We start from the raw sequence: 200,233 nt of genomic DNA on the forward strand, positions 1-200,233 counted from the left end.
ACGAAGATTATGACAATGCTAATTATTATGGAAGAAATCGATAAAGGAAATTTAAAGCTAGATGATAAAGTAATGACAAGTGAATATGCTGCATCAATGGGTGGTTCACAAATCTTTTTAGAACCTGGCGAAGAAATGACAGTTAATGAAATGTTAAAAGGGATTGCGATTGCTTCAGGGAACGATGCTTCAGTTGCCATGGCAGAAAAAATTGCAGGTACTGAAGAGGCATTTGTAAATTTAATGAATAATAAAGCAAAGTCTCTTGGTTTAAAAGATACACATTTTAAAAATCCAACAGGATTACCTGCTGCAGATCATTATTCATCTGCGTATGATATGGCAATCATGGGTAGAGAGCTATTGAAGCATCCGCTTATTACAAAGTATACAGGTACGTATGAGGATTATTTACGTCAAAATACAGAAAAACAATTTTGGTTAGTCAATACAAATAAATTAGTTCGCTTTTATCCCGGAGCTGATGGTTTAAAAACTGGTTTTACTGCAGAAGCAAGATATTGCTTAACAGCAACTGCAAAGAAAAATAACATGAGAGTTGTTAGTGTGATTATGGGTGCACCTACTTCGAAGGAAAGAAATGCACAAATGTCTAAACTTCTTGATTACGCATTTAATCAATATCAAGTAAAACAACTTATTAAACAAGGCGACAATGTTGATAAATTGTCAATCAGTAAAGGGAAAACAAAAAATGTAAATGTAGTAACAAAATCACCAGTATCAGTCGTGCTGAAAAAAGGTGAAGCTTTAAATAAAGTGACAAAAAACATTAAGTTGAAAAAAGACTTACAAGCGCCAATTAAAAAAGGTCAAGTTGTAGGGGAATTAGAACTGAAACAAGGTAATCGAGTTTTATCAACTACTGATTTAGTTGCAAAGAACAATATTCCTAAAGCTAAATGGTATGACTTATTTAAACGTACAATCGGTGGATTTAATTAATCTCATTCAATTTAAGAACGTAGACTTTTGACGTATTTACACTAGTTTTGTCATCATGAAGGAATTTCAAGTTAAGACAACGAAACTTTCATTTAACCGTCATAATAAGGAGGTTATTGAAGTGAGTCTTAATATCGAGCTAGAAGTAAAAAATGCGATCCTTTGTGTAAGACTTGCAGGTGAGCTTGATCATCACACTGCCGAAGATTTACGTTTACAGGTGAATGAAGTATTAGAAACACAGCCAATACAACATATTTTATTAAATCTTGAACACTTATCTTTTATGGATAGTTCTGGATTAGGTGTCATTTTAGGAAGATATAAGGTCATTCGAAACAAAGGTGGAGAAATGGTCGTATGTTCTATTTCACCATCAATCAAACGATTATTTGATATGTCTGGTTTGTTTAAAATTGTACATTTGGCAGAAGACGAGTCTAATGGACTGACTGTTTTGGGGGTGGCGTAATGCGTAATGAAATGAACCTTCAATTTTCGGCATTGAGTCAAAATGAATCATTTGCTAGGGTAACTGTGGCAGCATTTATTACCCAGTTAGATCCAACATTAGATGAATTGACAGAGATTAAAACTGTCGTTTCTGAAGCTGTAACAAATTCGATCATACATGGATATGAAAACAATCCAGAAGGTATTGTATATATTTCAGTTGTCCTAGAAGATCAGTCTGTTACATTAACAATTAGAGATGAAGGTATTGGTATTGCTGACCTAGATGAAGCGATGCAACCTTTATTTACATCTAAACCAGATTTAGAAAGATCGGGAATGGGCTTTACAATTATGGAAAACTTTATGGATCACTGTGAAGTTGTTTCTACTGAAAACGTTGGTACGACAATTACTGTAAAAAAGTATTTATCAAATAGCAATGCTCTATGTAATTAAGGAGAATCGCCTATGGACGTAGAAGTCAAGCAAGATCAACCCCGTACGCAGTTAAAGGATAGCGAATTAAAAGAGTTAATTAAGCGTAGTCAGGCTGGAGATCAAATGGCTAGAGACAGCATCGTCGGGCACAACATGAGACTTGTTTGGTCAGTTGTTCAGCGCTTTATTAACCGTGGTTATGAACCAGATGATTTATTTCAAATTGGTTGTATTGGATTATTAAAATCAGTTGATAAATTTGATTTATCATATGATGTTCGATTTTCAACCTATGCTGTTCCTATGATTATCGGTGAAATCCAACGATTTATCCGCGATGATGGTACAGTAAAAGTAAGTAGGTCATTAAAAGAAACAAATAATAAAATTCGTAAAGCAAAAGAAGAATTGAGTAAGTCACTTGGTAGAATGCCGACAATTAATGAGATCGCTACATATATGGAAATTACACCTGAGGATGTAGTACTTGCCCAAGAAGCTAGTCGAGCACCTTCATCGATTCACGAAACGGTGTATGAAAATGATGGGGATCCTATCACATTGTTAGATCAAATTGCTGATAACCATGAAACAAATTGGTTTGAGAAATTTGCATTAAAGGAAGCAATTAAACAACTTGATGATCGAGAAAGATTAATTGTTTACTTAAGATACTATAAAGACCAAACTCAATCTGAAGTTGCCGAACGGTTAGGTATATCGCAAGTACAAGTTTCGAGACTCGAGAAAAAAATTCTCCAACAAATGAAAGATAAAATTAAATAAAATGATTCGTTAGAAGAGGAAGAAATGTAGCAAGTTGCTACTTTTCTTCCTCTTTTTATGTACGCAAATTTGAAGTAGTTTTAGTTGTTATGACTATTTTTGGGAAGTTTTCACATACTAGTTGTAATCGAATACTTATTGCTTTGAAACCGAGGGGAAAGTATGAAAAAGGTACTATACATTAAATTACTAAACCGAGTAGTAGTTCAAGTAGGTAAGAGTGTACGACTAGGTGATATAGCGAGACTACAAGGTATAAACATTCAGTTAGATGAAATTAAAAATATTATCGTACACGAAGCGAAAAAGGAGGATGGTACACATACTGTAATCGATATTTTGGAACTTTTACCACTCATTCAAGCAGTTGATTCCGAAGTTTCATTTGAATTAATTGGCGTAACGATGTGTATTTTAGAGCTAGAGAATGCAGTGGAAAAGGAAAATGTCATTTTATTTTTATTTGTTTGGATATTACTATTTGCGGGCTCATCACTTGCGATCATTTATTTTCACGAGGACGTTAGTATGCAACAAGTACAACAAAGAATTTACTATTTAATAACGGGAGAATATCATCATAAGCCTTTACTTTTACAAGTGCCTTATTCATTAGGGTTAGGTATAGGCATGGTTTTATTTTTTAATCAATGGTTTAAAACACGTTTAAATGAAGAGCCGAGTCCTTTGGAAGTGGAAATGTTTCAATATCAAAGATCAATGGATGAGTATGTATTAGTAAATGAAAATAAAAAACCAACGAAAAGTGTGAATGACGATGATCCATGATCTATTTGTAGCCTTTATTGGTTTTTCAGGTGGTATAGCAGTTGGAACTGGTTTTGTTGCTTTTTTATCCGTTATTGGGATTATTCCAAGATTAACCCAAATAACGAAAACAATTAAAAAAATACGAGCATATGAATTTGCAGTCGTAGTTGGCGCATTATTTGGTTGTTGGATCAGTCTAAGGGATACGGTATTTTTCATGCCAAAATATGCTTCTGTCCCGATTGGACTTTTAGCAGGTATGTTCATCGGTATGCTTGCAGCAGCATTAACAGAAGTACTAAATGTGTTTCCGATACTAGCAAAACGTATAGGCATTCAAAGAAAAATAGTCTACCTATTGATGGCAATTGCTCTAGGAAAAGTATTTGGATCATTATTTCATTGGATCTATTTTATTGAGTAAAGGATGAAGGTAATGAGTGGAAAATTAAAATCAAATTATCAAGAAGGTATTAAACAATATCAACCTAAAAAACATGTTTTACGTAATTGTATTCGAGCATTTATTGTCGGAGGATTCATTTGTTTTTTAGGTGAAGCTATATCAGAAATTTATATAAATTATTTTGGGTTCACTGATAAAAATGCAGGTGATCCTACTGTTGCAACTCTCGTTTTAATTTCAAGCTTATTAACTGGATTAGGACTATATGATAAAATTGGACAATTTGCCGGAGCGGGTTCAGCGGTACCGGTTACAGGATTTGCTAATTCTATGACGAGTGCAGCGATGGAACATCGAAGTGAAGGACTTGTGTTAGGTGTAGCTACAAATATGTTTAAATTAGCAGGATGTGTCATTGTATACGGAGTTGTATCGGCCTATATTGTCGGTATGATCCGATATGCATTTAAAGTACTTTTTTAGGAGGTGAAATTTGTGGGACTTATTGGAAAACAAACATGGGATTTTACGAATGGCGTGTATGTTCAGTCCTCAGGTACTGCAGTTGGACCAAGAGAAAATTTAGGGCTATTAAAAGGAACATATGATTATGCATATGAAGATTTACATTGTAATGAAGATAATTGGGAATTAGCTGAGCGTGCTTTATTGAGAAACGCTATTTCCACAACTTTAAAGAAAGCAAATAAAAATGTAGAAGATATAGATGTATTTTTAGCAGGTGATTTACTAAATCAAAATGTCACTGCAAATTTTATCGCAAGGGAATTACAATTACCATTCTTATGTATGTTTGGTGCATGTTCGACGTCAATGGAAACAGCCGCACTTGGTGCTCAATTAATTGATAGTGGTTATGCAAAATTAGCATTAGCAGGGACTAGCAGTCATAATGCTACTGCAGAAAGACAATACCGATATCCAACTGAGTATGGAGGGCAAAAACCTGACTCAGCTACTTTTACGGTAACTGGAGCTGGAAGTATTTTATTATCAAGTAAAAAAAGTCGGATTAAAGTAAAGTGTGCAACAATTGGTACCGTACAAGATTTAGGATTAAAAAATCCTTTCGATATGGGTTCTGCAATGGCTCCTGCGGCTGCATATACAATTGTGCAGCACTTTAAAGATACAAATACAACACCAGATGATTACGATTTGATTGTAACTGGAGATTTATCAGCAGTAGGTGCACCGATTTGTGAACAACTAGTAAAAGAAGAGGGCTACGATATGTCAGGTAAATATAATGACTGTGGACTCCTCATCTATGACAGAGATAATCAAGAGGTTTTTGCTGGTGGTAGTGGTTGTGCATGTTCAGCAGTGGTTACATATAGTCACTTATTCCAGGAAATGAAAAAAGGAACTTATAAGAAGATATTAGTTGCTGCAACCGGTGCACTATTAAGCCCTACAATGATTCAACAGAAAGAGTCGATCCCAACCATTTCACATGCTGTTGTCTTTGAAAGCTGTTAGGAGGTGTAAAGATGGAATTTGTTTATGCATTTATTGTGGGTGGACTCATTTGTGTAGTTGGTCAATTACTTTTTGAGTATACAAAATTAACTCCAGGTCATGTCATGTGTTTATTTGTAGTAATCGGTTCAATATTAGATGGATTTGGAATTTATGATAAACTAATCGAATTTGCGGGAGCCGGTGCAACAGTTCCGATTACAAGTTTCGGGCATTCTTTATTACATGGGGCAATGGCAGAAGCGAATCAACACGGCTTTGTCGGCATTGGTATGGGAATCTTTTCACTCACATCTTCAGGGATTTCAGCTGCAATTCTATTTTCATTCATTATTGCCTTACTATTTAAACCCAAAGGCTAACATATGAAGACTAAAAAAGTCATCATTATAACTGATGGAGATGTTTATGCTCATAGGAGTATTGAACATCTAGCAAAACAATTTGGTGGGTGTACAATTTCCCAGTCGCAAGGTAATCCGACAAAGTTCTCAGGTAAAAAAATGGTAGAAATTATCATGCAAGCCCAAAAGGAACCAATATTTGTCTTATTTGATGATAGTGGTTTTATGGGAGAAGGGCCTGGAGAAAAAGCTTTAAAGTATGTTGCAAATGACAAACATATAGAAGTAATTGCTGCCTTAGCCGTTGCATCAAATACGCATCATCAAGAATGGACAAGGGTAGATGTCAGTATTGATAATGAAGGGAATTTAACTGAATATGGTGTAGATAAATTCGGTGTACCAGATATTGAACTAGGTAGAATTAATGGGGACACTGTTTATAATTTAGATCAGTTAAATATTCCATTAATAATTGGTATTGGAGACATAGGGAAAATGGGAGGCCGTGATGACATAGAAAAAGGCTCTCCGATTACAAGGAAAGCAATTGAATACATCTTAGAAAGGAGTGAATTCCTTGACAATAAAAACGGAATCAACTGATTTATCACAAAAGTTAGTAACGAATGCAAATATTATCAAAGATCGATTAGGATTTGGCAAAAGTTTCGACTTAGGTCAACGGATTATTTATGTAAATAAAGTTGAAGTACAATTGTATTATGTAAATGGATTAACAGATACTGGTTTTATTCAAATGATCTTAGATGATTTAATTGGATTAAAGATAGAAGATAAAAATAAACCAGTGTTTAAAGAAGTGGAAGAAACAATTGTACATCAATCAGTAACTGCTATATTAACAATTGAAGAAGTAATTAAAAATATATTATCCGGTTTAATTGTAGTATTAGTTGATGGTGAAGCGAAAGCTTTAGCAGTAGATGTAAGAAGTTATCCAGGTCGTGGACCAACTGAACCTGATACAGAAAGAGTGGTACGTGGTTCAAGAGATGGGTTTACAGAAAACATTATTAATAATACAGGATTAATACGCAGACGAATTCGCGACGAAAATTTACGAAATGAAATTTTACAAGTAGGCGAAAGTTCAAAAACAGATGTATGTGTTACATATATTAAGGGTTTAGCTAATGAAAAATTAGTAAAAGAAATTATCGACCGTATAAAAAAAATTAATGTCGACGGGATGTCGATGGCCGATAAAAAGCTTGAGGAATTTATCTTAAAACAAGGTTATAATCCTTTTCCATTAGTAAGGTATTCGGAAAGACCAGACGTAGTTGCAAATCACATTATTGAAGGTCATGTCATCATCATTGTAGATACATCGCCGAGTGTCATCATAACGCCAGCTACATATTACCATCATATGCAACATGCTGAAGAATTTCGTCAAACTCCATCAGTAGGTACATTCCTCAGATGGATCCGCTATATTGGAATTTTTATGAGTGTATTTTTATTACCGTTTTGGCTATTACTATGTAATGTACCAGAAATTTTACCAGAAAAACTAAGCTATATCGGTCCAAAAGAAACAAGTAATATCCCGATCTATTTACAATTAATTATTGCAGACATGGGGATTGAGTTTTTAAGGATGGCCAGTATACATACACCTAATGCTGTTTCGACATCAATGGGTATTATTGCAGCTGTATTAATCGGACAAGTTGCAATCGATGTTGGACTATTCCAACCAGAAGTAGTACTATATACAGCAGTGTCCATGATTGGTTCATATGCTACACCAAGCTATGAATTAGCACTAGCCAATAAACTAGCTAAATTTGTAATTTTGATATTAACTGCAATATTAGGTATAAAAGGCTTTATGATTGGGTCAACATTATTTATATTATTTTTAGCTAGCTTAAGTACTTTAAATACACCTTATTTATGGCCATTTATCCCATTTGATGGTCGAGCATTTCTGCACTTTATTATTCGAACGAAGGCAAGTGAAAGCGAAAAGAAAAAAGGTGGAAAAACAATTGGAGATGCAACATTATAAATTAAAAACCTCGATCATCATGTAAGATGATCGAGGTTTTTAATTTTACTTCTTTACCTTACTTAAAAAATGAAAGGATGGCATCGAATAAAGCAGAAAAGAAATCTTTTAACTTTTGAATAAAAGATTGTCCTTGTTCTGAATTTAAGAAGTCAGAAATTTGTTCTTTTGCTTTTGTTAATTGATTGCCTACTTGATCCCAATTAATATTTAAATCTTTCATTTTTTCAAATAAAGCCATTAAGCTAGCCATTTGATCTGATGTTAAATTAATACCTAATTCACCAGCTAAACGATTAACTAAGTCTTTTAATTCATCAGTTGTCATATTTGGATTTTTAGCAATTTCTTCTTTAACTTGTGCAACAAGTTGGACAGCTTTTTCATTTCCAACTGTATCTGCTAATTTAGCAGTTTTTACCATTTCTTCGTTTGCTACTTTTTTAACTTCCTCTGGAATTGCTTCGCCAGAGCTAAGCTCATATGCTTTCATAATTCCAGTTAAAGCGGCAGTACCAGAAACTTCAAACGGTGCTGTAATCACGATATTTGCGTCCTTCAAACCAGCTGTAATTAATGCATTTGTATACATTGCATTACTAACCCATGAGATGTTGTTTGTTTGAACAATAATCCCTGTATTTTTTTCACCAATTGTAATCATCGCTGATGACAGTGCACGAGTTCCAATTTGTGCTTTAGGCACTGTTCCATCTAAATATTTATGTTCCTCTTGATTTGAAACTGTAACAGTTCTAGCATCAGCAGGTGCGCCCATTTCTGATAATAATGCTTTTTTCTGAGTTTCAGTTAAGTTTTGTCCAAGAGTTACGATTGTTTCACCAGGAACAGAATCTGCTAATACTGATAATGGCATAGCAATTAATCCCATTGATAAGGTGAATGCTAAAATTTTTTGTTTCAACAAAGAAACACTCCCTTTTTAAGTTAATACTAATTAAAAATCTTATAACCCTATTATAGTAGTTTTCGAAAACTTGTCATTACTTTTTGTTTTTTGTATGATTATAAAAGCGTTACTAGTTTATTTAAGTAATGGTAATAATAGGACAATATAGTCTTAGAAGTTTGTAATACATAAGGAGGAATTTTTTATGAAAAAGGCAAGTATTACATTTGAGAACGGTGAGCAAATTTTAATCGACTTGTTTGCTGAGCATGCTCCAGCAACAGTTGAAAATTTTGAAAGCTTAGCAAAAAAAGGATTTTACGATGGATTAACATTCCACCGCGTTATCCCAGGATTTGTATCTCAAGGTGGAGATCCTAATGGCAATGGTACAGGTGGTCCTGGTTACACAATTAAATGTGAAACTGCAGGAAATCCACATAAACATAAAGCAGGTGCTTTATCAATGGCGCATGCTGGTCGTGATACTGGTGGAAGTCAATTCTTCATCGTACATGAGCCACAACCACATTTAGATGGTGTACATACTGTATTTGGTCAAGTAACTGAAGGAATGGATACAGTTTTAAGAATGCGTAACGGCGACGTTATGAAAGAAGTAAAAGTTTGGGACGAACAATAATTTTTAAAAAAACTCTTTTCTGTTTAACAGAAAAGAGTTTTTTTTTATCCAAACATTACCAATAACGAGGCTGTTGATAATATGGCTGATAAGCGACTTGGGAATAGGTTTGATGATTTTGAGTTGGTGACATTTGGCTACCATTTTCTTGATGACATGTAATTGGCGGGCCAATAAAAGTAGAAGGCTGAAGTGGTGAAAGTGTTTGCTTCCATTGATTTTCATCAAGACAGTAAGTATGGGCTACAAGGTTTGCCGGAGTGAACTTTAATAAATCTGAGAATAAAATAACATCAGGTGTTGGTGCATTGAAAATAGCCAGTAAATGTGTTTGATCAGTTGTGGCAATTTCATAATGCCACCATCCTTGTGGAACATTTGCAACCTGTCCTGGTGTAATCGGGTAATGATGAAGCTGTCTTGTATATGGGTTGAAAATTGAGACAACAGCTGAACCTGAAATACAGTATACTAACTCAGATGAATTCTGATGATAGTGTGGCTCAACTACGTTATTTGTACTTAAATAAATATCCAATAACGAAAGCTGATCTAGTGTATTTAATTGATTTATACTCAAGCTATTAATGTAATTTTGATTATCTTTTTTAAAAGAAGTATTTGTATTTAAATCGAAACTAAATTGGGTTGAGGGTGAAGTATAATCCAAATCCAATCTCATTTTCACCATTCCTTTAACAATTCATTTATTTAAAGTTCAATGTATTCAAGAATTGGGCAAATGGTTCCATATTACAAAAGGGGTTGAGGGTAGGCGCATCCACTTTTAGGTCTGTCTAGTTCCAGCAACTTGACCCTCGAGTCATAAGCCAAAGCTCATGAAAGTTAAAAAGCAACTTTCAGTGTTCTTTGTCTTATGCTTGTCGGGTCAGAGCGAGTTGCTTCCACTTTTCGGTCTGTCTAGTTCCAGCGCCTAGCCCCTCGAGTCATAAGCCAAAGCCCATGAAAGTTAAAGAGCAACTTTCAGTGTTCTTTGTCTTATGCTTGTCGGGTCAGAGCGAGTTGCTTCCACTTTTCGGACTGTCTAGTTCCAGCAACTTGACCCTCGAGTCATAAGCCAAAGCTCATGAAAGTTAAAAAGCAACTTTCAGTGTTCTTTGTCTTATGCTTGTCGGGTCAGAGCGAGTTGCTTCCACTTTTCGGTCTTGACAGAAAAATGTGTAAATTATATATTTGAAATATTGATATAGTTGGAACGTATTTTTAGATTTTTCGTAATATAGTAAGGTAATAAAGCATATATTTGAATGTTTTATTAGAAGATTAAGAGTTTTATTAATTTTTAAGAGGGGTAAACATGTTAATTAGGTATAAGAAAACATATGAAAAAATTGCAATGGGCCTGCTATCGTTTATGCCGAATGAAAAGAATGTGAAAAGCTTAGTTAATACAATAAAAGACTATGAAACAAATGAAGATAATCATTTATTCCTTTGGAAATTAGACGATATTGTTGGAATTATTGGAATTCAACTTTTACCAGATAAAGTTCTTATGATTAAACATCTAAGTGTAAACCCTTCATTCCGAAATCAAGGTATTGCAACCTCTTTATATGATGCTATCCGAAATCAGTATGTGGATTATACGATTATTACGACTGAAGAAATAGCTTCATTTATTGATCATTGTAAAATTAGTTTGAAAGTTTTATAGAAAAAGTGTTCGACTTCATTGTCGAACACTTTTTTGTTATTGATTTTTTCTTATTTGAAGTTGTTTATTTCGTTCAGAGATTACGTCTGATCTGTCCCTTGTACTATGTTTATGGATCAAATCTTCAGTGAATGATGAATAGTTATTTTTTTGTTTTATGAGTTGTTGATATAATTTTTGATCCTTAATTGGCAAATGAAAGTGTTTGTATTGTTTGTGGTCGTTTATATTAGCTTGTAAATTATTTACGATTTCTTGAAAAGCTTTATGATCAAGTCCAGCCATTTTAGTAAGTGTAGGGTCATTTGCATATGCATGGACATGGCGCATTAATTTTTTTGCACCGGTATAATTTCCACGACGATAATGGTATAGCACAACAGCTAGTCGGATGAGACCGAGCCAAACTTTTTTATATTCATTATTAAGCTCTAGTTTCCATTGTTCTTCAAGTACTTCGTGGCATTCAAAGAAATCATGGTCATAGTGGAAATGACACAAATATTTTATGTAGCGTTCGTTTTGATTATAATGTACCAAAATTCTTCACCTCTTTGATAATAAATGTAACAGAAAGCCAAATAATAAAAAAGAAGAAAGCCTAGAACAATGTCTAGGCTTTCACATTTTGTTTATTCACAAGTTAAACTAACAGATGAAAGCACATCCAACGATGATTAATAAGATAAATAATACTACGATTAAAGCAAAGCCATTACCATGTCCGTATCCTGGAGATACATTGCCGCCTTTACTCATGATTAACCCTCCTTACTGCAAATAATTCTTCTTGCATTCATATATTATGAATTTATATAAAATTGGTATAGGCGGATATCTAAAGATTTCTTAAACAAAGTTATTTCAAATCCAAAAAATCCTTTTCACTATACAGTTTTGTTCAATTATCCTTTATACTGATAAGAGATATAATTTTTATCATAAGGCTTTGTTACTGTTTATTATTCAAAAGCAAATGAATTGAAAATAAATAAACGATAAAATAAGAAGTTGATAGAAAGGCGCAAGTCCTTTGTTAGAGAACTGGACAGGTTGATTGTTATGGCGAAAATCACGAAGAGGATTACCGAAAGACAATGAACATCAAGCTCTCGTAAGTAGAAATCAACAATCATGTTTAACGGAGCAATCATATTAGTAAGTTGGTGAAAAGTTTGTGAAGCAATATGAAGTTAAAATTGATGCATTTGAAGGTCCTTTGGATTTATTACTGCATTTAATTCAACGATTTGAAATTGATATATACGATATACCTGTATCTGAAATTACCGATCAATACGTTTTATATATTCATACAATGAAAGAATTAGAGTTAGATATTGCAAGTGAGTATTTAGTAATGGCAGCTGAGTTGTTAGCAATGAAGAGTAAAAGCATCCTACCGAATCATGAAGAACAAGCTGATTGGGATGCTGTTTTTGAAGAAGATCCTAGAGAAGAATTAATGAATCGATTATTAGTTTATAAACAATTTAAAGAAGCGGCAAATGTATTTCAGGAAAAAGAATCTGAGCGGGCAATGATTTTTACCCGTAATCCTACTGACTTATCTGAATATGGGCCAGGACCTGAGGATATTACAATGCCAACCGATGTAACGATTTATGATATGTTAGGCGCGTTACAAAAACTGTTTAAACGAAAAAAGCTTCAAGAACCATTGCAAACAAAAATAGTCCGAGAAGAAATTTCCATTGAACGAAGAATGGGTGAAATTGTTGACTATTTAAAACAACTAAAGAAACGTACTAATTTTATTAGTTTATTCCCATATAATGACAAGGAAAGTATCGTTGTTACATTTTTAGCAATTTTAGAGTTAATGAAAACAAAAGAAATTATTGTAGAGCAAGAACAAAATTTTTCGGAAATTTTTCTAACTTCACGAGAAATATTCGAAAAAAAGCAAGATGAGGTGTACTCGTAATGGAAAATGAACAAAAATTAATAGGTGTTCTTGAGGGCCTATTATTCGTTGCTGGAGATGAAGGGATTTCAATTCTGGAATTATCGGATACGTTAGAATGTACTCAAACTGAAGTGTTAGATTTAATCGAGAGCTTAAAGAAAGAATATGATAAATCATCCAGAGGATTACAAGTAAGAATTTTAGCAAATCGATATAAATTAACATCAAAAAGAGAACATGGAGAATTCTTTAAAAAGCTAATTGAAAGCCCATCAAATTCATCTTTATCTCAAGCAGCACTTGAAACATTGGCAATCGTTGCGTATCAACAGCCAATAACTCGTACAGAAATTGAAGATATACGTGGCGTGAAAACTGAAAAACCAATTCAAACGCTTGTCTCGAAATATTTAATTAAAGAAGTAGGTCGTGCTGAAGGTACTGGGCGAGCAATTTTATATGGTACAACATCTGAGTTCTTAGATTATTTTGGTTTGAAAAATATTAAAGAACTACCACCACTTCCAGAGGATCTAAAAATGGAAGAAATTGAGGAAGAAGCTGATTTATTTTTTAGTAAGTTTGAAAAGGAAGATTAGTTAAAAAATTCTGCAATTATCTAACCATACTATGTTACACTAATACTATGGAAATCTTTGGAGGGTGAAAGAATTGTATATTTATAATTGTCATGGATATGAATTAGTAAAAGCTCAGTCAAACACTTCAGAAGACTTTTTTAATCGTTCAGAAGTTGAATATGAATATAATGGTCAAAAACTTGTAACTTCAGTATTATATGTAAGATTTTTTGAAGAACAGCTTCCAGAATTGAGTGAAGTGAAAACAACTGTACTTTATGATAATGGAGAAGAGTCAATTTATTTCCGCGATTTAGTAGCTCTTGCTTTTATTATTAATAATCCATCTTATCGTGGTCGTAAACGAATTTATATAAATGAAATAAATGAGTTCGTTAACGAGCTAAAAGGTGTAGATTTTGATCAATTAGTTGGATATGCAAGAGGAATTAAACAAAGTACAAGTAAAAGAGTTGAAGTAACGATCTAATTTATGGAGGGAATACAATGTCGAATAAGATGGTAGAGCATCAATTAAAAATAGTTGGTCATCAATTAGGTATTGTGGGATTAGAGTGTAATATGTTTTTAAATAAACATTCTTTACCGTCATTTCAACAGGAAAATTCAACTATCAATCAATCGTATATGGAAAGTATTCTTACTTCTTTGCGTAGAATTTCGGTTTATTGTGAGGATGCAAGGGAAGTTTGTGAGAAGATTTTAAGTGGAGGGTTTCATAAGGCAACTGCAGAAGAAACATTACATAAAATTTATCACAGATGTATTGCGGAGTTTTTCTCTCCAAAAAATGATGCGTGGTATGAAAATAGTCGTGCTGCATACACTGGCAATCAGGCGATAACTTTTTATAAAGAAGTACCTCATTCAATTCAAGCATTGTTTGCAAAATTAGAAAAGGTTTTTCAACAAATGAGAGAAGAACTTGAGTATTATGAAACTGATTATTCGACTAAGAAGATGCAACAATATAAACAGTAATGATTCATTCATAAATTGTAAATTATATTTAAAAGGTAAAGACTAGAAAATGTTTCTAGTCTTTTAGTTTGTAGACAAAATATAAAAACCAAGAGATTCAGACTGTCTGAAAGACTAGAAAATGTAAATGTTTCTCGTCTTTTTCTTATTATTTACGTTACAATATGTTATAAATTGTTTTGAATGAGAAGAGGAAGAAAAATGAAATCTATATTTTCAATAGGACAAAGAACGATCAAAACCGCAATTGGAAGCGGAATATCACTGATCATCGCAGAAGCATTGCATTTGCAAAATTATAGTACAGCGGCTGTGGTCACTTTATTAAGTATCCAAAATACAAAGCGAAAATCATTTTTTGTAGCGATTCAAAGATTTATTGCTTCTGTTATTGCAATGTTTTTTGGATGGATGTTGTTTGAATACTTAAGCTACCATCCTCTAACAGTTGTTATTTATTTCTTACTAACGATCCCTTTACTAGTAGCGTTAAAGTTACAAGAAGGCATCATTCCGAGTTCGGTGATTGTCTTGCAGATTTATGTTAGTACTGATAGGTCTATTGGCTTTTTGTATAATCAAGTATTAATCCTTGCAATTGGAATTGGGATCGCGTTGATTATGAATACATATATGCCGAGTATTGAAAAGAAAATGGTCGAGACACAAAAGAAAATCGAACAAAATTTTAAAATGCTCCTGTTAGGGATTTCATTAAAAATGAAAGGCAAAGATGAGGATTTAGAAGAATACATAAATGAAACAAATATTTTATTACAAAATGCGAAAGCATTAGCATTTAGACAAGTTGAAAATAGTTTTATTAAAACAAACGTTTACTACTTAACATATTTTGAAATGAGAGAAAGACAATTTGAAATCATCACCAATCAAATCATACCGATCTTAAAACAAATTGATATAAACTTTGAGCATGCTAAGATCATTGCTGAATTTTTTGAGGATACTGGTGTTTATTTGAAGGAAAAATCAACTGGTATTGAATTGTTAGGAGAATTTAACCATATGATGCAAGAATTCAAAAGAATGCCTTTACCAAAAACAAGAGATGAATTTGAAACGCGAGCAAATTTAATGAAGGTTGTGTATGAACTAGAAAAAGTCATTACTCTAAAACTTGAGTTTTATGCTGAACATCGTACGGTTCTAGAGACAGAATAAAATAGCTATTCTAATAATTAGTCCTTATTTCTTACCGGTAATACCGTTATCATAACCATCATACAATTGAAAGTAGAAGAGAATGCATTTTCTCTGTGGAGGTGGAATATGGTAAATCAATCTGAACTGATCACTTACTTTCAAGAAGTTGAGGATTGGTGTGGAAACGTCTTGCAATTACTTGCAGAAAGATTTGATCAACTACAGGAAAAGGAACTATTAGAATATAAAGTAAAATTATTACTAAATCGTATGGGTACAACGAGTTATTATGTGGATCAAAATTCATTTTTAGATGAAATTTCTATGGATGTAGACGATATCCAAGAAAGATTAATATCTTTATTAAATGAAGAAGAATATGATGATAGTTATGCATATCGAGTTATGGAAGTGGAAGAAAAAATTGAAATTGGTAAACACGAATTACCGCCACTACCTTATCCATATAATGCATTAGAACCCTATATTTCAAAAGAAATTATGATTCTTCATCATGATAAACATCATAAAAGCTACGTAGATGGTTTAAATAAGGCAGAAATTGAACTTGAAAAAGCGAGAAAGAATAATCAATACGATTTATTAAAGCATTGGGAGCGGGAGCTAGCATTTCATGGTTCGGGGCACTATTTACACACTATTTTTTGGAATAATTTAAGTAAATCAGGCGGAGGGAAACCTCAAGCAGAACTGTTAAAACAAATAGAAGATGATTTTGGAAGTTATGAGAAATTTAAAGAGCACTTTACTCAGGCAGCCAAAAAAGTTGAAGGTGTAGGTTGGGCTATTTTAGTATGGGTCCCAAGAGCGAATCGACTCGAAATTTTGCAAACAGAAAAACACCAATTCTTTACACAATGGGATACGATTCCATTGCTTGTTTTAGACGTTTGGGAGCACGCATATTATCTTCAATATAAGTTTGACAAAGATTCATATGTTAATAATTTTTGGAACATTGTTAACTGGGATGATGTGAATTACCGATATGAATATGCAAGCCAATTAAAATGGAAGCCATTTTATTAATGATAGTGTCTGATTAAGTAAATATTTGATATTGAAAAATAGCCTCATTCTTCAAAAAATGTTTTATAGAAATGTTTTTAAAAGAAAACCAACCGATTCATTAAGAAGTTGATTGGAGCGGTAGGTGCTCGACTCCTGTGGGAGATACGGGACAGCTGAGACCCCGCAAGACGCGAATAAAGGTAGGTATGCTAATACCACGATTTCCTGTCGTAACGCATGAATGACCCACATCGTGTGGGCCAGGTGCACCCCACGCGGAAAGCGAGCTAACTGGAGTGGAAATCAACAATCTTCTTTTAACATAACCAATAAAAAGATAATGCCGAATACTTTTCCCTTCAAAGGAAAAGTATTCGGCATTTTTTCTTAAAAAAAAGTCATTTTTTTATCTTTCAATTCGTAAACTTGTACTAATTAGGACTAACTGTGGAGTGATGCGAAAATGAAAAAATGGCTAATATTAGGAATCATTAGCTTATTTCTGATTGGAATAATAATTCCAACGAATAATGTAAAAGCATTTGGAGGAGTTAGTGCTAGAAATGCGGTGCTAATGGATCAAAAAACAGGAAGAATTTTATATGGAAAAGCAATGCATGACCCCGAACGAATTGCGAGTATTACAAAAATTATGACGGCAATCTTAGCTGTTGAGTCAGGAAAACTTAAAAATACAGTTACGATTAGTTCGAGAGCAGTTCAAACTGAAGGTTCTTCTATTTATTTAAAACCAGGTCAAAAAATTAAACTGGAAGATTTAGTGTATGGTTTAATGCTTAGGTCCGGTAATGATGCTGCTAATGCTATTGCTGAAACAGTGGGTGGTAGTATTGAAGGTTTTGTTTATATGATGAACGAAAAAGCGAAAGAAATTGGGATGACCAATACTTTTTTTAGTAATCCATCCGGTTTAGATGAAAATGGGAAGGAACATTATTCTTCAGCTTATGATATGGCACTTCTTACAAGATACGCAATGGAAAATCCAATGTATGCAAAAATAGCTGGAACAAAATTACATAGAGCAAAAAATACAGCAGAGTCTTGGGATTATGTTTGGAAAAATAAAAATAAATTACTGACATTTATGTACAAGTATAGTACAGGTGGAAAAACAGGCTTCACTAAAAAAGCTAGAAGAACACTCGTATCGACTGCATCGAAAAACGGAATGGATTTAATTGTTGTCACTTTAAATGATGGTCAAGATTGGCAAGACCATATGGCACTATTTGAATACGGATTTGATCATTACCCTTTAACAAAAGTAATGAGTAAGGGCGGAATTAGAGAAGTTAAGGACAAGATTTATAAAGGTCATGTTTATTTGAAAAATGATTTCTTTTATCCACTAGACGAAAAAGAGAAAGAACAAGTTACTGTGACGATTGAATTGGAAAAAACGACTGATAAACGATTTGAGAATGATGAAATTGTTGGTAAAGCAATCATTGAATTAGAAGGTGAACAATTAGGAACTAGGAATATTTTTTATAGTAAAAGTAAAGTTAAAGTTTTTACTAAAGAGGTTTTTGAGCAAAGTAAAGAAATGTTATTAAACTTAATGGGAGAGCACTCAAATGGTTAATATCATTTGGGTTGCTCTTACGATTATTGGTTTTGTATTTGCGATGATAAATGGGACAATCGAGGAAGTTAATAAAGCGGTGTTTGATGGAGGGAAACAAGCGATTACCATTTGTATTGGTTTAGTCAGTGTGCTTGTATTTTGGTTAGGATTAATGAGAATTGCAGAAGAATCAGGTTTATTAAAAATTTTATCAAAGCTATTTCAGCCATTTCTTACGTTTTTATTTCCGAGAATTCCAAAAGACCACCCTGCGCTTGGTTATATTATGTCAAATATGGTTGCCAATTTATTTGGTCTAGGTAACGCTGCTACTCCATTAGGTATTAAAGCAATGGAGCAATTAAAGGTATTAAATAAAAATAGCCAAGAAGTAAGTGATGATATGATCACGTTTCTTACGCTTAATACTTGTGCAATAACATTAATCCCAACTACAGTAATCGGAATTAGAATGTCTTATCATTCAGCTAATCCGACTGAAATTGTCGGGGTTACGATTCTTGCCCAAGTCGTTTCATTTATTGGTGGATTATTGATAAATAGCTTTTTTGCAAGAAGACGTAATCGAAAGGGGAGAAGATAAATGGGGGTTATGAATACAATCTCGCTATATATCATTCCCTTTATCATCGCAGTCATCTTAATTCATGGAACATGGAAAAAGGTTCCTACCTACGAATCATTTGTAGAAGGCGGAAAAGAAGGGGTTACAATTGCAGTTCAATTAATTCCGTTTTTAGTTGGTATGTTAGTTTCAATATCAATATTTAGAGCTTCTGGTGCCTTAGAATTTTGTGTTGAACTTCTCCGTCCTTTACTAGCCTCTCTTGGTATACCAGCAGAAGTATTTCCTCTGGCGATTATTCGCCCAATATCTGGATCGGCAGGTTTAAGTATTACAGCCGATCTAATTAAAACGTATGGACCAGATTCTTTTATCGGACGACTTGCGTCAACTATGCAAGGTAGTACTGATACAACTTTATATGTTTTAACGGTATATTTTGGTGCTGTAGGGATTCGAAAAATGGGCGATGCCTTAAAGGTTGGTTTACTTGCGGACGCACTTAGCATTATCTTTTCTATTGTATTTGTAACGATATTCTTTACTTAATGTAAAGTACTTTTATTCCTAATTGAAAGGTATAAAAGTACTTTTTTATTGCGTGATAAAAATAAATATCTTATAATACCAATAAGAATAGTTGGTATTAAGACAACGTTCAATTTTACCCATGTTGCATATAATGGATTGGAAGAAACTAACCTTTTTTTGTGGCATAAAGGAGCTTGAAATTATGAAAGTTGTAAAGTCAGTACACGAACTGATTGGATCAACACCATTACTTGAAATTACATCTTTTCCTTTACCAAAGGGCACTAGATTATTTGCAAAACTAGAATATTGTAATCCTGGTGGAAGTGTAAAAGACAGACTTGGGATGGAATTACTAGAAAGTGCATTTAAAGAGGGAAAGCTAAAAAAAGAAGGCACAGTTATTGAACCAACCGCAGGTAATACTGGTATTGGTTTGGCACTAGCAGCATTAAAGTATGAAGTGAATGTTATTTTCGTTGTACCAGAGAAGTTCAGCTTGGAAAAACAAACTTTAATGAGAGCGCTTGGTGCAAAAATTGTAAACACTCCAACGTCAGAAGGTATGACTGGTGCAATTAAAAAAGCAAATGAGTTATCAAAAGAAATACCAAATTCATTTGTACCTTCTCAATTTAGTAACGAAGCAAATCCTAGAACTTATTATAAAACGTTAGCGCCGGAACTTGTTGAACAATTGGAAGGCAAAATAGATGTATTCGTCGCTGGAGCTGGTAGTGGTGGAACATTTACTGGAACAGCCCAGTATTTAAAAGAAAATTGTAAGAATGTAAAAACTGTAATCGTTGAGCCGGAAGGTTCTATATTAAATGGAGGCGAGCCCGGTTTACACGATACAGAAGGTATTGGAATGGAATTCATTCCAGGTTTTGTAGATACCAATTTATTTGATGAAATCTATACAGTACTTGATAAAGATGCATTTCATTTAGTAAAAGAAATTGCAAGAAAAGAAGGATTACTAGTAGGAAGCTCTTCTGGGGCAGCACTTTATGCAAGTTTAAAAGAAGCTGAAAAAGCTGAACCAGGAAGTACAATTGTAACAATTTTTCCAGATAGCAGTGAAAGATACCTAAGTAAAAACATATATAGCGGAGGATATTAATATGAAGAAAAAGACAGCGTTAATTCATGGAGGAATAAGTAGAGATGAAGCTACGGGTGCAGTTAGTGTTCCAATTTATCAAACGAGTACGTATAAGCAAGATGCTGTTGGCAAGCATAGAGGCTTTGAATATTCCAGAACAGGCAATCCAACACGTCATGCGCTTGAAGAATTAATGAAAGATATTGAGCACGGTGTAGCTGGTTTTGCATTTGCTTCAGGTATGGCGGCAATTCATACAGTATTTAGTTTGTTTAAGACGGGAGATCATATTGTCGTTGGTGATGATGTATATGGTGGTACGTATCGCTTATTAACAAAAGTATTATCAAACTTAGGCATTACAGCAACATTTGTGGATACAAGTAACTTAGCACTAGTTGAAGAAGTTATTTCTCCAAACACGAAAGCAATCTTTATTGAATCACCAAGTAATCCATTGTTGAAAATTACAGATATTAAAGGTGTATCAAAAATTGCAAAAGAATATAATCTATTAACGGTTGTAGATAACACATTTGCAACACCATACTGGCAACAGCCATTAACACTTGGAGCTGATATTGTCGTTCATAGTGGAACGAAATATTTAGGTGGCCATAGTGATGTTGTAGCAGGTATTGTTGTGACAAATAACGTAGAGCTTGCTGAAGAAATTGGATTTTATCAAAATTCAATCGGCGGCGTGCTTGGTCCAAATGACAGCTGGTTATTACAACGTGGAATTAAAACATTAGGAATTAGAATGGAAGAGCATGAAAGAAACACTCATGAAATTGCAAAATTATTAAATGCACATCCAAATGTAAATAAAGTATTCTATCCAGGTTTAGATACGCATCCAAATCACGAGTTAGCTAAACAACAAAGTAGTGGTTTTGGTGGAATGCTATCATTTGAACTACAAGAAGGTTTAGATCCTGAAGTATTTGTAGGGAAATTAAAATGGTTTACACTAGCGGAAAGCTTAGGAGCAGTTGAAAGTCTTGTAGGGATTCCTTCAAAAATGACTCACGCTTCTATTCCGAGAGAAAAACGATTAGCATCAGGTATCTCAGATGAATTAATTCGTTTATCTATTGGACTTGAAGATTTAGAGGATTTAAAAGAAGACTTAGAACAGGCGTTAATATTTGAAACATCAAGGGTGAGATAAATGGGCAGAGAATTTTTAGATGTATTCACAGGTTGGGCTGAAAGTTATGATTCATTCGTTCAAGGTCAGGATGCAGAGTATAAAGAAGTATTCCGACGTTATGATGAAATTTTAGATGAAATTGTAAAACGAAGTGGGGAAAATGTACTTGAATTTGGAATTGGTACTGGTAATTTAACAAAGCTTTTAATCGATTCTAACAAACAAGTATTTCCGATTGAACCATCACCAGAAATGAGACTAATTGCCTCTAAAAAATTAGGTGAAAATATTGTCATTCATGATGGAGATTTAATTGATTTTCCAAAACCAACTCAACAAATTGATACAATTGTAAGTTCTTATGTTTTTCATCATTTAACAGATGATGAAAAATATGAGGCTATTAAACTATATCATTCATTGTTACCAGTAAACGGAAAAATTATTTTTGCAGATACGATGTTCCAAACAGAGGAAGCATTTCAAAATGAAATTACAAAGGCAGATCAAGCCAATTTCATCGATTTAAGAGATGACTTGAAAAGAGAATATTATCCATTAATACCAGTTATTCGTTCTCATTTCGAAAAAAATGGATTTTCAGTCAGTTTCCAACAATTTAATGATTTTGTTTGGATTGTAGAAGCAAAAAAACTATAGAGAGATTTTTTAGGAGGAAATAAATATGCCATCAGTAGAAAGTTTTGAATTAGATCATACAAAAGTAGTTGCACCGTATATTAGACATTGTGGAACACACCAAGTTGGTACAGATGGAGTTGTAACAAAATATGATATCCGTTTTTGCCAACCAAACAAACAAGCGTTACAGCCTGCAACAATTCATACATTAGAGCATTTATTAGCTTTAAATGTAAGAGAAGCAGTGCCAGCAGGTGAACCATTCAAAATCATCGATTTATCACCAATGGGTTGCCAAACAGGCTTCTATTTAATAATTGCGGGAGAACCGTCAATTTCAGACGTAATTGCATTATTACGTAAAACAGCTGAATTAGGAATTCAAGTTGAAGAAGTGCCAGCTGCAAATGAACTACAATGTGGTCAAGCGAAACTTCATGATCTTGAAGGTGCTAAAAAGTGGTTGAAATATTGGAGCGAACAAACAGACGAAAAACTAGCAAGTGTCTTTGCTTAATGTAAATATGTAAATAAAAAAAACATAAAACGTCATCAATAATTTACCTCACTTACTAAATGTTAGACATAACTAACATTTAGAAAGTGAGGTAATAGATGGCGTTTTTTTATTTAAGAAAAACTTCTTAATTGATGACAAGCAGTAATTTTTCTTTAGGTACTGTAAACTTGATTTCACCAATATTTTCTTCAATATCTTCAATTGTAGGTATTTCATCAAAACTTTGGATAGAAATTGCATCATCTAAACATAATAGGATATAGGGATAATTTGTTTCTGTAGAATCATAGATTAGCTTGTATGCTTTCGAAGGTTTATGAGAAGTAAAAAATACATCGCCTAGTTTAAACGACCCAACTGAATTATATTTTATTGATGGATTAAAAGAATAATTCATATTGTATTCTCCTTTTTAAGTTAATAGATATAGTATTGACACCTTATTGTTTGAATAAACTTTTGATTAATAATTTGCTTGAATTGTAATGGCGAGTTTATTTTTTTGGGTAACCATAGTAATTTCTCCAATCCAATCTTCTATATCACCTAAGGTAGGCATAATATCGTAATTTTGAACTAATCTAGCATCTGACAATGAAACAAGTACATAAGGATATTCCTCTTCATTCTCCTCATATACAAGCATATAAACCGTTTCATGCTTCTTTGTGATTAGAACACTTCCAGGGGAAATGACCTTTGTACGATCAAATGCTGAAGGGTGTTTTAATGTTAAATTCATTTTGAATACCTCATTTCTGCAAATCTAGTAAATTATATGTGACCTTTCCTAAAATATTCGTAAAGTGATAGAGTTGAAAACTGACATTCGGATTCTTTTCTGAAATAAGACATTTTGGTGGGTCAAAACGATACATAGTTTGTTGCTTGCCTAATATTATAAAAAATTGTTGATCTATCAAAGCCCTAATACCTTTGATTTGGAGAGCATATTTCTTCATTTAAAGTTTATAAATGAATCCCTTTTGAGCTCGGACAAGCTTTTTACACTTTTCAACTTGTATTCAGTCGTATAAATCTGTATGATGGTTGAAGAGGTGAATTGAGCGAATGGAAAGATTGCAAAAGGTTATTGCTAGAGCCGGGATTGCTTCTCGACGTAAAGCAGAAGAATTAATTAAAGAAGGAAAAGTTAAAGTAAATGGTCAAATTGTTACTGAACTTGGTGTAAAGGTTACTAGTAACGATAAAGTTGAAGTGGATGAAGTTCCAATCGATAAAGAAGAACCAGTATACTTTATTTTATATAAACCATCTGGCGTCATTTCTAGTGTGTCTGATGATAAAGGTAGAAAAGTCGTAACGGATTTCTTTCCAATGATTCCACAACGAATTTTTCCAATAGGCAGATTGGATTACGATACATCAGGAATTATTCTTTTAACGAATGATGGTGAATTCTCGAATTTACTACAGCATCCTAAGTATGAAATTGATAAAGAATATATTGCGAAAGTAAAAGGGATTCCAACTAAAGAGCAGTTGCGTAAATTAGAACGTGGAATTGTACTAGAAGATGGAAAAACAGCCCCAGCTCAGGTAAAAATGATTTCACTTGATAAGAAGAAAAACACTGCAATCATTAGATTGGTCATTCATGAAGGTAGAAACCGTCAAGTAAAAAGAATGCTTGAGGCGATCGGAACTCCTGTTATGAAGTTAAAACGTGAGCGTTATGCGTTCTTAGATTTATCTGGATTAACTGCTGGTGATGCAAGAGAGTTATCACCACATGAGGTAAAACAATTAAGAGCGATGGCTTCAGCAAAGCCACGTTGACAAAAAGACTCGGCCATTGCCGAGTTTTTTCTTGCGTGAAAACAATTATGTAGAATAGATGTTAGAATATTTAGTCTTTTGTTTCGTACCTTCATATTTCTATTCAAGAATAGGAAATAATGATATTCTTACATATGGGAGGAACTGCTTATATGAAAAAAAATAGAACGTTAATTCGTACACTAATCCTTTTAATTATGGTTGCTGCAATCGGTTATACTTTTTACATAAATTTCTTTAAGGAAGATGAAGTGGTAAGCAAAGGGAGTACTGCACCTAACTTTGCATTAACTGAACTGAATTCTGAAGATAAATTTACACTTTCTGAGCAGAAAGGAAAAGGTGTCATCGTTAATTTTTGGGGTACTTGGTGTGAGCCTTGTAAACGTGAAATGCCTTTTATGAATGAGTTATATCAAAAGTATAAAGATCAAGGCATTGAATTATTTGCGTTAAATGCAGATGAGTCAGAGTTTTCCGTGAAAAAATTTGTAAGCGATTATAAACTTACATTCCCGATTGCGATTGATAAAGATCAAGAGATTTTAAACATTTATGGTGTGAATCCATTACCGACTACATTTTTTGTAAGTCCTGATGGAAAAGTAAAAAGAATTGTAACTGGTCAAATGACATCAACTTCTTTTGAAAATTATATTAAAGAAATATTACCAAAATGATGCTGTAAAATGAGTTAGGGGAAAAGATATGGAGACTTTTAAATGTGAATGTGGGCATTTGAATCATGTTGGAACAGTAATCTGTGAATCCTGTGGGAAGCCGCAGGACGAAACTGCCACTGACCTACTTGATATGAAATATGAGGGTACAGCACGACGCTCGATCGTAAACAATCAAACTTTTATTGATAAAGTATGGACGTTTTTTTCTTCAGTAAAAGTTGCTGTAGTCATTATTGTCATTACATTGATAGCTGCTGCACTTGGAACAATTTTTCCTCAAAGAGATTTACTTCCACCAACTGCAGATCCAACAACTTATTACCAAGATGAATATGGTACATTCGGTAAAATCTATGACTTTATTGGACTAGATAATACCTTCAACTCTTGGTGGTTCATGTTACTAGTAGCTTCAATTGGAATATCACTAGTAATTTGTAGTTTAGATCGTATTGTTCCACTTTATAAAGCTTTGAATAAACAAACGGTGACTAGACATCCAGGCTTTTTAAAGAGACAAAGAATGTTTGGAACAACGAAAGTGGAAAACATCACTGAGGAAATTGAAAAAGCAAAGAAAAGCCTAATAAAGAAACGTTATAAAATTCGTGAAGAAAACGGTAATATACTTGCTGAAAAAGGTAGATTCTCTCGTTGGGGTCCTTATGTTAACCATATTGGATTAATCATTTTTTTAATTGGCGTAATGTTAAGATATGTGCCAGGGATGTATTTAGATAAAGCGCTATGGGTTCAAGAAGGCGAATTAAAGCCAATCGTTGGTACGAATCAAAATTATTATATTAAGCTAAATGACTTCCATATGGAAACTTATAATAAGAAAACTGAAGGAAAAGTTTACGAAGAAGCAATTGAACGTTTTGGTAATGATAAAATTCCAAAAAATTATCAAGCTGACGTAACATTATATAAACGTCAAGGGAATTTAATTCCTGGTGAAGAGCCGAAACTAACAAAAGTAAAAGATTTTAATATACGAGTAAATGAACCTTTAAAATTCCAAAATTTTGCTTTATATCAAGTAGACTATAAAATTGGAGAGTTTAGTGCATTTTTATTTACACTTGAAGATAAAAAAACTGGTAAGAAATTAGGTCCATTAAAAGTAGACTTACAAAATCCAAAAGAAGTTTATGATTTAAAGAATGGATACAAAGTAGAGCTTAGAAACTATTTTCCTGACTTTTATTTCAATTCAGATGGTGTTCCTGATACAAAAACAAGAAAACCAAATAATCCGGCATTTGTATTTAAAATGACGACACCAGAGACGCCAAAAGGTGAAGTTGCATTCGTTGCAATTAAACAAAACATAGAGCCAGATGGTGTAAATAAATATAAAATGACGTTTGCTGGTATTGAAACGAAAGATTCGACTGGATTAACAGTTCGTAAAGATTTAACACTTTGGTTACTAGGCATTGGAGGAACAATCTTTATGATTGGTGTAATCCAAGGTATGTACTGGTATCATCGAAGAGTTTGGATCCAAAATCAAGATGGGGAAATTTGGATTGCAGCATTTACAAATAAAAACTATTATGGTTTAAAACAAGAGTTGAAAAAAGTGTTGGGTGACACTAAGATTGAATTGCCAATCGATCAACAATCTGAAAAAAGTGTTTAATAGGGGGAAAATATGTACGAGCTAAGTAGTAATTTCTTATTTATTTCGTTTATATGTTACATCGTAGCTACTTTCTTTTTTGGTGGCTCGTTGAAAGTAAACGATCATGGACCTAATAGATGGGCTACGATAGGAATATCAATCACTATTTTAGGGTTTTTATCACAAATCACTTATTTTATTACAAGATGGATTGCAGCGGGTCATGCACCTGTAAGTAATCTATTTGAGTTTATTACATTCTTTGGAATGATGTTAATTTTAGCATTCATTCTGATCCATTTTATTTACCGATTAAATATTATTGGATTATTTGCATTACCAATTGCAATTATTATTATTGCTTATGCAACTGTGTTCCCACATGAGATTAAACCATTGGTTCCTTCATTAAAAAGTTACTGGTTACATATTCACGTAACAACTGCTGCTTTAGGTGAAGCGATTTTAGCGATTAGTTTTATAACTGGTTTAATTTATTTGATAAAAAATATTAATCAGTCAAAGTCTACGAAGAAAACTTTCTGGCTTGAAGCTGTTTTATATTTCTTAGTAACTGTTGTAGCGTTCATTCTAATTTCAACTGCATTTAATGCATCAGGTTACGAAGCGAAATACAATTGGGTTAATAAAGACGGTGTAAAAGAGGAAATGATCTACAATTTACCATCGATTGTTGGCCCACATAAAGGTGAATTAACAACAGAAGGTAAATTTGAAGCATTAGCCGAAATGCCGGCTTTAATCAATGCGAAAAAACTAAATACAGTTATTTGGTCAATTTTTGCAGGGATTGCGCTTTATCTAGTGATTCGATTAATCATTAGAAAGCGAATTGGCGCATTTTTACAACCTTTTGTTCAAAAGGTTGATAGTGATTTATTAGATGAAATCGGATATCGTGCGGTAGCGATTGGGTTCCCTGTCTTTACTTTAGGTGGTTTAATCTTTGCGATGATTTGGGCTCAAATTGCTTGGACAAGATTTTGGAGCTGGGATCCTAAAGAGGACTGGGCATTAATTACATGGTTATTCTACGCAGTATTCTTGCACCTACGTTTTAAACGTAACTGGCAAGGGGAAAAATCAGCTTGGTTGGCTGTACTTGGTTTTGCAATCATCATGTTCAACCTAATTGCTGTTAACTTAATCATAGCTGGACTACATTCATACGCTTAAAAGATAAGCGGATGACATTCGAATTAGTACGACAGAAATTGGATGTATTATAATTAAAGACAGAATAAAGTATGCTAGTTTACTTTATTCTGTCTTTTTTGCTTTAATTATGGACTTGATGGAAATAATAAGTTCATAGAATTATGTAAAAATGTTCACAAATTGGACTAGAATATACAATTTTTATTATGTAAAATTATGTAAAGGGGGTTTAATTAAAATGGACCAAAACATAAAAATATTAATTGTAGATGATGAAGATCGAATTAGACGTTTACTAAAAATGTATTTAGAGCGTGATGGATACTTGATTGATGAAGCAGACAATGGTGAGGATGCGTTAGAATTAGCGTTAAAAAATGATTACTCACTTATACTGTTAGATTTAATGATGCCTAAAATAGATGGAATTGAAGTTTGTAGAGAGTTAAGAAAAGTTAAAACGACACCGGTTATTATGCTTACTGCAAAAGGTGAAGAAACAAATCGTGTTCAAGGATTTGAAGTAGGTACAGATGATTATATTATTAAACCATTTAGCCCGCGTGAAGTAGTACTTAGGGTAAAAGCTTTATTAAGACGTTCATCAAATATGCCAGTCTTCACCTCGGACAATTCTTCTGCAAAGGATGTAGTTGTTTTCACCCATTTAACGATTGATAATGATGCACATAAAGTAATCGTTGAAGGTGAAGAAGTTAGCTTAACACCAAAAGAATATGAACTGTTATTATTTTTAGCAAAATCACCAGATAAAGTGTTTGACCGAGAGACATTGTTAAAATCGGTATGGCAATATGATTTCTTTGGAGACCTACGTACTGTTGATACACACGTAAAACGATTACGTGAAAAACTTAGTAAATGCTCTGAAGATGCGGCTAAAATGATCGTAACTGTTTGGGGTGTAGGTTATAAATTTGAGGTAGGTCAGGAGTAATGATTTTAAGAAGTTTAGTTGGTAAGCTCTGGCTTACAATTATATTACTAGTTTCGCTTGTATTATCTTTTTTAACATTTGTGCTCATAGGATTCTTTGAAAAATTTTATATTGACCTTCAAGTACAAAATATGAAAGATGATGCAACGAAAATAGCTGGGTTAATCGAGAAAGGCCAATCAATTTCAGATGTTGAGTACTTATCCAATAATATTGTAAATCGTTATTCGAGAGTGATCATTTCTATTGAAGATGAAGAACCTTGGTACTCAAATAATAAATACGGCATTCAAGAATTACCCTTTGAAGAAATTCAAAAAGATCATGTTTTAAATAGAACGATTGAATACAAAGAAGATGTTAGTAAAAGACTTGTATACGGTAAGAATAGTGAAAGAGAAAAGTTAGTAGTTGGTATAGCAATAAAGGATCAAAATCATTATGGTGCTGTCTATATGTATCAATCATTGCAGCCCGTTAAAGGGATGATTCATCAAACAACAAATTTTGTATTACTTGCTGCTTCAATTGGGATTGTTTTAACGACTTTCTTCTCGTTTTTCCTTTCATCAAAAATTACTGCGCCACTTAGAAAAATGAAAGAAGTGGTCGGTGATATGACATCAGGAAATTTTGATGCAAAAGTTCCGATTCACTCAAATGATGAGATTGGTGAACTTGCTTATTCTTTTAATAAAATGAGTAAAAAGTTAAACTTTAATATGAATGCGTTAAAACAAGAAAAAGAGAAAGTATCAAATATCATTACGAGTATGGTAGACGGAGTTATATCGATCAACAATGAAGGTAGTATTGTCACGACTAATCCACCGGCTGAACGATTTTTAAAAATGTTAAATGATGATGAATTTGAGAAAGATTCAGAACTAGTTTTGACAAAAGACTTATTAGATTTATATAAACTAGTAGTGGAAAGCGAAAAGAAGCAATTTATTGAATTGAATTTAGACCAAGGTAATTGGCAAATTGTGATGTCACCATTATACAATCAAACAAATATCCGCGGTGTTGTTGCAGTTATTCGAGATGTAACAGAACAAAGACGATTAGAAAAAATGAGAAAAGATTTTATTGCAAATGTATCTCACGAGTTAAGGACACCAATCTCATTATTACAAGGCTACAGTGAAGCAATCGTTGATGGCGTTGCAGAGTCTAAAGAAGAGATGCAGGAGCTGTCACAAATTATATACGATGAATCATTAAGGATGAGTAGATTAGTAAATGATTTATTAGACCTTGCGCGTATGGAAAATGGTTTTACCGAATTAAATCGTGAACCAGTACCAGTCATTCCATTTGTAGATCGTATTATTCGAAAATTTAAAGCGCTAGCAAGAGAGAAGAACGTGTCACTTTTTGGTGAATTAGATGATATTATACAAGTTACTATTTTAATCGATGAAGATCGAATGGAACAAGTTTTTACAAATTTAATAGTAAATGCCATTACACATTCCAATGAAAATGGCAGAATCATCGTTTCTGTTTCGCAAAATAGTGAAGAGACTATTTTTGAATTCATTGATTCAGGTGCAGGTATTTCTACCGAAGATTTACCATTTGTGTTTGAAAGGTTCTATAAAGCCGATAAAGCACGTACTAGAGGTAAGAGTGGAACAGGCCTTGGTTTATCAATTGTTAAGAATATCGTGAACGCTCATGGCGGTTCTATTCAAGTATTCAGCGAAATAGGGCAAGGTACGACATTTAAAGTGAAAATACCACATTTTATACGAATAAATGAAAAAGTTGTAGAGTAATCTTGTTTCATATAAAACAATTAAATAAAATAATTGAATTCTCACTTATTATACTTTACGATTAATATAATGAAATATTGATGAATTTAGTGCGATAATCGCATAATAGGGAATCTGGTAAAGTCCAGAACTGTCCCCGCAACTGTAATGTGGACGAAACGAACAAACCACTGTTCCATCGGAATGGGAAGGTCGGAGTAGGTTGAAGCAAAGTCAGTAGACCTGCTAAATTCATCCGTTTTCAATTCTTCGGGGAGTGAGAATTTGAAGCAGCAGTTGCAAGTTTTACTTGTATAATTATGTTGTTTCGACCCCCGTTCAATTATATGAATGGGGTTTTTTATGCTTTCCAACATACTAGGGGGAGAAATATGAAGAAAATCGTATCAAGTTTGTTTGTCGTATTATTATGCTTAGGTTTATTTGGGTGCAACAGTGAAACAGCACAAAAAGAAACAAATGTACCAAAAACTGAAGTTGCACAATTTCCTTTAACAGTAAAAGATTCAACTGATAAAGAAATTGAGATTAAAGAAGAGCCTAAAAAAATTATTTCATTAATACCAAGTAATACAGAAATCTTGTTCTCAATTGGAAAAGGAAAAAACGTGATTGGTGTAACTGACTTTGATAACTATCCTGAGGAAGTGAAAGGGATCGACAAGGTTGGTGGAAATAATGCTGATATGACTTATAACATTGAGAAAATTATTTCACTTCAACCAGATTTAGTATTAGCTCATGAATCAAGCCTAGGTATATCCGCAGATGGTTTGGAACAATTAAAACAAGCTGGGATTACAGTGTTTGTTGTGAAAAATGCTGAATCAATAAATGACGTATATGATACAATTAAAGAAATTGGACAGATCACTGGAAAACTTGATGAATCAAAAAAAGTTGTAAGTGATATGAAAGAAAAATTAGAGAAAATCAGCGATAAAACTGCTAATATTGGCACGAATCCATTAGTTTGGTTAGAAATTTCAGGACCACCTGAAATATACACTGCAGGCAATGGAACGTTTCTTAATGAAATGATTTCAATTATTCACGCGAAAAACGTTGCAGAAAAAGAAAAAGGCTGGGTAATGTATAGTGAAGAGTCTGCAATAAAGGCTAATCCAGATGTTATATTAACTACATACGGTGATTATGTTCCTGATTTAGAGAAAGTTGTTTTAGAAAGAAAAAATTGGACATCTGTAAATGCAATTAAAAATAAACGAGTTTTTGATATTAATGCTGATACAACATCAAGACCTGGTCCAAGACTTGTTGAAGGAGTAGAAGAAATTGCAAAGGCGGTTTATCCAGAGGTTTTTAAATAAGAATATATTTTTACTACCATCATTTGTATTATTGTTATTATTTATTTTAGGGGTTTCGATAGGATCAACATCGATCCCCTTTTATTCTATTATTCAAAGCTTTTCAGATGCGTTTTTTAAAACTAATTTCGTCCCTGATGATATTCAAACGATTGTCATGAATATTAGAGTACCTCGAGTATTATTAGCGGGTTTAGTGGGGGCGTGTCTCGCATTAGCAGGAGTTGCCTTTCAAGGTATATTAAAGAATCCCTTAGCTGATCCTTTTACACTAGGTGTTTCCTCAGGGGCATCTGTAGGGGCAGTTTTTGTCTTGTTTTTTCAGATTAGCTTACCAATCGTAACTTATTTTACATTACCTGTAGTCAGTATTCTGTTTGGTTTTTTTACACTATTACTATTGATTGTTTTTGTAAGAAAATTAGATCGATCATTGAATGTTGAAACACTTATTTTAGGCGGTATCATCATTAGCTCATTTTGTTCGGCCTTATTATCATTGTTTATTACATTTTCTGATAATGAATTACGCTCTGTAATCGGCTGGTTAATGGGGAATATCGGAGGAAGAGGTATACAGTATTCAATCACACTATTACCATTTTTAATTTTATCCTTTCTCATTTTATTTAGCCAAAATAGACAGCTAGATGCAATGACATTTGGTAGTACAAATGCAAAACATATAGGGATTGATGTTAAAAAAGTTACTTATTTAATTTTATTTACAGGTAGTATTTTATCAGGTGCAGCTGTAGCAGTATCAGGTACAATTGGATTTGTGGGATTAGTCGTTCCACATTATACAAGAGCAATCGTAGGACCGTTACATAGAAAGCTACTACCATTATCAATGATAAACGGAGCAATCTTTTTAATAGGCTCTGACATTATTTCTAGAGTCATATTAGCCCCAAGAGAATTACCAATAGGTGTTATTACATCTTTAATTGGCGCACCTATCTTTGCAATTATTTTACTTCAACTCAAAAAGAAATAGAGGGAAACTATGATCAATTGTAATCAAATCTCATATTCATATAATGGGATTCAAAAAGATATAAAGAATCTTTCTTATTCCATCAATGAAGGTGAATGGTTAGGTGTTATTGGACCAAACGGAAGTGGAAAGTCTACATTTTTACATATTCTGTGCGGGCTCTTGAAACCGTTAACAGGGGATGTGATGATTGACGGAGAATATATAACAAAGATGTCTAATAAAGAAATTGCAAAAAAAATCGCCGTCTTATCACAACAAAATTCTTATACTTTTTCATATGAAGTAAACGAAACTGTTAAACTTGGGCGAATCGCACATTCAGCCTCGCTATTTCCAACTTGGACTGATCAAGATGATATCGCAGTAAGTAATGCGTTATTAATGACTAGTACAAACAATATGAAAAAAAAATTTATTAGTGAAATTAGCGGTGGTGAGCGACAAAGAGTATTTTTAGCACAAGCTTTTGCGCAAGAAACGCCATATATATTTTTAGACGAACCAAGCAATCATTTGGACCTAATGCACACTATTAAAATATTAGATTTATTAAAAGAATTACAAGTAAATGAAGAAAAAACAGTGGTAACGGTTTTTCACGATTTAAATTTGGCGAGTTTATATTGTGATAGAATATTAGCGCTAAAAGATGGTTCAACATTTTGTGAAGGCAAAACGGAAGATGTTTTAACTGAAGAAATACTTGAAGATCTTTACGGGACTTCTTTTCAAATTATGAATAATCCTAATACGAATAAAAAAGTGATTGTTTATAAAAGTAATTATGCTTAAATATTTATTCTTTTATAAATTAAAAATAATTTTTATTTTAATAGATTTAAAAAGTTTATGAAGTAGATTCAATTTCTATGAAAGAACAGAATTTAAGTCAAGGAGGAAGTTTTCATGAAGATTTATACTAAAACTGGTGATAAAGGTCAAACAAGTTTAGTAGGAAAACGAGTAGATAAAGATCATTTAAGAGTGGAATCTTATGGCACGATTGATGAGGTAAATACAATCGTTGGATATGCTATGACATATTTAGACTCAGAAGATACTAAAGACTTGTATGAAAGCTTACAAAAAATACAACACGAATTATTCGATTGTGGTGGAGATTTAGCGGTTGTAAAAGAAGGTATTCCATTTAAAACAACAGAAAAAATGGTTGAAGATCTTGAAAAACTGATAGATGAATATATGGATGCAACGCCACCCCTTGAAAAATTTATTTTACCAGGTGGTTCAAAAGCGGCTGCAATTATTCATCAAGCTAGAGCAGTTACAAGACGTGCTGAACGAAACGTCGTATCATTGATGAAACAAGAAACAATACATGTGCCAGTTTTTCTATATTTGAATCGCCTATCAGATTATTTCTTTGCATTAGCTAGAGTAATTAACACGCGATTGAACATTAAAGATATAGAATATGAAAGAGGCGCAATCGTATTTAGGACAGATAAAAAATAAAGTTAGAATAAATAGTTGTTAATTAGAAAGTTTTAGAAAGTTTCTCTAATTAATAACTATTTTTTTGTACTAAAATTTATTTTCTGACATAGAATGGTTGAGTATGAAATAAATTTGAAGGATTACATATGAAAAGACTTCTGAATGAAGTGATTCTATTTATATGTTCCAAAATATTAATAAGTTGCAGTTAATAATGGACTAGGTTAATGATCGGTCAATGACTATTAATATCAATGCAACTTGCCAAAGAACAGTTGAATGTAAAAAGTGTAAAAAGCACATGTAAAGAGCACATTCAATTGTTCTTGTTCTTATGCTAGTCGGGGCTGACCAGGCGCTTCCACATTTCGTGTGTCTAGTTCCAACGCCTAGCCCCTCGAGTCATAAGCCCAAGAACATTTGCATGTAAAGAGCACATTCAATTGTTCTTGTTCTTATGCTAGTCGGGGCTGACCAGGCGCTTCCACATTTCGTGTTTAGGAGGATTTATTTTATGTTTGATTTGATTAGAAGATGTTTGTTAGTTGTTGTTTTTGTGTTAACGATTGGTCTTTTGTTTATTGGTGGAAATAAGGAAAAATTTGAAGAGTTTGTGGCGGGTAAAAGTATAAAAGAGATTAAAACAGCATTAAATAATTAGTTTAATATAATAATTTATTGGATATTTTTACTAAAAACTTCTTAAATTTTAGTCGTCAATATTATGAAATATGAAAGAAATTACTTATTTTTGTAATTTTTTTCATATTTTTTTTATGACTTTTAACCTAATTGTCACAAAAATTTTATAAAAATTAGTAGAAAAATATGAAAAAAACGACTATTTTTATAATATTTTGAATTTTGTTAAAAATATGTTAGATTTTTGTCAGTTTCATATTAGTATTTTTGTGTTATAAATTTGTTAGAAATATTTATATTTTCTGATATTTCTTTCTATTCTGCTTGAGGGGGTATGTAAACTACTAATATACAAATTATTTTAGTTCTAATATGATCGGTATCGTTAAGAGAATGGGGAGGTATTTAGAATGAAGGATTTACGCAAACTGGTTGTTTCAGGCGTGGTAGCTTCTACACTTTTATTAGGTAGTGTGTCTACATATGCAGCATCGTTTGATGATGTTTCAGGTTTAGATAGTGAAATGTCAATTACGAAATTAGTTTCTTTAGGTTATTTAGTTAACAAAGGTTCTGATTTTAATCCAGAAAAAGGTTTTACAAGAGGAGAGTTTGCTGATTTAGCAGCTAAATTAGTATATCTTGGTAAAGCTCCTTCTAAATCAGTAAAAGTTAAAGATACAAAAAATGTAAATGCTGCAAAGTTAGTAAGTAAAGGTTACTTTAAATTAACGAAAAAAGGTGAATTCTTACCTAAGAAGGGCTTAACTTACGCTGAATTATCAAAAGTACTTGCAAGTGGTCTTGGATTTAAAACTAGCTGGTCAAACCGTCCTGTTGATTTCTTATTCTTCTTAGAACGTAAAGGGGTACTATCTATTGATACAAATCTTAACGCTGTTGTAACGAAAGAAGCTGCTGCAGTTGCAGTAGACAAGTTCTTACAAGCTAAAGATGTTTATAGAGATTTAGATGGTGTAGTTGTAGGTTCAAGTCCAACATCGATTACTGTAAAAAGTGATAGTGGAGTAAAAACTTACAAACTTTCATCTAATGCTTCATTATTCATTGATGATCAAGCTACTGATACAGATGCATTAGGACTTGGAACAGCAGTGGAAGTGATTTTTGATAAAGCAGGTAAAGTTGCTTTCGTAAGTGGTGCTGGACTTGATTCTTTTGAAGGTACTCTTGGTTATTCAAACGGTAAAATTACTGTTGGGACAACAGTATTAGAAGTTGATCTTAACTTTGTTGTAAGTAACTTACCAAGTAGTCCAGATAAAGATTTCACTTTCCGTGAATTTACTGGCTATTCAGCTGCTGGTGTAAGTTATGTAGGTTCAGTTTATACAAACTATACGAATGACCAAGTAACTGCATTAAATGCATCGATTGGAAAACTTACAGATAAAGGGTTAACAGTTTCTGCTACTGGTGACTATGTATTTGATTTCTCTGAAAACGCACTTGAAAATATTACATTAACTGCAGATGAAGCAGTTGAAGTAAATGTGACGAAGGATGGAAAAACAGCAGCTTCAACAACTTCAGATCTAGTTAAACTAATTGCAGACGGTTATAAATTAACTGCTTCTGTAGAAGTTTCTGCAGAAGGTAAGATTACTGTTGCAAATGTAAAAGCAGAAAAACCTGCAGCAAATTAACTAATTTAATCGAATAAGAGGAGGAAAATAGGTATGAAAAACGTTAAAAGTAAATTCGTATCAACAGCTCTTGCAGCATCAGTAGTATTAGCTGGTTTACCGGGATTACATTCAGACGCAGCATCTGTACGTAAAGGTTTCGATTCTAAAAAAGTTGGTGGGAAAGTTGTTATTTCAACTTTCGCTGATGCAGTAAGTTTAACGCCACTTAATTCGTCTGACTCTGCTTCAATTGATATCACAAGTATGGTATATGATGGATTACTTACATTAAATAAAAGTGGTGCAGTAGCTCCAGCACTAGCAACTAGCTGGAAAAAAAGCGGCTTAACATATACTTTCACAATTCGTAAAGGTGTAAAGTGGCATGATGGCAAGCCTTTCACTGCAAAAGATGTAAAGTTCTCATATGATATGTTCATGAATCCAAAAGCAGAGAACCATTACGCTTCATTATTTGATGCAGTTAAGTCTACAAAACTAATCAATGATTATTCGTTCCAAATTACTTTAAAAGAAAAGGATGTTTTATTCCTAGAAAATACAGTGGCATCAGCACCAATTATGCCTAAACATCAATTCCCTAAAGGTGTAGACGATTATAACAAAAATAATAAAATCCATCGTAATCCAATCGGTACAGGCCCATTCAAATTTAAAGAGTGGAAATCAAATGAGCGTATCGTAGTAACTGCTAATAAAAACTATTTTGAAGGTCGTCCATATTTAAATGAAGTTATTACAAAAGTATTACCTGATGCGAACGTAGAAGCACTTAACTTAATCAAAGGTGATGTAGACTACGTAGAGTCTCTTACACCAAAATTATTAGCACAAGTTAAAAAGGATAAAGATACAACAACTAAGTCTTATGACCAAGGACGTTTTGACTTTATCGGATTTAACGAAGCGGTTAAACCATGGAATAACGAAAAATTCCGTGAAGCATTAGCTTATGGTTTAGATCGTAAGTCAATTGTCTCAAAAATTCAATTAGGACGCGCTTACCAAGGTAGTGGTCCAATGCATCCAAAAATTCCACAAAATAATGACAGTGTAAAAGCACTTCCTTATGATGTGAAAAAAGCTGCTGCATTGTTAAAAGAAATTGGTTATGAAAAACGTGGAAACACATTATACGATAAAGATGGTAAAGCAGTAAAAATCGAGTTTGCTTATAACAATGGTAATAAAACTCGTGAAGCAGTAGCTTTATTAGCTCAACAAAACTGGGCTAAATTAGGAATTAAAGTAACACCACGTGCTTACGAATGGTCTATTTTCTTAGATAAGTATGCTGCTGGAGAATTAGATTGCTTCGCATTAGGATGGAGTGGTTATGATGCAAACGTTGACCATTATCAATTCTTCCATTCTTCAGGTATTCCAACAAAAGCAAATCCTGGCTTATCAAACCGTAACCGTGTTGACGATAAGACAATTGATAGATTATTAGAGCAATATAAACAAGAAGAAAACCGTGAAAAACGTATTAAAATTTACCAAGAATTACACAAATACATGTCTGATCATGAAATCTTAATCTGGACTTACCATCCAAAATTAACGATGGGTTATGATGAAGACTTAGGTGGAATTGAGCCATCAATTTCTAACGATAAGTTCAGCTTAATCGATTGGTACTGGAAAGACGCTAAAAAACGTAAGTAATAGAAATTAAAGTTCAAATTGAGATGGCCGTTTGCGTCTACTTGTCGCTTGCGGCTATCTTTCTAGTAAACTACTTTGTTATTTTAGGGGGGTAAACATGTTTCAATATATTGTAAAAAGAACGCTTCAATCAGTACCTTTGTTGTTTATCATTACAGTAATTTCTTTTGCCCTTATGACATTAGCTCCAGGAGATCCTACAGCAATGTATGAAAATCCAGAGGCTTCAGATGCGGGGTCAAATGTTCAGAAAGAATTGATTGAAGAGAAGTTAGGTCTAGATCAACCTATTTATGTTCAATATTATAAATGGTTAAAATTATTTGTCACTGATGGTGACCTTGGCTATTCTTTTGAAGATGGTCAACCTGTAACAAAGAAAATAGTAGATAAAATTCCTGCAACATTAACCTTAATGAGTACAGCAATTGTACTTTCAATTTTAATTGCTATTCCGATTGGTGTTTATTCGGCAGTAAAACAATATTCGAAGCTTGATTATTTCTTTACGTCTTATGCTTTCTTGGGAATCGCCATACCGCAATTTTTCATAGCAATTCTAGTTATTTTATTTTTCTCTATTAAACTAGGATGGTTCCCGGTATCTGGTATGAGAGAAGTGTATGAACATTTTGATTTGAAAGACCGTTTACATCACTTAGCACTACCAGCGATCACACTAGCTTTTGGTCTTATCGCAACAAAATCGAGATTTATGCGTTCTAGTATGCTAGAAGTTATAAAACAAGATTATGTTCGAACTGCAAGAGCGAAGGGATTATCTGAGAGAAAAGTAATTTTTAAACATGCTCTACGTAATGCATTAATTCCAATTATTACGATTATCGCATTACAGTTACCGAACTTGTTTGGAGGAGCACTGTTTATAGAACAATTATTTGCATGGCCTGGTATGGGTAGATTATCGATTAATGCCATCTTTATTCGTGATTATCAAGTAATCATGGGTACTACTTTAATTGCAGCTGTATTAGTCGTAATAGCTAATTTAATTGCAGACATTCTATATGCAATCATTGATCCAAGAATTACTTTTGGTAAGAAATAGAGAGGAGTAGCAGACGATGAGTATACCAAATCCAGCGATAGATCCAACGTTGAATAATCAGAATATTGAAAAAGAAATGAAAATTGAAAGTAGAGCAGCTGTTATCTGGAAACGATACAGGAAAAATAGACTGGCAGTAATCGGTTTAATTATTTTTGTATTAATCGTGTTAATGGCAATATTTGCTCCATTATTGTCTCCACATAAACCTGAAGTATTTGATATTTTAGATTCAAGTTTAAAACCTAGTAAAAAATATCCTTTTGGAACAGATGCAATGGGTGGGGATGTTATGACTCGTTCATTTTATGGAGCTAGAATCTCATTATCGGTTGCGATTTTAGCGATGATTTGTACTGTTTCAATAGGTGTTATTTATGGGGCGATAGCTGGATTTTTTGGTGGATTCGTAGATAATACAATGATGCGTATTATTGATGCGATCCAGTCGATTCCAACTTTCTTCTTATTATTAATTGTTGCTTCATTAGTAGTTCCATCATTATGGTCGACTGTATTTGTTTTAAGTATAGTCGGTTGGACTAGTATGGCAAGGATTGTTCGTGGAGAAATTTTATCGTTAAAAAGGCGAGATTATATTGAAGCAGCCAGAGCAACTGGTGAAAAAAGTTCTAGTATTATCTTTTATCATATACTTCCAAATGCAGTTGCACCGATTATTGTTATTGCAACTTTAGATATTGCTGCAAATATTTTAGCTGAAGCATCGCTTAGCTTTTTAGGGTTAGGGATTCAACAACCAAAACCTAGTTGGGGCAATATGTTAACTTCGGCGCAAGATCTAACATCAATCGTTGATCAAACTTGGACGATTATTCCACCAGCATTCTTTATCATTGTAACTGTTTTATGTGTGAATTTTATTGGTGATGGATTACGTGACGCTCTTGATCCACGCATGAAGCAATAGGAGGATTACGAGATGACTACTACTTTTAAAACCGAAACAATCGTATCTGTAGAGAATTTAAAAACTTATTTTTATACTGAAGATGGTGTTGTACCAGCAATTGATGGAGTAAGCTTTGAAATTAGGAAGGGCGAAACACTAGCAATCGTTGGAGAATCTGGAAGTGGAAAAAGTGTTACATCATTATCAATTATGGGATTAATACCAAGTCCTCCAGGTAGAATTGAAGCTGGTGACATTCATTTTCATAATGAAAGTCTTTTAGATAAAACTGAAAAAGAAATGCGACAAATTCGAGGGAATCAAATTTCGATGATTTTCCAAGAGCCAATGACTTCTCTTAATCCAGTTTATAAGATTGGCGATCAAATAATGGAATCAATCATTCTTCATCAAAAACTAACAAAAAATGAAGCAAAAAAAGAAGTGATTCGTTTATTGAATTTAGTTGGGATTCCCGAACCGGAAAGAAGACTTAATCAATATCCACATGAATTAAGTGGTGGGATGAGACAACGTGTAATGATTGCCATTGCACTTGCATGTAATCCGGAAGTATTAATTGCTGATGAACCAACTACTGCATTAGATGTAACAATTCAAAATCAAATATTAGCACTGATGAAAAAATTAAAAAAAGAAACAAATATGTCGATTATGTTAATAACGCATGATTTAGGTGTAGTTGCTGAAATGGCAGACCGAGTTGTTGTTATGTATTCAGGACAAGTAGTCGAACAAGGTGATATTTTTACAATATTTGAAAATCCAAAACATCCATATACAGAAGGTCTACTACGTTCAATGCCAAGTGTAGAAAAACGAACTGGGAAACTATATGCAATCGATGGAGTTGTTCCGAATCCATTGAATCTACCTAAAGGATGTCGATTTGCACCTCGTTGTGAATACGCAACGGCTTTATGTCATGAGGAAATGCCTGAAATTCAATCAATTAGCGATGATGAAGTTGTACGTTGCTGGAAATACACTGATCGTTGGGAGGCGTAAAAATGGTGAATAGTTTTTTAGAAAAAACTGAAAAAATCGAAGTAACTAACTTGAAAACTGATCAAGATATTCTTTTAAAAGTAAATGACATCAAAATGCACTTCCCAATTAAAGGTGGATTGTTTGGTAAAGTACAGGCTCATGTAAAAGCGGTTGATGGCGTTTCATTTGATATTTATAAGGGTGAAACATTCGGCCTTGTAGGTGAAAGTGGATGTGGAAAATCAACTACTGGAAGAATCTTATTAAGATTATTAGAAGCTACTAGTGGTTCAGTTGAATTTGATGGGATTGATTTATTTTCTCTAAATTCTCAGGAACTGAGAGAGAAACGCCGAGATATGCAATTAATTTTCCAAGATCCATTTTCGTCATTAAACCCAAGATTAAGTGTTGGTGAAACAATTGCGCGAGTATTAAAAATCCATGGAATGAATGATGCAGCAGCTCGTGAAAAAAGAGTAAAAGAGTTATTAGAGTTAGTAGGTCTGAGTTCATTCCACATGAGAAGATATCCTCATGAATTTAGTGGTGGGCAAAGACAACGAATAGGGATTGCAAGGGCACTAGCATTAAATCCAAAATTAATTGTTTTAGATGAGCCGGTTTCAGCACTAGATGTTTCAATCCAATCACAGGTTGTAAACTTATTAGAAGAGCTACAAGAGGAATTTGGACTAACATATTTATTCGTGTCACACGGACTTAATATTGTTCGTCATATTAGTAATCGAGTTGGCGTTATGTATTTAGGGAAATTGGTAGAGTTAGCAGATTCTGATACACTTTTTGAAAATCCAAAACACCCATATACGAAAGCGCTAATATCAGCAAATCCTATTCCAAATCCAAGATTGCGTGATAAAGAAAAGATTATTCTTGAGGGAGACGTACCTAGTCCAATTAATCCACCTAGTGGCTGCCGTTTCCATACAAGATGTCCTTACGTACAACCAAAATGTAAAGAAGTAGAACCAATCTTTACAAAATCAGGAGAAGGTCAGTACGTAGCTTGTCATTATCCGTTGAATTAAGTTAAAATTAAATTAAAAATTGCGCAAGAATGTTCGTGTAAGATGAGCATTCGAATTTGACGGAGGAGTTCGAAGTGGAAAAAAGAATGTTAGTTGTTCATGAGAACCATGAATTAAGCATCGAAATTATGAATTACTTCCAAGAGATGTTTACTATTCAATCTTATCCAAATGGATTACAGGGTTTAGTAAAGGCGATTGATTGGAAACCTAATATTATCATTCTTAGTGCTTCATTACAAAATGTAGATAGTGTTGAACTTTGTAGACAACTACGAGAAAGTTTGAACACGATATTAATTATTTGTTCATCGGATCTAACTGATCATCAAAAGATAAATTATTATTCCTCTGGCGCAGATGATATTGTTGATTTTCCGTTGAATTTAGACATACTAAAATGCAAATTACAAGTTCACTTAAAGCATCATATTGTGAATGAATTTAAAGAAGCTGATACAATTCGTTTCGGTAACTTGGTCATGAATAAACTTACATACAAAATTCATTATGAGGAACGCGAGCTTAGTTTTACGCGTAAAGAATTTTCAATATTATGGCTTCTTGTTAGTAGACAGGATATTGTTGTAACCCGTTCTGAATTAGTAAAAATAGTTTGGAGTTACGAACATGTTGACGATGATCGAATGGTTGATACTCATTTAAATCGTTTAAGAAAAAAATTAAAGCAATATGAAATGAATTTAAGTATAAAAACTGTATGGGGAATTGGTTATAAACTCCAACTCGAGAACTTTAAACCGCATTTACAATTTTCAAATTAATGTTCTGTTTATAGGAACTTTTCATAGAATCATTCACTTAGCTATTATTAGAGAAAGTGTTATGATATGAAAAGTTCTATTTTTTATGTTGGCTCTGTTAATATTAATTGTTGATTTTAGCTAAATAATGTAAGTGTATGAAAAGAGAATAGCCTGTTAGAGAGTCATTGGAATGGAAATCAACATTCTTTTTTTACATAGCCTTTTTGTTAAGAGAGCAAATACTAAAATAGGAGGTGAGAGTTTTGGCAAATGTATGGGATCCAACAAATGTAATTCAAAGTGATGCTGTCAAACAAATACTAATTGAACAATTTCCGAACTTACCAATCAAAAGTATAAAACAGATTGGCGAAGGCTTTGATAATACAGTCTTTATTCTTAACGACGAAATCCTTTTAAGGTTTCCAAGAAGAGAGATTGCAGTAACCATATTAGAGGTTGAAAAAAAGCTGCTACCTTTCATAAAAGATTATATTAGTTTTCAAACGACCATCCCGTACATATTCGGGCAACCTTCTGAAAAATATCCTTGGCCATTTTTAGGATATAATGTCATAAAAGGCAAACCACCGATTCGATTAAACAGGCAAGAACGAATCAATATGATCGAGCCATTAGCAAAAATCCTTAAACAAATACATTCAATTCCACTTTCTACATTTTCTCATTTAAAGTTACCTCATGATAAGTTAAGAAGGTTAGATATTAAATATAGAAAACCTCAATTTTTAAAATATGCAGAAGAAGTAATCAAACAAAAATTACTTCCAAATGAAATGATGATCAAACAATATATAGAAAACTTACAAGAAATTATTCCAAAAACTCCTATGGTTTTAGTGCATGGTGATTTGCATTTCAGAAATATGATTGTGAATGATGACAATGTTTTAGAAGGTATAATTGATTGGGGAGATGCTCATATTGGTCAATGTGAACTAGATTTATCAATTGTATTTAGTATCATTCCAAGTGATAAAAGAGACAGTTTTTATGAGATTTATGGAAATATATCAAATGAGTCAAAGTTGTTAGCGCAATTTAAATCAATCTATACAACAGTCATCTTATTATTGTTTGCAAACGAAAATCATGATGAGGAATTAGTGCTATTTTGTCAGGAGAACTTAATTAATGCATTAACTTAGATATGAAAAAGGGAAAAACTTTTTTTATTTACAAACTGTATTTATTTTAGTAACATTAAGTTGTAATTTAATATTCGATCTATCTTCGGGGCGGGGTGAAATTCCCCACCGGCGGTGATTAAGCTTAGCTTATAAGCCCGCGAGCCTGTAATTTGGGCAGGATCTAGTGCGATTCTAGAGCCGACAGTATAGTCTGGATGGGAGAAGATGGAGGTTCGCAAGTTCAAAAAATTTACCTTTTTGAACGCTTATTTGGCGCGCTGAAATTTCTCCCCTATAATTTATGTATAGGGGATTTTGTATTTCTAAGTGATTTTTGCCGACATTTAGATTTTATTGATTCTTATTTTATAAACAATTAAATAAATGCGCAAAATCACTCTTGTCTAAGTAAGCGAACCTTTCATTTTTCTTGGTATGATCGGGAAAAAGGAGAGAGGTAATTATGCAACAACGTAACAACAAAGTTTTAAAAATGGTAGTGGTGGCAATGCTGAGCAGTATTTCATATTTATTGATGTTGTTAGATTTTCCACTTCCAACATTTCCAGTATGGCTACAAATTGATTTTAGTGAGGTACCCGCATTAATTGGTGCAATTATTTTTGGACCAGTTGCAGGGGTTTTAGTAGAATTAATCAAAAACATCCTTCATTATATTATTGTCGGAAGCATGACTGGAGTACCGATTGGGGAGTTTGCAAACTTCTGTGCGGGGGTATTATATATTTTACCTGCGTCATATTTCTTTAGAAAATATCGTTCAATTAAAGGCTTAACTTTAGGGTTAGTCGTTGGAACAGTTGTGATGACAGGGATCTTAAGTGTTTTAAATTATTTTGTTTTATTACCTGCATATGCTTATTTTATGAATTTTAGTTTGCCGAATGAGGTAATTGTTACTGCGATTATGCCGTTTAATGCATTAAAAGGGTTACTAATTATGATTCTTACATTAGTATTATTCCCTAAATTAATCGTGTGGTTAAATCAAAGAGTCAATGCTCATAACGTATAAATAGATGAATGTGCCTACAATTTGTGGGCACATTTTTATTTTTTAAGAATCTGAAAATAATAACCCAATATTATATGGAATCTCACATAAAAAAGAGTGTGAAATTCCACTTCAGGATGCTCGCTTTCCATGGGGCTGGCGCTGAGCCTCCTCGGCGCATTCGCGCCTGTGGGGTCTCAGCTGTCCAGCATTTCCCATAGGAGTCGAGCACCTTCCGTTCCATTCAACTAGTTAAAATGAAAATAGAATCAGATCTTAGGGCATGCATTCAACTTCTTAAAATAAAAACAGAATCTTTTTTTAGTCATAAATTCAACTTCTTAAAAAAATACAATCTTTTCTAAAAGAAGACACACATCAACTTAATAAAATAAAACCACAATAAATTTAAAATTCATTTGTAATAGTTAAGTTAAAAGAAGAGAGTTGAATTCAACTCCTGGATGTTCACTTATGATTGGGTCGAGAAGTAAGCTTTCTTTTTCGTATTTCCGCAGTTGGGTTTTGGTGACTAGCAACTCTTACAAGACCGATACAAGGGTCGATTAATAATATCTACTCTATCCATAACATTTAAATATTAAGTATTTTTAAGAGAAAATAAAAAAACGACGATTTACATCGTCGTTGTTTTTACTATTCGAATTTTAAAGCATCGCCATCGAATGATTCGTCTGCTACTTTGATTGAGTCTGTTGGACATCCTTCAAATGCGTCCATCATGTCATCTAATAACACGTCTGGAATTTCAACAATACCTTGGTTATCATCTAAAGTAACGTATGCAATCCCCTCATCATCATAGTCATAGATATCTGGTGCAGCAGCGCCACAAGCGCCACAAGCGATACAAGTGTCTTTATCAACGATTGTATATTTTGCCATTGTGTTGACCTCCCAAATTATTCCCTGTTTTAATTACAGATACTATTTTTGTAATGTACCTGTAAATATTTTAAAACGGTTTCCGAAACTTTTCAATATAATTGTAACAGGTTTTGCAAAAATAGAGAAATGAAGATTAAAAAGGTAAAATAATTAAGTATTTTTATCATATTAAAATGGTTCGGATATTGATACATATGATAAGCTATAAGAAATTAAAACTATCATTACAAATAGTATTGAATATTTTATACTTAAATTTTGTTACGCATAAAAATATTCAAATATATTATACAATTTTTGTTCGAGAGGATTAGGATGAATAAATTAACGATACTAGAAGAAGTCGTATTATTTTTAGTCAATCGATATAATGGTGAGCGAACAATACAGGGGATTACTTACTTATTAAAGGGAAAGCAAAGTGCCCAGATTATTCAGGATAGTCATTTTTATCAAGTGACAAATTTTTTTGGCCTTTACCAATTCCTTACTCAACAAGATATGCAGGATTTAGTAAAAGGTTTAAAGGAAAAAGGATATCTTGAAAAAATTGAAGGTAATAATATTTATCGAATAAGTCATAAAGGTTCAAATTATTTACAAAATGTAAAATGTGAATTTCTTAATTTTCAATATATAAATGGGTTAAGATTTGCCAGTGTTCAAAAAATCTTTTGGAAAAGACTTTCACTTTTTTTTCAAACCATTGCAAACATCAATCAAAATATTAAATATTTTAGAGCTGTACAGCAAGAAAATGATGTGCAAGATTGGGTGAAGAATGAATTATTAAGTGCTAAAGGAAGTAAAAAAGATTTAGTGATACATTTTCATTCTGAATTAGAACATATATTGCAGCAATTACAGTTTGATGAAGCCTCAATCATTGTGAAACGGTTATCTGGAGCAAATACTTATGGAATGACATTAGAACAAATAGCGTCTAAAGAAAATAAAAGTGAAGAGTTAATATATATTCAATCTATTAATGCAATGCATCATTTGCTTACTATTTTGACTGAACAAATAGCAAAATATCCATTTCTAAGTCGATTTTTAAAAGGGAGTATTAGCTCCAATATTACAAATACTTCGATTGAAACAAAACGTTTACTTGAAGCTGGTAAATCAATTAAAGAAATTGCAGCGATTCGTCATTTGAAAATAAGTACAATCGAAGACCATATTGTTGAATGTGTGTTAAGTGATGAGTTGATATCAATTGATCAATTTATTAGTAAGGAAGAGTATAGCAAAATTAAAGGCAAAATAGAGGAGTTACAGACTAGGAAATTAAAAGATATAAAGGAATCACTTTTAAATGAAGTCACGTATTTCCAAATTCGTATTACTCTTGCAAGAATGGGTGATCTAAAATGGAATTAAAGCAATTGCTAAAAGAGAAGTTTGGATATGAATCATTTCGAAAAAATCAACATGATATAATCAATGACTTGATTCATCAAAAAGATGTTCTTGCTATGTTACCTACAGGTGGTGGGAAATCTTTATTGTATCAGTTTTCTGGATTACTACTACCAGGCTTAGTTGTCATTGTCTCTCCACTTTTATCTTTAATGGAAGACCAAGTTGAACAATTAAGGGCTTTTGGTGAAAAAAGAGTTATTGCATTAAATAGTTTTCGAAGTTTCGAACAGAAAAAGCATCTTTTACAAAATTTACAATCCTATAAATACATTTTTGTATCACCTGAAATGCTACAAAATCAATTTTTAATTCAAAAGTTATCTCAAGTGAAAGTTTCGTTATTTGTTGTTGACGAAGCACATTGTATATCTCAATGGGGACATGATTTTAGACCAGAGTATAAAGCTCTTGGTGAAATTAAAGAGCGATTACTGAATCCAACCGTATTAGCGTTGACCGCAACTGCAACAGAAAATGTAAGAAATGAGATCATTTCAACATTGAAGCTTGATTTTGTACAAACATATATTGAGTCGGTTAATCGTGAAAATATTGCAATTCATATAGAACATATAGAGTCAGAAGAAGAAAAAATTGAACAATTAATATATTATGTAAAACATTTAAACGGCCCCGGTATCATATATTGTGGTACGAGATCGATGTGTGAGAACATTTCACGTATTGTGAATGAGTCAATGAATTGTCGCGTGGCTTATTATCATGGTGGAATGGATCAAGAACAAAGAATATTAATCCAACAGCAATTTATTCAAAACCAGATAGATTTAATCGTTTGTACAAGCGCATTTGGTATGGGGATAAATAAGCCGAATGTAAGATTTGTCATTCATTTAGGATATCCTTCAAATATTGAAAATTATCTTCAGGAAATTGGCAGAGCTGGTAGAGATGGTGAACCTAGTGTTGCGATTTTATTTGTAAGTGAAAATGATCATGACCTACCTTTACGCTTAATTGAAGACGAATTACTTTCAATGTTTCAGCTAGAATCGTTTTTCTCATATGTAAAAAAGTTAAATGAGTCAATTATTCTTTTAACAGACCACTTGATCGCGAATTGGAAAGCAACTTTTCAATTTAGTGATATTCAATGGCAGACCTTATTTAATGAATTGAATAAATCGAATATAATTGAAGATAATCAATTGTTTACTGATAGAGTGAACATGCACTTTTTAAAAGAATTAGAAAGAATGATCAATGAAAGAAGAAATGTGAAATATGTAAAGCTAAAATCTATGAAGGATTTTCTAGCTTCAACGACTTGTTATCGTGAAAACTATCTTTCAGTATTTAACGAGTCCTTAACGAGTAGACCTATTAATTGTTGTAATCATTGTGGATTTTCATTTGAACAGTATTTTTCAAATGTAAGTAATAAAAGTAAAGATGATGTTTATACATATTCTTGGGAGGAAGATCTAAGAAAAAAATTAGGTCTGTGAGGAACAACTGATATGGAAAATGAATTAAGTCGCCAAAATATATCTATTAAAAATCTAAAAAAGAGTGTGTATGGTACGCAATTAATCATTTTATTAATCGCAATCATCTGTATTGGATTTTTTATTGGATTTGATGATTTTGTAGAAGAACAATCAACTTTTTTAAGCCTTAAAACATTCATCTTTGGGATTGGTGGTGGAATTGTATTAGTTTTATTTAATGTATTATTAAACTATACAGTACCTGAAAGATTTTTAGATGATGGTGGATTTAATAAAAAGTTTTTTACGTCATTATCTGTGTTTGAAATGACCATTCTATGTTTTTTAATTGCTTTATCTGAAGAAGTATTTTTTAGAGGATTTGTCCAAACAAAATTTGGAATCATTTTGGCGTCCATTATTTTTGCATTAGTTCATTTTCGATACGTAAAAAAACCTGTATTATTTGTGATTGTTTTATTAGAAAGCTTTTTTATTGGCTATTTATATTTAATCACTGAAAATATTTTAGCTGTTTTTATTACACATTTTATCCTTGATTATGTATTAGGTTTATATATGAAATTTAGTCTAGAAAGTGAAGAAGAGAAATGAGTAGAAAAGATCGAGAAGAAACACAGATTGGTGGTTTGAAAAGAAAAAACAAATCGAAAAAAGGTATTGATGAGACACCGACAGTAGATATGTTAAATTTGCCACCAAGAAGTAAATCAATTCAAAAAAAAGAAGATGAGAGAAGACCTTGGTGGAAAATTAAATATCCTCTAATCACTGCACTTGTGTTTCTGTTTATCTTATTACCAATTGGAGTAGTAGCTCTAGTTCAATATAAATATGATGGGATTTTTTCAAATAAAAGTAGTTTATTTATTCCTTCAAATAAATTTGAAAAAGTAAAAATTACTTCGACACCAGAGAATAATCAACTTGAAGAAGAACAAACAACAAAAAATGAAAGCCAAAAGCCCCCAGAAACAAATGAGGATAAAAATCAGCAACTTCTAGTTCCTGATGAATCAGTAGGTGTAAAAGAAATTAAGCATGTCGTCCAAGAGGGAGAAACACTGTTTACAATTTCTATGAAATATTATAAGAACCGTAATGGTGAAGAAATTATTCAAGATGAAAATAACTTAAAAGATATAGAAGTTACACCTGGACAAGTATTAAAAATTCCATTAAATGTAGATTTAAATAAATAAAACAAAAGTAAAATTATATAAACGATAAATAGGAAAAAGCTTACGTCCTTGAATGAGAAGTGGACGTAAGCTTTTCTATCGTTTCATATATTTTTCAATTTAGTGGAGTTTTTGTATAATAGTAGAAAAGTATTTGAAGTTGCCGACCATAGAAAAATTAAACAGAAACTTTTTAGGTTCAATATTTGACCTTATAATGAAAATTTGTTTAAGTCCGAAATATCCGAGGACTTGTTAGAGTCTTTTTGAGCAATTTGGCAAAGTTGTTTTTATGTTACAGGGGGGAAATCACATAGTATTCGTATTTGTTAGTTTTATTTGTTTTGTTGCAATCATTTTTTTACTAATAATAAAATCGAGAAAAAATGAAATCAGAATTGAAAATAGAGAGATACAACTGAACCATAATGATTTGACTTTAGAAAAAATTCAATTGATTTGGATTACAAATATAGGGGATTATCGTATAAAAAGAGCGGATCTTGAAAGAATGTGTACGAATAATACGATTATTATGCTAAGTGGGTATTCAAAAAAGAGGTCAAAAAGATATCTTGAAGAAGATATTCAATTCCTCTCTACTTTAGCTCCTACATATTATTTATGGAGTTCTGAAGATTATAAAGGGAATTATAGAGACTTAAATGCACTATTATTAGATTGCAAAGTGACGATCTTAGAAAATACTAATGCTTTGTTTGAAACTGAGAATGGAACAAAGTTTTCTATAATAGGTTTGGACGATGTTGGTACGAATCGAGATCATATCGATTATGCCATTGAAAATATAAATAGTGAAAATATTAATATATTGACCAGTTTTACAGAAGTAAAAAATAGCTTAGAAAAACAATATGAAAGTATTCAAGTTTATCTGTTTGAAAGAAGTCAAGATCATGTAAATCGTAATCAGAAAACGATATATTTGGAGCTGAACAATGAAAAAGGACTTTTGAAGCAAAAAACTATTACATTTATTAACTTTAAAGTATTGTTGTAATAGTACTTTGGCTTCATGTAGCTGTACTGGAGGAAATCAAAATTGGCCCAAATAGGAAAATATAATATTAAAGCAATCTCAAACTTAGTAGGTATTTTGCCAGGAACATTGAGAGCTTGGGAAAGACGATACAATATTATTAGTCCAGTCAGAAATGAAGCGGGACATCGATTGTATACCGAGGAGCACGTTTATATTTTAAAATGGCTTGTTCAGAAGGTGAATGAAGGATTTACAATCGGACAAGCAATTAATTTATACGAAACTAAAGAACATAAATCAAGTGATGATAAGAGTTTTACTGAAAATCTTCAGTCTGATCACTTAGTAAATCAAATTGTATTAGCGTTATCGTCCTTTGAAGAAGGAGAAGCGCACAATTATATAAATGAAGCATTTAGTTTATATTCTGTAGATAAGGTTTTGTTTAAAATCATTTCTAAAGTATTTATTATTATTGGCGATAAATGGAGAAATGGTGAAATTACTAGTGCGCATGAACACTTTGCAACATCGTTTTTACGTACAAGATTAGGAATGATTTATCAGAATCTCCCAAATAATAAACATTTGCCGAAACTGATCGCTGTATGTGGACCGGATGAAAAACATGAACTTGGCTTACTAATTTTTACAATTTACTTAAGAAGAATTGGGTTTCAAGTAATCTACTTAGGGGCTTCAATTGATTCAGCAGATTTAGATCAAGTGATTGAAGAAGTGGATCCGGCAGGTTTTATTATTTCTTGTACATTAAAAGAGAATTTAAAGAAAACAATTGATTTTGCAATCACAATTAAAAAAATTAAGCCAAATGTCATTATTGGTATCGGCGGATATGCCGTATCAACATGTGAGAGTCCAATTTTGGATTCTATTCAAGAATTCTATGTAGGTAACGCACAATCAAACTGGGACGTGTGGTTAAAGCAGAATTTTAATTATAAATGATTTTCTACTTTAGAATCACCAAAATTATATAAAAACATAAACTGTACTATGGTTAATGCAGCAAGGAGGCTAGTTCATGAGGTTGGAACGGTTGAACTACAATAAAATTAAAGTTTTTCTTACATCTGATGATTTATCAGAACGCGGATTAACAAAAGAAGATTTATGGTACAATGCACCAAAAGTTCAACAGCTTTTTCAAGATATGATGCATGAAGCTAGCGTAGAATTAGGTTTTGAAGTGGATGGAAAAGTATCTGTTGAAGTATTTTCACTACAAGCACAAGGAATGGTTGTCATTGTGACGAAATCAGATGAAATTTTAGAAGAGGAAGAAGAATTTCAAGATGATTTTATCTCAATGGAAGTAATCCTTGATGAAAGTGAACATATATTGTACGAGTTTTCTACTTTAGATGATCTAATCCTACTTTCTGAAAAATTAGTTTCTTGTGATGTTTCTGGTGGAAGACTTTTTTCCTTCGAAAATACATTTTATATAAAATTTGAAGAACATGAATTAGGTCGTCTTGATCGAGAAACATTTTACGCAATTTTAGCTGAATACGGTAATCCTTCTACGAGAACGATTTATCGCATTATTGAATATGGAAAAGAACTAATTTCAGAAAATGCTATCGAACAACTGCATTTTTATTTCGTGGAAAAAAAGACCTCTCATTAAAAATTTTTTTGAGAGGTTTTTTGTTTTGTAAATTATTTTTAAATATATTGTATTAATTGTTAAACTATTCTTTTCAAACGTTAAAAAGAGGAGTATAATGACGGTAGAAAACGCTTACATTAGAGTATTATTATATTTTGTTTTCTATGTGTTTATAACTTTCAAAAAGGGATGGAAAGTTGTATACTAATTTCAGAATGAACGAATAATTTTTCATAGTTCAAATTTCTAGGGGGTTTACAATGGTTGCCGAGAAATCTACAGAGAAAAATAGCAACACTGAAGAACATTTAGATGTACTAGCGCCGACTCAGGTCGTTATTAAAGAAGCGTTAGAGAAACTTGGATATTCAAATGAAATGTACGAATTACTAAAAGAACCAGTTCGAATGATGACTGTGAAAATACCTGTCCGTATGGATGATGGACAAGTGAAAATTTTCACTGGTTACAGAGCTCAACATAATGATGCAGTTGGACCTACAAAAGGTGGAATTCGTTTCCATCCAAATGTAACTGAAAATGAAGTAAAGGCTCTTTCAATTTGGATGAGCTTAAAATGTGGTATTGTTGATTTACCTTATGGTGGAGGTAAAGGTGGAATTATTTGTGATCCACGTGATATGTCTTTCCGTGAATTAGAAAGACTTAGTCGTGGATATGTTCGTGCGATTAGTCAAATCGTTGGACCAACTAAAGATATCCCAGCTCCAGACGTATTTACAAATTCTCAAATCATGGCTTGGATGATGGATGAATATTCAAGAATTGATGAATTTAACTCACCAGGTTTCATTACTGGTAAACCATTAGTACTTGGTGGTTCTCACGGCCGTGAAACTGCAACTGCTAAAGGTGTAACGATTGTAATCCGTGAAGCAGCAAAACGCAGAGGAATCAACTTAGAAGGCGCAAGAGTTGTCATCCAAGGTTTTGGTAATGCAGGAAGCTTCTTAGCTAAATTTATGCATGATGCAGGTGCAAAAGTTATCGGTATTTCAGATGCATATGGTGCACTTCATGATCCAAACGGATTAGATATTGAATACTTATTAGATCGTAGAGATAGCTTCGGTACTATTACAAAATTATTTAATAATACAATTTCAAATAAAGAGTTATTAGAATTAGATTGTGATATTTTAGTTCCAGCGGCAATTGAAAACCAAATCACAAAAGAGAATGCTCACAATATTAAAGCTAGTATTGTAGTTGAAGCAGCTAATGGCCCCACAACTCTTGAAGCAACTAAAATATTAACAGAACGTGATATTTTATTAGTTCCAGACGTTTTAGCTAGTGCTGGTGGCGTAACAGTTTCTTACTTTGAATGGGTTCAAAATAACCAAGGTTATTACTGGACTGAAGAAGAAGTAGAAGAAAGACTTGAAAAAGTAATGGTACGCTCATTCAATAATATTTACGAAACAAGTGTAAACCGTAAAGTAAATATGCGATTAGCGGCTTACATGGTTGGTGCTCGTAAAATGGCTGAAGCAAGTAGATTCAGAGGTTGGGTATAATCTAAATTCAAAACAAGATGGATTTCCATCTTGTTTTTTTATTTTATCAATTATTAGACAAAACGGATAATATCGGTAAAATAGAGTTTAGATAAACCAAGACCGAGTTTAATGGAGTTGTTTAAAATGGAAAAAGTTGAAGTGCTAATTATAGGTGGAGGCCCTTGTGGGATTGCGACATATTTGTCTTTGAAGAATCAAGGAATCTCAGCACTAATTATTGAAAAAGGAAATATAGTTCATACACTCAGTCGGTTCCCTACTCATCAAACATTCTTTAGTACGAGTGAAAAATTAGAAGTAGGAAATATCCCCTTTATTATTGAAGGTAGAAAACCGAAAAAACACCAAGCTCTAGCCTATTATAGAGATGTCGTAAAAAGAAATAAGGTGTCAATTCATTCTTTCGAGGAAGTATTAAAGGTTACAAAAAATAAGGATTTTCTGGTTGAGTCAATTACAAAAAGTGGAGAACAAAAACAGTATAGGGCTAATGCAGTTGTCGTGGCCACAGGGTATTATGATCAACCAAATTATTTATCAATTCCTGGTGAAGAGCTTGAAAAAGTTTCACATTACTTTTTCGAAGGACATAAGCATTTTAATCAAAAAGTAGTTATTGTTGGTGGGAAAAACTCAAGTGTAGACGCTGCGTTAGAACTTGAAAAATGTGGTGCTGAAGTAACTGTATTGTATCGAGGTAATTCATATTCTCCGAGTATTAAGCCTTGGGTATTACCAGAATTTGAGGCCCTTGTTCGATCAGAAGCGATTGATATGAAGTTTCAAGCGAATATTATAGAAATAAAAGAAAAATCAGTGATATATGAGCAACTAGGTGATATATATGAAATTGACAATGATTTTGTTTACGCAATGACTGGTTACCATCCAGATCACTCTTTAATAAAAAGTATGGGAGTAGGTGTAGATGATTCGACAGGTCGTCCAACATTTAATCCAGAAACTATGGAAACAAATATTAAAGGAATCTATATCGCTGGCGTAATAGCTGCTGGGAATAATGCGAATGAAATTTTCATTGAAAACGGTCGTTTCCACGGTGATTTAATTGCGAAGAATATCATTTCTACTAGATAATCAATTAATTAAACAAACGTAGTTTAGGCTACGTTTTTTTGTTGATTCCTAATTATTGATGAGAATTGTTGATTCCTATTTACTTCAATAATTTTTAGATGTTATAATTCCTGTGAAACGGGGTGTGAAAAATGAAAAAAGTCGTTCTAATTACAACAGGTGGTACGATTGCAAGTAAACCGAATGCACAGTCTGGTAAATTAGATTCTGGTGCATTATCTGGACAAGAAATAGCTGAAATGCTTAAATTACCGAATGATATCAATATCATTGTTGATTCATTTTTCCAAGTTCCAAGTATGCATATAAGTTTTAATCATTGGATTTTGCTTCAACAGAAGATTGAAGAGTATTTTAATGATGAATCAGTTGATGGTATTGTCGTTACACATGGAACTGATACACTCGAAGAAACAGCTTATTTTTTAGATTTAACTGTAGATGATGAAAGACCTGTCGTAATTACAGGATCTCAAAGATCTCCTGGTGAATTGGGAACAGACGCATTTATAAACTTAAGGCATGCAATCTATACAGCATCTGATGAGTCGTCAAAAAATATCGGCACTGTTGTCGTATTTAATGAGCGAATATTTACAGCGAAATATGTTAAAAAAGAACATGCTTCAAATATTCAAGGATTCAACGTATTTGGTTTTGGTTATCTAGGGATTATTGATAATGATAAAGTTCATATCTATCAAAAGCCAGTAATACAGGACAAATACAAAATAACAAAAGAATTACCTCAAGTTGATATTATTAAATGTTACATAGAAGCTAAAGGATATCTTGTAAAAGCATCAGTTGATCATGGTGCAAAAGGTATTATTTTAGAAGGAGTAGGTAGAGGACAAGTTTCACCTCATATGACTGAAGAAATTGAAGCAGCAGTCAAAAAAGGGGTAAAAGTTATTATTACTACAAGCTCTGAAGAAGGCGAAGTATACCCTACATATGATTATTTTGGTAGTGCATACGATTTAGTTAATAAAGGTGTAATTCTAGGAAAAGATTATGATAGTAAGAAAGCAAGAATTAAACTGACAGTCATGCTTGCTTCAGATGTAAATAACATTCATGAAGGATTCCATAAATAACTAGACACTGCCTAATAAAGGACATGTACTGATCATATCTGCTTCACTTCGCAGTGAGAAAACAATAAAATAACACGAGTAATGGCAACTAATTAGAATGAATAATTAGTTGTCATTATTTTTTGTTTTAAATAGTTTTTTTGGAGTCCACAGAGGATAAAGAATGTGTTTGGAATGGAAGGCTGCTCGACTCCTGTGGGAATAGTAGGAAGATTGAGACCCCACAGGAGACCCACAGGATGTTGGTCATGCATGCGTTACGACAGGACGTCGTGGTTTTAGTATGCCTACCTTTTTCCGAGGTGGCTCAAGCTTAGCCCTAAGGAAAGCGATCAACCTAAAGGGAAAAATCCACGCAATCAGTTATAAAATAAAAAATTGTACGATATTGATATGTAAGATAAATAAAAAGAGGCGGCCTCAAGTCAACTGACTTATGAGACAGCCTCTTTTTAAGTTCTTGATTGTTATTTTAAGTGTGCGATTTAAATTTATTTAATAAGTTTCTTCCTCTAAAGAGACCCCGTTATTGTTTAATTTTAGTTCAATAAAATGTTTATAACGACTTTTAAATGCATTTTCAGTGAAAAAGAACTATTGCAAGGAAATTAATGTGTGGATTTAGTACTATTTAAGCGAATTAAAAGATTTCGTAATTGTGAAAAAACTACATATACTTACTCAATTTCATGCTTTATACTAGTAATATATACCATTGAAGAATGACGACTTTCGTCACAAAAATCAATTATGTGAACATTGTTTGGGAGGGTCTAATGCTAAATGTAGGGGATGTACTAATATTAGAAGACATTGATGCAAAAGAAGTGAAACGTTATAAATCAAAAATCGTAGAAATAAGAAATGAAGAATTATATATAGACTACCCTTTTGATGAAGCAACAGGTAAAACATCTTTCTTATTAAATGATCAAAAATTAAAAGCATATATAGTGACAAAAGAGCAAAATGTATTTACTTTCTATACTTCAATCATTGGAAGAAAGAAAATTGAGATTCCGGTTATTATCATGTCATTTCCAGGTAATGATTCTTTAGAAAAAGCTCAGAGAAGACGTTATGTTCGTGTACCAAGTATAGTTGACGTAGCTGTTCATCCTTTATTTGACGATTTTAAACCGTTTACAACAACAAGCCTAGACATTAGTGCTGGTGGTATAGCAATCCTTGCACCCCAGGAAAATGATTTTATTATAGGTAAGACAATCGTTTTGTGGTTGGTTTTACCATTCGAAGGTGAGACTCATCGATATGTCAAAACAAAGGCACATATCATTCGAGTAAACAGTCAAGTCGTAGAGGGAAAACAAAGGGTTTCACTTGAGTTTGATGGATTAACACCTATTCAAAGACAGGATTTAATACAGTTTTCATTTGATCAACAATTAAAGCATAGAAGAAAAGGTATGAAAAATTAATATTTGTTGAAATTGTGTATAAAATTTACTATATACAATCATAATGGTAATTAAAAAGGTATGATTTACAATGAAAAGAGTAGAAAGAATCCTTTTAAAGTTGATTATCATTCAATTATTATGTTTGGTACTCAGTCAATATCTATTGTCCTTTCCTAGACTTTCTGTTTATTTAACGAAAATTGAATTATATGAAGGTGTTACACAAAAGGCAAAAGATGTTACAAGAGAAGTATATAGTGAAATTGGTAAATAAGATGAATTCAATCGCTTCATATGGTAAGATAAAAAAAGCAGGGTTGCCTGTTTTTTTTATTTGAAAACATATTTTTAGGACATGCTAAGACAAAGTTGCTATTTTAATTAGCAATTTTTTTATGTAGGAGGACATATGAGTAAAAAAATAAGTATCGCTATAGACGGACCAGCAGCTGCCGGTAAAAGTACAGTTGCAAAAATAGTAGCAAAACAATTGGGTTATATTTACATAGACACAGGCGCAATGTATCGAGCACTAACTTTAAAAGCAATTCAAAACGATGTTGATGTAAATAATGAAAAAGAATTATCTTTATTACTATCTAAAATGACAATTAAGCTTGTACCAGAAAATGGTGTGCAAAAAGTTTATATTGATCAAACTGATGTTTCTGAAGCGATTCGTACACCAGAGGTTACTAGAAATGTATCTTTTGTTGCTAAGCATAGTTTAGTACGTGAAAAAATGGTCGACTTACAACGAGAATATGGAGTTGATGGTGGCGTTGTGATGGATGGACGTGATATCGGGACACATGTTTTAGTTAATGCAGAAGTGAAAATATTTATGATTGCTTCTGTAGATGAAAGAGCACAAAGAAGACATATTGAAAATCTAAAAAATGGTTTTGAAAGCAATTTAGACGTTTTAAAAGAGGAAATCGCAACTAGAGACAAAATTGATTCGGAACGAGAAGTATCTCCGCTTAAAAAAGCTGACGATGCAGTTTCATTGGATTCAACATCAAAAAGCATAAATGACGTTGTCGAAGAAATATTGTCGATTGTAAAAGAAAAAACAAATAATATTTAGATGAATTATTCATCACATTCCTTGACTTTTCTACCTATTTATTAGAAGGTAAAAGAGGACAATACATAAAAGGTCTAACCGTTTTCAAAAATAAGGAGGAATATGATATGGTTGAAAAAGTAATGCCAGAGGTTGGGGAAATTATCTCATGCGTGGTTGAACAAATTGAAGATAAGCAAGCAATTGTAGGTTTTGGTGGTAAAACGGATGGTATTCTTCCTATAAAAGAAATTTCTAATGTACATATTGAAAATGTAAATGAAGTATTAACAGTTGGACAAGAAATTGAATTAAAAGTAATTAAAGTTGAAGAAGATACTGTTGTGTTTTCAAAACGTGCTGTTGATTCAGAAAAAGCATGGGATGTTTTAACTGAAAAATTAGCAAGTAAAGAAGTATTTGAAGTTATCATTACAGAGCAAGTAAATGGCGGACTAATTGCAGATGTGGGTGTACGTGGTTTTATCCCAGCTTCACTAGTTTCAAAAAAATTCGTTGAAGATTTAGCTGCATTTAAAGGGCAATCTCTAGAAGTAGTGGTTGAAGAAGTAGATCGCGAAAAAAATCGTGTCATTTTATCACACAAAGCAGTTGAACAATTAAATGAAGTTGAAAACAGACGTAAAGCATATTCTTCAATTCAAGTTGGTCAAGTGATTGAAGGTAAAGTAGAAAGATTAACGAACTTTGGTGCATTTGTAAATATTGGTGGAGTAGATGGTTTAGTTCATGTATCTCAAATGTCACACAACCGAATTTCAAAGCCTGAAGAAGCAGTAGCTGTTGGTGATACAGTGAAAGTTAAAGTACTTTCAATTGACACTGAAACAAACCGCATTGCGTTATCTATGAAAGCGATCCAACCAGGCCCATGGGATCAATTAAATAGTAAAATTACTACGGGCGCAGTTGTTGAAGGAACAGTAAGAAGATTAACAAACTTTGGTGCATTCGTTGAAGTTCAAGAAGGTATTGAAGGATTAGTACACGTTTCTCAAATTGCTGACAAGCATATTAAGAATCCAAATGAAGTACTAGCAGTTGGTCAAGAAGTAAAAGTAAAAGTGTTAGAAATTAACCAAAGTGAAAAGAGACTTTCATTAAGTATTAAAGAAGCTGGCGAAGCCGAGCTTCAAGAAGAAATCTCAAAATATATTCAACCAAGTGAAAATAGTGGATTCCAACTAAGTGAACTACTTGGTGACAAATTAAATAAATTTAAAAAATAATCAAGAAAAAATCCTTTAGCATTTATTGCTAAAGGATTTTTTTTGTAGGGCTACTTTGCTCTAAGCTTCATTTTAAGGTAAAAGCCATTTTTTGATTCTCCGACTTATGCTTATTGGAGCTAACCAGTCGCCTCCGCATTTCTAACTGTCTAGTTCCAGGCGTTTGCCCCTCGAGTCATAAGCCAAACCCCACTAAAGGTAAAAAGCACCTTTATTGGTTTTTGTCTTATGCTTGTCGGGGCAGAACGAACGCCTTCCACATTTCTAGTGTCTAGTTCCGGCTCCTAGCTCCTCGAGGTCATAAGTCAAACCCCATTAAAGGTAAAAAGCACCTTTATTAGTGTTTGTCTTATGCTTGTCGGAGCTAACCAGTCGCCTCCACATTTCTAACTGTCTAGTTCCAGGCGTTTGCCCCTCGAGTCATAAGCCAAACCCCACTAAAGGTAAAAAGCACCTTTATTGGTTTTTGTCTTATGCTTGTCGGGGCAGAACGAACGCCTTCCACATTTCTCAGTTATGCTGATTTATTTCTCTTGCTTCTTCTGGTGTGTCGAGTCTTGTTGCACCCTTGTTGTGGATGCTTTGATCTCGGTCAGATTCAACTCTTCTTGATTGTCTTAGTTTTTTTTCTTGTCGATCTTTTCCCAAAGGTTTCACCTCCAAACGTTTCATTTATAGGTTCGTTTTTATTGAAACTTCTTATTCACTTTATTGAAAGATTGATTATTTTCATGTAGAAATGTCGAATACTAAGTGTATGTGGGAGGTCTTTGGTGTGCAAGGTTTGTATTTTCTATTTTCAATTTGGACAATTATTTTATTTTATTCAAGAACGCAAGATCGTTTGAATGAGAAATTTTTAAAGTTAGGTGTTTTGTTTTGTTTGATTTGTTGTTCTACGTTTACTTTCGAGTTGTTTAATTTTCAAATGAATGTAGCATTTCTTTTGTCAATATTTATGATTAGTTACGATGTAAGTAAGTTAAAGTTTAGTGAACAATTCATACATTTTTTTAAAGGACTCATTATCGGGATGTCTTATAGTAGCATGAGTATACTCGCGATTTATGATCCAGCGAGTTATTTTATAAATGAATTTTTTTCAATTTCTTTAATGACAACTGTATTGGCAATATTTTTAAGTAATCATTACATCGAAAGAATCAGACTGCTTATAATAGGACTAATACAAGGTGAAGTCTTCAATTTTTTTACGTATCGATCAATAAAAGTACAATATATAATAGGTGATTTATCATGGCTTGATTCATTATTTTTAACCATTGTACTCATCACTTCTTTAAGATTATTGTCTTTAAATTTTTCAAAAAAGAATTTGAAAAGTGGAAAATTAGTAAAAAATTGATGAAAATTGGTCTTTTTTCACATTTTTTGTTAAAATAGATAAGTTATTTAAATAAATTATATAGAAGATGAAAACTAAAAACATTTATTAAGAATTAAATGGTTCATAGTTATGCTAGGAAGGATGAATTAAATGTCTAAACCGACAGTTGCAATAGTTGGTCGTCCCAATGTTGGGAAATCAACTATCTTTAATAGAATCGTGGGAGAAAGAATCTCGATTGTAGAAGATATACCAGGAGTTACTCGAGATCGTATTTATAGCTCTGCAGAATGGTTGAATCAAGAATTCAGCTTAATTGATACTGGTGGAATTGATATTGGTGATGAGCCATTTTTAGAGCAAATTCGTCAACAAGCTGAAATTGCGATGGATGAAGCAGATGTTATTGTTTTTCTAACAAACGGTCGTGAAGGCGTTACTGCGGCTGATGAAGAAGTAGCGAAAATTTTATACAAAACTAAAAAACCAGTAGTGTTAGCTGTCAATAAAGTAGATAATCCTGAAATGCGCAGCGACATTTATGACTTCTATGCGTTAGGATTTGGAGAAGTTTATCCTATTTCAGGTTCTCACGGATTAGGTCTTGGGGATTTACTTGATGAAGTAATCGGTCATTTTCCAGATAAAGATCAAGAAAACTATGATGAAGAAACAATTAAATTTAGTTTAATTGGACGTCCAAATGTTGGTAAATCATCTTTAGTAAATGCTTTATTAGGTCAAGAGCGCGTTATTGTAAGTAATGTTGCAGGTACGACTCGTGATGCAGTTGATACGCCGTACACAAAAGATGGACAAGATTATGTCATTATAGATACAGCAGGTATGAGGAAAAAAGGTAAAGTATATGAAAGTACAGAAAAGTATAGTGTACTTAGAGCTTTACGTGCGATCGAGCGATCTGATGTTGTTTTAGTTGTTTTAGATGGTGAAGAAGGAATTATTGAGCAAGACAAGAAAATTGCTGGTTATGCGCATGAAGCAGGTAGATCAGTTGTAATCGTCGTTAATAAATGGGATGCTGTTGAAAAAGATGAAAAGACAATGAAAGAGTTTGAAGAAAATATTCGCGCTCATTTCCAATTTTTAGATTATGCTCCAATAGTATTCTTATCAGCTAAAACACGTAAGAGAACTCAAACATTATTACCAATGATTAATAAAGCTTGTGAAAGTCATAGCTTACGTGTACCGACAAATGTACTAAATGATGTCATTATGGATGCGATTGCGATGAATCCAACACCAACTCATAATGGTCAAAGACTTCGTGTGTATTATGCAACACAGGTTGCAATTAAGCCACCAACATTTGTTGTATTCGTAAATGACCCTGAATTACTTCACTTTAGTTACGAACGTTTCCTTGAAAATCGAATTCGTGATGCATTTGATTTTGAAGGTTCTCCAATTAAGATTATTGGTCGTGCACGTGCATAAGTTGAACAAAAAATAATAATATTTTTGAATCTGATTTTTGAAAGTGAGTGTTTGTATGACAAAAAAAATAGCGGTTCTAGGCGCGGGTAGTTGGGGAACTGCCTTAGCTATGGTCTTAGCAGATAATGGACATTCTGTTACTTTGTGGGGAAATAAATCTGAATTAATTAATGACATAAATGAATTCCATACGAATAAACGATATTTACCAGAAATTGAATTACCACACTCATTAAAAGCGACTGTTGAATTAAATGAAGCAGTCGAGGATGCTAAATATATATTACTAGTTGTACCAACAAAAGCGATTAGAGAAGTATGTCAAAAATTAAATCCTATTTTGAAAAATAAAGTTACAATCATTCATGCTAGTAAAGGGATTGAACCCGATTCATCTAAACGTATTTCAGAAATGATTTCTGAAGAGATTGATGAAAAGAATTTAGGGTCAGTTGTCGTATTATCAGGTCCAAGTCATGCCGAAGAAGTTGCATTGAGACACCCAACTACTGTTACTTCTGCTTCAGCCAATATGGAAGACGCTAGAGCGGTACAAGAGTTATTTTCAAATGGATACTTCCGTGTTTACACAAATGAAGATGTAATTGGTGTAGAAATTGGTGGAGCATTAAAGAATATTATTGCGTTGGCAGCAGGAATTACGGATGGGCTTGGATATGGTGATAATGCAAAAGCAGCATTGATGACAAGAGGTTTAGCCGAAATCATACGTCTAGGTAAAGAGATGGGGGCTAATCCTCAAACTTTTGCTGGCTTAACTGGTATGGGAGATCTAATTGTAACTTGTACAAGTGTACATAGCCGAAATTGGCGTGCTGGTAATTTATTAGGCAAAGGCCAATCATTAGATGAAGTGTTAGAGAATATGGGCATGGTAGTAGAAGGTGTGCGAACGACAAAAGCAGCCTATCAGCTTGCTAAACAAGCAAAAGTTGAAATGCCGATCGTAAATGAATTATATGCAGTATTATTTGAAGGAAAAAACCCTAAGCTTGGGGTAGATGCATTAATGAATCGTGATAAGAGACATGAGGGCGAGAGTACTTCAAATTTTATTAGTGATTTGACGAAATAAGTATTGAAAGCATTAAAAACAACGTTTTTAATGCTTTTTATCTTATAGCCTCTTTTAGGCGTTTCACCATTTCTATTTTTTTGCATAGCATATGGTGTATAGCGAAGAAGGAGGTTTGAATAGTGTCAAATAATCAAAATGGTTTCTTTGATAAAATTGAAAAAAAGGCAAATGTAAGTAAAACAGATATTTTTAAAGTTGCTGATTCAGTTAAAGATGCTAATTTCAAAGATGAGGCTACTGTTCGTAAACTTGTACGTCAAATTGCGGCAATGACTGGTCGCCAAGTAACGAAAGATAAAGAAGATAAAATTGTTCAAGCGATTGTAACAAATAATATGCCTCTTGATTTTCAATCTTTAACGAATATGTTTAAACAAAAATAATTGGGCTCATTCTCTGCGATGTATTGAGTGCATATTCTATATCTTATGCATAATATAGAATGACTTTTACCGGATGTATTCTGGTTGGGTGTTAGTCAAAGTGAAGCAAGTGCCCCAATTTGCTTCAAGGAAAGAAGAAGTGAAGAAACTTTTTCTTTCTTTTTTTAAGAATGAAAGGACAAGCTAGTTGAATTTTTTATAATTTTTTTCAGGAATCAAGAAAAATCAATTTTAGAATTTGATTTAAATCAAGAAACTATTTTGTTACTATAGTAATGTGAGAAATTACATAGGGGGACTAAGATGAATACTGAAATAAGCGCATTCGTAGGAATGGGATTAATGATCGTATCAATTTTATTAATTTACTTAAGTAGAAATTGGATTAAAATTAAATTTTTTAAAGTGGTTACAGCATTTTTAGCGTATATGTCATTAATCATTTCTGGTTTATTAATAACATATGTTGTTTTGAGCTGGCCTAGCTAATTACTAATAAGGGGATTAACATGAAGAAGCTACTTTTTATCGTATGTATGTGCTTTGTGGTTAGTACGTTAAGTGGATGTTTATATCCAGACGATCAACTGGCACAAAATCAAATTCCATATGAAGATCAATTGCAGTCAGTCCAAACTGCTGTTAATAAATTTAAAGAAAATAATAATGGTTTATTACCAATTAAAAATAAAGATATGAATACGCCAATATATTTAAAATACCCAGTCGATTTTACAAAATTAATTCCAAGCTATATAAGTGATGCCCCCGGCAATGCTTATGAAAATGGTGGGGTTTATCAATATGTTTTAATAGATGCGGAAACGAATCCTACTATTAAACTAATTGACCTGCGTATTGCGGAAAAAATTAGAGATGTTTCTTTGCGAGTACAAGTTTATAAAGATAAAAATACTTACCCTCCAATAAAAGAAACATTAAGTAAAGGTGTATTCCTACTAAACTACAAAAAGATGGGCTTTAAAGAAGAACCATTTGTAACAAGTCCATATAGTCAAAAAAACTTACCAATCGTAATGGGCAATGATGGAGAATTTTACGTGGATTACTCAATCGATTTATTTGAAAAATTAAATGATGCTAAGAAAATGAAAACCGGTGAAGATATCCGTCAAATCTTAGTAAAAGACTCACCAATCTTACCAGCTTATTCATTACCGTATACGATTAAAGATGGACAACCGGTATTTTTAGAACAAAATTAAATAAATAAAATCATAATCCTTTGATAAAAGAATACATTTTATCGAAGGATTTTTTTATTTCTTCCTAAAAAAATTGATAAGAAAAATTAAAAAATCTTGTCATAACTCTCTAGGACAACATCATAGAATGATATTGTCATAGGCATACTACTTCAAGTCAATTATTCCCATGTATTGATAAATCGGGAGGGGAACACATGGAAAAGATAGATATTTTTAAAGACATTGCCGAGCGCACTGGAGGAGATATTTACTTAGGTGTAGTAGGTGCTGTTCGTACTGGTAAATCGACATTTATTAAAAGATTTATGGAAGCAGTTGTTATTCCAAATATTCAAAATGAAGCGGATCGTGCTAGAGCACATGATGAACTTCCTCAAAGTGCTGCTGGTAAAACAATCATGACAACTGAACCAAAATTCGTACCAAATCAAGGTGTAAAAATTCATGTAGCAGATGGTTTAGATGTAAATATTCGTTTAGTAGACTGCGTAGGTTATAGTGTACCAGGTGCTAAAGGCTATGAAGATGAAAATGGTCCAAGAATGATTAGTACACCATGGTATGAAGAACCAATTCCGTTTAATGAAGCAGCAGAAATTGGCACTAGAAAAGTAATTCAAGAACACTCTACAATTGGAGTGGTTGTAACGACTGACGGTACGATTGGTGAGATTGCAAGATATGATTATATTGAAGCTGAAGAACGAGTTGTAGAAGAGTTAAAAGAAGTTGGTAAGCCGTTCATTATGGTCATTAATTCTTCACAACCTTATCATCCAAACACGGAAAGTTTAAGACAAGAGCTTTCACAAAAATACGACATTCCTGTTATTGCGCTAAGTGTAGAAGCAATGCGCGAAGGCGATGTAATGAACGTGTTAAGAGAAGCATTATATGAATTCCCAGTACTAGAGGTTAATGTGAATTTACCAAGCTGGGTACTTGTATTAAAAGAAAACCATTGGTTACGTCAAAGTTACCAAGAAGCAATTCAGGAAACGGTTAAAGATATTAAACGTCTAAGAGATGTTGATTATGTAGTCGGTCAATTTACTGATTATGAATTTATCCAATATGCACAACTTGCTGGAATTGATATGGGGCAAGGTGTAGCAGAAATTGATTTATCAGCTCCAGATGAATTATATGATCAAGTGTTAAAAGAAGTTGTTGGGGTTGAAATCCGTGGTAAGGATCATTTATTAGAGCTAATGCAGGATTTTGCTCATGCGAAGCAAGAGTATGATCAAGTAGCAGATGCGTTAAAAATGGTTAAACAAACGGGCTACGGAATTGCAGCACCTTCGCTATTAGATATGAGCTTAGATGAGCCTGAAATCATTCGACATGGTTCGAGATTCGGCGTAAAATTAAAAGCTGTTGCACCATCTATCCATATGATTAAAGTAGATGTTGAATCAACTTTTGAGCCGATTATCGGTACTGAAAAGCAAAGTGAAGAGCTTGTTAAATATTTAATGCAAGACTTTGAAGATAATCCACTTTCAATTTGGAACTCAGATATCTTCGGTCGTTCGTTAAGCTCAATCGTGCGTGAAGGTATTCAAGCAAAATTATCGTTGATGCCAGAAAATGCAAGATATAAATTGAAAGAAACATTGGAAAGAATTATTAACGAAGGTAGTGGCGGTTTAATTGCGATTATCCTGTGATCATTAATGAATCAGATGGTGAGACATCCATCTGATTTTTTTTGTATGGAAAAACCTATAAAAATCAAGTGTTTTAACTCATTTTTAACATTTTTTTTGTAAAGATCACAAAGTTCTATCTACTTTTCAGAAAAGTTACTATTTTTTTCGAGGAATTCCAACATTTTCTTCTAAAACATATTGAAATATGCGATAGAATCGTATAATATAAGGCATGACAATGAAATTATTGGTATTTGTTGTATAAAATATTGAATTTTGGTCACTAATGAAAATAAGACTTAAATTATAACTTTTTTGGGAGGAGGTGAAAGACATGAACAAAACAGACTTAATCAATGCAGTTGCTGAAGCTGGTGAATTAACAAAAAAACAAGCTACTTTAGCAGTTGATGCTGTATTCGAATCAATTCTTGGTGCGTTACAAAACGGGGATAAAGTACAATTAATCGGCTTTGGTAACTTTGAAGTACGTGAGCGTGCGGCTCGTAAAGGACGTAATCCACAAACAGGCGAAGAAATCGAAATCGCTGCAAGTAAAGTTCCAGCTTTCAAACCTGGTAAAGCGCTTAAGGATGCTGTAAAATAATTACATAATTTAAGCGAAATAGAAGGATGCTTATATTGCATCCTTCTTTTTTTGCTTATAAAAAAAGAAATATGTTAAAATAAACAAATCTGATAGAAATGAATATTAGAATTTTTTTTATGCATGGGGGATCAGTTAATGAAAGAAGTAAACTTAGAACAAATTGAACAAGCAGTTCGCCAAATTCTTGAGGCTATTGGTGACGATCCAAATCGTGAAGGTATTTTTGAAACACCTAAGCGAGTAGCGAAAATGTATGCAGAAGTTTTTTCAGGTATGCATCAAGATGAGAAGGAACATTTACATAAAGTATTCGGTGAAGATCATGAGGAATTGGTATTAGTAAAAGACATCCCATTCCATTCTATGTGTGAACATCACTTATTACCATTTTACGGGGTAGCTCATGTTGCTTATATCCCTAGAAATGGTAGAGTAACTGGATTAAGTAAATTAGCTCGTACAGTTGAAACAATCGCAAAACGTCCACAATTACAAGAGCGTATTACTTCATCAGTTGTTGACGCAATTATGGAGGTATTAGAGCCTCATGGTGCAATGGTAGTTGTTGAAGCGGAGCATATGTGTATGTCAATGCGTGGCGTTAGAAAGCCTGGTTCAAAAACTGTTACGACTGCTGTACGTGGTTCTTTAAAGGAAGATGTTCAAGGTAGAAACGAAATTCTTTCTATGATTCATTCAAAAAACTAACATCAATTAAAAAAAGCAGGTCTTCCTGCTTTTTTTAAAAGCATTCATTAACATTAGAAGTGAATCAGTTTATACCATACAATACTCTTATGGTATAATAGTACAAGTTAGTAATTAATGGATTGGATGGAAATAATGAGTAACGTTGAACAGTTAAAAAACGAAGTAAAAACACAAATATTAAATGCAATAAAGCATCCGTATTTGAATAAACACCTCTTACCACCTACAATCGATGAAGTGAAAGTGACGATTCTCATAGAATTAATGAATCAGCATCATTTTGCAAAAGAAAAGATTATTCATTACTGCAAAGCATTGATGATCCATCAAATCGCACTTGATACTCACGAATTGGTGTCTACATACGAAGGTACACCTCAAGATAGAGAAAAGAAACAATTGACTGTTCTAGAAGGGGATTTCTACAGCGGACTATACTACGAGGCTTTATCTAGTACTGGTGAGATTCGTTTAATAAAAGAGCTTTCATATGCGGTTAAAGAAATGAATGAGCAAAAAATTAATTTAGTACATCATAAATTTACTTCATTAGAAGAATTACTAAGATGTATTACAGTGATTGAATCAACGATACTTGTTCATTTTGCAAAATATATTGGTTCAACAGAATCAATCAAAAAAATCGAAAATAATTGTTTGATCACAAGATTAGATCAGGAGAGTCAACATATAAAAGATGGTGGGGATTCTGATTTTATTAAGCATTTAGGATCTTTACAAGGTGTTCAAACAAATAAAAATCAATTACTTGATGTAATATCAAAAATAATCTTACAATTACAAAATTAATAACAGTCAAGAAGTTGTAATTAGTTTAGTGGGGGTTTACATGACTCAATCAAAAGAAGAACGCGTCCATGATGTGTTTGAAAAAATATATAACAAGTATGATAAAATGAATGGAATTATTAGTTTTCAACGCCATATTGCTTGGAGAAAGCAGACGATGCGAGTTATGAATGTCCAAAAAGGCATGAAAGCGCTTGACGTATGCTGTGGAACAGGTGAATGGACTATTGCATTAGCAGATGCAGTTGGAAAAGATGGAAAAGTTTTTGGTCTAGATTTTAGTAAAAATATGCTTTCAATTGGTGAAGAAAAGGTTCAAAAACAACAATTGACTCAAGTATCTTTAATTCATGGTAATGCAATGGAATTACCTTTTGAGGATAATTTATTTGATGTCGTGACGATTGGATTCGGTTTACGTAATGTCCCTGATTATTACCAAGTTTTAAAAGAAATGACAAGAGTTGTCAAACCTGGTGGAATTGTAGTCTGTCTTGAAACTTCTCAGCCAACTACTTTTGGAATTAAGCATGTTTACAAAGCTTATTTTAAATTTATAATGCCGATATTTGGGAAACTCTTTGCAAAAAGTTTTAAAGAATATTCTTGGTTACAAGAAAGTGCAAGTACGTTCCCAGGAATGAAAGAGCTTGCAAAACTATTCGAAAAAGCTGGTTTAGAAAATATTGAAATTAAACCATTTACATTTGGTGTTGCAGCAATGCATTTAGGTAAAAAACCGAAAAATTAACATTGTAAGTTATAAATTGGAATGAATAGTAAGGTGAACGGAATGAAGGTTAAATGGAAGTATTCTTATTTAAAAAAAGATATAAACGAGATTGAATATACACTTCATCAAACTGTCAATTCGTCTCAGCCTATATTGAAAGATGCTTCTTTACAGCTACTTCAATCAGGTGGGAAACGAATTAGGCCATTATTTGTATTACTTAGTGCTAAATTTGGACAATATAACCTTCAATCTATTAAACATGTAGCGGCAACTTTAGAAATCATTCATATGGCATCATTAGTCCATGATGATGTAATAGATGAAGCTAGTCTAAGAAGAGGTAAACCTACAATCAACTCTACATATGATAATCGAGTTGCAATGTACGCCGGAGATTTTCTATTTGCCAAAGCGCTAGAGTGCATGTCTGAAATTGAGATACCAGAAGCACATCAAAAATTGTCAAATACAATTCTAGAAATTTGCTTAGGAGAAATAGAGCAAATCAAGGATAAATATAATTATGAACAAAATTTAAAGTGCTATTTGAGAAGAATTAAACGAAAAACGGCATTATTAATTTCTGCAAGCTGTGAAATTGGAGCAATTGCATCGGGTGCATCTTCATCAATTCAAAAATCACTAAGAGATTACGGATATTATTTAGGAATGTCATATCAAATAATGGATGATATTTTAGATTTCACGGCATCAGAAAAAGAATTGGGTAAACCTGCTGGTAGTGATTTAATTCAAGGAAATATTACATTACCTGTACTTTTTGCTATGCAAGATCAATCGCTAAAGGAAAAAATTACTTCAATCTATGAAGGAATCAATCCAGAAACGGTCAAACCACTGATCAATCAAATACGTAAAAGTAGCTTTATTAAAGAAGCGAGAAGAATCAGTGAAGAATATCTAAATAAATCATTAAAATGCATTGAAACATTGCCAGATCATGAAGCAAAAGAAATGTTAATCTTAATTGCTAAAAATATCGGTAATAGAAAGAATTAGAGGCAGCCATAAAATGCTACTGCATTTTGTAACTGCCTCTTTTGGCTTTTTATAGTGTTTTACACAAGTTTTATAGTATGATACTAATGAATAATAGGAGCCCCTTTAAAAAAGTTTTGATGCCTACTCCCTACTCAACTGTAAGCGATTCCAATTTTTCTAAAATAATAAGATTTTTAACTATTGATAATTTTGGAAATAGATGATACTATTCTACTGTATTGTTTATACATAATTGAACTAGAGGGGTCGAGCATGATGGAAAGAACTTATTTAATGGTAAAACCTGATGGAGTACAACGTAATTTAATCGGAGAAATCGTATCTCGTTTCGAGAAAAAAGGTTTCCAATTAGTAGGCGCAAAATTAATGCAAGTATCAAAAGAACAAGCAGAAACTCACTATGTTGAGCATAAAGAACGTCCATTCTTTGGAGAATTAGTAGATTTCATCACTTCAAGCCCTGTATTTGCTATGGTTTGGGAAGGTGAAAATGTAATCGCTACCGCACGTCAAATGATGGGTGCAACAAATCCTAAAGATTCAGCACCAGGAACTATTCGTGGCGAATATGCTGCAACAGTAGGAAAAAACATTATTCACGGTTCTGATTCACCAGCTAGCGCTGAGCGTGAAATTGGAATTTTCTTTAAAGAAGAAGAGTTAATTGAATATTCAAAGTTAATTAAAGAGTGGGTATACTAATCCTAAAATTTATATGATAAGATAAAGCCAGCAGATATTTGCTGGCTTTTTTTAAATAGTCACTGATAATATTAATTGTTGATTTTAGCTAAATACATTAAGAGTATGAAAAGAGAATAGCAGGTTCGAGAGAAATTGGAATGGAAGGCGCGAAGACTTCTATGGAAGATGCAGGAAACTTGAGACTCCGGAGGGCAAGCAAGGTAGGCATGCTAAAAGCACGATGTCCTGTCGTAAAGTATGCATGATCCACATCGTGTGACCCGGAGGCTCAGGGTCGTCACGCCCCATGGAAAGCGAAGTACCTAGAATGGAATTCAAACATTCTTTTTTAACAGAATCTTTAAATAAATAGTAGGGGAATATTATGGACGATTATATTGATTTTATTAATTTAGTAAAAAAGAAATCAGGGATTGACTTATACTTGTATAAAGAATCGCAAATGAAAAGAAGATTAAAATCTTTATATGAGAAAAAGGGATTTCGATCATTTGTCGATTTCTTTAAAGGCATGGAGAAAGATAAAGAACTATATTATGAATTCTTAGATCGTATGACGATTAATGTTTCTGAATTCTTCCGAAATCCCAATCGATGGGACGTTTTCGAAAAAAACATTCTACCACCTTTATTGAAAAATAATAGCAAATTAAAAATATGGAGTGCTGCATGCTCTACTGGTGAAGAACCATATACACTCGCAATGATTTTATTAAAATATTTAAAGCCAAGTCAATTTCAAATTATTGCAACTGACCTCGATGAGAATGTTTTATCAAAGGCTAAAATTGGCGTGTATAATGAAAAAGCTATTAAAGATGTACCCAAAGATTTATTAGCGAAATATTTCAAACACGAAGGAACAATCTATCAAGTAAGTGACGAATTAAAAAAACAAATTCAATTCAAAAAACATAATTTACTATTAGATGCTTATGAAAAAAATGTTGATGTCATCGTTTGCAGAAATGTTCTAATATACTTTACTGAAGAAGCTAAAGTTGATATCTATACAAATTTCTCAAATTCATTGAATCAAAATGGAATATTATTTGTAGGGAGTACAGAACAAATTTTTCATGCAGAAAAGTATTCTTTTACATCAAATGAAACATTTTTTTATAAAAAATCGTGATAAGAACCATTTTATGGTTCTTTTTTTATATTAATTTAAGATTAGGTTGTGATATAGTAGTAACTAATAATTTTAAATCTTACATAAATAGAAGGTGAAGGAATGCGTTATTTAACAGCAGGTGAATCGCATGGTCCCCAATTAACTACGATAATTGAAGGCGTTCCAGCGGGTTTACCAATATTATCAGAAGAAATTAATGTTGAACTTCGTAGACGTCAAGGTGGCTATGGTAGAGGTCGAAGAATGCAGATTGAAAAAGATACTGCACAAATTACAAGTGGTGTTCGACATGGCTATACATTAGGTTCGCCAATCGCATTAGTTGTCGAAAATAAGGACTTCACTCACTGGACTAATATTATGGGTGCTGAGCCTCTAGAAAATTTAGAGTATGAAGGTAAAAGAAGTATTACTAAACCTAGACCAGGTCATGCAGATTTAAATGGTGCGATAAAATATGGATTTAGGGATGTTCGTAATGTATTAGAACGTTCATCTGCTCGTGAAACGACAGTTCGTGTAGCAGCAGGTGCAGTTGCAAAGAAACTATTATCAGAAGTGGGCATTACAATTGCTAGCCACGTAATTGAAATTGGTGGAGTCAAAGCAAAAGAAATGGAATATCAAAATGTAGCAGATTTACATAAGCAAGCTGAGGATTCTGAAGTAAGATGTATCGATCAAGATGCGACTGAACAGATGAAACAATTAATAGATGAAGCGAAACAAAATGGAGATTCATTAGGTGGTATTGTAGAAGTTGTTGTAGAAGGTATGCCACCAGGAGTTGGAAGCTACGTTCATTATGATCGTAAACTAGACTCTAAAATAGCCGGAGCAATTGTTAGTATTAATGCTTTTAAAGGTGTAGAATTTGGAATCGGCTTTAAAGCTGGATCAGTCCCTGGAAGTGAAGTGCATGACGAAATTGCTTTTTCTGAAGAGAAAGGGTATTACCGTCATTCAAATAACGCAGGTGGTTTCGAAGGTGGTATGACGACAGGAATGCCGATTGTCGTACGCGCTGTTATGAAGCCGATCCCAACATTGTACAAGCCATTAAAAACAGTAGATATCGAGACGAAAGAAATTTATGAAGCAAGTATCGAACGTTCTGATAGCTGTGCAGTACCTGCAGCTTCAGTCGTGGCTGAGCACATTGTTGCTTGGGAGGTTGCAAAAGCAATTGTTGAGCAATTTGAGTCTGATCAATTAGACCGTTTAAAAGGAAATATTGAAGAGTACCGTGAGTATGCGAGGAAGTTTTAATGGAAGTCATCGCTGTCAATACAAGCTCTAAACAATACAATGTTTGTATTGGATTTGATATATTAAATGGTTTACAGTCTATGATTGAAGGTTTTTCACCGAAAGTTTCGAAAATATTGATCATTACTGATGATCATGTTGCTCCTTATTATTTAGAAGAAGTTAAAAAGCAGTTATCAAATTTCGATGAATATATTATTCCAAGTGGTGAACAAAGTAAAAGTTTCACTTACTATGAAAAGTGTTTAGCAAAATGTTTTGAAAGTAAATTGGATCGTAATAGTTTAATCATTGCTTTAGGCGGAGGCGTCGTTGGAGACCTAGCAGGCTTTGTTGCAGCAACATATATGCGAGGCATACGATTCGTTCAAATGCCTACAACTCTACTAGCTCATGATAGCGCGATCGGTGGTAAGGTAGCGATCAATCTACCAGCAGCTAAAAATATTGTTGGAGCGTTTTATCAGCCTGAGCTTGTACTCTATGAACTTAACTTTTTACAGTCTTTACCGATCAATGAATGGCGTTCTGGTTTTGCTGAAATCATTAAAGAAGCACTGATTTCATCTAAAGACAATATTTCTTGGTTGATGAATCAGATCCATCATCTTGAAAACCTTGATCAACATGTAATTGAAAAATGCGTTTTAATGGGAATTCAGGTGAAAAATCAAATTGTTTCAAAGGATGAAAGAGAAAGTGGCATTCGTGCTTATTTAAATTTAGGTCATACACTGGGACATGCAATAGAAGCGTATTTAGGATATTCAAAAACAACTCACGGTGAAGCAATTGCATTTGGAACGCTTTTTGCGGTATATATGAGTGAACAGTTATTTGAAGTAGACTTATCGTTTCAGGAACTTGTGCAATGGTTTAAACAACTTAATTATCCTTTTTACATGGATTTAGAAACAGAATCGATCATTCAATTAATGAAACAAGATAAGAAAAACATTGATTTAAAAATAAATTATGTACTATTAAAAGATTTCGGAAAACCAATTTTATGTGAATTAGATGAACATGTCATTAAAGAACAATTGAATCGTTTTCTTACGATGTTAACTAAATAATCTTAATAGGAAATGATGTTTTGATACGACAATCAATCAAAATATCATTTTCTTTTTCTAAAGAACTTTTCATAAGCGAAAGTAAGTAAATATATTTTCGCAAATTTATTGAATAATTTAGGGTAATTAGTCGAACAGATTTTTCTTAAAAAAAAAGGTTTGAAACCATAAAAATGGAATGTAAATAACATATAGAAAGGTTTTAAAAGGTGTCTAAAATGAACAATTCACATTCAAATCATAAAGTCAGTTTAGTTGGTGAAGTTACAATTCCTGGAGATAAGTCAATCTCTCATAGAGCAATCATGTTTGGTTCATTAGCAACTGGGGTGACTAAAGTTACGAACTTTTTATTAGGGGAAGATTGTTTAAGTACAATCGATTGCTTCCGAAAACTAGGCGTACATATTGACGTTCAAAAGGATGAAGTACTTGTCTATGGTAATGGTATTGAAGGACTGAAAGAATCAGAATCGGTATTAGATGTTGGAAACTCAGGTACAACAGCAAGACTTTTAATGGGAATCATTAGTGGATTGCCGTTTCATTCGGTTATCATTGGTGACGAGTCAATTGGAAAGAGACCGATGAAACGAGTGACAAAACCTTTAAAAATGATGGGCTCACAAATTGATGGACGTGATGATGCTACATATACACCGATTTCAATTAGAGGTGGCCAGTTAAAAGGAATTTCATATGAATCACCTGTTTCAAGTGCACAAGTAAAATCTTCAATCTTATTAGCAGGTTTATTTGCAGACGGTACAACAATCGTCTCTGAACCTGAAAAATCTCGTGATCATACTGAAAGAATGTTAAAGGCTTTTGGGTGTGAATTAGATGTTAGTGGAAATACCGTTTCTATTACAGGTGGTCAACAATTAAAAGCTACGAATGTGACTGTACCAGGTGATATATCTTCAGCGGCATTCTTCCTAGTAGCTGGTTCAATTATACCTAATAGTGAAATCCTATTAAAAAATGTTGGGGTTAATCCAACACGTATTGGAATTTTGACAGTTCTAGATAGAATGGGTGCGGATATTACATTAGAAAATGAAAAAGTTGTAAATGGTGAACCTATTGCAGATCTACGAGTGAAATCAGCAAAATTAAAAGGTACAATAATCGGTGGTGAAGAGATACCGACTTGTATTGATGAATTACCAATCTTGGCTTTAGCTGCCTCTCAAGCTGAAGGTGAAACGATTATTAAAGATGCTGAAGAGTTAAGAGTGAAAGAAACAGATCGTATTCAAACAGTCGTTACAGAACTAACAAAACTTGGAGTAAGCATTGAAGCGACAAAAGATGGTATGATTATACAAGGAAGTAATAAAGCTTTAAATGGCGCAAATGTAGCCTCTCACGGCGATCATAGAATGGGAATGATGTTATCAGTTGCATCTCTACTTGCAGATGGTGAAACTTTTATTGAAAATACAGAGTGTATAGCAGTATCTTTCCCAAATTTTAAAGAGCAATTACAAGAATTATTAAAGTAAGAAGTTCGGATTAAGAGGTGTTTTAATGAGTAATATTTATGAAGCTGTTCAGCTTATTGAAAATGGTCAAACTGAAAAAGGATTAGAGGTTTTAAAAAATAGTGTAAAAAATGCAAATGATGAAGAAAAATACGAAGCTGCAATTCTTTTTCAATCATTAGGATTACTTGATGAAGCAAAAAATATTATTGAAGATCTAGTGTATTTATATGATGACGATGAAGAATTAAAAATTATTTATGCAGAACTACTATTGGATCTTGATTTAGAAGATGAAGCCCTGGAAATCTTATTGACTATAAAAGAAAATAATGAAACAAAGGTTCAAGCTTTACTTTTAATGGCAGATTTATATCAAGTTCAAGGGCTTGATGAAGTTGCCGAACAAAAATTATTTGAAGCAAAAAGAATATTACCGAATGAACCAGTTGTAGATTTTGCATTAGGAGAATATTACTTTAGTAAGTATGATTATAAAAAGGCTATTCCATTCTACGAGAAGCTAATGAATCAAGATATTGAAGTAAATGGCGTAAGTAAAGAATTACGATTAGCTGAAAGCTTAAGTGCAGAAGGTGAATGGGAAGAAGCAATTCCTTTTTATGAAAAAGGGATCGAACAATCAAAAGACTTTCATACATTATTAGGTTATGGTATTACATTGTTTCAAGCAGAGCGTTATGCAGCATGTATCCCTATTTTCGAGGAAGCTATTTTCTTTGACCCAGAGTACTTAGTAGCTCATTTATGGTTAAGTAAAGCTTTTGACGTAGAAGGACAATATCAAGAGGGCTACGATATTTTACAAAAAGCTTTATTGGTGGATGAAACAAATGTAGAGTGCCTTATGTCAGCTGCCAAGTTAGCTCGTAAATTAAAAGATTTAGATTCAAGTAAAAAACACTTACAAGAAGCGCTAATTTATGATCCATCATTAATTGAGGCAGTTCAATTATTAGTGGGGATTTTATTTGAAGAAGAAGATTTCGATGAAATTATTGGTAGCGTTGAATTGGCAATAGAGCATGGAGCTTCTGATCCTCATTTTAATTGGGACTTAGGAAAAGCATATTACGGAATTGAAAAATATGATTTGGCATTAAATCAATATCGCTTAGCATATAATGACTTTAACCAAGAAATTTCCTTCCTAAAGGAATTCGGAGATTTATTATTTGAAGAAGGCTTAATTCAGGAAGCGAAAGAGGTATATTTAAAACTTCAAGATGATGAATACCTGCAGGAAGAAGTAAGAGAACGTCTTGACAGAATAAATGAAATTATGTAATATTCTTTATTCGCCAAAAAGGGGACAAATATGATGGACAGAGGAGGGATTTATAAAATGGCAACCCCTGTATCTGTGAACGAGAAGAAGGATTTTGTGAAATGGTTTTTAAGTAATTTTCAACTTAAGCAAAGAGAATGTGTTTGGATCTTAAATTATTTAATGAGCCATGATTACTTAATGAAAAAAGTTCATTTTGTAGAACAGTCTAAGTATTGTCCAAGAGGATTAGTGATGTCGACAAACTGTGTGAAAGAAGTGCCATTCCATTTTTATAAACAAAATGTAATGACGACAGATGCAGAAAAGTCATTTCATGATATTCGCCTGAATAGGGATGAAGATATTTATATCCAATTGAATTTTAAATCTTCTTTTCAATATCCAATGTTTGTTTCAGTTTTAGAAGAGAATCCTCATTTACCAAAAAACTTAAGCAGCAATGAAAAAGATCGGGTAATCGCTGAAAAGCTCCTTTCTGATTCATTAATAAATTTCCAAAGAGATCGTTTAATGAGACTGATTGATGAAGCCTTAGATCAACAAGATGCAAAAAGGTTTCAGGAATTAACAAATCAATTAAAAACGTTAATTACTTAAAGAATTGATTAACTGAAAGTCCTCATTTTTTGAGGGCTTTTTTTCTTTCTTAAAATAGTATTATATGGTTAAATGGAAAATAGATATTTGTTCACAAAAATTTCACAATTATGTTTAAGGTATTTTCAAATAGGAAGAAGGAAGCAAAATGAAATGGACGACAAGTGATTTAGAACAGGTTTTAGCACATCAACAATACATAGATACAATCATTGTGCCACTATGTCCTGTATCTTTACATAAGGATCAGATCAGTCTTGCAGAGCAACGTGAGGATCTAATTATTCTTACATCAGAAATTGAACGTACATATAAAGGTAGGGTTGTAATTGCTCCAGAATTTACTTATTTATTAGGGGAAAACAACAAATTAGACCGTTTAAATGAGTGGCATCAAGAGTTTATCCAAAGTGGAATGAAACATGTTTTTTATTTGACATGTGATTATGATTGGAAACAATTAAATGCTGAGTTTAACGAAACTTTAATTTGGTTACCAGCACTAAACATTAATAATTTAGATGAGACTACGCAAAGAGTAATTGTTGATAAACAATTAACGCATTTAAATGCATTATTTTCTAAAATATGGGGATAAAAATAAAAACAACATTATTAATATGATTATTATTAGGATATTATTGACCTTCTAAATTTGTTATTATATTATGAAAGTGTCCTAGTTTTATTATTATAGCTGTTGTCCGTACAGGAGTACTTGTGATAGAGGGGGGAATTTTCATGAGTGAAAAGGTTTCAAGACGCCAGTTCTTAAACTACACGTTAACTGGTGTAGGCGGTTTCATGGCTGCAGGAATGCTAATGCCATTAGCACGCTTTGCAATTGACCCAGTTTTACAAAAAGAAGAAGCTGGATCATTAGTGCAGGTAGGATTACTGAAAGATTTAACAAATGAACCAAAACGATTTGACTTTAAAGTTAAGCAAGTTGATGGTTGGGTAAAATCTGATGCTCCTCATTCTGCATGGGTTTACAAGGACGAAAATGGAGACATTGTCGCATTATCACCTGTTTGTAAGCACTTAGGCTGTACAGTAGGTTGGAATGACAACAAAGAACATCCAGAGCAATTTTTCTGTCCATGTCATGGTGGTCGTTACGAAAAAAGCGGTCAAAATATCAAAGGAACACCACCACTTGCACCACTAGATCAATATCAAGTAAAAGTGGAAAAAGATGCTTTTTATCTTGGTAAAGCGTTACCACAAGGAGGAAAATAATCGTGTTAAACAAAATTTACGACTGGGTAGATGAGCGATTAGAAATTACACCTCTGTGGAGAGATATCGCTGATCATGAAGTACCTGAACACGTTAATCCAGCACATCATTTTTCAGCATTCGTATATTGCTTTGGTGGATTAACATTTTTCGTTACAGTAATTCAAATTTTATCTGGAATGTTCTTAACAATGTATTATGTTCCGGATATTAAAAATGCATGGGAATCTGTTTATTACTTACAAAACAACGTTGCATACGGACAAATCGTTCGTGGTATGCATCACTGGGGTGCAAGTTTAGTAATTGTTATGATGTTTTTACATACTTTACGTGTATTCTTCCAAGGCGCATATAAAAAGCCTCGTGAGCTTAACTGGATTGTAGGGGTTTTAATTTTCTTCGTAATGCTTGGATTAGGCTTTACTGGATATTTATTACCTTGGGATATGAAAGCATTATTTGCGACAAAAGTAGGTCTGCAAATTGCTGAACAAACACCATTTATTGGTAAGCAAGTAAAAACGTTAATTGCAGGTCATCCAGAAATCATTGGTGCACAAACACTTACTCGTTTCTTCGCAATTCATGTATTCTTCTTACCTGGTGCTTTACTTGCTCTTATGGGTGCGCATTTCTTAATCATTCGTAAGCAAGGTATTTCAGGTCCACTATAAGATTTAGTGCATGGGCTTTAGTTACAGACTAAAGTGTGTCGAATAAAGGAGGGAGAACATGCATCGCGGTAAAGGAATGAAATTTGTAGGTGACTCACGTGTACCTGCAATGGCAGGTCGTAAAGCAAATATTCCAAAAGATTATTCTGAGTATCCTGGTAAAACTGAAGCATTCTGGCCAAACTTCTTATTAAAAGAATGGATGGTAGGAGCAGTTTTCTTAGCTGGATTCTTAACATTAACAATTGCACATCCATCTCCACTTGAGAGGGTTGCAGATCCAACTGATACTGGTTATACACCATTACCAGACTGGTATTTCTTATTCTTATATCAATTCTTAAAATATAGCTTTGCTTCAGGTGACTATAACGTATTAGGTGCTTTCGTAATTCCTGGTCTAGCGTTTGGTGGCTTATTATTAGCGCCATTTTTAGACCGTAGTACAGAAAGAAGACCTTCTAAACGTCCTTTAGCTACTGGCTTTATGTTACTTGGTTTTGCAGGGGTTATTTATTTAACATGGGAAGCAACTGCTCACCATGATTGGAAAAAACAAAAAGAGCAAGGTAAAATCCGTGCCTTTGTTGAACTAAATAAAGAAGATCCTGCATATAAGTTATTACAAACAAATACATGTGTATCATGTCATGGTGATAACCTTGAAGGTGGAGCGGCAGCGCCTAGTCTTCAAAACAGTGGTTTAAAACCTGAAGAAATTGCAGAAATTGCAAAAAACGGTCAAAAAGCAATGCCAGCTGGTGTATTTAAAGGTACTGATGAAGAACTGAAAATCCTAGCTGAATTTGTTTCAAAAGCTGGTCAAGCAGCTGAATAATAAAGAAGAGTCGAATTTTCGACTCTTTTTTTAATACATATTTTATACTGAAATAGTAACATGTCTGATAGGTCTTTTGTCATTGGAATTGTGAACTTTGTGTTATAAAATAAGTATAGTCATAAAGTACAAATGAAAGTGAAGTGTGAATGTGAACATTCTTTACAGTTTAATGAGGCTACGTTCGAGTTTAATTGCCTTATTCATAGTAAATGTACTTGGAACAATCTATGGCTATTACTGGTACAAATCTCAATTAATTGAGACACCGAGCTGGCTCCGAATTGTTGTTCCAGATAGCCCAACTGCATCACTCTTTTTTTGTTTTGTTTTATTATTATGGATATTTAGAAAACAAAATGGATTAATAGAAGCATTAGCATATGTAAGTTTAGTTAAATATGGTATTTGGGCAGTTGCCATGAATGGAGCTGTTTTATATATTGATGGTGGACTTGATAAGATTGCTTATATGTTAATCTTCTCGCATGGCTGCATGGCACTTCAAGCGATTCTCTATGCCCCTATGTTTAAAGTGAAGAGATGGCATTTAGCGCTTGCTAGTATATGGATTTTACAAGATTTAATTTTTGATTATGTATTTGGAACAATGCCTACATATCATATGCTTGGATTTTACATAGATTGGATTGCTTTATTTACTTTTTGGTTATCAATATTTGTGATTTTAATTGCTTATTTCCAGTTAATTTTTAAAAATAGAGCTTCCATCTGATCAGTTCTATTCTTGTCCGTTCTCTCATAATTATTAGTAGTTATGAGGGAGGGATTTGATGAAAAAATTAATAGTGGGAATCAGCATTTTTTTTATTTTCTTTTCATTTCACCATCAAAAAGGTTTAGCTAAAATAGATTCGGAAACAACTCTAATAGAAAAATCACTATCTTTAGTTCAAGAAGGTGATTATGTTCATAGTGCAAATCTCATTGAACAATTTGAAGTAAAGTATATGGAAAATGCTAAAAAGAATAAGGATTTTACACCAAAAGATTTAGAAACAATTTCAGTTACATTCCAAAATGCTTTGCAAACATTAGAAAATGATGCCAGTGATTCACAAGAAAAAATTGCAAAAGTACTTGGATTAAGACTATTAATTGACGCTAGGGAAACGTCTGTTCAGCCGATGTGGAAAGAAATGAAAAATGCAGTTATGACACCTTTACATAATATGGACTCAGCGTTTGAAAGAGGCAATACAGAAGCATATGATATTCAACTAAATCAGTTTTTACACCAATTTGAGATTATATATCCAAGTTTATTAAGTGATCTCTCGTATGATGAAGTAAAGAAAATCAATTCTCTCGTTTCATTTTTAGATGACTATCGTGTAAACAAAGAAGCTTTACCTGCATTTAGTCAAAAATTAGATCAAACTCAAACAGAGTTATTAATGATTTTTGAACAAGGAAACTCAATATTTCCACCAGCAACATTTTGGACATTATTTACAACAGGTGGTATTATTGTCGGTACTCTTTGTTATGTGGGATGGAGAAAATATATAGGAGAGCGCAATAAAAACAAAAAGCAAAGAGAGCATAATGATTGACAAATTTCTCGTTTAATCATTACAATATCCTAAAATATCTTTCTTTGGAGGAATAGTAATGGGCTTTTTAATTTACTTTCTAATTGTATTAATCATACCGATTTATGCACAATTTAAAGTTAAATCTACATTTAATAAATATGCAAAAGTAAGCTCTACATCAGGCATGTCAGGTGCAGAAGTAGCAAGAAAAATATTAAATGATAATGGATTGTTTAATGTTGCAGTAGAAGAAACTCGTGGATATTTATCAGATCACTATGATCCACGTGCCAAAGTAGTTCGTTTATCATCAGCGAATTATCATGGGCATACTGTTGCAGGTACTGCAGTTGCAGCGCACGAAGTAGGTCATGCAATCCAAGATGCAAAAGATTATGGCTTCTTAAGATTTCGACATTCTTTAGTACCTGTCGCAAATTTCAGCTCAAACTTTTCGTGGATCTTTATCTTAATTGGGATCTTTTCGCAGGCATCAGGAATGTTATTAGTAGGTATTCTCCTTTTAGCACTTGGTGTTTTATTCCAAGTTGTAACTTTACCAGTTGAATTTAACGCATCTAGCCGAGCATTAACTCAACTGACAACAAGTGGGATTATTAATTCGAACGAAAATGTGTATGCAAAACGTGTATTGAATGCAGCAGCATTAACATATGTAGCAGCAGCAGCTGTAGCAGTGCTGGAGTTATTACGTTTAGTATTAATCTATACAGGAATGCAAAACGACGAAGATTAATGCAAAAAGAGGTTCTTAGGCATATGCTAAGAACCTCTTTTTTTTATGGTTGAATCGGAACTTTATTTTCATCAAGTGTAAAGCCTTCTCCCAATACATCGTGAACTTCTGTAACAGCAACGAATGCATGAGGGTCAATATCTTGAATAATATTTTTTAAATGCACTAATTCATTCTTTGGAACGACACAGAATAAAACATCTTTACTTTCACCAGTAAAAGTACCAGTACCTTTTAAGTAAGTTGCTCCTCGTTCCATCTCCTTCATAATACGGGCAGCAATCTGATCATTTTTATCTGAAATAATATTTGCTCCACGTGCAGCATAAGCTCCTTCTTGCATGAAGTCGATAATTCTTGCTCCAACGAATACAGCAACTAATGTGTACATGGCTTCATAAGCTTTTAAATATGTTAATAATGATAATGTGATAACAACGAAGTCGAAAACAAACATTGTTTTACCCATATTGATGCCTTTGTATTTATAGACTAGACGAGCAATTATATCAACACCACCTGTTGTACCACCGAAACGAAAAATGATTCCAAGACCAACTCCAATAAATACACCAGCAAATAATGAAGCTAACATTAAATCTCCGTGTACATCAATTGTAAATGGGAATTTCTCAAATAATTTTAAGAAAAATGAAACTGCAACTGTTCCAATAATTGTATAGAGCATTGTAACTGTTCCAAGTAATCTCCATCCAATAAAAAACAATGGAATATTTAACGCTAAATTTGAAATCCATACAGGAATATGAAGTTCTGCTAAAAGAATTAAGTTAATCCCTGTAAATCCTCCTTCAGCTAGGTTGTTTGGAATATTAATATTCAAAATACCAAATGAAAAAATTGCAGAGCCTAAAAGAATAAAAAAGATGTTACGTAACTTCAAATTAAAAATCATAAACTTCCTCCATACTATTAAAATCACCCTAAACTCTTATTTTTATCTTATATTGTATTTTTTTCAAGTAAAATAATATATAATTTGTCAAAATGTGGTCATTTCGATAAGATTTAGTTGAGGAGTTGATATTAGTATGCACGAAAAAACGATGAAAGAAATGCAAAATGAAGTAGATACATATATTGGACAATTTAAAGAGGGTTATTTTAGTCCTTTAGCAATGATGGCTCGTTTAACTGAAGAAATGGGTGAATTAGCTAGAGAAATTAATCATACATATGGTGAAAAACCAAAAAAGAGTACAGAAAAAGAAAAACTAATTGAAGAAGAGCTGGGCGATGTATTATTCGTAATGATTTGTTTGGCAAATAGTTTAAATATCGATTTACAAGAAGCCCATGATATGGTTATGGATAAATTTAATACTAGGGATAAAGATCGTTGGACAAGGAAGGATTGAATCGTATGGAGAAAGTAATTCGCGTTGTTTTGGCAGGACCAAGAGGAAAGATGGGAACTGAAGCACTTCAGTTAATCGAAAGAACTGAGCATTTTGAGCTAGTTTCAGCAGTAGATTATAAGTATGGCGGTGGGACTGTTCAACAGTTTTATCCGGGGTATCAAGGCGAAGCAGCTGTTTATGAAACGCTAGAAGAATGTATTGAAAATGAAAAATTTGATGTTTTAGTTGACTTAACAACGCCTGAAATTGGCAAAAAACATGCGTTTTTATCATTGAAAAACGGCATCCGACCTGTTATTGGTACGACAGGTTTTACGAATGATGAATTAGCTGAATTAAAAGAACTAGCTTCCCAAAATGGTTTAGGCTGTATTATTGCGCCGAATTTTGCAATTGGAGCGATTTTAATGATGAAGTTTTCTGCAATGGCTGCTAAATATTTTAAAGACATCGAAATCATTGAGCTTCATCATGATCAAAAATTAGATGCACCTTCTGGTACAGCACTTAAAACTGTACAAATGATCGAGGAAGCACGAGAATATAAACGACAAGGTCATCCAAGTGAAGTTGAAACTGAAAAAGGAGCAAGAGGAGCAGAAATGAATGGCATGAGAGTACATAGTGTAAGATTGCCTGGATTAGTTGCTCACCAACAAGTTTTATTTGGAGGAGACGGGCAATTATTAACAGTCCGTCATGATTCTATGAATAGAGCATCCTTCATGTCAGGTGTAAAGGTTTCAATTGAAGAGGTTATGAAGCTTTCTGAACTTATATATGGCTTAGAAAATATTATGGATTGATATGGAATCTACTTTCATCAAGATGCAATGAGAACTAATGCTCTTGAACCTGGTTTACGTATGACTATGTAATGTATACCAAATACCTATTGCGACAAACAATTACAGCAAAGACAATTAGAAAATTTTTAAGTTAGTTAGGAAGTGAGTGAATAAATTGGATTATTTTGATGTGTTAGCATTTGGTGCTCATCCTGATGATGTTGAAATAGGGATGGCTGGGACAATTGCGAAACTAACAAAGTTAGGATATAAAGTAGCAATCTGTGATTTAACTGAAGCAGAACTTTCCTCAAACGGTGATACAACAACAAGAAGAAAAGAAGCTGAAAAAGCAGATGAAGTACTAGGGGTTAAAAAACGGTTCAATTTGTCATTACCTGACAGAGGACTTTATTTACATGAAGGTGCCATTAAGGAAGTCGTTCAATTAATTCGAATGACAAAACCAAGTATTGTATTTTCTCCATATGAAATTGATCGTCATCCAGATCATGGTAATTGTACAAAAATAATTGAAGAAGCAGTTTTTTCTGCAGGCATTCGAAAATACAGTTCATCTTCAAATTATGAAGCCCATAAAGTCAAAAATGTTTTCCAATACATGATTAATGGCTTCCACAAACCGGATTTTATTGTTGATATTTCAGAAACAATTAATGATAAACAATTGGCTTTAGAAGCATATGAAAGCCAATTTACACCTGGTGAATCTGGTGTAGTAACGCCATTAACAAATGACTATGTAAATAGTGTGATAGCTAGAGAAAAGATGATTGGAAAAGAAGTAGGTATTTCATATGGTGAAGGGTTTATGAGTAAAAAACCTCTTTTGCTAAATGCTGATTGGCTTCTTTAAGAACGAATACAGAGAAGATTATTAGGAGAGATAAAATGAAGTTAAAAATTGGGATCACATGTTATCCTACTGTTGGTGGTTCTGGGGTTATCGCTACTGAACTAGGTAAATTATTAGCGGAGCAAGGACATGAGATTCATTTTATTTCATCAAGTATGCCTTTTCGATTAAATAAAGTAAATCCAAATATTTACTATCATGCTGTAGAAGTAAATCAGTACTCGGTATTTCAGTACCCTCCGTATGATTTAGCTTTAGCTAGTAAAATGGCTGAAGTTGCGAATCGTGAAAAATTAGATATTCTACATGTTCATTATGCAATTCCTCATGCAGTTTGTGCTTTTCTAGCAAAACAAATGATTCACCATGAGGTGAAAATTGTTACAACTTTACACGGAACGGATATTACGGTACTAGGTTACGATCCATCTTTAACAGAATTAATTAAATTTGGAATTGAAAAATCTGATGCAGTTACTGCTGTTTCGAACGATTTAATTCTTCAAACAAATGATCTTGTTAGTCCGGATAAGGATATTCAAACAGTTTACAATTTCATCGATGAAAGAGTTTACTATAAACGGAATTGTCGGGCATTAAAGGCTGAGTACGGAATAGAAGAACATGAAAAAGTCATTATTCATATATCTAATTTTAGACAAGTAAAGCGAACAAAAGATGTTGTAAATGTTTTTAATTTAGTTCGAAAAGAAATCCCAGCGAAACTTCTATTAGTTGGTGATGGGCCAGAACTTTCAGTGCTTTGTAAATTAGTAAATGAACTTGGAATAGAAAAAGATGTATTATTTTTAGGGAAACAAGAAAATGTTGAAGAATTATTATCGATGAGTGATGTGAAACTGTTATTATCATCAAAAGAAAGCTTTGGTCTTGTACTTTTAGAAGCAATGGCATGTGGCGTACCATGTATCGGTACAAGAGTGGGTGGAATTCCTGAAGTGATTGAACATGGTGAGAATGGTTATCTTTGTGATTTGGGTGATATTGAACAAATTACGTATCACACACTAAATTTATTAAAAGATGAGGAATTGCACCAGAAAATTTCTAAACGCGCAATTGAACTAGTAAAGGAACGATTCCATTCATCTCAGATTCTTTCACAATATTTATCAATCTATAAGGATTTATTAGGGCTGAATTGACCATGAATATATTTAAAAATGCAAAGCCAATCTTAACAAAACTAATCGAAAATGGATTTGAAGCATATTTTGTCGGAGGTTGTGTAAGAGATAAATTACTAAACAAGGAAATTGGTGATATCGATATTGCAACTTCCGCATTACCAGAAGAGGTAATGAGTATTTTCTCAAAAACTGTGCCTACTGGTCTACAGCATGGCACAGTTTTAGTCATTGAACAGAATGAATCATACGAAATTACAACATTTCGCACAGAATCAACATATGAAGACTATAGAAGACCTTCGGAAGTTATTTATGTAAAATCAATCCTCGAAGATTTAAAACGAAGAGATTTTACGATGAATGCAATTGCAATGGATGTAGATGAAAATTATATTGATCCTTTTAAAGGAGAAGAAGCCATCAATCAGAAATTAATACAAGCTGTAGGTAATGCAGACGAAAGATTTCATGAGGATGCGCTACGGATGATGAGGGGAATTCGTTTTGTCAGCCAGCTAGACTTTACAATGCATAATGATACGTTTCTTGCAATACAAGCCAATTGTTCATTAATCGAAAAAATTGCGACCGAACGAATCAGTGTAGAATTTGAAAAAATGCTAATTGGAAAATCACCAAAAAAAGCCATTCAATTATGTATTGATACGAACTTAATTGAACATCTTCCGAACTTTCAAGATGGCAAACGAATTTTTTCAAAAATACAAACGTTGCCAATCAAAAATTTGAAGACAATCGAAGAATTCTGGGCATTGATTTTACTGATTGGAAAGTTTGATCAACCAGAGTCTATTCTCCGTAATTGGAAAATGTCGAATGAACGAATGAAACAGATTATGAAGTTATATTTATTGTTGAAAAATGAAGAGTTAGAGTGGAGTCATTCGAATTTATACAATACTGGATTAGAATATGCAATTAAGTATGAGCGATTACAAAGTGTTTTAGGGAATATTGCTAATAGAAGAACTGAACAATCATTAACAGAGCAATTCAAGCAATTACCAATTCATTCAAAAGCTGAATTATGTTTTACAGGTAATGATTTATTAAAATGGACAAATGAAAAAGCTGGACCATGGTTAAAAGAAGTGATTAGTGAAATAGAAAAGCTAATTGTAGAACAAAAATTAACCAATAACCAACCTGCGATAAAGGAGTGGTTTCAAACGTGGCATCAAAAGTAAAAGAACAAATTATACAACTATTCACGGAAAATCATGACAGGTATTTATCAGGACAATATTTAAGTGATAAATTAGGAATTTCACGTACCGCAATTTGGAAATACATGAAAGAGCTACAAGAAGAAGGCATTGAAGTAGAAGCTGTTCGTAAAGTTGGATACAAAATAATTGGTAAATCTGACCGAATGACTTCTACAGATATCCAACTCGGGTTAGAAACTAAAAAATTTGGTCGACAAATAGTCTATCAAGAAGAAGTTAATTCTACTCAAATTATTGCCAGTGAATTGGTAATGAATGATGCTCCAGAAGGTACAATCGTGGTTGCTGAGAGACAATTAAAAGGTCGTGGCAGACTACAAAGAAATTGGGTCACATCAGATGGTAAAGCAATTGCAATGAGTTTGATTTTAAGACCTTCAATCTCACCTAGAGTTGCCCCACAACTTACTTTGCTGACAGCGGTTGCGATTGCATCGGCGATTGAAAAAGTAACGGGAATTCATCCAAATATAAAATGGCCAAATGATTTATTAATAAATAAGAAAAAGGTTTGCGGGATCTTAACAGAGATGCAAGGTGATGCAGACTGTATTAAAAGCGTCGTAATTGGGATTGGGATTAATGTAAATCAAGTTGAGAGCGACTATCCGTTAGAGCTTTCAGATATTGCAACTTCATTAAGAATTGAAAAAGGACAACCATTTTTGCGTGCTAAATTAATTCAAGTCATTCTAGCTGAATTTGAAAAGTATTATGAAATTTTCCTAGAAAAAGGTTTTAAACCGATAAAAATTCTATGGGAAAGCTATGCGATCTCATTAGGTAAGCAAATAAAAGCGACGACATTAACTGAAGAAGTCATCGGTCAAGCAATTGGTATCACTGATGAAGGTCAGCTTTTAATTGAAGATCCAGCTGGTATAGTCCATACGATATATTCGGCAGATATATCATTTAATAAATAATTCTAGTCGTTTTCTCGATAAATTGTTATAATATGGATTGAAATGGGTGGTATCCTAATAGGAACTACACCAAGCATTACCTTTTATGATAAAAATGTGTCTGCCTTGATCCATTATTGGACTGGGACAGAGGAATGAGATGGTTTACAATTTTCCTTTGTTCTTTCCTGAGCAAAGGTTTTTTATTGTAGCCCCCATTTCCTCTTCATTCAAAAGGAGGAAACGAGATGAAAACAACGAAGGATTTTGTATCAATGAAGGAAAACAAGGATTCAATCGTAATGATTACAGCTTACGATTATCCATCAGCTTTATTAGCTGAAAAAAGTGAAGTGGATATGATTTTAGTAGGAGATTCACTTGGCAATGTGGTATTAGGATATGATTCAACAATTAAAGTAACAGTTGATGACATGATCCATCATTCTAAAGCTGTAAAACGGGGAGCAAAAAATACTTTCATTGTGACTGATATGCCGTTTATGTCTTATCATGTTTCAAAAGAGGAAGCATTAAGAAGTGCATGCAGAATCATGCAAGAAGGAAATGCGAATGCTGTAAAGCTTGAAGGTGCGGATGAACATGTATTAGAAGTGATTAAAGCATTAACAGCTGCTGGTGTTCCTGTCGTTGCTCACCTAGGTTTAACGCCACAGTCAGTAGGAGTTTTAGGTGGTTATAAAGTTCAAGCACGAGATTCCGAAAGTGCAATGAAATTGTTTAATGATGCAAAAAAATGTGAAGAAGCAGGCGCATTTGCAATTGTGTTAGAATGTATTCCAAAACAAATTGCAAAAGATATAACACATGATTTATCAATTCCAACCATTGGGATCGGTGCTGGAGTTGAATGTGATGGTCAAGTGCTTGTTTATCATGACTTAATAACATATGGTGTTGGTAAGGTAGCAAAGTTTGTTAAACAATATGCAAATGTTTCGACGACAATCGAAAATGCAATTGCATCATATGTTCAAGAAGTAAAAGCTAAACAGTTTCCAGATGATAAACATTCTTTCACTATGAAAGAAGAACAGTTAAAGGCATTATACGGGGGAAGTTCGCAATGAAGGTTTTTCATAAAATAAAAGATTTACGAGATGAACTGAAATCTCATCGAATTAATCAAACAATCGGATTTGTTCCAACAATGGGTTATCTTCATGAAGGCCATGTAACTTTGTTAAAAGAAGCTAGAAGAAAAAATGACATTGTTGTATTAAGTATATTTGTGAATCCTACTCAATTTGGTCCAAATGAAGATTTCGATCAATATCCAAGAGACTTTGAAAGAGATGAAAAAATCGCAAGTAATGCTGGGGTAGATTACCTATTTTATCCAACAGTTGATGAAATGTATCCAAATGAATTAAAATCTACAATGAAGGTAACGAAACGTGTTGATGTACTTTGTGGCGAAAAGAGACCAGGTCACTTTGACGGAGTAGCATTAGTCGTTACTAAGTTGTTTAATATTGTTGGTCCAGACGATGTTTATTTTGGATTAAAGGATGCTCAACAAGTTGCAGTAATTGAAGGTTTGATTGAAGATTATAATATTCCAGTAACTTTAAATGCAATTCCAACTGTAAGAGAAGAAGATGGATTAGCAAAAAGTTCTAGAAATATTTATTTAAGTGAAAAAGAACGTTTAGAAGCTCCATCCTTATATAAAAGCTTACAAAAGGCTATAGAGGATATTAAAAATGGAGAACATAATGTTGAGCTACTAATTGAACAAATTGCTCAAACAATAAAAACAGAAACGTCTGGCACGATTGATTATATAAATATTTATTCATATCCTAATTTAGAAAAAATAGATACAATCAATGGAAAAATCATCATAGCAATTGCTGTGAAATTTTCAAATGCTCGATTAATTGATAATATAATCGTTGATATTTGATCGTATGTAGGGGGAAAAATAGATGATTCGTACAATGATGAGAGCAAAACTTCATAGAGCGACTGTTACAGAAGCAAATTTAAATTATGTTGGTAGTATTACAATTGATGAAAATTTAATGGATGCAGTGGATGTTCGTGAAAATGAAAAAGTACAAATTGTAAATAACAATAATGGTGCTCGACTTGAAACTTACGTAATCCCAGGAAAACGTGGAAGTGGAGTCATTTGTTTAAACGGTGCTGCAGCTAGACTTGTTCAAGAGGGCGACAAAGTAATCATTATTGCTTACGGTCAAGTTGAAGAAGAAAAGCTTGAACAGCATGTACCAAATATTGCAATTTTAAATGATAACAATGAAATTGTCGAAATGATTGGTAAAGAAATAGCAGGGACAATTAAGTAATGGAAATCCCCTCTTTTTAGGGGATTTTTTTGTATTGTTTAATTTGTTTTATGCAAAATAATCACAATAGAGAAAATGGAGGTGGCAAAAAATGAATAAGTTTGTTGTAGTTGACCTAGAAACGACAGGTAACAACAGTAGAGGTCAAGATCGAATTATTCAAATTGCAGCCTTTGTACTTGAGAACGGAGAAGTAATAGAGCAGTTTTCTAGTTTTATCAATCCGCTTATTGAAATTCCAACCTTTATCAGTGAGTTAACAGGAATACATAAAGATATGGTGTCTCATGCACCACAATTTGAACAAATTGCAGAGGAATTATATCCAATTTTTGAGGATGCATACTTTGTAGCTCATAATGTTCATTTTGATTTAACATTTTTACAAAAAGAATTCGAACGGGTTGGACTCCCAAAAATCCATCCTCTATCAATTGATACAGTTGAATTGACGAGAATTTTATATCCGACATTATCAAGCTATAAGCTGTCAGATTTAGCAAAAGTATTTCAAATTGAACATGAAAATCCACATCAAGCTGATAGCGATGCTGAAGTAACGGCAGAATTATTAACAATCTTACTTAATAAGCTTGAAAATTTACCATATGCTTCATTAAAAATACTTGAAAACTTAAGTAAAAGCTTTAAAAGTGATATTACATACTATATTTCAGATTTAATACAAAAAAAATCAGTGTCTACAATAAAAGAAGAAAATATTGAAGAATTTAGAAGAGTCGCGATTAAAAAAAGTAATTTCAGCTTACCTCAAGAAGAAGAGGACTTTGTTGAGTTTAAAGAATACTTGGAGCGCGACTTAAACCAGCGAATGGAAGTTGAAATGCCTACTTTTCATAAAAGAGAAGAGCAGATTTCCTATATGCAAGATGTTTTTGAAGCCTTTCAATCCAAAAAGATTCTTTTATCTGAGGCAAGCACAGGTGTGGGTAAAACCTTTGGTTATTTAATCCCGTCAGCTTTTTTCTCAAAACAATTTGGTAAGCAGGTCATCATTAGTACGAGTACAATTTCATTGCAAAAACAAATTACCAAAAAACATTTGCCAACAGTTGAAACATTATTGCCTTTTCAATTAAAAGTGGCTTCGATCCAAAGCAAAAAAAATTATCTTTGTTTGCAAAAATTTGAATATGTGATCGATGAATTTGATGATAATTACGATAGTATTTTATCGAAAGCAATGATTTGTGTTTGGCTAACTGAAACAGAAAGTGGAGAACTAGACGAGCTTTCCTTGCCATCTGGTGGAATTCATTTATGGGAACGAGTATGCTGCAATGATGAAAGTGAAAATAAGAGGTCAAATCCTTGGTTTCATAAATGTTTTTATCAAAGAGCAAAAAATCAATTGATGCTTGCTGATTTAATTATTACAAATCATGCTTATTTATTATCAACTTTAAAAAATAAAGAGCATTTATTAAACTCGGTTAAAACCATTGTAATTGATGAGGCGCATTCGCTAGAAGAAACATCATCGAAAACTTTTGGGACCACATTTTCATGCTTAAAATATTATCAATATTTAAGCAGATTAAGTACGACAGATGGAAACGAACTTGTTCATCGATTATATAAACTTGATGAGTTGAACGAAAATAGAGTGAAATGGTGGAAAAAAATAGATCATTTCATAAAAGAAATAAAATATGAATCAGATGAACTATTCAGGTTACTGAGAGATTTTATCTTATCTAAGCAAAATGAATTTGATAAAGAAAATATAAGACAATCAATTACGTTAAATGGTAATAATACATCTAGTCAAAACTGGAAAGTCATTATTGAGTGTGCCAATCGATTAGTCCATACGAATAATTCTTTATTTAAAGAATGTGAGCAATACTTTAAATTGACTAGTGCTTTAAAAGCTAATTCATTTCAAAAAGCAATGATCAATGAATTTAAAATGATTATTGATCAATTATATTTGATGAAAAATGGATTACAAGAAATCCTATTCGATCAAAACGAGCAGTTTATTAGATGGATGGATACGGAATCAAAAGGTTCATTCCATACGACAATTTTATATAGTGAAAAAGTAATCAATGCAGACTTAATTAACAAGTTTTTAATTACAGAACGGGATTCAATTATTTTTACATCTGCAACAATGAGTTTAAAAAATTCTTTTAATTATATGAAGTCAACTCTAGGATTACCTGAAGAGAATGTGATAGAAAAAATCTATCCAGTTCCATTAGATTTTCAACAAGGTATGAAGGTATATATACCTACTGATTTAAAAGGGATTAAAGATATATCTTTAGAAGACTATGCTTTCCAAACCGCAAATGCAATCAGTAAAATAGCAAATAAAATAAAAGGTAGAACATTAGTTTTATTTACAGCTTTTGACTTGTTAAAACAAACCTATGATCATTTGGTGGATTCAACAATTTCAATTCAAGCTACTGTTTTAGCACAAGGCTTCTCTCAAGGAGGGAAGCAAAGGTTAATTAAACAATTTCTACAATCAAAACAAACAATTTTATTAGGTACAAACACATTTTGGGAAGGAATTGACCTACCCAATGAAGAATTAGATTGTTTAATCATTGTACGCTTGCCTTTTACGAATCCTGAAAAACCTATGTTTATTGCGAAATCAAATTTAATAAAGAAAGCTGGTGAAAATTCGTTTTCGAATTTAGCTCTACCACTCGCTGTATTTAAATTTAGACAAGGCTATGGACGTTTAATTCGTAATGAAAAAGATCAAGGGTCGTTATTTGTATTGGATAATCGTATTATCAATGCAAATTATGGAGAAGAATTTTTGAAGCTTATTCCTGGAAATAAAATCAAAATAAATACAATTGATGAACTATTAAACGATTTTTAGACATTTTTAAACAATTAGCATGAGAATATAGGGGAATCAGTTATTTCGTGTGGTATAATGACAATATTGTGATGTATATCCATATACATTTTTAGGAGGAGCAACATGAATACAAAGATTGAAGTGTTATCAACAACAAAGATTGAATATACAAAGGAACTTTATAAAATTGTTGATAGTTTAAATCGAACATTAAAAGAACAGGATTTAATGTTTGGTCTTGCACTTGATAAAGAAAATCCAGCAAACGCAGTGTTTACAATTTATCGAACTTAAATGAGGTATATATGAAAAAATGGTTTATCATCCTTGGATTAGGCATTGTATTTCTAGCTTTATTTTTTATATCAACTTACCAGTCTTCTTTATCACCTTTAAATGATGATAAAAAGAAAGCAGAAGAGCTTGCAGTTAAACAAGGCTATATAAAAACTGTTGCTAGTACTGATTACTATCATGGTAAAGAACAAGCTATTGTTTTAACGGGTAAAGATGATGCAAATAATGAAATAATTGCTTGGGTACAGGATGGAAATATTATCGCTAGGAAAAAAAGTGAAGGTTTAACAAAGCAAGAAATTATAGAAAAAGTAACAAATGAAAGAGAGCCAAAAGAAATACATAAAGTTAAGTTAGGAATAGAGAACAAAATTCCATTATGGGAAGTAGTATATATAGATAAACAAGGGCGTTTTAATTTTTATTATGCTGCTTTTGAAAATGGTGAGCTTTTAAAACGTTATAGTATCTAGGGGGAAGAAATGATGAAACTAGCAAAAAGAGTAAGCGCGTTAACACCATCGACAACACTAGCTATTACAGCAAAAGCAAAGGAAATGAAAGATAGAGGGATCGATGTAATTGGTTTAGGGGCAGGAGAACCTGACTTTAATACACCAACTGCAATTATTGAAGAAGCATACGCAGCAATGATGAGCGGCCAAACAAAGTATACGCCATCAAATGGTCTTCCTACACTTCGAAAAGCAATTTGTGATAAATTACAAAAGGATCAAGGAATAAGCTATTCGCCAGCTGAAGTTGTTGTAACGAATGGTGCAAAACATGCACTGTATACATTGTTTCAAGCAATTTTAGACCCAGGCAATGAAGTAATTATCCCAACTCCTTATTGGGTAAGTTATCCTGAACAAGTCATTCTTGCTGAAGGTGTACCTGTATTTATTGAAGGTTATGAGCATCAACAATTTAAAGTAACGCCTGAACAAATCGAGGCAGCAATTACTGAAAATACGAAAGCAATTATCATAAACTCACCAAGTAATCCTACTGGTATGATTTATACTGAACAAGAATTAAGAGAAATTGGTGAAGTTTGTTTAAAACATGATATTTTAATCGTTTCTGATGAGATATATGAAAAATTAGTCTACGATGGTGCAAAACATGTATCAATAGCACAATTAAGCACTGAATTAAAAGAGCAAACAATTATTATTAATGGTGTATCAAAATCTCACTCAATGACGGGATGGAGAATTGGATATGCAGTTGGTAATAAAGAAATTATTAACGCGATGACAAATCTTGCTAGTCATTCAACATCAAATCCAACAACAATGGCACAAATTGCTACAATTAAAGCCTATGAAATGGGAGATGCTCCTGTTGAAGAAATGAGAGTAGCATTCGAGGATCGTTTAAATAAAACATATGAGAGACTTGTAACGATTCCAGGTTTCACATGCGTAAAACCAAATGGTGCATTTTATTTATTCCCAAATGTTACAGAAGCCGCTAAAATGGCAGGATTCAACAATGTTGATGAATTTGTGACAGAATTACTTGAAAAAGCAAGTGTAGCTGTTATCCCTGGATCTGGTTTTGGCTCACCTGAAAATATTCGCTTATCTTATGCAACATCACAAGAACAACTGGATAAAGCGCTAGAACGTATTGAGCAATTTATGAAAGCGAGTATCCCTAGCTAATTTTTGGTCTGTATTTTACAAGCGCACGTTTTTTCGTTGCTTCTTATAAGGTGAGATACTGAAGAAAATTCAACTCCTCATCTGAGTTAAGACTTGATAAAAGCTAAGCAAATGCTTAGCTTTTATCATTTTAAGTGGAATCAAGAGTTAATTATTTCATTTTTTTATATCCACCCGAGAATCTTTCTGTCATATTTTATCAGATAACGTTGATATAGAGAGATTTGAAGGGTATAATGAATATGTTTATAGGAATATTTACATTATTTATACATATGTTTTGGAGGGTTATTTTTGAAAACGACAATATCACAAGTACATAAATATGTTGATCAAACAGTTACAATCGGAGCTTGGTTAGCAAATAAACGCTCAAGCGGAAAAATCGCATTTTTACAACTACGAGACGGTTCAGGTTTCATTCAAGGGGTTGTAGTGAAAGAAGAAGTTGGAGAAGAAATTTTCCAAAAGGCAAAAGCATTAACACAAGAAACTTCACTTTATGTTACTGGAACAGTACGTAAAGATGAGCGTTCACCATTAGGATTTGAATTAAATGTAACGGATGTAGAAGTAATCCATGAATCAGTAGATTTTCCAATTACACCAAAAGAGCATGGTACAGAATTTTTAATGGATAACCGTCATTTATGGTTACGTTCTCGTAGACAGCATGCTGTAATGAAAATTCGTAATGAAATTATTCGTGCTACTTATGAGTTCTTCAATGAAAATGGATTTGTTAAGGTTGATCCACCAATCTTAACTGGAAGTGCTCCAGAAGGTACAACAGAATTGTTCCATACGAAATACTTCGATGAAGATGCATATCTTTCTCAAAGTGGTCAGCTTTATATGGAAGCAGCTGCAATGGCACTTGGAAAAGTATTTTCATTTGGACCTACTTTCCGTGCAGAAAAATCTAAAACACGTCGCCATTTAATTGAGTTTTGGATGATTGAACCAGAAATGGCATTTATGGATCACGAAGATAACTTAGTCGTTCAAGAAAATTATGTTTCGCATTTAGCGCAATCTGTTCTAAAAAATTGTCAATTAGAGTTAAAGACATTAGGTCGCGACGTTGCGAAATTAGAAAATATTAAAGCACCATTCCCAAGAATTTCTTATGATGATGCAATTAAGTTCTTAAACGAAAAAGGATTTGACGATATTACATGGGGTGATGATTTCGGTGCGCCACATGAAACTGCAATTGCAGAAAGCTTTGATAAGCCGGTATTCATTACACATTATCCAGCGAAAATTAAATCATTCTATATGAAACCAGATCCAACAAATCCAGAAGTAGTACTTTGTGCGGATTTAATTGCTCCTGAAGGATATGGAGAAATTATTGGTGGTTCAGAACGTATTGATGATTATGAATTATTAGCTAAACGTTGTGAAGAGCATGGTCTAACTTCAGACGCTTACAAATGGTACATGGAACTTCGTCAATATGGATCAGTTCCTCACTCAGGATTTGGTCTAGGCTTAGAACGTACTGTAGCATGGTTATCAGGTGTGGAACACGTTCGTGAAGCTATTCCATTCCCACGTCTATTAAACCGTTTATACCCATAATAAATCGATTTTTAGATGGTTTTTTAAAGAGTTATTAGATAAACTAATGAAGAGGTATGGTTCTCATACCTCTTTTTCTTTTTCACTGAATTGGAGATTCATTACAGTTTATTTCTATTATGTAAACATGCTATACTATGCTAGAGGTGTTCGAAGTGAATAATAATAGCATTATAAATTGGATTGAATTTGGAAACTTAAGTATTCCAAATATTCTACTTAGTAAATACGCTTCATTAAACATGAATGAAGAAGAGTTAGTCATGATTCTACAAATTTTTTCTTTTCAACAAAAAGGTCATACTTTTCCAACACCTTCTCAATTAGCAGAGATTATGTCATTAAACGATCAAAAATGTATGGAAGTCATACGTCAGTTATTAAAAAAGGGTTTAATAGAAATCGTTGAACAAAAAGATGAAAGAAATTTACGTTCAGAAGCATATTCTTTATCACCTTTATGGATAAAATTGATTGAATCAACAGAAGAAAAACAGCCGAGTGTAGAACTAACAAATCCTATTCCGTCAATTATTGAGCAAAATGAAGAATCTACTTATGCAGTATTTGAAAAAGAATTTGGTAGACTATTATCTCCATTTGAAATTGAAACATTAACTATGTGGATGGATCAAGATGAGCATGACGAAAAATTAATTAAAGCTGCTTTAAAAGAAGCAGTAATCAGTGGTAAGTTAAACTTTCGCTATATTGATCGAATTCTTTTTGAATGGAAAAAGAATGGAATTAAACAAGTTGAACAAGCCATTAGTTACAGTAAGCATTTTAGAAAAAAAGATCCACAATCTCAAAACAAAGAGCAAGCTGAAACAAAATACACAGGAGCTATTCCTTTTTATAATTGGCTAGAAAAGTAAAGCGAGGACATGCTCCTCGCTTTTGTTAGTAAGGAGTGTAGGAATGTTAAACAAACAACAAATTTCCGAGGTTTTAAATACAATGGGTGATATGTTCCCGGATGCACATTGTGAACTAAATCATAAAAATCCATTTGAACTAGTTATTGCGGTTGCTTTATCAGCCCAGTGTACAGATGTATTAGTAAATAAAGTAACAAAAACACTTTTTGAGAAATATAAAACACCTCAAGATTATTTAGATGTCACATTAGAAGAACTGCAAAATGACATTAGATCAATTGGACTTTTTCGTAATAAAGCAAAAAATATACAAAAGCTTAGTGACATGATTCTTACTGAATTTAATGGTGAAGTACCAAGAACAAGGGACGAGTTAGTCAAATTACCGGGGGTAGGTAGAAAGACAGCTAATGTAGTTATGTCTGTAGCGTTTAATATCCCAGCAATAGCAGTAGATACTCATGTTGAGCGTGTTTCTAAACGCTTGGGAATTTGTCGATGGAAGGACTCTGTACTAGAAGTTGAACAGACATTAATGAACAAAGTACCAAAAGAAGAGTGGGGAGTCACACATCATCGATTAATTTTCTTTGGTCGTTATCATTGCAAGGCGCAAAGACCCGGGTGTGAAACTTGTCCTCTTCTTGATATTTGTAGAGAAGGTAAAAAACGAATGAAAGCGAAGAAAGCAGTATGAGTAGAATTCATGAAAATTTTCTAAATCCACCATTTTATATGGACAGTAATGATGAGATAGAGCAAGATTCGATCATGATAAAAAATAAACCTTTTTCCTACGAAAGTTCTCATCTTTTAGAAGAAAGCTCCATAAGCTCCCAAGAAGTGCGTGATAAAATCATTCAAGAAATGTTTTTGCAATGGAAAGAGGAATCTGAGCTACTGACAGGCTATTTTAGGTTACGAAATCGCAAATCAGCATTAGAACCGATGACAAGAGGTTTAGCCAATTTTATCTCGATTACTACTTGGTTAAACGGTAAAATCTTAACGAATATAAATGATTTGTTAAATGAATTAGACTTATTAACAATTAAACCGATTAACTTGAACGAAAGAATAAGTTTCGTTATTAAGCAACCAGATCACTACCACTCATTTATTCAATTATCTGGACTATATACTGAATTAGAAAAATTGTATTATAAACAAAAAATAACCTCCTCAAAATGAGGAGGTTTTTCAGACTATTAGCCAAACGCTCGCTTTCTTCGTTGCTTCGCCTGCTTACGGTGCTCAATACCGTCAAAGATAACTCCGCTCCTCATACGGCTTGCGCCTCGAAAGACAAGCGTTTTCAAACAGTCTGAATCTCTTAACTTTTGTACTTTGTTAACATAAAAAAAACTCCTCAAAATGAGGAGGTTTTTTTATGCTGTAATCTTGTTATAACGATAATTTGAAGTATTATATGATGTTGGATTTGTGATAATGCCATTATTATCAGTTGGTTTAGTAGGATCAGGTATCACTGGATTACCATCTTCATCAGTTTCACCGTCGCCACCATCTCCATTGCCGTTACCATTCCCGTTGTCATTACCGTTTCCGTTACCATTTCCATTGCCGTTACCATTCCCGTTGTCATTACCGTTTCCATTGCCATTATTACCTTCATCAGGCGGAGTGACAGGTTCCTCAGTAGTTGATAAATCAACAGTTACTGTAACTGGATTACTCTTACCTACATCACTTGTTGCGACAATCGAAATTTTTACAATATCTCCAGGAACAATTCCGTTAATACTTGTTGCAGTTCCTTGTATTTTTTGTGTTTGTGCCTTTTTGCCATTTACATCATAACTTACTTCAAACGAAGTCGATGGAAGTAACTCAGGAGCGTATTGCCAGTTTAAAGAAATATTACTTGTAACTGGATCATAATTCGCTGCTACATTTTTTACAGGATCTAGTTTAATATCTTGTGGAATATCATCCATTTTTTCGCCTTTAATATATAATTCATCACGATTTTCAACTACTGAACTTGGTTTTTCGAATTTAGAATTCATATCTCCAGTAGCAGCTAGCATATCTCTTGCGATGTATTTTGCAATGTTTGTAGATGATTTACCTAAATAATGATCTTTTTTATTTTTCTCATATCCTGTCCAAACAGAAACAGTTACGTCAGGTGAAAAACCAACAAACCAACTATCACGAGTTGCATTATCGGGGAAGCCATACTTTTGTTTAACTTCAGTTGGATAATTTGTTGTTCCTGTTTTACCCGCCATATCTAAGCCAGGTACGTTTGCTCTACCACCTGTACCAAGAGGGGATTTAACAACATCACGTAGCATATCTGTAATCATATATGCAGTATAATCACTCATTGCTTGCTTTGGTTCAGGTGTTAATACTTTTTCTGTTTTATCTTGATAAATGATCTTTGTAACTGCATGAGGTTTAATATAAACCCCGCCATTACCAAAGGCTGCATAAGCACCAGCCATTTCCATTGGAGACACGCCTGTAAATCCTCCGATAGAGTATGATTCATAAATATCTTTTGGTAAGTCTAGCCCTAATCCAACTCCAAATTCACGAGATCGGTCTAATCCTACTTCTTGCATAGTTTTTAATGCAGGAATGTTTCTTGAGTCTGCTAATGCATATCTAATTGAAATTTTTCCTTTATATCGTTTATCCCAGTTACTAATTGGAACACCTTCAGAGTATTGATAAGGTTCATCAACTATTTGATGGAAAGTGGACCATTTTAAATATTGGATAGCAGGGCCATAATCTAAGATTGGTTTGATTGAAGAACCCGGCTGTCTTTTGATATCTTTAGCGAAGTTGATTCCGCCAGTTGTTGTATTTCTTCCTGCTCCAACTGCTCGAATTTCACCAGTTTTCGTATCTGTTAAAACGAAACCAGTTTGGAATTCATCACTTGGATAAAACTCTTTACCGCGATTGATAATTTCATCAGCTTTTTGTTGTGCTTTTGGATCAATCGTTGTTTCAATTGTTAACCCATCAGTATAAACATTTGCATCGCCATTTTTTTCAACTTCATCAATTACTACATCTAAGAATGCTTGATATTTAGTACGTTCTGGCTGCGACACCTTAACTATACTTTTCATTGAAACTGCTTTTGCTTTCGTATATTCCTCTTCTGAAATATACTTATATTTTTTCATTTGGCTTAGTACGATATTTCTTCTGTTTTCAGATGCAGCAGGATGCTTAGCAGGGTTAAAGTTATTTGGACTTTGAACCATTCCAGCCAGTATTGCTGCTTCGGGTAATGTAATTTTAGACAAGTCTTTACTAAAATAAGTTTCACTTGCTTTTGCAATACCATAAACACCACGACCATTTAAACCGTTTGAGAAATAAACTTTATTTAAATACATTTCTAAAATTTGTTGTTTAGAATACTTTTGTTCTAATTGAAATGCTAAATACCATTCTTGTACTTTACGTTTAATTGTCTTTTCAGGTGATAAAAATGAATTTTTTACAACTTGTTGCGTAATAGTACTACCACCTTGAGAACCAAATCCGCCAGTAATATTAGCTAAAACTGCACCGAACACACGGCGAATATCTACACCTTTATGCTTAAAGAATCGAACATCTTCAGTAGCGATAAAAGCATCTTGAACCACAGTTGGAATCTCATTATATGAAATTTTAGTCCTTTGTTCAGTACCCAATTCAGCAAATACATTTCCATCTTTATCTAATACTGTTGAGGATAGTGGGTCTTTTAATTTTGATTCATCTAAATCTGGTGCGCCACTGACTAAATAATAAAAACCACCGACACCAGCAAGTATACAAATGACTGCAACTGTCAATATTGATAAAGTGATTTTTTTCCATAAACCTTCACGTTTCTTTGTCGTACCTTTAGTAGGCTTCTCCATACGTTTACGTTCTTCTCGTGAACGATATTCTTTTGCCATCTTAATTTCTCCTGCCTTTCAAAAATGAACCTTAATCTTGATGTCTATAAATCATGTTAAGTTTAATAAAGTTCATCAATACAATTTAAGTAAGGAACAATAATGGGGTAACTAGTTTTAAGCAATGTTCCAAACTGTCTGCATTCTTCTATAGATATTGACTTTCTTCCGCCTTGTTGCTGCCTTTGCCAAAAGGTAAGAATATCGGAAGCTTTCATAAAATAAATTTCATTATATAATGAAAATTTTATAATGACAAACGATATTCCACCATGAATCATCACATTTTCCATATGTTGAATCTGATGTAAGTGGAAATTTTGTAAAGGGAAACTAGTCTTGTTGTTAGTTTCTTTTGCTTCAAAGTCAATATACTTTCCTTTATAAATGCCATTGTAATCAGTAGTTGATGCTTGCTTAAAATAGGCCTCTCGAATAACTGCTGCACTTCTTTTTGGATAATCTACTTTTACTATTTGTACTGGTGTTGGTTTTTTATGTATGTTTGCAATATTATTTGCTAAATAATACGTATTAGTAGCATTTAAATCTTCCTCAAGAGACATTCCTCGATTACTATAAGTATTTCCTGATTTTGAAATGAATTCATTGTTTTTTAGAATATTATTTTTTCGATTAGGATATTTTATTGTCATTTAAACCAACTCCGCCTTAAAATACATACAAATGTATTATAGCACTAAAACAGACGTTCGTGTATAAATAACCATGAATGCAGAGGTGATCAAATGATCCTGCAACACGATAGCTGGAAGGAATATATAAAACAAAGAAGAAAAGAACATAATGTAAATCGAAATGAAAATGAATTAATTGAATTGATTAAGCACGAAACAATTCGAAATAACAGTGATAATATCTCAAGGACGATTGCATATCAAAATTATTATTTCAGAATGAATTCTATTCAATGGTCATTTTTAGCAAGTATGGTATCTCGTAATGCAGGCTATAACATGACGGATCTGGAAAATCAAAATTTTATTAATGGACTCAGTCTAAAACAAAGAAAGCAATTATATTTAACATACGAAAGGGCTAATTGGATCATTTTTTCTGATGCTTTTCCTCAGTTATTATTATTTGAGTTCTCTGTAAAACAAAATAAACCATTATTTTATTTACTCAAGCATTTTTCCGTCTCAAGTTTTATGGAAATTGAGTGGGAGAAATATTGGACAAATCGCGATCATGTTCGATTAGTTTATTCACTCATTATTAATGAACAAAATATGATTGAAAAACCCGTTATCCAAGATGAGTATTTCAAGCATGAAGTGTTTGATACCTTGTCGTATAAACTACAAGAACAATTGAAATTAAGTAGCGTGATTTTTCCCAATTTATTAGGAGAAGTATATGGTATGTCCATTTTTCAGTTTCAAGAAATTGATAAAAGGATCCAAATAGGAAAACAATTATATTCAATATTATTTCATGAAGATCTGCACCAACTTTTTTGCGAATTTGCAAAACAAATAACTCATTCAGGAAGTAGAAATGACTATGAAGAAATAGTGGGATTTGCAAAATCAAATAATCCGAAATTAAGGGACGTATATCCTATAATCCCTCATAAAAGAACAAAATCATTTGACTGGTATAATTCTACTGTATTCCAACAGGGATGGTATAAGAAAGAGCATTATTCTGATCAATTTAAATTTAAAGAAACGTTTTTAATGAAACAAGATCTGATGATGTCACTATTAAAAATGAAATCATTGTTCAAATAAAAGAAGTTAGCATATACATGCTAACTTCTTTTTGTTTACATCTTTACGACCGAGGTCATAAGTCCAAGTCAAATGTTGACTAATGATAACCTTATCCGATTTGGTATTATGATTGTCGGAATACAATTAATCTGCACAGCTTATGTTGCAGGGAAATTTGGTCCTTCAATTTTCGGATTACCTGTTCCTTGAGATTTACTTTTTTCTTGTTTCTTCTTTTTAACATTTTTATTTTTTGCCATATGTAACACCTCCCATTTATAACTTTCCCAAAAGAGTTATTAGATACAATTCTTTTTGTCGAATATGAAGAGGAAAATAGAAAAATTCACTTTGTTTAGCGAAAAAGTACTAGTTTTGTCAACGTAGAAGGAGGTGAAGTTTTACTCGTTGAATACTTGTAATATAGGAAATTTGGTGTACAAAAGATGAAGAGGAGTTGAACTGTATGGAGGTAATTCAAAAAGAAGAATTTTTTCGAGCAATTGATGAATTTTTAAATGAGGTTGAATTTATTGAACACTCTTTAGCTTCTAGAATGAGTCAAAAATGTGAAGAAGAAAAAAATTCACTTTTAAATAAGGTTCAGTCTACTACGGTACATCTTCACCATTTTGAAAAGAAAGTTAATCAAGCAAGCCAAGGTGGAGGATGGATTTCTACACCTTTATTAGGAAGAAAGTTAGCGTTTATTTAACAAATAATCTTATAAATAAAATAAAGAGATACCCATCTACGATCATCGTGAACGGGTATCTCTTTATTTATATTTAATTTTAATGGCCAATCAATTTGGCTTATTTGCACCAGACAATTCAAGTTCTTTAATTAATGCTCTATAATGTTGAAACGTAACTTCACCATTCAGGTAATTTTGTTGTAAGAAATCCATTAATTGATTAAGATCAGTTGGTTCAAAACTTTTTAAAGAAATAAACTTGTTCTTCAATTCTAGCAATGTCATTATTACCCCTCCAACATTAAATTTAATAAAAAACTTGTTTTTATTACATAAAATGTACCATAAATACTCAAGATTTAAATTTTTTTAAAAATTTAAACTTCCGACAGTAAATGACAAAAAAAGTAGCGATCAGATTTTTTAGATTGTAACAATTTAGGCAATTACATCATACAAATACTAAAAGAATAAATATAATGGGTGTGAGAAAAATGAGACATCAAATGTTTCCTCCAAATCACGTTGATAACAGTTTTGAATGGTTTCGAAATCAACATCAATTAAATGACCATTATTATCATAATGGGACATTTAATCCATATGATTTAAACCAACAGCAAAACGAAATGATTCAACGGTATTATGGGAATATGATTCAACCATATTCTCAAAACCAATTACAAACAACAGAAGTTCAACAAACTATGCAAATGATGGAAACGGCTCCTACAAGCGAGACTCAAACATTTCAGGCTATGAACCAGATGGAAGACATACAACAACATGCTTATCAAGAACAAGGTACAATGTTTGCATCACCGCCTGAATATGCTCAAGCACAGCCTCATTTGATGCAAAATCCTGCGGGACTATATCCTAGTCAGCCTTATGCTACGCCATTAGAGAGCGGTTTTCCAGGGTATGGGCAACAGCCACAAGCGACGAATTATTCTAATTTTCAGTTGTATTCAAACCCTTATGGTGACCAAAATTTTCAAACACAATTTTCTAATTTCACTCAACAACAACCACAACAGCAACAATATGGGCAAATGATGCAAGGTGGACCGTTTTCAACACCTTCTATGTTTGCACCTAGTACTCCTTATCCAACACAACCAAAACAATTAAACCAACAAAATAGTAACGGTCAATCGTTTCAATTTTCTTCTATTTTAAATCAATTTAAGAATTCCTCTGGATCGTATGATGTACCCAAAATGATGAGTACAGCAGGACAAATGATGAATACCGTGAATCAAGTAGGAGGACTGTTCAAGCAAATTGGATTTTTCTTCAAATAAAAAAGCCAGGATATCTCCTGGCTTTAATCATTTCTAAAAAGAGAATGTACTAGCTTATAACGATCAGCACGATACACAGTCAATTCATGTTCAAGTACTTTTCCACTTCTCAAGTAAGTTGTACGATCAATAGATAACACAGGAGAATTTGGTGGAATTTCAAGCAGTTTTGCTTCTTCTTCACTTGCTAATCTTGCTTGAATTGATTGATCTGCATATTGAATTGGATCGGGAATATTTGAATTCACATATTCATAAAAAGATTTTTCAAGTACAGTTTGATTTAAGTTAGGGGCTAATTCGCATGACACATAAATGCTTTCAATAGACATCGGCTTTAAATCAGCTAAACGGACTCTTTTAATTTTATAAATGGGATCATTTTCGGTTATTTTTAATATATTTGCTAATGATGAATCTGTTTTTATAATTTCAAATTCAATTAATTTGCTACTTGGTTTTAATCCTCTTTCAATCATTTCTTCTGTGTAACTATTTAATCTACTAATTCGTTTTTCTACTTTTTGACGACTAACAAATGTACCTTTGCCTTTTTGACGATATACGAAACCTTCTTGAACAAGATTATTTAAAGCTTGTCTTACAGTCATTCTAGATATCTGGAATTTTTCAGAAAACTCTCTTTCAGAAGGAATTAATTCATCGGCTGGATATTCTCCGGATGTAATTTTTGATTTTATATATTCTAATAGTTGATGGTAAATTGGAACTGGTGAATTTTTGTTAATCATGGTTTACTCCTCGTATAGCTGTGTATTTACAATTAATTGGTAAATAAAACGATTTCATACTTATTTTATAGGAATAAGGTGTAATCGGCAACGGTAGATTTTTATTATAAATGTCAAAATATTTAAACTTTTATTTACGTTAAATTAATAGTTGTGAATTTTGTTCAAACCTTTTAAAATTAAAATTGTTGACATTTTAGATACTTTAATATATTGGAGAGAAAAAGATTGAAAAACAAAATTCTTTTTTTATTTTTTATTACTTTAACATTAACGTTTATTATCTTTACTAGTTTTAAACAAGCATTATATGTAATTCTTTCATAGAAATCAAAAATTTTTCGTTCATTTCAAGATAACGTAATAGAAAGTGAACTTTTTAACAAATTAAGGAATACTACTTACTTATAAGGCATTATTTCCGACACAAATTAATTTATATACATCTAAGATTAAATCGGATATTATTTTCCTCGAGAGAACAGTAATGATCGTACAAGCTATAAAAATGGTTTCCACAAATTCGGTTCTAATGATCATCTTAACAATTATTTTGTTACTCCAATAATTTATCCTGCATTTACAGTAGATGTCGTAAGTAGAAATGTAATTAGATTGAGTTAAGAAGATTATTTTATAAAAGTGCATATTTGAAAAGAATACAAATAACGAGGGAAGAGCATTTTGTTCTTCCTGATTTCTTGTGAGGTCATATGAGAGTACTACTAGTTTCAGGATATAAATCTTTTGAATTAGGCATTTCATCAAATAAACATGACGCAGTAAAATACATAAAAAAAGCAATAAAAAATAAAATTTTTTCTTACATAGACGATGGTTTGGAATGGATTATCATTTCTGGTCAAATGGGAATTGAATTATGGGCAGCGGAGGTTGTTTTTGAGCTACAACTTGAATATCCTCACTTACAATTAGCAGTCTTCACACCGTATGAAGACCAGGATAAAAACTGGAATGAAGCAAACAAACTTTATTATGAGGAAATATTAGCTCAGGCAGATCATGTTGATTCAATTTCAAGAAAGCCATATGAATCACCAGCTCAGTTAAAAGCTAAAAATGAATTTTTAATTAGCAAAAGTGAAGGTTGTATCCTTTTATATGACACAGAAAAAGAAGGTTCTCCTAAATATTTGTATGATTTAGCGATTAGGAAAAAAGAATTATATCAATATTCGATTGATCTAGTAACTTTTGATGATTTACAAGTGATTGCAGAGGAATTTATTGAGAATGATGCGAATGATTATAGGGAATTATAGAATAGATAATTGACAATTTATTAAGTCTCTGAAAAAATAGAAGGTAAATATTTCTAAATGTTTTGGGGTGACACACATGGAATCAACAAAAATAAAACTAAGTATAAAAGATATCCTAAACAAAGAGTTCAAAGTTTCAATGCGTGGATATAATCAAGAAGAGGTTGACCAATACTTAGATACAATTATTAAAGATTATGAATCGTTTCAAAATCAAATAGTAGCCCTACAACAAGAAAATGCAAAGTATAAAAAATTATTAGAAGATCAAAAAAATACGACTCCAACTCCTTCGCCATTTAACAATACGAATACGGATGTATTAAAAAGATTATCTAATTTAGAGAAGCATGTTTTTGGTAGTAAACTATTCGAATAATTTTTACTAATCTTATTATGAAAGAAAGCATTGCAAACTAAAGTAGAATTTACTATACTAGATAATGTTCGTTTCATTATGTTCGGGTAATCGCTGCAACGCTAGACGTTGTTGAGGAAAGTCCATGCTCGCACAGACCTGAGATGGCTGTAGTGTTCGTGCCTATCGAAGTCATAAGATAGGGTAGCTGTAAAGCTAACGGCAGGGAACGGACCTAAGTCCTTTATGGATATGGTTCTACTACCTTTAAAGTGCCACAGTGACGTAGTCCTCGAAGAAATGAGAGGAGTGGAACGCGGTAAACCCCACGAGCGAGAAACCCAAATTATGGTAGGGGAATCCTTTCGAAGGAATTGAACTTAGAAAGGGACAGAGTATTTCTGTAGATAGATGATTACCACCTTTACGTACGAGGCGAGAGCCGTTTGTAGTACTAAGGAACAGAACATGGCTTACAGAACATATGAAATGATGAAACTGTTTAAAACTCTCTAATCCTTGGAGAGTTTTTTGTAATTTTGACGCGTTTTGTTCATAATGAAGATATGGAAAATAAAAATAGAAAAGTTCATTCTTTTTGAGTGAGATAGGTGAAAAAATTGACTAAATATACACTGATTGCAACAGCTGCTATGGGAATTGAGGCATTAGTTGCAAGAGAAGTTAAAAGCTTAGGGTTTGAAGATGTACAGGTGGAAAATGGCCGCGTTTTATTTAAGGCTGATGAAGATGGTATCGTTAAAGCTAATCTATGGTTAAGAACAGCGGATCGTGTGAAGCTTCGAGTTGGTGAATTTAAAGCAACTTCTTTTGATGAATTATTCGAGAAAACAAAAGCATTACCATGGCATATGTTTATTCCTAGAAATGGACAATTCCCTGTTACTGGTAAATCCCAAAAATCGAAATTATTTTCAGTTTCGGATTGTCAAGCGATTGTAAAAAAAGCAATAGTAGATAAATTAAAAACGATTCAAAATGTACAAGGAATGCTAATAGAGGATGGACCATTATTCCGAGTAGAGGTTTCCATCTTAAAAGATATTGTAACTTTAACAATTGATACAACAGGCCGTGAAGGATTACATAAAAGAGGATACCGCGTTGAACAAGGTGAAGCACCATTAAAAGAAACACTTGCGGCTTCATTAATTTTATTAACGAACTGGAATGCTGATTTACCATTTGTTGATCCATTTTGTGGTTCAGGAACTATTCCAATTGAGGCTGCTTTAATTGGTCAAAATATTGCTCCAGGTTCTTTTAGAAGCTTTGCTTCAGAAGAATGGCACTGGATTGGTAAAAAACGTTGGAACGAAGCAAGACAAGAAGCAGATGATTTGGCAAATTATGATCAAAAATTAGAAATAATTGGTTCAGACATCGACCATAGAATGATTAATGTATCTAAAGCAAATGCTGATGAAATAGGACTAGCAGACTCAATCTCATTTAAGCAAATGCAAGTAAAGGATTTTACGACTAGATTAGACTATGGTTATGTTGTCACAAATCCACCATATGGCGAACGTTTAAATGATCGTCCATATGTTGAAAAATTATATGCTGATATGGGTCAGGTTTACACGAAATTAGACACATGGTCGGTTTATGTTTTAACTAGTCATGAAGGCTTTGAACAATTTTACGGTAAACCAGCAACTAAAAAACGTAAATTGTTTAACGGTTTTATTAAAACGGATTATTACCAATACTTTGGGAAACGTCCACCTAGAAATGTTGAATAATGAAATGGAAAAAAGTACTAATTAAAATACTAATTAGTACTTTTTTAACAAACAAAAATGTATGTGATTTTATAAATTGATTGATGGCACGATTCTAAAACCATGATTTTTTTCAAGAAGATGTGCTACATGCCAATTTGTTTCCGCAGTACTTTTATAGCTGGTTACCATGTCATGGAATTCATCACTAGTAAAGTGATTCTCATGTTGTAGTAAATAAAGATCCCTTACTACACTTAAATCATCATTTGTATCAAAATTCGATTGAATCAATGAATACAAATACAATCAATCATCTCCTATACAATATTAGTTGTTTGGACATATTTAATAGTTTTCCCATAATCACCTAGTTCATTTCTAATTTTTATGTAGGTTATGAGAGTTTATATAAACAGTTTTAAGATAATTTTGTTAAAATGACATTAAGTGAAATGAAATATGGTTAAAGGGATGAGATATATGAAGAAACCACGCATTGGTATGGTCGGCTTAGGAAATATTGCTCAAAAAGCTTATTTGCCGATACTAGCGAAAGAAACAAACTGGAGTTTTGAAGGTGCTTTTTCACCAAGTGAGGATAAGCGCAAATCGATTTGTTCACAATATCGTATTCAAGATTTTAGTAGTCTACAAACACTTGCTGATCAATGTGATGCAGTATTTGTTCATAGCTCAACTAGCACACATTTTGAGATCGTTTCTTTCCTATTAACTTTAGGGAAAGAAGTTTATGTTGATAAGCCATTAGCTGCTACTATTGAAGAATCTGAAAAATTAGTGGAGTTAGCGATCAAACATGATCGAAAATTAATGGTAGGATTTAATAGAAGGTTCGCACCTATGTATGTAGCTGCAAAAGAGCAAGCAAAGAATATTGCTTCAATTCGTTTTGAAAAGCATAGAATGGATAGCATCGGTCCAAATTCATATGAATTCACGATGTTAGATGATTATCTTCATTTAGTAGATACTGCTAGGTGGTTAACAAATGGAGATTTGAATGTTATTGATTCCACAATAAATGTAAATAATGAAAACAATCTTATTTACGCTGGTCATTTATTTAAATCTGAATTAAATGTTCCGATTTTTACTGAGATGCATCGTAAAGCTGGTACAAATTTAGAAAAATTAGAACTAGTAGCAGAAGGGGCTATTATTCGTGTAAAGAACATGAATACAATGGAGACTGAATCAAATAACCAACTCTCGATTTCAACAGCTCTTTCATGGGATACTACTTTAAAGCAGAGAGGCTTTGAAGATTGTATTAATCATTTTATAGACTGTGTTCAAAATGACCAAAAACCTGAAATTGATGGAGAAGAAGGTCTAAAGTCTCAAATCCTGTTAAATCAATTATTAGAAACTTGAATATAAATTGAAAACAAAAAATTACCTCTTCCTTTATATTTAGCGCGTATTATTGTACTTTTAGTAAATATTTTGTATGATAGCCATTAGAGACTATTTTTTAACATCAATGTAACAACAAATAAATTAGTGAATGTAAAGTTCTCATAGAGAACTTTTTTCTTTTTAATTAACATTTTGGGGGTAGCAATGAGTACAACATCAAAATTGCCTTTTGAGGTAGGGAAGCAAGATTCATTTATAGACAAGCTTGGGGAATGGATTGGAGATGTTTTTTACGATCTATTACCAGATGCTGGTTATGAATTAAGAGATGAACAAATTTTTATGGCGTATCAAGTCGAACGTGCTTTTAAAGAAAAGAAGGTTATTTTTGCTGAAGCAGGTGTTGGAACTGGTAAAACATTTGTTTATTTACTGTACTGCTTATGCTATGCAAGATATACTGGGAAGCCTGCAATTATCGCATGTGCAGATGAATCTTTAATTGAACAGCTTGTTAAAAAAAATGGTGATATTGAAAAATTATCTAATGCTTTAAATTTAGCAATTGATGTTCGATTAGCAAAATCAACAACGAATTATTTATGTCTGAAAAAGCTAGATATTCAGCGAACAGAAGATGAGACATCAGATCAAGTATTGGCAGTGTACGATAACTTACCAAGTTTTGTTAACGATTATGGTACATTACAAACATTTACGCCATATGGAGATCGAACTGAATATAAAGAGTTAACTGATGAAGAGTGGGACACAATTTCTTATGACTATTTCCAAGATTGTTCAACATGCGATCAAAGGCATCGTTGTGGACAAACTCTTTCAAGAGAACACTATCGTAAAGCAACTGATTTAATTGTATGTTCTCAAGAGTTTTATATGGAACATATTTGGACTGTCGATTCAAGAAAACGTGAAGGTCAGTTACCACTACTACCAAATCCTAGTTGTGTCGTATTTGACGAAGGACACTTACTAGAGTTTGCCAGCCAAAAATCATTAACATACAGATTACAACAAGAAACCTTAAATACGTTTCTTTCATTCTTAATGCAATCTGGTACGAGAGAGAGCTTCCAAGAATTATTGGAAGATACTTTGGAAACATATGATCAATTCTTTTACGAATTAGATAATAACAGTGTAGAAGTTGAAGGATCTAAACGTTATCAACTGAACATGAACAATCAGTTATTGTCATTAGCAAAACGACTAAAAGCTCAAATCAGCAAAATTGGAGATGAATTAGTTTTTGAAAGTGAAATGTATACAATTGATGAATATCAATTAAATATTGTTGATGAACATTTAGATGATGTTGAGCGTTGTTTGAATTTATTTATTAATGAATCATCTGCAATTCAATGGATTGAATATAACAAAAATGAGTTAACGCTTGTTATTATGCCGAAAGCTGTTAATGAGTTATTACAAGAGAAAGTATTCAAACAAAAAATGCCAATTCTATTCTCGTCAGCGACACTTTCACAAAATAGTTCATTTGAATATATCGCAAATAGTTTAGGTATTAAAGATTTTTTATCTTTTTCCGTTAATTCTCCATTTGATTATGAAGAACAAATGAAAATTGAAATAAATAGAATTGACCAAAATGAAACAGATCAGAAAAACCGCATCATTATTGAAGCTTTAAAAAATAATAACGGTAGCTCTTTAGTCTTGTTTAATTCTTCGAAAGAAATGAAACAATTCAAGTCATTAATCGAACAAGAAAATTTACAATTCCCTCTTTATTTTGAAGGGGAGGAAGAAATTAGCTCGATCGTTCAAAAGTTCCAAGAAAATCAGACAGCTTCACTATGTGCTGTTCATCTGTGGGAAGGACTTGATATTCAAGGGGAATCATTAAGCCAGGTAATTATCCATTCATTACCATTCCCTCCAAATGATCCAGTGTTCCAATCAAAACGTCAAAATACAGCTAACCCATATACAGAAATCGATGAACCATATATGCTACTTAGATTACGACAAGGGATCGGTCGACTAATTCGTAGTCATGAAGATCGTGGTAAAATCATTCTATTTTTAGAAAATGATTTACAAAAAGAGACTTATGATAAAGTATTAAAAAGTTTACCAATAGAGCCAACAATAAAAAGCTAGCGAATGCTAGCTTTTTTGTATTAATAACAAATCCCAACCCTATACTGAATAAATTTTTCTTCAAAAAACTCCTTCACCGCGAAGTTAGCCGTATCACCCGTTGAAATACTTTTTCCATCTGCTGGTAAGAAGTTTTCACTAACTCGATAGTTTTTGGTAATAGGACCATCGGGTAAATACGTTGGACAAACAATTGTCCAATTCAGTCTACTTCCATTTAATAAATGAAATACTTTTTCATGATCGCTAGCTGCGGTTTTTGACTTTCGTTTTGATTCAGAACTTATATATCGTAGAGTATTTGGTTCAACTCTAGATTGTAAAATTCCTGCTGTACCGATTGTAACAATACGCTGAATATGAAATTCTTCAAGAAGCGGAACAAGTATTTGCATTGATTTTGATAGAGTTTCATTTTCGTTTGTATTTAACGCTGAAATAACGCCATCAATTCCTTCAATAGATTTTCTTATATCCTCTGATTGTAATACATCACCTTGAAATATCTTAAGTAATGGATGTTGAATTGTAAGTTTTTGTTGATCTCTTACCAATACTGTTACTTCATAATTCTCTTCTAATAATAAATTAAGGATTTGTTTTCCTACTCTTCCAGTTGCACCTAATAATAAAATTCTCATACGAACACCTCACCTAAAACACATTGTACTATAAATGTTTTACAAATGTCCTAGATAAAAATTGGAAGAATTTAGTCATAAATATGATAGAATGATAGTGAAAATATCAAGTTCATTGAAAAGAGGGAGAAAAATGGAATTACATTTAGTACAAGAAGAGTTTACTGATTATTTAAAGAAAATTGAAAATTATAATGAAGCCATTAATGTAATGTATTGGGATTTACGTACAGGCGCACCAAAAAATGGGGCAGAGCAGCGCTCAAATGTAATTAGTCAACTTTCTTCAGAAGTATTTGAGATGACGACTTCAGAAAAAATGGAACAATATTTGACACGTCTTGAAAGTGAAATTGGTACAGGACAGTTAAGTGAAATTGTAGAGAAATCAGTTAAAGAATGTAGAAAAGAATATGATTTAAACTGTAAAATTCCAAAAAATGAATATGCAGAATATGTTAAATTATGTGCTTTAAGTGAATCAGCATGGGAAGAAGCGAAGGATTCGGGAGATTTCTTAACATTTCAGCCATATTTAGAGAAAATAGTTGAAATGAAGAAGAAATTTATAGAGTACTGGGGTTATACAGACAAAAAGTATGATACATTACTTAACTTCTATGAGCCTGGAATGACGACGAAAAAGCTTGATGAAGTGTTTAGTAAAGTACGAGAAAGTCTAGTGCCACTAGTTTCAAAAATTTCTAATTCTGGTGTTTCACTTCAAAGAGATGAATTATTTCAACCAATTTCTAAAGATATTCAAAAAGAAGTTAGTGAAAACGTATTACGTAAATTAGGATATAATTTTCAATCAGGACGACTGGACGAAACAGTGCACCCGTTTCAAATTACATTAAACCCAGGTGATGTACGAGTTACAACAAAATACATTGAAGATAATTTTATGAGTGCTTTATTTGGTACGATTCATGAATGTGGCCACGCACTTTATGAACAAAATCTATCAGCTAATTTAATTGGAACACCATTATGTTCTGGGGCATCAATGGGAATCCATGAATCACAATCACTATTTTTTGAAAATATGATTGGAAGAAGTTTAGAATTTTGGGAAACGCAATATGAAGAATTAAAAGCGCAAACAGGTGAGTTCTTTAAAGATTTGACTGTTGAAGAGTTCTATCAAGCAATCAATCATAGTGAACCTTCTTATATTAGAATTGAAGCAGATGAATGTACATACCCACTTCATATAATGGTTCGATACGAAATTGAAAAAGAACTTTTTGATGGTGATTTACAAGTTAAAGATTTACCAAAGGTTTGGAATGAAAAAATGGAGAAATACTTAGGGATCGTTCCTTCTAATAATCGTGAAGGAGTACTTCAAGATGTGCATTGGTCTGGTGGAGACTTCGGGTATTTCCCATCATATGCGCTAGGAGCAATGTATGCAGCCCAATTTAAACATAAAATGAAACAAGACTTACCAAATTATGAACAACTTCTAAAAAGTGGTGAACTGCACCAAATCGTAAATTGGCTTACTTTACATATTCATCAATATGGAAAATTAAAAAAACCATCAGAATTACTAATCGATATTACAGGTGAAGATTTAAACGTAAAATACTTTATTGATTACCTGGAAGAGAAATATTCTAAGCTTTATAAATTAGTATAATCGTAATTAGATTTTGAATGAAAAAGAGTCGATCCTAGATCGGCTCTTTTTTACGAAGACAATAATAACGTATTATTAGTAGATTACTTAACCAAAAAGGGAATAATTTTGGATTGAAATCCATTATATGTAGTAATTAAGTAATTCAATTTTTGGAGGATGAATCTATTATGGCTGAATTAATTTACCATGTTGCTGTATCAATAGATAATTTTATATCAGACAAAGGTATGCTTGAAGGAGATATACAAAATTCTCTCTTTTTATTTGAAGGAGAACATGTTCCTGATTTTTTAGCAGATATTCAACAATATGATGCTGTGTTGATGGGGACAAAAACATATGAGTTTGGATTTCAATTTGGAGCGAAACCAGGAGAACCTGGCTATAAAGGATTAAAGCATTATATATTCTCAAATTCATTACAGTTTGAATCGAATGAAGAGGTAGAATTAGTAAAAGGAAACGCGATTTCTTTTATTGAAAATCTAAAACAGCAAAAAAGTGGTAAATTGTGGCTATGTGGTGGAGGAGAATTGGCAGGTTCGTTGCTGAAACATAAACTGATTGATCAGTTGGTACTGAAAATTAATCCAATAATCGTCGGAGAGGGTACTTCATTATTTGGTAATGAAAAGTCCTCTCTTACATTAGATTTAAAAGAAATGAAACTTTATCCAAACGGAGTGATGAAGTGTACTTACAATATGCATTATGTTTAGGGAAATCTATTATTTTGTTTGAACTCAAATCTACTAATGGTCGTTTCGAATAAGTTACAAGGGGCTGTGAGTCAGTCCCTTTTTTATATTATTTTTCATTTAGTTATAAATGGTAATCATACTGATACAAAAGTGATAAATGGGTTTTACAAATGATAGGACAATATTCATTAACACTAAAAAGCCTCTATGATAAAAGAGTCATTTGTTATGAAAAGGCTAATAAGTTCGCGAATTTAAAAGGTAAAAAATGGATGAGAATAGAATATAAAAATAAACCTCAAAGAATATGATCCTTATGTAAAAACCCAAAAAGGAGTGGATAAGCATGTCCAAGTTTAGGTTAATTCCTTACAAATTGGAAGAAGTTAAAGGGCGTACTAAAGAAATACCTGTTGGTGTCCGTTTAATCGAAGCTGAGTCTATCTGGGAAAAAGGGTTTCAAGGAGAAGATGTGGTTGTTGCAGTGATTGATACTGGCTGTCAAACAGACCACTCAGATTTACAGGACCGTATTATTGGTGGATATAACTTTACAGAAGACTATGGCGGAGATCCGAACGTGTTTTTAGACAATAATGGTCATGGGACACATGTATGCGGTACAATTGGTGCCACTCAAAATGGACAAGGTGTAGTTGGCGTTGCACCAAAAGTAAAGCTACTCGTTTTGAAAGTACTAAATGGTCGAGGGGAAGGTAGCGTAGAAGCTGTAACCCAGGCGATTGAATATGCAACATCTTGGAAAGGCTGTAACGGAGAATCTGTTCGAGTAATTTCAATGTCATTGGGCAGTCCGGAAGATGACCTTGGTTTACATGAAGCAATTCAAAAAGCGGTAGAGCAAAATATTGTGGTCGTATGCGCAGCCGGTAATGAAGGTGATGGCAGCGGAGAAACTAGTGAATATAGCTATCCGGGTGCATACCAAGAAGTGGTAGAAGTAGGATCTGTCAATCTTCAAAAGCGTTTATCCTATTTTAGTAATACAAATGACGAGGTCGATTTAGTAGCACCAGGGGAAAAAATTCTTTCCACGTATCCAAGAAATCAATATGCTTCTCTCTCCGGGACATCTATGGCAACACCGCATGTATCTGGAGCAATTGCTTTATTGATTCATCAATATGAAGCTGAAAATAATGAGCGAATTACTGAATCAGAAATTTATGATTTATTAATTTCTCATACAATTTCCCTAGGATACTCTAAATTAGAAGAAGGAAATGGATTATTACAGCTAGGTATTAATGTTCCTGCTAAAAATTAAATGAAAATTTAATAGATAAATATAAGTCCCGATAGCTATTGCGATTGGGGCTTTTTTAAGTTTCTATTAGAATTGTTCTATATAATATGTCAATTTAATTTAGAAAAAATTAAAGGTTTTCTTTTAATAATATGGAATATATTTCCTAAAGAGGGTTTTTAAGCTCAATCTAAGATTTAATAGGGGGAAAACAATGAAAATAGGCTTTTTAATTATAGACATGCAAAAAAATTTACTAAATGATCAAAAAGAAGTGATGAATGTTGATGGTGCTTGTGAGTATATTAATTATGTTGCAGAGAAGATTCGTGAAAAAAATAATGTAGTTATACATATTCAAGACGTTGAGGGCGCAAGTGATATTCATGATGATTCCATATCAATTATTCCAGAAATTAAAGTAGAGCAAGAAGATATTTTTATTCAGAAAGTACATTCTAATGCATTTTGGGAAACTGAATTGGAACAGGTGTTACGTGACCAAGGAATTAACTTAGTGATTATTGCAGGATTTGCTGCAGAACATTGTGTACTTTTCACTTATAATGGAGCAATGGAAAGAGGTTTTAAACCAGTCATTTTACAAAATGGTATTTTAAGTACAAAAAGTGATGTGATTACACAAACATATCGTGATCGTAATATTATTTCATATTCAGCGATTCCGTTTATTGGCTAATCATGAGTTGAAAAGTAACAGTAATAAAAAAAGACCATTAAGGTCTTTTTTTTATTTCCGGAAAGCTGAGTGAACTCGGGAGACGTATAATGGCAAGAAGAGGCTAATCATACACCTTAGGAAATCTTACATACAGGATTTGAATGAAACAAACATCAAAAAAAGAGCCTTTTGCAAGGTGAGTTATTCAAGGTCATTGTGATAAACAATAACTGTATACTAATCACTGCATGTGTACCTACTGCTACTCTTAGCTGTTAACGTAATGTTTCTCTTAAATCTTTGGATGCCGTTTTTCTTAAATCAGTGGCTATAACTTAATCTGTCAATCCGCCCATGCTAGCTATAGTTTGTAAGATATTAGTCATGATTGTTCACCAGTATACGTTAGGAATTCTTTTAAACGCTGTATATGCTCATGACCATTTTTCGTATCATCTAATAGAATTGTTTGTAAATCCAAATCTTGAGCAAGTCCACTCATTGTTGCTGATTTAGTAAGGCATAGACTTTTGAAAGTAATTAATTCATGTAATTCATAAAGCCCTAAAGTTCTTTTCATTTTTGTCCTCCTAATATAAACATCCACACTATCTTCTGTTTTTACGATTCTTCTTATTCATCCATTCCCTAATTGCTCTTCAATATTTTTGAATCCAAAATAGAAGGATAACAAACCACACGAATGGTGACATTACATATAATGGAGTTTTGATGAAGGTGACGTAATGGAACAGGAAGGTTTGCCATTCTACGAGACAATGGAAGCTCATGAAATCATTAATTTAAAAACTATTGGTTTACTAAAATCTAAATTAATGATGGAGTTTTTTTCGGTTATTCAGAAACAACTGGTTATGCAGGCAGTCAGGCTGAATATATGAGAGTACCTTATGGAAACTTTACACAGTTCAAGCTTCCGGAAAAGTGTGAAGTAGAGGATAGAAAGAAAATTGGTTTTATTTCCAGATGCTGATTAACAGCTTACTGGAGAGTTGATAACGCAGGTGTAAAACCAGTTGATAAAGTAATCGTTTTAGGGTGTGGAACTGTAGGGTTACTTACGCAAAAGTTGTATCAAAGTAATCTTAAAGCCATAGTGTACTCGCTGAATGGTTTTTGAAGCAATAAAAAATCTTCAGTATAAACACAAAAATTACATAAAAAAGAACCATTTCCAAAAGGAAGTGGTTCTAGTTTGAAGACATTCTTTTGATTTTATAATGAAACTTTTGCTAAATATTCTTCAAGTTGTTTGAATGTGCCACCGAAGCCTTGTTTCATTGACTCATGCCCAGCTTCGTATGATTTAATTTCTTCTTCAGTTGCATTTATTGGGTTCCCTCTTAATGTAAGAGTCGTTTTACCATCATGTTCTTCAAGCGTTAAAATATTATGAACTTCTAATGGCCATGGCCATGTTTCAGGAAAGGGTGAACTAGTGATGTTACCATCTTTATCTGAGAATGAATTTACAAATTCAATTTTTTCTGGTTCAACAATTTCACCATAAACAAAAAGTCCCCACATTTCAAATCCTTCAGGTGAACTCATACTATAGTGGAATTTTCCGCCTGGTCTGAAATCTAATGATTCAACTTTAAGCTCTAAGCCGGTTGGACCCCACCAGTTTTTTAAATGTTCTTTTTCAGACCAAACTTTAAAAACTAATTCACGAGGAGCATCCAATACACGTGTAATCACAAGTTGACTTTTTTCTACTTTAAATTGGTTTTCATTCATTATAAATTCCTCCAAATATTTTTTTAAAATGATATAAGTAATTAATTATGTTTATAATTTAGAAATAAGGCTTGCAAGGCGATCTAAAGTCTGTTTGCCACCTTCAATTGCACCAAATTGAATGACATTATTGCGCTCTTTTGGTGAAGCAAATAATGAACACATAGTAAGTAAGGTTTTGCCTTCGTTTTCCACAAATGATACTGTTACTTCAAATGACCCAGGATCATTTTCCTCGCCTGAACCGTGTTTATAAACAAGTTTTTCCGGTTTTACAACCTCTATATATTGAATTTGATTTGGATAATCAACTCCATCAGGACCATGCATGATAAAAGTCCAAGTTCCTCCTGGTCTTACATCCATTTCATGTGTTGTGATTGTAAATCCATTAGGTCCCCACCATTTCCCAATATGATTAGGATCAGTAAAAGCGCTAAATACTAGATCTCTTGGGGCATCAAACTCGCGATTAATTGTTATTTGTCTGTCTTCTAAATTTAATTGTCCATCTGTTAAATGACTCATCTTTTTCCTCCTTTATTAGTTAAAACTAAACATCCTTTCTAATAATTTGATATTAAAAGCGCTCGTATCATAGTTGCTGCAATTAAAGTATGTTATTTACCTTGTAACTTTTTTAAATAATCATCCAATCGATCCAACTTTTCTTCCCAAACGTGACGAAAGGATTCAATCCACGAATCCATCTCTTTAAGCGGTTGAGGTCTTAGTTTATAAATTCTTCGATTGGCAATTGGTTGAACTTCTACAAGACCAGCTTCACTAAGAACGCGGAGATGTTTAGAAACTTGAGGTTGCTTAAGATCCAACTTTTCAGCTATTTCTCCAACTGAAAGCGGTCCGTCACGTAATAGTTCAACAATCTGTAATCTGTTTGGTTCTGCAAGTGCGATCAAAGTCGAATTCATATTTGAAATATACCTCATGGAGAATATTCCTGTCAAGGAATATTCTGAAACGTTTAGATTTGTAAAATATGTAGGTGGAATGATTCGAAGCTGCTGAAGGATTTCTTAGAAGAAAATGGATTACTAATCCTAGTATGTTCTATATATAAATTGAGTATCCAGATCACAATTTAAAGTAAACCTCATCATTTTTGTCGATATTTTTTCCAATTGAGTAATCGTTTTTTATGTTACTATTTATTTGACTGAATTATTTGAAAATGTAAAGGTGGGTGTTTTTATGAGTTTGAAAGAGTATGAAGCTTCGTTTTTGGCTTATGTTAAGAAAATATTAAACATGCAAGAAGCAATTAGTGTTCTTTATTGGGATCTTAGAACCGGTGCACCTAAAAACGCAGTTCGTCAACGTTCAAATGTTATTAGTCAACTATCCTCAGATGTTTTTAAAATGAGCACATCAAAGGAAATGGAACATTATTTAATTACACTAGAAGAAGCGATCCAGGCTGGAAAGTGTACTTTAGAAGTCGAGAAAACAGTGGAGTTCTTGAGAAGAGAATTTGATCATAATACAAAAATACCTGTTGAAGAATATGAAGCATATGTAAAATGCCAGGCAGAATCTGAGAGTGTATGGGCAGAAGCCAAAACAGAAAATAATTTTTCAAAATTCGAACCATATTTAACAGAAATAATTGAGTATAAACGAAAGTTTGTAGAGTATTTAGGATATGGTGATTCAAAGTATGATACATATTTGAAACAATATGAACCAGGTATGTCAGTAGCAAAACTAGACGAAGTTTTTGCTGCTGTACGTGAAAAGTTAGTTCCAATTGTAAAAGCAATTTCTAATAGTGGCAAGAATTTTGAAAGAGAAGAAATGAAAGCAAATGTATCAAAACAAAAGCAAAGAGAAATTTGTGAAGATTTTTTAACTACACTTGGTTACGATTTTAATTCAGGTCGTTTAGATGAAACATCACATCCATTTGCAACAAATATAAACCTTGGTGATGTTCGGGTAACGACTAAATATCATGAAGATTATTTTGCGAAAGCGCTATTTAGTACAATTCATGAATGTGGTCATGCACTTTATGAGCAAAATATTTCAAAAAGTTTAGAAGGATTACCGATTGCCCAAGGTGCTTCGCTAGGAATTCACGAATCTCAATCACTTTTATATGAAAAAATGATTGGACAAAGCTTTGAATTTTGGAAGGGTAATTATTCTAAACTTACGAAGCAATTAAATGGTGTGTTAGATGATGTAAGTCTAGAGGATTTCTACAAAGCGATTAATCACAGTAAACCATCATATATTCGGATTGAAGCCGATGAATTAACATATCCACTTCATATTATGTTACGTTATGAAATTGAAAAGGACTTATTAGATGGGCTAATCCAAGTGAAGGATTTACCAGCAATTTGGAATAAAAAAATGGAAGAATATCTTGGAATCATCCCGCCTACAAATCGTGAAGGTGTTTTACAAGACGTTCATTGGTCAATGGGACTCTTTGGATATTTTCCAACTTATGCCCTAGGTGCAATGTATGCAGCACAAATAAAAGCAACAATGGAAAAAGATTTAACAAATGTAAATGAATTAATCGAATCTAATGATTTTCATTCTATACTGAATTGGTTAAAAATAAATATTCATCAATACGGAGCAACAAAAACTCCTCAAGAACTATTAAAAGATGTAACTGGTGAAGAATTAAACGTACAATTCTATATAGAATACCTGGAGAATAAATACGCCAAATTATATGAATTATCTTTTTCCGAGCAGAATATGGGATCAGAAGCATGACTTTCTTAAAATGTTTTGCATGAATTTGTAGCCGGAGAGTTATTTAGTTAGTAAATAACGCTTATCATCCTGCCAATAATAAATTGGAAATAATTGACCACTGAATGAAAAGATCAAATCAGTTATACTTAATTTGCACAACATAGAAATAAAAACTCCTTTGAAACGTTTAGACAATTCATTGGTATTCGTTCATTAAAATGGATGAATCCTTGAATTGTTTTTTTTATGTATAAAATTCCTTTAATTTACAAAAGGTAAGAAGTAGAAAGGATGGTAAATTATGCCTTTAATCTTATCTGTTGGAACAGCTGTTCCTGAACATAAAATAAACCAAGAAAACATTGTCCCATTTGTTAGAGAATTATTTTTAAGTAAATACCCATCAATCGACAGACTTTTATCTGTATTTCAAAATGGAGAAATTCAGTCGAGATATCTTTCTAAAGAATTGTCATGGTACGGCGTGACTCACAGTTTTGAAGAAAAGAACCAAATGTATGTTGAGACAGCAATTCAACTTTCTTTAGATGCATTAAAAGATTGTTTGGATAATAATGAGTTTTTATCTACAGAGATTTCGATTGATGAAATTGATGGGATCATTTTTGTTTCGTCTACTGGAATATCTACACCTACAATAGATGCACATATTGCGAATATCTTACCATTCAAATCAACAATTAAGAGAATACCAATTTGGGGATTAGGGTGTGCTGGTGGAGCAAGTGGAATTGCTCGAGCTTTTGACTATTGTAAAGCACATCCTGAGTCTAATATTTTACTAATTGCAGTAGAACTTTGTAGTTTAACATTTCAAAAAGACGATTTATCCAAAAGCAATATTATCGGAACTTCTCTTTTTGCGGATGGTGCAGCAGCGGTTTTGGTAATTGGTGATGAAAGCAAATTGAAGGAACGAACTATTCACGTTGCACTTCCAAATATTGAGCAAACACATTCAACTCTGATGTCAAATTCATTAGATGTTATGGGATGGGATGTACGGAATGAAGGACTTTTTGTTATTTTTTCAAGAGATATTCCATCGATTATAAAAAATTGGTTAGAGCCTGTCGTAACAAATTTTTTAAGTGTAAATAATATATTATTGAATGACGTATCACATTTTATTGCACATCCTGGTGGGAAAAAAGTATTGGATGCCTATGTTGATTCACTAGAAATTGATGAAACAAAGACAAGGATCTCGCTGGATATATTAAAAAAATATGGAAATATGTCTTCTTGTACTGTTCTGTTTGTTTTAAAAGAATATATGAAATTAGGAAAGAAAAACGAACATGGTTTATTATGCGCATTAGGTCCTGGATTTAGCTCTGAACTCTCACTTTTGAAATGGATTGAATGCTAATGTTAAAGATATTATTTGTGTTTATCATTTTTCAAAGATTAGCAGAAGTGTTCATTGCGAAAAAAAATGAAAAGAAATTAAAAAAGCGCGGTGCAATTGAATTTGGAAAAGAGCATTATAAATATTTTATTATATTACATAGCACATTTTTCATCTCAATAATAATAGAGAATACTTTTCTACAAGTTATTGAATTCGGATTTTTACCATCTATATTCATTATTTTCATTATTCTTCAGTTAGCAAGAGTATGGGTAATATCTACTTTGGGAGAACGTTGGAATACAAAGATTATTGTATTACCATCAGAAAAGTTAGTGAAAAAGGGCCTATATAAATATATTAAGCATCCAAATTATTTGATTGTCACAATGGAATTGATCATCATACCATTACTTTTTCATGCTTATATTACAGCGGTTATTTTTTCAATCTGTAATTTCATGCTTTTAAAAGTAAGGATAAAGGAAGAAAATAAAGCGCTATTATATTCAATTGAATAAACCATTGACATCAATCATATATTTGTTATTATTAATATAGAATGAAAATCATTATCAACTTCGAAAGGTGTTGGACGTCAATGGTTATTGGATTTGTGTCTGCAACTATTCTTTTATACTTTGGCTTAACTAAATATGTGCTAAAACAAGTTCAAAACTAGGTGATGTTACCTAGTTTTTTTATTTTTAATGAAATAGCCTATACATTCTTCTTCCCAATTAATATATATACGGATAAAATAATTTTAGGGTTTATTTGAGTTTGATATGAAATGGGGAAATCACGTTGCAAAATACTAAGGTTAACAGAGGGGATTTAATAAATAAGGTTTCTTCAGGAATCGAATTATTAACGAATCAAGAAAATTCGAAGGAATTATTCCAATTAAAAAAGTTAGCTTACAAAATACAAAATAAAGAAAGTTATTATGTTTTTTGTGGACATTTTTCAGCCGGTAAGTCTTCATTGTTAAATGATTTACTACAAGTTGAAAAGCTTCCTACAAGCCCAATTCCAACAAGTGCAAATGTCGTAAAATTGAAAAACGGTCAGAATGATTTATTAATTACGTTAAAAAATGGTGACATGTATCAAATTGAAGATGAAATTGAAGTTGAAGATTTAAAGAAACTTGCTAAAGATAGCTCTTCAATTATTGAATTAGAATGGAGCCAAGAATCATTTAAGATTCCTGAAGGAGTTGTATTAATTGATACACCAGGAATTGATTCGACAGATGTAGACCACTTAGATGCAACTAATTCTGTCATTCATTTAGCAGATTGTATTTTTTATTTAATGGATTATCAACACGTCCATTCAAAAACAAATATTGATTTTATTCATTCATTAATTGAAAAAAATGATCGAGTTTGTTTAGTTATTACTTGCATTGATAAGCATGATGAAACTGAATTAACCTTCGAAGCATTTAAGGATGGCGTCATTAGCAATTTAAAGAAACAAGGTTTAGAAAAATTAACAATTTTTTATTTATCGACAAGAGACAAATCAGTACAAAATAATGAATATCAATCTTTTATAGGTTTTCTGAACAATTTATATAAGCAACAAGAAACCATGCAAATTGAGCATGATTCTTCAAGTTTTAAAACCATAATGAAAGAACAAATGCAACATCTTGAAAATGAACAAATCGAATTGGATGAAAATTTTCCACAATATAAGGAAGAGTACAATGAGATATTGGCTGAAATATCTGTATTAAACAATGTAAAAGTTCAATTTGAAGAAGATTGTTCACAAACAACTCAACAAGTATTAACTAATTCAAACATTACACCCTTTGAAATGAGGGACTTAGCTTCAAACTATCTTGAATCAGAAATTGCTTTACTAAATAAAGGTTTTTTCCAATCACGAAAAAAACTTGAAATGGCTTCAGAAAATGCAAAACAATTATTTATAAGTAAAGTGAAAGAGCTTACAGAAAAACAAATTGAATATTTTATTAAAGAAGCGGCTAAATCTGCGGTTAATCGTATTGAAGAGATTAACATTGATTTGAATCAACATGATCATATTCTAGAGCCTAACCTTTCTGAAATGACGCTATGCCCAAAACCGACTCAATTAATTAATAATAGTGGTAACTACCTATTACAATATACGAAAGAAGTCAGTGACGGAATTAAAGCGGTTTATCGTAAAGCGATTAATGAATTTATTCAATCAGTAATAATAGAACTTTCTAGTTTAAGCGAAAAACGTTTAAAGGAACTAAATATAAAGAAAGATGAGATGGGTCAAAAAGTCAGAGAATTAGAAACAATTGATTTGAAGAATCATCAACTCATCCAATCTATTCAAGATATAAGAGAGATTTTAGAACACAATCAAGTTCAATCAGGTAATATATCAAATATTTTACCAATTCGTATGTCTGTAAGTGAATTAATCAAAAAAGATATATTAAAAGATGAAACTCAGTTCGAAGTGGATAATGAAGAGAAATCTATTACAAATCAAATTGATGTAGTTAAATATTCAAATGAAGAAATTCAATCAAAGTATGAAGTTGCTGATCTTTTACTTACTAAGCTTGCTAAAAATAAATATATTAAAAGTAAAATTGATGTTTTAATTGAAAAAAGAAATCAGATTAAATCAAATGAATATACAATTGCATTATTCGGTGCATTTAGCTCTGGTAAAACGTCATATATTAATACTTTATTGGGGAATCGAGTACTACCGGTATCTCCGCATCCAACAACAGCAGCAATATGTAAAATAAAAAAGTCAACAGTAGATTCAGCTAATAAGACGGCAGAAGTTACGTATAAATCATTCGAAACATTACAGGAAGAGTTTCTTGATTTTTTCAAAAAATGGGGAATTGATAGTAATGGTAAAGAATGGATTCAAACGCTAAAAGTTGTCATTACAAAACAGAAAGAAAAAGTTCCAACGGATGCACTCATTTATGCAGAAAGCGTTTGTCAAAACTATGAGGAAATGAGTCATTTATTAGGTACTACACAAACATATCAAATAGATGAATACGTTCACGTGATTAGTGAGGAAGTTAGAGCTTGTTTTGTAAAAGAGAGTACTGTTTATTATGATTGTGAATTGACACTAAATGGAATTGTATTAGTTGATACACCAGGCGGAAACAGTATCCACTCACGTCATACGGAGCTTGCTTTTGATTACTTGAAAAAAGCTGATTTAATTTTATATGTAGCCCATTACCAACACGCATTTACACGACAAGACGAATCATTCTTAATGCAGATTGGGCGAATGAGAGAAAGCTTTGATAGCGATAAAGTATATTTTGTATTAAATGCGTCTGATTTAGCGAAGGATGCAGATGAAATTACAATCGTGCAAAACTTCTTTATTAATCAGTTAACGAAGCTAGGGGTTCGTTTCCCGTCAGTGTTTCCAGTATCAAGTATGCTTCAAATGAAAGGCTACAACACTTCACCAATTGGTTTGGATCTTGAAGCAAATTACAGAAATCTGAATGATAAAATTCAAAACTATTTCCAATATGAAATTGCGAATGAAGTGTTTAAAACCTTTATGAACGATCTGTTGGTGATTGAAAAGATTTTAATTGATACGATTAAACGTATTGAAAGAATAAAGGTTGAAAAGGATCAATTTTTATCAGAACTTAACACAATTCGAAATCAAGTTCACACAATCAGTAAAAATACACTTCCTTCTTCATTACCAAGGTCATTTGAGAAGGAAAATGAACAATTATTATTTTTCATCGAAAAACGGATCGAATATCGTATGAGAGATTTATTCCCGTATTTCTTTAATCCAAGCATTTTCAATCATTCAACGAAAAATAGTAAGCAATTAGTTATTACAAAAATTCGTGAATTTATCTATGAAGTTTTAGAAGAAATTATGAAAGAATTGAGAATTACAGGTTATCGTTTAGAGAAGTTCTTAATGAATGAAATCAACATTACTCAGAATCGTTTAATTGAAGAAATTCATTCTGTTCAATCAGAATTTATCGTACAAAAAAATGAGGTGCCTGATTTAAAAACGATTCAGCTTGATAAGCCAGATCAATTCTTTGATGTGAACAGCTTTGAAAATTTAAAGTCGTACTATAAAAATCCAAAAAGCTTTTTTGTTGAAAATATGAAAGAAAATATGATTGATGAGTGTATTTCCCAATTAAAAACACCATTAAAAACCTACCTTACAAGCATGGAGCAAATTTTTATCAATCATTATCATGGTCAATATGTTGATTCACTTACTTCTTTATTTAATAAATGTGAGCAGCAAGTTGAAAGTGATATTGAACAATCAATCGAAGCTACAAATAACTTAGATGAAAATGTTGTCCAAGAAGATGTTTTAAAATTGTTTAAAAATCTGATCTAAATAAAGGTGGCCAAATACATTGAAATATTTTATTGATACGAATCTGGCAAATACATTACGATTACATCCAAATGTTGTTTTTTTAGATTGTCGATTTCAATTAGCTGATTCAAGCTATGGCTACAAAGCATATGTGAAAAATCATATTCCTCATGCTAGATTTGTTGATTTGAAAAATGATTTATCAAGTGAAGTCCAAAAACATGGTGGAAGACATCCTTTACCAGACGTAAATGACTTTAGTGAATTATTAGGAAAATTAGGAATAGATCAAAATACAATTGTGATTTGTTATGATGACGGATTCTTAGATAACGCAGCTAGATGTTGGTTTTTATGTCGCCTAGTTGGACATCAATTTACATTTGTATTAAATGGTGGATATAAAGAATGGGTCGAAAATGGATTTGAAGTGACAGAAGAAATTGCTAATGTCACACCAAAGAAATTTGAGGCGAATATAAACGATCATATGGTTAGTTTCATTTCTGATGTGAAAGAAAAGCAATTTAATGATAACGTAAACTTAATCGATTCAAGAGAATATATTCGCTATAAAGGTGAGGTTGAACCAATTGATCGGATTGCCGGCCATATTCCAGGTGCAAAGCATTCATTTTGGAAAGACGTTTTAAATGAAAATGGACGAATCAAATCAAAAGAAGAGTTACAGAATCATTATAAACATTTTTCAAAAGACAAAGAATCAATTGTATACTGTGGCTCAGGCGTGACAGGTTGTGTAAATTATTTAGGTTTAATAGAAGCCGAATATCCAAATGTAAAGCTCTATGCAGGCAGTTTTAGTGATTGGATTTCATACGAAGAAAATGTCGTGAATAAGGTCGATTTATAAGTTGCAAAATAATAAAGTATAGTATAGAATAAGGATACAAATTAATTAACAACCCTGCTGTGTGCGTTGTCAGTTTATGTCTTAAACCAATGAGAGTAGACAGGAAGACCGATATTTAAGTAACAACATCGTGCCTATTTTAGGAGGATGAAAGTTACTTGTGAGGACATCCACCTTAGAGTTTCGGTTTACTTAGACATAAAAGGAATAACGGCATTTGCGGGAAAAAAAACCATTCACATTTTGTGAATGGTTTTTTCATCTTTATATTGTTCGTGTTTATGTTTTTTCAATTTTAGCTGTGTTAAAATGATTGAAGCCAAAATGAGGATACAACCTATTAAGCCGATCTCTGTTAGTCTCTCGCCACCATAATAATATCCTGCAATTGCAGCAAAGACTGGTTCAGTTGCGAGTATTATACCAACTTCTGTTGCACTGATTGTTCTTTGAGCAAACATTTGAATAAAAAAGGCAAGAGCTGTACAAAACAGTGCAGTAAACAAAATCGAGAAAATAAAGAATTTATTAGTCCATAACTCTTGGTTAAATATAACTTGCCAATCTTCAAATACTAATGCAAATGTCCAAGAGGCAAGCCCTACAAACGCAATCTGTATTGTAGTTAATTTTAGTGAATTATAACTTGGAGCATAAATGGTAGAATAAATAATATGAAGTGCAAATGCAATGGCGCTAAAGAATGTAATAAAATCACCAAAATTAAAATGTGAAGTATTATTTGTAATCGTAATAAAGAGTAAGCCACATAAAGCGATAACAGCACTAATTGTTTCTGGCATTGTTGGTTTTTTATTATATTTAAAAAACAGAAGAAGTGGTACGACCACTACACTAATACCTACGATAAAGCCAGCATTAGAGATCGTCGTATGTTGTAAACCATAAGTTTGAAAAACATAACCGAGGAACAAAAATAATCCTATTAATATACCTGGAAAAACATATCCAGCTTTTTCATGAAATCTTTTGTCTCTTTTTCTTTCAGATAAAGTTTGTACAAAAAATAGAATAATTGCAGCAACAATAAAACGGATTGCATTAAATGTAAATGGTTGTACAATAGTAAGAGATTCTTTGACAATAAAAAAGGAAGAGCCCCAAAAGAAGGAAACAATTAATAATGAGGTAAAAGCAATCATTTTATTTTTCATAAAAAACATCCCTTTTTATTTAATGGCTTTACGAGCAAGCTCATCAGCAACTTTATTTAAGTTTGATGGAATCCATTTAATGAAGAACAGGTCGAGCTGATTAATTAACAGTAGCGATTTTTCTAATAAGGGAATAAATATTTCATTCTTTGAATATTCCTTATCAATACTCTGTTCAACAATTTTAGAGTCAGTTCGAAAGGAAACCATTGTAAGATCATTTTTAACACAATATTCAAGTGCAATCAGTAAAGCATGGAATTCAGCTTCATGATTTGACATTGATTCTAATGGAATACTTAAAAAGACAGGTTCTTTTATCCCTTTAATGAAAACGCCTGCCCCAGATGGACCAGGATTTCCTTTGGAAGCCCCGTCAATATAGACTTCAATCATAGTTAACCTCCGAAGTTTTATAACATCATTTTAGTATATATTCAAAAAAATGAAAACTTAAAACGAATTAAGAAAAAAAGATAGTTCAAATTATCTAATATTTACGTTACTTTTTTATTATAAATATATATAAATTCAGTCGTTTTAGAGAAGTAATAATGAATATAGACTACTCTCTAAGAAAGGTGAGTAAAATGAAACTTAAGATTATTTGGAAGTATATAACGAAAAAAAAATATCAAATTACATTAGATACGGACTGGTTGGAAACAAAAGAGGCACTATTATTGGCAGAAGACTTCGAGAGTACTGGTCGTACGAAAGAAATTATTTTTTTAGATCAATTTGACTCACAATGGACAAAGAAACAAGTTATTAAATATTTAAAAGAATTAGAAGATGAACCTCATGATATCGTCATTTATTTTGATGGAGGATTTGATATTGCAACAGGAATTTCAGGAGTAGGAGTCAGCTTATATTTTCAACAAAATGGGAAGAATTTCCGGAAACGATTTAATGAAAAATTAACTGGTTTATCAACAAATAATGAAGCTGAATTTGCTGCATTAGAAAATGCAATATTCTTATTAGAAGAAATGAATATTACGGGACAAATGATTTCTGTAAAAGGAGATTCTCAAGTGGTCATGAATCAAATCAGTGGGGACTGGCCTTGTTATGAAGAACAGCACGAGAGATTTATCAACCGAATTGAGAAAAAATGTAAACAGAATAAATTAACCTTGCAGTTTGAATTATTAAAGAGAAATGATAACAAAGAAGCACATAATCTTGCAACTAGTGCTTTAAAAGGGAATAAAATAGAAAGTACGATTGAAGTCACTTGAAGAGGTGAATTAGATGGAACGAAAAATAATTTTAGAAGAAATTGATACTTTATTAAAAAATTATTGTGAAGGTTGTTTTGTTTATAAAACTTTCCGTAAAGAACATAGTCAAAAATTTGCTCAATCCTTTTGTATTCAGAATTGTACAGTTGGAGAAAAAATAAAGAATATCGGCAAACAACTAACATAAAAAGAAGGTACAGTTTCTGTACCTTCTTTTTTAATTCATTAAATTTGTGCTTCTCTAAGTTGTTGTTCAACTTGAGTTAATTCTTCTTCTTGCCTGATTAAAAATTCTTCATCTAAATCAGTTGCAAGAGACTTCATTTTCTCAAGTTGACTTCTTGCTTGAGTAATCGCATCTGTAGCGTCTGTTAATTGTTGTTGATCCATACTCATTGTTGCATAGCCAACTAATTTTTGTGCAGCTTTCACTTTCATTTCAACTTGTTCAAAATTATTAAAATCTGACATATAATACCTCCTTATTTCACTTCGTATTATTCCCAAAACATAAGAGATTCATTTATATATGAAGTAGAATTTTCTGTTATCAAATTAGCTAAATAAAGTAGAAATTTTTTAGTTCTTTTACAGAAGAAAATTTAAGTTTTATAATGAGGTAATAATAAATGTTTGGAGGCTATCAAATGTCAGCAGAACAAGTCATACCGTTTATATCAAAGCAAAGAATTACTCCATTTCTTACATTTTGCGGCAATGCGGAAAAAGCAATGAATTATTATGTTCGTATTTTTCCGAATTCAAAAATCGTTTCTCTTCGAAGATTTACGAAAGAAGACAGAGGTGTAGAGGGAAAAATCCTGAATGGCATCATTGAAATTTTAGGGCAGTCTTTTATGGTATTGGATATGGAAAAGGAATCTTGTCCTGCTTTTACTTGGGCTGTTTCATTTTACATAGAATGCAATGACGATGCTGAGTTTGATTTAATTTTTGATGGATTGAAGGCTGATGGCCAAGTACTCATGGGTCCAGTAGAAATGAATGATTTTAGTAAGGTAACCTGGGTTACTGATTGTTTTGGAGTTACTTGGCAACTAGTGTTAAGAAAATTTAAATCTTAAACATTCGACTGTAAGTTTTTTGAATTATTTCTTATTAATATATACATAAAAAAAGGACTGAAATAATCAGTCCTTTATGTAGTCAAAGTTGTATTAGATCTTTACTACGTTAGCAGCTTGAGGTCCACGGTTACCTTCAACGATGTCAAAAGAAACTTCTTGGCCTTCGTCTAATGATTTGAATCCATCGTTTTGGATAGCTGAGAAATGTACGAATACATCATCTCCACCTTCAACTTCGATAAAGCCAAATCCTTTTTCATTGTTAAACCATTTTACTTTACCTTGCATACTTCTTTTCCTCCTAAAACATTGCACATGAAAGCGCGTAAAAATTTGCATTTATTTAGTTTATTATGACTTAATAAATGTTGAAATTAATATACAACTATTAGAAATAGAAGTCAAGTAAGCGCTTAACGACTTAATTTGTACACAATATACATTATTTTGACATAAGTTTTGCTTGAAAATATTAATTATATGTGAAAGTGTTCACAAAGTATTCAAGAATGATTATAATGATAATTGTAAATGGATTATGATCAGTAGACATGCTAAAAGAGATGGAGAGATGACCTATGATACATTGTAACTGGATTAACTTTCAATTTGAGAATGAAGCACTTACACAGGAACGATTTGAAGAAATGATGGACGATCACTTTCAAGCAGTAAAGTTAGATGAGACAGGATTCCCGCAATATATTTGGACATCAAATTTTGTATTTATTGTAATCAGACGAGTTAAATTAATAGAGGAAGTAGAATTTAAACAAATCCCTAGAAATCCTGCTTGTGAGTAATTACCAACTAAAACGTTAAGACTACAATTTTTAATGATGGAATTCCCTCTTAATTGATGGGAATTCCATTGATCATTAACCCCCAATTTAATTTCCTCAATGGACCACAAAACACTTTTTTTATTTTCCATGTGATTAATACGTTATATAATAATGTGATGATATAAATAGATAGATAAAATTGTTTAAATGTGAGGATTAACATGAAATTAATAATAGCGGAGAAGCCTGATCAAGGATTAAAACTAGCTGCACCATTTCAATTTCAAAAGAAAAAGGGCTATTTAATCATTCAACCAAATGAGTTTTTCCCTAAGGGGGCTTACTTAACTTGGGCAATTGGTCACTTATGTGAGCTGTTATCTCCAGAAGAGTATGATGAAAAATGGAAAAAATGGTCTCTTACGACTCTACCAATAATACCGAATCGTTTTCAGCATAAAGTAACAAAAGGAAAATATGATCAATTTTCCATCATTAAGAATTTAGTCCATACAGATGAAGTGAGTGAAATCATACTTGCAGGAGACTGTGAGCGTGAAGGAGAGCATATCGTCAGACTAATATTAAATCTTGCAGGAAATAAAAAACCAATGAAACGACTCTGGATTTCTTCCTTAACAGAAAATGCTGTGAGAAAAGGATTCAGTCAACTATTAGATGAAGGTGAGACAAAGAATTTATTTTTTGAAGCATATAGTCGTGCCTGTGCGGATTGGCTTGTAGGAATGAATGCATCACGTGTATATTCATTGCATCTTCAAAAGAAAGGGATTCAAGATGTATTTTCACTTGGCAGAGTACAAACACCTACTTTAGCATTGATTGTAAAAAGAGAACTTGAAATTGAAAAATTCCAATCAGAACCATTTTGGGAAGTATTTGCGACATTTCAATTTGGAAAAGATAAGTTTTTTGGTAAATGGCATAAAGATCAAGACTCGAAAATTAAAACAAAAGAATTAGCAGAAAAAATTGCAACGTTTTGTGTTGAAAAAGAAGCTCATATAACTGAAATTGAGCAGGAACGAAAAGAGTTTCATCCGCCTTTTTTATATAATTTATCTTCTTTACAAGCAGACGCAAATGCTAAATTTAAATTTTCACCACAGAAAACGTTAGAAATAGCGCAAAAACTTTATGTTAAAGGGATTATTTCATATCCAAGGTCAGATTCAAGCTTTATAACGAAAGAAGAGGCATTAATGCTGCCTGATATTCTTAAAAAACTACAAAATATTGAGCAGTTTCAAGGATTTTTTCCGTTACCAAATCCTTCGATTCTAAATAATAGTCGCTATGTAAACGAAAAAAAAGTGACAGACCACTATGCGATTATACCAACTGAACAAGTACCTTCTATGAATAAATTAAACGATGAGGAACAAAAAATATATGAATTAATTGTCAATCGATTAATTAGTGCTCACTATGAAAGTGCAATCTTTGATTATACGACTATTCATACACTTGTTGACCAACGTGCAAGCTTTGTATCTAAAGGAAAAACCTTAATTCAAGAAGGATGGAGAAAAGTAATTTTTGAAAAATCAAAGGAAAAAAATACAGACGAACAAAATCTGCCTATTGTTTCTACAGGGGATCAAGGTATTGTAAAGAAAGTTGAAGTGAAAGAGAAGAAAACGCAACCTCCTAAAAGATATACAGAAGGGCAATTGATTACATTAATGAAATCAGCTGGTAAACATCTTGAAAACCCAGAGTTAACGAAAATTTTAAATAAAACAGAAGGTCTTGGTACTGAAGCAACCAGAGCGGGTATTATTGGGACTTTAAAAAATAGAAAGTATATCGACGTAAAGAAAAATCAAGTTTATGCAACTGATAAAGGAAAGTTAATTATTTACGCACTTGGCGAAAATATTTTAACATCTCCTGAAATGACTGCTAAATGGGAGCAGAGATTAAGTGAGATTGGTGACGGTAAAGCAAGTAGCATTGATTTTATGGATCAAGCAAAAAAGCTAACAGAAAAAATAATTCATGATGCGTTTCAAAATGAATCTCAATGGAACTTTTCAGATTATCGTATAGATGAAATGAAAAGCGCCAAATTTGGTAGTAAAAAGAAATCCACTAGTGTAGGTAAATGTATTAAATGTGATGGGAAACTAGTAGATAAAGGTACTTTTTACGGGTGCGACAATTACCAGAAAACAAAGTGTACCGTTACAATTTCAAAGAAAATATTAGGCAAATCTATCACGAAAACGATTATTAAGCAATTATTATCAAAAGAGCCAACAGAAGTTATTCAAGGTTTTGTTAAAGATGGAAATCAATTTGATGCTTCTTTAAAATTTTCTGAAGAAGGTAAGATTATCTTTGTGCATACATCGAAGAATCAATCATAAATTTTGAATGCTACAATTTTACTAAAATTGAACTCCCATCATTGTATAAGAAATAAATACAAAAATAGTCAAATAGAGAATAAATAAGAAATAGGGTACTCAAAATACAACTGTATGATGAGCTACCTTATTTCTTTTTTGATAAACTTTTCCTCTTTCAAATCGTACAAAATCCCTTATTCCTTTATTGATTACCCATCATCATGTTAAACTATCAACAAATACAAACTTAGAAGGTGAGATCATGATTTGTTTTTTAGAAAATACTTTTCAATTAAAATTACATAAAAATGATAAAGATGAATACGCCATCATCGTAACTGATGAGGGGATATTTAGTGAAGCGGACTTGGAGAAGCAACCGAGTACTTATGTAAAATTTATTTTAAATGAATATGACGAATTAACAATTGATTGGTTTGTAGATAATGTGAACCGCTTTACAGTTAAAAGTTTACAAGTACATCAAATGGTATTGATTAATGATGAAGATGAATGTTCAATTCAATTCGTAATTGAAAGATGGCAAAGTAGAATGTTTAAGATTGAATGGAAACCATCATTACATATCGAATTCGGCTTGTACTATGAAGTATGTGATGACTGTGACTAAGAAGACTTATTTTTCGGTTTCAATAAAGTTAAAATGATAAAAAAGCTAATCCAACCTATTAAAGGATATAAGAATGTTAATAAAGGACCATACCCAATGACACTAATAAATAGACAACAAATTAGGATTAAAATGACAACTAAATCGTTATTTAATCGGATGATTGAACTAATCTGTCTCGACATTCCGTAAACATTCCCAACTAAAGTTGTAAAGATTTCAGCTAAAATCACCATTAGAAAAAAGTAATAAAATACTGGATGGATCTGTTTAATTACTTCAACCATAGGAATTTCATATTGGTGGAAATTTACCACTTTAGATACGTTTAAATGAATCAGTAAGAGGATAATTCCTAATATAAGGCCACCTAATATTCCACCACTCACAATAGAAGATTTGTCTTTGCATTCTGATCCAATCGGTACTAATACAGCTTGGGCTAATGCCATATTTAAGCATACATATGTAATTGGTTTAGTAAAAACTGATAGATTAAGACCATTTAATGATGGCAGCATATTGTTTACGTTAAAGTCACTAAAAGAAAATGGTAAATACGAATTAATAAACACTGCAACGATAAAAGCACACATGATTGGTACCACAGTGTTATTTAAGCTAAATAATCCACTAGTTCCTTTTCTTAAGACCATAAAAGTAAGAAAGATAAATAGAATTGAACCGATAAATGAATGAAAGTGTAAGTAGTTTTTGAATACTGCACCTGCCCCCGAAAGCATGACACTTGTAACCCCTAATAACACAAAAAATAAAAGACCATTTATGATATTCCCACCAAGTTCACCAAACAGTAATACATTAAATTGCTGGGCCGACTTTAATTGATATGTATGTGCAATCTCCATAATTTTTGTTCCAAACCAACAAAATAAAATAGTGGCAAATAATATACCTAATGCCCCATATACCCCATTTATTGAAAAGAACTCTACGATCTCTTTTCCTGTTGCAAATCCTGCTCCAATCACAGTGCCAACATATGTAAATGCAATGTTCCGAACCTCTTTATTCATATTGAGTTTCATAGGAAGTCCTCCTAAAAGTAGTACTAAATTGTATGTTTCATTTTGATAAATTAGACATGCTCTACTAATTTATCTTTATGAATGATGAGAATGGAAAAGAATGCGATGTTTTGAAATGAAAGTCAATTATTACAATTTACCAGCTTTTTATAATGTGTTAAAGTGAGTAAGTTAGAAGGGGGACGGGATACAATGAATATTCTTAAATGGAATTTCAATATGAAAGTTCGACTTGTAGCTGAATTTTTCTTTGGCTTATTTTTCTGGATGTATTTACCGTTTTTATCGATTTACTTTTCAGAAGAATTAGGAAAAGTGACTGCAGGAGTACTATTAATGTGTTCACAAGCTGTTGGTGTTTTTGCAAATCTGATCGGTGGTTATTTGGCTGATACGTACGGGAGAAAACGGATGATGGTGATTTCATCTTATATTCAAACGGCTGGAATAGTCTTAATAACAATTGCAAATTCAGCAATTTTAGAATCACCATGGCTTACTTTTATTGGCTTTGCAATTATCAGTATTACACAAATGCTATATATGCCTGCAAGTTCGGCAATGGTCGCAGATACAGTTAAAGATAAAGATGAAAGAAATTTAGTTTTCGCTGTATTTTATACGATGATTAATATCAATGTAGTGATTGGCCCGATTATTGGTGGATTATTATTCTTTACAGCAAGATTTGAATTATTTACTGCATCTACTATTATTTTCTTAGCAGTTGCACTTATGATTACCTTTTTAATAAAAGAGTCTTTACCGGTAGATGAAAATAGAGAGAAGGAAGAAAGTGTTTCAAAAGTAGTCATGAAACAAATTAAAAATTATCGCGTTATTTTTACTGATAAAGTATTCTTTTTATTTGTTTTCGCTGGTATATTAATCTCTCAAACTTTTACACAATTAGATTTATTATTGGCTGTTTATATAAAAGAATCGATTCCTGTTCAAACATTATTTTCATTTGGGGATTTTATTTTAAAAACAAATAGTGAAACATTATTTAGTTGGACAATCGCCGAAAATGGCTTGATTGTAGCATTATTTACTGTTATTATCACTAAGTTTACTAACAAATTTAACGATAGAATGTTATTCCTTATCTCATCTATTTGTTATGCATTTTCAATGCTATTATTTGGTTTTACAATCTCTGCATATGTCATATTTATTGCTATGGCAATCTTTACATTAGGAGAGATTTTAGTCGTAGGAATACAAAATGCATTTATTGCGAAAATTGCACCTGAAAACCAAAGAGCGCAATATTTTGCGGCAGCGGGGTTAAGATGGTCAGTCGGAAGAACAATCGCGCCATTGACAATACCTTTAGCAGGTTTAATTGGTTATAAATTAACATTTATTATCATTGCTTTATTGGCTTTAACAGGGGCATATTTGTTCGAAGTGATGTTTAAGGAAATGAAGAAAAGACCAGATCTTTTAATGGATGATTATAAAGCTGGATAAAAAAAGGACCCTTTCAAATTAGTGAAAAACGCTCGCTTTCTTTGTTGCTTCGCCTGCTTGCGGTGCTCATTACCGTATAAGGTAATTCTGCTCCTCATCAGTCTTCGCGCCTCGAAAGACAAGCGTTTTCAATCAGTTTGAATCTCTAAGTTTATGTTTTTGTCAAAAAAATAAAAGGACCCATTAGGGTCCTTTTATTTATTGTTTAAAGTCTTATCTAAAATTTGAATATTTTCTTTCATTAAGTCAAAATAGTCTTTCTTATTTTTTAAATCTTCTTCAGATACTGTAGCTAAGTGATTCAATCTTAAAATCTCTGCATTTGTTTCATCTTTTACAACTGAAGCAACCTTAGGTGTAGCAAAGGTTTCAAATAAAATATATTTGACATTATGTTCTCTTGTGAAATCAACAACTTTTTTCAGTTCTTTTTGAGATGGCTCTTGAGAAGGTGATAGACCAGTAATTGGTATTTGTTCGATTCCGTAACGGTTTTCCCAATACCCATATGCAGCATGAGAAACGACAATATCCTTGCGCTCCGAGTGAAGAATCAAACTTTTTAGTTCGTTATCAAGTTCATCGAATTGCCCTTCAATTTTGTTGAAGTTATCTTCAAAATATTGCTTGTTTTTTGGCATTAGTTTCGTTAATTCATTTTTAATATTTTCTGCTTCTATCTTTGCAAGAGTAGGATCCAACCAAACATGTGGGTCAACATCATGATGTTCTCCTTCGTGATCATGTTCATCTTGGTGCTCTTCTTCGCTAGAATGAATATATTCGATATTTTTTGAAGCTTCAAGAATGGCAACATCATTATTTTTTAACGTTTCATTTATTTTCTCTGCAAAAGGTTCCATACCTGCACCATTATAAATAAATAGGTCAGCATTAGCGATCTTTACGATTTGTTTGGATGTAGGCTCAAAATCATGAGTATCTACACCTGCAGGATATATAGATGTAACATCAACGTATTTTCCGCCTATCTTTTTCGCAAAATCCATTAGCGGGAAAATTGTAGTATAAATTGTAAGATGATTTTTATTTTCATCATTTGCAGTATTTTCTTCCTTACAACCTGATAGAATGGCACCTGATAGCAGCAATGTAATCATTGCTAATTTAGTAAATTTCAAATTGATCTCTCCCTATGTAAGAACTCTATTTAGTAATTTGTCATGAGTATAAAAATTAAACGAGCTAAATGGAATTATCTCTGTTTTAATACGTAATCATTCCTCTTTATGCTTCAAAAAAATAATAACTTCTATGTAACCTAAGTGAGATAATAGGCTAAACTAGTAGTTAAATTCGATAAAACGTAATAGGTACGATTTAATACTTTGTTATTATAAAACACGTGAAATTAATTTGCAAGAAATATATTTATCTGTTTGAACATTAGAGATAACAGTAAAAAAAGTATGTTTAATCGTATCATTTGGACACGATCAACATACTTTTTGTTTACGATTTACGTTTTAAACGAAATCTTCGAGGTTTTTGATTTGGTTGACCAGAATGTTTCTTTTTACTTTTAATGAACTGGAAAAATATAAAAAATATGTACAATGGAATAGCAATGTATATGAAAAATGGCCATTGTTCTTTTTTTGCATGCCATACTAGATAGAGAGCATAACCTAAAAATAATGTAACTAGTGTGCCATATTTCGGAATTGGAATATCTTTAAAACTAGGAATTTTAATTTTACTAACCATTAAAAAGGCTAAAGCAATAAATATTGTGATCATGACAATTTGAGGGATACGATCACCAAATAATGTTAAAAATGCGACTAATCCACCAGCAGCCGTTATGGGAACACCGGTAAAATATTTTAACGAAGTAGCAATTGGTGTTACGTTGAATCGTGCTAATCGATAAGCTCCAAATAATGGGAATAACCCTGCAATCGCAAGCCCTAGTAAGCCCTCATTTGAGAATTGAGTGCAATAAACTAAATATGATGGGGCAGCACCAAAGGTTACGATATCAGCTAAAGAATCAAGCTCCTTTCCTAATTGTGTTTGTACACCTAAAACCCTAGCTAAACGGCCATCCATACTATCAAGCATCATTCCGATTAGTATAAGAATTGCTGCATTTCTCACTTGACCATCTGCAGCAAAACCAATCGAAAGGAATCCACAATACAAATTACCAAGCGTAAAGAGGTTTGGAATACTTCGTTTAATCATAATTTCACTTCCTAAAATTGAATTAAATAATAATAAAATAAAGTCTATTATACCCCAAAAATTAGTAAGAATGGAAACTTATAAATTTTATGTTCACGTTTTAGAAATATTTATAAGATTTTTAAGATTGTATTTAAGATTATAATAAATATTATTTTGTGAATAACGGCACAAGCATATTTTACTATGTTTTAATACAAGAGAAATAAGCTTAATTTACTAAAAAATCGCAATTTTTTTATAAAAATTAAATTAAATATTAAAAAAATACTTTTTTTTCTGAAAAATGTGTAGTATATTGAAAAAGTAATAAGTGATTATTCAGAAAAATAAGAAAAACAGAGGGGATAATCACTAAACTATGGAGGTGCTCGAATGAAGCGTAGATTAGCGACAACAGTCACAAGTCTTTTAGTACTAAGTACAGTGCTAGCAGCTTGTGGCAAAGACACAGAAACAACATCAAATGAACCAAAAAAGGACAAGAAACAAACTCTTAAACTTACTACTACTACTGAGATTCCATCAATGGATTCTGCAAAAACTACTGATGCAATGTCATTTGAAGTATTAAATAACGTAAACGAAGGATTACTTCGTTTAGGTGAAGGCGATGAAGTTGTTGATGGAATCGCGAAAAAAGATGAAACTGAAATCAGTGATGATGGTTTAACATACACATTCCATTTACGTGATGCGAATTGGTCTAATGGTGAGCCAGTAACAGCTAATGATTTCGTTTACTCTTGGCAACGTGCAGTAGATCCTAAAACTGCTTCTGAGTACTCATTCATTTTATACTATGTAAAAAATGCTGAGCAAATTTTCAATGGTAAATTACCAACTGACCAACTTGGTGTTAAAGCTATCGATGATAAAACTTTACAAGTTACATTAGAACAAGCTACACCTTATTTCTTACAGTTAACAACTTTTGGTACTTACTTACCACAAAATCAAGCTTTCGTTGAGTCTCAAGGTGACCAATACGGTTTAGAAGCTGATACTCAATTATATGATGGACCATTTACACTATCTGAATGGAAGCATGCTGAGAGCTTTACATTAACTAAAAATGATAGTTACTGGGACAAAGATACTGTAAAATTATCTGAAATCAAATACAATGTTGTAAAAGATACTTCTGCAGCTGTAAACTTATACGAAAATGGCGACATTGATAAAGTAATGTTAGATTCAGAATTCGTTGATAAATATAAAGACGATCCTGAATACCAAACACAATTAGATGCTCGTTTAGTTTTCTTCCGTTTCAACCAAAAATTAGATCTATTCAAAAATGATAAAGTTCGTAAAGCATTTGACTTAGCTTATGACAAAGAAGCGATTACGACTGCAATCTTAAATGATGGATCTAAACCAGCTAATTGGTTAGTTCCTTCTGAATGGGTTAAAGGTCCAGACGGAAAAGACTTCCGTGAGCACAATGGCGACTTCAACAAATACAATGTAGAAGAAGCACAAAAATTATGGGCTGAAGCGAAAAAAGAATTAGGTAAAGATAGCTTTGAATTAAAAATGCTTTCTTATGATGATACAACTAGAAAGAAAGCAGCTGAATATATCGCTGGAGAACTTACTAAGAATCTTCCAGGTTTAAAAATTACTGTTGCACCACAACCATTTGAAATCAAACTTGATCAAGAGAAAAAATTAGAGTATGACTTCTCATTCTCTGGATGGGGACCGGATTATCCAGATCCAATGACATTTATTGATATGTTCATTTCTAGCAGTGCATTCAATGAAATGGATTACAAAAACCCTAAGTATGATCAATTAGTAAGTGATGCGAAAAAAGAAGCAGATCCTCAAAAACGTTGGGATTACATGGTACAAGCTGAGAAAGTAATCATGGACGAAGCTGGTATCTCACCAATCTATCAACGCGGACGTGCTTACTTACAAAAAGATTCAGTTAAAGGTATCATTGCTCACAAATTTGGTGGAGATTTCTCTTACAAATGGGCAACTAACGAAAACTAATATTTTCAAAAGAGAAGGGGATTCCCTTCTCTTTTTTTTCGTTGATAGAGTAGACCTTGAATCGTTCCGTTTAAAATTTTGTAATAAAAGGAAATGTTTATTTATATATAAAATAGGGGAGCTTATCTTATTATATGGCATGTTAATATTTAAAGTTGGTTAATAAGTTATTGAGATAAAATCTGCGAGATATGAGCTTAAAAACAAGTCTTACAATCCCAAATGATCAAGACGAGAGAATTGATACAATCGTACGTCTCGAGAATTCAAGTAGACTTTATCGATATTCACCAATCTACTTTAACTGGCCAAACTTTATTAGAGGAGGTAAATTAATTTTTATTAAACTGAATGAGGAATTATACAAAAAAATGGAAAAAAATGTGTGAAAACTAACAAAAAATTAAACTTTTATGTTAAATTTATTAATTTTTTTGAAAAAAATGTCGATTTTTTGTTGATATTTTCTAAAAGTTATGTAAAATAAGAGTATATTAAAGATTATTAAAAATTCATACAATAAATTGTTCGAATATTTTAATAGTTTTTAAGTCTAATTGTTATATTTTTATTGGGGAGGCAAACAAATGAAAAAGAAGGTTTCTTATTTTTTATCTCTATCTGTTGCTGTAAGCATGCTTTTAACTGCTTGTAATTCAGGTAAAGATGAAAAAGACACTGCAAAAGACACAGACAAAAAATTACCACAGGTTCTTAACTTAATCGGTCCTGCTGAACTTCCAGGTCTTGATTCTGGTACAACTACTGATGCTGAATCTTTCAACGTTTTAGCTAACGTAATGGAAGGTTTAAATGTATTAGGTGAAAATGATGAAGTTAAACCAGGTATCGCTGAAAGTGTAGACATTTCAGATGATAAATTAACTTATACATTCCACCTTCGTGATGCAAAATGGACAAACGGTGACCCAGTAACTGCTGCTGATTTCGAGTATGCTTGGAAACGTGCTGCTGATCCAAAAACTGCTGGCGAGTATGCTTTCATGATGAACGCACTTAAAAATGGTGAAGCTGTAACTACTGGTAAAGCGAAAGTTGAAACTTTAGGAGTTAAAGCTGTTGATGACAAAACTTTAGAAGTTGTTTTAGCTAAAGCGATTCCTTACTTTGATTCTTTAGTAACGTTCCCTACATTCTTACCATTAAACCAAAAGTTCGTTGAAGCTCAAGGTAAAGATTACGCTCTAGAAGCTGATAAATTAATCTTCAATGGTCCATTTGAATTAAGCGAATGGAAACATAACACTAGCTACCAATTAGTGAAAAATGATGATTACTATGATGCAGATGCAGTTAAATTAAAAGAAATCAACTTTAACATTGTTCTTGATGAGCAACCAAAAGTTAACTTATACGAAAGAGGAGAAGTTGATCGTATCACTTTAAGTGCTGAGTTTGTTGATAAATTCAGAGAAGATCCTAACTTCGATTCATTCTTAGAGCCTACAGTATTCTTCTTACGTGTAAACGAGTCGAAGAACCCAGCTCTTAAAAATGTAAATATCCGCCAAGCTTTAAATAAAGCTTTCGATCGTGAAGCAATTACAAGTGTAATTTTAAACAACGGTTCAGTACCATTAACAGGTTTAGCTCCAGCTGATTTCTTAACAGCTAAAGGCGAAGACTTCCGTAAAGCTTCTGGCGATTTAGTATCATTTGATGCTGAAGCAGCTAAAACAGCTTGGGAACAAGGATTAAAAGAAATCGGTAAAAAAGAAGTTAAATTAGAATTATTAGGTTCTGATAGCGATGTTAACAAAAAAATCTCTGAGTACCTTCAAGGTGAATTCCAAAAGAACTTACCAGGATTATCTGTAAGCATCAAAACAGTTCCATTTGGTCAAAAATTAGACTTAGAAACTGCTAAAGATTATGATATCTCATTCGGTGGATGGGGACCTGACTACAAAGATCCAATGACGTTCTTTGATATGTTCATCACTCCTTCTTCATTCAACCAAATGTCATTCTCTAACGCTGAGTACGATAAATTAATCGCTCAAGCTGGTGGAGAATACTTAACAAACCCAGAAAAACGTGAAGAAGCATTCTTAGCTGCTGAAAAAATCTTAGTTCAAGATCAAGCTGCTATTCTTCCGATTTACCAACGTGCAGTTGCATATGTACAACAACCAAAAGTTAAAGGTTTAATCAACCACAACTTCGGTGCTGACTACACTTACAAATACGTTGAAATCAAAAACTAATTTTTAAATGAGAGGGCCACTTTATAAGTGGTCCTTTTTTTTCTAAATTTTGACATAAAACAGTTTCCTTTGTATTATCTTGATAGTACAAGTTGTAATTTGAGAGGAGAGTAGCTTTTGACTGAAATCATACATCAAATATTAGAGTTCTTTGCGTCATTAGGCTATTTTGGAGTGGCATTAGGTTTAATGATTGAGGTTATACCAAGTGAAATAGTACTGGCATATGCTGGATATCTTGTAGCGGAAGGTCATATCAATTTTATTGGAGCAATCATTGCAGGGGTGATAGGTGGGACGATTGCCCAATTATTTTTATATTGGATCGGCTATTATGGTGGAAGACCGATTATTGAAAAATATGGAAAATACATACTGATTAACAAGCATCATCTTGATTTGGCAGAAAAATGGTTTTCAAAATATGGTGTTGGTGTAGTCTTTACAGCTAGGTTCATTCCCGTAGTAAGACATGCTATTTCAATTCCTGCAGGCCTTGCGAAAATGCCAATTAGTCAATTTACTATTTATACCATATTGGCGATTATACCTTGGTCTATTTTCTTTGTACTAGTAGGAGAAAAACTGGGTAGAAATTGGGATACGGCTAAAGAAGTATTAGCACCTTATACACCATTGCTTATTGCGATTGCGTTTGCTTTATTTGTCGTTTACTTCTTAATTAAGAAACTAATCTCTAATAAAAATAAATAATATGACGAGTGGTTTGTCCTGTTTCTACATATAATAGAAAAACTTAATGTAGAAAGGATGAGTTTATTTTATGCATTCAATGAATTACGAGGATGTTAAAAACAATGTTTCGAATACTCTTTCAATTGTTCAAGAACAATTAACGGCTGGAGACTTTTCTAAATGTACAAAAGAAGAGCTTGAAAGTCAGGCTAAGTTATATGAATATGTAAATGATATCACTGAAATGAATCATCTGTATCAAAATGGATACTAAGAAAAAGGTCACTATTAGTGACCTTTTTCGTTCTAATTAATATTGTATGTAATATTAAATATTAGAAAAAATTTCCAAATAAAACTGATTATTAGAAAAACCGCTTTCTTTATAATAAAGGTTGAAACAAGCATGAATGTTTCGTATGCTAGTAATGTGACTTGTTGTTTTAGAATTAGAGGTGAGTATATATGTTAAATTTTTACGTATCTGATGCAGGGGGAAAATTGAATCAAGTCGATACAATTGAAAAAGGTTGCTGGATCAATGCGATTAATCCAAGCGAACAAGAGATTCAATTTTTAGTCCAAAAATTAGATTTAGATTTAGACTTCATTAAAGACCCTCTTGATGATGAAGAGCGTTCAAGGATTGAAATTGAAGGAGAACATACTCTTATTATCGTGGACATTCCAATTGTAGCTCATGATGATACTGGAAATACAATTTTTGATACAATTCCAATCGGGATGATTATATCTTCTAATACGTTTGTAACGATTTGTTTAAGTGAGAATCCAATCTTCGAACGATTTATATATCAAAAAGTTAAAGGATTTTTTACATTTAAGAAGACTCGTTTTGCACTTCAGCTCTTGCATACATCTTCAACTTACTATTTACGTTACCTTAAACAAATTAATCGAAAAACCAATGAAATTGAAGCTGAATTACATCAGTCAACGAGAAATCAAGAATTATTTACAATGCTAAATCTTGAAAAAAGTCTTGTATACTTTACGACATCACTAAAAGCAAATAAAATTGTGATGCAAAAAATTCTTAAAGGTAATGTGTTAAAAATGTATGAAGATGATGAAGACTTATTAGAAGATGTAATCATTGAAAATAAACAGGCAATTGAGATGGCAGAAGTTTATAGCAATATCTTAAGTGGTATGATGAATACTTTTGCATCTGTTATTTCTAATAACTTAAATATTGTCATGAAATTCTTAACTTCAATTACTATTATCCTTTCAATTCCAACGATGGTGTCTAGTTTCTTTGGAATGAATGTACACATTCCTTTAGCAAAGATTCCACATGCTTTTCCGATCGTTATTGGAATCTCAGCGTTATTATCTTCAACAATTGCATTTATATTTTGGAAAAAAAGGTATTTTTAACTCACATGACCGACCTGTTTTTAGGGAGGTTTTGTGAGTTTAATTTTTAGCAAAATGGGGTGAGAACATGACTTCGAATTTATATCATTCATTTTTACAAATGAACACGATTTTTATTTCAATCGTAGTTGAAGCATTGCCATTTATATTAATTGGTGTCTTCATTTCAGGGATCATTCAAATTTTTATAACAGAAGAAATGTTATCAAAAATCATTCCTAAGAACAGATTTGGTGCCGTTTTTGTGGCAATTTTATTAGGATTTATTTTCCCGGGTTGTGAATGTGGTATCGTTCCGATTGTTAGTAGATTAATAAAAAAAGGCGTTCCACATTATGTGGCAGTTGCTTTTATGTTAACTGGTCCTATCATAAATCCTATTGTACTATTCGCAACATTTATCGCCTTTGGGAATAATATTGAACTCGTAATCTATCGAGCTGGAGCTGCAATGATAGTAGCTTATATAATCGGCATCATCTTATCATATCTTAAAATCGAGAACCCATTAAAGCATGATATAGAAACAATTGCAGTCAATCATACAATGCCAGTTAAAAGGAAATTATGGAATGTGTGTGTTCATGCGATTGAAGAGTTTTTCTCAATGGGGAAATTTTTAATTTTAGGCGCATTGATCGCTGCTTTTGTCCAAACTTTTATACCGACATCGACATTAATGAAAATTGGAAATGGTCCAGTTACAAGTATAATTGTTATGATGCTTCTTGCATTTATATTATCACTTTGCTCTGAGGCAGACGCATTTGTTGCATCTTCATTCCAAAGTACATTTTCAATCAATTCGATTGTAGCATTTATGGTATTTGGACCAATGGTAGACATTAAAAATACTTTAATGTTATTTCAACATTTTAAAAGTAAATATGTTTTCACTATTATCGGACTAGCTGCAATCTTAACATTTGCTGTGACAATTTTAATATAAGGGAGAATCTATATGGCAAGAGCATATGTATTATTAGGTTTTACATTTTTCTTAATGCAAATGCATATTACAGGTAGTATCTCAAAATATATCAATATGAAATACTCTTATTTATCATTAACTGCTGGAATTCTCTTTGCATTTTTAACAATCATTCAAGTTATTCATACATTTAAAACATCAGACCAAGATCACGACCATGATCATGAATGTAATCATACATGTGACCACGGACATGTTCATAAAGAGTCAAAAGGAATCAGAAAAGTTTTAAATGGTATTATATTTTTGTTTCCATTAATAACAGGGATTTTCCTGCCGATTGCAAGTTTAGATTCTACGATTGTTCAAGCAAAAGGATTCCATTTTCCAGTTTCTGAACCAGATAACAACGACCCGTTTATGCAAAGACAATATTTAAAACCAGATTTAAGTATTTATTACGGTCAAGAAGGATACCAGAAATTAATTGATAAAGAATCTAAGGAATATATTAACAAGGATCATATTGTTTTAAATGATCAGGATTTCTTAAAAGGGATGGAAGTACTTTACGATGAGCCTGGCCATTTTATCGGCAAAAAGATCACGTTTAAAGGATTTATTTATAAGGAAAAAGGTTTAAATGAAAACCAATTATTCTTATTCCGATTTGGCATCATCCATTGTGTAGCAGATTCGGGTGTTTATGGATTGCTAATAAATTTACCTGACCATCAGTCATTTGACAATGACCAATGGGTTGAAGCGACAGGTGTCATAAAAGAAATGTACTATCAACCATTTAAAGTAAACATTCCGTACATTGAAGTAACTGAAACTAAAATGATTGAACCTCCTAATAATCAATATGTATACAGAAATAAATAAAATGGGCATATAGCCCATTTTTTTTTGAAAAAATGAATTTAAAAGATATACAACTAATAAAATTTAATTTCACGTACCGAAATAAGTGTTCTTATTAATTTTATGTATCTTTTAAGGATTAGTTTTGTTCCTAAATCATCATTTAGTAATGAACATGCCTAATTTTGTGAAAAAACTTGTTCATATATAGGTATGTACACATTCATAAACGACCATCTCTACGTATGTTAAGTATGTACAATAAAATAATTATAGAGGTGTTTTTAAATGTGGGGATTTTGTGGTGGTTGTAACAGACGACGTACTGAGCCAGTAAGAGATGATAGAGAGTGGGTAACTGTACGTAAACCATGCAATAGAAATAATGACGAGGACTGTGACTGTCACAGAGACAGAGACAGAGACAGAGATCGTAATAACGCTGTATCACCAAGCTCTTTCTGCGAACGCCAATTGCGTGCAGCTGAAAATAGTTGCATAGCAAATCCAACAACAAACTTTTCTGGTTGCAGAAGAACATTTTAGTATTTTAGTCTAGATTGTTACGGTTAAATATAATTTATGTCTTTTCCTTAAGAAAGGTGTCTAATAAGACACCTCTTTTTTTATATAGAAATTTTCATTCTATTTAAAAGTGCTTGTACATAACATTTAGTAGAGGTGATTGAATGAGACAAGCAATCTATATAAAATCTATTAATCTGAAACGAGTCACGGCAAGTGTCTTTGTTGGCATTGTCTTATTATTTTTAGTCGCAAGTCTTTTTGTTACATCAATGAAAAATACAAAATCATACTATATACATCAATGGTTTGAAAAAATGAGCTATGAAGGATTTATCAAAGCATTTGAGTATGAAAATGGTCATTTCAAATTAGGAAACGAATTATCAAAGAATGGACAACCTATCAGCAATATATTATTTTCATTCATCACAAATATCAGACTGTATGATCCAAAAAGTCTTTTAGTTCACGAAATTTCAAGTATGACTAAATTTGAAAATAATATATTAGTTGCAGGTGAGGGAACAGATTTTACGAATTTACCGATTGAATCTAGTTTAACGATTCATGAAATCAATCAGAATCCAGATGTAAAGGATCCAGTTAATGAACCGCTGAAACCAACTAAACCACCTAGTAAAACAACTGATGGAGATGTGTTCTTTATTTATCATTCACACAGCTGGGAATCGTTTCTACCGTTAATTCCTGGAGCAAAGACTCCAAACCAAGCATCATCTCCAAAAGTAAATGTAAGTTTACTAGGTGAGCGTTTGAAAAAGAATTTGGAAGCTGCTGGTATTGGTGCTGTTGATGATAAAACAAATATCGGAAATGAATTATCAAAAAGGGATTGGACTTGGGGATCATCTTATAAAATGTCTCGACTTGTTGTACAAGAAGCAATTGCTCAAGATAAGAATTTAGATTATTTAATTGATATACACAGAGACGATCAAAGAAGAAAAGTAACAACAATTGATATTGATGGCGAAAAATACGCTAAACTCTACTTTGTTGTTGGCGTTGAAAACAAAAATTACAAAAAGAACTTAGAATTCGCCAAAGCAATTAACAATGAAATTAAGAAAGTTAATAAAGGATTAACAAGAGGGATTTATAGTAAGAACTACAAACAAGGTAATGGTGTTTATAACCAAGATTTATCTCCTAATTCATTATTAATTGAAGTAGGTGGAGTTGATAATACATTACCTGAGCTTTATCGAACTATTGATTTACTTTCGGAAATTTTGAGTGAATACTATTGGAATGCCGAAAAAGCCAATAATTAAGAAAACAGCAGAGTGAAGAAAAATACGGAAATATAAATAATGAAACCCTTAAAAAGGCGACTAATTAATTTTTAATTAGTTGCCTTTTTTATTTAACCCAAAATATTAATGAGTGATTCAATTAACTTACTTTTAGATTGTATCGAATAATATTATTATGTAAACTAATAACTTAAATAGATTTAATTTTTTAAATATTATTATATTAAACTTCCAATATATGTTTCTTTCTTATATGATAAATATATACAGAATTTGACAAAAGGAGACATAAACATGAGGAGTTTAAAAATCCTTATCATATTTTTGATTAGTAGTGTTTTATTCATTTCGAATTCTGTAAATGCCGCTATAAAACAACCTAATATATTTACAGATGAGAAAGAGCAACTATCTTATTTGCAAAAAGGAAAAATTTTACCAAAGTATATAAATATAGAGGGTACCATTACGAATATTGAGTTTATAAGTTGGCTTCAATATTTTACATATGATGAGAAAAAGAATTTACGTTCAAAGTCAATTTCAGATGATCAAAAAACGAAGTTAGTTATAAAAGAGTTAAAATTAGAAGCTATTTATCAAAAGTGGGAAAAAAGTGGAAGTTTAAAGAAACAGTTATCTTATTTTGAAATGATGTCAATTTTATATCAGTTAAATGGTTATGAAAAATTAAGTGAAACGCAATTAAATCAATTAATCGAATTAGAAAATGTAATGACAAAAGAAGAAATAAGTTATGTTACGAATAATACTAACTTGAAGAAAAAAACAGCTGCGGTTCTTTTTGCTAGATTTATCAAGCAGTTTCAAAAGAATCAGTACAATACATCAGGTCAATCAATCACCTCAGACAGTACACTATTCCTTACCGAAGGACCATCCTCCAACTTTCAACACATCATTGAGATTCCAAAGAAAAAAAGTTATATGGTGATCACAAAAATAGGTAATGTAATTCTTGCAAAATTTAATGGGAAAATTGGTTTTTTATCAAAATCAATTACATATTCATTTGAAAAAAATGTTTATAAAACGAATGCAAATAAAGTCAATATGCGATTAGGACCTTCAACATCTCATCCAATCATAAAAGTAGTAAATCAGAATGAGCAACTTGAAGGTAGGCAATTTAACTCAGAATGGGTACAAATTACTTCTTATAATGGTAAAGCTTTTATTTCAAGTAAATATGTGAAAAAGGTAGATTCACCACAAAAAAATAATGAAAATAAAGATGATACTGAAAATTTAGTAAAAAAAGTCTATGTATTAGCCGATAAATTAAATATCAGAGCAGAACAATCTGTATCTTCTAGTATAATAGGCACAGTTTTAAAGGGTGAAGAACTAGAATTAATAACAAAATATACAAATTGGTCAAAAATTAAGTATAAAAAATTAGTTGGATTTGTAAGTAATGATTACATTTCTACTAAATCGAATTCACTTGATAAAACCATTGTGATTGCAATTGATGCAGGTCATGGTGGCAAGGACCCAGGAACACATTTTAAGGAGCTTAATGAAAAGAACATTACACTAGATACTGCATTGAAAATAAGGGAATCATTTGAGTTCTCAAATGTTCAAGTAGTTCTAACGAGAGAATCAGATGTTTTCTTGGATTTAGGTGAAAGAGTTAAAATTGCTAAGCAGAATAAAGCAAGTTTATTTGTAAGCATTCACGTAAATTCAGGCAGTGGTGCAAACGGTGGCGGTTCTGAAACTTATTACTATGGTAATACCGGTAAAAATCCGTTCATAGCAGAAAGTCAGTTATTAGCAGCTTCTATTCAAAAAGAGATGCTACAGGCTTGGGATTTATCTGACCGAGGAGTTCATCATGGTAATTTTCAAGTGATCAGAGATAATTCAATGCCAGCTGTGCTTACAGAGTTAGGTTTCATTGATTCAAAAAAAGATCAAGCGTATTTAAGCTCAAATGAACAATTAACTTTAATCGCAGAAGCAATCCATGACGGAATTGTTAACTACTTACAAAAAGAAGGATATATCTTTAAACAAAGTACTTAATTGATTCAAAAGGAAAATGACATAGATAAATTTACATATTATTTTTTGAAAATTAAATATATAATAAAGGGGTTTTCTGTAATGATTCGTTTTAAAAATATTCGAATAAGTGGGAAATATGGAATTGTGACGATCGGAACAATTTCTGTATTTGTTGTCTCATCAGCATTAACATTTGGGTTATTAAACTCAATACATACGGAATATAAAAATGCAAATCAAATTAATCAGCAAGCATTAATGGCTGAAAAATTATCATCAACCTTTTATAAAAAGTATGTAGCATTATCTGCATATGCTACGTTTAAGGATCAAGCATCATTAGACAGCTATCGTGCGATTGATGAAGCGTTTTTAAAATCAATTAAAAAAGCAACTAAAACAATCGATGATAAAGAAATCAAAAAATCTATTGGTGATGTAGTTGAATACAACACATTAATGAATGATATTTTAGAGAAGAAAATCGTACCAGCTGCTAATGAACGTGATGATTCATATGTAAAATTGCTTGTTCAACAAGCATATGGTACACAAAAATATATTGATGGGATTTCTAGTAAAATTATCAATATTTTAGAGAAGAAAAATAGTAAAGTTGATGATAAAGTTCAAGGTGCAATTAAAACTGTTAAATCAGTTTTAGTTTTAGCTGTTCTAATTAGTGCGCTACTTTCAAGCATAGCTTTATATGTTGCTAATCGATTAATCAATGGAAAAATGAATAAGGTATTACATTCTATTAATGAAATTTCAGAAGGAAACTTAGCGGTAGAAAATGAAGTATTCGAAGGTAAAGATGAAATTGCTTTACTATCTAGTGCAACGAATAAAGTTAAAGAAAATCTACTACGTATTGTTAAACAAATGAATAATGTTTCTACTGAAATGAACGAACGTAGTAATGAATTAACGCAATCAGCTTCAGATGTTCAAAAAGGTTCACAGCAAATTGCAGCTACAATGCAAGAATTAGCAACTGGATCTGGTATTCAGGCTGAATCTTCAAATCAAATGGCTGAAATGATGAGCGATTTCAATGATAAAATGTCTGTAGCTGGTCAAGCAGGTGAAACATTAAAAGTAGCTTCAAATGAAGTACAAGATCGTACAAGCCTTGGTTATAAGCAAATGAATGAATCATTACAACAAATGACAATCATTCATGATGTAGTAAAAGGTTCAGTTGAAAACGTAGAACAGCTAGTTTCTCATGCTAAATCAATTTCAAAAGTAATTAAAGTTATTCGTGATATTGCCGACCAAACGAATTTATTAGCTTTAAATGCTTCAATTGAAGCTGCTAGAGCAGGCGAAGCAGGTAGAGGATTTGCGGTTGTTGCAGAAGAAGTTCGAAGATTAGCTGAAGGTGTTAAATTATCTGTTCAGGATATTACTTCAATCGTACAATCAATCCAAACAGAGGCGACTACAATGGCAACTTCTCTAAATGCAGGATTTAAGGAAGTTGAAAAAGGGACACAATCAATCGAAGCTACAGGTGAAACGTTTAATGGTATTAATAGCCGAGTAGAAAATATGAACTTAGAAATTCAAGAGATTGCAACTACATTATTTACAATGCAAGACGGTAGCATGGAATTAATGAAATTTATTGAACAAGTTGCAGCTGTAACAGAGGAAAGCGTTGCTGGTGTCCAACAAACTGCAGCTTCAGTAGAAGAACAAAGTGCAACAATGGATGATGTAGCATCAAGTGCAGTTCTATTAACAGAACTTGCAGGTCAATTAGATCAAGTAATCAGTCAGTTTATTATTGATGATTCTGTCGAGAAAGTAAGTGTTGGTTTTGTTTCTGAACAATTTATTGATCAAAACGAAATCATTGAACCAGCGAAAAATAATATTGTTGAGACAACAGAATTTCAGAATGAAAATACGGATGAACTTGTTAAGGAAGAAATGATTCTTGAGGATGACAACGCTGAAGTAGAAAACATGATTCTTGAAGAAGAATTTGAAGTAGAAGAAGAAGATGCTGTAGAGTCGAGCGCAGTTGAATCTATTGAAGAATTAAAAAATGAAGAAGTAGATGTAGAAGAGCTGACAAAAAAATGATTAGACTAGGAAACTGTTTAGTAATCTAAGCAGTTTTCTTTTTTTTTGTTTGGTTTTTTTAATACAAATTTTTGATTTTAGCTAATTACAATTAGAGTATAAAAAGAAAAGAATAGGTTCTGAGAGTGATTGGAATGAAAAGTGACAAGACTCCCTTGGGAGATGGAGGAAACTAAAGACCCCGCAGGGCAAACAAGGTAGACATGCTAAAACCACGACGTCCTATCGTAACGAATGAATGATTCACATTATGTGGACCCGAGGCTCAAGTCGTCACTCCCCATAGAAAGCGAAGTACCTGGAATGTAAATCAACATTCTTTTTTTAAAGAACCTTTTGTTTAATAAATTATAGAAGTTTTCTGAACGCACTGCACCCTAAATCAATCTCCATAAGAAGGAAATAGAACATCCTTTATATTTAGAAAGTTGTAACATAACCTTATCAAAATTGTAAAGAATAGAAAGTATGTAAATCAAAAATCTATTTAGTGGAGGTCAGTACATGAAGAAAAAAATCATGATATTATTTGTTTTCTTATTATTTTCAAATTCAAAACCTACATATGCAGTGACTGCGCAAAATGAAGTTCTTGAAGATGCAGTATTATCGATTTTATTTCCAACTATTAATAAGGAATTGTTCAAAATGTTTGGACCAGGTGAAAAATATAATTGTGCAGCAATTACAAATATCAAAAAAAAATATAATGGTACTTATGTTTTTGGAGCAACAATTCAATTGGTGGCATATAAACCACAACAAAATCCACCCTATACTTTAGTAAAGTTCAATTTTTCAAACGACGATGGAGTTTGGAGCATTAAATCTGTAACAAAAGAACCAATTCAAACAAAAACAACTGATTTATGTAGACCTCCTGTATAATTTATAGGAAAAAAATCATTTTTATTAAAAAAAATGACAAATATTAGTAATTTTTGTAGGTAAAAAGAATCTATTTTTTCATATTCAATGATAATTATCCAATAAAATATGATATGATAAAGAAAAAAATTAAAGGTGGCATTTTCGTTGGCAGGAATTGATTCGGTAAAGGAGATTATCTATATTTATGGTGATAAGCATAATCATTGCTTTATTACTTCTGGCATAAATTATAAAGAATTTGTACAAGGGCTGCCATTTCCACTTCAAAATATTCTTTTATTAAAACATGATGTACAATGGTCAGATTTTAATTTGAATTCTTCTTTTTTTTATGTTGAAAAAGATTATATAAATCAATTTATTTTAGATCAAACCGAAAATGATGAACTCTGTTGGATCGATTTCGAGGAATTAGCAGACTTAGATGAACTTGAGCCTAAAGAAATTGCAGAACTTTTATATCTTGCTCATAAAAAAGAACCATTAAATAAGCCATTTATACCAAGATTAAATAACTCATTTGCTTATATGAGTATAAGTGATGGTATGTATCAAAAAGTTTATTATAAACGGATGAATGATTTTATCATTATGTTGTGTAATGTTATTTCATATAAAATGTCACATCTTCAACGTAGAAGCTTAAACATTTTTCAACGTTCGAAAGCCATTACACCAATCAATCTAAAACTTATGCTAACACTATTTCCTCTTATGGAGGATGGATTAATAATAGATATAAGTGAAAGAGTTGAAAATAGAAAGGTTATTGAAATACCTATTTTCCGCGTTGATTTTTACTCTGGTGTTGATGAAGTATTAGAAAATGTAGAAGAATATAAAGAAATAACAAATCACTTCGCAAACTTAACATACTCTAAAAAAGATGATGAGTGGAGCGTTGTTGAAGTATAAAAGAGGATTCCTCAGAATCCTTTTTTCAATGTATAGACATATATATAAAATAGATATTAAGACTGGCTGAAAACGCTTGTCTTTCGAGGCGTGAAGCTTGGTGAGGAGCGAATTTACCTTAGAGGGTAATAAGCACCGCAGACAGGCGAAACAACAAAGAAAGCGAGCGTTTGGCAGCCAGTCTTAAAAGAGGATTCCGTGGAATCCTCTTTTTTATGCTATAAAATTGCACTTAAGACAAAGAGTAAATTGTAAAAAATGGATACGACCACTGAAAAGAGACCAAATCCAATTGCAGTATAACCTAAGGTTGAGTGACCTTTTGTAACAGTATAAATTCCGAGAACAATACCGATTAAACCAAATAATACAGGCATTAAAAATAATGAAAATAGTGAAAAAAATAGAGCGGTATATCCAATAACTAATTTCCAAAGATACGTTTTTGATTCAGAATCTGTATCACTATAGTAAATATTCCTAGTAGGATAGAATTCTGTACTGTATTCTTCATTATGATCATCTGAAAATGTATGATTTCGTTTATTCAATTTATTTTTTTTATGACGATACATAATTCCACTCCCTTCTTTTATGCCTTACATTTAGTATGCATCTAAGCGGGTCTTTGATAAGTAGAAAGAATTACTAATTCAAACATCAAACGCTATTTTTAAATGGATGATTGATAAAATGAAAAAAGTGTCAAATCATGCTATAATTTGGATATAGAAGAAGAGTTAATGGAGATGATTTAATGAGCAAGTCAGATTTAGAAATTGCATTTGAATCAAAAATGAAAAAAATGTCGTATATTACTAAGGATTTAGATCTATTTGAAGATGATGTTGAAAATTACGGACATTATAAAGCAAAATTATCATTGTCAGTATTAGAACGATTAAAAAATAATGATGATGGAAAGTTAATATTAGTTACATCAATCAATCCGACACCAGCAGGTGAAGGAAAATCAACTGTAACTGTTGGATTAGCACAAGCTTTTCATAAAATAGGGAAAAAAGCGATTGTTGCATTACGTGAACCTTCATTAGGACCTACAATGGGTGTAAAAGGAGGGGCAACTGGAGGAGGATATTCTCAAGTTTTACCAATGGATGATATCAATTTGCATTTTAATGGTGACATTCACGCAATCACAACAGCAAATAATGCACTTGCGGCTTTTATCGATAACCATATACAACAAGGAAATGAACTTGATATTGATGTCAGAAGAATTACTTGGAAACGTGTTGTTGATTTAAACGATCGTGCATTAAGAAATATTATAATCGGCCTTGGTGGACCTACTGAAGGGGTACCAAGAGAAGATGGATTTGATATAACTGTAGCCTCTGAAATTATGGCTGTTTTATGTTTAGCTTCTGATATTCAAGATCTGAAAGCTCGTCTAAAACGCATAGTTGTTGCTTATACTAATGAAAAAAGGCCAGTAACGGTTGGAGATTTGAATGTTCAAGGCGCATTAACATTATTGTTAAAAGACGCAATTAAACCAAATCTTGTACAAACAATTGAACATACACCTGCAATTATTCATGGCGGTCCATTTGCCAATATAGCTCATGGATGTAATAGTGTAATCGCAACGAAGATGGCATCAAAATTAGGTGATTATGTCATAACAGAAGCAGGTTTTGGAGCAGATTTAGGTGCGGAGAAATTCTTAAATATTAAAACAAGAGCGCTAGGTGTTACTCCTGATGCAGTTGTAATAGTAGCTACAATTAGAGCTTTAAAAATGCATGGCGGCGTTCATAAAACTGAGCTTGCGACTGAAAATGTTAGTGCGATTAAAGATGGAATTTGTAATTTAGAAAAGCATGTTGAAACGATTCAAAAATTTAATGTCCCTGTTGTAGTTGCTGTTAATAAATTCATAACTGATTCCGAAGAAGAAATTAGTTTTATTCAACAGTGGGGCAGGGAAAACAATATAGATGTTGTACTAACAGAAGTATGGGAACATGGTGGATTAGGTGGCGTTTCACTTGCCGAGACAATTGTTTCATTACTTAAAAAGCCGAAAGAGCCATTTCATTATTTATACGACTTAAATGATTCTATTGAAACAAAAATCACGAAAATAGTGAAGGAAGTATATGGTGCTGATGGGATTAATTTATCTACAAAAGCAAAAAAACAAATTCAAGAATTTAATGAAAACGGTTGGGGAAATCTTCCAATTTGTATGGCGAAGACTCAATATTCTTTGTCTGATCAGCCTCAAGCATTAGGAAGACCATCTGGATTTAAGGTAGAAGTTAGAGAATTAAAGGCGTCTATTGGAGCAGGTTTTATTGTTGCTTTAACAGGAAATGTACTAACAATGCCAGGGCTACCAAAAAAACCTGCTGCATTAAACATGGATATTGATGAAAATGGCCGAGCTTTAGGATTATTTTAATTTTTAGTTCTGTTAATAGCTCTCGCCTCATGGAAAGCGAGTATCCTGAAACGGAAATCAACATTTTTTCAAACAGAAGCTAATTTTTAAAAAGAGGTAGAGGATACCAACTTACTGGATATCCTCTTTCTTATGTAAAGGGGAAATATTTATGTTTGATCCAACAGCATTTGATAATATGAAAGTGATTGTTGAAGGAATATTATACGATAAGGATTTAGACGGTGACTATCTCATTATCGATAGAGACGATTTTATGAATTTATCGAAAATGAATCGTGAATTTTCGATTACGTATAAGAAGAATAATGTGAAAAGCAATGTTAGCTGTAAATTCACTTTAGCCGCAACTGCTAAAGATTTATACTCGGAATTGTTAACTTCTAGCGAAGATGTTGGTTGTTATGTAGAACAAACATTTTTTTTCAATAAAGAAATAGAGGCTGAAATCCTACAAAGAAGCTTGATGCTGCTGCAAAATCACACAGAACAACAATTCAACGTTTTTCATAACATTAAACAATCATTTTTTGAGAAAAATAAAACAGAAACATCGTTAATCATTAAGTTTATCAATAAAATAACAGAAGAAGAATTTGATCAATTAGAAGAATTGATACATATTACGGAAATAATGTTACAATGGTTTGATGAGAAATATTAAAGGAGATTTAAATGGAACATTTTCAGTTAACAGAAAAAACAATTTTAAAAATAAAAGAAAGTAATATTACAAAATGGACTTCTGTCCAGGAAAAGGCGATTCCAGCAATTTTAGAAGGAAAAGATGTTGTCGTACAATCGCCAACTGGTACAGGTAAAACACTTGCTTATGTATTACCATTACTTAAACTAATTGATGAGAATGAGGAAAATCCACAAGTGGTCATTATGGCGCCAACTCGCGAGTTGGTAATGCAAATTTTCCAAGTTGTGCAAGACTACACTCAAAATACAAATATAAAAGTAGCTTCAATTGTTGGTGGTGCTGATGTTAAACGCCAAGTTGAGAAGCTTAAACAAAAGCCGAAAATTATAGTAGGTTCTCCAGGAAGAATTTCGCAGCTGATTAAGTTGAAAAAACTTAAAATGCATGGCGTTAAAAAGATTGTATTTGATGAAGTTGATGAATTAATTAAGACAGATGATCAAAAAGACCTTCCTCAAATTGTGAAAGCAACATTAAAAGATCGTCAATTATTATTCTTTTCAGCTACAATTACTCCTCAAGCGATGCAGTTTGCAAAAGAACAAAGTACGAACTTAACTGAAATAACTGTCGATCAAAGTCTTGAAGGTAATATTATGCACGGATTTATTCCTTGTGAAGAAAGAGAAAAATTAGAATTACTAAGAAGAATTGGATCAATTCAAAATATGAAAGCACTTGTATTTAGTAATGATCCATTTAAATTAGAAGGCTATGCTTCAAAATTAAACTTCAGAGGGATAAAAACAGCAGTGCTTCATTCGAAATTAGGTAAAATGGAACGAAGTAAAGTATTAAAAGACCTTCAATCAGGGAAAACATCACTGTTATTTTCAACTGACGTAGCTGCAAGAGGCATCGATCTTCAAGACTTACCGTATGTCGTTACATTAGACGTACCTGAAAAGGTTGAACAATATACTCATCGTAGTGGTCGAGTTGGTAGAATGGGGAACCAAGGTACAGTTATAAATTTAGTAACTCCTCGTGAAAAGAAACATCTATTTACACTAAGAGGAACACAAAAGTTATTTTTTGAACAATTATCTGTTACACATGGTGAAGTACGAAAAGTTGAAATGTCTGAAAAAGTAGAAGATAAAGTAAGCATCGAAAATAACAAGAAATTGCCGACAAATAAAAGTCCTAAAAATAATGTAAAAAAGATTAAAAAACAAAAATAACATCGTATCTACATTTTAAGAACATGATTTCGTAACAAAATAATAATCATATATTAAAAGGCGTGTGTATGAACACACGCTTTTTTTATATAGTAAAAAATCATTTTTCAAGGGAAATTCAAATATAAAAGACCAAGTCGAATACGAAATGGTCTTTAATACAGTCAATGTAACCTTTAATTACTGGTTTTTATTTTTTTCAACTGAAAGAATTAGTCCCATTGCTGAAACTTCTATATCTAATTTCATGATGTTAAATACAGGATGATCTGCTTGAATGTTTTTGCTAATTAATTCTTGTTTAATCTCTTCAAATAAAGCATTACTCAAAAATGTACTTTTCTCATAGAATGTTAAATGTGGATGTTGTTCAATAATTGTAGTTGTTTTATTCATAAAAAAATCTAGATAAGAAGGAATTGTTTCATAGATAAACTGTGTTTGATTCGATAAGCCAAAATGACCGAAACAAATGGCATCTGGTTTATATGATTTTATTAAATTTAGAGATTCAATCATTAAGTCGTATGAAAATTGGTTAGGTGAGGTTGATGGCAAGACAAACGCTCCAATTTCACTTTCTAACTGTGGATAATAAATCCCGATTGTATCACCTGTATACATATATCTACTATTATGATCAAAGATTGAAATGTGATGATTTGCATGACCAGGCGTATATAAAAATGACAGTTTATGATTCTTTCCAATCATAAGCTCCTCGCCGTTTTGAACTGAATAGATTTTACTTTGGTCCACTGGAAGAATTGGATCAAATAAGCGGTCGAAATCTTCTCCATAAACTTGTTTTGCACTTGCTATTAACTTAGTTGGATTTTCTAAATGGGGTGCACCTTTTGGGTGAACATAAAGGGTAGCATTTGGACATTTCTCCATTAATAAGCCTGCTCCACCAGAATGATCTAAATGAATATGTGTCACAATCAAATTTTTAACTTTTTCAAGTGGAATGTTTAATTCGTTTAGTCCATTTAATAAGTATTCATGGGACGGACTTGCACTTGTTTCAATTATCGTAATTTCATCTGAAAGTATGACATAACTGCCTGTTCGATACGGATAAGAAAGATCATATAGATCTATTAAATAAGTCAGTTCGCCTATTTTTTTCATTTTCATTCCTCCAATTTCATATGTAAAAATGGTGTAGAAAGAACAAATTCATATCTTAACTATAATAGATTGAAGAAATTTTTAAAATAAGACTTTAAAATTAGACATTTAGTTGGAAAAAAATTACTATAAAAGTAAATGGAAATAGGAGGAATGAATAGTGAGTATCTATGATTTTCAAGTAAAGGATAGTAAGGGACAATTAATACCTTTATCAAATTATAAAGATCAAGTTGTCATCGTAGTAAATACTGCAAGTAAATGTGGATACACTCCTCAATATAAAGATCTTCAAGCACTTTATGAAGAATATAAAAATGAAGGACTTGTTGTAATAGGATTTCCATGTAATCAATTTATGAATCAAGAACCGGGTTCAAATGAAGAAATTCAAAGTTTTTGTGAATTGAACTATGGTGTAACTTTTCCAATCTTTGGGAAAGTAGATGTGAATGGAGAAAATGCGGATCCACTATTTAAATATTTAAGTAAAAACGCTCCTGGAATCATGGGACTAAAATCAATCAAATGGAATTTCACAAAATTTATTATTGATAAAAATGGTGAAGTTGTTGAGAGAGTAGCTCCACAAACAAACCCACAAGATATGAAAGCAACAGTTGAGAAATTATTAAAAGCATAAAAAAATGCCTTCACATATTATGTGAAGGTTTTTTATCGCACATTTATCGTGCTAGAATCATACTCTCATTGTTTTTCATTCGAAGAAAAATGTTATAATAACTCTAGTCTATTCTTGGGAGGACAAAGAATGAATCAGCAACAAATTATTACCAATTTAGAAAATTACGTTCGAAATATACATAGCGGAGATAGTAGTGGTCATGATTGGTATCATATCGACCGTGTTAGAAATTTAGCTGTACACTTAGCGCGAAAAGAAAAAGCAGATGAATTTATCGTTGAATGTGCAGCACTCGTACACGATGTGATTGATGATAAGCTTCACACTGACCTAATTAGTCAGAAGGAGCAATTAGTTGAAACACTTTCTAATCTTTTAAAAAATAGTGATCAAGTCAAAGATATTATTTACATAATAGAAAACATTTCATTTAAAGGTGGAAATGGCGTCATACCAAATACACTTGAAGGAAAGATTGTCCAAGATGCAGATCGACTAGATGCAATTGGAGCAATTGGAGTTGCGAGAACATTCGCGTATGGTGGAAAAAAGAATCGTAGCATGTTTAATCCAAACTTTGAAATTAGAGAAAATATGACTTTGGAAGAATATAGAAGTGATCAAAGTTCGTCACTTCACCATTTTTATGAAAAGATATTAAAATTAAAAGAATTAATGAATACGCCCAGTGCTTATGAGATGGCAAAAGAAAGACATTCATACGTGGAGAATTTCATTGAACAATTTATGAAAGAGTGGAATTTTACAAAATGAAAATATTAAGTGTTGAAAATTTAATGAAAACGTACGGCGAAAAAACCTTATTTAATGAAATTTCATTTACCGTAAGTGAAGGGCAAAAAATCGGATTATTAGGTGTTAATGGAACCGGTAAGTCAAGCTTATTAAAAATTATTGCTGGTACAGAATCAGCAGATGACGGGAAAATTATTAAACCGAAAGATTATGTCATAAGTTATTTACCACAGCACGAAGATTTTGATAAAAACCAAACCATTTTAGAAGCAGTTTTTGAAAGTGAAGATAAAATCATGATTTTAGTAAAAAATTATGAAAAAACGCTTCAAAAACTACAGGCTGATCCAGTAAATGATACATTACAAAATGAGTTAATAATTTTGCAGGCAGAAATGGATTCGAAAAATGCGTGGGATTTAGAAGCAAATGCAAAGACGATCTTATCAAAACTTGGTTTAAACGATTTAAACTTAGATGTAACCTTACTTTCTGGTGGTCAGAAAAAAAGAGTAGCACTAGCGAAAGCTTTAATTCATCCTTGTGATTTACTGATATTAGACGAGCCTACAAACCATTTAGACTATGAATGTATTGTATTTTTACAAGAATACATCAAGAGACTTCAAAATGCTGTTTTATTCGTAACACATGATCGTTATTTCTTAGACGAAGTGACAACTGCTCTTTTAGAGTTATCGAATGGGAATATCTATCGCTATGAAGGAAACTATCAGTACTATATTGAACAAAGAGCAGCTAGAGAAGAACAGGAAGCTGCAACAAATGAGAAAAGAAACAACTTATTCAGACGAGAGCTTGCTTGGATGCGCAGAGGAGCAAAAGCAAGAACAACTAAACAAAAAGCTAGAATTCAAAGATTTGAAGACCTATCAGGTAAAATGGGTCAACAAGAGCAAGTCGAATTAGAAATGAACTTTAAGCAAACTCGATTAGGGAAAAAGGTTGTTGAGTTTAAGGATGTTAGTAAATCATTTGGCGAGAAGAAGATCTTAGATCATTTTAATCTATTATTGATTCAAAATGACCATATTGGTATTATTGGTGAAAACGGAGCAGGTAAAACAACACTTCTAAAAATGTTAATTGGTAAAGAAAAAGTTGATGATGGTGAGATAGAAACAGGTCAGACAGTAAAAGTGGCATACTATTCTCAAATTCAAGAGGTTCAATCACCAACTATGAGAGTAATTGATTATATTAAGGAAGAAGCAGAAGTTATTTATACACCGGACGGTAAAACAATTTCTTCATCGCAAATGTTAGAAACCTTTCTTTTTCCAACTCATTCACATGGTGTTCAAATTGGTAAGCTTTCTGGTGGAGAAAAAAGAAGGCTATATTTATTAAAACTATTAATGACAGCACCGAATGTATTATTACTAGACGAGCCAACAAATGATTTAGATATTGATACATTAACAGTACTTGAAGATTATATCGAAAACTTTAATGGGGTTGTTGTAACGGTTTCCCATGATCGTTATTTCTTAGATAAAGTCACAAATAAACTACTTATTTTTGAAGGGAACGGGAAAGTTTCTTCAACGTTAGAGAGTTATACAGAATATTTAGAACGAAAAACAATTGAAGCAAAAGAAATTCAATTAGAAAAAGCAATAGTTGAAAAACCAGTGTATCAAAAAGAACAGAAAAAAAAGCGCTTAACATATCAAGAGCAAAAAGAATGGGATAGTATTGAATCTGATATTGAAAAATTAGAAAGTGAGATCGAAAGACTAAATGAAAAGTTGTTAGAAGTCGGTTCAAACTTTGAAGAAGCTTTTAAACTGTCAAAGGAAATTGAAGAAAAAGAAGGACAACTTGAAAATAAAATGGAGCGATGGTCCGTTTTAAGTGATCTTGTAGAAAGTTTGTAATAAGGTGAAATATGATTTTTGAAATGCCAATTGTCTTTAACAGATTTGTTTTTTACATTTAAATTGTAAAATTTGTTAAATAATATTATTTAAAAGGCCATTTCCATGTTTTTACGAGCTACGTTCAAAAGTGTATTGTAGTAAAAAAAAGGAGATGGTCATAATGATTAATCATGTTGTCATTTTAGGAAGATTAACAAAAACACCAATGTTACAAACTACTAATAGTGGAAAGAAATCAACTTTTATTAGTATCGCTACAACTACTTACAATGTACATATGAAAAGAAACAAAACGAATTATGTTTCCATTAAGTTATGGGGTCAGACAGCAGAATATGTTGTTAAAAAGGGTAAAAAGGGAATGGAAGTATCAGTTGAAGGAATACTGAAAACTTCAAGTTATGTTAACGAGCAGGATAAACAAGTTTTCGTAACTGAAGTAGTTGCTGAGAATGTTCACCTAATAACTAGTCAATTTGATGAGACAGCTCAAAATGTAAGCAATTCAAATGCTTCTGAATTTGAAAAATTTGTGAATGCATTACAATAGTGAGTTTCTCCTCTTTTTGATAAGATAATGATAACGAAAACAAGAAGAGGAGATCACGATGAAGATTAAATCAATTGAACCAACACCTAGTCCAAATACGATGAAGGTGTTACTAGATGAAGAATTACCATCTGGTAGTAGGAATCATTATTCCTTAGATAATGTAGATAAAGCACCGACAATTATTAAAGATATATTATCGATTGACGGCGTTAAAAGTGTATATCATGTTTCTGATTTCTTAGCAATCGATAGAAAATCAAATGCAAACTGGCAAAATATATTACAACAAGTACGCAATGTATTTGGAGAAGAATTGAATGACACAAAAATTGAGGATAATCATCAAATTGATTCTCATTTTGGAGAAGTTCAAGTATTTGTACAAATGTATCATAATATTCCTATGCAATTAAAACTAATTGTAAATGGAGAAGAACAAAGAGCTGCATTACCACCATTTTATAAAGAAGCAATCATGAAGCTCACTTCAGCGGCATCAAATGTCGTCTTTGAAAGACAATGGGTAGACTATGGCATTCGATATGGTGAGTTATCTACGATTGAAAAAGAAATAATTGACGAATTAACAGCTACTCATACAGAACAAGACATACAAACAATTGTAAATGAAGTTATGAATAGTGAAACGGCAGTGAAAGAAAACATTGAAGCTCCAAAATTCGAGCCATTTACGATGGAAATTTTTAGTGAAACTGACTGGAAAAAGAGATATGCACGTTTTGTTAAGGTGAATCCAACAATTGAAGATTTGCCACTACTAGAAATCGCCTTAAAAGATGAGCATGTTTCAATCAGAAGGTTAGCAACAGCATATCTAGGTATGATAAAATCAGAATTAGTCTTACCTTATTTATATGAGGCATTAAAGGATAAAGCTGTCGGTGTTAGACGAATAGCAGGAGATTGCTTGTCTGATTTAGGATTTGAAGAGGCTACACCTGCTATGATTGAAGCTTTAAAAGATCCTAGTAAATTAGTAAGATGGCGTGCAGCAATGTTTTTATTTGAAGTCGGAGATGAAAGTGCTATTCCAGCTTTGAAAGAAGCGCTAGATGATCCAGAATTTGAAGTAAAATTACAAGTTCAGCTTGCTTTACATCGAATAGAGAATGGTGAAGAAGCTTTAGGATCAGTTTGGAAACAAATGACAGAAAAAATGAAATCAGAAAACAATAAAGGGGAATAAAACAATGAATGCATACGATGAGTATATGAAAGGTATTGTAAAACCAATGAGGGAAGAATTAACTTCAAACGGTTTTACTGAATTAACTTCAAGTGAAGAAGTAGAATCATTTATGAATAATTTAGAGGATACAGCTTTTTTCGTAATTAATTCTGTTTGTGGATGTGCTGCTGGATTAGCAAGACCATCTGCAGTTCAAGCGCTTTTAGACTCAGAAAAAAAGCCAGCACATGCAATGACTGTTTTTGCTGGACAAGATAAAGAAGCAACTTCAACACTAAGAGAATACTTAGCTGATTTTGCACCATCTTCACCTTCAATGGCAGTTTTCAAAGGTAAAGAAGTAGTAGGTTTCATCCCAAGAGAACAAATTGAAGGTTCTAGTCCAGAAGACATTAAAGCAAGAATTCAATCAATATTTAGCCAAATGTAAAAAGAGGAATTATCCTCTTTTTTCTTAATGTAAGGAGACATATGATCGTAACAACTTGCCTAAGACCAACTTCATTACTAACAAAACAAGCACAGGAAATTGCAACAGATTTGCATAGTAAAACAGTAGCTAGAAAAGAATTTAGCTTGGAAGAACTATACGATAACTGGAATGAACCAATACTTGTCGTAGGGAAGAAGAGACTAGAATTGTATGAAAATGGACAATCTGCACCATTTTTCTTCCATCCTAATTCTTCGGTTTTTAGAATTAGAAGACTCTTAAAAGGGGAACATGACCCTTTTTGTGATGCTAGTTTATTATTAAAGGGTGACTCAATACTCGATTGTACACTAGGGATGGCTTCTGACAGTATTGTAGGGAGTTTTGTGGTAGGCGATTCTGGTGTGGTAGTAGGACTAGAAAAAAGCTCAATTATTGCATATTTGACTTCAAAAGGACTTCAAACAAATCAACAAAATATCTCAGATTGGACGAAAATTACCAATCGAATTACTGTTGAAAATATCGATTATAAAAGTTATTTGGCAAAATTAGCAGATGATTCGTTTGATGTTGTATATTTTGACCCGATGTTTGAAACGAATATTGAAGCTTCAAGTGGAATTGCTGGGCTAAAACTGCTAGCAAACTATGATGATTTAACATATGAAGTCATTGAACAAGCGAAAAGAGTAGCAAGAAAAAGAGTTGTTTTAAAGGATCATTTTAAAAGCGAACGCTTTAAAAAATATGGATTTACGCAATTAATCAGAAAAACTTCAGAATTTCATTTTGGTTATATTGAAAAATGATTAGAAAAAAGCTTTTGAAACCTTTAAAATAAATATAGTTCGTCGAAAGTTAAAAATGCTTAGGAGGGTCAATATGAAGCAATACTTAGAATTATGTAAACATGTACTAGATAATGGAATGACAAAAACAGACCGAACTGGAACTGGTACGATTAGTACATTCGGTTATCAAATGCGTTTTAACCTCCAAGAAGGCTTTCCTTTAGTCACTACAAAAAAGGTTCATTTAAAATCAATTATTCATGAGTTATTATGGTTTTTGAAAGGTGAAACCAATATTCGCTATTTACAAGAAAATGGCGTGAGAATATGGAATGAGTGGGCTGATGAAAACGGAGAATTAGGCCCAGTCTATGGTCACCAATGGAGATCATGGCAATCGATTGATGGAACAACAACCGACCAAATTTCAGAAGTAATTGAACAAATTAAAACGAATCCAGATTCAAGAAGACTAATTGTGTCAGCTTGGAATGTAGGTGAGCTGGATAAAATGGCTTTAGCACCTTGTCATTGTTTCTTTCAATTTTATGTAAATGATGGCAAGCTTTCATGTCAACTATACCAACGATCTGCGGATATCTTTCTGGGTGTACCATTTAATATTGCTTCTTACGCTCTTTTAACGATGATGATTGCGCAAGTATGTGATTTAGAATTAGGTGATTTTGTTCATACATTTGGAGATGCACATATTTACACGAATCACCTTGAACAAATTAATTTACAACTAACTAGAGAGCCAAAGAGCTTACCAAAAATGAAGATAAATCCTGAAATCAAAAATATTTTTGATTTTACATTTGAAGATTTTACATTAGAAGATTATGATTCTCACCCGGCTATTAAAGGGGTTGTTAGTGTATGATTGCTGCAATTGTTGCTATGAGTGAAGGAAATGTCATTGGTATTCATAATGACTTACCTTGGCATTTACCACAGGAATTGAAGTACTTTAAACAAATAACAACTGGTCATACGATTATCATGGGTAGAAAAACATATGAATCAATTGGACGACCACTTCCAAATCGTAAAAATGTCGTAGTCACAAGACAGCCAGATTACGCAGTGGAAGGTGTAACAGTTATAAATAATCTAGAAGAATATTTGAACGAACATAAGGAAGAAGTTCTATTCGTAATTGGTGGGGCAGAATTATTTAAAATGGCTTTTCCCTATTTTGATACATTATATATAACTGAAATTCACCACCATTTTGAAGGTGATACTTTCTTTCCTGAGTTCAACAGAAATGAATGGATTATCAAATCAAGATCTGAAGAACAAATTGATGAAAAATCAAAAATAAAGTTTACATATTTTGTTTATAAAAAACTGTTGACATCTTGAATTAAAGATATTATTATGAAGATGAGGGATTTAAACATCCCTTAATTTTCTGTAATATATCTCGAATTAAAGATAAACGAAACTGAGAGGAAGAATAATATGACAAAATTACTTTACATTACTGCAAATCCAAATGCGATTGAAAATTCATTTGGTCTATCTGTTGGGGAAGCATTCATTAACGAATACAAACAAGCGAATCCTACACATGAGGTTGTTCACTTTGACTTATTTAAAGAAAATGTTCCAATGATTGATGGATCTGTTTTAGATGCATGGGGTAAATTAGGAAGCGGTACTTCTTTTGAAGATCTAAGTGCTGAACAGCAAGCAAAGATTGCGGCAATGGGGAAAAATCTTGAATTATTCTCACAAGCTGACGAATATGTATTCGTAACACCATTATGGAACTTTAGTTTCCCAGCTGTTGTGAAAAACTTTATCGACAACTTTACTGTTGCTGGCCAAACTTTTAAATATACTGAAAATGGTCCAATCGGATTATTAGAAAACAAAAAAGCATTACACATTCAAGCTAGTGGTGGTGTTTATTCAGAAGGTCCTGGAGCAGCAATCGACTTCAGTAGCTCATTCTTAAAAAATGCTTTAAACTTCGTTGGTGTGTCTGATGTAACAACTCTTTTCGTAGAAGGAATGGCAGCTATGCCAGACAAAGCAGCTGATATTAAAGCTGACGCAATCGAAAAAGCTAAAGTATTAGCAAGAGAATTTAGTTCAGTTAAAGTTTCAAACTAAAGATAATTTAATTAAAGGGAATTGGCTGGAAAAGCCGATTCCTTTTTTTATTTTTATTACGTAAATTCAGTATAAAATGGTAAATACTTTTCAAGTATAAGTACATTTTGTATAATAATTAACATATTCAATTTACGGAGGAATCATATGTTTCGCACATTATATGCTGCAACGCGTATCGTCGCTGGTGTTATAGAGGCTAAGCTTAAATTACCGGCAGTTAAAAAATTACCAAAAGAGTTACCTGTACATGAAAGAGATCGAAAAATGCACCAATTCCCTGATTATTTTGGAAAAATGATGATCGGATGCACAGGGAGTAAAGTTACGGTTGAAGGATTAGAAAATATCCCAAAGGACCAGTCAGTTTTATTCGTAAGTAATCATCAGAGTAATTTCGATATTCCTTTACTATTAGGGTATTTAAACAAACCGATCGGCTTTATTGCAAAAATGGAAATAACTAAATTACCAATCGTTCCAGGTTGGATGGAACAAATGCATTGCGTTTTTATGGATAGAAGTGATCGTAGACAATCATTAATGGCAATAAAAGACGGTGTAGAAAAACTGAAAAATGGCCATTCATTAGTCATTTTCCCTGAAGGTACAAGAAGTAAAGGGAGTCAAATGGGTGAATTTAAATCAGGTAGCCTTCATTTAGCTACAAAATCAGGTGTTCCTGTTATCCCTATAAGAATCGAAGGCACTTACAATATTTTAGAGGCAAATGGTAATAGAATCAAACCCGCTAATGTTACTTTGAAAGTATTCCCACCTGTTTATCCTGAACAAATCGGTATGACAGATGCAAAGGAACTAACAAACTACATTAAAGATATAATCGAACAATAATTAATAATACCTATATTTACTTTTTGTTCGCTTGAGTGAAAAACTTTAAAGTAAAAACTTTTTTCAATAGATTTAGCAATATAGCTAAAATTTTGATTTAAGAAATAAAGGCATTGCCAACTGGCAATGCCTTTTATTTTTGATACTCAGTTCTTTTAATAGAAACATATACAGCCTTCGAATACATTGGAACGGTGCTACTAATGTAACTGCATTTTCTTAGCATTTACAGTATTTCAATATACCCATCAGTACCATTCACACGAATTCGTTGACCGTCTTTTATCACTTTAGTGGCATTTTCTACTCCAACAACTGCTGGTATTCCATATTCACGTGCGATAACTGCTCCATGGGTCATTAGTCCACCAACCTCTGTGATTAGTCCTTTTATCGACACAAACAATGGTGTCCAGCTAGGGTCAGTAAATGTGGTGATTAAAATATCTCCATCCTTCAAATCAGCATCTTCCATGTTTAAAATGACACGTGCACGTCCTTCAATTATTCCAGAAGAAACAGGTAGACCAACAATCGCTTTGTCTGGGAGATTTTCTCGTTTGTATGCACCAGCAATGATTTCTCCATCGGACGTGATAACACGAGGGGGAGTTAGTTTTTCAAATAATTTATACTCATCTTTTCGTTTGTTGATGATTTGATAATCCAGTTTATTTGTGCGTATGACTTCTTGAAGTTCATCAAGAGTGAGATAGAATATATCTTTTATTTCATGAATTACATCGGTGTGTAAGAGTTTTTTTGCTTCCTTCAGTAAAGATTGTTTATAAACGAAGTAGCGATTAATCATACCGTATTTAGGATATTCGCGATAACCGATGAAATTACGGATAAGGCTGATTTTTTCTATTGTCTCTTTAGCTTTTAGATCACCATCTGGTAATTGCTTCAATCGTTCTATTAATTCCTGTTCTTTTTCCAAAGCTTCCTGTCGTCCTTGTTCAAATATCCGTTTACTAGTATTAGGCTCAAAGTTTTTGATGTTATTGAGAATCATAGGGATAAGTGTTATTGGTTTTTCACTCCAACGTGTTTTAGAAATATCAATTTCTCCGCTACAACGCATTCCGTATTTATTCAAATAAGCAAAAATAGCTTCTTGGATTTTTTGTCCACCTTCAAACTTAACCAATTCATCCAAGAATGTATCATCTTTCACGTCTTGTAAATAATCAATTACCTCTGGATAAGGACGAATCACATCTGCAACATCTAATAATGCTAAACCCATTTCCGAAGTAATATTGTTTGGTACAGATTGAGAAAGAGTATCTGCTACGTTTTTTTCTCCTAACCAATCGTTCATTTTTTCATTAATCCAAGTTGAGGCATTTATAGCAGCCATAAATACAGCTGTACTTTGTGGATCAAATAATATCTTCTTTAATTGTTGAATGTCCTCTTTTATAAATTCTATTAAATCTGTTCCTGATTTCGTTTGGATGTTTTGCTTTAATTCTTCTACCGATGCTTGATTCTTATTAATCAATTCAGAAACAATGGTCGGATTATTTTCGAATGGTACTTGTGAATCAGAGGGAGGAACATTTTTATTGGAACTCTGTTCTTGCTTATTATTTGGTAAAGATTTTATGAAATCATTTCGTTTTAATATGGTCATAAGTGCGTCTTTCATGAGCGGATCATGGTGTCTCCCATGGTATCTAAAAACTTTTCTCTGTTGTCAGGTGTAGCCAGAATATGTGTGACATCAACAAACATTCTTCCGCCTGCTTTAAACCTTGGTCCAAAAGATGTTAACTCGTATATAGACATTCCCAAAGGTTTTAAGGGGTCTGTCATCATTTGTTGGTGGCCGACAGATACATAAACGTGATTTTCTTGATCACTTGGTTCAGGGGTTGGGTATAAAGTAGTGATTGGCCGACTTTGTACAATATAAAATGTATCATCAACCAAGCACCATTCGATATCTTGTGGGCAACCAAAATAAGCTTCAATCTGTCTTCCTAAACGTGCGAGTTGTAATATTTGTGGTTCCGTAATTGTTTGAGACTTTTGAAGATCAGGCGAGATCCGCTTTGTCTCTGTTCCACCTTCTTTTTTAGCATAAATAGCCAATTTTTTAGTTGAGATCATCTTACTGACGATTTCATCTTGCTGTACTTTATAACAATCCGCAGATACCAGCCCTGAGACCAATGCTTCACCAAGCCCAAAACTGGCATCGATTGATAGTTGTTTTCGGTTAGAAGTAATTGGATCAGCGGTAAATAAAATGCCTGAAGTCTTTGGGAAAACCATCCTTTGGACGATTACCGATAAATAAACTTGTTTGTGGTCAAATCCGTTTTGTATTCTGTAGATTACCGCGCGGTCCGTAAATAGGGAAGCCCAACATTTACTGATATGCTGCAAGATTGCTTCTATACCGAAGATATTTAAATAGGTGTCTTGTTGTCCAGCGAATGAGGCATGTGGTAAATCTTCAGCTGTTGCACTAGAACGCACTGCATAAGCATACTCTTCTCCATATTGGGAGAGATAGTGAGTAACTTCATTCACAACATTTGAGGGGATCTCTATTTCCATAATGACTTGTCGAATCTGACTGCTGATCTCACCAATTTGATCTCGATCTTCTAATTTTAGCAATGATAGTTGATCCAACAAAGCACGATACGATTCATTTTGTTCGATGGCATTTTGATATCCCACAGTTGTTATACAAAATCCTTCTGGTACTTTTATTCCTGGGATTTTTGATAATTCCCCTAAATTTAACCCTTTACCGCCAACGAGCAAAAGCTGTTTATTTTCAATCTCATGAAGACCAAGAACCAAAGAACTCATTCAACATCTCTCCTAACCATTAATGTTCTATTGATTTTAGCAGTAGAAAATGAGAATAAACAGTCTATATTAACTTTTTTTTACATGGTATAATTAACTTAGGAAGAGAAATTAAAACTTAGTTAGACCATACCAAAATTCCCCGATTTTAGAGTCGGGATCGAAACTATTTAATGCTTGAAGTTCTTACTGCTAAGTTAGTAAAAAATGCAGTGAAAATAGTTGAAAAGCGAATTTCGTTTATCAAATTATTACAAGATTGGACATCGCCAATTCATAGTCAATTTTCTCGCTACATACTTGATATTGAAAAGTAAAAAATAAGGAGATGCTAATTCAACTGGGAATAGCATCTCCTAAATTATTTATATTATCTACTTATAAAAGGAACCCATTTATTTAATAATGAAGTTTTTTTTGATACTTTTTTAAAAGGATTGCTTCTAGAAAAAATAAAGACAAAAGTTGATTGCAATGAAAGGTGCGAGATCCTGTGGTAGATGCGGAAAAGCTGAGACCCCGCAGGCTAGCCAAGGAGGCTCAGCTTTCGCCCCACGGAAAAGGAGCATACTGGAGTTGTAATTCGCAACAAAATACGAAAACTGCCTCTTTTAAACTACAAACTTAAAGACACATATATACATCGATGCACTTCCTAATAAGACAAAAAGATGCCAAATTGCATGACTATAAGGTATTTTTTTTGCGAGAAAAAAGATAGAACCTACCGAATATAATAATCCACCTAATAATAAATAGAAAAATCCATCACCTGTTATCCCATAATAAATTGGTTTAATTGCAAATATGATGAGCCAGCCCATTATTAAGTAGACGATTGTTGACATTAATTCAAATCGATTAACAAAAATAAATTTAAAAAAGACACCTGATACAGCCAATGTCCAAATGATTGTAAATAAGGTCCAGCCTATCGTACCTCTCAATGTAACTAGTAAAAAAGGCGTATATGTGCCAGCGATTAATAAATAAATAGCGGAGTGGTCTAATATAGTAAAAATTCTTACCATATTAGGATGACGAATGCTATGAAGAAGTGTAGAACAAATATAGAGTAAAAGCATAGTTGCCCCAAAAATTGTAAAGGAAACAATATGCCAAGCACTTCCATAATTAATTGCTTTTATGATTAATAAAATCAAAGCGGGAATACTTAATATTGCGCCAATACCATGAGTGATTGCATTTGCTATTTCTTCTTTCAGTTCTCTCTTCATAAAATAGCCTCCTATAACAAATGTGATAAAAAGTTTCTTCAAATAAGCCATGGTTCCTAGTAGTTGTCCGATTGAATATCTAACATTTTATCATTTAAATATGATAACCTAAAATCAAACGATTATAACAAATTGGAGGATGCTATGATTCTAATAAAAAATGGTGAAGTGTACTCACCGACAGCAAAAGGCGAGCAAGATATTTTAGTTTCCAATGATAAAATTGCATTTATACAAAAAAGTTTAGCACTTGAAAATACATCATTGCCTATACAAATATTGGATGCATCAAATTGTTATATTGTGCCTGGCTTTATCGATTCACATGTTCATTTAATAGGTGGAGGCGGTGAAGGTGGATTTAAAACTAGAACACCAGAGCTATTACTTTCAGATTGTATTAAAAGTGGGATTACGACCGTAATTGGCGTTCTTGGAACCGATGGGACAACCCGAACAATGCCCAGTCTTTTAGCGAAATGTCGAGCTTTAGAAGAGGAAGGTATTACTTCATATGTTTATACTGGATCTTACCAAACACCTGTGAAAACACTTTTCTCTAAAATTGAGGAAGATATTATATTAATTGACAAAATAATAGGGGTAGGAGAAATAGCTATTTCTGATCATAGATCATCGCAGCCTACGAAACATGAATTGGCTAGAATAGCAGCTGAGGCGCGAAATGGGGGCTTACTATCTGGTAAATCAGGGGTCGTAAATTTACATATTGGAGATAGTAAATCAATGCTTTCTATGATTGAAGAGATCATTGACGAAACTGAATTACCAATTACTCAGTTTTATCCAACACATATTAATCGAAATAGCTACCTATTTGAAGCTGGTATTCATTATGCCAAAAAAGGTGGTTACGTTGATTTTACAACGAGTACAATTCCACACTTCATTGAAAATGGAGAAGTAAAATGCAGCGTTGGATTAAAACGTATGTTGAATAGTGGTGTAAATATTGAACAAATAACATTTACTTCAGATGGCCAAGCGAGCCTACCAGATTTTGATGAAAATGGTGTATTACGCGGCATGAAGATTGGTAGGGTAAATAGTTTATATCAAGAGGTAAAAGACGCTATTATTAACGAAGGAATCCCAATAGAGGAAGCGTTAAAGGTAATTACGAGTAATCCGGCTAGAATTTTAAAATTACATAATAAAGGACATATCAGTGAAGGTTATGATGCTGATCTTGTCTTTCTAAATAAAAAGACTTTAGAAATTGAAACAGTTATTTCAAAAGGTAGAGTCATGCTACAAAATGGGGAATTATTAGTAAAAGGAACATTTGAATAACCAAATAATTAAGTAGGAAACTGAGACTTCGTATAACAGGTCACTGATTCCTACTATTTTTTTACATAAAACATGATTTCGTATTCATACTATAAATATTACGAAAAAATGAGGTGAAAGGTATTGAATAGATGGAGGACTGCATTGGTAGTAATAACTTTATTTGCAGTCACTATCTCTGCATGTGATGTTAAAAATACTTCAAAAGAAAAATATAAGATAGGATTTGTTTCAAACACTTATGGAATAGATGATCAATATTTCAATCAAGCATTTATGGAAGAAGGTTTAAGCAAATTTGCAAAAGAAGAAAATATATATGTAAAAAAAGAATACCAAAAAATTGATTCTACAAGTGAATATAAACTTGAAAAAAATTTGAGAAAATTAGTGAAAAAAGACTATCAACTAATTTTTGGAACAGGCTATAACATAGATTATGCGGTAAACAACGTTTCTAAAAAATATAAGCATACCAATTTTGCAATCATTGATTCAAAAGTCTATCAACCAAATACGGTTAGCATTCTCTTTAAAGAAAATGAGGGAAGTTTTTTAGCGGGAGTAATTGCAGCAATGAAAACGAAAACGAAAAAGGTAGGTTTTATTGGTGGTAGTAATAACGATTCGATTAATCGTTTTAAATATGGATTTCTCGCTGGTGTGAAAATGACCGACCAACATGTTGAAGTATTTATTAAGAATGCAAATACATATGAACAACCTAAAATTGGAACTAAAATAGCTGCTAATTTTTTTAATCAAGGTGCAGATATAATTTTTCAAGCAGCAGGTTCAACAGGAATAGGTGTTTTTAAAGAAGCAAAAAATCGAAAGAAAGAGCTAAAGCAGGATGTTTGGGTAATTGGTGTAGACCAAGACCAATATCAACAAGGATTACCAGAAAATGTTACCCTCATATCGGTCGTCAAACGTTTTGATAAAGTAGTATATGATGTTTCAAAGCAATCAAAGAATCATCAGTTCCAAGGTGGTAAAACATTACTCTATGGACTGAATGAGGATGGCATTAAACTTGTTAAAGCAAAGGAAAATATAGAAGATAGCATTCTAAAAAAAGTTAATTTGTATAAAGACCAAATTGAAGAGGGTAAACTAACTGTACCAGGTACTGAAGAAGAGTATAAACAATTCGAAAAAAGTCTATAATTTGACTTTTAGTAAATATTTAATTTTAATCGAAATAATAATATTATGTAAACTAAAACTGCAAATATTATTATAATTGTTTAATTTTATATAAAATGATTTGACGTACGACGATATTTTTGACAATATTACTATATAAGGAAAGTAAGGCAAAAGTACTTACTTTTTATTCGTGGATGGAAGTTGGGGGAAAATAATGGCTAACATAGGTGTTCCAGGTTTAATATTAATTTTAGTATTAGCTTTAATAATATTTGGTCCGAAAAAACTACCTGAGATCGGTAAAGCATTTGGGGAAACTCTTAAAGAATTTAAGCGTTCAACTCAAGGACTTACAAATGATCTATTAGAAGACAAAGACGACAAAAAATCTAGCAAATAAATGATTGAAACTCGGTATTTTACCGAGTTTTTTTATTTTTTAAGGATTTTTTTATGATTGTAGGATGTGAATTTGTGACTTTGGAAGGTGCAAATATCAGCTGGGAGCTACAGAAAGGCTAAAGACGATCAATATTAATAAAAATTATAAGACTACCTGCTTACTTGTTTACATGTGTTGATCAAATGGAATACTCTAAGAGTTATCAGTAGTAATTAACTAGTGAATCAATTCAAAAGTACTAGAGTTTTTTCTTGCTACTCCACTGAATTAAGACAAAAATTTGTAACAATTGATTACGAAGTACTCTTCTTGACCTTAATAATTAATGTTTTGTTAAATTAATAATGTTATAATGAAATTACTTTGAAAAAATGATAATTACTTTTTTAGGATTATGAGAATGATGGAAAAGAGAGATGTATAAATGTCAAAAATTAAAATTGTTACTGATTCTACGGCTGATTTATTAAAAGAAGATATTGAAAATTTACATATAAATGTTATTCCATTATCAATACAAATAAATGGTGAAACTTATTTGGATGGTATTGACATATCTCCAAAGCAATTTATTCAAGAAATGAAAAAATCAAATGAGTTGCCAAAAACATCACAGCCAGCGGTCGGTAAATTTGTAGAAACATATGAGAAATTAACTGCAGATGGGAGTAAAGTCATATCAATCCATTTAACAAGTGGAATGAGTGGAACATATTCAACTGCTTGTGCAGCAGCTAATATGGTTGATGGTGATGTAACTGTCATTGATTCTGCATTTATTACACAAGCAATGGCATTTCAAGTTGTTGAAGCCGCGAAAATGGCAAATCAAAATGCAAGTGTTGAAGAAATAGTATCAAGACTTACAAAAATCAAAGAAAATACGTATCTATATATTATGGTAGATACACTTGATAATTTAGTTAAGGGCGGAAGAATTGGAAAAGGGAAAGCATTTCTTGGTTCTTTATTAAGTATTAAACCAATTGCCTCATTAGAGGGTGGTGTTTATTCACCAGTTGGAAAAGTTCGTAATCATTCGCAAGTAGTAAAAACCTTAACGAAATACTTCGAGCAAGATACGAATGGGAAAAAGGTAAGTGGTGTTGGAATTTTACACGCCGAAGCACCAGAATTAGCAAATTCATTAAAAGAATCTGTTCAAAAATTTACAAGTTTTCATATTCCTGAACCTGGTTATACTACGCCGGTTATTAGTACACATACTGGTGAAGGTGCAATTGGATTCGTCTTTTATACCGAATAATTTTGTAAACGTTTAAAGAAGCCTAAAATAAGGCTTCTTCTTTTTTATTTGAATTGATCAATGGAAAAATTGTTTCACCAAGTAATGCAATTTTTAATTGATCTTCAGGAATTTGATTTTCTTTCCAAGCTTTTTGTAATCTATCAATTGCTTCTTGTGGTGTATCATCTGCTAATTTAAATGTACCATAATGCATCGGTATAAATTGATTGGCATTTAGATCTAGAAAAGCAGTTACTGCTTCCTCAGGAGACATATGGTCGTGCTTCATAAACCATTCAGGTTCGTATGCACCTATTGGCAGTAATGCTGTATTAACCTGAAATCTTTTTCCTATTTCTTTAAACCCTGAAAAATATCCACTATCCCCGGCATAATAAATGCATTCATCCTTCGTTTCGAAAACAAATCCTCCCCAATGTGATCGATTTGTATCAAATAAAGTTCTTTTTGTCCAATGTTGAGCCGGAACAAATGTAATATTCAATCCAATAAGATTTTTTGTTTCCCACCAACTCATTTCAAATACATTTTGAAATCCGCGATTTGTAAATTTATGTTTTAGGCCAATTGGTACAAGAAACATTGTATCTTTTGAAAAGTAGCGTAAAGTATTAAAATCCAAATGATCATAGTGTCCATGAGATATACAAATCATATCAATTTGAGGTAATTCAGTAAGCTCAATTCCAGGTTTTGATAATCGCTTCGTAAATGCCATTTGATTTGCGTAAACTGGATCTGTCATGATATTAAAACCATTTACTTGAATTAAAAATGTAGAATGTCCAATCCATGTAATAGTTGTTTCACTTTTATTTTTATCTAAATAAGAAACCATCTTTTTCTCGATTTGAGGAATGGATTGACTATAATCTTTACGTTTTTTACTTCTTTCAATTCTCCAACTAATAAAATCTTTAAAGTTATTTCGATAAGCTGGTTTGTCATAATTCTCATATACTTTTTTTGACATAAACAATCATCCCTTCTAAATGATTATTTGTTCATATGTACCATTTTACATTTGGTTTGTAAAATTTCTTGTGCTAATTCTTAAAAAATTATGTAAATACGTCCAAATTGTTAGAAAGGAGGATAAGCATTTGTTACAATAAACAAGTACAACGCGACCTAGGGGGATATTAGATGAAAAAGTATTTAGTAACGATGCCACTGTTCTTAGTGCTTTGCTTAGCATTCTTAAGTGGATGTGGAAATAAAATTGAAAATCCATTAAATTGGGATTTAGAAAAATTTACATACACAAATCAAGAAGGTAAATCTTTTGGTACGGAAGACTTAAAAGGGAAAGTGTGGGTCAGTAATATGATTTTCACTAGCTGTGAAACAGTTTGTCCACCAATGACTGCAAATATGGCTAAATTACAATCAAAGGCTGCTGAAAAAAACTTAGATGTTGATTTCGTATCATTCAGTATTGACCCTGAAGTAGATTCGCCTGAAGCGCTAAAAACTTATTCCGAAAAATTTAATGCAGACTTATCAAGCTGGCATTTTTTAACTGGTTATTCTCAAGCAGATATCGAGTCATTTGCATCTGAAAACTTTAAAACTATCGTTAAAAAACCAGAAAATAACTCTCAAGTAATCCATGGTACAAAATTTTATCTGATTGATCAAAAAGGCAAAATTGTAAAAGAATATAGCGGTGTAAGCAACGTTCCATTTGATGATATTTTATCAGATATTGAAAAGTTAACTAAATAAAACACAATAAAGATTCTTATCTTGGAAAAATTAAAGAAAAAAAGAACACCAATTATTTAGTTGGTGTTCTTTTTTTTTATGGGCATATTTTATTAATCTAAAAAGATTTGTTTTTGGTATTCTGGAAGTTTTTGACCTTTAATCACTAACATACCATTTTCATAGCTTGCAGTAGCAGTTGTTGCGTTTATAGGGAACGGTAGCTTTACAATACGTTGAGACTGACTATATGAATATTTTTTAAATGAATAATTTAATTGGTCATCTTTTACTTCTTGAGTCGCATCATTTTTTAAACCAATCGTTAAGATTGTACCTTCAATATCCATATAAATCTGTTCTTTACTAACGCCAGGCAAACTTGCTTGAATGACTAATTCGTCCCCGTTTTCGATAATATCAACACCTATTGAGGAAAATACACCATGCTTGTGGAAGAATTTATCAATTTCATCAAATAAACCACGAATAGGTGAATGATCAATTAATTCGTCCACCTTTTTTAAATAATGTTGAAAGTCTACTGACTGATTTTGCTTTTCTTCTGGAGTGTTTTTTTCTTTTTCACTCATATCCATACCTCCTTACGGTTTGACTATCGCAGTATATGAAATTTACTCAAACCCTGTGCATGTATATGGAAATGAAACATATAATAACTGATTTTATTTTTGTTTCAAGGTAAAATAGTGTTAAACGATCTAATTGAAATGAGGTTAATAAATGAGTACGATAATTGAATTCGCTACTGCAGAGGATGTTAAAGAAATTCTAACAATTTATAATGATGCAATACTCCATACAACTGCAACTTTTGATAAAAAAGTAAAGACCGTTGATGAGATGTTAGGATGGTTTCGTCATCATTCAGAGCTATACCCTGTCATTGTTTCAAAAGAGAATGACATTGTTACTGGCTATTGTTCACTTACTCAATTTAAAGAAAAGGATGCTTATAAACATACAGTTGAATTATCTGTTTATATACACCCAGAGCACAGACGTAAAGGTCTTGCAAAAAAATTAATGGAAGAAATCATAAAAATTGCTAAAGTTTTAGGTCATCATACAATCATCTCATGTATTACGAGTGGAAATGAAGTAAGCGAAAAATTACATGAAAAATTAGATTTTCAAAAAGTAGGACATATCAAAAAAGCTGGTCAGAAATTTAATGAGTGGTTAGACATTGTTTATTACCAAAAAATGATATAATGCATATTCGATCATTGAACTGCCCCCCAACCGGAAATATTGGGGGGCAGTTTTTCTTTGATAATGCAGCTTAACATAATGTAGTAGAAAAGGTCCGGTGCAATATTATTTGCCTTTTTAATAAAATTTTATGATCAGTTATTGTACAAGCCAATCAATATAGAAAAATAAGCGAATATTCATAAATTACGAGAAAGCAACGTAAAATGAATGAGGAATGTCGGAAAGTGGGGGAAATGACCTTGAAATTAAAACGCGCATTGACCCAGAAATTAGCTAAAAAAATGCATAACTTTTTATTTTTGGGAAAAATCGTTACTGAAAGAATAGTAGATAATGAGAAGCAAACTTTATTGTACTATGAAGACGAGGATTATATCCGATTTTATGTTGAATGTTTATCACCAATACCACAAAAATTAAAAGTAAGTTTTTCAACACAAGAGGTACTCTTTGTAGGAACAACAGCAAATAAAAATAATGAAAGTAAAATAAAGCCTCTCATTAAAAATAAGAAAAAAGATGAAATTATAGCAGGGTTAAAGAAGATTTTTGACACAAAACTAGTTATGTTTCGCCTTGAATACGCAAATGAAGTCATTACGGTTGATATTGTGGACTTTTATGATGGAAAGAGAGACACAACGTATTCATTATTACCAGTTATTGAATTACGAGGTGAAGGAAAACGTGAAGAAGTAGAAAATCGCCTGATTAAAGGCTCTTTACCGATTCATTTACCTAAGTATTATAATGATTTCGATCAACCAGAATTTGTATACTATGACAACAGACTATATGGAAATCTATTTTTAAAGTCTATGATGAACGATATAAGTTATTTAGAAAAACAAAATCAAGTTACTTACCAAGAATATGAGGTAGAAGAACTAAATAATTCGTTTATCCATTCAAATCATTTAATCTATTTTATCCCGGAAAAACATTGGGAAGAATTGAAAAAGAATTATAAAAAAGAATGTAAAGAATTAATTTATACACAAGATTATCAAGAAAAGCAGACATTTCCTATTGAATGGACAATTGATCAAAGCGAAAATGCATTTATTGAGCGATTTTATCAAAATTGTTTACAACAAGGATTATTATATGAAAAGAAAGATATCATTAATTTTCATATTTGCTGTAAGTTCCAAGCATTAACCATTTTAGGTGGCGTAAGTGGAACTGGTAAGTCACAATTAGCAAGAATTTATGGTGAAACACTTGGTCTAGAATTTAGTAAAGAATTACTTTTTGTGCCAATCACACCTTCTTACAGGGAACATTATGATCTACTAGGCTATTTGAATCCATCAACTGGAATATATATAGATTCTGAGACTGGATTAACAAAATTATTAATAGAAGCCGAACAATTCCCACATCGTATGTATATGGTCATATTTGATGAGATGAATTTATCTCAAATTGAGCATTGGTTTAGCAAATTTCTTTCGATTCTTGAAATGCCACTAGAAAAACGAGTCATTACTTTATTTCATGATCACAATGTTGTTATTAATCAATTCTATAAGCCAAAAGTAAAAATAGGAAACAATATTATATTTGTTGGAACAGTAAATTTTGATGAAACTTCGAGTGAATTTTCATTAAGATTACTAGACCGAGTTAATATTATTTCACTCCGATCAACCTCATTTGTGAATTATTACGAAAGAATGAATCAAGAAAATATATATGAGTCTGTACCACAGGTTTATATAAACGCAGAATTGTATAATGACTGGACAAATTATACATCTAGTTCTCTGGAGCTAACAAAAGATGAACTTAGTTTTTTTGATGAGTTTAATAATGTAATTGAACAGTCACTAAGCGAAAGAATTATTTCACCTCGTATGATTAAAGATTTATCCAATTATTTAGTCAACATCCCAAATCTTCCTTCACATAATCAATTTGAAAGAAAAGAAGCAATAGATCTATTTGTCAAACAGCGGGTGTTAACGAAGGTCCGTGGCCTTCTAGCAAACTTAGAAGAATTAATTGGAACAGGTGAAAATAATGAACAAGAAGGAATTTTAATTTCATTAATGCAATCAAACCTTGGGCGAAAAGTTTCAGATTTTGAACATTCCATTCATGAACTGAAAAAGAAGAGAAAGCAATTGGAGATTGATGGATATGTCAACTAATATTGCGGTTACAGAAATTAGTAATGAAGCAATCCACTTACCATTTTTATTGTCAATTCGAATAGGAACTAGAGGAAAAGAGGATAAAATACAATTAAATACATTAACATCGAAATCTAAGGATGCCTATTTATTTACGTATGAGATCCAAGAATTAAAACGATTTTTTTTCCAAATAGAAGGAGACTTTGACGGAAAAGTAACATTTATTTGGAATAATTTATATCATTTTCAACAGGAAAATTTAGATGATCAGCAATATATATTTACAAATGAAAATAGAAAAATTTTAATTTACGAACATGGGAAGACGGAAAATGCTTATCCATGGAGATGTGGTTACTATGAGTTTTGTATTAATTATCAAGAACAACGTTACTTTGGAATGGTCAAAATCATCCCAAAGAATCTAGAATATGACCAGCTAGAGTGGATGCATGAAAATTTGAATCAACAAATAAACGGAATCATGAATGATTCACAGTATTTTAAAAAGTCATCAGCAACTTTAACTCAAAATGGTACGATGTATTTTTGGCCAATCATTCGGTTTATTGAAGCAAATGAAGAAAGATTATTAGTAGCAATACAGCAGTTTAAAAGCAAGTTGAAGCGGAAACAGAAAAAAGAATATGAATTACAAAGAAAAGTGAAAAAGCTCGATTTTACAACTTTAAGATGGAATTTAATGCATCCCGCAATATCGAATGCTACTAATTTAACAATGCAGCCGGTTTTATTAGAAGAAAACTATATAGATGAAATTAAATATGCAAAAAATAAAGTAAGGAAATTTATTTTAACGATTGAAACATTATTAGCATTTGTAAAATATGAGCTGGTTAAAGATACAAAGAAAATGGAACAAATTGATTTTCAAGTTCAAGATATCGAAAAAATGATGCAAAATGTAGTAGGAAATGGATCAATTACTGAAAGAGAAAAAGCAAAATATCGTCAATCAAAATTATTAAAAGAAATGGAATTAGATAAATTAAAAATAAGTGTCACGGAAAAAAATAGAATTACAACATCACTTGAAAGTTTATATGAAGTATATTTTAGAGAGTATACGCTTGGTATTTTTCGAATTACATCAGATACGCACACTTCGAAATATCCGACGAGTCCTTCTAAAGTATTTTTAAATTTTATCCATTCATTAAGCTTATTTGATAAAAAAGTGAAAGAATATGGCAAAAAACAAATGTTATTGCCAGTTTATAAACCAACTTTTTTATTATATGAATATTTTGTTTATTTCTCGATATGTTCTATCTTTTTAAAAATGGGATTTAATAATCCAAATGACCCATTAGATGAACAAATATTAATGCATATTAAAGATGATGAATTAATGGATGGAGCGAATGTAAAACTTGAGAATAAAGAATGGGTTATAGATTTGGTATACAATGAGATCATTGAAGGTAGTCCACAAGTCTCATTATTAAAAGGAACTAATTTTTTTAGCGGAGAAGAGTCAAAAAAACCAGATATCCGACTAGATTTTTATAAAAAGAAGACTGGTGAATTTGCAGGTTCAATTATTTTTGAGATTAAATATAGTCCTATGTTTAATATTTTTCAACCGGTTGGAAATACAAAAGCGATGGAACAGATGTATAAATATTGGGGTTTAAAATATGTAGAACGTGTAAATGGCAAGCTTTCATATGTCAGAAAACCGATTCAAGAAGTAATTTGTTTATATCCTGGCAGTAATGTTCACCGAAAGGTTCTAGAAGCTGGATGTGGAACATATATTCAGTTTTATCCTAAGAAAAAAGGTGAGGATCATTATGAGCTAATCGGTGAAAAAGAATTACTAGAGATCATTAATCGGACAATCGTAAATTTATTGTGAAATTTATACAAAAATATAAATGTATGCGTTTACAAATATTAGAATATTTTGTTAAGATATTAAAAATGGGATTTTTTAATAAATTGTTAATCTAACAATTATATACAAGGATGGGGTTATTGTGTTTCGTATTATTCATACAAAAGAAGAGAACTTATTATTTGATGAGCTTTGGGGAGATTTTTGTGAAGAAAACGAAATACCTTTCTTAAAAAGAACGAATGATGTAATGCGATATGGAATCTGTGATACAGAGAAGAAACTAATTGGGACAATCGAATTTGATAAATATGATGTAAATAATAAAAATAATAACGAGTATTATTATAATTTTACAGATAATAAGTATATTAAATATATTCAAAACGAAGAAATCTATGAAATTAGTAAATTATTAATCAATCGTGAAAATAGGGGTAAAGGGTTTTTTAAACAAATCTTATTAGCTTGTTATGACCATGCAAACCAAACGAATGCTGATTGGTATATAGGTACGATCAACAAAAGATTATACATGTTTGCAAGGAGTGTCGGATTTAAAATATTGCCGATTGATGAATACTTTGATATTAACGAAAATATTATTGCCGTACCTTTTTTACTGGATATCAAACATGCAATTAAATTATTAAAATACTCAAATGAGTTTAAAGAAATATTAATGTATTATGATAAGTAAACAAAAGAACTCAGGTTTATGGACCTGAGTTTTTTTGCTTTACCTTATTCTTGTGCAAGCACTGATGCAGTACTGTTTGTATGATTGTAGGCATTCTGACATGCTTGAAGTGCCTGTTCAATTAATTCATGGTTTTGTGGTTTTTCAACTGTTTCAAGTGCTGACTGTAGATTTTCTACCGCATGCTTTAAAGCTGAAGTTGCGTCCTCTGTGTATTGACGAGCATTTTTGTTCATTTTTATTCCTCCTTTCATCCTAAAAATTATTTTCACCAACTGAATCCAGAAGTATGTAAAAAAACGTAGAAGACGTTCTTCTACGTTTTAACTATTAGAGACTATACAAGTAAAGATTTGTTCCAAATTCAATTCTTACACACCAAAGATTGATAAAATTGCAAATCTTTTCTTCGGCTTAAATGCAACAATCTTCTTTTGATCTTCTAATTCCGTTTTTAATGTAGTAATGTTTTCATTTAATTGAAGTACTTCGTCTCCAAGCTTACTTACTAATTTTTTTAAATCTTCAATTTCTCTACGGTGTTCTAAAATTTGAACAGACACGACTTCATTTGCTTTAGTTTCAAGTTTTTCTTCGATTTTTTCTAATTTTTGACCTAATTCAATGATGTGTGATGAGTTAGCTTGGTCATTTTGTTTTGTTTCCACAGTCTGGATAGAAGCTTCGTAAATTTCTTTTATTTGCATCATTTGATCTTCTGTGAATAAATACGTACCATTAGACGATTTCTCTACATTAAGCTTCCCTTTTTTTGAAAATAATAAAACTTTTTTATTAGTTAATTGAAGCTGCTCAGCTACTTGAGAAGTTGTATACATTTTCGTTCCTCCTCTAAATGGTTTATATAATTAACATTCTTTTTGTGCTTAAAATGTCCTTCACGAATGACAAAACTAGTGCCCGCTCGTCAAAAGTTCTTATAATGCGTACATTATGAAATGAATGGTCGAAATTTGAAGCCAGAAATATTTTTGATAACAAGTCCGATATCTGAATATACTAAGTTAAACCTGTAATAAAATAAGTTATAAGAAGAGTGTTTTCTACTTCCAATTGGAGGGATGAAATAGTTGTCGGATATAGGTACTAAATTATTATTAGTTGTTCTATTAATTGCCTTTACTGCTTTTTTTGTGGCATCTGAATTTGCGATTGTTAGAATTCGCAGTTCACGAATTGATCAATTAATAGGTGAAGGAAATAAAAAAGCGCAAGCAGTTAAAAGAGTGATTTCTCATCTTGACGAATATTTATCTGCATGTCAATTAGGCATTACAGTTACTAGTTTAGGTTTAGGGTGGTTAGGTGAACCAACGATTGATAAATTATTACATCCAGTGATTGATCAATTAAATCTTCCTGCAACTGTAAGTGAAACAATTACTTTTTTAATTGCGTTTGGATTCATTACTTTTATTCATGTTGTAGTAGGAGAGTTGGCACCAAAAACTGTCGCGATCCAAAAAGCAGAGGCAGTAATTTTACTATTTGCACCACCATTGATTTTATTTTATAAAATTACGTATCCATTCATTTGGCTATTCAATAATTCAGCAAGACTTGTCTTGAAATTATTCGGAATTCCGCCTGCAAGTGAGCATGAAGTAGCTCATTCAGAGGAAGAATTAAGAATTTTACTCTCTGAAAGCTATGAGAGCGGTGAAATTAATTCATCCGAATATAAATATGTAAATAATATTTTCGATTTTAATATGCGTGTTGCCAAAGAGATAATGGTTCCAAGAACAGAGATGGTTGCAATTGATATGAAAGTACCTTTTCATGAAAATATTCAATTTATGAGTTTAGAAAAGTACACTCGATTTCCAGTTGTAGATGGCGATAAAGATCATGTTATTGGACTTATTAATTTTAAAGACGTTTTTACTGATTTCGTATTACATAAAGGTGAACCTGAAGTAAAAACGCTCGAACAGTATATTAGACCCATAATTCAAGTGATTGAGTCAATTTCAGTGCATGATTTACTTGTTAAAATGCAAAGAGAGCACATTCATATGTCAATTCTCGTTGATGAATATGGTGGAACTTCTGGTTTAGTAACGGTAGAAGACATACTAGAAGAAATTGTCGGTGAAATTCGAGATGAATTTGATGTAGATGAAAAAGAAGAGATTTTTAAAGTTAATGAAAATAAATATACAATAGCAGGTAAAGTTCTAATCAGTGAAGTAAACGATGTATTTAATTTAGATATTGATGATACAGATGTTGATACAATTGGTGGCTGGATCTTAACTGAGAATTTCGAAGTTCAAGAAGGGGATACAATCAAAGTTCATCCATATACATTTAAAATTCTTAAAATAGACGGTCATTATATTAAATCAATAGAAATAACGAAAGATCATATTAAAAATCAACAAACAAATGAAGAAAGCGCAAATGATTAATGTAAATCTATTGCGCTTTTTGTTTATTTTGATAATAAATTTCACGTACCGTAATATTAAAACTGCGTAGAATGATACAACACGTCTTTAATGAAAATTTCATTTTTATCAACCGCATTTTTATGTGCAAGAACTAAGCCGATCGGAGTTGGAGTTGGCAAATTATTAACGAGAGAGAAGGGAAGGTTCGCTTTTTTAGCTAATTTAATATATTTTGAAATAGCTGTGTATGGAAGAGTGCCATTCAATAATAAAGTTAGACTTTTATTTGAGAAATTAGCCTCAATTTGAGAATAGATTGAATTTGCCATTACTTGGCTTGTTGTAAGTGCGATCTCAACTCTTTCTCGAATTGTACCTAAAAAAACATTTCGCTCTTCAATTTTTATTTGCTTTTCACCATAAATTCCTTTTATCAAATAATCTTCAACGTTATTTCCAGCCATTTTTTATACCTTCCTTCTTTCTTTTCTTTATTGTAACTAATTGTATCGTATTCTTCCTTGCTCATTATTGACAATTTTGTATATATTTAATGGATATAAAGTATGATAAAATCAGTGATATACGTAAAAAAATGTAATATTGTCGCATAAGAATACAACCATATTACTAATTCGACATTTTTTGTAATTTTTACTTAACGAATTTTTAAAAATTTGTTACTATTTAATTAATAATGTATTTACTTGGAGGTGTTCCTTATTGATATGACAATTGAAAGTAGGTATAGTTCATTTATTAAAGACAATATGCCTACGCTAGTTAAAAATTGGGTCTCAGAAGCGTTGATTAGCGATCATGATCCTTTTAAATCTGAAATTATCATTAATGGAACAAAATTGATTGATTTCACTTTATTATATTTAGAAGAAAAGATCGATGAAGCGCAAATTCAAGATTTGGCTTTTAAAATTGCTGAAGAACGAGCGCAAGCAATCGCGAACATAGGAGAATTTGTATATAATTCGAATTTAGGTAGAAGTGAATTATTCAAACATTTATCCGCCTTTGGTGAGAATATTGGAGATGTACAACCTTTAATTGATAAAATCAATTATGTATTTGATCAATTTATTTATTATACTGTCAAAAGATATTCATACATAATAACACAGGACATTGAAGAAAAAAAACAATTTATTGATGAGACACATAAGGAAAGACTCACAATTCTAGGGCAAATGTCAGCTAGTTTTGTACATGAGTTTAGGAATCCGCTCACATCAATCATTGGCTTTGTGAAGCTCTTACGAGTAGATCATCCACAATTAAAATATTTAGATATTATAGACCATGAATTACATCAATTGAACTTTAGAATTGATCAGTTTCTACATGTTTCAAAAAAAGAACATGATCAGGTTGTAGAATACTTCTTGATTAACGATCTTTTCAAAGATATCACAGAATTTCTATATCCAAGTATTGTGAATTCAAATGTTGTCTTACAAGAAGGTTTAACACAAACTATTTATATACCAGGCTTTAGAAATGAATTGCGTCAAGTATTATTAAACATTTTTATGAATTCAATTGATGCGTTGTCCGAAAATAAAGGTCAAAAAATTATCCAATATCAAGTAGCAGACATTGGAGATAAAGTTGTCATTCAAATTCGTAACAATGGTCCTAAAATTAATGAGGAAAATATATTAACGATATTTGAACCATTTGTAACCACAAAAAATCATGGTACAGGTATTGGATTATTTGTATGCAAGCAAATAATCGAAAAACATGAAGGCGAAATAAAATGTTTATCAGATGATCAATGGACCACATTTTACATAACATTACCAAAGAGACCATAAAAAAACTCGGTTATATAACCGAGTTTTTTATTTTAACATCAATACCTCAAATGCTGTATCCTCATTCATCAATCCGATTGAGATAATATCATAAATCTTATTTTTTTGAAATGTTGATTTATATAAAGGATAGAGGATTGACTTTGTTCCCGATAACCGAAGTTCCAAATTGACTGACATAGGTGTTAATGAAAGATAGTCTGATGTTTCTTTGTAGGAAACATTTGAAAAGACAACATCACCTTCACCTTGTTTAACTGCTAAATCAAGTTGTGGCGCTGTGTTAGCAAGGTGAATAAAACGGATTTTTGTTTCATTCATTGGTAAATATGGGTCATCAACTATTTGTAAAATGCTTAACTGGTTTAATTGAAATGTCAGTGCAATAGTGTAATAACGATTTTTTTCAAGAAGAAGTGATTCAGTTTGTAAAGGTTGAGATAAATTATTTGAATCATATATGTCAATTTGATGGTTCCCTGGAGAAAGTTCAAGATAATTAGAAGTGTTTTTATAAGATAAATCTGTAAGTTGAAATCCATTAAGAAAGATATGAAACGTAGACATAGTTGGAACGACATTCAAAAATCTAGCAAACGATTTTTGTTTCATTTTCTCCATATTAATATCGTCAATTCTCTGAAGCGTTATAGCGTTAATTTTTTGAACAAAATTGCTTTGTTTTTCATAATATTGATGTAAAAAGTTAGTTAGAAGATGATGAAATTCAGATGATTGCACATTTTTTAATGAATTCAGTGAATCATTTTCTTTCTTTTTTCCTTCATTCAAAATGATACCTCCCTTTATAGCCCTCGCATGTAAAAACGTATTCAATAACGAGAAAATTATGAATTATTTTTTATTTTTTTTAAATGAAAATAGTCATTGATTTTTATAGTCATAATTTAATAGAATACTTTTAATATAGTTTTTAACAGACAACTAAATATTGGCTAATTAAGTTCTTACACTGATTGTTTTAGGTGTTTCTTAATGCGCTCGTATAATTTTGGAAATAAACGGTCCAAGAGTTTCTACCAAACTGCCGCATAGTTTGACTACGAGAGATATGACATAACATATTCTCTCCTAATTTTAGGAGGAGTAAAATGAACTTACATGAAATGAAAGCTTCTATAAAAGCTGAAAAAGCGGATTTTTTAATTATTAACGGTAAAATTCTGAATGTTTTTACAAAAGAAATTATTGAGGAATCTATTGCTGTGACAAACGGGATCATTGTGGGTATTGGTGATTATGAAGGAAAAATAGTCATTGATGCAAAAGGGAAATACATTTCTCCAGGTTTCATCGACTCACATGTTCATATAGAATCTTCAATGGTTACCCCTAGCGAATATGCTAGAACAATATTGCCGCATGGTGTGACAACAGTAATCACTGATCCCCATGAAATAGCAAACGTATCTGGTGTTGAAGGGATTCAATTTATGCTAGATGAATCTGAACATTTACCACTTGATGTTAGAGTCATGTTACCTTCGTGTGTTCCTGCCACATCACTAGAACGTGGTGGAGCAATTTTATATGCTGAACATTTAGAGACGTTTATGGAGCACCCGAGAGTACTTGGTTTGGCCGAAGTAATGGATTATCCTTCAGTCATGTCAATGGAAAAACAAATGATGGATAAAATTCAATTAGCTCATAAATATCAAAAACCGATTGATGGTCATTTAGCTGGCCTCGGTAAGAATGAAATCAATACGTATGCTTATAGCGGAATCCTAACAGATCATGAATGCACGAATGTAAATGAAGTATTAGATAGACTTCGTGCAGGGATGTACGTTGCATTAAGAGAAGGTTCTGCAGCCAGAAATTTAATTGATTTACTACCTGCAGTCAATGAGAATAATGCAAACCGGATTATGTATTGTACAGATGATAAGCATTTAGATGATATTTATAAAGAAGGTTCAATTGATTTTTGTATTCGTACAGCAATCGCATTTGGAATTTCACCTATTACTGCTTATTCTATGGCAACTTTTAATCCCGCTCAATGCTATGGCCTTAAACAGAAAGGTGCGATTGCACCAGGTTATGAAGCCAATTTTGTTTTTATAAATGATTTAGAAAATGTGGATATTACTGATGTGTGGATCAAAGATCAATTTATCGTTTCAAATCAGAAATTAATCGAGTCAACTGTACAAAAAGAATCTAAAAATCATATTTCTACATTCATAAATTTAGGTGATATTAGACTAGAAGATTTTATGATTAGTTGTGATGGAATGAATTACGCAAACATCATTGAAATCAATCCAAAAAGTATTGTAACTAGCCACATAGTGGAAAAAATAGCAAACTCTGATGATCAACAATTTACTGCAAATGTAAAAGAAAATTTATGTAAAATCGCTGTTATTGACCGGTACCATTCTGAAAAAGAAATTGGATTAGGCATCGTTAAAGGTTTAAATTTAAAGGAAGGTGCGATTGCAACTACGATCGCACATGATTCACATCAATTGATTGTTGCTGGAATGAACGATGAAGATATGTACTTGGCTGTCAAAACTGTAAAGGAAATGAATGGTGGAATAGTAGTTGTTGCAAACGGACAAATACTAGCTAAATTATCACTACCAATTGGTGGTTTGGTTAGTCTAAATTCAGCTGAAGAAGTCGAACATGGATTAAATTTAATTGAAAATGCCCTATTGAAGATTCGTCCTAATAATAATTTCAATGCATTTTTAACATTATCATTTCTTGCTTTACCAGTCATACCAAGCATCAAAATTACAACTAAAGGTTTATTTAATGTAAACACTTTTCAATTTATCCCTTTATTTATTCATAATTAGATTAGATGAAAGACTCCTAGATGGAGTCTTTTTTTCGTTTTAGAGCCAATGTCTGTATTTGTAAATGATGTAAATTACTTACCATTGAAACTAGACTCATATCTAAATTGGGCATCTGTCTAGAACAAAATTGGGGAAATTACATAAGTTATAAGTGTAATATCTCATTACCTATGTGAAGGAGGCAATACTCATGAAAGGTTATTCTCCATATTATGGTGGCGCTTGCGGTGGATGCGGCGGCGGATTCGCGTTAATCGTAGTTTTATTTATTCTGTTAATTATCATCGGTGCAACATTTGTAAAATACTAAAAAACATTGAGCGTCAGCCACAGGAACCGACTAACAAATCGTTAGTCGGTTTCGTTTTTTACTTTTACTATTCCCTTATAGTTAGTAGAGCCCTTTCACCTTCTATTTATAAAATGCATATAAATAAGTAGGTATATAACTAGTAATCTACTGAATTTTAAATGACTGTCCTACAATGATTAAAGGAGGACCTTATGTGAAAAATCAACTTTATAAACCACAAAGGCATTGGAAAGACATACCTTTATGGAAAGATGTAACAGATGAACAATGGAATGATTGGCTTTGGCAGCTTACGAATACTGTGCGGACTTTAGATGACTTAAAACAAGTTATTGATTTAACAAAGGACGAAGAAGAAGGAGTTAGAATCTCAACAAAAACCATTCCTTTAAACATTACACCTTATTATGCGTCTTTGATGAATCCAACAGATCCAAGATGTCCAATTCGTATGCAATCAGTTCCGATTGGAAAAGAGTTAAATAAAACGAAATATGATGCAGAAGATCCACTTGGAGAAGATGATGATAGTCCAGTGCCTGGTTTAACTCATCGTTATCCAGATCGCGTTCTATTTTTAGTGACAAATCAATGTTCTATGTATTGTCGTTACTGTACAAGAAGACGTTTTTCGGGTCAGATCGGAATGGGTGTACCAAAAAAACAACTTGATGATGCAATATCTTATATACGTCAAAATTCAGAAATAAGAGATGTTCTGATTTCAGGTGGAGATGGATTATTAATAAATGACAATATTTTAGAGTATATATTAAAAAATTTAAGAGCAATCGAGCATGTTGAAATTATTCGAATTGGAACAAGAGCACCAGTAGTGTTCCCGCAACGTATTACTGAAAACTTGTGTGAAATTCTAAAAAAATATCATCCTGTGTGGTTAAATACGCACTTTAATACGAGCATAGAAATCACAGAAGAAGCTAAAAAAGCATGTGAAATGTTAGTGAACGCAGGTGTTCCCGTAGGAAACCAAGCTGTTATTCTTACTGGAATTAATGACAGTGTTCCGATCATGAAAAAACTAATGCACGATTTAGTTAAAATTCGTGTGAGACCTTATTATATTTATCAATGTGATTTGTCTGAAGGAATAGGTCATTTTAGAGCACCAGTTGCGAAAGGATTAGAAATAATTGAAGGATTGAGGGGGCATACGTCAGGTTATGCAGTACCTACATTTGTAGTAGATGCACCTGGTGGAGGTGGGAAAATTTCACTTCAACCAAATTATATTGTTTCACAAAGTAGTAAAAAAACTGTTTTACGAAATTTTGAAGGTGTCATTACCTCATATCCAGAACCAGAAAATTATACAGAAGATACAGCTGAAGATTATTTCTCACTTGTGTATCCTGATTATTTACAAAAGGCAGCTAAAGTAGGGATTGCGAGTATTATGACCGATCAAGTGCAAAGTCTCATTCCAAAAGATTTAGATCGAATGAAAAAAAGAGAGCAATATCAGGAAGATCCAACTCATAGTTCATTAAAAAATAAACGAGAAAAACGAGATGAACTAAAGGAGAAAAAATTTAAAGCTCAAATTCAAAAAATGGATGGAAGTGAAAAGAATGACGAATAATTCGTTAAAATGTGACTGGTGTCAGGAGGATAATTTAGAAGAATTGAAAGCTGTTGTTCATTGGGAGTTACCTGATGGCTCCCGCGCAATCACAATAACGAATGTTCCGTCATTTTATTGTGAGAAATGTAAATTTACTTATCAAAAAGAAGATGTAGTAAAAACAATAGAAGATCAATTATTACTAATTTCTACTGAGTTACTTCCAGTTTCTGTTTCATTTGAAGAATTAATGAAACAACCAAGATTATTAAAAAGAAATTATTTTGACTTCTCGTCATATAACTAGTATTTTTAATTTATAAATATTGAGAAACGATTGAGGGAGAATCATGAAAAAGTCATTTTACCATTACATGATGAAACATAGAAACTATAAAGTGCCAACAGATATTGGATTATTTGCAGATCATCTTTTTAATGATCACTCCTTTCCAAAACAAGCATTTGACTATGATGAAATTAGCTCATATTTAGAATTAGACGGCACTTTTAACATGCCAATGAGCGTCTTTGATCAAGCTTGGAATTTATATGAGGATGAAGAAACTTAAGATACAACAATAGTTGTATCTTTTTTTATTTAGTCAAATTCCGCTCTCGCCTTATGCTTGTCGGAGCAGAGCGAGTCGCTTCCACTTTTCAAATGTCTTTTTCCGGCACCTAACTCCTCGAGGTCATAAGTCAAGGACCTTTAAAGGTAAAAAGCACCTTTATTGCTCCTTGTCTTAAGCTTGTCGGAGCTGACCAGTCGCCTCCACATTTCAAATGTCTAGTTCCAGCGACTTGCCCCTCGAGTCATAAGTCAAATCTCATGAAAGTTAAAAAGCAACTTTCACTGATCTTCGTCTTATGCTTGTCGGGGCAGAGCGAGTCGCTTCCACTTTTCAAATGTCTA

208 protein-coding genes, 2 other RNA genes, 2 pseudogenes and 3 riboswitches (1 of these 215 only partly in view) are annotated in these 200,233 nt (G+C 32.3%); of the genes and pseudogenes, 176 read left to right on the forward strand and 36 right to left on the reverse strand.

Annotated elements, in window-relative coordinates:
• The 11 genes from CAB05_RS08200 to CAB05_RS08250 form a co-directional block, all read left to right on the forward strand.
• On the forward strand, nucleotides 1–966 hold the 3' portion of the coding sequence (locus CAB05_RS08200) for a D-alanyl-D-alanine carboxypeptidase family protein (RefSeq protein WP_087999333.1). It extends 198 nt beyond the left edge of the window; the window shows 966 of its 1,164 coding nt (coding positions 199–1,164); its start codon lies beyond the left edge, outside the window; its stop codon occupies nucleotides 964–966.
• 121 nt (nucleotides 967–1,087) lie between these two features.
• The gene (spoIIAA, locus tag CAB05_RS08205; protein ID WP_087999334.1) at nucleotides 1,088–1,438 is read left to right on the forward strand and encodes an anti-sigma F factor antagonist; all 351 of its coding nucleotides are present in this window, start codon (nucleotides 1,088–1,090) and stop codon (nucleotides 1,436–1,438) included.
• Nucleotides 1,438–1,878 (forward strand): anti-sigma F factor, encoded by a 441-nt coding sequence (gene spoIIAB / locus CAB05_RS08210; RefSeq protein WP_087999335.1) that lies wholly within the window; start codon nucleotides 1,438–1,440, stop codon nucleotides 1,876–1,878. The genes spoIIAA and spoIIAB overlap by 1 nt, the downstream gene beginning before the upstream one ends.
• A gap of 12 nt (nucleotides 1,879–1,890) precedes the next feature.
• A complete protein-coding gene (sigF, locus tag CAB05_RS08215) occupies nucleotides 1,891–2,646 on the forward strand; it encodes an RNA polymerase sporulation sigma factor SigF (RefSeq protein WP_087999336.1) in 756 nt (251 codons plus the stop codon).
• Nucleotides 2,647–2,808: 162 nt separating this feature from the next.
• Nucleotides 2,809–3,435, forward strand: coding sequence for a stage V sporulation protein AA (locus CAB05_RS08220; RefSeq protein WP_087999337.1), 627 nt, complete (start codon nucleotides 2,809–2,811; stop codon nucleotides 3,433–3,435).
• On the forward strand, nucleotides 3,419–3,841 hold the full coding sequence (locus CAB05_RS08225; protein ID WP_087999338.1) for a stage V sporulation protein AB: 423 nt from the start codon (nucleotides 3,419–3,421) through the stop codon (nucleotides 3,839–3,841). Before CAB05_RS08220 ends, CAB05_RS08225 begins: the two co-directional genes overlap by 17 nt.
• A gap of 12 nt (nucleotides 3,842–3,853) precedes the next feature.
• Entirely contained in the window at nucleotides 3,854–4,306 is a 453-nt protein-coding gene (gene spoVAC, locus CAB05_RS08230; protein WP_087999339.1) for a stage V sporulation protein AC, read from the forward strand.
• A gap of 12 nt (nucleotides 4,307–4,318) precedes the next feature.
• Entirely contained in the window at nucleotides 4,319–5,326 is a 1,008-nt protein-coding gene (gene spoVAD / locus CAB05_RS08235) for a stage V sporulation protein AD (RefSeq protein WP_087999340.1), read from the forward strand.
• Nucleotides 5,327–5,337: 11 nt separating this feature from the next.
• The gene (spoVAE, locus tag CAB05_RS08240; RefSeq protein WP_087999341.1) at nucleotides 5,338–5,688 is read left to right on the forward strand and encodes a stage V sporulation protein AE; all 351 of its coding nucleotides are present in this window, start codon (nucleotides 5,338–5,340) and stop codon (nucleotides 5,686–5,688) included.
• A gap of 3 nt (nucleotides 5,689–5,691) precedes the next feature.
• Complete coding sequence (gene spoVAEA / locus CAB05_RS08245; RefSeq protein ID WP_087999342.1) at nucleotides 5,692–6,276, forward strand: stage V sporulation protein SpoVABEA; 585 nt, start codon at nucleotides 5,692–5,694, stop codon at nucleotides 6,274–6,276.
• Nucleotides 6,257–7,711 carry a spore germination protein gene (locus CAB05_RS08250; RefSeq protein WP_087999569.1) on the forward strand — a complete coding sequence of 485 codons (1,455 nt, stop codon included), beginning with the start codon at nucleotides 6,257–6,259 and terminating at the stop codon, nucleotides 7,709–7,711. The genes spoVAEA and CAB05_RS08250 overlap by 20 nt, the downstream gene beginning before the upstream one ends.
• A gap of 58 nt (nucleotides 7,712–7,769) precedes the next feature.
• On the opposite strand, the gene CAB05_RS08255 is transcribed toward CAB05_RS08250, so the two are convergent.
• Entirely contained in the window at nucleotides 7,770–8,636 is an 867-nt protein-coding gene (locus CAB05_RS08255) for a DUF1002 domain-containing protein (protein ID WP_087999343.1), read from the reverse strand.
• Nucleotides 8,637–8,826: 190 nt separating this feature from the next.
• On the opposite strand from CAB05_RS08255, the gene CAB05_RS08260 reads away from it, so the two are divergent.
• Entirely contained in the window at nucleotides 8,827–9,264 is a 438-nt protein-coding gene (locus CAB05_RS08260; RefSeq protein WP_087999344.1) for a peptidylprolyl isomerase, read from the forward strand.
• Nucleotides 9,265–9,319: 55 nt separating this feature from the next.
• On the opposite strand, the gene CAB05_RS08265 is transcribed toward CAB05_RS08260, so the two are convergent.
• Nucleotides 9,320–9,946: a cupin domain-containing protein gene (locus CAB05_RS08265; RefSeq protein WP_087999345.1), complete on the reverse strand. Its 627-nt coding sequence runs from the start codon at nucleotides 9,944–9,946 to the stop codon at nucleotides 9,320–9,322.
• 636 nt (nucleotides 9,947–10,582) lie between these two features.
• On the opposite strand from CAB05_RS08265, the gene CAB05_RS08270 reads away from it, so the two are divergent.
• The gene (locus CAB05_RS08270) at nucleotides 10,583–10,942 is read left to right on the forward strand and encodes a GNAT family N-acetyltransferase (protein ID WP_087999346.1); all 360 of its coding nucleotides are present in this window, start codon (nucleotides 10,583–10,585) and stop codon (nucleotides 10,940–10,942) included.
• A 36-nt stretch (nucleotides 10,943–10,978) separates the two neighbouring features.
• Here CAB05_RS08270 and CAB05_RS08275 read toward each other — a convergent pair whose 3' ends face one another.
• Together CAB05_RS08275 and CAB05_RS08280 are read right to left on the reverse strand one after the other, a co-directional pair.
• Entirely contained in the window at nucleotides 10,979–11,482 is a 504-nt protein-coding gene (locus tag CAB05_RS08275) for a DUF309 domain-containing protein (RefSeq protein WP_158093215.1), read from the reverse strand.
• 108 nt (nucleotides 11,483–11,590) lie between these two features.
• Nucleotides 11,591–11,701 (reverse strand): YjcZ family sporulation protein, encoded by a 111-nt coding sequence (locus CAB05_RS08280; protein WP_087999348.1) that lies wholly within the window; start codon nucleotides 11,699–11,701, stop codon nucleotides 11,591–11,593.
• Nucleotides 11,702–12,119: 418 nt separating this feature from the next.
• Here CAB05_RS08280 and CAB05_RS08285 point away from each other — a divergent pair, with 418 nt between their 5' ends.
• The 13 genes from CAB05_RS08285 (at nucleotide 12,120) to CAB05_RS08345 (ending at nucleotide 22,782) form a co-directional block, all read left to right on the forward strand.
• Entirely contained in the window at nucleotides 12,120–12,890 is a 771-nt protein-coding gene (locus tag CAB05_RS08285; RefSeq protein ID WP_087999349.1) for a segregation/condensation protein A, read from the forward strand.
• On the forward strand, nucleotides 12,890–13,471 hold the full coding sequence (scpB, locus tag CAB05_RS08290) for an SMC-Scp complex subunit ScpB (RefSeq protein ID WP_087999350.1): 582 nt from the start codon (nucleotides 12,890–12,892) through the stop codon (nucleotides 13,469–13,471). Before CAB05_RS08285 ends, scpB begins: the two co-directional genes overlap by 1 nt.
• A gap of 73 nt (nucleotides 13,472–13,544) precedes the next feature.
• A complete protein-coding gene (locus CAB05_RS08295) occupies nucleotides 13,545–13,943 on the forward strand; it encodes a hypothetical protein (RefSeq protein WP_087999351.1) in 399 nt (132 codons plus the stop codon).
• A gap of 17 nt (nucleotides 13,944–13,960) precedes the next feature.
• On the forward strand, nucleotides 13,961–14,455 hold the full coding sequence (locus tag CAB05_RS08300; protein WP_087999352.1) for a DUF3907 family protein: 495 nt from the start codon (nucleotides 13,961–13,963) through the stop codon (nucleotides 14,453–14,455).
• A gap of 201 nt (nucleotides 14,456–14,656) precedes the next feature.
• Nucleotides 14,657–15,637 (forward strand): aromatic acid exporter family protein, encoded by a 981-nt coding sequence (locus CAB05_RS08305; protein ID WP_158093216.1) that lies wholly within the window; start codon nucleotides 14,657–14,659, stop codon nucleotides 15,635–15,637.
• Nucleotides 15,638–15,745: 108 nt separating this feature from the next.
• The gene (locus CAB05_RS08310) at nucleotides 15,746–16,669 is read left to right on the forward strand and encodes a superoxide dismutase (RefSeq protein ID WP_087999354.1); all 924 of its coding nucleotides are present in this window, start codon (nucleotides 15,746–15,748) and stop codon (nucleotides 16,667–16,669) included.
• A gap of 445 nt (nucleotides 16,670–17,114) precedes the next feature.
• On the forward strand, nucleotides 17,115–18,260 hold the full coding sequence (locus CAB05_RS08315) for a D-alanyl-D-alanine carboxypeptidase family protein (RefSeq protein WP_087999355.1): 1,146 nt from the start codon (nucleotides 17,115–17,117) through the stop codon (nucleotides 18,258–18,260).
• Nucleotides 18,253–18,846, forward strand: coding sequence for a nucleoside recognition domain-containing protein (locus tag CAB05_RS08320; protein ID WP_087999356.1), 594 nt, complete (start codon nucleotides 18,253–18,255; stop codon nucleotides 18,844–18,846). The genes CAB05_RS08315 and CAB05_RS08320 overlap by 8 nt, the downstream gene beginning before the upstream one ends.
• Nucleotides 18,847–19,377: a spore maturation protein gene (locus CAB05_RS08325; RefSeq protein ID WP_087999357.1), complete on the forward strand. Its 531-nt coding sequence runs from the start codon at nucleotides 18,847–18,849 to the stop codon at nucleotides 19,375–19,377.
• Nucleotides 19,378–19,561: 184 nt separating this feature from the next.
• Nucleotides 19,562–20,485, forward strand: coding sequence for a PLP-dependent cysteine synthase family protein (locus CAB05_RS08330; protein ID WP_087999358.1), 924 nt, complete (start codon nucleotides 19,562–19,564; stop codon nucleotides 20,483–20,485).
• Nucleotide 20,486: 1 nt separating this feature from the next.
• The gene (locus tag CAB05_RS08335) at nucleotides 20,487–21,641 is read left to right on the forward strand and encodes a bifunctional cystathionine gamma-lyase/homocysteine desulfhydrase (RefSeq protein WP_087999359.1); all 1,155 of its coding nucleotides are present in this window, start codon (nucleotides 20,487–20,489) and stop codon (nucleotides 21,639–21,641) included.
• Complete coding sequence (locus tag CAB05_RS08340) at nucleotides 21,642–22,283, forward strand: class I SAM-dependent methyltransferase (protein ID WP_087999360.1); 642 nt, start codon at nucleotides 21,642–21,644, stop codon at nucleotides 22,281–22,283. It begins immediately after the preceding gene.
• A gap of 25 nt (nucleotides 22,284–22,308) precedes the next feature.
• The gene (locus CAB05_RS08345) at nucleotides 22,309–22,782 is read left to right on the forward strand and encodes an S-ribosylhomocysteine lyase (RefSeq protein ID WP_087999361.1); all 474 of its coding nucleotides are present in this window, start codon (nucleotides 22,309–22,311) and stop codon (nucleotides 22,780–22,782) included.
• A 127-nt stretch (nucleotides 22,783–22,909) separates the two neighbouring features.
• On the opposite strand, the gene CAB05_RS08350 is transcribed toward CAB05_RS08345, so the two are convergent.
• Together CAB05_RS08350 and CAB05_RS08355 are read right to left on the reverse strand one after the other, a co-directional pair.
• Nucleotides 22,910–23,182 (reverse strand): hypothetical protein, encoded by a 273-nt coding sequence (locus tag CAB05_RS08350; protein WP_235821399.1) that lies wholly within the window; start codon nucleotides 23,180–23,182, stop codon nucleotides 22,910–22,912.
• A gap of 66 nt (nucleotides 23,183–23,248) precedes the next feature.
• Nucleotides 23,249–23,527, reverse strand: coding sequence for a hypothetical protein (locus CAB05_RS08355; protein WP_087999362.1), 279 nt, complete (start codon nucleotides 23,525–23,527; stop codon nucleotides 23,249–23,251).
• A gap of 329 nt (nucleotides 23,528–23,856) precedes the next feature.
• Between CAB05_RS08355 and rluB the strand changes: the two genes are divergently transcribed.
• From rluB to CAB05_RS08455, 20 genes are all read left to right on the forward strand, one after another.
• Nucleotides 23,857–24,585, forward strand: coding sequence for a 23S rRNA pseudouridine(2605) synthase RluB (gene rluB / locus CAB05_RS08365; RefSeq protein ID WP_087999364.1), 729 nt, complete (start codon nucleotides 23,857–23,859; stop codon nucleotides 24,583–24,585).
• A gap of 152 nt (nucleotides 24,586–24,737) precedes the next feature.
• The gene (resA, locus tag CAB05_RS08370) at nucleotides 24,738–25,265 is read left to right on the forward strand and encodes a thiol-disulfide oxidoreductase ResA (protein WP_087999365.1); all 528 of its coding nucleotides are present in this window, start codon (nucleotides 24,738–24,740) and stop codon (nucleotides 25,263–25,265) included.
• Between the two features lie 28 nt (nucleotides 25,266–25,293).
• Entirely contained in the window at nucleotides 25,294–26,916 is a 1,623-nt protein-coding gene (resB, locus tag CAB05_RS08375) for a cytochrome c biogenesis protein ResB (RefSeq protein WP_087999366.1), read from the forward strand.
• A gap of 12 nt (nucleotides 26,917–26,928) precedes the next feature.
• Nucleotides 26,929–28,095 carry a c-type cytochrome biogenesis protein CcsB gene (ccsB, locus tag CAB05_RS08380; RefSeq protein ID WP_087999367.1) on the forward strand — a complete coding sequence of 389 codons (1,167 nt, stop codon included), beginning with the start codon at nucleotides 26,929–26,931 and terminating at the stop codon, nucleotides 28,093–28,095.
• A 220-nt stretch (nucleotides 28,096–28,315) separates the two neighbouring features.
• Nucleotides 28,316–29,035 (forward strand): response regulator transcription factor, encoded by a 720-nt coding sequence (locus tag CAB05_RS08385; RefSeq protein WP_087999368.1) that lies wholly within the window; start codon nucleotides 28,316–28,318, stop codon nucleotides 29,033–29,035.
• A complete protein-coding gene (locus CAB05_RS08390) occupies nucleotides 29,035–30,819 on the forward strand; it encodes an ATP-binding protein (protein WP_087999369.1) in 1,785 nt (594 codons plus the stop codon). The genes CAB05_RS08385 and CAB05_RS08390 overlap by 1 nt, the downstream gene beginning before the upstream one ends.
• Nucleotides 30,820–30,889: 70 nt before the next feature.
• A riboswitch (cobalamin riboswitch) is annotated at nucleotides 30,890–31,063 on the forward strand.
• A 127-nt stretch (nucleotides 31,064–31,190) separates the two neighbouring features.
• Nucleotides 31,191–32,150, forward strand: a complete 960-nt coding sequence (locus tag CAB05_RS08395) for an ABC transporter substrate-binding protein (RefSeq protein ID WP_087999370.1) — start codon at nucleotides 31,191–31,193, stop codon at nucleotides 32,148–32,150.
• Nucleotides 32,116–33,150 carry a FecCD family ABC transporter permease gene (locus CAB05_RS08400; RefSeq protein WP_087999371.1) on the forward strand — a complete coding sequence of 345 codons (1,035 nt, stop codon included), beginning with the start codon at nucleotides 32,116–32,118 and terminating at the stop codon, nucleotides 33,148–33,150. The genes CAB05_RS08395 and CAB05_RS08400 overlap by 35 nt, the downstream gene beginning before the upstream one ends.
• Nucleotides 33,151–33,159: 9 nt before the next feature.
• Nucleotides 33,160–33,945, forward strand: a complete 786-nt coding sequence (locus CAB05_RS08405) for an ABC transporter ATP-binding protein (protein ID WP_087999372.1) — start codon at nucleotides 33,160–33,162, stop codon at nucleotides 33,943–33,945.
• A 114-nt stretch (nucleotides 33,946–34,059) separates the two neighbouring features.
• Nucleotides 34,060–34,629 carry a cob(I)yrinic acid a,c-diamide adenosyltransferase gene (locus CAB05_RS08410; RefSeq protein WP_087999373.1) on the forward strand — a complete coding sequence of 190 codons (570 nt, stop codon included), beginning with the start codon at nucleotides 34,060–34,062 and terminating at the stop codon, nucleotides 34,627–34,629.
• 496 nt (nucleotides 34,630–35,125) lie between these two features.
• The gene (locus CAB05_RS22105) at nucleotides 35,126–35,272 is read left to right on the forward strand and encodes a hypothetical protein (RefSeq protein WP_158093217.1); all 147 of its coding nucleotides are present in this window, start codon (nucleotides 35,126–35,128) and stop codon (nucleotides 35,270–35,272) included.
• Between the two features lie 391 nt (nucleotides 35,273–35,663).
• Nucleotides 35,664–36,920 (forward strand): S-layer homology domain-containing protein, encoded by a 1,257-nt coding sequence (locus CAB05_RS08415; protein WP_087999374.1) that lies wholly within the window; start codon nucleotides 35,664–35,666, stop codon nucleotides 36,918–36,920.
• 33 nt (nucleotides 36,921–36,953) lie between these two features.
• Nucleotides 36,954–38,591 carry an ABC transporter substrate-binding protein gene (locus CAB05_RS08420; RefSeq protein ID WP_087999375.1) on the forward strand — a complete coding sequence of 546 codons (1,638 nt, stop codon included), beginning with the start codon at nucleotides 36,954–36,956 and terminating at the stop codon, nucleotides 38,589–38,591.
• A gap of 97 nt (nucleotides 38,592–38,688) precedes the next feature.
• Nucleotides 38,689–39,660: an ABC transporter permease gene (locus CAB05_RS08425; RefSeq protein WP_087999376.1), complete on the forward strand. Its 972-nt coding sequence runs from the start codon at nucleotides 38,689–38,691 to the stop codon at nucleotides 39,658–39,660.
• A 16-nt stretch (nucleotides 39,661–39,676) separates the two neighbouring features.
• Complete coding sequence (gene opp4C, locus CAB05_RS08430; protein WP_087999377.1) at nucleotides 39,677–40,591, forward strand: oligopeptide ABC transporter permease; 915 nt, start codon at nucleotides 39,677–39,679, stop codon at nucleotides 40,589–40,591.
• Nucleotides 40,592–40,603: 12 nt separating this feature from the next.
• The gene (locus CAB05_RS08435; RefSeq protein ID WP_087999378.1) at nucleotides 40,604–41,602 is read left to right on the forward strand and encodes an ABC transporter ATP-binding protein; all 999 of its coding nucleotides are present in this window, start codon (nucleotides 40,604–40,606) and stop codon (nucleotides 41,600–41,602) included.
• Nucleotides 41,603–41,697: 95 nt separating this feature from the next.
• On the forward strand, nucleotides 41,698–42,636 hold the full coding sequence (locus CAB05_RS08440) for an ABC transporter ATP-binding protein (protein ID WP_174567285.1): 939 nt from the start codon (nucleotides 41,698–41,700) through the stop codon (nucleotides 42,634–42,636).
• A gap of 74 nt (nucleotides 42,637–42,710) precedes the next feature.
• Nucleotides 42,711–43,421, forward strand: coding sequence for a response regulator transcription factor (locus CAB05_RS08445; RefSeq protein WP_087999380.1), 711 nt, complete (start codon nucleotides 42,711–42,713; stop codon nucleotides 43,419–43,421).
• A 245-nt stretch (nucleotides 43,422–43,666) separates the two neighbouring features.
• Entirely contained in the window at nucleotides 43,667–44,572 is a 906-nt protein-coding gene (locus tag CAB05_RS08450; protein ID WP_158093218.1) for a phosphotransferase, read from the forward strand.
• Nucleotides 44,573–44,649: 77 nt separating this feature from the next.
• Nucleotides 44,650–44,785: riboswitch (FMN riboswitch) on the forward strand.
• Nucleotides 44,786–45,017: 232 nt separating this feature from the next.
• Nucleotides 45,018–45,590, forward strand: coding sequence for an ECF transporter S component (locus CAB05_RS08455; protein ID WP_087999382.1), 573 nt, complete (start codon nucleotides 45,018–45,020; stop codon nucleotides 45,588–45,590).
• 636 nt (nucleotides 45,591–46,226) lie between these two features.
• On the opposite strand, the gene CAB05_RS08460 is transcribed toward CAB05_RS08455, so the two are convergent.
• Nucleotides 46,227–46,475, reverse strand: coding sequence for a ferredoxin (locus CAB05_RS08460; RefSeq protein WP_087999383.1), 249 nt, complete (start codon nucleotides 46,473–46,475; stop codon nucleotides 46,227–46,229).
• Nucleotides 46,476–46,793: 318 nt separating this feature from the next.
• On the opposite strand from CAB05_RS08460, the gene CAB05_RS08465 reads away from it, so the two are divergent.
• The 14 genes from CAB05_RS08465 to rpsA all read left to right on the forward strand — a co-directional run bounded on the left by CAB05_RS08465 (nucleotide 46,794) and on the right by rpsA (nucleotide 60,680).
• Nucleotides 46,794–47,864: a YpbB family protein gene (locus tag CAB05_RS08465; RefSeq protein WP_087999384.1), complete on the forward strand. Its 1,071-nt coding sequence runs from the start codon at nucleotides 46,794–46,796 to the stop codon at nucleotides 47,862–47,864.
• Nucleotides 47,855–49,375, forward strand: coding sequence for a RecQ family ATP-dependent DNA helicase (locus CAB05_RS08470; RefSeq protein WP_087999385.1), 1,521 nt, complete (start codon nucleotides 47,855–47,857; stop codon nucleotides 49,373–49,375). Before CAB05_RS08465 ends, CAB05_RS08470 begins: the two co-directional genes overlap by 10 nt.
• A gap of 12 nt (nucleotides 49,376–49,387) precedes the next feature.
• Complete coding sequence (locus CAB05_RS08475) at nucleotides 49,388–49,972, forward strand: CPBP family intramembrane glutamic endopeptidase (protein ID WP_087999386.1); 585 nt, start codon at nucleotides 49,388–49,390, stop codon at nucleotides 49,970–49,972.
• On the forward strand, nucleotides 49,969–50,580 hold the full coding sequence (locus CAB05_RS08480; RefSeq protein ID WP_087999387.1) for a LysM peptidoglycan-binding domain-containing protein: 612 nt from the start codon (nucleotides 49,969–49,971) through the stop codon (nucleotides 50,578–50,580). The genes CAB05_RS08475 and CAB05_RS08480 overlap by 4 nt, the downstream gene beginning before the upstream one ends.
• A gap of 271 nt (nucleotides 50,581–50,851) precedes the next feature.
• Nucleotides 50,852–51,580, forward strand: a complete 729-nt coding sequence (locus CAB05_RS08485) for a hypothetical protein (protein ID WP_087999388.1) — start codon at nucleotides 50,852–50,854, stop codon at nucleotides 51,578–51,580.
• Nucleotides 51,581–51,622: 42 nt separating this feature from the next.
• Nucleotides 51,623–52,531 (forward strand): MerR family transcriptional regulator, encoded by a 909-nt coding sequence (locus CAB05_RS08490; RefSeq protein ID WP_087999389.1) that lies wholly within the window; start codon nucleotides 51,623–51,625, stop codon nucleotides 52,529–52,531.
• A gap of 76 nt (nucleotides 52,532–52,607) precedes the next feature.
• The gene (locus CAB05_RS08495) at nucleotides 52,608–53,216 is read left to right on the forward strand and encodes a genetic competence negative regulator (RefSeq protein ID WP_087999390.1); all 609 of its coding nucleotides are present in this window, start codon (nucleotides 52,608–52,610) and stop codon (nucleotides 53,214–53,216) included.
• Nucleotides 53,217–53,458: 242 nt separating this feature from the next.
• Nucleotides 53,459–54,739 carry a Glu/Leu/Phe/Val family dehydrogenase gene (locus CAB05_RS08500; RefSeq protein ID WP_087999391.1) on the forward strand — a complete coding sequence of 427 codons (1,281 nt, stop codon included), beginning with the start codon at nucleotides 53,459–53,461 and terminating at the stop codon, nucleotides 54,737–54,739.
• Between the two features lie 126 nt (nucleotides 54,740–54,865).
• A complete protein-coding gene (locus tag CAB05_RS08505; protein ID WP_087999392.1) occupies nucleotides 54,866–55,840 on the forward strand; it encodes a YpdA family putative bacillithiol disulfide reductase in 975 nt (324 codons plus the stop codon).
• A 131-nt stretch (nucleotides 55,841–55,971) separates the two neighbouring features.
• The gene (locus CAB05_RS08510) at nucleotides 55,972–56,940 is read left to right on the forward strand and encodes an asparaginase (protein ID WP_087999393.1); all 969 of its coding nucleotides are present in this window, start codon (nucleotides 55,972–55,974) and stop codon (nucleotides 56,938–56,940) included.
• Nucleotides 56,941–57,716: 776 nt separating this feature from the next.
• Nucleotides 57,717–58,379: a flagellar brake protein gene (locus tag CAB05_RS08515; RefSeq protein ID WP_158093219.1), complete on the forward strand. Its 663-nt coding sequence runs from the start codon at nucleotides 57,717–57,719 to the stop codon at nucleotides 58,377–58,379.
• 70 nt (nucleotides 58,380–58,449) lie between these two features.
• Nucleotides 58,450–58,635, forward strand: coding sequence for a DUF5359 family protein (locus CAB05_RS08520; protein ID WP_087999395.1), 186 nt, complete (start codon nucleotides 58,450–58,452; stop codon nucleotides 58,633–58,635).
• 135 nt (nucleotides 58,636–58,770) lie between these two features.
• Entirely contained in the window at nucleotides 58,771–59,451 is a 681-nt protein-coding gene (gene cmk, locus CAB05_RS08525) for a (d)CMP kinase (RefSeq protein ID WP_087999396.1), read from the forward strand.
• A gap of 107 nt (nucleotides 59,452–59,558) precedes the next feature.
• A complete protein-coding gene (gene rpsA / locus CAB05_RS08530) occupies nucleotides 59,559–60,680 on the forward strand; it encodes a 30S ribosomal protein S1 (protein WP_087999397.1) in 1,122 nt (373 codons plus the stop codon).
• Nucleotides 60,681–61,190: 510 nt separating this feature from the next.
• Here the strand turns inward: rpsA and CAB05_RS08535 are convergent.
• Entirely contained in the window at nucleotides 61,191–61,328 is a 138-nt protein-coding gene (locus CAB05_RS08535; RefSeq protein WP_087999398.1) for a YpzI family protein, read from the reverse strand.
• Nucleotides 61,329–61,437: 109 nt separating this feature from the next.
• On the opposite strand from CAB05_RS08535, the gene CAB05_RS22770 reads away from it, so the two are divergent.
• The 26 genes from CAB05_RS22770 (at nucleotide 61,438) to CAB05_RS08665 (ending at nucleotide 84,402) form a co-directional block, all read left to right on the forward strand.
• Nucleotides 61,438–62,046 (forward strand): YphA family membrane protein, encoded by a 609-nt coding sequence (locus CAB05_RS22770; RefSeq protein WP_442903104.1) that lies wholly within the window; start codon nucleotides 61,438–61,440, stop codon nucleotides 62,044–62,046.
• 132 nt (nucleotides 62,047–62,178) lie between these two features.
• Nucleotides 62,179–63,489: a ribosome biogenesis GTPase Der gene (gene der, locus CAB05_RS08545; protein WP_087999400.1), complete on the forward strand. Its 1,311-nt coding sequence runs from the start codon at nucleotides 62,179–62,181 to the stop codon at nucleotides 63,487–63,489.
• Nucleotides 63,490–63,544: 55 nt separating this feature from the next.
• On the forward strand, nucleotides 63,545–64,585 hold the full coding sequence (locus CAB05_RS08550) for an NAD(P)H-dependent glycerol-3-phosphate dehydrogenase (protein WP_087999401.1): 1,041 nt from the start codon (nucleotides 63,545–63,547) through the stop codon (nucleotides 64,583–64,585).
• A gap of 122 nt (nucleotides 64,586–64,707) precedes the next feature.
• On the forward strand, nucleotides 64,708–64,971 hold the full coding sequence (locus CAB05_RS08555) for a stage VI sporulation protein F (protein ID WP_087999402.1): 264 nt from the start codon (nucleotides 64,708–64,710) through the stop codon (nucleotides 64,969–64,971).
• Nucleotides 64,972–65,274: 303 nt separating this feature from the next.
• On the forward strand, nucleotides 65,275–65,460 hold the full coding sequence (locus tag CAB05_RS08560; RefSeq protein WP_087999403.1) for a DUF2768 domain-containing protein: 186 nt from the start codon (nucleotides 65,275–65,277) through the stop codon (nucleotides 65,458–65,460).
• A 20-nt stretch (nucleotides 65,461–65,480) separates the two neighbouring features.
• Nucleotides 65,481–66,197, forward strand: coding sequence for a YphF family lipoprotein (locus CAB05_RS08565; RefSeq protein ID WP_087999404.1), 717 nt, complete (start codon nucleotides 65,481–65,483; stop codon nucleotides 66,195–66,197).
• Nucleotides 66,198–66,394: 197 nt separating this feature from the next.
• The gene (spoIVA, locus tag CAB05_RS08570; RefSeq protein ID WP_087999405.1) at nucleotides 66,395–67,873 is read left to right on the forward strand and encodes a stage IV sporulation protein A; all 1,479 of its coding nucleotides are present in this window, start codon (nucleotides 66,395–66,397) and stop codon (nucleotides 67,871–67,873) included.
• Between the two features lie 316 nt (nucleotides 67,874–68,189).
• The gene (gene hbs, locus CAB05_RS08575) at nucleotides 68,190–68,462 is read left to right on the forward strand and encodes a non-specific DNA-binding protein Hbs (protein ID WP_056466694.1); all 273 of its coding nucleotides are present in this window, start codon (nucleotides 68,190–68,192) and stop codon (nucleotides 68,460–68,462) included.
• Nucleotides 68,463–68,600: 138 nt separating this feature from the next.
• Entirely contained in the window at nucleotides 68,601–69,173 is a 573-nt protein-coding gene (folE, locus tag CAB05_RS08580; protein ID WP_087999406.1) for a GTP cyclohydrolase I FolE, read from the forward strand.
• 135 nt (nucleotides 69,174–69,308) lie between these two features.
• Nucleotides 69,309–69,986, forward strand: a complete 678-nt coding sequence (locus tag CAB05_RS08585; RefSeq protein ID WP_158093220.1) for a heptaprenyl diphosphate synthase component 1 — start codon at nucleotides 69,309–69,311, stop codon at nucleotides 69,984–69,986.
• A gap of 40 nt (nucleotides 69,987–70,026) precedes the next feature.
• Nucleotides 70,027–70,737 (forward strand): demethylmenaquinone methyltransferase, encoded by a 711-nt coding sequence (locus CAB05_RS08590; protein WP_087999408.1) that lies wholly within the window; start codon nucleotides 70,027–70,029, stop codon nucleotides 70,735–70,737.
• Nucleotides 70,738–70,779: 42 nt separating this feature from the next.
• Nucleotides 70,780–71,742 carry a heptaprenyl diphosphate synthase component II gene (hepT, locus tag CAB05_RS08595; protein ID WP_087999409.1) on the forward strand — a complete coding sequence of 321 codons (963 nt, stop codon included), beginning with the start codon at nucleotides 70,780–70,782 and terminating at the stop codon, nucleotides 71,740–71,742.
• Between the two features lie 258 nt (nucleotides 71,743–72,000).
• Nucleotides 72,001–72,447 carry a nucleoside-diphosphate kinase gene (ndk, locus tag CAB05_RS08600; protein WP_087999410.1) on the forward strand — a complete coding sequence of 149 codons (447 nt, stop codon included), beginning with the start codon at nucleotides 72,001–72,003 and terminating at the stop codon, nucleotides 72,445–72,447.
• Nucleotides 72,448–72,814: 367 nt separating this feature from the next.
• Complete coding sequence (locus CAB05_RS08605; protein WP_087999411.1) at nucleotides 72,815–73,585, forward strand: CheR family methyltransferase; 771 nt, start codon at nucleotides 72,815–72,817, stop codon at nucleotides 73,583–73,585.
• Between the two features lie 102 nt (nucleotides 73,586–73,687).
• Nucleotides 73,688–74,857: a chorismate synthase gene (aroC, locus tag CAB05_RS08610; protein ID WP_087999412.1), complete on the forward strand. Its 1,170-nt coding sequence runs from the start codon at nucleotides 73,688–73,690 to the stop codon at nucleotides 74,855–74,857.
• Nucleotides 74,857–75,933 (forward strand): 3-dehydroquinate synthase, encoded by a 1,077-nt coding sequence (gene aroB / locus CAB05_RS08615; protein WP_087999413.1) that lies wholly within the window; start codon nucleotides 74,857–74,859, stop codon nucleotides 75,931–75,933. The genes aroC and aroB overlap by 1 nt, the downstream gene beginning before the upstream one ends.
• 218 nt (nucleotides 75,934–76,151) lie before the next feature.
• Complete coding sequence (gene aroA / locus CAB05_RS08620; protein WP_087999414.1) at nucleotides 76,152–77,441, forward strand: 3-phosphoshikimate 1-carboxyvinyltransferase; 1,290 nt, start codon at nucleotides 76,152–76,154, stop codon at nucleotides 77,439–77,441.
• A gap of 25 nt (nucleotides 77,442–77,466) precedes the next feature.
• Complete coding sequence (locus CAB05_RS08625; RefSeq protein ID WP_087999415.1) at nucleotides 77,467–78,729, forward strand: tetratricopeptide repeat protein; 1,263 nt, start codon at nucleotides 77,467–77,469, stop codon at nucleotides 78,727–78,729.
• A 57-nt stretch (nucleotides 78,730–78,786) separates the two neighbouring features.
• Entirely contained in the window at nucleotides 78,787–79,329 is a 543-nt protein-coding gene (locus CAB05_RS08630) for a ReoY family proteolytic degradation factor (RefSeq protein ID WP_087999571.1), read from the forward strand.
• Nucleotides 79,330–79,477: 148 nt separating this feature from the next.
• A complete protein-coding gene (locus CAB05_RS08635) occupies nucleotides 79,478–79,927 on the forward strand; it encodes a DUF2487 family protein (protein ID WP_087999416.1) in 450 nt (149 codons plus the stop codon).
• Between the two features lie 143 nt (nucleotides 79,928–80,070).
• The gene (locus CAB05_RS08640) at nucleotides 80,071–80,571 is read left to right on the forward strand and encodes a QcrA and Rieske domain-containing protein (RefSeq protein WP_087999417.1); all 501 of its coding nucleotides are present in this window, start codon (nucleotides 80,071–80,073) and stop codon (nucleotides 80,569–80,571) included.
• A 2-nt stretch (nucleotides 80,572–80,573) separates the two neighbouring features.
• Nucleotides 80,574–81,248, forward strand: coding sequence for a menaquinol-cytochrome c reductase cytochrome b subunit (gene qcrB, locus CAB05_RS08645; protein WP_087999418.1), 675 nt, complete (start codon nucleotides 80,574–80,576; stop codon nucleotides 81,246–81,248).
• Between the two features lie 58 nt (nucleotides 81,249–81,306).
• Complete coding sequence (locus CAB05_RS08650) at nucleotides 81,307–82,086, forward strand: menaquinol-cytochrome c reductase cytochrome b/c subunit (protein WP_087999419.1); 780 nt, start codon at nucleotides 81,307–81,309, stop codon at nucleotides 82,084–82,086.
• A 151-nt stretch (nucleotides 82,087–82,237) separates the two neighbouring features.
• Entirely contained in the window at nucleotides 82,238–82,822 is a 585-nt protein-coding gene (locus CAB05_RS08655; RefSeq protein ID WP_174567280.1) for a DUF1405 domain-containing protein, read from the forward strand.
• Nucleotides 82,823–82,880: 58 nt separating this feature from the next.
• Nucleotides 82,881–83,663 (forward strand): sporulation protein YpjB, encoded by a 783-nt coding sequence (locus CAB05_RS08660; protein ID WP_087999420.1) that lies wholly within the window; start codon nucleotides 82,881–82,883, stop codon nucleotides 83,661–83,663.
• A gap of 58 nt (nucleotides 83,664–83,721) precedes the next feature.
• Nucleotides 83,722–84,402, forward strand: a complete 681-nt coding sequence (locus CAB05_RS08665) for a zinc metallopeptidase (RefSeq protein WP_087999421.1) — start codon at nucleotides 83,722–83,724, stop codon at nucleotides 84,400–84,402.
• Between the two features lie 43 nt (nucleotides 84,403–84,445).
• Here CAB05_RS08665 and CAB05_RS08670 read toward each other — a convergent pair whose 3' ends face one another.
• Nucleotides 84,446–85,318: a YitT family protein gene (locus CAB05_RS08670; RefSeq protein ID WP_087999422.1), complete on the reverse strand. Its 873-nt coding sequence runs from the start codon at nucleotides 85,316–85,318 to the stop codon at nucleotides 84,446–84,448.
• A gap of 136 nt (nucleotides 85,319–85,454) precedes the next feature.
• On the opposite strand from CAB05_RS08670, the gene CAB05_RS08675 reads away from it, so the two are divergent.
• The 17 genes from CAB05_RS08675 (at nucleotide 85,455) to CAB05_RS08755 (ending at nucleotide 101,574) form a co-directional block, all read left to right on the forward strand.
• Nucleotides 85,455–85,781: a nucleotide pyrophosphohydrolase gene (locus CAB05_RS08675; protein ID WP_087999423.1), complete on the forward strand. Its 327-nt coding sequence runs from the start codon at nucleotides 85,455–85,457 to the stop codon at nucleotides 85,779–85,781.
• A 5-nt stretch (nucleotides 85,782–85,786) separates the two neighbouring features.
• Nucleotides 85,787–86,590: a 4-hydroxy-tetrahydrodipicolinate reductase gene (gene dapB, locus CAB05_RS08680; RefSeq protein WP_087999424.1), complete on the forward strand. Its 804-nt coding sequence runs from the start codon at nucleotides 85,787–85,789 to the stop codon at nucleotides 86,588–86,590.
• Nucleotides 86,591–86,747: 157 nt separating this feature from the next.
• Complete coding sequence (bshB1, locus tag CAB05_RS08685; RefSeq protein ID WP_087999425.1) at nucleotides 86,748–87,449, forward strand: bacillithiol biosynthesis deacetylase BshB1; 702 nt, start codon at nucleotides 86,748–86,750, stop codon at nucleotides 87,447–87,449.
• A 35-nt stretch (nucleotides 87,450–87,484) separates the two neighbouring features.
• The gene (gene bshA, locus CAB05_RS08690; RefSeq protein WP_087999426.1) at nucleotides 87,485–88,615 is read left to right on the forward strand and encodes an N-acetyl-alpha-D-glucosaminyl L-malate synthase BshA; all 1,131 of its coding nucleotides are present in this window, start codon (nucleotides 87,485–87,487) and stop codon (nucleotides 88,613–88,615) included.
• A gap of 2 nt (nucleotides 88,616–88,617) precedes the next feature.
• The gene (locus CAB05_RS08695) at nucleotides 88,618–89,808 is read left to right on the forward strand and encodes a CCA tRNA nucleotidyltransferase (protein ID WP_087999427.1); all 1,191 of its coding nucleotides are present in this window, start codon (nucleotides 88,618–88,620) and stop codon (nucleotides 89,806–89,808) included.
• A complete protein-coding gene (locus tag CAB05_RS08700) occupies nucleotides 89,793–90,776 on the forward strand; it encodes a biotin--[acetyl-CoA-carboxylase] ligase (protein ID WP_087999428.1) in 984 nt (327 codons plus the stop codon). The genes CAB05_RS08695 and CAB05_RS08700 overlap by 16 nt, the downstream gene beginning before the upstream one ends.
• 227 nt (nucleotides 90,777–91,003) lie before the next feature.
• Complete coding sequence (gene panB / locus CAB05_RS08705; RefSeq protein WP_087999429.1) at nucleotides 91,004–91,846, forward strand: 3-methyl-2-oxobutanoate hydroxymethyltransferase; 843 nt, start codon at nucleotides 91,004–91,006, stop codon at nucleotides 91,844–91,846.
• Nucleotides 91,843–92,685 (forward strand): pantoate--beta-alanine ligase, encoded by an 843-nt coding sequence (gene panC, locus CAB05_RS08710; protein WP_087999430.1) that lies wholly within the window; start codon nucleotides 91,843–91,845, stop codon nucleotides 92,683–92,685. The genes panB and panC overlap by 4 nt, the downstream gene beginning before the upstream one ends.
• Nucleotides 92,686–92,707: 22 nt before the next feature.
• Entirely contained in the window at nucleotides 92,708–93,091 is a 384-nt protein-coding gene (panD, locus tag CAB05_RS08715; protein WP_087999431.1) for an aspartate 1-decarboxylase, read from the forward strand.
• Nucleotides 93,092–93,182: 91 nt separating this feature from the next.
• Nucleotides 93,183–95,963, forward strand: coding sequence for an ATP-dependent DNA helicase DinG (gene dinG / locus CAB05_RS08720; protein WP_087999432.1), 2,781 nt, complete (start codon nucleotides 93,183–93,185; stop codon nucleotides 95,961–95,963).
• Nucleotides 95,964–96,068: 105 nt separating this feature from the next.
• Nucleotides 96,069–96,239 (forward strand): YpmA family protein, encoded by a 171-nt coding sequence (locus CAB05_RS08725; RefSeq protein ID WP_087999433.1) that lies wholly within the window; start codon nucleotides 96,069–96,071, stop codon nucleotides 96,237–96,239.
• An 11-nt stretch (nucleotides 96,240–96,250) separates the two neighbouring features.
• Nucleotides 96,251–96,715, forward strand: coding sequence for a cell wall elongation regulator TseB-like domain-containing protein (locus CAB05_RS08730; RefSeq protein ID WP_087999434.1), 465 nt, complete (start codon nucleotides 96,251–96,253; stop codon nucleotides 96,713–96,715).
• Nucleotides 96,716–96,727: 12 nt separating this feature from the next.
• On the forward strand, nucleotides 96,728–97,915 hold the full coding sequence (locus CAB05_RS08735) for a pyridoxal phosphate-dependent aminotransferase (RefSeq protein ID WP_087999435.1): 1,188 nt from the start codon (nucleotides 96,728–96,730) through the stop codon (nucleotides 97,913–97,915).
• A 294-nt stretch (nucleotides 97,916–98,209) separates the two neighbouring features.
• Complete coding sequence (asnS, locus tag CAB05_RS08740; RefSeq protein ID WP_087999436.1) at nucleotides 98,210–99,502, forward strand: asparagine--tRNA ligase; 1,293 nt, start codon at nucleotides 98,210–98,212, stop codon at nucleotides 99,500–99,502.
• 155 nt (nucleotides 99,503–99,657) lie between these two features.
• Nucleotides 99,658–100,380, forward strand: coding sequence for a DnaD domain-containing protein (locus tag CAB05_RS08745; RefSeq protein WP_371870370.1), 723 nt, complete (start codon nucleotides 99,658–99,660; stop codon nucleotides 100,378–100,380).
• A 43-nt stretch (nucleotides 100,381–100,423) separates the two neighbouring features.
• The gene (nth, locus tag CAB05_RS08750; RefSeq protein WP_087999438.1) at nucleotides 100,424–101,080 is read left to right on the forward strand and encodes an endonuclease III; all 657 of its coding nucleotides are present in this window, start codon (nucleotides 100,424–100,426) and stop codon (nucleotides 101,078–101,080) included.
• Nucleotides 101,077–101,574 (forward strand): YpoC family protein, encoded by a 498-nt coding sequence (locus tag CAB05_RS08755; RefSeq protein WP_087999439.1) that lies wholly within the window; start codon nucleotides 101,077–101,079, stop codon nucleotides 101,572–101,574. The genes nth and CAB05_RS08755 overlap by 4 nt, the downstream gene beginning before the upstream one ends.
• A 197-nt stretch (nucleotides 101,575–101,771) precedes the next feature.
• On the opposite strand, the gene CAB05_RS08760 is transcribed toward CAB05_RS08755, so the two are convergent.
• Together CAB05_RS08760 and recU are read right to left on the reverse strand one after the other, a co-directional pair.
• Nucleotides 101,772–104,324: a transglycosylase domain-containing protein gene (locus CAB05_RS08760; RefSeq protein ID WP_087999440.1), complete on the reverse strand. Its 2,553-nt coding sequence runs from the start codon at nucleotides 104,322–104,324 to the stop codon at nucleotides 101,772–101,774.
• A 62-nt stretch (nucleotides 104,325–104,386) separates the two neighbouring features.
• A complete protein-coding gene (gene recU, locus CAB05_RS08765) occupies nucleotides 104,387–104,980 on the reverse strand; it encodes a Holliday junction resolvase RecU (RefSeq protein WP_087999441.1) in 594 nt (197 codons plus the stop codon).
• Nucleotides 104,981–105,073: 93 nt separating this feature from the next.
• Here recU and CAB05_RS08770 point away from each other — a divergent pair, with 93 nt between their 5' ends.
• Nucleotides 105,074–106,081 carry a DUF2515 family protein gene (locus tag CAB05_RS08770; RefSeq protein WP_087999442.1) on the forward strand — a complete coding sequence of 336 codons (1,008 nt, stop codon included), beginning with the start codon at nucleotides 105,074–105,076 and terminating at the stop codon, nucleotides 106,079–106,081.
• Between the two features lie 448 nt (nucleotides 106,082–106,529).
• Entirely contained in the window at nucleotides 106,530–106,778 is a 249-nt protein-coding gene (locus CAB05_RS08775; RefSeq protein WP_087999443.1) for a hypothetical protein, read from the forward strand.
• A gap of 90 nt (nucleotides 106,779–106,868) precedes the next feature.
• On the opposite strand, the gene yppF is transcribed toward CAB05_RS08775, so the two are convergent.
• Nucleotides 106,869–107,045 (reverse strand): YppF family protein, encoded by a 177-nt coding sequence (yppF, locus tag CAB05_RS08780; RefSeq protein WP_087999444.1) that lies wholly within the window; start codon nucleotides 107,043–107,045, stop codon nucleotides 106,869–106,871.
• Between the two features lie 209 nt (nucleotides 107,046–107,254).
• Here yppF and CAB05_RS22735 point away from each other — a divergent pair, with 209 nt between their 5' ends.
• Entirely contained in the window at nucleotides 107,255–108,067 is an 813-nt protein-coding gene (locus CAB05_RS22735; RefSeq protein ID WP_371870371.1) for a YppG family protein, read from the forward strand.
• A gap of 23 nt (nucleotides 108,068–108,090) precedes the next feature.
• Here the strand turns inward: CAB05_RS22735 and CAB05_RS08790 are convergent, their stop codons facing one another.
• Nucleotides 108,091–108,819: a GntR family transcriptional regulator gene (locus CAB05_RS08790; RefSeq protein ID WP_087999445.1), complete on the reverse strand. Its 729-nt coding sequence runs from the start codon at nucleotides 108,817–108,819 to the stop codon at nucleotides 108,091–108,093.
• A gap of 713 nt (nucleotides 108,820–109,532) precedes the next feature.
• Here CAB05_RS08790 and CAB05_RS08795 point away from each other — a divergent pair.
• From CAB05_RS08795 to CAB05_RS08810, 4 genes are all read left to right on the forward strand, one after another.
• Nucleotides 109,533–110,102, forward strand: coding sequence for an SLOG family protein (locus CAB05_RS08795; protein WP_087999446.1), 570 nt, complete (start codon nucleotides 109,533–109,535; stop codon nucleotides 110,100–110,102).
• A 76-nt stretch (nucleotides 110,103–110,178) separates the two neighbouring features.
• Complete coding sequence (gpsB, locus tag CAB05_RS08800; protein WP_087999447.1) at nucleotides 110,179–110,481, forward strand: cell division regulator GpsB; 303 nt, start codon at nucleotides 110,179–110,181, stop codon at nucleotides 110,479–110,481.
• A 78-nt stretch (nucleotides 110,482–110,559) separates the two neighbouring features.
• Nucleotides 110,560–110,941: RNase P RNA component class B (gene rnpB / locus CAB05_RS08805), an RNA gene on the forward strand.
• Between the two features lie 139 nt (nucleotides 110,942–111,080).
• Nucleotides 111,081–112,229: a THUMP domain-containing class I SAM-dependent RNA methyltransferase gene (locus CAB05_RS08810; RefSeq protein WP_087999448.1), complete on the forward strand. Its 1,149-nt coding sequence runs from the start codon at nucleotides 111,081–111,083 to the stop codon at nucleotides 112,227–112,229.
• 69 nt (nucleotides 112,230–112,298) lie between these two features.
• Here CAB05_RS08810 and CAB05_RS08815 read toward each other — a convergent pair whose 3' ends face one another.
• Complete coding sequence (locus tag CAB05_RS08815) at nucleotides 112,299–112,517, reverse strand: hypothetical protein (protein ID WP_087999449.1); 219 nt, start codon at nucleotides 112,515–112,517, stop codon at nucleotides 112,299–112,301.
• A gap of 174 nt (nucleotides 112,518–112,691) precedes the next feature.
• On the opposite strand from CAB05_RS08815, the gene CAB05_RS08820 reads away from it, so the two are divergent.
• Together CAB05_RS08820 and CAB05_RS08825 are read left to right on the forward strand one after the other, a co-directional pair.
• Nucleotides 112,692–113,606 (forward strand): Gfo/Idh/MocA family protein, encoded by a 915-nt coding sequence (locus CAB05_RS08820; protein ID WP_087999450.1) that lies wholly within the window; start codon nucleotides 112,692–112,694, stop codon nucleotides 113,604–113,606.
• Between the two features lie 189 nt (nucleotides 113,607–113,795).
• Complete coding sequence (locus CAB05_RS08825) at nucleotides 113,796–115,736, forward strand: ATP-dependent DNA helicase (protein ID WP_087999451.1); 1,941 nt, start codon at nucleotides 113,796–113,798, stop codon at nucleotides 115,734–115,736.
• Nucleotides 115,737–115,756: 20 nt separating this feature from the next.
• Here the strand turns inward: CAB05_RS08825 and CAB05_RS08830 are convergent, their stop codons facing one another.
• Nucleotides 115,757–116,377, reverse strand: a complete 621-nt coding sequence (locus CAB05_RS08830; protein WP_087999452.1) for an NAD(P)-dependent oxidoreductase — start codon at nucleotides 116,375–116,377, stop codon at nucleotides 115,757–115,759.
• Between the two features lie 133 nt (nucleotides 116,378–116,510).
• On the opposite strand from CAB05_RS08830, the gene CAB05_RS08835 reads away from it, so the two are divergent.
• From CAB05_RS08835 to CAB05_RS08850, 4 genes are all read left to right on the forward strand, one after another.
• Nucleotides 116,511–118,025, forward strand: coding sequence for a carboxypeptidase M32 (locus CAB05_RS08835; protein ID WP_087999453.1), 1,515 nt, complete (start codon nucleotides 116,511–116,513; stop codon nucleotides 118,023–118,025).
• Between the two features lie 170 nt (nucleotides 118,026–118,195).
• On the forward strand, nucleotides 118,196–118,747 hold the full coding sequence (locus CAB05_RS08840; RefSeq protein WP_087999454.1) for a dihydrofolate reductase family protein: 552 nt from the start codon (nucleotides 118,196–118,198) through the stop codon (nucleotides 118,745–118,747).
• A gap of 328 nt (nucleotides 118,748–119,075) precedes the next feature.
• Nucleotides 119,076–120,017, forward strand: coding sequence for a S8 family peptidase (locus CAB05_RS08845; RefSeq protein ID WP_087999455.1), 942 nt, complete (start codon nucleotides 119,076–119,078; stop codon nucleotides 120,015–120,017).
• A gap of 193 nt (nucleotides 120,018–120,210) precedes the next feature.
• Nucleotides 120,211–120,696, forward strand: a complete 486-nt coding sequence (locus CAB05_RS08850) for a cysteine hydrolase family protein (protein WP_087999456.1) — start codon at nucleotides 120,211–120,213, stop codon at nucleotides 120,694–120,696.
• A 364-nt stretch (nucleotides 120,697–121,060) separates the two neighbouring features.
• Here the strand turns inward: CAB05_RS08850 and CAB05_RS08855 are convergent, their stop codons facing one another.
• Nucleotides 121,061–121,258, reverse strand: a complete 198-nt coding sequence (locus tag CAB05_RS08855; protein WP_087999457.1) for a hypothetical protein — start codon at nucleotides 121,256–121,258, stop codon at nucleotides 121,061–121,063.
• 166 nt (nucleotides 121,259–121,424) lie between these two features.
• Here CAB05_RS08855 and CAB05_RS22665 point away from each other — a divergent pair, with 166 nt between their 5' ends.
• Nucleotides 121,425–121,580, forward strand: coding sequence for a spore coat protein (locus tag CAB05_RS22665; protein ID WP_087999458.1), 156 nt, complete (start codon nucleotides 121,425–121,427; stop codon nucleotides 121,578–121,580).
• A pseudogene (locus CAB05_RS22435) lies at nucleotides 121,520–121,768 on the forward strand (glutathione-dependent formaldehyde dehydrogenase); the annotation flags it as partial. The gene CAB05_RS22665 and the pseudogene CAB05_RS22435, both read left to right, overlap by 61 nt.
• 146 nt (nucleotides 121,769–121,914) lie before the next feature.
• Here the strand turns inward: CAB05_RS22435 and CAB05_RS08870 are convergent.
• From CAB05_RS08870 to CAB05_RS08880, 3 genes are all read right to left on the reverse strand, one after another.
• A complete protein-coding gene (locus CAB05_RS08870) occupies nucleotides 121,915–122,439 on the reverse strand; it encodes an SRPBCC family protein (RefSeq protein WP_087999459.1) in 525 nt (174 codons plus the stop codon).
• Nucleotides 122,440–122,490: 51 nt separating this feature from the next.
• A complete protein-coding gene (locus tag CAB05_RS08875) occupies nucleotides 122,491–122,967 on the reverse strand; it encodes an SRPBCC family protein (protein ID WP_087999460.1) in 477 nt (158 codons plus the stop codon).
• 92 nt (nucleotides 122,968–123,059) lie between these two features.
• Nucleotides 123,060–123,371, reverse strand: a complete 312-nt coding sequence (locus CAB05_RS08880) for an ArsR/SmtB family transcription factor (RefSeq protein WP_087999461.1) — start codon at nucleotides 123,369–123,371, stop codon at nucleotides 123,060–123,062.
• Between the two features lie 280 nt (nucleotides 123,372–123,651).
• Here CAB05_RS08880 and CAB05_RS08885 point away from each other — a divergent pair, with 280 nt between their 5' ends.
• The 6 genes from CAB05_RS08885 (at nucleotide 123,652) to ssrS (ending at nucleotide 132,046) form a co-directional block, all read left to right on the forward strand.
• Nucleotides 123,652–125,196: a carboxypeptidase M32 gene (locus CAB05_RS08885; protein ID WP_087999462.1), complete on the forward strand. Its 1,545-nt coding sequence runs from the start codon at nucleotides 123,652–123,654 to the stop codon at nucleotides 125,194–125,196.
• Nucleotides 125,197–125,479: 283 nt separating this feature from the next.
• The gene (locus CAB05_RS08890) at nucleotides 125,480–126,571 is read left to right on the forward strand and encodes a type III polyketide synthase (protein ID WP_087999463.1); all 1,092 of its coding nucleotides are present in this window, start codon (nucleotides 125,480–125,482) and stop codon (nucleotides 126,569–126,571) included.
• Entirely contained in the window at nucleotides 126,571–127,074 is a 504-nt protein-coding gene (locus CAB05_RS08895; protein ID WP_235821401.1) for an isoprenylcysteine carboxyl methyltransferase family protein, read from the forward strand. The genes CAB05_RS08890 and CAB05_RS08895 overlap by 1 nt, the downstream gene beginning before the upstream one ends.
• A gap of 286 nt (nucleotides 127,075–127,360) precedes the next feature.
• Complete coding sequence (locus CAB05_RS08900) at nucleotides 127,361–130,960, forward strand: dynamin family protein (protein ID WP_087999465.1); 3,600 nt, start codon at nucleotides 127,361–127,363, stop codon at nucleotides 130,958–130,960.
• A 19-nt stretch (nucleotides 130,961–130,979) separates the two neighbouring features.
• The gene (locus tag CAB05_RS08905) at nucleotides 130,980–131,816 is read left to right on the forward strand and encodes a sulfurtransferase (RefSeq protein ID WP_235821402.1); all 837 of its coding nucleotides are present in this window, start codon (nucleotides 130,980–130,982) and stop codon (nucleotides 131,814–131,816) included.
• A 48-nt stretch (nucleotides 131,817–131,864) separates the two neighbouring features.
• A non-coding RNA gene (gene ssrS / locus CAB05_RS08910) (6S RNA) lies at nucleotides 131,865–132,046 on the forward strand.
• A gap of 6 nt (nucleotides 132,047–132,052) precedes the next feature.
• On the opposite strand, the gene CAB05_RS08915 is transcribed toward ssrS, so the two are convergent.
• Both CAB05_RS08915 and CAB05_RS08920 read right to left on the reverse strand, forming a co-directional pair.
• Complete coding sequence (locus CAB05_RS08915; protein WP_158093221.1) at nucleotides 132,053–132,991, reverse strand: DMT family transporter; 939 nt, start codon at nucleotides 132,989–132,991, stop codon at nucleotides 132,053–132,055.
• A gap of 15 nt (nucleotides 132,992–133,006) precedes the next feature.
• Nucleotides 133,007–133,387 (reverse strand): reverse transcriptase-like protein, encoded by a 381-nt coding sequence (locus tag CAB05_RS08920; protein ID WP_087999467.1) that lies wholly within the window; start codon nucleotides 133,385–133,387, stop codon nucleotides 133,007–133,009.
• A 194-nt stretch (nucleotides 133,388–133,581) separates the two neighbouring features.
• Here CAB05_RS08920 and CAB05_RS08925 point away from each other — a divergent pair, with 194 nt between their 5' ends.
• Nucleotides 133,582–134,238 carry a reverse transcriptase-like protein gene (locus CAB05_RS08925; protein WP_158093222.1) on the forward strand — a complete coding sequence of 219 codons (657 nt, stop codon included), beginning with the start codon at nucleotides 133,582–133,584 and terminating at the stop codon, nucleotides 134,236–134,238.
• Between the two features lie 13 nt (nucleotides 134,239–134,251).
• Nucleotides 134,252–134,428 (forward strand): zinc-finger domain-containing protein, encoded by a 177-nt coding sequence (locus CAB05_RS08930; RefSeq protein ID WP_087999469.1) that lies wholly within the window; start codon nucleotides 134,252–134,254, stop codon nucleotides 134,426–134,428.
• A 38-nt stretch (nucleotides 134,429–134,466) separates the two neighbouring features.
• Here the strand turns inward: CAB05_RS08930 and CAB05_RS08935 are convergent, their stop codons facing one another.
• A complete protein-coding gene (locus CAB05_RS08935) occupies nucleotides 134,467–134,712 on the reverse strand; it encodes a DUF2564 family protein (protein ID WP_087999470.1) in 246 nt (81 codons plus the stop codon).
• Between the two features lie 176 nt (nucleotides 134,713–134,888).
• On the opposite strand from CAB05_RS08935, the gene CAB05_RS08940 reads away from it, so the two are divergent.
• Nucleotides 134,889–135,326, forward strand: a complete 438-nt coding sequence (locus CAB05_RS08940) for a VOC family protein (RefSeq protein ID WP_213087721.1) — start codon at nucleotides 134,889–134,891, stop codon at nucleotides 135,324–135,326.
• A gap of 93 nt (nucleotides 135,327–135,419) precedes the next feature.
• Here CAB05_RS08940 and cspD read toward each other — a convergent pair whose 3' ends face one another.
• Nucleotides 135,420–135,617, reverse strand: a complete 198-nt coding sequence (cspD, locus tag CAB05_RS08945) for a cold-shock protein CspD (RefSeq protein ID WP_087999471.1) — start codon at nucleotides 135,615–135,617, stop codon at nucleotides 135,420–135,422.
• A gap of 290 nt (nucleotides 135,618–135,907) precedes the next feature.
• On the opposite strand from cspD, the gene CAB05_RS08950 reads away from it, so the two are divergent.
• From CAB05_RS08950 to CAB05_RS08960, 3 genes are all read left to right on the forward strand, one after another.
• Nucleotides 135,908–136,132: a hypothetical protein gene (locus CAB05_RS08950; protein WP_087999472.1), complete on the forward strand. Its 225-nt coding sequence runs from the start codon at nucleotides 135,908–135,910 to the stop codon at nucleotides 136,130–136,132.
• Between the two features lie 203 nt (nucleotides 136,133–136,335).
• The gene (locus CAB05_RS08955; protein WP_087999473.1) at nucleotides 136,336–138,507 is read left to right on the forward strand and encodes a DNA topoisomerase III; all 2,172 of its coding nucleotides are present in this window, start codon (nucleotides 136,336–136,338) and stop codon (nucleotides 138,505–138,507) included.
• Nucleotides 138,508–138,751: 244 nt separating this feature from the next.
• On the forward strand, nucleotides 138,752–139,120 hold the full coding sequence (locus CAB05_RS08960) for a DUF3979 family protein (RefSeq protein WP_087999474.1): 369 nt from the start codon (nucleotides 138,752–138,754) through the stop codon (nucleotides 139,118–139,120).
• Here CAB05_RS08960 and CAB05_RS08965 read toward each other — a convergent pair.
• The gene (locus CAB05_RS08965) at nucleotides 139,117–140,169 is read right to left on the reverse strand and encodes a YkvI family membrane protein (protein WP_087999475.1); all 1,053 of its coding nucleotides are present in this window, start codon (nucleotides 140,167–140,169) and stop codon (nucleotides 139,117–139,119) included. The two genes, CAB05_RS08960 and CAB05_RS08965, sit on opposite strands and share 4 nt — an antisense overlap.
• Nucleotides 140,170–140,361: 192 nt before the next feature.
• On the opposite strand from CAB05_RS08965, the gene CAB05_RS08970 reads away from it, so the two are divergent.
• Nucleotides 140,362–141,645 (forward strand): MDR family MFS transporter, encoded by a 1,284-nt coding sequence (locus tag CAB05_RS08970; RefSeq protein WP_087999476.1) that lies wholly within the window; start codon nucleotides 140,362–140,364, stop codon nucleotides 141,643–141,645.
• A 194-nt stretch (nucleotides 141,646–141,839) separates the two neighbouring features.
• On the opposite strand, the gene CAB05_RS08975 is transcribed toward CAB05_RS08970, so the two are convergent.
• Both CAB05_RS08975 and pssA read right to left on the reverse strand, forming a co-directional pair.
• Nucleotides 141,840–142,766, reverse strand: coding sequence for a metal ABC transporter substrate-binding protein (locus CAB05_RS08975; protein WP_087999576.1), 927 nt, complete (start codon nucleotides 142,764–142,766; stop codon nucleotides 141,840–141,842).
• 352 nt (nucleotides 142,767–143,118) lie between these two features.
• On the reverse strand, nucleotides 143,119–143,853 hold the full coding sequence (gene pssA / locus CAB05_RS08980; RefSeq protein WP_174567281.1) for a CDP-diacylglycerol--serine O-phosphatidyltransferase: 735 nt from the start codon (nucleotides 143,851–143,853) through the stop codon (nucleotides 143,119–143,121).
• Between the two features lie 375 nt (nucleotides 143,854–144,228).
• Here pssA and CAB05_RS08985 point away from each other — a divergent pair, with 375 nt between their 5' ends.
• The 14 genes from CAB05_RS08985 to CAB05_RS09050 all read left to right on the forward strand — a co-directional run bounded on the left by CAB05_RS08985 (nucleotide 144,229) and on the right by CAB05_RS09050 (nucleotide 159,731).
• Complete coding sequence (locus CAB05_RS08985; protein ID WP_087999478.1) at nucleotides 144,229–145,860, forward strand: peptide ABC transporter substrate-binding protein; 1,632 nt, start codon at nucleotides 144,229–144,231, stop codon at nucleotides 145,858–145,860.
• 191 nt (nucleotides 145,861–146,051) lie between these two features.
• A complete protein-coding gene (locus tag CAB05_RS08990; RefSeq protein WP_087999479.1) occupies nucleotides 146,052–146,249 on the forward strand; it encodes a hypothetical protein in 198 nt (65 codons plus the stop codon).
• Nucleotides 146,250–146,447: 198 nt separating this feature from the next.
• Complete coding sequence (locus tag CAB05_RS08995) at nucleotides 146,448–148,088, forward strand: peptide ABC transporter substrate-binding protein (RefSeq protein ID WP_087999480.1); 1,641 nt, start codon at nucleotides 146,448–146,450, stop codon at nucleotides 148,086–148,088.
• Between the two features lie 117 nt (nucleotides 148,089–148,205).
• Nucleotides 148,206–148,802 carry an undecaprenyl phosphate transporter UptA gene (gene uptA / locus CAB05_RS09000; protein WP_308464597.1) on the forward strand — a complete coding sequence of 199 codons (597 nt, stop codon included), beginning with the start codon at nucleotides 148,206–148,208 and terminating at the stop codon, nucleotides 148,800–148,802.
• Nucleotides 148,803–148,872: 70 nt separating this feature from the next.
• Nucleotides 148,873–149,058 carry a hypothetical protein gene (locus CAB05_RS22110; RefSeq protein WP_087999481.1) on the forward strand — a complete coding sequence of 62 codons (186 nt, stop codon included), beginning with the start codon at nucleotides 148,873–148,875 and terminating at the stop codon, nucleotides 149,056–149,058.
• A gap of 191 nt (nucleotides 149,059–149,249) precedes the next feature.
• On the forward strand, nucleotides 149,250–150,188 hold the full coding sequence (locus tag CAB05_RS09010) for a magnesium transporter CorA family protein (protein WP_087999482.1): 939 nt from the start codon (nucleotides 149,250–149,252) through the stop codon (nucleotides 150,186–150,188).
• 67 nt (nucleotides 150,189–150,255) lie between these two features.
• Entirely contained in the window at nucleotides 150,256–151,137 is an 882-nt protein-coding gene (locus CAB05_RS09015) for a permease (protein ID WP_087999483.1), read from the forward strand.
• Between the two features lie 12 nt (nucleotides 151,138–151,149).
• Nucleotides 151,150–152,007 (forward strand): TIGR03943 family putative permease subunit, encoded by an 858-nt coding sequence (locus CAB05_RS09020; RefSeq protein WP_087999484.1) that lies wholly within the window; start codon nucleotides 151,150–151,152, stop codon nucleotides 152,005–152,007.
• Nucleotides 152,008–152,274: 267 nt separating this feature from the next.
• On the forward strand, nucleotides 152,275–152,532 hold the full coding sequence (locus CAB05_RS09025; protein ID WP_087999485.1) for a hypothetical protein: 258 nt from the start codon (nucleotides 152,275–152,277) through the stop codon (nucleotides 152,530–152,532).
• A 143-nt stretch (nucleotides 152,533–152,675) separates the two neighbouring features.
• Nucleotides 152,676–153,809, forward strand: a complete 1,134-nt coding sequence (spoIIP, locus tag CAB05_RS09030; RefSeq protein WP_087999486.1) for a stage II sporulation protein P — start codon at nucleotides 152,676–152,678, stop codon at nucleotides 153,807–153,809.
• Between the two features lie 276 nt (nucleotides 153,810–154,085).
• Nucleotides 154,086–155,846 carry an N-acetylmuramoyl-L-alanine amidase family protein gene (locus CAB05_RS09035; RefSeq protein WP_087999487.1) on the forward strand — a complete coding sequence of 587 codons (1,761 nt, stop codon included), beginning with the start codon at nucleotides 154,086–154,088 and terminating at the stop codon, nucleotides 155,844–155,846.
• Between the two features lie 81 nt (nucleotides 155,847–155,927).
• Nucleotides 155,928–157,925 carry a methyl-accepting chemotaxis protein gene (locus CAB05_RS09040; protein ID WP_087999488.1) on the forward strand — a complete coding sequence of 666 codons (1,998 nt, stop codon included), beginning with the start codon at nucleotides 155,928–155,930 and terminating at the stop codon, nucleotides 157,923–157,925.
• Between the two features lie 504 nt (nucleotides 157,926–158,429).
• On the forward strand, nucleotides 158,430–158,813 hold the full coding sequence (locus CAB05_RS09045; protein WP_087999489.1) for a DUF3888 domain-containing protein: 384 nt from the start codon (nucleotides 158,430–158,432) through the stop codon (nucleotides 158,811–158,813).
• A 147-nt stretch (nucleotides 158,814–158,960) separates the two neighbouring features.
• Nucleotides 158,961–159,731, forward strand: coding sequence for an oxalate:formate antiporter (locus CAB05_RS09050; protein WP_087999490.1), 771 nt, complete (start codon nucleotides 158,961–158,963; stop codon nucleotides 159,729–159,731).
• A 218-nt stretch (nucleotides 159,732–159,949) separates the two neighbouring features.
• Here CAB05_RS09050 and CAB05_RS09055 read toward each other — a convergent pair whose 3' ends face one another.
• Nucleotides 159,950–160,306 carry a permease gene (locus tag CAB05_RS09055; RefSeq protein WP_087999491.1) on the reverse strand — a complete coding sequence of 119 codons (357 nt, stop codon included), beginning with the start codon at nucleotides 160,304–160,306 and terminating at the stop codon, nucleotides 159,950–159,952.
• A 182-nt stretch (nucleotides 160,307–160,488) separates the two neighbouring features.
• Here CAB05_RS09055 and CAB05_RS09060 point away from each other — a divergent pair, with 182 nt between their 5' ends.
• From CAB05_RS09060 to CAB05_RS09070, 3 genes are all read left to right on the forward strand, one after another.
• Nucleotides 160,489–162,162 carry a formate--tetrahydrofolate ligase gene (locus tag CAB05_RS09060; RefSeq protein ID WP_087999492.1) on the forward strand — a complete coding sequence of 558 codons (1,674 nt, stop codon included), beginning with the start codon at nucleotides 160,489–160,491 and terminating at the stop codon, nucleotides 162,160–162,162.
• A gap of 151 nt (nucleotides 162,163–162,313) precedes the next feature.
• Complete coding sequence (locus CAB05_RS09065) at nucleotides 162,314–162,826, forward strand: hypothetical protein (RefSeq protein ID WP_087999493.1); 513 nt, start codon at nucleotides 162,314–162,316, stop codon at nucleotides 162,824–162,826.
• Nucleotides 162,827–162,837: 11 nt separating this feature from the next.
• Nucleotides 162,838–164,055 carry a DEAD/DEAH box helicase gene (locus tag CAB05_RS09070; protein ID WP_087999494.1) on the forward strand — a complete coding sequence of 406 codons (1,218 nt, stop codon included), beginning with the start codon at nucleotides 162,838–162,840 and terminating at the stop codon, nucleotides 164,053–164,055.
• Between the two features lie 180 nt (nucleotides 164,056–164,235).
• Here CAB05_RS09070 and CAB05_RS09075 read toward each other — a convergent pair whose 3' ends face one another.
• The gene (locus tag CAB05_RS09075; protein ID WP_087999495.1) at nucleotides 164,236–165,189 is read right to left on the reverse strand and encodes an MBL fold metallo-hydrolase; all 954 of its coding nucleotides are present in this window, start codon (nucleotides 165,187–165,189) and stop codon (nucleotides 164,236–164,238) included.
• A gap of 160 nt (nucleotides 165,190–165,349) precedes the next feature.
• Here CAB05_RS09075 and CAB05_RS09080 point away from each other — a divergent pair, with 160 nt between their 5' ends.
• The 11 genes from CAB05_RS09080 (at nucleotide 165,350) to CAB05_RS09130 (ending at nucleotide 174,467) form a co-directional block, all read left to right on the forward strand.
• The gene (locus tag CAB05_RS09080; protein WP_087999496.1) at nucleotides 165,350–165,832 is read left to right on the forward strand and encodes a glutathione peroxidase; all 483 of its coding nucleotides are present in this window, start codon (nucleotides 165,350–165,352) and stop codon (nucleotides 165,830–165,832) included.
• Between the two features lie 129 nt (nucleotides 165,833–165,961).
• Nucleotides 165,962–166,609 carry an HD domain-containing protein gene (locus CAB05_RS09085; RefSeq protein ID WP_087999497.1) on the forward strand — a complete coding sequence of 216 codons (648 nt, stop codon included), beginning with the start codon at nucleotides 165,962–165,964 and terminating at the stop codon, nucleotides 166,607–166,609.
• Nucleotides 166,606–168,492: an ABC-F family ATP-binding cassette domain-containing protein gene (locus tag CAB05_RS09090; RefSeq protein WP_087999498.1), complete on the forward strand. Its 1,887-nt coding sequence runs from the start codon at nucleotides 166,606–166,608 to the stop codon at nucleotides 168,490–168,492. Before CAB05_RS09085 ends, CAB05_RS09090 begins: the two co-directional genes overlap by 4 nt.
• A 163-nt stretch (nucleotides 168,493–168,655) precedes the next feature.
• Complete coding sequence (locus tag CAB05_RS09095) at nucleotides 168,656–169,045, forward strand: single-stranded DNA-binding protein (RefSeq protein WP_158093223.1); 390 nt, start codon at nucleotides 168,656–168,658, stop codon at nucleotides 169,043–169,045.
• Nucleotides 169,046–169,103: 58 nt separating this feature from the next.
• Nucleotides 169,104–170,255, forward strand: coding sequence for a conserved virulence factor C family protein (locus CAB05_RS09100; RefSeq protein ID WP_087999500.1), 1,152 nt, complete (start codon nucleotides 169,104–169,106; stop codon nucleotides 170,253–170,255).
• Between the two features lie 4 nt (nucleotides 170,256–170,259).
• Nucleotides 170,260–170,688: a BrxA/BrxB family bacilliredoxin gene (locus CAB05_RS09105; RefSeq protein ID WP_087999501.1), complete on the forward strand. Its 429-nt coding sequence runs from the start codon at nucleotides 170,260–170,262 to the stop codon at nucleotides 170,686–170,688.
• 41 nt (nucleotides 170,689–170,729) lie between these two features.
• Nucleotides 170,730–171,503 carry a class I SAM-dependent methyltransferase gene (locus CAB05_RS09110; protein ID WP_087999502.1) on the forward strand — a complete coding sequence of 258 codons (774 nt, stop codon included), beginning with the start codon at nucleotides 170,730–170,732 and terminating at the stop codon, nucleotides 171,501–171,503.
• A 73-nt stretch (nucleotides 171,504–171,576) separates the two neighbouring features.
• A complete protein-coding gene (locus CAB05_RS09115) occupies nucleotides 171,577–172,371 on the forward strand; it encodes a thymidylate synthase (protein ID WP_087999503.1) in 795 nt (264 codons plus the stop codon).
• Nucleotides 172,368–172,856 carry a dihydrofolate reductase gene (locus tag CAB05_RS09120; protein WP_087999504.1) on the forward strand — a complete coding sequence of 163 codons (489 nt, stop codon included), beginning with the start codon at nucleotides 172,368–172,370 and terminating at the stop codon, nucleotides 172,854–172,856. Before CAB05_RS09115 ends, CAB05_RS09120 begins: the two co-directional genes overlap by 4 nt.
• Nucleotides 172,857–172,955: 99 nt before the next feature.
• Nucleotides 172,956–173,612, forward strand: a complete 657-nt coding sequence (locus tag CAB05_RS09125) for an FMN-dependent NADH-azoreductase (protein ID WP_087999505.1) — start codon at nucleotides 172,956–172,958, stop codon at nucleotides 173,610–173,612.
• A gap of 147 nt (nucleotides 173,613–173,759) precedes the next feature.
• Entirely contained in the window at nucleotides 173,760–174,467 is a 708-nt protein-coding gene (locus tag CAB05_RS09130) for a lysophospholipid acyltransferase family protein (RefSeq protein ID WP_087999506.1), read from the forward strand.
• A gap of 226 nt (nucleotides 174,468–174,693) precedes the next feature.
• Here CAB05_RS09130 and ppsA read toward each other — a convergent pair.
• Nucleotides 174,694–177,302, reverse strand: a pseudogene (ppsA, locus tag CAB05_RS09135) (phosphoenolpyruvate synthase).
• Nucleotides 177,303–177,475: 173 nt separating this feature from the next.
• Between ppsA and CAB05_RS22115 the strand changes: the two are divergent.
• Nucleotides 177,476–177,619 carry a hypothetical protein gene (locus tag CAB05_RS22115; protein WP_158093224.1) on the forward strand — a complete coding sequence of 48 codons (144 nt, stop codon included), beginning with the start codon at nucleotides 177,476–177,478 and terminating at the stop codon, nucleotides 177,617–177,619.
• Nucleotides 177,620–177,913: 294 nt separating this feature from the next.
• On the opposite strand, the gene trhA is transcribed toward CAB05_RS22115, so the two are convergent.
• Nucleotides 177,914–178,540, reverse strand: a complete 627-nt coding sequence (gene trhA / locus CAB05_RS09140; protein ID WP_087999507.1) for a PAQR family membrane homeostasis protein TrhA — start codon at nucleotides 178,538–178,540, stop codon at nucleotides 177,914–177,916.
• A gap of 144 nt (nucleotides 178,541–178,684) precedes the next feature.
• On the opposite strand from trhA, the gene iadA reads away from it, so the two are divergent.
• The 4 genes from iadA to CAB05_RS09160 all read left to right on the forward strand — a co-directional run bounded on the left by iadA (nucleotide 178,685) and on the right by CAB05_RS09160 (nucleotide 182,676).
• Nucleotides 178,685–179,854: a beta-aspartyl-peptidase gene (iadA, locus tag CAB05_RS09145; protein WP_087999508.1), complete on the forward strand. Its 1,170-nt coding sequence runs from the start codon at nucleotides 178,685–178,687 to the stop codon at nucleotides 179,852–179,854.
• A gap of 144 nt (nucleotides 179,855–179,998) precedes the next feature.
• Nucleotides 179,999–181,024, forward strand: a complete 1,026-nt coding sequence (locus CAB05_RS09150; protein ID WP_087999509.1) for a BMP family lipoprotein — start codon at nucleotides 179,999–180,001, stop codon at nucleotides 181,022–181,024.
• A gap of 193 nt (nucleotides 181,025–181,217) precedes the next feature.
• Nucleotides 181,218–181,406, forward strand: a complete 189-nt coding sequence (tatA, locus tag CAB05_RS09155) for a twin-arginine translocase TatA/TatE family subunit (RefSeq protein ID WP_087999578.1) — start codon at nucleotides 181,218–181,220, stop codon at nucleotides 181,404–181,406.
• 427 nt (nucleotides 181,407–181,833) lie between these two features.
• Nucleotides 181,834–182,676 (forward strand): DegV family protein, encoded by an 843-nt coding sequence (locus tag CAB05_RS09160; protein ID WP_087999510.1) that lies wholly within the window; start codon nucleotides 181,834–181,836, stop codon nucleotides 182,674–182,676.
• Nucleotides 182,677–182,698: 22 nt separating this feature from the next.
• Here CAB05_RS09160 and CAB05_RS09165 read toward each other — a convergent pair whose 3' ends face one another.
• Entirely contained in the window at nucleotides 182,699–183,652 is a 954-nt protein-coding gene (locus CAB05_RS09165; protein WP_087999511.1) for an MBL fold metallo-hydrolase, read from the reverse strand.
• A gap of 173 nt (nucleotides 183,653–183,825) precedes the next feature.
• On the opposite strand from CAB05_RS09165, the gene CAB05_RS09170 reads away from it, so the two are divergent.
• Nucleotides 183,826–184,407, forward strand: coding sequence for an SCO family protein (locus CAB05_RS09170; protein WP_087999512.1), 582 nt, complete (start codon nucleotides 183,826–183,828; stop codon nucleotides 184,405–184,407).
• 92 nt (nucleotides 184,408–184,499) lie between these two features.
• Here CAB05_RS09170 and CAB05_RS09175 read toward each other — a convergent pair whose 3' ends face one another.
• Nucleotides 184,500–184,979: an Hsp20/alpha crystallin family protein gene (locus CAB05_RS09175; RefSeq protein ID WP_158093225.1), complete on the reverse strand. Its 480-nt coding sequence runs from the start codon at nucleotides 184,977–184,979 to the stop codon at nucleotides 184,500–184,502.
• Between the two features lie 151 nt (nucleotides 184,980–185,130).
• Here CAB05_RS09175 and CAB05_RS09180 point away from each other — a divergent pair, with 151 nt between their 5' ends.
• From CAB05_RS09180 to CAB05_RS09195, 4 genes are all read left to right on the forward strand, one after another.
• On the forward strand, nucleotides 185,131–185,622 hold the full coding sequence (locus CAB05_RS09180) for a GNAT family N-acetyltransferase (RefSeq protein ID WP_087999514.1): 492 nt from the start codon (nucleotides 185,131–185,133) through the stop codon (nucleotides 185,620–185,622).
• A gap of 242 nt (nucleotides 185,623–185,864) precedes the next feature.
• Entirely contained in the window at nucleotides 185,865–187,781 is a 1,917-nt protein-coding gene (locus tag CAB05_RS09185; RefSeq protein ID WP_087999515.1) for a DUF8727 domain-containing protein, read from the forward strand.
• Nucleotides 187,771–189,648, forward strand: a complete 1,878-nt coding sequence (locus CAB05_RS09190) for a hypothetical protein (RefSeq protein WP_087999516.1) — start codon at nucleotides 187,771–187,773, stop codon at nucleotides 189,646–189,648. Before CAB05_RS09185 ends, CAB05_RS09190 begins: the two co-directional genes overlap by 11 nt.
• Nucleotides 189,649–189,769: 121 nt before the next feature.
• Nucleotides 189,770–190,327 (forward strand): hypothetical protein, encoded by a 558-nt coding sequence (locus CAB05_RS09195; protein WP_087999517.1) that lies wholly within the window; start codon nucleotides 189,770–189,772, stop codon nucleotides 190,325–190,327.
• A gap of 44 nt (nucleotides 190,328–190,371) precedes the next feature.
• Here CAB05_RS09195 and CAB05_RS09200 read toward each other — a convergent pair whose 3' ends face one another.
• Nucleotides 190,372–190,563 carry a hypothetical protein gene (locus CAB05_RS09200; protein WP_087999518.1) on the reverse strand — a complete coding sequence of 64 codons (192 nt, stop codon included), beginning with the start codon at nucleotides 190,561–190,563 and terminating at the stop codon, nucleotides 190,372–190,374.
• Nucleotides 190,564–190,698: 135 nt separating this feature from the next.
• Nucleotides 190,699–191,166, reverse strand: a complete 468-nt coding sequence (locus CAB05_RS09205; RefSeq protein ID WP_087999519.1) for a MerR family transcriptional regulator — start codon at nucleotides 191,164–191,166, stop codon at nucleotides 190,699–190,701.
• Between the two features lie 252 nt (nucleotides 191,167–191,418).
• On the opposite strand from CAB05_RS09205, the gene CAB05_RS09210 reads away from it, so the two are divergent.
• Nucleotides 191,419–192,762, forward strand: a complete 1,344-nt coding sequence (locus tag CAB05_RS09210; protein ID WP_235821404.1) for a hemolysin family protein — start codon at nucleotides 191,419–191,421, stop codon at nucleotides 192,760–192,762.
• A gap of 56 nt (nucleotides 192,763–192,818) precedes the next feature.
• Here the strand turns inward: CAB05_RS09210 and CAB05_RS09215 are convergent, their stop codons facing one another.
• Nucleotides 192,819–193,208 carry a YueI family protein gene (locus tag CAB05_RS09215; protein ID WP_087999520.1) on the reverse strand — a complete coding sequence of 130 codons (390 nt, stop codon included), beginning with the start codon at nucleotides 193,206–193,208 and terminating at the stop codon, nucleotides 192,819–192,821.
• A 264-nt stretch (nucleotides 193,209–193,472) separates the two neighbouring features.
• Between CAB05_RS09215 and CAB05_RS09220 the strand changes: the two genes are divergently transcribed.
• Nucleotides 193,473–194,576: a histidine kinase N-terminal domain-containing protein gene (locus CAB05_RS09220; protein ID WP_087999521.1), complete on the forward strand. Its 1,104-nt coding sequence runs from the start codon at nucleotides 193,473–193,475 to the stop codon at nucleotides 194,574–194,576.
• A 27-nt stretch (nucleotides 194,577–194,603) separates the two neighbouring features.
• Here CAB05_RS09220 and CAB05_RS09225 read toward each other — a convergent pair whose 3' ends face one another.
• Nucleotides 194,604–195,368 (reverse strand): DUF4397 domain-containing protein, encoded by a 765-nt coding sequence (locus CAB05_RS09225; protein ID WP_087999522.1) that lies wholly within the window; start codon nucleotides 195,366–195,368, stop codon nucleotides 194,604–194,606.
• Nucleotides 195,369–195,558: 190 nt separating this feature from the next.
• Nucleotides 195,559–195,660, forward strand: a riboswitch (purine riboswitch).
• Between the two features lie 28 nt (nucleotides 195,661–195,688).
• On the opposite strand from CAB05_RS09225, the gene ade reads away from it, so the two are divergent.
• From ade to CAB05_RS09250, 5 genes are all read left to right on the forward strand, one after another.
• Nucleotides 195,689–197,416 carry an adenine deaminase gene (gene ade / locus CAB05_RS09230; protein WP_087999523.1) on the forward strand — a complete coding sequence of 576 codons (1,728 nt, stop codon included), beginning with the start codon at nucleotides 195,689–195,691 and terminating at the stop codon, nucleotides 197,414–197,416.
• 193 nt (nucleotides 197,417–197,609) lie between these two features.
• Nucleotides 197,610–197,729 (forward strand): YjcZ family sporulation protein, encoded by a 120-nt coding sequence (locus CAB05_RS09235; RefSeq protein ID WP_087999524.1) that lies wholly within the window; start codon nucleotides 197,610–197,612, stop codon nucleotides 197,727–197,729.
• A gap of 175 nt (nucleotides 197,730–197,904) precedes the next feature.
• Nucleotides 197,905–199,335, forward strand: coding sequence for a lysine 2,3-aminomutase (gene kamA, locus CAB05_RS09240; RefSeq protein ID WP_371870372.1), 1,431 nt, complete (start codon nucleotides 197,905–197,907; stop codon nucleotides 199,333–199,335).
• Complete coding sequence (locus tag CAB05_RS09245; RefSeq protein WP_087999580.1) at nucleotides 199,325–199,624, forward strand: YokU family protein; 300 nt, start codon at nucleotides 199,325–199,327, stop codon at nucleotides 199,622–199,624. Before kamA ends, CAB05_RS09245 begins: the two co-directional genes overlap by 11 nt.
• Nucleotides 199,625–199,667: 43 nt before the next feature.
• Nucleotides 199,668–199,889, forward strand: a complete 222-nt coding sequence (locus CAB05_RS09250) for a YozE family protein (RefSeq protein WP_087999526.1) — start codon at nucleotides 199,668–199,670, stop codon at nucleotides 199,887–199,889.
• Nucleotides 199,890–200,233 lie beyond the last annotated feature (344 nt).

It is taken from the genome of Gottfriedia solisilvae, from assembly GCF_002128405.1.
Lineage (GTDB): Bacteria > Bacillota > Bacilli > Bacillales > Bacillaceae_G > Gottfriedia > Gottfriedia solisilvae.

Coding starts and splice junctions, on each gene's coding strand:
- spoIIAB (WP_087999335.1), top strand. CDS start 1,438: ATGCGTAATGAAATGAACCTTCAATTTTCGGCATTGAGTCAAAATGAA.
- sigF (WP_087999336.1), top strand. CDS start 1,891: ATGGACGTAGAAGTCAAGCAAGATCAACCCCGTACGCAGTTAAAGGAT.
- CAB05_RS08220 (WP_087999337.1), top strand. CDS start 2,809: ATGAAAAAGGTACTATACATTAAATTACTAAACCGAGTAGTAGTTCAA.
- CAB05_RS08225 (WP_087999338.1), top strand. CDS start 3,419: ATGACGATGATCCATGATCTATTTGTAGCCTTTATTGGTTTTTCAGGT.
- spoVAC (WP_087999339.1), top strand. CDS start 3,854: ATGAGTGGAAAATTAAAATCAAATTATCAAGAAGGTATTAAACAATAT.
- spoVAE (WP_087999341.1), top strand. CDS start 5,338: ATGGAATTTGTTTATGCATTTATTGTGGGTGGACTCATTTGTGTAGTT.
- spoVAEA (WP_087999342.1), top strand. CDS start 5,692: ATGAAGACTAAAAAAGTCATCATTATAACTGATGGAGATGTTTATGCT.
- CAB05_RS08260 (WP_087999344.1), top strand. CDS start 8,827: ATGAAAAAGGCAAGTATTACATTTGAGAACGGTGAGCAAATTTTAATC.
- CAB05_RS08265 (WP_087999345.1), bottom strand. CDS start 9,946: ATGAGATTGGATTTGGATTATACTTCACCCTCAACCCAATTTAGTTTC.
- CAB05_RS08270 (WP_087999346.1), top strand. CDS start 10,583: ATGTTAATTAGGTATAAGAAAACATATGAAAAAATTGCAATGGGCCTG.
- CAB05_RS08280 (WP_087999348.1), bottom strand. CDS start 11,701: ATGAGTAAAGGCGGCAATGTATCTCCAGGATACGGACATGGTAATGGC.
- scpB (WP_087999350.1), top strand. CDS start 12,890: ATGGAAAATGAACAAAAATTAATAGGTGTTCTTGAGGGCCTATTATTC.
- CAB05_RS08300 (WP_087999352.1), top strand. CDS start 13,961: ATGTCGAATAAGATGGTAGAGCATCAATTAAAAATAGTTGGTCATCAA.
- CAB05_RS08305 (WP_158093216.1), top strand. CDS start 14,657: ATGAAATCTATATTTTCAATAGGACAAAGAACGATCAAAACCGCAATT.
- CAB05_RS08310 (WP_087999354.1), top strand. CDS start 15,746: ATGGTAAATCAATCTGAACTGATCACTTACTTTCAAGAAGTTGAGGAT.
- CAB05_RS08315 (WP_087999355.1), top strand. CDS start 17,115: ATGAAAAAATGGCTAATATTAGGAATCATTAGCTTATTTCTGATTGGA.
- CAB05_RS08320 (WP_087999356.1), top strand. CDS start 18,253: ATGGTTAATATCATTTGGGTTGCTCTTACGATTATTGGTTTTGTATTT.
- CAB05_RS08325 (WP_087999357.1), top strand. CDS start 18,847: ATGGGGGTTATGAATACAATCTCGCTATATATCATTCCCTTTATCATC.
- CAB05_RS08330 (WP_087999358.1), top strand. CDS start 19,562: ATGAAAGTTGTAAAGTCAGTACACGAACTGATTGGATCAACACCATTA.
- CAB05_RS08335 (WP_087999359.1), top strand. CDS start 20,487: ATGAAGAAAAAGACAGCGTTAATTCATGGAGGAATAAGTAGAGATGAA.
- CAB05_RS08340 (WP_087999360.1), top strand. CDS start 21,642: ATGGGCAGAGAATTTTTAGATGTATTCACAGGTTGGGCTGAAAGTTAT.
- CAB05_RS08345 (WP_087999361.1), top strand. CDS start 22,309: ATGCCATCAGTAGAAAGTTTTGAATTAGATCATACAAAAGTAGTTGCA.
- CAB05_RS08350 (WP_235821399.1), bottom strand. CDS start 23,182: ATGAATTATTCTTTTAATCCATCAATAAAATATAATTCAGTTGGGTCG.
- CAB05_RS08355 (WP_087999362.1), bottom strand. CDS start 23,527: ATGAATTTAACATTAAAACACCCTTCAGCATTTGATCGTACAAAGGTC.
- rluB (WP_087999364.1), top strand. CDS start 23,857: ATGGAAAGATTGCAAAAGGTTATTGCTAGAGCCGGGATTGCTTCTCGA.
- resA (WP_087999365.1), top strand. CDS start 24,738: ATGAAAAAAAATAGAACGTTAATTCGTACACTAATCCTTTTAATTATG.
- resB (WP_087999366.1), top strand. CDS start 25,294: ATGGAGACTTTTAAATGTGAATGTGGGCATTTGAATCATGTTGGAACA.
- ccsB (WP_087999367.1), top strand. CDS start 26,929: ATGTACGAGCTAAGTAGTAATTTCTTATTTATTTCGTTTATATGTTAC.
- CAB05_RS08385 (WP_087999368.1), top strand. CDS start 28,316: ATGGACCAAAACATAAAAATATTAATTGTAGATGATGAAGATCGAATT.
- CAB05_RS08390 (WP_087999369.1), top strand. CDS start 29,035: ATGATTTTAAGAAGTTTAGTTGGTAAGCTCTGGCTTACAATTATATTA.
- CAB05_RS08395 (WP_087999370.1), top strand. CDS start 31,191: ATGAAGAAAATCGTATCAAGTTTGTTTGTCGTATTATTATGCTTAGGT.
- CAB05_RS08405 (WP_087999372.1), top strand. CDS start 33,160: ATGATCAATTGTAATCAAATCTCATATTCATATAATGGGATTCAAAAA.
- CAB05_RS08410 (WP_087999373.1), top strand. CDS start 34,060: ATGAAGATTTATACTAAAACTGGTGATAAAGGTCAAACAAGTTTAGTA.
- CAB05_RS22105 (WP_158093217.1), top strand. CDS start 35,126: ATGTTTGATTTGATTAGAAGATGTTTGTTAGTTGTTGTTTTTGTGTTA.
- CAB05_RS08415 (WP_087999374.1), top strand. CDS start 35,664: ATGAAGGATTTACGCAAACTGGTTGTTTCAGGCGTGGTAGCTTCTACA.
- CAB05_RS08420 (WP_087999375.1), top strand. CDS start 36,954: ATGAAAAACGTTAAAAGTAAATTCGTATCAACAGCTCTTGCAGCATCA.
- CAB05_RS08425 (WP_087999376.1), top strand. CDS start 38,689: ATGTTTCAATATATTGTAAAAAGAACGCTTCAATCAGTACCTTTGTTG.
- opp4C (WP_087999377.1), top strand. CDS start 39,677: ATGAGTATACCAAATCCAGCGATAGATCCAACGTTGAATAATCAGAAT.
- CAB05_RS08435 (WP_087999378.1), top strand. CDS start 40,604: ATGACTACTACTTTTAAAACCGAAACAATCGTATCTGTAGAGAATTTA.
- CAB05_RS08440 (WP_174567285.1), top strand. CDS start 41,698: ATGCACTTCCCAATTAAAGGTGGATTGTTTGGTAAAGTACAGGCTCAT.
- CAB05_RS08455 (WP_087999382.1), top strand. CDS start 45,018: ATGCAACAACGTAACAACAAAGTTTTAAAAATGGTAGTGGTGGCAATG.
- CAB05_RS08460 (WP_087999383.1), bottom strand. CDS start 46,475: ATGGCAAAATATACAATCGTTGATAAAGACACTTGTATCGCTTGTGGC.
- CAB05_RS08465 (WP_087999384.1), top strand. CDS start 46,794: ATGAATAAATTAACGATACTAGAAGAAGTCGTATTATTTTTAGTCAAT.
- CAB05_RS08470 (WP_087999385.1), top strand. CDS start 47,855: ATGGAATTAAAGCAATTGCTAAAAGAGAAGTTTGGATATGAATCATTT.
- CAB05_RS08475 (WP_087999386.1), top strand. CDS start 49,388: ATGGAAAATGAATTAAGTCGCCAAAATATATCTATTAAAAATCTAAAA.
- CAB05_RS08480 (WP_087999387.1), top strand. CDS start 49,969: ATGAGTAGAAAAGATCGAGAAGAAACACAGATTGGTGGTTTGAAAAGA.
- CAB05_RS08485 (WP_087999388.1), top strand. CDS start 50,852: ATGTTACAGGGGGGAAATCACATAGTATTCGTATTTGTTAGTTTTATT.
- CAB05_RS08495 (WP_087999390.1), top strand. CDS start 52,608: ATGAGGTTGGAACGGTTGAACTACAATAAAATTAAAGTTTTTCTTACA.
- CAB05_RS08500 (WP_087999391.1), top strand. CDS start 53,459: ATGGTTGCCGAGAAATCTACAGAGAAAAATAGCAACACTGAAGAACAT.
- CAB05_RS08505 (WP_087999392.1), top strand. CDS start 54,866: ATGGAAAAAGTTGAAGTGCTAATTATAGGTGGAGGCCCTTGTGGGATT.
- CAB05_RS08510 (WP_087999393.1), top strand. CDS start 55,972: ATGAAAAAAGTCGTTCTAATTACAACAGGTGGTACGATTGCAAGTAAA.
- CAB05_RS08515 (WP_158093219.1), top strand. CDS start 57,717: ATGCTAAATGTAGGGGATGTACTAATATTAGAAGACATTGATGCAAAA.
- CAB05_RS08520 (WP_087999395.1), top strand. CDS start 58,450: ATGAAAAGAGTAGAAAGAATCCTTTTAAAGTTGATTATCATTCAATTA.
- cmk (WP_087999396.1), top strand. CDS start 58,771: ATGAGTAAAAAAATAAGTATCGCTATAGACGGACCAGCAGCTGCCGGT.
- rpsA (WP_087999397.1), top strand. CDS start 59,559: ATGGTTGAAAAAGTAATGCCAGAGGTTGGGGAAATTATCTCATGCGTG.
- CAB05_RS22770 (WP_442903104.1), top strand. CDS start 61,438: ATGTGGGAGGTCTTTGGTGTGCAAGGTTTGTATTTTCTATTTTCAATT.
- der (WP_087999400.1), top strand. CDS start 62,179: ATGTCTAAACCGACAGTTGCAATAGTTGGTCGTCCCAATGTTGGGAAA.
- CAB05_RS08550 (WP_087999401.1), top strand. CDS start 63,545: ATGACAAAAAAAATAGCGGTTCTAGGCGCGGGTAGTTGGGGAACTGCC.
- CAB05_RS08560 (WP_087999403.1), top strand. CDS start 65,275: ATGAATACTGAAATAAGCGCATTCGTAGGAATGGGATTAATGATCGTA.
- CAB05_RS08565 (WP_087999404.1), top strand. CDS start 65,481: ATGAAGAAGCTACTTTTTATCGTATGTATGTGCTTTGTGGTTAGTACG.
- spoIVA (WP_087999405.1), top strand. CDS start 66,395: ATGGAAAAGATAGATATTTTTAAAGACATTGCCGAGCGCACTGGAGGA.
- hbs (WP_056466694.1), top strand. CDS start 68,190: ATGAACAAAACAGACTTAATCAATGCAGTTGCTGAAGCTGGTGAATTA.
- folE (WP_087999406.1), top strand. CDS start 68,601: ATGAAAGAAGTAAACTTAGAACAAATTGAACAAGCAGTTCGCCAAATT.
- CAB05_RS08585 (WP_158093220.1), top strand. CDS start 69,309: ATGAGTAACGTTGAACAGTTAAAAAACGAAGTAAAAACACAAATATTA.
- CAB05_RS08590 (WP_087999408.1), top strand. CDS start 70,027: ATGACTCAATCAAAAGAAGAACGCGTCCATGATGTGTTTGAAAAAATA.
- hepT (WP_087999409.1), top strand. CDS start 70,780: ATGAAGGTTAAATGGAAGTATTCTTATTTAAAAAAAGATATAAACGAG.
- ndk (WP_087999410.1), top strand. CDS start 72,001: ATGGAAAGAACTTATTTAATGGTAAAACCTGATGGAGTACAACGTAAT.
- CAB05_RS08605 (WP_087999411.1), top strand. CDS start 72,815: ATGGACGATTATATTGATTTTATTAATTTAGTAAAAAAGAAATCAGGG.
- aroC (WP_087999412.1), top strand. CDS start 73,688: ATGCGTTATTTAACAGCAGGTGAATCGCATGGTCCCCAATTAACTACG.
- aroB (WP_087999413.1), top strand. CDS start 74,857: ATGGAAGTCATCGCTGTCAATACAAGCTCTAAACAATACAATGTTTGT.
- aroA (WP_087999414.1), top strand. CDS start 76,152: ATGAACAATTCACATTCAAATCATAAAGTCAGTTTAGTTGGTGAAGTT.
- CAB05_RS08625 (WP_087999415.1), top strand. CDS start 77,467: ATGAGTAATATTTATGAAGCTGTTCAGCTTATTGAAAATGGTCAAACT.
- CAB05_RS08630 (WP_087999571.1), top strand. CDS start 78,787: ATGGCAACCCCTGTATCTGTGAACGAGAAGAAGGATTTTGTGAAATGG.
- CAB05_RS08635 (WP_087999416.1), top strand. CDS start 79,478: ATGAAATGGACGACAAGTGATTTAGAACAGGTTTTAGCACATCAACAA.
- CAB05_RS08640 (WP_087999417.1), top strand. CDS start 80,071: ATGAGTGAAAAGGTTTCAAGACGCCAGTTCTTAAACTACACGTTAACT.
- CAB05_RS08650 (WP_087999419.1), top strand. CDS start 81,307: ATGCATCGCGGTAAAGGAATGAAATTTGTAGGTGACTCACGTGTACCT.
- CAB05_RS08660 (WP_087999420.1), top strand. CDS start 82,881: ATGAAAAAATTAATAGTGGGAATCAGCATTTTTTTTATTTTCTTTTCA.
- CAB05_RS08665 (WP_087999421.1), top strand. CDS start 83,722: ATGGGCTTTTTAATTTACTTTCTAATTGTATTAATCATACCGATTTAT.
- CAB05_RS08670 (WP_087999422.1), bottom strand. CDS start 85,318: ATGATTTTTAATTTGAAGTTACGTAACATCTTTTTTATTCTTTTAGGC.
- CAB05_RS08675 (WP_087999423.1), top strand. CDS start 85,455: ATGCACGAAAAAACGATGAAAGAAATGCAAAATGAAGTAGATACATAT.
- dapB (WP_087999424.1), top strand. CDS start 85,787: ATGGAGAAAGTAATTCGCGTTGTTTTGGCAGGACCAAGAGGAAAGATG.
- bshA (WP_087999426.1), top strand. CDS start 87,485: ATGAAGTTAAAAATTGGGATCACATGTTATCCTACTGTTGGTGGTTCT.
- CAB05_RS08695 (WP_087999427.1), top strand. CDS start 88,618: ATGAATATATTTAAAAATGCAAAGCCAATCTTAACAAAACTAATCGAA.
- panB (WP_087999429.1), top strand. CDS start 91,004: ATGAAAACAACGAAGGATTTTGTATCAATGAAGGAAAACAAGGATTCA.
- panC (WP_087999430.1), top strand. CDS start 91,843: ATGAAGGTTTTTCATAAAATAAAAGATTTACGAGATGAACTGAAATCT.
- panD (WP_087999431.1), top strand. CDS start 92,708: ATGATTCGTACAATGATGAGAGCAAAACTTCATAGAGCGACTGTTACA.
- dinG (WP_087999432.1), top strand. CDS start 93,183: ATGAATAAGTTTGTTGTAGTTGACCTAGAAACGACAGGTAACAACAGT.
- CAB05_RS08725 (WP_087999433.1), top strand. CDS start 96,069: ATGAATACAAAGATTGAAGTGTTATCAACAACAAAGATTGAATATACA.
- CAB05_RS08730 (WP_087999434.1), top strand. CDS start 96,251: ATGAAAAAATGGTTTATCATCCTTGGATTAGGCATTGTATTTCTAGCT.
- CAB05_RS08735 (WP_087999435.1), top strand. CDS start 96,728: ATGAAACTAGCAAAAAGAGTAAGCGCGTTAACACCATCGACAACACTA.
- nth (WP_087999438.1), top strand. CDS start 100,424: ATGTTAAACAAACAACAAATTTCCGAGGTTTTAAATACAATGGGTGAT.
- CAB05_RS08755 (WP_087999439.1), top strand. CDS start 101,077: ATGAGTAGAATTCATGAAAATTTTCTAAATCCACCATTTTATATGGAC.
- CAB05_RS08760 (WP_087999440.1), bottom strand. CDS start 104,324: ATGGCAAAAGAATATCGTTCACGAGAAGAACGTAAACGTATGGAGAAG.
- recU (WP_087999441.1), bottom strand. CDS start 104,980: ATGACAATAAAATATCCTAATCGAAAAAATAATATTCTAAAAAACAAT.
- CAB05_RS08770 (WP_087999442.1), top strand. CDS start 105,074: ATGATCCTGCAACACGATAGCTGGAAGGAATATATAAAACAAAGAAGA.
- CAB05_RS08775 (WP_087999443.1), top strand. CDS start 106,530: ATGGAGGTAATTCAAAAAGAAGAATTTTTTCGAGCAATTGATGAATTT.
- yppF (WP_087999444.1), bottom strand. CDS start 107,045: ATGACATTGCTAGAATTGAAGAACAAGTTTATTTCTTTAAAAAGTTTT.
- CAB05_RS22735 (WP_371870371.1), top strand. CDS start 107,255: ATGAGACATCAAATGTTTCCTCCAAATCACGTTGATAACAGTTTTGAA.
- CAB05_RS08790 (WP_087999445.1), bottom strand. CDS start 108,819: ATGATTAACAAAAATTCACCAGTTCCAATTTACCATCAACTATTAGAA.
- CAB05_RS08795 (WP_087999446.1), top strand. CDS start 109,533: ATGAGAGTACTACTAGTTTCAGGATATAAATCTTTTGAATTAGGCATT.
- gpsB (WP_087999447.1), top strand. CDS start 110,179: ATGGAATCAACAAAAATAAAACTAAGTATAAAAGATATCCTAAACAAA.
- CAB05_RS08820 (WP_087999450.1), top strand. CDS start 112,692: ATGAAGAAACCACGCATTGGTATGGTCGGCTTAGGAAATATTGCTCAA.
- CAB05_RS08825 (WP_087999451.1), top strand. CDS start 113,796: ATGAGTACAACATCAAAATTGCCTTTTGAGGTAGGGAAGCAAGATTCA.
- CAB05_RS08830 (WP_087999452.1), bottom strand. CDS start 116,377: ATGAGAATTTTATTATTAGGTGCAACTGGAAGAGTAGGAAAACAAATC.
- CAB05_RS08835 (WP_087999453.1), top strand. CDS start 116,511: ATGGAATTACATTTAGTACAAGAAGAGTTTACTGATTATTTAAAGAAA.
- CAB05_RS08840 (WP_087999454.1), top strand. CDS start 118,196: ATGGCTGAATTAATTTACCATGTTGCTGTATCAATAGATAATTTTATA.
- CAB05_RS08845 (WP_087999455.1), top strand. CDS start 119,076: ATGTCCAAGTTTAGGTTAATTCCTTACAAATTGGAAGAAGTTAAAGGG.
- CAB05_RS08850 (WP_087999456.1), top strand. CDS start 120,211: ATGAAAATAGGCTTTTTAATTATAGACATGCAAAAAAATTTACTAAAT.
- CAB05_RS08855 (WP_087999457.1), bottom strand. CDS start 121,258: ATGAAAAGAACTTTAGGGCTTTATGAATTACATGAATTAATTACTTTC.
- CAB05_RS22665 (WP_087999458.1), top strand. CDS start 121,425: ATGGAACAGGAAGGTTTGCCATTCTACGAGACAATGGAAGCTCATGAA.
- CAB05_RS08870 (WP_087999459.1), bottom strand. CDS start 122,439: ATGAATGAAAACCAATTTAAAGTAGAAAAAAGTCAACTTGTGATTACA.
- CAB05_RS08875 (WP_087999460.1), bottom strand. CDS start 122,967: ATGAGTCATTTAACAGATGGACAATTAAATTTAGAAGACAGACAAATA.
- CAB05_RS08880 (WP_087999461.1), bottom strand. CDS start 123,371: ATGAATTCGACTTTGATCGCACTTGCAGAACCAAACAGATTACAGATT.
- CAB05_RS08885 (WP_087999462.1), top strand. CDS start 123,652: ATGAGTTTGAAAGAGTATGAAGCTTCGTTTTTGGCTTATGTTAAGAAA.
- CAB05_RS08890 (WP_087999463.1), top strand. CDS start 125,480: ATGCCTTTAATCTTATCTGTTGGAACAGCTGTTCCTGAACATAAAATA.
- CAB05_RS08895 (WP_235821401.1), top strand. CDS start 126,571: ATGTTAAAGATATTATTTGTGTTTATCATTTTTCAAAGATTAGCAGAA.
- CAB05_RS08915 (WP_158093221.1), bottom strand. CDS start 132,991: ATGAAAAATAAAATGATTGCTTTTACCTCATTATTAATTGTTTCCTTC.
- CAB05_RS08920 (WP_087999467.1), bottom strand. CDS start 133,387: ATGATTGAAGTCTATATTGACGGGGCTTCCAAAGGAAATCCTGGTCCA.
- CAB05_RS08925 (WP_158093222.1), top strand. CDS start 133,582: ATGAAACTTAAGATTATTTGGAAGTATATAACGAAAAAAAAATATCAA.
- CAB05_RS08930 (WP_087999469.1), top strand. CDS start 134,252: ATGGAACGAAAAATAATTTTAGAAGAAATTGATACTTTATTAAAAAAT.
- CAB05_RS08935 (WP_087999470.1), bottom strand. CDS start 134,712: ATGTCAGATTTTAATAATTTTGAACAAGTTGAAATGAAAGTGAAAGCT.
- CAB05_RS08940 (WP_213087721.1), top strand. CDS start 134,889: ATGTCAGCAGAACAAGTCATACCGTTTATATCAAAGCAAAGAATTACT.
- cspD (WP_087999471.1), bottom strand. CDS start 135,617: ATGCAAGGTAAAGTAAAATGGTTTAACAATGAAAAAGGATTTGGCTTT.
- CAB05_RS08950 (WP_087999472.1), top strand. CDS start 135,908: ATGATACATTGTAACTGGATTAACTTTCAATTTGAGAATGAAGCACTT.
- CAB05_RS08955 (WP_087999473.1), top strand. CDS start 136,336: ATGAAATTAATAATAGCGGAGAAGCCTGATCAAGGATTAAAACTAGCT.
- CAB05_RS08960 (WP_087999474.1), top strand. CDS start 138,752: ATGATTTGTTTTTTAGAAAATACTTTTCAATTAAAATTACATAAAAAT.
- CAB05_RS08965 (WP_087999475.1), bottom strand. CDS start 140,169: ATGAAACTCAATATGAATAAAGAGGTTCGGAACATTGCATTTACATAT.
- CAB05_RS08970 (WP_087999476.1), top strand. CDS start 140,362: ATGAATATTCTTAAATGGAATTTCAATATGAAAGTTCGACTTGTAGCT.
- CAB05_RS08975 (WP_087999576.1), bottom strand. CDS start 142,766: ATGATTACATTGCTGCTATCAGGTGCCATTCTATCAGGTTGTAAGGAA.
- pssA (WP_174567281.1), bottom strand. CDS start 143,853: ATGATTAAACGAAGTATTCCAAACCTCTTTACGCTTGGTAATTTGTAT.
- CAB05_RS08985 (WP_087999478.1), top strand. CDS start 144,229: ATGAAGCGTAGATTAGCGACAACAGTCACAAGTCTTTTAGTACTAAGT.
- CAB05_RS08990 (WP_087999479.1), top strand. CDS start 146,052: ATGAGCTTAAAAACAAGTCTTACAATCCCAAATGATCAAGACGAGAGA.
- CAB05_RS08995 (WP_087999480.1), top strand. CDS start 146,448: ATGAAAAAGAAGGTTTCTTATTTTTTATCTCTATCTGTTGCTGTAAGC.
- CAB05_RS22110 (WP_087999481.1), top strand. CDS start 148,873: ATGCATTCAATGAATTACGAGGATGTTAAAAACAATGTTTCGAATACT.
- CAB05_RS09010 (WP_087999482.1), top strand. CDS start 149,250: ATGTTAAATTTTTACGTATCTGATGCAGGGGGAAAATTGAATCAAGTC.
- CAB05_RS09015 (WP_087999483.1), top strand. CDS start 150,256: ATGACTTCGAATTTATATCATTCATTTTTACAAATGAACACGATTTTT.
- CAB05_RS09020 (WP_087999484.1), top strand. CDS start 151,150: ATGGCAAGAGCATATGTATTATTAGGTTTTACATTTTTCTTAATGCAA.
- CAB05_RS09025 (WP_087999485.1), top strand. CDS start 152,275: ATGTGGGGATTTTGTGGTGGTTGTAACAGACGACGTACTGAGCCAGTA.
- spoIIP (WP_087999486.1), top strand. CDS start 152,676: ATGAGACAAGCAATCTATATAAAATCTATTAATCTGAAACGAGTCACG.
- CAB05_RS09035 (WP_087999487.1), top strand. CDS start 154,086: ATGAGGAGTTTAAAAATCCTTATCATATTTTTGATTAGTAGTGTTTTA.
- CAB05_RS09040 (WP_087999488.1), top strand. CDS start 155,928: ATGATTCGTTTTAAAAATATTCGAATAAGTGGGAAATATGGAATTGTG.
- CAB05_RS09045 (WP_087999489.1), top strand. CDS start 158,430: ATGAAGAAAAAAATCATGATATTATTTGTTTTCTTATTATTTTCAAAT.
- CAB05_RS09055 (WP_087999491.1), bottom strand. CDS start 160,306: ATGTATCGTCATAAAAAAAATAAATTGAATAAACGAAATCATACATTT.
- CAB05_RS09060 (WP_087999492.1), top strand. CDS start 160,489: ATGAGCAAGTCAGATTTAGAAATTGCATTTGAATCAAAAATGAAAAAA.
- CAB05_RS09065 (WP_087999493.1), top strand. CDS start 162,314: ATGTTTGATCCAACAGCATTTGATAATATGAAAGTGATTGTTGAAGGA.
- CAB05_RS09070 (WP_087999494.1), top strand. CDS start 162,838: ATGGAACATTTTCAGTTAACAGAAAAAACAATTTTAAAAATAAAAGAA.
- CAB05_RS09075 (WP_087999495.1), bottom strand. CDS start 165,189: ATGAAAAAAATAGGCGAACTGACTTATTTAATAGATCTATATGATCTT.
- CAB05_RS09085 (WP_087999497.1), top strand. CDS start 165,962: ATGAATCAGCAACAAATTATTACCAATTTAGAAAATTACGTTCGAAAT.
- CAB05_RS09090 (WP_087999498.1), top strand. CDS start 166,606: ATGAAAATATTAAGTGTTGAAAATTTAATGAAAACGTACGGCGAAAAA.
- CAB05_RS09095 (WP_158093223.1), top strand. CDS start 168,656: ATGATTAATCATGTTGTCATTTTAGGAAGATTAACAAAAACACCAATG.
- CAB05_RS09100 (WP_087999500.1), top strand. CDS start 169,104: ATGAAGATTAAATCAATTGAACCAACACCTAGTCCAAATACGATGAAG.
- CAB05_RS09105 (WP_087999501.1), top strand. CDS start 170,260: ATGAATGCATACGATGAGTATATGAAAGGTATTGTAAAACCAATGAGG.
- CAB05_RS09110 (WP_087999502.1), top strand. CDS start 170,730: ATGATCGTAACAACTTGCCTAAGACCAACTTCATTACTAACAAAACAA.
- CAB05_RS09115 (WP_087999503.1), top strand. CDS start 171,577: ATGAAGCAATACTTAGAATTATGTAAACATGTACTAGATAATGGAATG.
- CAB05_RS09120 (WP_087999504.1), top strand. CDS start 172,368: ATGATTGCTGCAATTGTTGCTATGAGTGAAGGAAATGTCATTGGTATT.
- CAB05_RS09125 (WP_087999505.1), top strand. CDS start 172,956: ATGACAAAATTACTTTACATTACTGCAAATCCAAATGCGATTGAAAAT.
- CAB05_RS09130 (WP_087999506.1), top strand. CDS start 173,760: ATGTTTCGCACATTATATGCTGCAACGCGTATCGTCGCTGGTGTTATA.
- CAB05_RS22115 (WP_158093224.1), top strand. CDS start 177,476: ATGCTTGAAGTTCTTACTGCTAAGTTAGTAAAAAATGCAGTGAAAATA.
- trhA (WP_087999507.1), bottom strand. CDS start 178,540: ATGAAGAGAGAACTGAAAGAAGAAATAGCAAATGCAATCACTCATGGT.
- iadA (WP_087999508.1), top strand. CDS start 178,685: ATGATTCTAATAAAAAATGGTGAAGTGTACTCACCGACAGCAAAAGGC.
- CAB05_RS09160 (WP_087999510.1), top strand. CDS start 181,834: ATGTCAAAAATTAAAATTGTTACTGATTCTACGGCTGATTTATTAAAA.
- CAB05_RS09165 (WP_087999511.1), bottom strand. CDS start 183,652: ATGTCAAAAAAAGTATATGAGAATTATGACAAACCAGCTTATCGAAAT.
- CAB05_RS09170 (WP_087999512.1), top strand. CDS start 183,826: ATGAAAAAGTATTTAGTAACGATGCCACTGTTCTTAGTGCTTTGCTTA.
- CAB05_RS09175 (WP_158093225.1), bottom strand. CDS start 184,979: ATGAGTGAAAAAGAAAAAAACACTCCAGAAGAAAAGCAAAATCAGTCA.
- CAB05_RS09180 (WP_087999514.1), top strand. CDS start 185,131: ATGAGTACGATAATTGAATTCGCTACTGCAGAGGATGTTAAAGAAATT.
- CAB05_RS09190 (WP_087999516.1), top strand. CDS start 187,771: ATGTCAACTAATATTGCGGTTACAGAAATTAGTAATGAAGCAATCCAC.
- CAB05_RS09200 (WP_087999518.1), bottom strand. CDS start 190,563: ATGAACAAAAATGCTCGTCAATACACAGAGGACGCAACTTCAGCTTTA.
- CAB05_RS09205 (WP_087999519.1), bottom strand. CDS start 191,166: ATGTATACAACTTCTCAAGTAGCTGAGCAGCTTCAATTAACTAATAAA.
- CAB05_RS09215 (WP_087999520.1), bottom strand. CDS start 193,208: ATGGCTGGAAATAACGTTGAAGATTATTTGATAAAAGGAATTTATGGT.
- CAB05_RS09220 (WP_087999521.1), top strand. CDS start 193,473: ATGACAATTGAAAGTAGGTATAGTTCATTTATTAAAGACAATATGCCT.
- ade (WP_087999523.1), top strand. CDS start 195,689: ATGAACTTACATGAAATGAAAGCTTCTATAAAAGCTGAAAAAGCGGAT.
- CAB05_RS09235 (WP_087999524.1), top strand. CDS start 197,610: ATGAAAGGTTATTCTCCATATTATGGTGGCGCTTGCGGTGGATGCGGC.
- kamA (WP_371870372.1), top strand. CDS start 197,905: ATGATTAAAGGAGGACCTTATGTGAAAAATCAACTTTATAAACCACAA.
- CAB05_RS09245 (WP_087999580.1), top strand. CDS start 199,325: ATGACGAATAATTCGTTAAAATGTGACTGGTGTCAGGAGGATAATTTA.
- CAB05_RS09250 (WP_087999526.1), top strand. CDS start 199,668: ATGAAAAAGTCATTTTACCATTACATGATGAAACATAGAAACTATAAA.